We start from the raw sequence: 228881 nt of genomic DNA, 5'->3' as shown, positions 1-228881 counted from the left end.
CGGCGGGGTCGTCACCGGACGGTGGGCGGCCAGCGGGGGAGGGGCCCTGCAGATCCCGCGACAGCTGCGTCCGGCCCTGCGTGCCGACGAGGGATGGCGGCTCGTTTCCGCCGATGTCGCCCAGCTCGAACCCCGTGCGCTCGCCGCCATGTCCGGAGACCGGGCGATGGCCGCGGCCGGATTCGGCCGCGATCTCTACTCCGGGCTCGTCGACGCCGGCGTCGTGGCCACCCGGCAGGAGGCGAAGATCGCGGTGCTCGGGGCGATGTACGGATCGACGACCGGGGAGGCCGGAGCCCTGGTGCCGCGTCTGCGGCAGAATTTCCCCGCCGCCATGCACCTCGTCGATTCCGCCGCCGAGGCGGGACGACAGGGAGGAGTCGTATCCACCTGGTTGGGACGGACCTCCCCGCCGCCCGGCGAGGGGTGGCAGAGACTGCAGAGGGCGGCGAACCGCTTCGACGCCACCGGTGCCGATGAGCAGCGGGCCAGGCGGGCCGCCGGCGACCAGGGACGATTCACCCGCAACTTCGTCGTTCAGGGCACAGCGGCCGAATGGGCGCTGGCCTGGCTGGCCGACCTGCGGCTGCGCCTGGCGCGGCTTCCGGAGATCGAGGACACATCTGAGGCGGCCGCCTCGGGGCCGGTGTTCGCCCGCCGTGCTCACCTCGTGTTCTTCCTCCACGATGAGGTCATCGTCCATGCCCCGACCGAGCAGGCCGAGGAGGCGGCGGAGGCGATCAGGGCGGCGGCCGCCTCGGCGGGTCGACTGCTGTTCGGAGATGCCCCCGTCGATTTCCCCCTCGACCTGAGCATCGGTGAGCGCGCGATCAAGGACTGAGCCGTTCGATGGGGCCGAATGAAGGACTGAGCGGATCTACGAAGAATAAGTCCATGTGCATGGAATAGACTGCGAGCCGCAAGCGCTGGACGATGTGGCCCAGCAACGGATACGCAAGTCCAAGGAGATCACATGAGCATCAGCGTCAAGGCACTGCAGAAGACGGGAGCGGATCAGCCGTTCCGCGTGGCCACGATCGAACGCCGGGATCCCCGACCCGATGACGTCGTCATCGACATCAAGGCTGCAGGCATCTGCCACAGCGACATCCACACCATCCGCAACGAATGGGGCGAGGCGCACTTCCCGCTCACCGTCGGCCACGAGATCGCCGGCGTCGTCGAGGCCGTCGGTTCCGATGTCACTGATTGGAAGGTCGGCGACCGCGTGGGCGTGGGCTGCATGGTCAACTCGTGCGGCGAGTGCGAGGAATGCCGGGCCGGTCAGGAGCAGAACTGCCTGAACGGCAACGTCGGAACGTACAACGTCGAAGACGTCGACGGCACGATCACCCAGGGCGGATACGCACAGAAGGTCGTCGTCAACGAACGCTTCGTCTGCCGGATCCCCGATGCGCTCGACTTCGACGTCGCCGCCCCGCTGCTGTGCGCGGGCATCACCACCTATGCACCGCTCAACCGCTGGGGCGCCGGTGAGAAGAAGAACGGCGCTCCCAAGCAGGTCGCCGTGCTCGGACTCGGCGGACTCGGCCACATGGGTGTGCAGATCGCCGCGGCCATGGGCGCCGAGGTGACCGTCCTCTCGCGCACACTGAAGAAAGAAGCAGCGGCACTGGAACTCGGCGCGCAGCGGATGCTCGCCACCACCGACGAGAACTTCTTTTCCGACCACGCCGGCGAGTTCGACCTCATCCTCAACACGATCAGCGCCGACATCCCCGTCAACCGCTACCTGCGTCTGCTGGGGCCGCGCGGGGTCATGGCCGTCGTCGGCCTCCCGCCGGAGAAGCAGGAGTTCTCCTTCGGTGCCGTCATCGGCGGGGCCAAGGCGATCGCCGGATCGAACATAGGCGGCATCGCCGAGACCCAGGAGATGCTCGACTTCTGCGCCGAACACGGCATCGCCGCGAAGATCGAGACGATCCCCGTCACCGAGGCGGACGCCGCCTACGACCGGGTCGTGGCCGGAGACGTGCAGTTCCGCGTCGTCATCGACACCGCGAGCTTCGATGACGTCGAGGCCGTCGCCTGACGCACTTCGTCTGGATCCGCCTCGTCTGAATCCCGGGCGTGAGACCGCAATGGTCGGGGTGATTCCCGCAATCGATGCGGGAATCCCTCGACCCTCATGCCGCAGGCGGGCACAATGAGACCGGGTCGAGGGACAGGGGAGCGATGACGGGCACGAGGCGACAGCTGCGGACGGTGCCCCTGGCGCTGCTCATCCTCTACACGGTCTTCATCGGCCTCGTCACGCTCACACCCAACCAGATGGACACAGGCCCCGGCTCGTTCATCGCAGGACTGCTCGAGTTCCTCGCCTCCCACCGGATGACCGCATGGATCAGCTTTGACATCCTCGAGAAGCTCGCGAACGTCGGAATGTTCATTCCCTTCGGCCTGCTTGTGGCCCTCCAGTGCGGCCGCAGCCGCTGGTGGGTCGGCTGGGTCGCGGGCATCGCCTTCACGTGCCTCATCGAGGGCACTCAGGCGACCCTGCTCTCACCTACGCGCTTCGCCACGATCAGCGATCTCGTCACGAACAGCCTCGGTGCCGGCATCGGGGCTGTGGTCGGACTCATCGTCATGAGGATCTGGCCGCCGAGGACGGACGTCGTTCCCGTCGACCATGAGGTTCGTTGACAGATCGTGAGGTCCGGTGAGAGCCGGGTCATATCCGCATCTGAGGATGTGCCCAGGATTCGGTCGTAAGTTGGGCGGTGATGACCGATCGTGATCAGCGCACAGTCGGTGCGCCGCTGGCTCTTCTCGTCCTCTACACACTCTTCATCGCCGCCATCACGCTGACCCCGCAGCAGATGGGCACCGGTCCGGACACTCTCATCGGGCACGCACTCGACCTCTTCGCCGCTCACCGGGAGACCGCCTGGCTGACCTATGAACGGGTCGAGAAGCTCGGCAATGTGGCGATGTTCATTCCCTTCGGATTCCTCGCGGCCCTGCACTTCGGACGCCGACGCTGGTGGCTCGGATTCCTCTTCGGCGCGGGTTTCAGCGCCGCCATCGAGATCTTCCAAGGCACCGTGCTCACTCAGTCCCGCTTCGCCACGCTCAGCGATCTCGTCACGAACACTCTCGGCGCCGGCATCGGCGCAATCCTCGGCCTGTGCTGCCTGGCCGCATGGCCGAAACGGTCGAGGAGGAGGGAATCGGACAAGGAGCTCGCGCCGGTGTAGGTCCGATCACATCGGTCCAGGGCCCTGGTTGTCCGCCGGTCTTCCAGTCGTCCTATCGGTGACCGCTCGATCTCCCGGCCCTCAGCCGTCCTCGGCTTCTTCGAGGGCCGCGATGCACCGGCGGAGCGCCTCGGTGACTATCGTCCGAGTCTCATCGTCGAGCGGCGAGACCATGCGAGCGGAGACCGCCTCGACGCGGGAGACGGCCTGATCGAGCACCTCAACGCCTGCCGAGGTGAGACGTGTGGGCAGGACTCGACCGGATTCGGCCGTGGCCGGCCTCGTGATCAGTCCCCGTTCCTGGAGGCCGCGCACCAGCGTATTCATCGTCTGCCGGGTGACGAAGGCGCCGCGCGCGAGCTCGGAATTCGACGCTCCCGGCCTCCGGCGCAGCTGTTCGAGGCAGTTGTACTGCGGGGTGGTCAGCTCCAACGGCCGCAGCGTCTCGTCCATTGTCGACCGTAGCGCCGACTGCAGATGCTTGAGCTGATAGCCGAGCAGCGACTCGAGTTCCACCGGCTCTTCGCAGGTTCCCGCATTGTGATCCTCTGACCCTTGACTCATGTAAGTATTCTGACATACATTTATCGATGTCAGGATACTGACATGTGACAAAGGCGGCTCTCCATGAAAGGGAGGGATGCCGAGAGAAGGGAACGAACATGAATGCATCGACGACCGATACAGTGAAAGCCGGCACCACGAGCACCGAGGAGACCGGCACCGTGAGCGGTCCGGACTTCATCGCCTTGCAGGTCCGAGACGTGGAAGCGGCCGCACAGTTCTACGAATCGCGGCTCGGCCTCACCCGTGCCCCGGCTGCCCCTCCCGGAGCGGTCGTCTTCACGACTTCGCCGATCCCCTTCGCCGTGCGCGAGCCGCTGCCCGGCGTCGACCTCGACTCCGGCGACCGTCCGGGCAACGGGGTGGCACTGTGGCTGAAGTGCGATGATGCGCAGGCGCTGCATGATTCCCTCGCCGAGGCGGGGGTGGAGATCCTCCGGGCGCCCGCTCCCAGCCCCTTCGGGCTGACCTTCGCCTTCGCCGATCCCGACGGCTATGCGGTGACCCTGCACGACGCAGGGTGATCACTCGAGCGAGTCGACGATCTTCTTGATCCGGCGATCGCGGGTCTCCTCGGCCTTCGCCGAGGTCACCTGCCGCACATGCTCCTTGCGCTTCGACGGTGCGAGCGCATCGAACGCCGCGCGGACACCGGCGGCGGCGAGCGCCTCGGCGAGGGAATCGGGAACCGGGGTCTCCCGGTTCGAGGTGTCGTGTGTCAGCGTCACCTCGTGGGTCTCACCGCCGGCGACGCCGATCTTCTCCCGGTGCTCCTTGGCGAGCGGGAGCAGGTACTTCCCACCCATCACCGCGGTCGTCGAGGGATAGGAATAGCCTTCGATCGTGACGATGACCGGGACCCGCTTGCCCACGCCGAAGCCGAGCACGATGTCCTCGGGAACTTCGATGCCGACGTTGTTGCCGAGTTTCAGGAGTTCAGGGGTGAACGTGACCATGCGGCCTCCTCGGTGAGTGGATGGTCTTGACCGAGCGTAGGCCGATCAGTCCTCGTCGACAAGGTCGGGAGCGGTTTCGGCGGTCGAGAAGGTCGGCCACCAGCAGCGCACGCGCTTGGCGTAGTCGCGGTATTCGTCGCCGAAGCGCTCCAGGAGGTCGGTCTCCTCGTGGGGGCGGATGAGCCAGTTCCACAGAAGTGAGCCGATGAGCGCGTACACAACGACGAGCCACGAACCGATGAGCAGACCCATCGCCATGCCCTGGACGACGCCGGCGATGGCCATCGGATTGCGGACGAAGGCGTAGGGGCCGCGGGCGACGAGGTGGTGGGCCATCTGCGAGGGCAGCGGGGTGCCGGAGCCGAAGTTCGCGATCGCGCGGGCCGACCAGACGCCGATGACGCTGGAGACGGCGAGCAGGGCGAAGCCGACGACGACCAGGAGGATCGGGAACTTGTAGGCGAGGTTCCAGCGGTCTTCGAAGGCATTGATGATGACCGGGATGATGATGAGGAACACGCCCCAGAACACGACGATCTGGATGGTGGTCCGCACCAGCAGGCGGGACCGGATGCGGGTATGCGAACTGTGGAACGCGAAGGGTCCGACCAGGAGCTTCTCGGACGGGATGCGGCCGACGATCATGAGCACACCGGCAAGGAGGCTGCCGAGTGCGGCGAGGATCATGAGGACGGCGCCGAGTCCCGCCTCGGTGGTGGCGGTTGCGTAGATGACCATGCCCAGCGCCACGAGCACGGTCCACCCGGTGGCGATCCACACCGCCCAGCGGAAGTTGAGTGCAGCCAGGGCCGAACCGATGACGAACAGCGGAATGTCGACGATCGCGATGAGCAGCGGATCGATGCCGCCGAGAGTCGCGTCCGCCACCCCGGGAATCATCGCGGTGCCCAGCCACCAAGCCGCTCCGGCGAGGGCCTGGAGGGCGAAGTACATGCGGCCGTGGAAGATGCGCAGTCGTTTCTTCGGTTTGTTCACTTCGGTGAGATGTCGATTCATGTGTGCACCGTCCCGCGGATGCAGATGGACGTGTCTCCGCCGACCCAGATCTCGTCGTCCTCGGCGGTGATGGAGATGACTCCGGAGCGGCCGAGGGCGGTTCCCTGGGTCGCGGTGTAGCTGTTCGGAGCCAGGTTCTCGCCGACGAGCCATTGGGCGACGGAGGCGTTGAGGCTGCCGGTCACCGGATCCTCGGCGACGCCGACTCCGGGCACGAAGGCCCGGATCTCGTATTCGTGGTCTGATCCTTCCGGGTGGGCGCCCAGGACGCCGAGCTTCGCATCGGGGATTGCCGAGAAGTCGGGGGTGAGCGCGAGTACCTGTTCGGCGCTGGACAGTCGCACGGCCGCCCAGCCGGGGCCGTTGTCGGCCCACTGGTGGCCGAGGATCTCGGCACGATCGACGCCGAGGGCGACCGCGATCTGGTCGACGTAGGCATCGTCGAGCGGTCCCGAGCGCAGTCGATCGGGGGCGGCGAAGGCGAGGGTCTCGGAGAAATCGCCGCTTGGGTCGGTGCTGTCGGTCGGGTCGGTCGAGTTGATTCGGTCGGTCGGGTCGCCTCGGCGAGGGGATCTGCGGATGTCGACGAGGCCGGCACCGCACTCCTGGACGATGCGGTCAGTGTGCTTCGGGGCGCCGCCGGCGTCGAGCCAGGCCGCGGCCGAACCGAGCGTGGGGTGGCCGGCGAAGGGCAGTTCTCGATGCGGGGTGAAGATGCGCAGACGATAGTCGGCTGTTGGGTCGGCGGGCGGGAGGATGAAGGTGGTCTCGGACAGGTTCGTCCAGTTCGCGATGCGGGCCATCTGCTCCTCATCGAGGCCATCGGCGTCGACGATGACCGCCACGGGGTTGCCGTGGAAGGGCACGGCAGAGAAGACATCGACCTGGGCGAAACGACGGTGCTGTGACAATGACACTCCTTCGCGAGTTGCGGACCACGCTGCGAGCGGGGGATTGCGCGGGCGCTTCTCACAGTGTAAAGGCCCAGGCCGGAGCGCCGGTGGATTGGCCCCCGGTGGCGCGGGGGTGTCAGCCGCGGAGGGCGGCGGTTCGGTCGACTCGGTGCGGATGGATGCGGTCGACTCGGTGCGACCGGTGATTGCATAATGAGGCATGCCCTCAGATGACAATGCGCGGGGACGGGGTCTCCGCATCGGAATGCTCGGCGGCGGGTTCATGGGCCGCGTCCACAGTCGAGCCGCACGGTCGGCCGGAGCCGTGCTCGACTCGGTCGCATCGTCGCGGCCGGAGAGATCGGCACAAGCGGCGGCCGAGCTCGGCTTCGAGAATTCGACTGCGTCCGACGCACTGCTCGGCCGCACCCTCGACGCGATCCACATCTGCGCTCCCAATGAGGTCCACGCCGCGCAGTCCCTGCAGGCGCTGGACGCGGGATCGAACATCATCTGCGAGAAGCCCTTGGCCACTGATTCGACGGCCGCGCGTGCCGTGTTGGCCCGCGCCGACGAAGCTGGTCTGCTTGGGACCGTTCCATTCGTCTACCGCTACCACCCGATGGTGCGTGAGGCCCGCGCCCGATTCCGCGAGGGTCAGGCCGGGACGCTGCTGACCGTTGACGCCGGATACCTCCAGGACTGGCTGCTCGGCTCGGGCGACGAGAACTGGCGTGTCGATTCCGAACGCGGCGGCCCGTCGCGGGCCTTCGCCGATATCGGCTCCCACCTCGTCGACCTCATCGAGTTCATCGTCGATGATCGGATATCGTCCCTGGTGGCGACCACGAGAACCGTTCATCCACGCCGAGGAGGTGCCGCGGTGACCACGGAGGACACTGTGGCCGTGACCGTCGAGTTCTCCGGCGGCGCCATCGGTTCGCTGCTGGTGTCTCAGCTGGCTCCCGGACGCAAGAACGGGCTGACAGTGGAGATCGCCGGCACCGAGGCGAGCATGCGCTTCGAGCAGGAGCGGCCCGAGCAGCTGTGGTTCGGTCAGCGCGCCGACAGCCGCCTCCTCGTCCGCGATCCCGACTTCCTGTCCGCCGATGCCGCGCGCCTGTGTATGGTCCCGGCCGGCCATCCGCAGGGATACCAGGATGCGTTCAACGGCTTCGTCGCCGACTCCTATGCCTACTTCGCCGGCGAGCGACCGGAGGGGCTGCCGACTCTGCGAGACGGGGTGCGAGCCGTGCTCGTGACTGAGGCCGTGCTGCGGTCGGTACACGAACGTTCTTGGGTCGATGTAGAGCCGCTGGCCGTCTAGGCACCGCGATCTGCCGAACCATAGGCACTCTGACCGCCTGAGTCATAGGAGTCCCGACCTCCCGAATCGCTGAGGAGGTCCTGAGGGTCCCGCTCAGGAGCGGTTCGTACACTGGGCCGCTATGGACTTCAAGCAGGCAACGGCGACGTGGTGGGATGCCATCACCTCGGGCTTCGGGCGGCAGGACGGGCTCGAGCTCGACGTCCTCGGGCTCGTGCTCGTCATCGGAGTGCCCCTGGTCGTGACCCTGACTCCGGGGATCTGGAGGTTCTTCGGACTGTTCGTGACCTTCATCCACGAACTCGGTCACGCATTCGCCGCGCTCATGACGGGACGAGTGGTCAAGGGGATCTCGCTGAACTTCGATCATTCGGGGCAGATGAACTCCTTCGGCCGAGTCGGCTTCTCCGCCACATGGGCGGGTTTCTGGGGATATCCGGCTCCGGGCGTGCTCGGACTCGTCCTGGCCACCTCGGCGGCCTTCGGTTGGGCCCCCTTGGCACTGTCTGTGGGCGCGCTGATCCTGTTGGTCGCGCTCATCTTCATCCGGAACTTCGCGGGCGCGGTCATTGCCGTGATCACGGCGATCGCGGCGCAGCTCGTCGTCGTTTTCCTGCCGCTGGAGTGGATCTCGGTCTTCGTCGCCGCGCTCGGCACGGCGCTGACGATCGGGTCGCTCAAGGACCTAGTCAAGGTCATCCGCGTCCATACGCGCCGGCGCCATGTGCAGCAGTCCGATGCCTATATCCTCGCGCTGGGCTCGGCCTTGCCCGCCGGTGCCTGGCTGACGCTGTTTGCGCTGGTCATCATCGTCTGCGCGCTCGCCACCGCGCGGGTGCTGTATACGGCGGTGTCGGTCGGCGCGGTCTGATTGGGACTCTCTTCGTTTCCTGAGCTGGAGCAGCAGGGACGGTGTCGGTCGGCACGGTGTGACAGCGGCAGTGTCGGGTCCGCGAGATTCAGGGACGAGCCGGCGTGGATGCCCGTGATTCCGCGTCAGTGCCGGGTGGCAGAATCGGAGTATGGCCCCACTTCCGAAATTCTCCGCTGTCCTCTTCGACTGTGACGGAGTCCTCGTCGATTCCGAAAGCATCACGAACGGCGTCCTCCACCAGATGCTGCAGGAGCTCGGCTGGCAGCTGAGCGCCGAGGAATGCATTGCGCGATTCGTCGGCAAGATGCTCCGCGATGAGGCTGATGTCATCGAGGAGCACACCGGATTCCGCATCGGCGCGGAGTGGATGGAGGAGTTCCGGCGGCGGCGCAATGCCCAGCTCGAGGCCTCCCTCCAAGCGATTCCGGGGGTCGTCGATGCCGTTCACCGCATCGCCGAGAGCTACCCGGGCAGGATCGCCTGCGCTTCGGGAGCGGATCGTCCGAAGATCGAGCTGCAGCTGCGCAAGATCGGCCTGTTCGATGCCTTCGAGGGTCGGATCTTCTCCGGCATGGAGCAGCCGAACTCGAAGCCCGCCCCGGACGTCTATTTGGCAGCAGCCGAATCCTTGCAGATCGACCCCGCCGAGGCGGCCGTGATCGAAGATTCCCCCACCGGCGTGATCGCCGGCGCTGCGGCCGGATCCCGTGTGCTCGGGTTCTGCCCGGATTCTCCGGTTCATCAGAGCGCGGAAACGCTGTTGGCAGCGGGTGCCGCTGAGACCTTCAACGCGATGGACCAGCTGCCCGGCCTGCTGACTGAGTAGGTTCCTGGCTCGCCGAGCCTCGGCTGGGGCAAAACTCCATCATCAAAATACATCAAACAGCACCCAAACTCGCAGAGATTCTTTTCGTAATCGAGTTGTGACCTTCATTTCTTCTCCTTGGGAGTAAAATAGAGTCAAGGTATTCACATCGACGTGAAAGGCGGCGAGATCGATGAAGGATCCTCAGGATCCGGGCAACAACGGTCTCGAGCGTGCCTCGAATGAATCAGTCTCCGGTTCACCCGCGACATCGGCAGACCTCTCTTCGTCACCTCAGGTTCCTCTGATCGGCCCCGACTCACCCCGTCGTCTCGACGTCGAACCCGATTCGCCGATGGCCGTGGTCGTCAGTCTGGCTCATTTGAGCACGGGAGTTCGCCTCGCCGAATTCCAGGCCATCGCGGGACTGTTTCTGACCGATGTCATTGAGAAGCTCCGTTACGCCGAGGGCGACAAGATCTACTATCACGCAACGTTCACCGAAACGGCCGGCCGCTTCATCACGGCACGTGACGGACTGCTGCCTGAAAAGGACGACTTCGTGGACCCGTGGACATCCACCGGCTTCGTTCTCGAAGACCGCGCTCTCGACGGGTCTGATGATGCTGTTTCCTCCACCGGCACTGCCACCGACGACGGCGAAACCGGGGAGAGCATCGTCGAGCAGCCACTGGCTCCGCCGGCAGCCCCGCTTCCGAATTTCCCCAAGTTCGGACTGCACAAATCCTTCAACAGCTGGGTCCACGACCTCGCCACGCGCGAAGAGATCGCCGAGCTGACCACGGTCCTCGGCTCGACGAGCAACGGTGCCTACAACGAGATCACGAACGCCGTGACACTGGCGTTCGGACTGCCGAAGTTCCTGCAGCGCTGCCTCGCCGGTGAATTCACGATCGAACACGTACTTGCAGCGACCCGTGCCATCAAAGACGTCGCCTTCGAATATCTGCCCCGTCTCGATGCCTACCTGGGCGACCGCCGTGCCGATATCACTATGGAGACCTTCAAGAAGTCGCTCAACCTCAAGATCGCGGCACTCGTCCCGGTCGACGACCGACCGAACTGGCCGAGAAGCGTCGCCGGGTCGACATCATGAATTACCCCGACGGCACCGCCTCGGTGACCTTGTCCGGACCCGCCGTGGAACTCAACGCCTTCTACCTGCGCATCGAAGCATTCGCCCGAGCGATCCGCAACGGCAACATCTCGGCGCTCTCCGAAGAGAGCACCGCCGGCCTCGAGGTCGCCGACCAGGACAGCATCGCCGCCCTCATGTTCGACATCGCCACTCGAGCGACCCCGCAGATGAGCATCGCCGTGACGACGCACGACACCATGACCGGTGAGACCACCACGAACGAGATCGCTCTCGAAGCCGCCGACGGCTCGGACTCCTCGGTCGCCGACGAATCCGACTCCACGGCTCCGATCACGGCAGCCGCGGTCGATCGTGCCGTGCAGGAGGCGCAGAGTGAAGCGGAAGCGACCGCCAACACCGGCGTCGAGGTGACGACCACCATCAAGCTCGTCATGCCCACCCACGGGCAGTGGGTGCGAGAGCAGACGAAGATGATGGTGACGGTTCCCTACCTCACCGCGGTGGGAAAGTCGGAGCTCCCGGGGACGTTCTCCGACGGCACCCCGGTGCCGCCCGACGCGGCACGTGCGCTCGCAGGCGAGAGCCCCACTTGGCACCGGATCCTCACCGATCCCGCCACCGGGACACCGATCGATGCCCGCTCGCGCAGCTACCACATCCCGGCAGCCGTGCGCGCGCCCTTGGTCGGCAGATGGCAGTCCTGCACCGCTCCAGGCTGCACCCGACGAGCGGAGACCTCGGAAGTCGATCACATCATTCCGTTCGACCATGCCGATCCGGCCCGAGGCGGTCAGACGACGTTCGAAAACCTCCACCCGCTGTGCAAACCCGACCACCAGGCCAAGACCGACCGCAGGCTCGCGGTCCGAATGACCGAGGACGGGGCAGTGGAGTACTCCTTCACCCGCGGAGTCGTCGCAACACTGTATCCACCGGACAACCCAATCAACGCCGAGCACGCTCGACAGGTGGAGAACTATGACCAACTGCCGAATCTGCTCGACCGGCAGAATCCCGTCGACGCGGAGCAGCTTCGCGACGTCGGAAATCTGGGCCCAGCCGGACGACTCGACAATACGGATGCATTTCGCCCTCCTGAACCAGAGGGCCACACCGCAACAGGGGGCTCCGAACCAGTAGCCTCCGAGCCAAGGGACTCCGAACCAGGCTCCAGGGAACGAGGGGACAAGTGTGCCCCGACCGCTGGCGCCAAGCCCGTCTTGAGCGTCGGCCGGGAGTCCCCGTGGAACGACTATTGGGACTCCGGAGATCCTCCCCCGTTCTGACGGCGGGTCCGTTCTGACGGCGGACCCTTTCTGACGGCCCGCCCGTTCTGACGACCAGCCCGATCTGACTGCAGCCCGAAATCGCACGAGGCCCCGGACGCGCGCCTTCGCAGACGGCGGCCGGGGCCCGTTCGGTGTATCCGGGTCCAGTTGGCGTATCTGGCCTCAGTTACCGTCCTCGGCGATGAGGCGGCGGACGTCTTCCTGGGTGCGAACCTCACCCTTCTGGGCGGCGTCGACGACCTTCTCGTGCTGCTCCTCGGTGACGACCGGAACCTCTTCTCCGTTGCAATCGACGATCTTGCCGTCCTTGACGGTATCGCCTTCATAGAGGATGGCTTCGTTGTCGATGAGTCGCTGCAGCTCTTCCTTGCGGATGACTCGTCCGGTGCCGGCCACGAAGACCGACCGATCAGAACGGTCCTTCGTCTTCACTCCGATGTGGTTGAAGACGAGGTTGAGCAGCACGGCCATGAGAGTGGCCGAGGAGATGCCCGAATGGAGGATGATGCCGACCCAATCCGGGAAGGCATTGTAGAAGTCGGGCTCGACGACCGGGATGATGCCGAAGGCCAGCGAGACCGCCACGATGATCATATTGAGGTTGCCCTCGTACTCGACCTTCGACAGCGTGCGGATGCCCGACGCGGCGACCGTGCCGAAGAGCACGATGCCCGCGCCGCCGAGAACCGGAGTCGGGACCGCCGCAACGACCCCGCCCATCACCGGAAGCAGGCCGAGAACGACGAGGATCGCACCACCGGCCGTGACGACGAAGCGCGACTTCACGCCGGTGATCGCCACCAGGCCGACGTTCTGCGCAAATGCCGACTGGGTGAAGGAGTTGAAGATCGGCGAGACCGCCGACGACAGCATGTCAGCGCGCAGGCCCGATGCGATGCGCTTGGAATCGACCTTCGTATCGACGATCTCTCCGACGGCGATGATGTCCGCCGTAGTCTCGGCGAAGGTGACGATGATGACGATGAACATCGAGATGATTGCCGCGGCCGAGAATGTCGGCATACCGAAGGCGAACGGCTCGGGGAACGCGAAGATCCCGCGATCGAGCACATGGGAGAAATCGGCCCAGCCGAAGATGAGGCAGCCGATGGTGCCGATGACGATGGCCAGCAGAATCGACAGGCGGGAGATCACCGCAACGGGAATCCTGCTGAGGATGAGCACGATGGCCAAGGTGACCACGGCGATGAGGATATTGCGCATGCTGCCGTAGTCGGCGGCCTCGGCATCCCCGCCCATGGCCCAGCCTGCGGCCACGGGCATGAGTGACAGACCGATCGTGGTGATGACCGTGCCGGTGACCACCGGAGGGAAGAACTTCACGATGAGTGCGAAGGCCGGGGCGACGATCAGGCCGATCACCGAGGCGACCAGCACCGATCCGAAGACCGCAGGCAGGCCGTCGCCGCCGGCCAGAATGGACGTCATCGTCGCGACGCCGGCGAACGAGACTCCCTGGACCAGCGGCAGCTGCGAGCCGAAGAACGGCACACCGACCGACTGCAGGATCGTGGCCAGACCGCCCATGAACAGACAGGAGGCGATGAGGAGGCTGATGCCGTTGCCGTCGAGACCGGCGGCATTGCCGATGATGAGGGGAACGGCGATGATTCCGCCGTACATAGTGAGCACGTGCTGCAGACCGTAGGCGAAGGAACTGCCGACGGGAAGCCGTTCGTCCTCCGGACGGGCCGGCTTGCTCGCGACCGCGGACTTGCGGTCGTTGCTGGGTGACTGATGGGATACCGACATCTATCTCTCCATTGAGTGCGTCCTCGGGCGAAGACCTCACTGTGACTGACCGACCTCAGTGGCCGGTGTAGCGTCCGAGCGGGCATCAGATCGACCGAGGGATCGGTTGCATAATTCCGTTATGCGAAAGGAAATTTCCTTATCGCAAAACTCTAAAGGAATACCATTTTCGCCGCAAGCCATTTTAGTGACCCGCGGCACATGCTAGAGTTCACGGCAGTCGTGTACTCATCCCCCGACGATCTACTGAACGTTCGCTCAGTTCGATGGTTTTGGATCATCGTACCGTCTCGCCGATAGGTGGGTACAGTCGGGGATCCCGGATGGGATACCGACCGGCGGAGCAGCAGACGCCGGAAAACCTGAGCTGGTGGCGTCAGCCCCAGTTCTGTCGCCACTGACCAATAGTGCGCGCTCGACGCGCACGGTTCAAGAGGGAAAGGCGACACGATGACCGACAGCAATGGAACCGGCACACCGTCAGCAGGAAGCTTCTCGGCACCAGGAAGCTCATTCAATACGGGAGACCGCGCATCGAGGAACTCCCCGGCTTCCGGGAACACATCGACCGCGCGACTGTGGCTGCGCGATCCGCTGGCCGTCCACCTCGGTGTCGGTGTCGATCCGAACCGGGCGGCGCGGGGAATCGTCATCGACCCCGCCACGGGAACTATCGTGGAACTCGTTCCCGCCGGTGGCGAACCCACTTCATCCGGGGCCGGCGGAACCGCCGGTGACACGGCTGCCCTCGAAGTCATCGACGCCTCAGCGCATGTCATCACTCCCGGGCTGATCAATACCCATCATCACTTCTACCAGACGCTGACCCGTGCATGGGCGCCCGTCGCCGACCTGCCGCTGTTCGGATGGCTGCAGAACCTCTATCCGGTCTGGGCCAGGCTGACCCCGCGCGCGCTCGAACTCGCCACGACCGTGGCGATGGCCGAACTCCTCGAATCCGGATGCACGACCGCCGCCGACCACCACTACCTGTTCCCCACCGGCATGGACGAGGCCATCGACATCCAGGTCGACGTCGTCCGGAGACTCGGCATGCGTGCCATGCTGACTCGCGGGTCGATGTCACTGGGCGAGGACGACGGCGGACTGCCCCCTCAGCAGACCGTCCAGGACTCGGAGGTCATCCTCGACGATTCCCGCCGTCTCGTCGAGACCTACCACCAACGTGGGCCCGGCGCTCAGATCCAGATCGGCTTCGCCCCGTGCTCCCCGTTCTCCGTGACCACCGAGCTCATGCGCGAATCCGCCGCACTCGCTGCGGAACTCGATGTCCGCCTCCATACCCACCTGGCCGAGACCATCGACGAAGAGGACTTCTGCCGCGAGACCTTCGGCCTGCGCACCGTCGACTACCTCGAATCCGTCGGCTGGCTGGGGGAGCGGACCTGGTTGGCGCACGGTGTGCACTTCGACGATTCGGAGATCGGCCGCCTCGGCGCCGCCGGGGTCTCCGTCGCCCACTGCCCGACTTCGAACATGCGGCTGGCCTCGGGAATCGCCCGCGCCGTCGAACTCGAGGACGCCGGAGTCAACGTCGGACTCGGTGTCGACGGATCCGCGTCGAATGACGCCTCGAACCTCATCCGCGAGGTCCGGCAGGCGCTCTACATCCAACGTCTGCGCTACGGCGCCGAGGCGGTCACCTGCGGCCGCGTCCTCGACTGGGCGACGAAGGGATCGGCGGCGGCACTCGGACGCGACGATCTCGGCACCATTGAGGTGGGCAAGCAGGCCGACCTCGCAATGTTCCGCCTCGACGGCCTCGCCTTCTCCGGATCGCACGACCCGATCCCCGCACTCGTCCTCTGCGGTGCAGAGAAGGCCGATCGCGTGATGGTCGGCGGTCAGTGGCGGGTCGTCGACGGCCACGCCATCGGCGCGAACGGGCACGCGCTCGACAAAGAAGCGCTCATCGCTGCGCATCAGGAGGAGGCGCGCCGCCTCGTTGCAGGGTGAGTTCCGGCTGAGGTCGGATGACGTGGTGGGCGGGTGCCGCCTCGGTGGTCGTGGTCCGGGGCCTCATCCGATGGGCCTCCGGTACCGGCCCGGGCACGAGGAGGATGCCGCCCGCTCAGTCCTCGGGTTTGCGGAACACCTCGCGCAGGTGGTCGCCGGTGAGGAAGTCGCCGACGCCGATCATGACCAGGCTGAACACGATCTGCTCGGTGATCATCCAGACCGGGTAGAGGCCGGGGATCGCGGCCATGACGAGGGTGATGACGGGGAAGATCTGCGTGAACAGGCGCAGGCGCTGGTATCCCCAGTAGAAGCCCTTCGTTGCGCGCCAAAAGAAGTAGAAGAGGGTCACGGTCATGCCGAGGACGACGATCGTGCGCATCCACACGGCGAACGGCACCGGTTCCCCGGCCCGGGCGATGAGCACTGCGTAGACCACGGCTCCGAAGCCGAGCACGAGTTCGAACACGAGCAGCCAGGTGATCCACGCGAAGGCGCGTTTGGTCTTCGGGTGTGCGAGGCCGTCCGAGGGCACGACGATTCCGGCTTTCCTGCCGCCGGCGAGGCGGTCGATCTTCGCGAGCAAGTTCTCCATGGCCATGCCTCCAGGCTAGCGGGATCACGAGCTCCGGAACCGATTTTCGGGGCCTCAGGACCCTGTGTGATGGAACATCAATCGAAAGTTGGGGATGCAGTTCAATCCTGTGGGTCAGGAAACCGCGCCCGCGTGCTGATGAAGTGGAAGCATGAAGAAGATATTCAATGCAGCGTTCACGTACATGATCATCGGCGTCCTCTCGGGACTGTTCTACCGCGAGTTCACCAAGGCCAACGACTTCCCCTCCGGCGAGTTCACGCAGCTCGGCCTCGTCCACACCCACCTGCTCACACTCGGCTTCATCGTCCTTCTCATCGTCCTCGCCCTCGACAAGGTGTTCGGACTCTCCGGCACGAAGTTGTTCTCGTGGTTCTTCTGGCTCTACAACGTCGGCGTGATCCTCACCGCGTCAATGATGGTCTGGCACGGCTCGCTCACCGTCCTCGGCGAAGAGTCGAACGCCATGATCGCCGGAATCGCCGGCCTCGGTCACATCGCCCTGTCCGTCAGCCTCGTCCTGTTCTTCCTCGCCCTGCGGAAGAAGGTCGTGGTCGGCAAGGCTGTAGCCGATAAGGCTGTGACCGAAGGCGCGGAGGCGACTTCGCCGTCGCGCTGACCGGGACACCGTCGCCGAGGCGGTTCCGCAGCGTCGTTCAAGGCGAACCGAGACTGTCGATCCGTACACGAACCGACAGACGCGGTTCGCCTTGAATGAGGGAATGGAACCCCGCTCCCTCGGACGTCACCGTCACACGATGATCGGCTGCTGGAGCTCGACGATCCATCCAGCTTGGTCGGATTCGTCTGCGGTGTCGTGACCTGTTTCGAGGTAGACCTCGCGGCACGGGCCGGTCAGGGAATACCCCTGACTGATGCACCACTTGGAAAGGTGCTGCCAGCCGGCGCCGATGCGGCTCATCGACCCCTCGTGGATGAGAGTCGCCGCAGTGCACGCCTCCAGCTCTGTGACCTGCAGATCCGCAAGATCCTGAGCTGTTTCCGTGCGATACCCGCAGGTGACCTCGGTCCCGTGTCCGGCGTCGGAGTAGATGCCGACGCCGGCTGCGTGTCGGATCCCCGCTTCCGCGAGACGGTCGGCAACACTGCCGAACAGCGGTCCGATCTCAGAAGTGTCGAACGGCGGCTCGCCGAGAACGACCGTCTGTCCGAGTACCCTCTCTGCAGGCAGTTCTTTGATGATGCAGTCCGGATGGTTCATAGCAGTCCCTTCGATGAGTGCCAGCCGAAATTCGACTTCGGCCAGCTTCGCGGCTGCAGCCGACTGCTCGGCTCGCAGTTGATGACGACGCAGATTGAGCATGCCGGTCAGCTCGGTCGTGCTGAGGTCGGCGTCTATCAGTTCGGCGATCTTCCGCAGCGAGATCCCCAGGGCGTTGAGCGCCATGATTCTGTTGAGGCGCGGCAGCTGCGCCACCGTGTAGCTGCGGTGTCCGGAGAACGGTTCGACCGAATCCGGAGCCAACAGACCCATCGACTCATAGTGGCGGAGCATGCGCACCGATACCTGCCCCAGCTGCGCGAATTCACCGATCCTCATGTGCTCTCCTCGTCGTCATCGACAGTCCACCACCTGACACGGTGTCAGGTTCAAGAGCATTCGCCGCTGGTCTCACCTCTGTTCGAGGAATCCGCGCAGCAGCTTCTCGGTGCCTTCCGCATGCTGTGCGGCGAGATCGGCGGCACGATCAGGGTCAGAGGCGAGTATGGCGTCGACGATCTCTCGGTGCTGATCGCAGGAGTGCTCGACGTTCGTATGGATGAAGGGGATCCGGTCGAGCAGGGCGTTGACCCGATCGCGAGTGCTCGCTGAGGCGTAGATGAGTGACGGCATGTGCGTGAGTTCGGCGATCATGAGGTGGAATCTGGCATCGAGCACGCGGAACTGTTCGGCGGAGGCGAACACCGTACGACAATCCGTCTCCGCTGCGGTCAGGGCAGCGACCTCGTTCGGAGAGAGGTCTTGCTCGGCGACGATGCGGGCCGCGGCTGTCTCGAGAACCAAGCGAAACCGGACGGCATCATCGAGCTCGCCGGGGTCGATGCGCTCATCGGTGTCGGCGGACGGCAGTCGTGTCACAAAGGTGCCGCCATAGCGACCGCGACGGGAAGTGACGATGCCCGCAGTCTGAAGCTCGATGAGCGCCTGCCGCAGGGTCGCCCGCGAGACCCGGATCTGGGCGGCGAGTTCGCGCTCGGCCGGCAGTTTGTCGCCGACGAGGTACTTGCCGAGACGGATCGCCCGCAGCAGCTCCGCAATCGTATGTTCGAACACATTTCCGCCGCGCGCATGCTTGCCTCCCGGGCGGGGTTGGCTGCCCGCGGTCCCTGGGCCGCCCGGCTCTTCTGCTCTGTCCAAGTCTGCCTCCTCTCCTGGTCTCGCAACTCAACTCGTCTTCGTTGATTCTTCCACTCTCGCGGAAAATCCTTGACAGTCGTCTGTGAGTCAGATTACATTCGTCTCAGTCTAATGGTCTGGTAACGATCCATTGGGCGACTGTTCGACCACGACGAGATCGAGACTCACCAGAACCCCGAGGGGCAGCCATGAGCAAGAACATCGAATACGGCAATGTCGATGAGCACTACCTCGAGAAGCGACAGTTGAAGAAGGGCGCGGCCGGCTGGATCCTCCTCGCAGGCCTCGGCGTCGCCTACGTCATCTCCGGAGACTTCTCCGGCTGGAACCTCGGGTTGGCCGAAGGCGGCTGGGGCGGCCTGCTCATCGCCTTTCTCCTCATGGGACTCATGTACGTATGCATGGTCTTCGGCCTCGCCGAACTCTCCTCCACTCTGCCGACTGCCGGTGCAGGCTACGGCTTCGCCCGCCGAGCGCTCGGCCCGCTGGGCGGATTCGCCACCGGCATGGCGATCCTCATCGAGTACACGATGGCTCCGGCCGCGATCTCGACCTTCATCGCCGGCTACGTCCAGGCGCTCGGCATTCTGCCCGAATCGGTGCCTACCTGGACGATCTATCTCGTCGCCTACGCGGTCTTCATCGGAATCCACCTATGGGGAGTCGGTGAGGCCCTGCGGCTGATGTTCGTCATCACCGCCGTCGCGGTCATCGCCCTCATCGTCTTCGTGGTCGCCGCGGTCGGCCACTTCGATGCCAGCAATCTCTTCGACATCGAACCCACCGGCGCCCTCGGGTCATCGGCATTCATGCCGATGGGCATCTCCGGCCTGCTCGCCTCGCTCGTCTTCGGTATCTGGTTCTTCCTCGCCGTCGAAGGCGTCCCGCTGGCCGCCGAGGAATCGGCGAACCCGAAGAAGGACATGCCGCGCGGCATCATCACGGCAATGGCCGTGCTCGTCGTCTTCGGCGCCCTCATGCTCCTCCTCGTCCCCGGACTCGCAGGCGCCTCGGCGATGGGGGAATCGGACAATCCGCTGCCCGAAGCCCTGCGCACGATCTACGGCGAGAACTCCGTCCTTGCGACCTTCGTCAACTGGGCCGGCCTGGCGGGGCTCATCGCGAGCTTCTTCTCGATCATCTTCGCCTACTCTCGTCAGCTCTTCGCCCTCTCGCGCGCCGGCTACCTGCCCAAGTGGCTGTCCCTGACGGGCAAACGCAAGACCCCGGTCCTCGCCCTCATCGTCCCCGGCACCATCGGCTTCATCCTCGCGATCGCCGTCGACGGCAACGGCGGAGTCCTCCTCAACGTCGCGGTCTTCGGTGCCACGGTCTCCTACGTCCTGCTCAACCTCTCCCACATCCGCCTGCGCGTCAAGGAACCCGATCTGCCCCGCGGCTACCGCACTCCCGGCGGCATCGTCACCACCTCCATCGCCCTCGTACTCGCATCGGTGGCCGTCATCGCCACCTTCTTCGTCGACATCCTCGCCGCCGGCATCGCCGCCGGAGTCTTCCTCATCGCGCTCGCCTACTTCTGGTTCTACTCCCGCCACCACCTCGTCGCGAGCGCACCGGAAGAGGAGTTTGCACAGATCGAGGCCGCCGAGAAGGGCCTCAAGTAGCCCGCACGACCCACCTTCAACCACCCCGCACAGCAAAGGAACGCCGCATGACCGAGATTCCGGTACCCACCTCGCCCACCTCGGAGCAGAGGACCTCCAGAGGGTCGATCCAGGCCGAACCGCTCACCGTCGACGAACTCCGCCGACTCGCCGCCGAGGGCACGATCGACACCGTGGTCGTTGCCATCACCGATCACATGGGTCGCCTGCAGGGCAAGAGACTCGGCGTCCAGTTCTTCCTCGAAGACGTCATGGACCACGGCTCCGAATGCTGCAACTACCTGCTCGCCGTCGACGTCGACATGGATACCGTCGACGGCTACGAGGTCTCCTCCTGGGAGACCGGATACGGCGACATGGTGATGAAGCCCGACCTTGCGACCCTGCGCCTCCTGCCCTGGCAGCCGGGCAGTGCGATGGTCAACTGCGACCTCCTGACGACCACCGGCGCCGAGGTGGCGCCCTCCCCACGTCAGATCCTCAAGCGCCAGCTCGCCCGCCTTGCCGACCATGGGCTGAGCGCCCATGTCGGCACCGAACTCGAGTTCATCACCTTCGACTCGAGCTACGAAGAAGCCTTCGCCTCGAAGTACACCGAAGTTACGCCCTCGAACCAGTACAACGTCGACTACTCCCTCCTCGGCACCGCCCGAGTCGAACCTCTGCTGCGCGACATCCGCAATTCGATGGCCGGGGCCGGGCTCTTCGTCGAAGGGGCCAAGGGCGAATGCAACTTCGGCCAACACGAGATCACGTTCCGCTACCAGCCCGCCCTCAAGGCGTGCGACGACCACGCGGTGTACAAGAACGGGGCGAAGGAGATCGCCGCCCAGCACGGGAAATCGATCACTTTCATGGCCAAATACGACCAGAAGGAGGGTTCCTCGTGCCATATCCACCTGAGCTTCCGCTCGGCTGAGGGCGATATGGTCATGTCCGGTGACCGCGAGCATGGGTTCTCGACCCTCATGGAGCAGTTCATCGCCGGTCAGCTCGCCTGCATCGAGGACTTCACGTACTTCTTCGCCCCGAACATAAACTCGTACAAACGCTTCGTCGAAGGTTCGTTCGCACCGACCGCGGTCGCCTGGGGCTTCGACAACCGCACCTGCGCCTTCCGCGTCGTCGGCTCGGGACCCTCCCTGCGCGTGGAATGCCGAGTCGGCGGGGCCGATCTCAACCCGTACCTCGCCACTGCGGCTCTCATCGCGGCGGGACTCCACGGGATCGAGAAAGGCCTCGAACTGCCCGCGATCACGGAAGGCAACGCCTACACCGCCGGTGCCTCCCGACTGCCCACCACCCTCCAGGGTGCCCGCGACCGGTTGGACGGATCGCAGATCGCCGAGGACGCGTTCGGCGACTACGTCGTCCGCCACTACGTCCACGCGGCCGACATCGAACTGGAGGCCTACAACGCGACTGTCACCGACTGGGAGAGGCTCCGTGGGTTCGAACGACTCTGACCCCGTCATCGGCATCAGCTGCTACATGCAGCAGGCCCAGTGGGGAGTCTGGGACACCGAGGCGGCTCTCATCCCGGGCGACTATGTGCGCATGGTCGCCGCTTCCGGGGCGATCCCCGTGCTGCTGCCGCCCCACGGACAGGCCCCTGCGGCCCTCGACCGTGTCGACGGCCTGCTGTTGGCCGGAGGAGCCGACGTCGGATCGTCCGAATACGGTCAGGATCCGCACGAAACGACCGTGTCCCACCCGTTCCGCGACTCGAGCGAGATGATGCTCCTGGCGGCCGCGCGGCGACGCCGCCTGCCTGTGCTCGGCATCTGCCGCGGGATGCAGGTCATCAACGTCGCCGCCGGAGGCACCTTGATCCAGCATCTGCCGGAGTCGCTCGGACATTCCGACTATCAGCCGGCCCCCGGCGTCTACGGCGAGGTCACGGTGACCACGGAAGCAGGGTCACGGGCCAGGGAGATCCTCGGCGAGGCGACCACTGCACCCTGCTATCACCATCAGGGGATCGACCGCCTCGGCGCCGGTCTGCGTGCGACCGGCCGCAGTCCCGAGGGACTCGTCGAGACCATCGAACCGGACCCGGCCGTGGATCAGACAGGAGACCCGGCTGACGGAGGATGGCTCTTCGCCGTCCAATGGCATCCCGAACACGACCCCGATGACGACCGAGTCGTCCGTGCCCTCGTTCAAGCGGCACGACGACACGCGACAGACAGAGGAACAAGGAGAGCACCGAAGTGAGCACCTACACGGTCATCAACCCGGCGACGGAAGAGACGATCGCCGACGTCGAACTCGCCGACCTCGAACAGACGGACCGGGCGATAGAGAAGGCGGCGCGGGCCTTCGAATCCTGGCGCGCCGTCGCCCCCGCCGATCGCGCCCGGCTCCTGCGGCGCTTCGCCGACAAGGTCGACGCGGCCAACGAAGAGCTCGCCCGGCTCGAGGTGGCCAACGCCGGACATACGATCGGGAACGCCCGATGGGAAGCCGGCAACGTCCGCGACGTCCTCGAATACTACGCAGCGGTGCCGGAGAGGCTCTTCGGTCGGCAGATCCCCGTCGACGGGGGAGTGAACATCACCTTCGCCGAACCGCTCGGCGTTGTCGGTGTCATCGTCCCCTGGAACTTCCCGATGCCGATCGCCGGATGGGGCTTCGCCCCTGCCCTGGCAGCCGGGAACACCGTGGTCCTCAAACCCGCCGAGATCACGCCGCTGACCGCGATCCGCATCGGCGAGCTCGCCCTCGAAGCGGGCTTGCCCGAGGGTGTTCTGCAGATCATCCCCGGCAAGGGATCCGTCGTCGGGGAGCGCTTCGTCACCCACCCGGCCGTACGCAAGGTCGTCTTCACCGGATCCACCGAGGTGGGCAAGCGGATCATGGCCGGCTGTGCAGCGCAGGTGAAGAACCTCACTCTCGAACTCGGCGGGAAGAACGCGAACATCGTCTTCGACGACGCCGATGTCGTGGCCGCCGCGGCCGCCGCCCCCGGAAGCGTCTTCGACAACTCCGGCCAGGACTGCTGCTCCCGGTCCCGGCTGCTCGTCCAGCGCGGGATCTACGACGACTTCATGGCCGCACTCGAATCCTCCGTCGGGTCCTTCGCCTGTGCGGATCCGAGCCGCGAGGACACGGACATGGGTCCGCTGGTCACTGCAGCTCACCGGGAGAAGGTCGCCGGCTATGTGGCTGCCGCCGAGGTGGCCTTCACCGGCTCTGCCCCCGAAGGCCCGGGCTTCTGGTTTCCGCCGACAGTGCTCACCCCGCCCGACACAGCGACGGCCGACTTCCGCGAGGAGATCTTCGGCCCCGTTCTCTCCGTCGTCCCCTTCGATACCGAAGCGGATGCCCTGCGCATCGCCAACGACACCGAATACGGACTCTCCGGCTCAATCTGGACGAACGATCTGGACCGGGCAATGCGGGTCTCCCGCGGAGTCGAGGCCGGCAACCTGTCGGTGAACTCGCACTCCTCGGTCCGCTACTCGACCCCGTTCGGCGGATTCAAGCAGTCCGGACTCGGCCGCGAACTCGGCCCCGACGCCGTGTCCGCATTCACCGAGGTCAAGAACGTCTTCTTCGCGACCCGGCCAGCGCTCTGACCCATCCACCTGCCACCTCATCACCACGATCATCAGGAGAATCATGACCACTGCGGCAAATCGACTCAAGGACAAGATCTGCGTCATCACCGGCGGTGCCTCGGGCATCGGACTCGCCAGTGCCCGCCGTCTGACCGAAGAAGGCGCGAAGGTCGTCATCGGCGACCTCGACGAAGTGCGTGGACCCGAGGTCGCCGACGAGCTCGGCGGACTCTTCGTGCGAGTCAACGTAGCCGATGAGGAGGAGGTGAAGAACCTGTTCGCCCGCTCTGTCGAGCACTTCGGACGCGTCGACGTCGCCTTCAACAACGCAGGCATCAACCCGACCGACGACAATTCGATCCTCACCACCGACATCGAGGCTTGGGCGAGGGTGCAGACGGTCAACCTCACCTCCGTCTATCTCTGCAGCAAGTACGCCCTCGAGCACATGGTCAAGCAGGGATCGGGGTCGGTCATCAATACGGCGTCGTTCGTCGCGCTCATGGGAGCGGCGACTTCGCAGATCTCCTACTCGGCGTCGAAAGGCGGAGTCCTGTCGATGAGCCGTGAGCTCGGCGTCCAGTTCGCGAAGGATGGCATCCGCGTCAACGCACTGTGCCCGGGACCGGTGAACACCCCGTTGCTGCGTGAGCTCTTCGCCTCGGACCCCGTGCAGGCGCAGCGGCGACTCGTCCACTGCCCCGGTGGGCGCTTCGCCGAACCTGAGGAGATCGCTGCCGCCGTGGCCTTCCTCGCCAGCGACGACTCCTCCTTCGTCAACGCCTCGACCTTCACTGTCGACGGCGGCATCTCCTCGGCTTACGTCACCGCCGAATAGAGGCGCACGGAGGGTGAGAAGATGGGGCCATGACTTCCGTGAGAATCCTTGCCATCGAACACGAACGTGGCACTGGACCGCAGAGGTTCGGCGAATGGCTGATCGAAGCCGGCGCCGAGGTGGTCGTGGCCCGTCCGTACCTCGGCGAGGTCATCCCGGAGCTCGGTGCGTTCCACGCGCTCATCGTCCTCGGCGGATCCGCGGGGCCCACCGAGGACGATGAGAATCCCTGGTTCCCCGAGGTCAGGGATCTGCTTCGCCGGTCGATCGCGGGGGAGTTCCCTAGCCTCAACATCTGCCTCGGCGGGGAGATGCTTGCCGTCGCAGGTGATGCTCCGATCTGGCGGCGGGCGCACCCGCAGATCGGGATCTACGAACTGGGTGTCACCTCGGCGGGGGCATCCGACCCGGTGTTCGGGGCGCTGGCCGGTGGTGGTTCAACCGGTGCTGGGGAGACTGAAGGGGAGTCGCTGCCCTCCGTGCTCTTCCATCAGGAGGAGATGGCGCTGCCGCCCGGAGCCGAACTCCTGATCACCGGTTCCGACGCCCCGGTCCAGGCTTTCCGCCTCGGCGAATTCGCGTGGGGCACCCAGTTCCACCCGGAGACCGATGCCGCGCAGATCGCGCGCTGGCTGGACGGCAATGACCTGGCCCTGCCGGCCGGCAAGACCGAGGACTCGATCATCGCTGAGGTCGAGGCTCACGACGCAGCACTCGTCGACAACGGCAGGCGATTGGCCAGTGCCTTCGTGGAATTCCTGGCCAGCCGGGGTCGGGTAGGCCGGGAAAGCAAGCCGGAATGCAGACAGCAAAGCCCGAAGGCCGCGGACTGAGTCCGCGGCCTTCGGGCCTGGCCTTTCTGGTCTGAGCCTGGCCCGTCGGGTGGTTCCTCCTCACGGTGAAGGAGGAACCACCTCGGCGATGGTGGGTCAGTCTTCGGCCTTCTTGAGCTTCTGATCGGTGTTGGTGTAGTAGATCCCATCGGCGGTCGAGCCGACGAGCCCCATCGTCACTCGCAGCAATCCGGGTTCGACGTCATCCATGGGCGGCGGCGTCTCCGGTCCCAGGGTGAGCGACTTTCCGTCCTTCGTCGTGGCGGTGATCGAGCCGATGTACACGGTGACATCGCCCTTCAGCGTCATCGTATCGGCCGTCGTCACCAGTCCATACTCCTCGTCCGGCGGCTTCACCGTCAGCGAGAAGCCTTCGATCGAAATCTCTTCGGCCTGCAGCTTCAGAGTCACGATGGACCCGCCGTCAGCGGTGGGCACCGAGACGAACGAAATGCCCTTCAGGCCCTTGAACGAGAGTCCTTCCGAACCCATTGCGGCCGGAGTCTTCGTGAAGACCGGTGCGTTCTCATCCATCTGTGCATCGGACGGGAACTCACCATTGCCCTCTTTCTCCGAGTCATCATCCTCGTCCTCGGTCGGGTCGTCGCTGGGCTCATCGAGTCCCAGACCACCCGGATCCGTAGGTTCGTCGGACGGCTCCTCCGTCGGTTCCTCGCTCGGTTCATCCGTGGGGCCCGGTGCGGGCAGCGAGGGATCCGACGTCGGTGGATCACTGGGCTTCACCGGCATTCCGGGCGACAGGCTCCCCGCAGGTGCGGAGTCCTTGGCCTTTGCGGAATCCTCGTCATCGCAGGTGCCCACGAGTGAGCACAGCGGTGACGAGTGGGCGGCTGCGACCGAACCCGCCCCGAGAGTCGTCGGGAGGATCAGGACAGCTGCCGCGAGGATTGAGGCCGTGCGGCGGCTGGGTGCCCTCATGCAGTCTCCCCCTCAGCGGCTTCGGACTCCTTCGGCCCACGCGGTCCCATCCATGCGACGATGAGGATCGCGCCGATGGTGGACAGCAGCATGCCGATGATGAACCCGCCGAGGTTCACTCCGATGAGTGAATAGACTGCGAGGACGAGAGCGATGATCCCGTAGAACACATGATGCGTGGGACGGAAGATCGACAGCAGAGCGAGGACGACGATGGCGATCGGAACCACCGTCGCCTGCAGACCCTCGATGCCGAACTGGATCTGCATATTGCCGAGGTCCAGCTGACCGGAGAAGAAGAGCTCGATTCCGCCGAGGACGGCAAGCACGCCTCCGATGAAGGGCCGCTGCCGACGCCAGTGCTTGAACCCCTGGCGCTTCTTCTCGGCGCCTTCGGTCATCTCGGCTCCCTCGCTGTTGTCAGCATCCCCCGTCTCCGGCGCCGGGACGGCGAATTCTGCCGTCTCGACGCCGGATTCGGTGTGGTCGCTCTGTTCGTTGGCGCGTCGACTCCGCCGGGACAGCGCAAGCAGGCTCGTCTTCTGCACGGTGTCCTCCTGTTCGGCGGCCCCCCGTTCATCGGTCGGCTGCCCGTTGGCTGCTGAGTCCCTCATCAGTCGCACTGCTCAGATCCGTCGGTGAGCTTCAGCGACATGTCCTTGAGGGTGAAGACCGAGGCCGTGGTCGACCAGGAATCCTGCTTGAGGTCCTCGATCGAGATGGTGTCGGAATCCTGGGCGAAGTCGCCCTTGCTTCCCTTGGCCTTCGTATTGACGTCGGAGGCATCGACGCCGATGCGGATGTTCTTGAATTCCGCGTCGCCCTTGAGGCCGGTCATGCCGATCTGCAGATCCTTCGCCGAGGCGGGGGTGCCCTTTCCGCCGGCCTTGATGAGGATGCCCACCTTGCCCAGAGGAGTCTCCTGGACGGCAGACTGGCAGAGGTTCTCCAGGGTCGCATCCTTGATGTTCGCGGTGACGACGGCGTGTTCGCCGCCCTCGGCGTCCTTGGCGACTCCGCTGTACTGGGAGAATCCGGTTCCCTCGAGCTGCGACGAGGCAATCTTGAACTGAGTGCCGGAGATGGCGAACGAGACCGGCACCGCGCCCTGGGCCACCCCGCCCATGAGCATGGCTGAGACGACACCCGTGGGAATTGCGACCATGGCGATGCGACCGGCATGGGATGAGACGAGCCTGCGGATGAGGCTGGGATTGCGGAACTTCATTGATCCTCCTTGACCACCGAAGGCTTGGTGGGCATCAGCGTGTGACGTAAGTTACTACGGGGTGTTACCCGACAGTATCGCGGGTGAAGTTTGAGCGTCAACATCTTTTGTCGACGAGGCTCGCAAGGGCGCGGGTGCGAACGGTCGTGCGGCCAGGTTCCAAGCAGTCTTGTCGGATCATCGCGTTCATCATCGGCCCAGGTCAGACGATGCGTCAATGGCAGCCGTGGGAGAGATCTGAACCACGAGCGACGCCCCGTCGGCCCCGCCCGAGACGACGGAATCCGAAGGGAAGTCGTTCGTGAACAAAACTTTCAAAACTCAGCTGGATCGACGCGCTCAGCGCACCGGCGCATCGGGACCGAGCGGAATGCCCAGACCCCACCACAGGAAGAACAGCAGGCTCCAGCTGATCGTCATGCACACGGCCAAGGGCAGGGTGTGAGAGGCGAGCGTGCCGATGCCGGCACTCTTCTGATACTTCTGCATGAACCCGAGCGCGAGGATGAAGTACGGGCTCATCGGGGTGATGGCCGTCGACCCTGAGTCGGCGATGCGGAAGATCGCCTGTGAGGTCTCCGGCGGCACCTCGAGCAGCATGAGCAGCGGCACGATGACCGGGGCCATGATCGCCCACATCGCCGAGCCGGAGGTGATGAGCACGTTGACGACCGAGAGCACGAGCAGGACGAGGATGAACACCACCCACGTCGGCAGGCCGAGGCCGGTGAAGAGTTCGGACACGGAGACCGAGACGAGCATGCCGATGTTCGTCCACTCGAAGTACTCGAGGAACTGGGCGATGGCGAAGAAGAGGACGAGGACCCCGGAGATCGAGGCGAGCCCCTGACCCATGAGCTTCGGCACGTCCGACCAGGTCTCGATCGTGCCCTCGCGGAAGCCGTAGACGATGCCGCCGATGCCGAAGAGCATGGCGATGAGGAAGGCGATTCCGGTGAGGAACGGCGACTCGCCGAAGGGCCCGTCGCCGCGCAGGGGCGCGCCGTCTGGGACGACGAGGACGACGATGGCGATGACCGCAGCGATGACGGCGAACATGGCCAGGCGCAGGGCCTTGCGCTCCTTGTCGGTGATGACGAGGTCTTCGTGTTCGGCATCCTCGTCGGCTTCGAGGTTGTCGCGCTTCATGAGCACGAGCTCGGTGACGATCGTGATGACGATGGCCAGCAGGATGGAGCTGGCGATGTTGAAGTACCAGTTGCCGATCGGAGTGACGATGTAGTCGGGGTCGATGATGTTCGCCGCAGCCGTCGTGATGCCCGCGAAGATCGCATCGTTGGGCGTCGGGATCGGGCTGGCATCGTAGCCGGAGGCGATCGAGGTGTACGCGACGATGACGCCGAGGACGGGGGAGCGGCCCACGGCCTTGAACACCATTCCGCCGAGCGGCACGAGGATGACATAGGCCGCCGCCGAGGCGACGTGGGAGACCGTGCCCATGAACGCGACCGTGAAGACGATGAGTCCGGCCGGGACGCGGGCGATCGAGACCTTCATCGCCGTCGACAGCAGGCCGGTGCGCTCGGCCAGGGCCACGCCCATGATGACGACCATGATCGTGATGAGTGGTGGGAAGGTCTCGTAGGCGTCGAGCGCGGTGTTCACGGCCATGGCGATGCCCTCGCCGCTGAGGAGGTTGTTCACCGGGGTCCAGTCCCCGGTGCCGGGATCTTCGACTCCCGCGCCGGCGAGGGAGAGGACGAGGCTGAATACGGCGAGGATGGCTGCGAGGATCCAGAACAGCCAGAAGGGGTTCGGCAGCTTGTTGCCGACGACTTCGATGACGTTGAGGGCGCGGATGACCAGCGGCAGCTTCTCCTGCTCGTCGGTCTGCACGGTATCGGTGGTCTGGGTCGGTTTCATTGTGAGCTCCTGAGAGTCCAGGCGGGATTTTCGGGCAGGGTCCACCAGGGCACGGTGATTACGGCGCTGGAATCGGGTGTTCTGTGGTGGGGTGCGGGCCGAGCGGCCGGTCAGTGAGAAGCGGGTGTCACAGTCTCTGCAGCTCCTGACAGTAGGCTACGAGTCGGTCGACGACCTCGCCGAGGATGTCCTCCCCGGCCGCGGCCGTGGCGGTCCGCGGATCGCCGAGGACGCCGTTGTCGGCGTAGCGGTCGAATGTCACCGCTGTTGACGGTGTTTTCGTTCGTGAGAGTCGGGCACGTGGGTCGAGATCGTCGAGCCGGGTGGCGCCGGGGTTGAGGTGGCCCGAGTCGACGAGGGATTCGTCGATGGCGAGCATCTGCGAGGTTTCGGACTCTCCGCAGTGGCCGCTGACCTCGGTGCGCGGCAGCTGGGCGGTCGCCTCGGTGGCCAATGCTGAGACCGGAGTATAGGCGAAGACGAAGTCCGGATGGGTGGCGAGCAGGGACTGCTGGACCACGCCGAGCGCGGCGAGGTTGCCGCCGTGGCCGGTGATGACGAGGAGTCTGTCGAATCCGGCATCGGCGAGCTGACGCACGATCGAGGAGACGAGGTCGATGAACAGCTGCGGACCGATATTGATCGTGCCGGGCAGGAAGCAGTGATGCGGGGAGACCCCGTAGTCGATGCTCGGCAGGACGAAGGCGCTGCCCGCCCGAACCTGATCGCCGTCGGCGCTGTCGCGGAGCCGGTCGACGACGGCGCGGGCGACGTGAGCGGCTCGGATGTTGTCGGTGCCCAGGGGCAGTCCGTCACCGTGCTGTTCGCAGGCGCCGACGGGAAGGACGAGCAGGCTGCTTCGATCCTTCGCGAGCTCGACCTCCAAAGAGGTGAGTTCGGCGTAGTCGCGGATATGCGGGCGGATCTCGGAGATCGTCGGGCGGCTCATTGCTGGGATCCTCCGATGGTGTCGGCGTCACCGGTCTGGTCTGTATCGTCCGCCCAGTCGGCGAGGACGGCGGCCTTGATCGCCTCGAGGTGCTTGCGGGTGCGGTGGGAGGCTTCGAAGCCGTCGCCGCGGCGGATCGCATCGAGGATGTCCGCGTGTTCGTCGTGGTCGCGCAGTCGGTCGTAGCTCGTGCGCGCCGCCTGCTGGGTCCGCGAATGGATGGCCAGCAGGGACACGAGCATCTCGTGCAGAGCGCGGTTGCCCGAGGCGCGAGCGAGTTCGACGTGGAAGTGACCGGCCGGGACCGCGGTCTCGACCTGGAGGGCATTGTCGAGCGCCGACTCCATGGAGGACACGGCGTCAGGTTCCTGGACTGTCGCTGCGAGCTCGGCGATTCCGGGCTCGATGGCGATGCGGGCGTCGAGGAGTTCGATGGCCGCCGCGAGGTCGACGGGCACATAGTGCGGGTTGTCGAGGATGCGGCGGTTGATCGCTTCGCGGACGTAGGTGCCCGAACCGTGCTTGAGCTCGACCGACCCCGTGGCCTCGAGCCGGCGCAGAGCCTCCCGGACGGTGGGCACGGTGACCTCGAAGCGTGCGGCGAGGACCTTCGCCGAGGGCAGGGTCTGCCCGGGCTGGAGGTTCTCGGTGCGGATGGTGTCGACGATTTCGCGAGTGAGGCGTTCGACGAGTCCGACGGTGGACGTCATGGTGCTCTCCTTCAAGTGTTTAAGTCATCTAATCACTTTGATTGGTGTGTGTCAACGGTCACTTCTGGGTGGGCCCGTGCGTTGCTCCCGGGTGGCTGCGGAAGAAGCCCCAGACCGTGTCCGTGGCCGAGAAGTCCTTCGTGACGTATCCGCCTCCGCTGTAGACGACCTCACCCGGCCAGACGTGGCCGCCGTCGGCGACGGAGTAGAGCTCGACGGAGGCGTCGCATCTCGTCCACTGAGTGCGCGCAACGTCTTCGCCCTTGCGGCCGACGTGGCGTTCCTTCGTTCTCGCGCAGCCGGAGGCCTCCGCCCATGGCTGGATCCACTCGCGGACTCCCGGGTAGTCCTCGCCCTGGCGGTGGCCGCCTTCGTAGTGCATCGTCGCGTCCCCGGTGCCGTGGATCGCGAGCATCGGTGTGGGTGTCGAGTAATCGCAGCCCTCCGTCGACTGCGGATAGTAGGCGCCGGCGACGGGAGCGAAGGCGGAGAAGCGATCGCGCAGGTGACAGGCGAGGACGGAGACCATGCCGCCGCCGTTCGACTTGCCGGTGGCATAGACCCGATTGAGGTCGATGCAGTGCTCGGATTCGATCGAATCGAGCAGCTCGGCGACGAACGCGACGTCATCGGCACCGCTGGCGTACGGGGCGCCCTGCCAGGAGCGTTTGCCGTCATTGAGGGCGCCGTCGGGGAAGACGGTGATCGCGGGCAGGGTCGGCAGCCCCGTGTAGTTCTGGAATTCGGCGCCGTCGGAGCCGTTGCCGTGGAACCCGAGGACGAGCGGCAGGGGAGTCTCAAGCTCGTAGTCGCGCGGGATGTTGATCCGGTAGCTGCGCTCGCCGTCTTCCGTCGAGATCGTCTTCTCGTCGTTGCCGGGCTTCTGCTCGGTGCCGCAGCCGGCCGACGGGGCGGCCGGCATTGTCGATGCTTTCTTGCCGATGGTTTGAGCGGCGGCAGAATGCGCAGGTGCGGTCTGTGTGGTGGCGGCCATTCCTGGGGTCGCAGTTGTGCCCGTCAGCAGAGCAGCGCTCGCGGCGGTCGCGAGCAGAGCGGTCATGATGCGTTTCGTCGTCGATGACATCGTCAGTCCTTTGATCGTCGGTGATCGTGGTGAGGACTCTAACACAGGTCATCAGATGACTAGAAGAGTTGGCGATGACGGTGGCGTCGTCGAGAAGGCAGTGGTGTTGCCGATCCGGAACCCGCAGCTGGAAGGTGTTCGACTCAGGCCGTCTGGGGCGCGTCCCCTTCGATGGTCGACCAGTTCGCCTTCGTCAGTGCGACGGCATGCGCATGCTCACCGGAACGGACGGCGGCGATGATCTCGGTGTGCTGCTCCGGTGAGGCTGATCCCTTCACCGATTCGAAATGCAGGAACTCCGCGCGGCGCAGAGTGGCGGTGACGACCTCGAGGTGATCGGGAATGAGGGGATTGCCGGATCGGGTGAGGGCCACCTCGTGGAAGTCGTCATCGGCCGCAATCGCCGCCTCGGCGTCGCCGACTGCGAGGGCCGCGCTCAATCGCCCGTTCGCCTGCTCCATCTCAGTCAGCGCCTCCTCGTCGAGGGCGGGGAAGGCGAGGTCGATCGCCAGGCCGTGGAGTTCGGCGGCGATCTGCCGGGCCGCGAGGATGAGTTCCGGATCCTCTGGGGCCACGCGCGTCATCCGGCCCGGCTCCGCCACGACGAGTCCGGCCTGTGCCAAGCGTTGGAGTGCCTCGCGCACGGGCGTTCTGGATACCTGGAGCCAGGCGCCGAGCTCCTGATCGCGCAACTGTTCTCCGGGGGCGAGCTGGCCGCGGACGATGGCGTCGCGGATCGACCGATAGACGTCATCGCGCAGCAGGCTGCGCTGCGGGGCGGGGGAATCCGTGGGGATCGGCACGCTCGGTCACCTTGTCTCTGAGTGGGTGGGTCTCGTCCCGCGGGATGGGACTCGAACTCTGACCCATTGTAACCGTCAGCAGAATGCAATATATTGCATATTGCGATCCAGGACACATCGCACAGGACACATCGCACGAGAGAGCGATCGCCCCGAAGCGAACGCTTCAGAGAACAGAGGACATCATGGCCATCACCGACTTCGAACGCTACCCACTCACCTTCGGGCCGAGCCCCGTGCACGAGCTCCCGCGACTGAGCGACCACCTCGGCGGGGCCCGCGTCTGGGCCAAACGGGAAGACGTCAACTCAGGACTCGCCTTCGGCGGCAACAAGACCCGCAAGCTCGAGTACATCGTTCCCGACGTACTCGCCTCGGGTGCGGACACCCTCGTGTCCATCGGCGGCTACCAGTCCAACCACACCCGCCAGGTCGCCGCCGTTGCCGCTCACCTTGGACTGAAGGCGCGCCTGGTGCAGGAACGCTGGGTCGACTGGGAGGACCCGGTCAACGACAAGGTCGGCAATATCGAACTCTCGCGCATCATGGGAGCCGACGTCCGCCTCGACTCGGCCGGATTCGACATCGGCATCCGCTCGAGCTGGGAGAACGCCCTGGCCGAGGTCGAAGAATCAGGCGGCAAGCCCTACCCGATCCCGGCCGGCGCCTCCGAGCACAAGTTCGGCGGACTCGGCTTTGCGAACTGGGCATATGAGGTCGCTGACCAGGAGAAGGAGCTCGGCGTCTTCTTCGACACCATCGTCGTGTGCACCGTGACCGGCTCGACGCACGCCGGAATGATCGCCGGATTCGCCGCCCTCGAAGCCGCCGGCGGACCGAAGCGCAAGGTCATCGGCATCGATGCCTCGGCCACCATCGAGAAGACCCGCGACCAGGTGAAGAGGATCGCGAACACCACTGCCGAACTCATCGGCCTCGGGCGTGAGATCACCGCCGACGATGTCGATATCCGCACCGGTTGGGAAGGCCCGGCCTACGGCATCCCCGACGAGACGACCGTGAACGCGATCCGCACCACCGCCCAGCTCGAAGGCGTCATCCTCGACCCCGTCTACGAGGGCAAGTCGATGGCCGGACTCCTCGACCTCGTCGGAGACGGCACGATCGGCAGGGATTCCACCGTCCTCTACGCCCACCTCGGCGGACAGCTCGCACTCAACGCCTACTCCTCGATCTTCTGACGATGAGCACCGCACAGGAGTCGACAGCACAAGAACCGGCGGCTCAGGCGCCAACACCACAGGACACGGACCGCCACCAATTCGAGACCTCCCTGCAGGTCAGCCCGCCCGGGACGAATGACCGTCCGCTGCGCGCCTCGACCTCGGGAGATGATGAGATCCTTGACGAGATCGCCCAGCGCGTGCTGTGGCTGGCGACCTCGATCATCGACCGTGCCAACCGCGGCCGGGTCAACCCGGACGGGGTCAAGGTCGGCGGCCATCAGTCCTCGTCGGCCTCGATGACCGGGATCATGACGGCGCTGTGGTTCACCCGACTGCGCGCCATCGACCGCGTCTCGGTCAAACCGCATGCCTCTCCCGTCCTCCACGCGATCAACTATCTGCTCGGCGACCTCGGCGAGGAATTCCTCGACACCCTGCGCAGCCGCGGGGGACTCCAGCCCTACCCGTCGCGGACGAAGGACCCGGACACGGTGGACTTCTCCACCGGATCTGTGGGCATCGGCGCGACCGCTCCCATCTGGGCAGCCCTGTCCCACCGCTACGTCTCCGACCGGTTCCCCGAGACCCCGGAAGCCGGCCGGTTCTACTCCCTGCTCGGCGACGCGGAGATGGACGAAGGGGCGGTGTGGGAGGCGATCATCGATCCGGAGGTGCGCAGCCTCGGCGAGATCGTGTGGATCGTCGACCTCAACCGGCAGTCGCTCGACCGGGTCATTCCCGATGTCCAGGTCCGCCGTTTGCAGGGCATGTTCGATGCCGCCGGGTGGCAGGTGCTCACCTGCCCGTGGGGGCGCCGACTCGAAGCCGTGTTCGCGGCCCCCGGCGGTGAGGCGCTCAAGAAGCGGCTCGTGCAGATGCCCAATCCCGAATACCAGCGGCTGCTGCGCGCCCATCCGTCCGAGATCCACGACCGGCTGCTCTCGGGTCTCACCGACACCGAGGCGACCGCCCTGTCCGCGGTCATCGACGGCTTCGACGCGGACGGTCTCGCCTCCCTCATCCGTGACCTGGGCGGACATGACCTCGGCCAGCTCGTGTCGACGTTCGACGAGATCGACGACGACCGGCCGACGGTGGTCTTCGCCTACACGATCAAAGGCAAGGGGCTGGCCACGGAGGGCCATCCCGGCAACCATGCCGCGCAGCTGACCGAAGCGCAGATGCGCGAGCTCGCGGCCGCCTCGGGGATGGACTTGGACGATCCGTGGGTCGCCTTCGCTCCGGACACCCCGGCCGGCCGGTTCTGTGCCGAAACCGCGCGGCGGCTGCGACGGGAGCCGGTCACCGACCATGCCGTGGCCGCAGTGCCTGCCGAGCTGGGATTCACTCCGCGACCGCAGATCTCCACGCAGGCGGCGCTGGGCCGGTTCCTCTCCGACCTCAAGCACGTCGCCCCCGAGGTGGCCCAGCGGGTTGTGACCCTGTCACCGGACGTCGCGACGTCGACGAACCTCGGCGGATGGATCAACAAGACCGGAATCTGGTCACCGGCGGGCCGGCATGACTGGTTCTCCGACGATCGGGAACGGGTGCTGCGGTGGCAGGAGGGCACGAGCGGACAGCACATCGAACTCGGCATCGCCGAGGTCAATCTCGTCTCCCTGGCCGGGGAGCTCGGATCGACCGGGCAGCGCTGGGGACAGCCGCTGCTGCCGATCGCCACGATCTACGATCCCTTCATCAACCGTGCTCTCGAGCCCTGGACCTTCAGCCTCTACGCGGGTGGGCGTTCGATCATGGTCGGCACGCCCTCAGGGGTATCGCTTGCGCCCGAAGGCGGGGCCCACCAGTCGTTCAACACACCGTCGGTGACCTTGGAGATCCCGGGCCTGACGAGCTGGGAGCCGGCCTTCGCCCAGGACCTCGAGTGGACCCTGCTCGAAGCGCTGCGCGAACTCGCCGACCCGGACGGCGACTCCGCCTACTTCCGACTGACGACGAGACCGGTAGCGCAGGAGCTCGCAGATGTGCCCGAAGATCCGCTGCTGCGGGAACGCCGCCGTGATCAGGTCATCGCCGGCGGCTACCGGCTCTCCGCCAGACCGGCCGCCGAGGACGAGGTCACCCTCGTCGGCGCCGGGGCCATCATGACCGAAGTGATCACGGCGGCGGCCCGACTGGAATCCCTGGGTGTGCGGGCGGGAATCGTCTGCCTCAGCTCACCGTCGAAGGTGTTCCGGTCGGTGCAGGATCGGTCTCGGGTCCGCTCGAGTGTCCGCTCGGCCATCGCCGACGAACTCTTCCCCGCAGAACATCCGGCACCGCTGGTCACCGTCCTCGACGGGCACCCGCACACTCTCGCGTTCCTCTCCGGAGTGCGCGGGGACCGCACACGGAACCTCGGGGTCACCGAATTCGGTCAGGCATCCTCGGTGGGGGAGGCCTATGCGATCCACGGGATCGACACGGACTCCATCGTGCGCGCCGGACTCGACCTCGTGGGGCGGTGAGTTCCCGCGACGCGAGGTGAACCGTTTCGGTCCTCTGGTTCGATGAACAGGGACCGGAGCGGGCCCCTCGCCGAGGAGGGTGGTCCCCGATCGAGTCCGGAGTTCTCTCCTCGCGAGTGCGGTTCGGATTTCGTCGTGACCGATTCGGAATCCGCACCGCCTCGGCGAGGGGACCACGGACGATCGGGGACTGAGGATTCCCCCAGGTTTCGGCACTTGTTGCGCGGGTCACGTATTGATAGCGTGGGTGGCAGGCATACGCATTCCGTCGATTCGGGCGGCAAACAGGTATGCAATTGCTTCAGCGGCGCCAACAGGCGCGCACAAGTCAAAGGAGTCTGGAATGAGCAACGTAGGCAGTGCTGCAGGCGGCTACCGTGTCGAGAACCCGGCCACCGGTGAAGTCGTCGAGAAGTTCGACAATGCCACCGACGAAGAGGTCCAGCAGGTCCTCGAATCCGCACACAAGGGCTACCTGAGCTGGCGCGAGAAGACGATCGAGGAACGCGCCGCGATCGTCAACAAGGTCGCCGCTCTCTTCGGCGAGCGCAAGGAAGAGCTCGCGAAGATCATCGCCGAGGAGATGGGCAAGCCCACCGCCGAAGGTGAGGAAGAGGCCGAGTTCTGCGAGGCGATCTTCAACTACTACGCCGACAACGGACCGAAGTTCGCCGCCGATGAACCGATCGAATCGATGTCCGGCGGCAAGGCCTTCATCCAGCGCCGCCCCGTCGGCACGCTGCTGGGCATCATGCCCTGGAACTTCCCCTACTACCAGGTCGCCCGCTTCGCCGCACCGAACCTCGTGCTCGGCAATACGATCATCCTCAAGCATGCGGAGATCTGCCCCCGCTCCTCGGCGAAGATCGCCGAGATCATGAAGGAAGCCGGCATCCCCGAAGGCGTGTACTCCAACATCTACGCCACGCACGAGCAGATCGAGACGATCATCGCCGACGACCGCGTCGAAGGCGTGTCCCTGACCGGTTCCGAGCGCGCCGGATCGGCCGTGGCCGCCACGGCCGGCAAGTACCTCAAGAAGGCCGTGCTGGAGCTCGGCGGCTCCGACCCGTACATCATCCTCGACACCGACGACATGAACGAGGCCGTCGACACCGCCTGGGGCACCCGCCTGTACAACACCGGCCAGGTCTGCAACGCGAACAAGCGGATGATCGTCATGGACGACATCTACGACGACTTCGTGTCCGGCCTGACCGAGCGCGCCCAGTCCTGGGAGAAGGGCACCCCCGCCGAGGCGGGCGACGGCAAGTACTCGCCCCTGTCCTCGCGTTCGGCTGCCGAGAACCTGCGCAAGCAGCTCGACCGTGCCGTCGAGCAGGGTGCGACCCTCGTCGGCGGCGAGCTCGCCACCGACGGATCCGCGTACGTCTCGCCGGCCGTGCTCACCGGAGTCACCTCGGAGATGGACGCCTACCGCGAAGAGCTCTTCGGCCCCGTGGCCACCGTGTACAAGGTCAGCAGCGATGACGAAGCACTGGCCCTGGCCAATGATTCGCGCTTCGGCCTCGGCGGCGCGGTGTTCGCCAAGGACGAGGAGCGTGCCGCGAAGCTCGCTCAGCGCCTCGATGTCGGCATGTCGAACGTCAACACCCCTGCCGGAGAGGGTGCGGAGATCCCGTTCGGCGGCACGAAGCGCTCGGGCTTCGGCCGCGAGCTCGGGCCCTACGGCATGGATGAGTTCGTCAACAAGCGCATGTACTACGTGGCTGACTGACTGGGGCTTGGCCTCAGCCTTCGTCGAGAAACGGGCTGGGTGTCGAGAAACGCGTGTGCGCATGCGTTTCTCGACACCCAGCCCGTTTTTCATGGTCTTGCATGTGGGCCAGCCCTTTCTGCATGGGCCGGGGTGTTCCCTGCGGGTGGATCCACCTCGAACTCTGCGCGGATGTCGCGGTGAATCCACCCGCAGTAGACACCCGCTCGCGGGCAGCACGGGCAAGCGACCGTGAATCTCAGAGTCTGAAACGCCTCTCTGGTGGGTTGACGCACGTTGGGTGAGCGGGATTACACTCAAACCTGTCATACAGCTTGACAGGTTTGTCTGGTGGGCTGTGTGCCGGATCAATGATCGGATCGAACCGGAGGAGTGGTCATGGGGACGAACAGCCCGACCGAACCCACGGCCAGACGCACGGCTGTAGAACGACTGTCCGCGGGTGAGGGCGTCGTGCGCAGTCTGCGTGCCGAGATCGCCGACGGCACCTTTCCCGTCGGCAACCGCCTTCCCTCCGAAGCGAAGCTCGCCGACCGATACGCCGTCAGCCGTCCCGTCATCCGCGAAGCCCTGCGCTCGCTGGCAACCCTCGGGCTGACCGAGACGAAGACCGGCAGCGGCACCTTCGTCATCGCCTCCGCTCCGGAGACCGGACTGCACCTCGGCGACTACTCCTCCCGGGATCTCCACGAGGCCCGACCGCATATCGAAGTTCCCGCCGCCGAACTCGCGGCCACTCGGCGCACCGAGGCCGACCTCGTCCGTCTCCACGCCCTGCTGCAGTCGATGAGCGCCGAGCCGAGTCCCCGCGGCTGGGTCGAGCTCGACGGAGAGCTGCACATCGCCATCGCCCGAGCCAGCGGAAACCGAGTCTTCGAAAGCGTCATCGCCGAACTCCGCGGTGCCCTGACCGCCCAGTCCGAGCTCCTCAACCTCGCCGCCAGCCGTCAACCGGACTCCGACGTCGAGCATGCGGAGATCGTCCGCGCGATCGAAGCCGGCGACAGCGCCCGTGCCCGCGACGCTATGGCCGTACATCTCGCTCAGGTCGCTGTCGCCGTCACCGACCTCGCCCGAAATCCAGGAAGACCATGACCCACACAGCCACCCCCACCGCGACCCACCGCGCCCATGTCCCACTCGTCGAGGTCACCCGCGGTGATCTCGTCGAAGGCGTGCACTACGGTTCCTTCGCGGTCGTCGACTCCGAGGGCTGGCCGCTCACCTCCGCCGGTGATATCGATGCGCCCTTCTATCCTCGGTCGACCCTCAAGCCCCTGCAGCTGCTTGCGATGCTGCGTCTCGGCCTCGATCTGCCGACCGAGCTCCTCGCTCTCGCCGCGGCCAGCCACTCGGGATCCCCCGAACACATCGACGGTGCCCGCCGGATCCTTCATCAGTACGAGCTCGACGAGACCGCCCTCGGCAACGTCATCGACCTTCCCTATGGGGCGCCCGAGCGCGAAGCCCACCTCGCCGCCGGCGGACAGCGCAGCCGCTTGGCCCAGAACTGCTCGGGCAAACACGCGGCCATGGTCGCGACCTGCCGGATCAACGGCTGGGACCTCGCGGGCTACCTCGATCCCACCCACCCTCTGCAGCGGCACATCGGCGCCAGCATCGCCGAACTCACCGGCGAGACGCCGGCGACCGTGTCGACCGACGGATGTGGAACACCGTTGCCGGCGATCTCGCTGACCGGAATGGCCCGCGCTTTCGCTCGCCTGTCCACCGTCTCGACCGGCACGAGCGCGGCGCGCGTCGCCGCCGCCATGCGCGACCACCCGGACATGGTCGCCGGTGCCGGGCGCGACGTCACCGCGCTCATGCGCACCGTCCCCGGACTCATCGCCAAGGACGGCGCCGAAGCGGTTCAGCTGCTCGGGATCGACGGCATGGGCATCGCCGTCAAGATCGCCGACGGCTCGGATCGGGCCAGGCTGCCGATCGCCACCCGGATCCTCTCCGCTCTGCCCGCACCGACCGAAAAGGCTGGCGACATCGTCAGCCCGCCCGTCCTCGGCGGAGGACGGGAGGTCGGCGGACTGCGCGTGACCCGCGAGGTCGAGGACCGCCTCGGCGAGTGGGAACGCACCCGGTCGGTCGCCTCCTGAGCCTCCGCAGCCGAACCACCCACCAGCACCGACAGGCATCAGCAACAACGACGAACAAAGGCGACACGAGAACCATGAGCACGGATACACGCATCGAGCACGACCTCCTCGGCGACCGGGAGATCCCGGGCGATGCCTACTGGGGCATCCATACGCTGCGGGCGGTCGAGAACTTCCCGATCACCGCGCAGACCCTGCAGTCCAACCCCGACCTCATCCGCGGACTCGCCGCGGTCAAGCTCGCCGCCGCCAGGGCCAACCACGACCTCGGCCTCCTCGATGAGCAGCGGCGCGACGCGATCGTCGCGGCCTGCCGGGAGATCATCGACGGGAAGCTGCACGACCAGTTCCCCATCGACGTCATCCAAGGTGGGGCGGGCACCTCGTCGAATATGAACGCCAACGAGGTGATCGCGAACCGGGCGCTCGAGATCATCGGGCAGCCGCGCGGAACCTACACGCGGATCAGCCCGAACGACCACGTCAACCTCAGCCAGTCGACGAACGACGCCTACCCGACGGCGGTCAAGCTCGGTACGATCTTCGCGATCAAACGGCTGCTCACCGCCCTCGGGGAACTTCAGGACGCGTTCGCCGTGAAGGCGTCCGAATTCCACGACATCGTCACGATGGGACGCACCCAGCTGCAGGACGCCGTGCCGATGACACTCGGCCGGGCCTTCGGCAGCTACGCTGTGACGATCGGGGAGGACCGCGAGCGCCTCGGGGAGGCCGAGTCGCTGGTCCACGAGATCAACCTCGGCGCCACCGCCATCGGCACCGGACTCAACGCACCAGCCGGATACGCCGAGGCGGTCCGCGACCATCTCGCGCAGCTGACCGGGCTGCCCCTGGTCACCGCGCCCGACCTCGTAGAGGCGACCCAGGACGTCGGATCCTTCGTCCACCTGTCCGGGGTGCTCAAGCGCATCGCCGTGAAGATCTCGAAGATCTGCAACGATCTGCGGCTGCTGTCCTCGGGTCCGCGCGCCGGATTCAACGAGATCAACCTGCCCGCCGTGCAGTCGGGATCGTCGATCATGCCGGGCAAGATCAACCCCGTCATCCCCGAGGTGGTCAACCAGGTCGCGTTCGAAGTCATCGGCAACGATGTCACGATCACCGCGGCCGCCGAATCCGGGCAGCTGCAGCTCAACGCCTTCGAACCCGTCATCCTGCACAGCCTGCACAAGTCGATCTCCCACCTCGAATCGGCGTCGCGGACGCTGACGACCCGCTGCATCGCAGGCATCACCGCCAATCCGGAACTCACCCGCGCTGCCGTCGAACACTCCATCGGACTCGTCACCGCACTCAACCCGACCATCGGTTACCAGGCGGCGACGATGATCGCCCAGGAGGCGCTGAAGACCGGCCGCGGCGTCGCCGAACTCGTGCTCGAACACGGGCTGATGACCGCCTCCGAACTCGAACGTCTGCTCCGACCCGAACGGCTGGCGAACCTCACGACCGTGTGAGCGAACCGACTCCGGGCCGCCTGCAATCGACCACCTGACCACCTGACCGCCTGTTTCTGACAAGACCATCTGTACTCAACGAACGAGGACACTCATGACTGACAATCTCGGCTCCGACCGCAGCGCCGCCGTCGCACCCGCAGAACCGGGCTCGGGCCCGACCCGACCGAACCTCACCGCCGAGGACTCCGGGTATCAGAAGAACCTGGCCCCGCGCCAGGTGCAGATGATCGCCATCGGCGGGGCGATCGGCACCGGGCTCTTCCTCGGTGCGGGCGGTCGGCTCCACGAGGCGGGGCCGTCCATCGTGCTCTCCTACGCGGTCTGTGGGTTCTTCGCGTTCCTCATCCTCCGCGCGCTCGGCGAACTCGTCCTGCACCGCCCGACCACCGGGTCGTTCGTCTCCTATGCCCGTGAGTTCTTCGGCGAGAAGGCCGCGTTCATCTCCGGGTGGTTCTACTGGCTGGTGTGGGCGACGACCGCGATCGTCGACATCACCGCGGCCGCGCTCTACATGGGCTTCTTCGGCCGCTACGTCGCCTGGATCGCGACCGTGCCGCAATGGGCGTGGGCGCTCATCGCGCTCGTCCTCGTCCTCGGACTCAACGTCATCTCCGTCAAAGTCTTCGGAGAGCTCGAGTTCTGGTTCGCGCTCATCAAGGTCGCCGCCCTCATCATCTTCCTCGTCGTCGGGGTCGGTTTCCTCATCTTCGGCACCCCCGTGGCCGGTCACGATCCCGGACTGTCGATGATCCTCGACAACGGCGGACTCTTCCCCAACGGCGCGCTGCCGGCGATCATCCTCATGCAGGGCGTCGTCTTCGCCTATGCCTCCATCGAGTTCGTCGGCACGGCCGCCGGCGAGACGGAGCACCCGGAGAAGGTGATGCCCAAGGCCATCAACTCCGTCATCCTGCGCATCGCGGTCTTCTACGTCGGATCGCTCACCCTGCTTGCCCTCCTCCTGCCCTTCACCGACTATGTCGACGGAGAGAGCCCGTTCGTCACCTTCTTCTCCTTCATCGGCGTCAAGGGCGCGGACACCGTGATGAACCTCGTTGTGCTCACTGCGGCCCTGTCCTCACTCAACGCGGGGCTCTACACGACCGGGCGCATCCTCAGGTCGATGTCGGTGGCCGGGTCGGCCCCGCAGTTCGCGCAGCGGATGAACCGCAGCGGCGTGCCCTACGGCGGGATCGTCATCACGGCAGTGGTCGCCCTCCTCGGCGTGCCGCTCAACTACCTGCTGCCGAGCGATGCGTTCGAGATCGTCCTCAGTGTCTCCTCGGTGGGGATCATCCTCACCTGGGGCATGATCGTGCTGTGCCAGATGCGGCTCAAGCGGTGGGCCGACCGCGGACTGCTCGAACGCCCCTCCTTCCGGATGATCGGTGCCCCCTATACCGGCTATGCGACGCTGCTCTTCCTCGCTGTCATCCTCGTCATGGTCTTCGCCGATTCCCCGCCGACCCTGGTCGTGACGATCATCGCCTCGGTGTGCATGGTCATCGGCTGGTTCGTCTGCCGGAAGCGGATCCGGGCCATCGCCGAGGCGGGGGAGGCCGTCGAGTTCGAGATGTGAGGTTGGTCGGTCGGCTGGGCCGTGACGGTCACCGGGGGGCTCAGCTCGCGTCGAAGTCCCAGGTCGCCTCGGCGGGGAGGTCAGGCATCGGCCAGTCGGGGTCCGGTTGGAAGTCCGGATAGTCGGAGTCGAAAGGGAAGGCCCAAGCGCGGATGTCGTCGATGGCTGAGTTCGCAGCGGCGCGGATGCGTGCGATCTTCTCGTCGGAGAACATTCCGGCTTCGCGCGCGAATTCGAGTTCGTCCTCGTCCTTGAGCCGGTAGGTGCCATCTGAGTCGACGACGATGTCGAGGACGTGGTCGGAGGTGAGGATTCCACGGTCGAAGCGGGTGAAGGGCTCCTCGAGGTTGACGTAGAAGGAATCGTGACGGGCCGGGGCGGCAGCCGCCTCGGAGGGGGCTGCCTCGGTGGTCCGGCCCTCGCGGTTCTCGAAGAACCACACCGAATAGTCGGCTCCCGGCTGGAAGACGGCGACGATGCCCGGTCCCTGCCACCGTTTGAGGCCCTGGGCTCGTGGGGCGCCGAAGCGGGCGGGTCCGTCTGCGGTGCGGATTCCAGAGCCGTCGGCGAGCACATGGTGGAGCATCCTCGTTCCTGACTCCAGCCAGACGGCCAGGTGGTTCTCGTCGTCGGCGATGACCGTGACGGGGCGTTGGTCGTACAGCCCTGGGTGCGCTGGATTGGTGTAGGTCCACAGGATCTGGTCGCCGCGACTCCAGCGTGGTTCGTCTGCCCGTGCGTCCCGGCTCCCTGCTCCGCTCATGCTCTCATTGTCCCGGACCGGGGTGAGCGTGAGCCGTGAGCAGTCGGCGGTATCGCAGGGCTCCTATACTGAGGGTCGGTGCCCGGAACGGGCCTGCGAGGAACGAGTTCGAGGAGGACGGAATTGCCCATCACGTCGAGGATCCTCGAGGTCGCGGCCACCGATCCGGACCAGTTGGCCATCGTCGGCGGCCACTCTGGCAGCCCTGCCCCAGATGAGAGCACCGACCCCGCCGCGGGCACACGGGCCCCACGTTCCCTCACCTATGCGCAGCTCGTCCGGGATTCGGCCGCGATGTTCGCCGCCGTCGACGTCCTCCACAGTGCCCAGACCGACCCGCCGAATCCTGCTCCCGAAACCCACGGCATCCCGATCACGGCAGTGAGCCTCACCTCGGCGTTCGAGACCTCCCGCATCATCGCCGGCCTCGCCGGCTTCCGCGCGGTCTCGGCCACGATCGATCCCCGCTGGCCGCTCGACCACCAGGTCGGAGTCATCACGACCACCGGCATCGGCCTCGTCATCAGCGACTCGACCCGCCTCGCCGAGGCGCTCGCCGCCGCCGGATGGACCGGAACCGTCATCACCGCGACCGAATTCCGTGCCCGCGAAGTTGCCATCGATCCCGCCGACACCGCACCGCCGGCCGTCCGCGAAGCCTCCGAACCGTTCCTCATGCTCTTCTCCTCGGGCACGACGAGCAACCCGAAGGCCTTCATCAAGACCCGCCAGCAGTACCGCGACAACGTGGCCGTGTCCTCGGCCCATCTCGAACCCTTCGCCGGAGTGGCCACCCTCGCTCCCGGCCCCGTGTCCTACAGCCTCACCCTCTACGCCGTCATCGAAAGCCTCGCCACCGGCGGCAGTGTCCACGTCGCCGATGACTTCGACCCGTTCACCATGGGGTCGCGCATCACCGACGAAGCCATCACCCGCGTCGTCGCTGTGCCCGCCGTGGTCAAGGCTCTGGCCGAGGCGGCCCGTCGAACGCCGGAGAACTTCCACGGCCTCGACCTCGTCGTCACCGGAGGAGCGAACCTGCCCGCCTCCATCCGTTCGGCACTCGCCGACGTCCTCCCCGACACGCGGTTGATCAGCTACTACGGTGCCGCCGAGATCGGATTCATCGGCGACAGTCGTGATGGCGACGGCACCTGGATCTCGATCTACGACACCATCGGTGTCGAGGTCCGCGACGAATCCGGTGCCCGGCTGCCCGACGGAGAGATCGGCACGGTCTGGATCAGAGCCGCCGCCTGCTCCGACGGCTATGTCACCGGCACCACCGACGCTCGGCTGCGACGCCCCGACGGCTGGGCCACGGTCGGTGACCAGGGACGGATCGAAAACGGACTCCTCCAACTCGCCGGACGGGCCGGTGACATCGCGATCACCGGAGGGCACAAGGTGTCCCTGCCCGAGGTGGAGCGGGCGTTCGAGGGATTCGACCGCGCGGATCCGCGGTCGGGGCCGGGCTGCCTCGGCGAGGTCTGCGCGATCGCTCTGCCCGACGATGGTCTCGGCAGCATTGTCGCCCTCGTCATCGAACCAGGCGCCCTGGGTTCGGGGAGCCATGCCGGGGATGGCGAATCGACTGCGCCCGACAAAGCAGCACTGCTGGCCCAGGCCCGGGCGAAGCTGGCCCCGCAGTTCGTGCCGCGACGGTTCTACTTACTCGACCGGCTGCCGCGGACCGTCGGTGGGAAGATTCGACGCCTCGAAACCGTTGACTTGGTCATGAGCGGAAAGGCACAGCGGCTGTGAACGCATCCCGGAGCAATCGGCACCGGACAGATGGCGTGCGCGAGGTCGTCATCACGGGACTCGGCGCCATCACCCCGAGCGGCCAGGATCCCGAAACCCTCTGGCAGTCTGTGCGCAGCGGCACCAGCGCCATCGACGTCCTCGCAGGTGAGCAGTTCGACGACCTCGCCGTGTGGATCGGTGGGCAGGTCAAGGACTTCGACGCCGAGGCGGTTCTGCCCCGGGCGCTCGCCCGCCGGCTCAGCCCCGTCCAGCATTGGGCCATCGCCGCGGCCGACCAGGCGATGCGCGCAGGCGGAATCGAGTCCGCGGCCGACGATCTGCCTTGGGACCGTGACCGCACGGCCGTCATCGCGGCCACCGGCTCCGGACCCGTCGACGCCATGCAGGACGCGACGCGTCGCCTCGACGCCGACGGCTCCAGGTCGGTGCCGCTGACCCTGTCCATCCACGGTGCGCCGGACTCCGCGGCGGCGCTGATCAGCCAGCGCTTCGACCTGCGCGGTCCCGGTCAGGGAGTCTCGGCGACGTGCGCCTCCGGGGCGATCGGACTCGGCGAGGCGATGCGTCGGATCCGCCACGGCTACGCCGACGCGGTGCTCGTCGTCGGCATGGAGGACTGCCTCGGTCCGGTCAATCTCGCCTCGAACGCGAACATGCGCGCGCTCGCCGCCGGATACGAGGACGATCCGACCGCCGCCAGCCGTCCCTTCGACCGGGCCCGCAACGGCTTCGTCATGAGCCAAGGTGCGGCCGCGATCCTTCTCGAATCCGCCGACTCGGCGACCTCACGTGGGGCGACGCCGCTGGCCGAGCTCGCCGGATTCGGCGCCGCCAGCGATGCCCACCACCCGACGAATCCGCATCCGCAGGGACGGGGAGCCGCCTCGGCGGTGGTTCAGGCTGTGAGAGACGCAGGGCTGGAACCCGGCGATATCGACCACGTCAACGCTCACGCCACGGGCACACCGGCCGGAGACCGCGCCGAACTCGCAGCCTTCGACGCCGCCCTGGGGGAGGTCGGACGGACGATCCCGATCTCGGCCACGAAATCGACGACGGGGCACCTCCTCGGCGCATCGGGGGTCGTCGAGGCGATCATCGCGACCCTGACGATGCGTGACCAGACGCTGCCGCCGACGCTCAACCTCGACGACAACGAGTTCCCCGACCGGGATATCGTCGCAGGTCACGCCCGTGAGATGGGCGGTGGACCGAACCCCGCCGGGGCGGCCGTCGACACTGTGCTGTCAACGTCGTTCGGCTTCGGCGGGCACAACGGCGCGATCATCCTGCGCCGCACCGCGCGGCCCGCGACACCCTCGACAGACGCAGACGATCCCTCGACGAAGGAGAGACGATGACCGACCGTGAGACACGCGTGAGCGAGCTCGCCGCGCAGTACCTGCCTGATGATGTGCTCGAACGATTCCGCGAACGAGCCGACGTCTATGACCGGGAGAACCGATTCTTCGACGAAGACCTCGCTGAACTGGGGGAACTCGGCTATCTTCAGCTGTTCGTCCCGCAGTCGCATGGCGGGCCGGGGCTGAGCCTGTTCGAGGTCACTCGACTTCAGCAGCGGCTGGCAGCGGCGGCGCCCGGAACGGCTCTGGCGATCAACATGCACCTCATGACCACCGGGGTGGTCAAGGCGCTGGCCGACCGCGGTGACGACTCGCTGAACTGGGTGTTCGACGAGGTCATGGCCGGTGAGATCTTCGCCTTCGGCATCTCGGAACCGTCGAACGACTGGGTCCTGCAGGGTTCGAACACCGAGGCGGTGTCGACGGCCGACGGCGGATACGAACTGACCGGGGTGAAGATCTTCACCTCGCTGTCTCCCGTGTGGACCAGGCTCATCGTCCACGGTGCCGTGGCCGCCGCCGACGACGGCATCGCCGGCCCCGATGCGGACGAGCCGGCCGAGGGGCAGCTCGTCTACGGATTCATCGAACGCGATGCACCCGGGATCACGGTCTCCGACGAATGGGATGTGCTGGGAATGCGGGCCTCGCAGTCGCGGGCGACGATCCTCGACCATGTGCCGATGAAACCCGAACGGGTCTCACGCGTCATCCCCGCTGGCAAGCACCCTGACCTGCTCACCTTCGCGATCACGAGCAACTTCCAGCTGCTCATCGCCGCCGTCTATGCCGGAGTAGCGGCCCGTGCGCTCGAGCTGGGCGCCGCCGGGCTGCACAAGCGGAAGTCCGCGAAGGCCGGCGTCACCTTCGCCGAGGTGCCCGAGGCCCGGACGCGCCTGGCCGATGCGCATCTCGACTTCATACCGGTGACGGCGATGATCGACGCCTACGCTAGGGACTTCGACGACCTCATCGACCACGGTGCCGGTTGGCCGTTGCGCCTGGTGGGAGCGAGGATCAAGTCCGCCGAGGCGGCCCGCCGCAACGCTGAGACCGCGCTGATGTGCACGAGCGGCAACGGGTTCGGCAACAAGCACGAACTCTCCCGCCTCTTCCGCGATGCCACGGCCGGGCTCTTCCACCCGCCGAGCGCCGACGCCGCCCGCCCGATGTACGCGGCTGCACTGCTCGACGGGTAGGGAGTTCGGCCCGCCGCTCGTTCAAGGCGGCTCGCACTTTTCGAATTGCGCACCTATCGACAAGTGCGGGATCGCTTGATCGGGGTCGCGCACGTGCGCGAACGCTTGAACGAAGCGTGAACGCGGTCAAGCGGTGTGGTGCTCACGACCGCTGACTCTGGTTCGACCCAGCTGCCGCGCAGTCGGGCCGAGGGTTCAGCTGAGGTTCGACTCGGCAGATCTCATGTGTTCGAGGACTGCCGCTCGCGCGGCCGCAGGATCTCCACTGGCGATCGCGTCGACGAGTATCGCGTGTCGGCTCGAGTCCATGTTGCGCACCGCTCGCTCGAGTCCGGCGAAGACGATGGTCATGCGAATTGAGCCGCCGAGCGACTCCCACTGATGCAGAAGGGTGCGATTCCCTGAGAGCTCACAGAGGAGACGATGAACCTTGAGGTCGGCCTCGATGCGCTCGTCGAACGCCTCTTCGTCCGGAACGTCCATCGCCGCCACAGCCGAACGCAGCCGCCGGACTGCCTTTTCGCGATCTGCTTCGGGAAGCGACGCGACCGCCTCGGCAGCCAACCCCTCAAGCGCGCCGCGCACCGCAAAGATCTCCGTGAGATCGCGTTGTTCGAGATGTCTGACGGCCAACCGCCCCCGGGCACCGAGGGTGAGCAGCCGTTCTTGCTGCAGTTGGCGCATCGCCTCGCGCAGAGTGCCGCGGCTGATTCCCAGCTGAGCAGAGAGCTCAGTCTCAACGAGGTGGGTTCCCGGCGGAATGGCTCCGGAGGTGATCGCACGGCGCAGCGAATCGAGAGCCTGCTCCCGCAGATTCGTCCGCTCGAGCCCCGAGAGTCCGGAGAGTGGCACGTTTTTCCTCCTGTGCGGCCGGGTCTGCCCTATGGCGTGGTCTGTCAACAGTCTACGACGCACGCGGGCTGACTCAATTCAGAGCGTCGTCATGATTCGGAGAGCTGGGATGTGGTTCGGGGTGTTTCGACGATTCCGCCGAAGTGCTGTGACCGAGCTCTGCGATCTTGCGATTGACGAATTCGCGGTCTGCTCGGGTCCACGTCTCCCGGGTGACGAGCGCGGCTCCGAAACCGAGAAGAGCATAGACGACGAAGAGGAGCGCAGGGCCGAGCCATCCTAGCCACATGTAGAGCAGCGACGTCGCAAAGGGCGTCAGGCCTGAGACCATCGCGGAGATCTGATAGGCCAGCGAAGCACCCGACGAGCGTGTATTGGCTTGGAAGAGTTCGGGGAACCAGGCTCCCTGAGCGCCGGCAAGAGCGTTCTGACAGACAATGTAGGCGATGGTGATGGTCGCGATGATGAGGACGAAGGATCCTGTGTTCGCCGCGAGAAACATCGGGATGCCGAAAGCTGCGGCGAAGAGCGTCACCCAGATGTAGATAGGGCGTCGTCCGACGATGTCCGTCAGAGCTCCCCATCCCGTAGTCGCGAAGATCCCCAATGCGCTGGCGATGCAGATCGCGGTGAGAGTTTGGTCTGTCGATGCCAACTCATGGTCATTGATGTAACTGATCATGTAGGTCACCGAGATCGCGTAGCCGGCTGTCTCTGCGACCCTGAGGAAGATGCCGCGCACGATGTTGCGCCAGTCGTCGCGGATGACCTCGACCACCGGAGACTTCACGGTCTGTCCCGAGGTCTTGACCTCTTCGAACACTGGAGATTCGGGCACCTTCGAGCGGATGACGAGTCCGACGATGACGAGGACGAGTGAGACGAGGAAAGGCACCCGCCAGGCCAGATCGCCGGGCAGGTGAACGCTGATGAGGAAGACGAGGTTTGCCAGCAGCAGACCAATCGGGAAACCGGCCTGCACGGTGCCGGTGAAGAGCCCTTTGCGTTTCCACGGCGCATGCTCGTAGGTCATGAGGATCGCTCCACCCCACTCGGCGCCGAAGGCCAGTCCCTGTACGACTCGGACGACGACCAGAAGGATGGGCGCCAGAATGCCGACGGACTGATAGGTCGGCAGCACGCCGATGATGAAGGTGGCGAGGCCCATGACGATGAGCGAGGTGACCAGCACTGGCTTTCGACCGACGCGGTCACCGAGGTGCCCGCCGATGATGCCGCCGAGCGGGCGAGCGATGAAGCCGACTCCGAGAGTCGCGAATGAGAGCAGAGTGCCGACCAGAGGATCTTCGCTGGGGAAGAAGACGGCACCGAAGTAGAGCGCCGCGGCGGTGCCGTATCCGATGAAGTCGTAGGACTCGATGACCGCGCCGACGGCTGACCCGGAGGCCACCCGCTTTGCGTCTCTGGTCCCGTGGATTGGCCCGCGGAGGCCGGTTTTGCCTGGGGTGCTCATGGAAGTCCCTTCGTCGACGTTGACGTCTTGACGGTTCGTGTATTCGGCGAACGCAGAAGCATCATTGCACGGCATTATGTTGACTGTCAACAGTCAACATGTTAACTTCGAATCGCTTGCCAGATGCACTTTCCGACTCCGACAGCGATCGGTTCGGTCCAGGGGCGTTCGTACGCCCGACGTTCAAAGGAGAATCTCTTGAGTACCACCGTGACCGCCGAAACAGAACTTTCCACAGCGCATGCCCCCGTGGTTCGCACCGCGATCATCACCGGTGCCGCATCACGCAGCGGAATCGGACTCGAAACCGCGCGTCATTACGCCTCCGCAGGGTGGGGCGTCGTCGTGTTGGATCTCATCCAAGAGGCATCCGAGAGCGTTGCCGAGGAGATCTCACAGAAATTCGGGACACCCGCATTCGGTCACCGGATCGATGTCTCCGATGAAGATTCCGTCGCTGCGGCCGCATCGGCTGTTGCTGCCGAAGTTGCCGCTGGTCGGTTGCCGGAGGTCGGAGCCGTCGCCAATATCGCAGGCATCACCTCGCCGCTTGACTTCCTCGACACCGACCTTGCCCTCTGGAACAAGGTGCTGACTATCAACGCGACCGGAACCTATCTCGTCACCAAGGCGTTCCTGCCACGAATGATCGAGTCCGGTTGGGGGCGCGTGGTGAACATGTCCTCGGTCTCTGCTCAGCGAGGCGGCGGTGTCTTCGGAAAGGTCCCCTACTCGGCTGCGAAAGCCGCGATCCTCGGGTTCACCAAGGCGCTCGCCCGAGAGATCGGTGAAACCGGCGTCACTGTCAATGCGGTCGCTCCCGGCGCAGTCGATACACAGATTCGCGTCGGGTCGACCCCGGCGCAAGAGGATGCCATCGCCGCCAGCGTCCCTGTCGGTCGAGTGGCCACGCGGGCAGAAGTCGCCTCGGCGATCGTCTGGCTCTCCTCGGAGGAGTCGGCTTATCTCACCGGAATCACCTTGGATATCAACGGCGGCAGCCACATGCATTGATCAGCGGTCCGCTGTCGGCACGCCACACCATGAGGAGAAAACGCACGATGACCACCGAATTCAGACACACGACCATCTCTCCGGAACGAATCGTCCGAGTGAGAGAAGCGGCCTTCCGAATCCGCCAGAACGCCCTAGTCGAGGCTGAAGTGCAGGGACAGGGCTACATCGGCCAGGCTCTCGGCTTCTCGGATGTTCTGGCCGCACTGTACGCAGACCAGCTCAACCTCGACCCCACAGATCCTGAATGGGAAGGGCGAGACAGATGCCTCCTGTCGATCGGGCACTACGCCCTGGCCATCTACGCCGCGCTGGTCGAAGCGAAATTCTTCCCACAGGAAGAACTCAAGACCTACGCGACTGACGGTTCGCGGTTTCCGATGTCGGCGATGAGCACCTACACGCCGGGGGTTGAGATCTCCGGTGGATCGCTCGGTCACGGTTTGCCGATCGCGAACGGCATGGCCATGGGCCTCAAACGCAAGAACAGCACCGCAACTGTCTACAATCTTCTCTCCGACGGCGAGCTCGGTGAGGGATCGACTTGGGAGGCGGCCGCTGTTGCTGCTCATCACGAGCTTTCCAATATCATCGCGATCGTCGACTTCAACGATCAGCAGGCTGACGGAAAGTCGACGACCATGCTGTCGATGGAGCCCATCACCGAGAAGTGGGAATCGTTCGGATGGGAGACTCGGCGCTGCGATGGGAACGACGTCGAAGCAGTGCTGGCCAATCTCATCGAACTGCGCGAGCTCGAAGCTCCGCGTCCGCGGGTGCTCATCGTCAATACGCGCCTGGGCAAAGGTGTCGATTTCCTCGAGAAGCGAGAGAAGCTTCATTTCATGAGGGTCGCCGAGGAGGAATGGAGCCTCGCGCAGAAGCAGCTGCACAACAGCTTCGCCGACGAGAGCGCAGAGACGGATGAGCTACGCGAGAAGGAACGGTCAACGACGGAAGATGGGGGACGCGCATGAGTGTGAAATCTGAACACGGCACCGCAATTGGCAGCGCCGGAGTCAGCACGGAGAAGAAGCTCGTATCGGGGGCGATGAGCGTCGACCTCGCGAAGGAGGGTCAGCGTGCAGTCCAGGCCCCGCTCGGGCAGGCCCTGCTCACCGCAGCCGATAGAGATGACCGAATCGTCGGCCTCTCGGCCGACCTCGCGAAGTACACGGACCTGCATGTGTTCCGTGACGCGTTTCCCGATCGCTTCTACCAGATCGGCATGGCGGAGCAGGCCCTCCTCGGTGCCGCCGCCGGATTGGCGATGGAGGGATTCGTCCCGTTCGCCTCGACATACTCCGTGTTCGCCACCCGTCGCGCCTATGATTGGTTGGCTCTCGATATCGCGGAGCCGAATCTCAATGTGAATATGGTCTGTGCACTGCCGGGACTGACCACCGGTTACGGTCCTTCCCACCAAGCCACTGAGGACATTGCGATCCTGCGGGGACTGCCGAATCTCACGATCGTCGATCCCTGCGACGCCACGGACATCATGCAGGCAGTTCCGCAGCTGATCGCCCATGACGGACCGACCTACACGCGTATTCTCCGAGGCCGAGTGCCGCAGGTGCTCGATGAATACGGCTACGAGTTCGAACTCGGCAAAGCCAAGCTGATCCGCGACGGCGCCGACGTCCTCATCATCTCCTCGGGGTTGATGACGGAGAACGCCCTCGAGGCGGCAAAGGTCTTGCAGCAGGACGGCGTCGACGTAGCTGTCCTTCACTCGCCGACGCTCAAACCGTTTGACTCCGAGATGGTGCTCAAGGAGGTGGCGCGAGATCGCCTGATCCTTACAGCCGAGAACCACACAGTGATCGGCGGTCTCTTCGATTCGGTTGCACACGAACTCGCACTTGAGGGCGTGACGAAGCAGGTCACTCCCATCGGTCTTCCCGATGAATTTCTCGATGCAGGTGCGCTGCCGACCCTCTACGACCGCTACGGATTGTCTGTTGCCAAGATTGTGGAAACGGTCAGAGGGCGGATGTAGAACATCGCGCGGAGCAGCGCAGTCCGATAGGTGCGGCGACTCTGCCAGACGGGTGAGGGTGCGACTCGCTCGCCCGAGCAGGAGCGCAGATGTCGAAACGTGCCCCCTCGATCAGGGCGCTCGCGCTTGATCGAGGGGTGCATTCGGTTGTGGACGCTTGAACGAGACGTGAAGATGGTCGGAGCCCTCGCCGCCTCAGCCGGCAACCGCCTCGGTGCGCGTCTGCCGCTGGGCTGACGGCACCCACCGTGGGTCCGGCTTGGCCAGAGTGACGATGACGACCACGATGAGGTTCGCCGCGACCGCCCAGAGGCCGCCGTTGATGCCGAGCAGCGGATCATGGCCGGTGTAGTGGAGGCCAACCATGACGATCGAGCCGACGATGAGGCCCGCCGCAGCGGCCTGCTTCGACATCCGTGGCCAGTAGAGAGCGAGCAGCGCAGCCGGCACGACCTGGGCCAGTCCTTCGTAGCTGAGCACGGAGAGCTCGACGAGCGCATCCGGCATGAGCAGGCTCATGATCAGGGCGATGATGCCGACGGCCAGGCACACCCACTGGGACAGTGTCTTCTGCCGCAGGCCCCGTGCGTTCAACTGCTCAGGCGTCATCGAAGCGGCGTTCTTCGGTCCGGCCAAGCCGCCGCCCAAGACAGTCCGTCCCCACATCGAACCGATCGAGAGCATGTACACGCTCATCGGCACGATCGCCGAGAGCGCGCCTGCGACGCCGATGATCGCGACGATCGGCGCGGGCAGGGAATCGATGACCACGGAGAACAGGGCCAGGTCGGCGTCTTTGAGAGCAGGGACGACGAAGAGTGCAGCCACACCGACCATCATCGGCACGAGGAGCAGCAGCTGATACCACGGCAGAATGATCGAGTTGCGTCGCAGAGCATTCGCCGAGGTGCCCGACAAATAGCCGGCGATCGACGTGGGGAACACGGTGATCGTGATCCCGTTGAGGATGATCGTCGAGATGAACCATGCACCCCCGTAGATGCCATCGCCTGCGCCGGGGAAGGTCAGCCACTGAGATTTCTCACTCACGACGCGGTCAAGCAGGGGCGCCAGGCCGTCGAAATAGTGCAGCGGTACGTAGATCGCGAGGAACGCGACAGCGAGGATGACCAGTCCGTCCTTGAGGACGCTGACCCAGGCGGAACCGCGCAGTCCGGAGAAGAGGATGAACGCCTCGGCGACGATGAAGGAGACGATGGCGGCGATCTTGAGGTCGATCGCTCCGTAGCTCATCGCGTTGACGACCGCACCCATGCCCTGGATCTGCAGCTGGATGTAGGGAACGATGAAGATCGTTGCGAGGACAGCCACGAGGATCGCCAGCCCGCGCGAGCGAAACCGGTGTTCGACGATGTCGGAGAGACTGACGAGCTTGTGCCGGGCGGCGTAGGTCCAGAACAGTGGGCCGACGAGATAGGCGACGACGAGACCGATGCTCAGGTAGCCGATGAGGTAGAGGATCGGCACCCCGTAGGAGTAGGACCAACCGGCCGTGCCGAGGAACGAAAAGCTCGTATATGTTTCGCCTGCCATGAGCAGCAGGATGAAGACGAAGCCCAGCCCGCGTCCGGACACCGACCATTCGTCCAGCGACTTCTCCCGGCCGCGGCCGGACCAGATGCCGATGCCGATGGTCGCGAGCATGGCGAGGCCGAAGATGATGCAGGCGATGATCGCGGAGGTGCTCATTTCCCGGCCTCCTCGATCTCGTGGTCCTCACCGAAGACGACATCGGAAGGGATGTGCTCGGGCAGATCGTGCCGGTAGTACCGGTCGCCGCGAGCGGTCATCCACACGAAGAACCAGGTGAGAATCGTGACCGCGATCGTATAGGCGAGGATGAACGGCAATCCGGCGATGCGCGGCTCGACCGAGTTCGCCACGACCGGGGTGAGGGCGTAGAGGACCACGGGAACGATGAGGAGGACCAGCGAATACCGCCGCCGAGGCGACCCCGCCTGGCGTACCGAACTGGGGTTCCGTGACATGCTCAACCTCGTTTCCTTGCGTTCGCGTCCGCGGTGAGCGGACTCGGCAAGGTTAGTGCTGTGAGTCACAGACGGAATGGTCGTCCGAAGTGTGGAACCGCAGCGGGGAAATGCAGTGCGGGAAGCGTCGTTCAAGGCGGCTCGCACTTGTCGAACGGTGTACTTATCGACAAGTGCGCTGCCGCTTGAACGAGCGTCGTGTCGGCTCCGAACTGGACGCTTCGACCGGGCCGGCCCTCAGAGCTCGGGGAGCAGTGAGATCGGGTTCTCGATGCAGTCGGCGACGAAGGTGAGGAACTCGCTCGGCTCCTGACCGTCGCACGCCCGGTGGTCGAAGACGAACGACAGATACATCACCTTGCGTACGGTCAGCTCGCCGTCGACGACCCATGGGCGGTCCTTGATCCGACCGAGGCCGAGCATAGCCACCTCGGGGAGGTTGATGATCGGGGCCGAACCGTCGACGCCGAACACCCCGTAGTTGTTCAGGGTGAACGTGCCGCCGGACAGCTCCGCGGGATCGAACTTGCCCGTGGCCGCCTTCCCGACGGTCTCGGACACGGAGTCGCGCAACTGCCGCAGGCTCATCTCGCCGGCCCCGTGGACGACGGGGACCATGAGCCCGCGCGGGGTCTGCGCGGCCAAGCCGAGGTTGATGTCGCCGTGGGTGACGATCTCGCCGGCGGTCGTATCGATCGACGAGTTGATGATCGGATACTTCTTCAATCCGGCCACGACGAAGCGGGCGACGAGCGACAGCAGCGAATATCTCTCACCGGTGCGCGCCTCGAGCGCGCGCTTCGTGCCCAGCAGCTCGGTGGCATCGACATCGAGCCAGATGGTCGCCTCGGGGATCTCCTGCCGCGACTTCGTGAGGCGTTCGGACACGATCTTCCGCAGCCCCGTGATCGGGGTGCGGGTATCGCGGTCGGCCCGCCCGACAGGCGAAGGTGCCCCCGCCGAGGTGGTGCTACGTTCCGTGATCGACTGAGGTTCGCCGGCTCGTGACGTCCCCGCGGGGACGTGAGCGCTCGCCGCGCCGACGTTCGCAGCCGTGCCCGACTCGATCGCAGCGAGGACATCGGCCCTGGTCACGATCCCACCGGGACCGCTGCCGGGAAGGTGCTTGGCGCTGATGCCGTGATCCTTCGCCAGCTTGCGCACGAGGGGAGACGACACGGGGGAGACCTGCTCGCCGGCGGCCGTCGCCGACTCTCCGATGGCAGTCATCGACGAGTCATCGGTGGGAGTCTGTGCCTCTGTCGGCGGCTGCAGGGGAGCATCCGGGATGACTGTCGGGATGGCTGGGGCGGCGCCCGGGGTCACGGTGGAAGTCTCGGCCGGAACAGCCGTGTGCTTGCCGCCGAACGAGCGCTGCTTCGCCGACCGAGTTTTCGGCTCCGACGTGCCGTAGCCGATGAGATTCGCGCCGCTCGATTCGCCGGCGCTGTCGTCTGCGCTCGCGCTCGCCGCCGCACTCTCCGCCTCGGCGACAGAGAGCAGGGCCTGGCCTGCACTGACGGTGTCCCCAGCGGCGGCGTGAAGGCTGACGATCCGCCCGGCGTACGGGCAGGGGAGTTCGACGACTGACTTCGCGGATTCGACCTCGACGACCATCTGATCGACGTGGACCTCGTCCCCGATCTCGACCTTCCAGGAGATCAGCTCCGCCTCGGTGAGGCCTTCGCCGAGGTCGGGAAGGATGAACTCGCGCGTGCCAGTCCCGCGCATCCCGGTATTCAGATCAGCACTCATCACAGCTCCCAATCCCAGGACTCGAGCGCATCGAGCACGCGTTCGACGGTGGGCAAGTAGAACTCCTCGAGCTTCGGCGACGGATAGGGCACATCGAACCCGGCGACCCTCAGGATCGGGGCCGACAGGTAAGTGAAGTTGCGTTCGGTGAGGCGGGCGGCCACCTCGGCGCCGTATCCGCCGAACTGCGCGGCCTCGTGGATGATCGCCGCGCGCGAGGTCTTGCGCACGGACTCAGACACCGTCTCATCATCGAACGGAGACAGCGTGCGCAGGTCGATGACCTCGATGGACAGTCCGTGCTCGGCCCCGGCCTCGGCGGAATCGAGCGCCGTCCGCACCGTCGGACCATAGGCGAGCAGGGTGACGTCGGTGCCCTCGCGGATGACCTGCGCCCGATTCATCGGCGCCGTCGTCACCGGCAGACTCAGCGTCTCCTTCATCCAGTAGCGGGACTTCGGCTCCATGAACACGACCGGATCATCGGAGGCGATCGACTCGCGCAGCAGCGAATACGCATCGGCCGGATTCGACGGCGTGACGACGGTCAGACCCGGCGTCGACGTCCAATAGGCCTCGGACGAATCCGAGTGGTGCTCGACTCCGCCGATATCGCCGGCATAGGGAATCCGGATCGTGATCGGCAGGCTGACCCGGCCTTTCGTCCGGTTCCGCATCTTCGCCACATGGGACACGATCTGCTCGAACGCGGGGTAGGCGTAGGCGTCGAACTGCATCTCGACGACCGGCCGCATGCCGTTCATCGCCATGCCGATCGCGGTGCCGATGATGCCGGACTCCGCAAGCGGGGAATCCCACACCCGGTTCGACCCGAATTCGGCCCGCAGTCCTTCGGTGACCCGGAAGACCCCGCCGAGGCGGCCGACATCCTCACCGAAGACGAGCACAGTGTCGTCGTCGGCCAGGGAATCCCGCAGCGCCTGGTTGAGGGCCTTCGTCATCGTCACCGACGACGGGGCGGGTGCAGCGTCCGATGCCGCTGTGCCGTTCGCGGTCGCCGTGCTTGCCCCATCGTTCGCCGAGGCGGCGCTGCCCGTTTCGTCGTTCACCGCGGTCGGATCCGTGGTCGGGGTGGTGCCCGTCTCGACGCTCATGCCTGCCCTGCTGCGGCAAGTTCGGCACCGGCGAGTTCGGCCTCGAGGACCTGCTGCTGTTCGGCAAGGCCCGTGCGCGGGGTCGCGTAGACGTGGGCGAAGAGCTCGCGCGGGTCGACCTCGGCCTCTTGGTTCATCGCATCGCGGACGGACGCGGCCAGAGTCTCGGCCGCCTCGGCGACCTCTGCGACTGACGAATCGTCGAGTGCACCGGTCGACCGCAGGTACTTCTCCAGACGGTCGATGGGATCGAACTGCTTCCAGTGCTCGACCTCCTCGGCGTCGCGGTACTTCGTCGGATCGTCGGAGTTCGTGTGCGACTCCATCCGGTAGGTGAGGCACTCGATGAGGGTCGGACCGTCCCCGTTTCGACCGCGCTCGAGAGCGGTCGAGACGGCGGCGAACACGGCGGCGACGTCATTGCCGTCGACGCGCAGGCCCGGCATTCCGTAGCCGGCGGCTCGGTCGGCGAGCATCGTCGCGTTCGTCTGCTCCCGCAGGGGAGTGGAGATCGCGTACTGGTTGTTCTGCAGCACGAAGACCGTCGGCGTCTGCCAGACGGAGGCGAAGTTGAATGCCTCGTGGGTGTCGCCTTCGCTGCTGGCGCCGTCGCCGAGGAAGGTCAGAGTCGCTGCATCCTCGCCCTTGAGCTTCGCGGCCATCGCGAATCCGGTGGCATGCAGAGTCTGCGTCGCCAGCGGTGTCGCCGCAGGTGAGGCATGATACTCGTGCGGATCGAAACCGCAGTGCCAGTCTCCGCGGAAGGCGGCGAGGATCTCGGCGACGGGCACTCCGCGGGTCAGCAGCGCGGCCGAGTCGCGGTAGGTGGGGAAGAGCCAATCGTTCGGGGCCAGCGCGGTGGTGGCCCCCACCTCGGCGGCTTCCTGACCTGCCGCGGAGGGATAGGTCGCGAGTCGACCCTGTCTGGTCAGGTGCGTGACCTGCGCTTCGAACCGGCGGACGAGGACCATCTGCCGGTAGAGACCGGTGAGGGTGGCATCGCTGGGGATCCGCAGCCCTTCGGTCGGAGTGTCGGTGAGCCGGCCATCTGCGCCGATGAAGCTGATCGGCTGCAGCTGGGGCAGTGAACGGCCTGTGGTGGGAACGTCAATGGTCATGGCCCCATGGTGGCGTGAGCCGAGTCACGATTCCACGGCTGACGTGCAGGTGAGGACGGGCGGCCAAACGTGTCGCGAACTCGGGACGAAGGGACCGGTTCCGGCAGGCCGAGTGGACGTTTGGCTGGGCGGTGAGGGCTCTTTCACACAGCCGTGCGTGCAAGTCCAGCGCAGTAGATCAACATTTCTTGTGCAATTTCATCTTTTAGGGGGATGTGCGGGGGCCGAGTATGAACATAACCTCTATACCGGCTGAGAACTACCGGAGTTCCAGCAGAGAGGAATCATGTGAAGAAGATGCTCATTGCAGGGGTAGCGGCAGCGGCCCTGACGCTGGGGGTTTCAACCAACGCTGAAGCAGCAAGCTACACCTGGTATAACGCGGGATATAACGACGTGCAGAACGGCTCTCTCAACGCCCAGGTCTACTCCAATGGCAACCGTGTCTCGAAGGCCAAAGTCACGTACAAGAAGACGAAAGGTTCGGGGGTTTCGGTTAAGTTCGGATTCCAGGCGGTCAACAAGAAGGGCGGAGCTCAAGGCCCGGTGTCGTGGTCCGGAACCTACAAGATGAAGTCGAAGCAAACAAAGACAGCGACGTTCTCGGGCTCTGCGTCGTTGAGCAGCAAACGGCCATGCGCTCGTGCTCTGATGAAAGACACGATTTCGGGCAAAAACTACTACACGAGAACGACGTTCTGTACAGGACTGTAAATGCTTAGATATCTAACTGCACTGCCCTACGCACTTCCGGTCGCGGCAGTTGGTGTGATCGTTGCAGCAGTAATCGCAAAGCCTGTTGGCCGACGGCTTCGAGAGCATCCAGTAATCGTGTTCTTCTGGATGGCGAGCGTGTCCGTTGTGATCGCTGCGACAGTGACACCGTCAGGGCACGCGCCGGGATTGAACGATGGTTTGACGACGACCCGAGTCTGGGCGTGGTCGTTCCCGGCCCCAGGGGCGCTATTCTCGGTCAATTGGCAGTCGATGAACCTGTTGCTTTTTGCGCCATTAGGGGTAGCTAGTGGACTGTTCCTTCGGTTCCGCCACATTGTCAGGGCCGCTTCCATTGCAGCGTTACTGTCGCTTGCTGTCGAACTTGTCCAGTACATGGTTATCCCGCTGGGCAGAGCACAGTTCAACTCAGCGACGGTCGTAATCGGATGGGTCGGGATTGTAGTGGGAATGCTGGTGGGAAGACTGGTAGCGATCCAGATTCGGAAGACTAAACAAAAAGGGGATCAAGGCCAGCTGCAGAGCTGACTATGCCCCAAGTGTCAATACTTCAGACACGCAGATAGGGAACGAACATAGATGGGTCGAGTCGAATACGATGATTGGACTCCGGCCACACTGGATAGAACGGATAATTATGAAGAAGCTTGTCTCAATTGTTGGTGGGCTTGCCCTGGTCGCCGGTTCAACGTTCGCCGCGGGACCAGCATCGGCAGTGTTGAGTGAAGACATCCAGCCGGTAGCGTCTTCGCCTGCAGATGAAGACGCTCGAGTTGATTCGCTACTGAAAGACGGTGCCGAAGCAGACCCGCTGGAGCTTGTACCCGGTGCGACCACCGACCCTGACAAGGTCAAAGAGATTGACGAGTCGGGAGCTCCGGCAACTGTAGTGGTCGATCCTGACAACGGGAAGATCGTCGCAGCAAAACTGGAAACCACAATCTCGGCCCACAAGATATCAATTGTCGGCCCTGGGTGTTCGGCGGCGAGCGGATATTTCTGTATGAGGGGCTCTAATTACTACGGGTTCAAAGGAACTGGCTCTCTGTCCGGGAAGTGGAAGAGCATCAAGTGGTTCCACACCGTCAATAAGCAGGGTGCAGTCCGATATGGAGGAAAGTGGCAGGGCTGGCACCCGAAGAACCGGGCCGTGCAACTGACGAAAGCCGTTACAGTGACTGGGCTAAAACGGCAGTAAAAGAAAGAAACGCAACTGTCACACTAAACACAGCTGAAGCCATGGACTATTCAGCTTTCGGCATCGAATTATGCGCGTTGTATTTGGGAACGTTCTCAGCGCTAGATGCTTTCGGGGTCTCTACCCTGGTTCGCGGATAAGTCTGAAACCGGGACGTTGCGTCTAGCAAGCATGTGGACGTGTATGAGAGATTGCGTTTCTTGCCGCGTGGTTGCCTGCGTTCCCACATTGTTAATCGGCCTCGGAGAACAATATTTCGGGGCCGATTCTCATTCGTGCCGACGAGAGAGCAGCGGTGTCGGCTTGGCTCGGCAATCTTCGTTGTCGCGGTTGTGGACGACGACCGCAGGGTTGGCATCGAGGACGTTGAAAAGCCTTATCGATATCGCCCTCGCCAGCTCGTCACTTCTGGATTACTTCCTCCCGTCGATCGCATCAGCTCTCGGTGAGAAGTCCTCTCCGAGCGGGGCGATGTACGCCGTCCCAACCTTCGGCGCCGCGGCCCTCAGATCTCTCCCCACCGGTAGCCGCGGGAGGTGAAGGCCTCGGCGATTGCAGCCTTCTTGCCTTCGACATCGCCCTTGAAGGCCTGATGCCCGCCTTCGGTGACGACGACGAGCTTGCCGTCGGTGAAGTACGCGGTCGAGAACGAGGCGCGGGAGATGCGCAGCGGGTGGTCGTCGTCTCGGCCGATGGTGATTCCGTGTTCGTCGACGATCAGGGGAGTCGTCGAGGCGGCGATGAAGAAGGCGGCGATGAGTCCGAGTGCTCCGCCGATGATCGGTCGGGCGATGACGACCCACGCCTGGTCGAAGCGGCTGAGCTTCTCGATGACGTCCCCGAAGGGAATGGGAAATGTTGCGGCAAGCGATCCGAGGGCCGGAAGGAAGAAGCCGAGAGCCACGCCGATGCCGATGCAGACGAGGCCGATGACGACGACGTCGGTCCGACTGAGCGCGAACGTCGCAGGGGCGTGGGGCCGCTGGGTTGCCGAGTCGTTCTTCTGCTGGGGCTGATCCATCACGTGCTCGATCCTCGAAGGCGTTGTCGGTACTCCATGATACCAAAGTGGAACACACGTGTTCCACAAGTAGACTGCTCTGTATCGTTCGCAGAGTCAGGGAGGGGTTGTGCCGGTGCAGGGAATGCGTCGATTGGGCCGAGAGGCCCTGGTCAGCGAGGCACTGACCCACCTTGCCGCGAACCCGCAAGCGTCGATGATCGAGCTCTCGCAGTCGATCGGCGTCGGCCGCACCACTCTTTACCGACATTTCGGTGAACGGGAAGCTCTCGTTGGCGCGGCGGCGAGGCTCGGGGCCCGGCGATTCGGTGAGGCGGTCATGAAGGCCCGTCCCGGCGAAGGGACCGGGCTGGCTGCGCTCGAACGGATCTGTGCGGAGCTGTTCACTCTGCCCGATGTGCTCACCCTGCTCTTCGCCGACAACCCGATCATCACCGATGAGACCTTCGCCGAGGCGGCCGCCGAGTCCCGGTCGGGTGCTGAATCTGCGGGCGACGAAGATGATCCCCTCGAGGCCGTCATTGCGAGAGGGCAGGCGGACGGGTCCATCGATGAAGGAGTGCCGATCGGATGGGCGGCGGCGTTCGTCTACCTCACCATCGGCTCCGGACACCTCTACAGCGTGAGCGTCGGCGTCGACGATCCGACCGCGCGCGCCCAGTCTCTCGAGCTGACCATCAGAGCGGTGCGGAAGACCCTCGCATCGTCAAGGGGCTGAGCGCTGACCAGGGCGTGAACACCGACCGGGCCCGCAGAGCTGTGTGCGGTACCGCCGACTCCCGAAATGTGATCTCGGTGAAGCCGCGGGGCCATGCCGGGGCAGTTGTGCGGCCGACGAGGTCTGACTTGTTACCGTTATTGCTTCAGTTCATCCTCGGCAGGAGCAATGCGTGTCTACTTTCTTCGACGGTCCCGAATTCCACGGAATGGCAGCGGGCGGCAAAATCAGCCACGACCCCGGAATGTCCGATCGGATGATGCGGGAGCTGGCGCCGTTCCTCAAGGCCGAAGGAATCGACATCGATGATCCGAATGCGGACTTCACCGAAGCCGACTTGCACATTGCCATGGAGAAGGCGCAGGTGGAATACAACCGCCGACTATTCACCCCGGTCGGTGCCCACCGCGGGCTGGCTCTGGGGAAGCTTCGGTCGTTCTCCGTGGCCTTTGCCGAAGGCGACATCAAAACCGCCGAGGCTGTTGTGGCCTCCCTGCCCTCTGACCCCCAGGACTTCAGCCCGAGCGTCGCGCAGGTGACCGGGGCGGCGATGGGCCTCCTCGACGAATGGTTCACCGAAGACGTGCACGGACCGAAGCTCGGCGGAGTGATGGCACCGAAGTGGTCGGTGAAGACGTCTCGCGCCGTGGCCCGCGACATCCTGGCCCTGGCACATAAGGGCCGCGTCGTCGACAGCCTCGACCGCCTCATCGCCAGCAACAGCGGACGTCCCGTCCTCGAGGGCTCCATGCTCGCCGTAGCCGCCGCGGTCGTGCGGTTGACCAAGCGAAACAAGGTCTCGGAGCAGGACGTCGTCGACGAGCTCATGCCACTCGACGGTTATCCTGAACCGGTTGAAGGCACCTACGGCTCCGCCGGCCGCGTGATCCAAGACGCCCAGGAAGCCGAGGACGGCCCTGCTGCAGAACAGAACCTGCCGGAGTGGCTCGGCGGATCGAGCGCCGAGGCGAGTGCACAGGCGAATCCCCACGCTGACCCGCAGGGCATCGATGCACGAATGGACGCGGTCGAGATGACCGTCTACGAGATGCCGCTCTACCAGCGCTTCCGCGACTGGCTGGCCGAGACCTACGACGACGTCGATGAGGACTCAGAGGTCTTCGACATCGCCCACCTCCTGTTCTGCATCGCCGTGTCCTCCCGCGCAGATATCGACGAACCGGAGGGAATCGACGACCTCCTCGACGTCCTCGAAAGCTTCGCAGTCGACGGACAGGAGGAAGCGGAGAAGACCGATGGCGAATCGCCTTCGACGGTGATCTTCCTCGACAGCCTCGAAGCTCTCGACAACTATCTCCGCTTCCGCATGGACACCGGCGAGAACCCCGAACGCTGGAGTGCTGCCCGGGCCCGCGCCGAGGCCGCGAGCATGCGCACCGATCCGCTGCCCTCGGCGCTGATGGCCGCCGTCGAAGCCAATGCTCTGAGCGAGGAGCAGCTCGCGCAGCCTTTGCCGCACAACCGCCTCGTCGAGGGCGTGGTCGGCATCCTCGACTGGGTGGGCGAGTCCCGGCCGCTGACCGGTACGGGGCGGGTGAAGCGTGCCGATATCGCCGAGGCGGCCGAAAAGTTCGGCATCAAAGCCGTCGGAGTTGCGTCGAACGCCCGTTATGAAGACGGTGTGAACTATGCGCGCAGCGCCGACGAGGTGCCCGTCCTCGAAGCGATGTGGGCCGTGATGCAGAGTGCCGAGATCACCGAGATCACCGGCACCAAGGTCCGCCCGGGAAGCGCTGCCGACGAGTGGAAGAAGGGTGAGGTGAGCGCGGATACCGCACTGCCGGTCATCGGCGCCTTCATCTACGAGCGGCTGCTCGACGTGATCAACCTCGTTCCCGGAGAAGACTACGGCGCCCCGGCGATCACGATCGCCCAGCGCCTCATCGAGATCCTCACTCCCGACTCGGCACCGGAACGCCCCGAACTCGACCTCGGCGAGGTGCGCAGCGAACGGCTCTCCACGCTCTTGGAGGACGAACTGCAGGAGCTCACCGAGCTCGGGCTCCTCATGGCCGACGGAGACACGCTGTCAGCCGAGCCGGTGTACAAGCGCATCGTCGCCGGTGCCGCGCTCATGCTGCTGTCGGGACCGCGCGAATAAGACGAGGCGAGACCAGGGGTGTCGGAGCGAACTGAGGTGGCGGCCTCTGGTCGGTGTTGAAAATAAATGGTTGCACCTGCTGCGATCTCAGGTTAGGCTCACCTATGAGATATAGGGAACATCGGTCTTGCCTAAGGCAGTTGACACACCTGCTTGAAGTTGTGGGTCCGGCTTCTCTGTTTCTCGCTGTTTCATACGTCAAGAACCCTCGGAGCTGAATACATGCCGCGTACTTCCAGGCCTCTGCAGGTGCTGCCGATCATCCTGCGAGAAGTGGAAGTCACCGGCATCGTCGACATCACCCCGAACATGCGACGCCTGACAGTGGCAGGCGATCAATTGGCGGCCGGTGGGGTCGGCGAGGCTGCACGGCCTGCATTCCGCTCCGAGGGTTTCGACGATCACGTGAAACTCGTCATTCCCCCGCCCGACGGCTCATCCCTCGATATCGGCGAGCAGGAGGAGTTCCGCTTCAACTGGAATCGGGAAGCGCTCAACCGTGCCCGCGACTACACTGTTCGCAGCGTCGACCACGAGACGAACTCCTTCAGCATCGACATCGTGCGCCATGACTCCGGACTGGCCTCTGACTGGGCTTTCGGCGTCGCGGTCGGTGATCGGATCAGCTTCGCCGGACCGAAGACCTGCGCCGGGCTGGCCGACGGCATCGATTTCCACCTCCTCGTTGCCGACGAGACGGCGCTGCCCGCTGTCGGGCGCTGGCTCGAAGAGGCACCTGCTGGCACCCGCGGTCACATCATCATCGAAGTGCCCACCTCCGACGACATTCAAGACATCCCCACCGAAGCCGATGTCGAAATCGACTGGCTCATCCGCGGATCCACCGCACCGGGCGAATCGCGCCTGATGTTCGACGCCGTGAAGAATCTCGATCTGCCCGAAGGACGCACGTTCGCCTGGTGCGCGGGCGAGACGCTGACCATCGCCCCCATCCGCCGCTACCTGCGCCGGGAGATCGGCCTTCCCAAAGCGGACGTCGAGGTCGTCGGCTACTGGCGGAAGATGCCGACTCGTCCCGCCGCGCCAAGTGCGGCAGTCGCCTCCACGCCCGAGGCCACGCTCGAGGGATCTGGGGCCGAGTCCGGCCCGGCCGATGATTCGGCCCCTTCTGCAGCAGCCGGCAGCGAGGGCAGCGCCGAACCGGACGGAACTCTCGAGGTCCTCCACCAGGTCCACGAAATGACCGAACTGCTCCCCGCGATCATCACCCGGACAGCCGTCACCCTCGGCATCAACGACCTCATCGCCGGCGGAGTCGCCACCGCCGAGGCGATCGCCGCCGAACTCGATATCGATGCCGACCGTGTGCGCCCGGTGCTGACGGCTATGTGCTCCCTCGGGCTCCTTGCGCGTGAGGAGGAGAACTACCGCAACACCCCGACCGGAGCGGTCCTCACAGGCGACGGTGCCTCCGACGGACTTGACCTGAGCGATGCGGCGCTGCTCGACCTGTTCTCCCTCGTCGACCTCATCGATGTGCTCAGAGGCGGGTTCGCCTCCCGCACTTCGCGCGCCTCGACGATTCAGGCTCCCACCTGGCATGCCCAGCGCGACGCTGATTCCGAACTCGACTCCGCCCACCGGCGACGCAGCCTCGACCACCTGCAGTATGTCCTCGATCTCATCCTCGACCTCGAACCCGTGGCTTCGGCCGAGAGCCTCGCCGTCGTCGGTGATGTCGACGCCGAGGCGGCCGCCGCCCTGACGAGGAAGGCCTCGCACTCTGGGCGGACGATCCACACTCCCGGCGCACAGGGCCTGTCCGGTCGACGACCCTGGCCGGATGTCGACTGCACCCTCGTGATCGCCGGATTGACGGGGCGATCTCGGACAGAGGTGACCTCGTTGTTGGACCGGATGCTCGCCGCGAGCCGGACCCTGGTGATCGTCGAACCCTTCACCGATGATGCCGAGACCGACGACCATCAGGCCGAAGAACTCATCACGGTCCTGGCCACCACCGGGAATCCGTCGCTGACCAGCGGCGGGCTCGTCACGGATCTGCATAAGCTCGGAGCCGCGCACGTGCAGGTGAGAGACATCGGATGGGGGTTCGGCCGGTTCCGATCGGCCGTGATCGCCGCATGCTCCTGAACTGCCTCTCCGGGGCCTGGCCGCCTCACCCGGACGTTCACCAGATCAAAGAAGAATAAGGACAAACGTATGTCATTGACGCGCCTGACCGCTGCTGCCATCGCCGGAGCCACCGGCCTCGCTCTCCTCGCCGGATGCGCAGGCGGCAGTGAGGAAGCAAACCAGGGCGCTGCCTCCGAGACGCGCACCGTCACCGATGCGACCGGCGCGGAGGTCGAAGTGCCCGCGGCTCCGAAGGCCGTCGCGACACTGCACTACGCCGCCACCGAGACCCTCATGGATCTTGACGCGCCTCCCGTGGCGCAGGGCGAGTACCAGGATCCGGCCGTGCCCGAGGAGTGGCTCGATGAACTCGAGGGGATCCCCACAGTCAGTCAGCAGGAGCCGGACCTCGAGAAGCTCGCCGAGGCCGAACCCGACCTCATCCTGTCCCCGAACATCTTCGAACCGGAGATGATCGAGCAGCTCGAGGAGATCGCACCCGTCTACCAGTTCACCCTGCGCGGCGGAGACCGCGCGAATTGGCAGCAGCGTGTTGGGGAAGTCGCAGACGCCGTCAACAAGACCGATCAGCTCGACGAACTCGACAGAGAATTCACTGCTCGGCAGAAGCAGCTCGGCGAAAAGCATTCCGAGGTCACCGAGGGTACCACGATCGGAGTGGTGTCCTCCTTCGAGGAGAACTCGGCATATCTGTGGGGCAGTGAGAACATGCTCGGCACGATTCTGTCCCCACTCGGGTTCGATTGGTCGGCCGACGAGGACGCCATGGTGAAGAAGTACGGCAAGGCCGAACAGGGAGGCAATAAGTCAGGGACCGTCGAGCCCGAAGCTCAGATCTCGCTGGAAGTCCTCGACCGCAGTCTGTCCGATGCCGACATCATCTTCGTCAACTCGGACCTGCGCGGCGACTATGACTCGTTGACGAAGGCGCTCATGGACTCGGCTGTGTTCAAAGACCTCCCGGCTGTCCGGGCCGGACACGTCTATCCGATCGGCAAAGCCACAATCGCCGGATACGCCGACGCGGATTACGGTCTCGACCTTGCCGAGAAAGCCATCACCGAATACCAGAAGGACTGAGCCGCACTACTCAGCCGGCGCCCGGCCTGTGGCCCTCGGCCTCATCGAGGATGAGGAGCGAGCGGGAGGACACGACGCCCGGGACTTCGTGGATGCGGCGGAGGATCACCTGCGACAGTGCGGTGTTGTCCGGGGCGTTGACCGTCACCAAGGCGTCGATGTCCCCGCTGACGGCTTGAACCTTCTCGACGAAGGGGAGTGCTGCCAGGTCGTCACGGACCTGCGGCCAGGGGCGCTCGCCGATCTTGACGACGACGACCGCAGTCACGGTCATGCCGAGGGCCTCGCGGTCCACCTCGGCGGTGAATTTCCTGATCGCACCCGATTCGATGAGGGTGGTGAAGCGCTTATGCGCGGCGGAGCGGGAGATGTGGACGCGTTCGGCCAACTGGCGCACGCTCAGGCGCGAGTCCTCGACGAGGGCGGCGATGATGCTGCGGTCGATGTCGTCGAGGTCGAATGCCACGGGGCGCTCCTTCACCATTGATGTCTGCGTCTTGCCTGCGACCTCTGCGTCCAGCCTGCCCGGATGCACTCGCACGGAGGGGCGGCGATGGCCACCGGCAGGACTGGTCGGTCTGCGTCCCATTCTAGGGCCCCGCCTCGGCGATGGGACGACCCCGCGTCGAGGTCCCGACGTCGACGACAGGGGGACCACCTCGGTGGGGGAAGTGCACGAGGTTACAGAGTCCGACGCACTGGACAAATTCTGTCGATCGTTCGTACAGTAACGGAGATATCTGTGGTGCCTACCACGTACCATGGGTGATGGACATGATCGGTTCTAACCCGGACCCGGTCAACGGACGGAAATCAGCCACCTGTAGATTATGAGACGAAAGTCTCACGCAGCTGGAACTGCTTCACGAACCTAAGGAGTCATCCTTGAAGATCGCGGTGTTGGTCAAAGAGGTCCCGGATACGTACGGCGACCGCAAGTTGAACTTGGAAACCGGGCTCGCCGATCGCGGCGCCTCGGAAGCCGTCCTCGATGAGATCGGTGAGCGTGCCCTCGAGGTCGCCCTGACGCAGAAGGACTCCGACGGCGACACCGAGGTGACCGTCATCTCGATGGCGCCCGATACCGCGACCGCGACGATCCGCAAGGGTCTGGCCATGGGTGCCGACAATGCCGTGCACGTGGCCGATGAAGGTTTGGCCGGTGCGGATCTCGGGCTGACCGCCGAGGTGCTCGCCGCCGCTCTGCGCCGCGGTGAGTTCGACCTCGTCGTGACCGGCAACGTCTCCACCGACGGCAACGGCGGCATGATGCCGGCGATGCTCGCCGAGCACCTCGACTACCCGCACGTGACCGGCCTGACGACCGTCGAACTGACCGACGGCAAGGTCTCCGGCACCCGCGCGGTCGAAGGCGGCAAGCAGCAGGTCTCGGCCGAACTGCCCGCCGTCATCTCCATCACCGAGGCGCTTCCCGAGGCCCGATTCCCGAACTTCAAGGGCATCATGGCAGCGAAGAAGAAGCCCTTCGAGGTCATCAGCCTGTCCGATCTCGACATCGACGCCGAGGACCAGTCCGTGGCCCGCTCGATCATGGTCACCGTCGCCGAGAAGCCGCCGCGCGAAGCCGGCGAGAAGGTCGTCGACGAAGGCAATGGCGGAGTCGAACTCGCCGAATACCTCACCAAGAACCGTCTGGCCTAAGGAGAATCGTCATGTCAGAATTCCCGCAGGACTCCATTCTCGTCGTCCTCACCGCCGATGCCGAAGGCCAGCTGGAGAAGCCGGCCGCCGAACTGCTCGGCGGTGCCGCTGAGATCGGCTCACCCGTCGCCCTCGTGCTCGCCGCCGGCAGCGCCGACGCCGCTGCCGACAAGGCCGCCGAACTCGGCGCCGTGGCGACCCTGACCGCCGCAGCCACCGAGGGCAACCTCGGCACCGCGGCCGTCGACGCCGTGGCCGCAGCCGCGGAGCTCACCGCTCCCGACGCTGTTCTCGTGCCCAATACTCTCGACGGTCGTGACATCGCCGGTCGCTACGCCGTGCGCAGCGGATCGGCCGTGTCCGCCGACGCCACCGGACTCGAACGCGACTCCGAGGGCATCGTGGCCAACCACTCCGTCTACGGCGGCGGCTACACCGCCTCCTCGGCCCCGACCTTCGGTGCCCCCATCGTCACCGTGCGCCTGGGCTCGATCGAGGCTCGCGCAGAAGCGCAGTCAGCGAACACGCAGGCCCTCGAGGTCGCCGATTCCGGCAAGCGCTCGGCCGCGATCGACTCGTTCGAAGCCGTCGTCGAAACCTCCTCGCGTCCAGAGCTGCGCGGCGCGCAGAAGGTCGTCTCCGGTGGTCGCGGCGTCGGTTCGGAGGAGTCCTTCGAGCTCGTCGGCGAATTCGCCGACACCCTCGGCGCTGCCGTCGGTGCCTCCCGTGCGGCCGTCGATGCCGGTTACATCGCCCAGTCGCACCAGGTCGGCCAGACCGGTGTGTCGGTGTCCCCGCAGCTCTACGTGGCTCTCGGCATCTCCGGCGCGATCCAGCACAAGGCCGGTATGCAGACCTCGAAGACCATCGTCGCGGTCAACAAGGACGCCGAAGCCCCGATCTTCGACATCGCCGATTTCGGCGTCGTCGGCGACCTGTTCAAGGTCGTTCCCCAGGCCATCGAATCACTGAACGAGAACAAGTCCTGATATGGCAACCTATTCCAGTTCGCTGCGCTCGGGTCTGCCCCGGGTCGAAGGCGGAGACCCCTGGCCCCCGGAGGGCACCATCGGCGAACCTTTGGAAGAGGGCGCGTCGTGGCTGCCGGAGACTGCCGAGACGGAGGAACTGGATGAAGGTTCCCCCGCCGAGGCGGCCGAGTCCGATGTGACCGACGCCGAGGAGTCGACGGGGGCAGAGGCTTCCGCTGAAGCGGAGGAGCCAACTGAGGACTCCGTTGAGGACGCCGCTGAGGAATCGGTCGATGAATCGGCTGACGAATCGTCGTCGGGTGCTGCTGTTGCGGCGGGCGTCGGCGCTGCCGGTGTCGCCGCTGGTGCTGCGGGTGTTGCCGCAGCCGGTGCCGATGACGCGGGTGAGTCGGCTGACTCGACTCCTGCCGGTGAGCCTGAGGCCGACGCCGCTCCTGCGGCCGAAGTGCCTCTGCGCCGCGGCCTGCCGCGCGTCGAGGGTGGAGAGCCCTGGCCGCCGGAAGGTCTTGCTCCTGCAGGAGTGAAGGCCACCGGTGCCTCAGCTGCTCCCGTTGCGTCCGCTGAACCGTCGGCTCCGGAAGAGACTGCAGTCGAAGAGGATGTCGCTGTCGAGGATTCGACCGAGGACGCGGCGCCCGCTGAATCGGACGAACAGTCCTCGGCTGCCCCGGCTGCCGCTGCCGCGACGGCTGGTGCCGGAGAGGCTGCCGGCGCTGCCGTCGCCGATGCTCCCGCTGCCGAATCGGCTCCTACCGCCGAGGTTCCGCTGCGTCGCGGTCTGCCGCGTGTTGCCGGTGGAGAGCCCTGGCCGCCGGAAGGCTTCGCGCCCGCCGGGGCCAAGGCCGCAGGCGGCTCGGCTGGCGCTTCTGCACCGGCAGCAGCTGCATCCGCTCCTGCCGAGAGCACTGCGGAGGAATCCGCAGCTCAGGTCGACTCTGCCGAAACCGCTTCGGCTGAAACGTCAGCCGATTCCACGTCTGAATCCTCGTCCGCTGCTCCTGCGGCGGCCGCCGCAGCTGGTGCTGGCGTTGCCGGTGCCGGTGTGGCTGCAGCAGCCGCGAACGGCTCGGGCTCCGGAGAACTCTCCGATGTACCGTTGCGCCGCGGACTTCCCCGCACCGCCGGGGGAGACCCCTGGCCGCCGGAAGGCTTTGCTCCGGCACACGCTGCCAAACCTGCCACAGGCTCGGCCGCCGCTTCGGCTCCGGCTGAAGAGAAGGCCGCCGGCGCCACGTCGACGGGTGCCGAATCTGCCGACGAAGCGCAGGCGCCGGCCGAGACGAAGCCGGATGCGAAGCCGGCTGCAGCTGACGAGTCCGGTGAGAAGAAGCCCCAGGGCCGACGCACCGGAATCGGCGGTGTCGGTGCCGGCGCGGCAGCCGCAGGTGCGGGAGCCGCTGCCGGTGCAGGTGCCGCAGCAGCGGGAGCCGCCTCGGCGTCGGAGAAGAAATCCGACGAAGCCGAGAAGAAGCCGGCCCAGCGCAAGCCGATGGCTAAGCCTGCGGCGAAGACCGCGGACAAGCCTGCCCAGCGCAAGCCGATGGCCAAGCCCGCAGCGAAGTCGGACGACAAGGCTGCGGCTCGCACCGCGGACAAGCCGGCCGCGAAGACGGCACCGGCTGCGAAGGCCACATCGTCGAGTTCAGGCAGCACCGCCTCGGCGAAGCCTGCAGCGAAGAAGGAACCGGTCATGATCGGTTCGAAGTCGCTGGGACAGTGGTCCAAGCTCGTCGGACTGGGACTCGGCGGACTCATCGTCGTGGCCGGGATCCTCATCCTCGCCGCGCGCGGTGTCACGACCCTGCCGGGCGTGCCGGAGTTCCTCGAACGCTACCCGGGCGAATACCACATCCCGGAATTCGTCGAGCCCGGCTTCCCGGGCTGGGTGCGGTGGACGCACTTCCTCAACATCTTCTTCATGGTGCTCATCATCCGTTCGGGTCTGCAGGTGCGTCATCAGCAGAAGCCGCCGGCGTTCTACACCCCGAAGAAGGGTGGGAAGAAGATCAGCATCAACCTCTGGCTGCACACGAGTCTCGATCTGCTGTGGCTGGCCAATGGTGTGGTCTTCGTCGTGCTGCTCTTCGTCTCCGGGCACTGGGCGCGCATCGTGCCGACCAGTTGGGAAGTGTTCCCCAACGCGCTGTCGGCGGCGCTGCAGTACGGAACGATGGAATGGCCGATGGAAGATGCATGGGTCAACTACAACGCTCTCCAGCAGCTGATGTACTTCATCATCGTGTTCATCGCCGCTCCGCTGGCCGCGATCACGGGTGTGCGGATGAGCGAATGGTGGCCGAAGAACGCTTCGACGCTGAACAAGATCTACCCGGCGCCGCTGGCACGGGCGATCCACTTCCCGACGATGCTGTTCTTCGTGTTCTTCATCCTCGTCCACGTGTTCCTCGTGTTCACGACCGGACTGCGGCACAACCTCGGCTACATGTTCGCGGGAACCGAGATGCTCGGTTGGGCCGGACTCGTCTGGTTCCTCATCGCGATGGTCGTGGTCGTGGCCGGTTGGTTCGCGGCCAGGCCGCTGCTGCTCGCCCCGATCGCGAATCTCTTCGGACGGGTGTCGAGCAGGTAGCGCTATCAGCCCAGACGCGCGGCGATTGACAGCGAAAGGCCCTGTCGGACATTCGGTCCGACAGGGCCTTTCTCGTGGACGGATCGGGCCGCCTCGGCGAGGGGAATGTTCCGGCTCAGACCCTGCCGTGGGTGGCCACGTGGCGGATCGTGCGGACGATCATCAGCGCCAGGAGGACGATGCCGACGTAGCCGTTGATGACGTAGACGATGTTGACCATCTGCGAGAACGGCAGGACGAGGCCGATGATCGTGCCGAGAAAGGCGAGGGCGATTGTCACGTACTTGAACTTCTTCGTCTTGTCGTCGAAGAAGCGCGATGACACCGTCCACAGCAGCGGAATCGCGGTCGTGTAGATTCCGGCGAGGATCATCACGGAGATGAGCGCCCCGATCCACGGTCCGAGGCTGCTGGCGAGAACGAGCATCGGGATCTCGGCGTCGAAGACCTCGCCGATGTTGGCCAGCAGCCCGAGTCCGACGACCATGCAGGCCAGGGAGAAGGCAATGCCTCCGACGAAGCCGCCGGCCGTGGCCTCGCGCCGGTTCTTCACGGTCTTGCCGAGGGCGGCGAGGAATGCTGCGAGCCAGAGCATGCAGAATCCGACATAGGACAGCCCTGAGAGGAACCAGTTCGACGACGCCTGAGTGACGTCGAGGCTCGGCAGGATCTCAACTCCGGTGGAGACGCCTGCGGGGTCGCGCATGATGCCGTAGACGCCGAGGGCGATCGCGACGACGACGATGACCGGGCCGATCTTGCCGATGACGTCGACGAGGCTCGTCAGCCCGAACCACACGGTGGCGCAGACGGCAGCGGCCAGGGCGATCCCGCCGATGAACTTCGACAGTCCGTAATGCTCCTCGAAGACCGCGCCGGCACCGGCGATCATCACGGTGAAGGACAGGAAGACGAAGAGGATCGAGAAGTAGTCGAAGAACGTGCCGAGGTACTTTCCGCCGTAGTAGTAGAAGACGCGTGAGGGTTTCTCGAACTGCTCCCGCCTGCCCGTGAGGAAGAGCTCGACGGCGACGTAGGAGATGAGCACGAGCACCAGAAGACCGGTGCCGAAGACGCCCCAGAAGCCGTAGGACGCGTAGTACTGGAGGATCTCTTGACCGGTGGCGAAGCCCGAGCCGATGAGGAACGCGATGATTGCCCCGGCATAGGTGATGACCCGCAGAATGCTGGTCTTCTCGGTCGTGGCCAGATGGGTGGCAGTGGAGGTCTCAGCCATGGAAGTCCTTCGTCGTTGAGGGAATGAGGTGGTCGACGGAGTCAGGTCGACAACTGATATATCACATTCATGCACGTTAGCGTGTGAATGTGATCACGTCAATGGCGGTCGAGGTTCAGCAGCGGCGCCGTTGTTGGTGCGGCTCTGGGCGGCTGGTTTCCAGTGGGGTCTGGGACTGCGTGCGGGTGAAGCGGGGACTCAGCGCAGGGTGGTGCGGACGGTCTTGTCGAATTCGCGGACGTGCTCGGCGGCGCGGGCGGCGACAGTCTCCTCGTCGCCGTCGAGGATGGCCTCGAGCAGATCGATGTGCTCGCGGATGTGGGTGACGAGATCCGGAATCCCCGGGATGACGAGGCACCAGATGCGAGTGGCCAGGTCGTCGAGGCGGATCAGCGTCTCCGACAGGTGCGGATTGTCCACTGAGCTGTAGATGAGGCGGTGGACGTCGAGGTCGCGTTCCATTAGCGTGCGCTGCTCGTCGGTCGATTCGAGTGCCTTGAGGTCGGCGATCGAGGCCGTGAAATCCGCGCGCCGCTCCGGGGTGAGGTTGCGTGCCGCACGCCGGGCGGCGATGGGCTCGAGTGCTTCGCGCATCTCGGAGATCGTCGACAGATCGGTGAGGTCGACATTCGTGGCGAAGGTGCCGCGCCGCGGATACGACACGACGAGGTGATCGCGCTCGAGTCGCTTGAGGGCCTCGCGGATCGGCGTGCGGCCGACCTCGAGCTCGGCGCTGAGGGCCGCCTCGTTGATCGGATCGCCAGGGGCGATGTCGAGCATGATGAGACGGTGGCGGAGGATCTCATAGGCGCGATTCGCCAAGGACGTCGTCGGTGACGTCGCGTCGGCGGATGTGCTCATGAGAAGCCCCTTCATAATCTCTGCGGCAAACGTATTGCATCGGCTGGAATTCTCTGCCTACACTACAGGAAAGCATCTGATATATTAGTTGCCGATCAGCTGGGAAAGGCCGATCGCGACAGGTCGAAGGAGATCCATGACAGAGCAACTCGCCAATCCTGCCGAAGCCGGCACGGCCAGTGCCCCGACAAGCGCTTCCGCTGGGACCTTCCCCAGCCGTGAACCCGTCGAACTGAGCACCTCGATCGCTGAACTCGATCCGCAGATCGCCGGATTCATCGACGCCGAACTGGCCCGGCAGCGCGAGGGCCTGGAGATGATCGCCTCGGAGAACCACACCGCCTCGGCCGTCATGGAAGCTCAAGGGTCGGTGCTCACGAACAAGTACGCCGAGGGCTACCCGGGCCGCCGCTACTACGGCGGCTGCGAACACGTCGACGAGATCGAACGCATCGCCATCGACCGCGTCAAGGCACTCTTCGGTGCCGAGTACGCAAACGTCCAGCCGCACTCCGGCGCCCAGGCCAACGCCTCGGTCATGCACGCACTCATCCGTCCCGGCGACACCGTCCTCGGACTCAACCTCGCCCACGGCGGCCACCTCACCCACGGAATGAAGATCAACTTCTCCGGCCGCCTCTACTCGATCGTCCCCTACGGTCTCGATGCCGAGACTGGACGCGTCGACATGGCCGAGGTCGAACGCCTCGCTCACGAGCACCAGCCGAAGCTCATCGTCGCAGGCTGGTCGGCCTACACCCGGCAGCTCGACTTCGCCGAGTTCCGCCGCATCGCCGACTCGGTCGGTGCCTACCTCATGGTCGACATGGCCCACTTCGCCGGACTCGTCGCCGCCGGACTCCACCCCTCACCGGTCCCGCACGCCCACGTCGTGTCGTCGACGACGCACAAGACCCTCGGCGGCCCCCGAGGCGGCATCATCCTCACCAATGACGCGGACATCGCGAAGAAGATCAACTCCGCCGTCTTCCCCGGACAGCAGGGCGGACCCCTCGAGCACGTCATCGCCGGCAAGGCAGTGGCCTTCGGCTTGGCCGCCACCGACACCTTCGTTGACAAGCAGAAGCGGACCCTGGCCGGGGCCGGCGAACTCGCCCGCCGCCTGACCGACGGCGATGTCGCCGAACGCGGAATCTCCGTCCTCACCGGCGGCACCGACGTCCACCTCGTCCTCGTCGATCTGCGCAACTCGACTCTCGACGGAGCCCAGGCCGAAGATCTGCTCGCTCAGATCGGCATCACCGTCAACCGCAACGCCGTCCCCGACGACCCCCGACCACCGATGGTCACCTCCGGTCTGCGGATCGGCACCCCGGCGCTCGCCAGCCGCGGATTCGGCAGCGAAGCATTCGCCGAGGCGGCCGACATCATCGCCGAGGTGCTCAAGGCCGGCACGGACGAGAACGGAGCCAGCCCGGAGACCATCGCCGAACTGAGCGAACGCGTCACCCGACTGGCGAACGACCACCCCCTGTACCCCACCCTCACCGAGATCGGAGCACGCTGATGGCTGACCAGCTTCCCGAACACCCCGACTTCCTGTGGCGCAACCCGGAGCCGAAGAAGTCCTACGAAGCCGTCATCGTCGGCGGCGGCGGACACGGACTCGCCACCGCCTACTACCTGGCGAAGAACCACGGAATGACGAACATTGCCATTCTTGAGAGAGGCTGGCTTGCCGGGGGCAACATGGCCCGCAACACGACGATCATCCGCTCGAACTACCTGTGGGACGAATCCGCCGCGATCTACGAGAAGTCCCTCAAGCTCTGGGAACAGCTGCCCGAAGAACTCGAGTACGACTTCCTCTTCTCCCAGCGCGGCGTGCTCAACCTCGCCCACACTCTTCAGGACGTGCGCGAATCCCAGCGCCGGGTGAACGCGAACAAGCTCAACGGCGTCGACGCCGAATGGCTCGATGCAAGCCAAGTCAAGGAAGTCTGCCCGATCATCAACATCGGCGACGACCTCCGCTACCCCGTGATGGGCGGCACCTATCAGCCGCGCGCCGGCATCGCCAAGCACGACCACGTCGCCTGGGCCTTCGCCCGCAAGGCCGATGAGATGGGCGTCGACATCATCCAGAACTGCGAAGTCACGGGCATCGAACGCATCGGCAATCAGGTCGTCGGCGTCCAGACGAACCGCGGACCGATCGCCACCGAGAAGGTCGCTCTTGCCGTGGCCGGCGACTCCTCGGTGCTCGCCGACATGGCCGGGATCCGCCTGCCGATCCAGACCCACCCGCTGCAGGCGCTGGTCTCCGAACTCTTCGAACCCGTACACCCGACCGTGGTCATGTCCAACCACGTCCACGTCTACGTCTCCCAAGCGCACAAAGGCGAACTCGTCATGGGCGCCGGCGTCGACTCCTACAACGGATACGGTCAACGAGGCGGCTTCCACGTCATCGAGGAGCAGCTGGCCGCCGCGGTCGAGCTGTTCCCGATCTTCGCCCGCGCCCATGTGCTGCGCACCTGGGGTGGCAACGTCGACGTCACCCTCGACGCCTCACCGATCGTGTCGAAGACGGAAGTCCAAGGACTCTACGCCAACTGCGGCTGGGGCACCGGCGGCTTCAAGGGCACCCCCGCGGCGGGCTTCACCTACGCACACACCATCGCGAACGACGAACCCCACCCGCTCAACGCCCCATTCGCCCTCGACCGCTTCGAAACCGGTCACCTCATCGACGAACACGGCGCCGCAGCCGTGGCTCACTGAGCGGAAGGAAAGAGACACCGACATGCTGCTCATCGACTGCCCGAACTGCGGGCCACGCGACGAAACCGAATTCCACTACGGCGGACAGGCGCACGTTCCCTACCCCGAAGACCCGCACGCCCTGACCGACAGGGAATGGGCCGAGTACCTCTTCTACCGTGAGAACAGCCGCGGCGCCTACGCCGAGATGTGGAGCCACAGCGCTGGCTGCCGGAAGTGGTTCAACGCCATCCGCGACACGGCCACCTACGACTTCACCGCCATCTACCCGATCGGCTCGCCCCGTCCCGACACGCAAGGAGAGGTTCGATGACGAACACCACCCGCCTGCACTCGGCGTCTCGTCTGCCCGGTGCCACCGGCATCGACACCGCCCGCCCGATCGACTTCACGGTCGACGGAGCGACCTACTCGGGCTTCGCCGGTGACACGATCGCCAGCGCGCTCATCGCCGCGGGCCGCATCGACTGCGGCAACTCGACCTATCTGGGTCGGGCCCGCGGCATCCTCGGCGCGGGCGTCGAGGAGTCCAATGCGCTCGTCCGCGTGCATTCCCGATTCCCCGGAGACGTCTCCGAGTCGATGCTGCCCGCCACCCGCGTCGCCATCGCCGAAGGACTCGAGGCCGACTACCTCGCCGGGCTCGGCATCCTCGATCCCGGCCAGGACGAACTGACCTACGAGCACAAACACGTCCACACCGACGTCCTCATCGTCGGGGCCGGCCCCGCCGGACTCGCCGCGGCCCGGGAGGCCGGCAAGTCCGGTGCGCGCACCCTGCTCCTCGACGACCAGTCGATTCCCGGCGGCTCGCTGCTCGCCGCGGGACCGGCCACGGCCGAAACGATCGACGACGTCGACGCCCTGGCGTGGGTCGAGTCCACCGTCGCCGGATTCGCCGAGCATGAAGAACTCACGTACGTGCCGAACACCACGGTCTTCGGCAGCTACGACTCGAACTACTTCGTCGCCCTCGAAGACCGCACCGACGCCGTCGCCGCTGCCGGTGGCCGCGGAGTGCGCCAGAAGGTCTGGCACATCCGCGCCGGTCAGGTCGTGCTCGCCACCGGTGCGCACGACCGTCCGATCGTCTTCGCCGACAACGACCGTCCCGGCATCATGCTCGCCTCGGCCGTGCGCACATACCTCGGCCGCTACGGTGTGGCCGCCGGTGACAATGTGGCAGTGACGACGACGAACGACTCCGCTTACGATCTCGTTACCGACCTCCATGCGGCAGGCATCACCGTCCCCGCGGTCATCGACTCCCGCACCTCAGCCTCGGCGATCGCCGAATCCGTCACCGCAGCCACGGGCACCCGTCTCATCCTCGGCTCCGCCGTCACCGGCACCGCCGGTGAAGGACCCGCCGGGCGGGTCAGCGCCGTCACCGTCGCCGGACTCGACGACGACGGCGTCGCAGCCGAGAACGGTGAGAGCATCCCCGTCGACCTGCTCGCGGTCTCCGGCGGACATTCGCCGGTCATCCACCTGCACGGTCAGCGCAAGGGTCCGATCCACTGGAACGTCGACATCGCGGCCTTCGTGCCGACGACCTCAGTGCGTGACCAGTTCACCGTCGGCGCAGTGACCGGGGACTACTCGCTCGAAGCGGCTCTGCGGCAGGGCGCCGAGGCGGGGAACCAAGCGGCGAACCGCACCGGCTTCCCGGCCGCGCTCGCCGTGCCCGCAGCCTCGGCGATGGCCTATGCTCCGGCCCGTCCGCTGTGGCTGGTCACCTCGGCGCAGGACGATCACGCGAACCTGAGCACGCACTTCATCGACTTCCAGCGTGACCAGACCGTCGCCGATGTGCAGCGGGCGATGGGCGCGGGCATGCGCTCGGTCGAGCACATCAAGCGCTACACCTCGATCTCGACGGCGAACGATCAGGGCAAGACCTCAGCGGTCAACGCGATCGGCGCGATCGCCTCGGTGCTGGGGGAGGCCGACGATCTCGGTCAGGTCGGGCACACGACCTTCCGCGCCCCCTTCGCACCGGTGCCCTTTGCGGCGCTGGCCGGACGGCGCAAGGGCGAACTCTTCGACCCGGCCCGGGTCACCTCGATCCATCCCTGGCACGTCGCCCACGGTGCCGAGTTCGAAGACGTCGGGCAGTGGAAGCGCCCCTGGTACTACCCGAAGCCGGGCGAGGACATGGAGGCGGCGGTGCTGCGCGAGGGCAAGGCCGTGCGCGAATCCGTCGGCTTCCAGGACGCCTCGACGCTCGGCAAGATCGAGATCCGCGGGAAGGACGCCGGGGAATTCCTCGGCCAGATCTACACGAACGGCTTCAAGAAGCTGGGGGTCGGCAAGGGCCGGTACGGGCTGATGTGCAAGCCCGACGGAATGGTCTTCGACGACGGTGTGACCCTGCGCGTGGCCGAGGACCGCTACTACATGACGACGACGACCGGTGGGGCCGCGACCGTCCTCGAATGGCTCGAGGAATGGCACCAGACCGAATGGCCCGACCTCGACGTCGTCTTCACCTCGGTGACCGAACAGTGGTCGACCGTCGCCGTCGCCGGACCCCGATCGCGCGATGTCATCGCCAAGATCGCACCGAACCTCGATGTGTCGAACGAGGCCTTCGAGTTCATGGGCTTCCGTGAGACCACCCTGGCGAACGGCATTCCCGCTCGCATCTGCCGGATCTCGTTCTCCGGAGAGCTCGCCTTCGAGATCAACGTCGACACGTTCTACGGGCTGGCCGTGTGGGAGGCCGTCGCCGAGGCGGGTGCAGAGTTCGACATCACCCCGTACGGCACCGAGGTCATGCACGTGCTGCGTGCGGAGAAGGGCTTCATCATCGTCGGACAGGACACCGACGGGACCGTGACCCCGCAGGACGCAGGCATGGAATGGATCGTGTCGAAGGTCAAGGACTTCATCGGCAAACGCTCCTACTCCCGGGTCGACACGGCCCGCGAGGACCGCAAGCACCTCGTCGGAGTCCTGCCGGTCGACGGTACGACGCGTCTGGCCGAGGGCGCCCAGCTCATTGCGGCGGGCACGCCCGTTACACCGGAGGACGGTCCGGTGCCGATGATCGGGCATGTCACCTCGTCGTATATCTCGCCGAGCCTCGACCGGCCGTTCGGTCTCGCACTCGTCGAGAACGGCCGCAACCGCGAAGGTGAGATCGTCAAGTCTCCCTTCGGCGACACCCTCGTCGACGTCGAGATCACCTCGCCCGTCTTCTACGATCCGGAAGGAAACCGCCGCGATGGCTGACACCACCTATTCCACACTTTCCGCCACGACGGCCGCGGCAGGCACCACCCACGCCGGCACCGGGTCGAGCGGACTCGATGACCTGCGGGTCTCGCCGGCCGCGCACCTGGCCGGGCTGATGTCCGAGGCGAGTGCCGCCGGCGGCCGCAGCGTCGGCCTGCGCGAACTGCCCTTCACGGTGCAGATCGGCCTGCGGGCACAGCCTGACTCCGCATCGTGGACGTCACTCGAAGACACGTTCGGTCTCAACCTGCCGCGCAGCGTCGGCGAAGTCACCGGTGATCCGGCGGCTCAGCACGTGCTGTGGCTGAGCCCCGACGAGTTCCTCGCCGTCGATGTCTCCCGCGAGCAGCAGCCGGGAGAAACGATCGTCGCCGAGGCAGGACTCGAGGGACTGCCCGGACAGGCCGTCGATCTCTCGGCCAACCGGACGATCCTCGAACTGACGGGGGAGAAGGCCCGGGACGTGCTCGAGAAGAGCTGCCGCGCCGATCTCCACCCTCGCGCCTTCGGCATCGGATCCGCGATCGTCACGGCGCTGGGTCCCGTGCCGGTCATCCTCCACCACAGCGGTGAGGACACCTACCGCGTCTACCCGCGGGCGAGCTTCGCGGACTTCACGGTCCGTTGGCTGCTCGATGGAATGGCGGAGTTCCTCGACAGCGTCGATGCCAGCGGAGCCTCGGCGCGTGAAGAGGACGTCGGCTGATGGCACTCGGGGTCCTCGATCTGTTCTCGATCGGCATCGGCCCCTCCTCCTCACACACGGTGGGGCCGATGCGTGCAGCCTTGCGATTCGTCGACGAACTCGAGGGGCACGGTCTCCTGCACCGGGTGCGTCGGGTCCGGGTCGGACTCTATGGTTCGCTGGCCGCGACCGGCATCGGGCACGGTTCGGATTCGGCGGTGCTCGTAGGTCTGAGCGGTTTCGATCCCGAAACGCTCGACCCCGACCAGGTGGGTCCGCTGGTCGCCGAGGTGAAGACCCAACGCAAGCTCCACCTCGGCGGGCGTCTCGTCATCGAATTCGAACCGGAGACGGATCTCGTCCTGCACATGCGGAAGAATCTTCCCGGCCATCCCAATGGGATGCTCATCCGCGCCGAGGTCGATGATGAGGTCATCGAGCGCGAGTACTACTCGGTCGGTGGGGGATTCGTCGTCACCGCCGAGGAGCTCGCGGCCGAGAAGGACGCTGCCGAGACGATCGAGGCGTCTGAACAGGCCGGGCAGGAAGTCGGTCGGACGATTGATTTCGCCACGGCCGATGAACTCCTCGCCCGCTGCCGCGAGCATGGGCTGAGCATCGCCGAGCTCATGGCCGTCAACGAACGCGTGACCCGCAGTGATGAGCAGCTGCGGGAGAAGCTTTTGGCGATCTGGGCGGTGATGCGCGAATGCGTGCACAACGGGTGCACGCGGGAGGAGACGACGCTGCCCGGCGGGCTCAAGGTCCGCAGGCGCGCCCCCGAACTGCGGGCGAAGCTCGAAGCGGCGGACTACCGGGCATCGGGTTCGCTCGATGCCCTCGAGTGGGTCAACCTCTATGCCTTGGCCGTCAACGAGGAGAACGCCGCGGGCGGGCGGATCGTCACCGCTCCGACGAACGGGGCCGCGGGCATCATTCCCGCGGTGCTTCATTACATGGACCGGTTCGTCACCGGTGACGGGACGGCTGGCGCGGATGCGAGCTCAGACGACGGAGCTGGCACCGCCGCTGGTGCGAGTGCTGCCGACGATGCCGTCGTGCAATTCCTGCTCACGGCCGGGGCGATCGGGATCCTCTTCAAACGCAATGCGTCGATCTCCGGCGCCGAGGTGGGCTGCCAGGGGGAGGTCGGATCGGCCTGTGCGATGGCTGCCGCAGGCCTGTGCGCCGTACTCGGCGGAACTCCCGAACAGGTGGAGAACGCCGCGGAGATCGGACTCGAGCACAACCTCGGGCTGACCTGCGATCCCGTCGGCGGGCTCGTCCAGGTTCCGTGCATCGAACGCAATGCCATCGCCTCTGTGAAGGCGATCAATGCGGCCCGGTTGGCCATGCACGGCGACGGCTCCCACCGGGTGAGCCTCGATCAGGCGATCGAGACCATGCGGCAGACTGGAGCCGATATGAAATCGAAGTACAAGGAGACATCGCGCGGCGGCCTCGCCGTCAACGTCGTCGAATGCTGAGCACCATCCCGACCTCGCACCACACAGACCTTGCCCCACGGACAGAAGGACACGGACATGCAGGACTACATCTTCACTCTCGAATGCGCCGAGCGCCCCGGAATCACGCATGCCGTGACCGGTGCCCTGCTCACCCACGGCGGAGACATCAAGGAACTCAAACAGTTCGACGACCAGTCGACTCAGCAGTTGTTCCTGCGCATCGACTTCAGCGTCTCCGACGAGCCCGGCAATGGTGTCGAGGCTCTGCGGACCGACTTCGAAGCGATCGGCGAGGAGTTCGGCGCGACCTGGCAGCTGTGGCCGCAGGGGGAGAAGCGGCGGGTGCTCATCATGGTCTCGAAGTTCGAGCACTGCCTCAACGACCTGCTCTTCCGCGCCCGGGTCGGCGAACTGCCGATCGAGATCGCCGCGGTCGTCTCGAACCACCCCGACCACCGTGAGCTCGTCGAATGGCACCACATTCCCTTCTTCCGGATCCCCGTGACGAAGGAGACGAAGCCCGAGGCCGAGGCGAAGCTGCTCGAACTCGTCGACCGCTTCGAGGTCGACCTCGTGGTGCTCGCCCGTTATATGCAGATCCTCTCCGACGACCTCGCGCGCGAACTCACCGGACGCGCCATCAACATCCACCACTCGTTCCTGCCGTCGTTCAAGGGTGCGAAGCCCTACCACCAGGCATGGGAACGCGGAGTCAAGACCGTCGGGGCGACCGCGCACTTCGTCAACAGCGAACTCGACGAGGGTCCGATCATCGCTCAGCAGCTCGTCGAGGTCGACCATGCCTTCACTCCCGAGGACCTCGTGGCCGCCGGCCGCGATGCCGAATGCAAGGCGCTGTCCAACGCCGTGAAGTGGCACTGCGACGGCCGTGTGTTCCTCTCGGGCAAGAGGACGATCGTCCTGCGCTAGAACCGCTTTCGCGCCGACCGCTCAGGTTGCCGTCGCTGTACCGCGGTATGCGGCGAGCGGTCGACGGCAACCTGAGCGGTCGGCGTATCCACGGTGCCGAGGGGACGGAGGCCATGAAACCGCTGCATGCCGCCTCGGCGTGGATAGACTGTCGACTATGAGCGAGACCCAGACCGAGATCGGCCCGCGCATCGGCGACCAGGTGTTCGAAGCGCTGCAGGCGAGCATTCTCTCCGGCGAATATCGCAGCGGCGATCGACTGCGGATACGCCAGCTCGCGGCGTCCCTGGGTACGAGCGTCATGCCCGTGCGGGAGTCGCTGGCCCGGCTCGAGGAGGTCGGACTCGTCGAGACCAGCCCGCACCGCGGGGCCGTGGTCAAGGAATTCACCGCCGAGGAGCTGCTGCAGATCTATTCCGTGCGTCGCATCCTCGAGGTCGAAGCGACGGTCCAGGGCGCGCAGAAGCTCGACGGGGCGGGCCGGGCGCGGCTCGATGAGGAGTTCGCGGCGATGGAGGCGGCTCTCGACTCCGGCGATGCCTCGGAGTATCTCGACCACGACGAGGAGCTGCTCGCGACGATCTATTCTGCCTCGGGCAATCCCGTCCTCGTTGAGACGATCCGGACCCTGTGGCTGCGCTGCCGGGCGTACAAACTCGTCGGCGCCAGGCGGGAGATCGCGGCCGACGCCAAGGCGCCGCTGCTCAAGCACCAGCGCCGACTCATGGACGCCGTCGACGCCGGCGATCCGGGGGCGGCCGCCGAGGTGACCGAAGAGTCCTTCGACGACGCCGTCCGCCGCATCCGCGCCGGGTTGGGCGCTTGAAGGGCCGGCAAGTGCGGGCCTGAAGAAACTCCTGAAATCGGATGTGATCAAACACTTGCGGAAAAATGTGATCACATCCTATTCTGAGTGCAGTTGATCTGCGTGAAGGTGCGCGGACGCTCAGAGTAGAGAGGGGGTGCTCCCCATGAAAGATGCCGTCATCGTCGGCGGCGGACTCGCCGGACTGTCAGCAGCATGGCGACTGCGCAATTGGGATGTGACGCTGCTGGAATCGGGTTCCCGAGTCGGCGGTCGGATCCGTTCGGAGAACCGCGGACGCTATTTCCTCAACTGGGGCGGACACATGTTCGCCGGAGGCAAGACAGCGACGAATTCCCTTATCACCGAGACACAGACCCGCTCGTCGGAGATCCCCGGATCGCTGTCTGCGGTGTCGATGAACGGCAAGCTGCTCATTGACGGACCCGTCCAGTCGTATCCGTTCCGGATCCCGATGTCGTTGAAGGACCGCGCATCGATGATCAAGGCCGGGGTCAAGGTCTCCGCCGACGTCCTCCGCTACGCCAACGCCGTGCGACTGCGCCCGAACGAGAGCTCGGAGATGCGTCAGCAGAGGATCTACGACTTCGAGAACGACCGCTCGTTCGCCGACTATATCGGGGAACTGTCCGAAGACGCCGAGGCGATGTTCCGGCCGACGATCACCCGTTCGGCAGCCGACCCCGATGAACTCGCCGCCGGTGCCGGCATCGGCTACTTCAGCCTCGTGTGGAACATCGGGCAGGGTCTCAACCGCAGCATCGGCGGCGGGCCGTCCAACCTCGTCGAGTCGATCGCGGCTCCGCTGCAGGAGAACATCCAGCTGGATGCGAAAGTCTACGAGATCGTCCATAAGAAGGACCATGTCGTCGTCCGCTATCGGCAGGACGACATCGACCATGAGATCGAGGCCCTGTCCGTCGTGCTCGCCACTCCGGCGACCGTGGCCCATAAGATCGCCGTCGACCTGCAGGAGGATAAGCGCGAGGCGCTCGGGCAGATCGTCTACGGTCCCTATGTGTCCGCGGCGTTCCTCACCAACGAGACCGAACCTCAGCCCTGGGACCGGGCCTACGGGATCGCCACGCCGAAGCGCTCGTTCAACGTGGTGATGAACCAGGGCAACATCGTCCGCGGCACGGAATCGGAGCGTCAGCCGGGCGGAAGCATCATGACCTTCTCTCCGGCGAGCTTGGCTCGCAAGCTGCTCGACCAGGATGACAAGGACATCGTCGACACCTACATCGGCGACCTCGACGAGGTCCTGCCCGGGTTCGCCGGCATCGTCGAAGAGGCCCAGGTTCAGCGGTGGCGCACCGGCGCACCCTACTGCTTCCCGGGTCGCGGCAAACTTCAGCCGACACTCAACGCGCTTTCCGGGCGGGTGTTCCTCGCCGGCGACTACATGGGCACCTTGTACACGGAGACCGCCATCAGCTCCGGCTTCACTGCCGCACAAGAGGCGGCGAACATTCTCGTCACGGCGCGCCAGACCCGCCGGCACCACCCCGTCCAGCACCCCAACGAGAACGAACCGCCTCAGCATCAGGCGGGGACCGCCTCGGCGGGGGAGACGACGGACACCAACTCAGCATCGACCACCATCACTTCGGAGGCATCATGACAACCACCCTGCGCGGAGTCCTCACCGCACTGACCACCCCCTTTGACGCCGAGGAGAACATCGACTACGACGCCCTCGGGCGCGTCGTCGACCGTTCGATCGACGGCGGAGTCGACGGCCTCGTCGTCGGCGGCTCGACTGCGGAATTCGCCACGATGAGCGGGGACGAACGCCAGCAGATGCTCGAATTCGTCATCGAGCGCACCGCCGGGCGCGTGCCGATCGTCGCGCAGACGGGAGCCACCTCGACGCGGGAAGCCATCCGTCACTCCCAGGCGGCGCAGGCGGCCGGAGCCGATGTCCTCATGATCGTCACTCCTTACTACGAGCCTCTGACCTTGGCCGAGACCGTTGACTACATCAAGACCGTGGCCGCGGCCGTCGACATCGACGTCATGCTATACAACATCCCGGCCGCCACCGGCGTCAACCTCGACCCCGGCACAGTGAGGCAGCTCGCCGAGGATGTCGCGAACATCCGCTTCATCAAGGACTCGAGCGCGAACTGGGAACAGGCACTTCAGCTCATCCATCACCACAGCGACGTCATCTCCACCTTCATCGGCTGGGACAGCTACATCTACTCCGGCCTCGTCGAGGGAGCGGCCGGAATGGTCGCGGGGGCCGCGAACGTCCTGCCGTCCGAGATCGTGTCGGTGTCGACGAAGATCGCTGACGGCGACCTCCACGGGGCCCGCGAGGAGTGGCAGCGGCTCTACCCGGTCATCGACGCGATGATCTCAGAACCGTTCATCCAGGCGGTCAAGACCGGCCTCGAGCTGCGCGGCGTCCCCGTCGGTTCACCGAGGCGGCCCCTGGCCGACACCGATCCCGACGCCCGGGAACGGATCAAAGCGGCACTGGCCACCCTCGGCAGCTGAGCACAGGCACCGACCGCTCAACTACGGCTGCGAGTGATCAGCGCAGAGTGGAGTTCCTCCGGCAGCTTGACGACCTCGAGGCTGCGTTTGCGGCCGAAGTCGAAGCCGAACCGTGCATGCAGACGGTCAAGATGCTCGGCGACCCGCTGCGAATAGTCAGGGTCGAAAGCATCTGCCGCGATCGCGATGACGAACAGTCCCGTCGCCGGACTCTCCTGCCCCGAGTCGAAGGCGGGCGCGTCGACGGAGAAGCGGCCCCCGCCGTGGACGGCGAGGAGCTCGATCATGAGCGCGACATTGCTGCCCTTGACCCCGCCGAATGGCAGCAGGGAACCGGCAAGGGCGGCCTCGGCATCGTTCGTGGCCGCCCCGTCGGGTGCGAGCGCCCATCCGTCGGGGATCGTCTCTCCTCGATCGGCGGCGTCGCGGACGTTGACCCACGCGGTCGCACTGGTCGCCTGATCGAACATGCGCGGGCCATCGGAATGGGGAACGGCGAACGAGAACGGGTTCGTTCCGGTCGCCGATCCCGGTGCGCCGAACAGCGACATCAGCGCCGGTGAGTTGGCCCCGGCAAACGCCACCAGGCCTCGTTCGGCCAGTCGCGTCGTAAAGTGGCCGAGCTCTCCGGCGGTGAAGGCGTTGGCGATGTTGAGGACGGAGATGCCGAGCGTTGCGACAGACGAGGCGTAGTCGTCGAAGGCTGCGTCGAAGGCGAGCTGCGCGGTGCCGCGGTCGGCGTCGACGTGGTGTGCGGCGGGCAATTGGTTCGTCACCTTCGGCTGCGCCCGCCCGTTGATGCGGCCGGCCTCGAGGCCGTCGAGATAATCGCCGAGATGCGCCGTGCCTACAGCAGTCTTGCCCCGTCGCTCGGCCGCCACTGTCGCGTCCGCCAGAGACTGCGCCAGCGCTGGTGATCCGCCGGCCGCGGTGATCGCTGCGATGCACAGGTCACGCAGTTCGGGAATCGTCAGGGACACGGTCGCGGCGTCAGGAGTCTCCGGCATGCCCATCACGCTACCGGACGCCGACCGCTGCTCGTCTCAGAGGTCGCCGGAGTCCGGAGTGAGATCGGACTGGGAACTCAGCGCCTCGGCGATGGCCTTCGCCTCCCGGCGCAGCAGAGCGACGAGGCGTTCGACCCGGGAACCGGTGACACGGTCGGCGATCGAGGCGATCGACAGGGCCGCACGCGGTCGGGAGCCGCGGATACGCAGCGGAACCGCGACCGCCCACGACCCCTTGGCGAAGAGCCCCGGATTGTGGACGAAGCCGTCGATGCGGGCCTGATCGATGATGTCGCGCAGGTGCGGAACGGAGACCTTCGGATACCTCTCGGCGAGGATCTCGGCGTTGGCCTCGAACTGGGTGTCCACCTCGGCGGGGGAGAGCTCGGAGAGGATCGCCAGCGATCCGGCGCCGATGCCCAGCGGGTGGCGGTCGCCCACGGACAGGGCGTTGTTAAAGATCTCACCGAAACCTTCCTCGCGGCGGGCGCAGATCGAATAGCTGCCCGTGCGCAGGGTAAGGAAGACGGTGTCCTGACTGAGTTCGGCCAAGCGCATCAGACTCGACTCGGACTCCGTGACCAGGGGGTCCACCGATTTCTGGGCCAGCTGACCGAGGATCTGCGACTGCACGCCGAGGCGGTACCCGCCCTCTTCGAGGCGTTCGACGTAGCCCATGGCGATGAGCGCCTGGAGCATGCGGTGGACGCTGGCCTTCGGGCGGCCGCTGATCGAAGCGAGCTCGGACAGGCTCGCGCCCTCGCGCCGCTCCCCGGCGATGAGCCCGACGAGGTTGAGCAGGGTCAGCGCGCGTTGGATGCTCTGAGCGCCGGTGCCCGGTTCGAGGCTGTCGACGGCGTGGGCGACATTGAACGAAGCGGACCGACGCAGCAGCCGACCGCGCATCTTGATGCGATATTCCTCGCGGAGGTCCTCATTCGAATCGGCGCCGTTGTGCATGTCTCCATTATGGACCGTGCCGGTCGTGGGCGCGTTGGGTGAACGCGGTTGGGTTCGACCATAGATGCCGTTTCGGCGGGGGAGGAAGCTCGCTGCAGGTGATCATCCTGGTACGGCTCCGGCTCGTTCCCGTGCCGGAACCGCGAGGCCCCCATGCGAGAGCACGTCGAGCAGGCGGCCGATTGCCGCATGAGCGTCAGGGTAGTCGGACTCCGCCGCGACGGCGATCGGGTCGGCAACATCTGCGAGGACCGACACCGACCGGAGGGGGCTCCTCTGTTCGGCTCTCGACTCCGTCGCTTCCGACTCCGAGGGACGAATGCGGTGGGTGAGCACCACCGCGAGGAGTCGACGGGCATCACGAGTCTCCACGCGCCAGACATCGAAAAGGTCGCTTTCGGTCGAGCTGCCCGAATTCTGCTCCGACATCCGCTCCGAGCGCTGAGTCATCGTCGGGTCGGAGGTGATGCGACTCCGGAAGTGCAGAGCGCTCCTCCGCGCGGCATCGTTCGAGAGCCTGACCGCGACTCCTTCCGGATCGTCGAGTCGATAGCGGAAGACCGCCAACGGACCCCCGCCCGAGGACGGCAGGGCTTCCCGCTCGGGCACCCGATCGAAGCCGAGAGAGTGGTAGAGACGCTGTGACCGGAAGTTGTGCGGGCCGGTGTCGAGGACCAGGGCGTGAGCACCCCAATCGCGAGCCCTTGTGATCGCTTCGCGCATGAGATCCAGACCCACACCCGATTGGCGCGCGGACGGCAGGACCGCGAGCAGTCGCAGCTCGGCCTCGCCCTCGGACGCCTGACGGCTCAGCGCAGAATCCGCTCGCAGAAGACTGGCGGTGCCGATGATCATGTCGGAATCGTCGACCGCGACGAGGAGGTCACCGCCGGCCGCGCGGGCCTCGGCGTCCATGAGCAGCGCCAGGCGTTCGGGCGTCGGCTCACCGCGTTCGGAGGAACCGTGTCCGAAGCCTTCGTAGGTGACGCGGCCGACCAGTCGAAACTCATCCGGATGCGCAGTGCGTATGAGAACCATGACAGTACGATAGATCGTCTGATCGTTGAGCAGTTCCTTTGTGACTCTTCATGACTCTGCGCGTCGACAGAAGGCTCCGATCGCGATTCATTCCCGCGCTCGCGCACCAAAATGCTTAGTTTATCGACTTCCCTGACGGAGTGTGACATTGTGGCGCGGCCGGTTCCCCCTCACCATGTGATCATCACATAGTCCGCTTAATTGTTGAGCAATATCTCGCAAGGACGCAGGCAGAAGATCAGTGTCGACCCACAGAACAGACCGAGGAAGGTGGCCATGCCATGACACAAGTGACGATCGAACGGTCCGCAGAGATCGAGACCGAGGAGCCGACGGAGCCGCTCAAGGTCGTCCGCGTCCGCCACTGGGGGAGGTGGGCGGTCTCCGCAGTCATCATCCTCCTCATCGCGCAGTTCCTCTGGTCCCTCGTCGCGAACGAGAAATACGGGTGGGGGACCTTCGGGGAGTACTTCTTCAGCGACGCGGTTCTCGACGGTCTGCTCATGACCCTGTGGCTGACGGTCATCTCCATCGTCGGAGGCTTCATCATCGGCACGGTCCTCGCGGTCTTCCGTCTTTCGAGCTCGACTCTGCTCAATGCCGTCGCTTGGTGGTACATCTGGTTCTTCCGCTCGGTGCCGATCCTCGTCCAGGTCCTCGTCTGGTACAACCTGGGCTACCTCTATCCGCGCCTCGGCCTCGGCACGCCCTTCACGGACGACTTCTGGATCTTCTCGTTCCCGACGACCTCGCTGCTCACCGCCTTTGCGGCCGTCGCCATCGGACTCACCCTGCACCAGGCCGCCTACTCCGCCGAGATCATCCGGGGCGGCATCGTCTCGGTCGATGCCGGTCAGACCCATGCGGCGGCCGCGCTCGGACTGCCGCGACGCGTGCGGTTCTTCAGGATCATCCTGCCGCAGGCGGCGCGGTCGATCCTCCCCGCAGGCTTCAACGAGATCGTCGGACAGGTCAAGGGCACCTCAGTCGCCTTCATCGTGGCCCTGCCCGAACTCTTCTATAGCGTCCAGGTGATCTACGGCCGCAACCAACAGATCATTCCCCTGCTGCTCGTCGCCGTGGTCTGGTACGCCATCATCACCACCGTGCTCTCGGTGGTTCAGTACTACGTCGAGCGGCGCTTCTCGAGAGGCACCGTCGACCTGCCTCCCACACCCATCTACCGTGCGAAGAAGCAGATCACGGATCTGTGGCACCGCCTCGGTGAGGAAGACGGAAAGGCCTCGCCGGCCGTGACCTCACAGACTGACACCGTGACCTCATACACCGACAAGGAGTCCGTATGACCATCATCGATTCGAATCGACCCGATCCCGTCGACGACGCGGCGCCCACTGTCGGCAAAGTCGAGATCAGCCACTTGACGAAGTACTACGGGGCGAACAGAGTGCTCGACGACGTGAGCCTGACCGTGGAACCCGGCGAGGTCGTCTCCATCGTCGGCCCGTCCGGGTCAGGGAAGTCGACGCTGCTGCGCACCATCAACCACCTCGAGACCTTCGACGCCGGCAGCGTCACCGTCGACGGCCGCTACATCGGATACGAACGCCGCGGCGACACCCTCCACGAACTGCGCGAAGCCGAAGTGCTCAAGCGACGGGCGCAGGTGGGGCTCGTCTTCCAGAACTTCAATCTGTTCCCCAACCTCACTGCCCGGGAGAACATCACGATCGCACCGGTCTCGCTCAAACGTCTCAGCCAGGTCGAGGCCGACCAGCGTGCCATGGCACTGCTGCAGCGGGTCGGTCTCCACGATTCAGAGAAGTATCCTGCTCAGCTCTCAGGAGGGCAGCAGCAGCGCGTAGCCATCGCCCGTGCGCTCGCGCTCGATCCGAAGGTCCTGCTCTTCGACGAGCCGACCTCGGCATTGGATCCGGAACTCGTCGCCGAGGTGCTCGACGTCATCCGAGACCTGGCGACTGTGGGCACGACGCTCATCATCGTCACCCATGAGATCGGGTTCGCCCGCGAGGTCTCCGACCGCGTCGTCTTCGTCGAAGACGGCCGCATCATCGAGATCGGCCCACCCGAGCAGGTTCTGCGCAACCCCATCAACCCCCGCACGAGGGACTTCATCGGTCGAGTGCTCTGACCCGCCGACCAACACACCGAAAGAGAGAAGACAATGGCAGCTATCAGCAAGAAGCAGGGCGGACTGCTCGCGGCAGTGGTCGTCGTGCTCGCACTCATCGCAGGGGGAGTCATCGCCCTCGTCAATGTCCGCGGATCCGAAGCGAGCGCGGAGCCGGGGACGGAGGATTCCGTTGCGGCCTCGAGCGAATTCGACCTCAGCAGCAAGAACGCCGACGGTAGGCCCCACATCGATCCCGTCCCCGAGGCGGTCGCGGCCCTGAAGAAGAGCGGTTTCACACCTGTCAGGGATGGCAAGCTCACCGTGGTGGGCACCGGCCAGGCCGGCGGTGCACCGCTGGGCGTGCTCGCCAGCGATGACAACAAGACGCGGATCGGTGTCGAAGCGGACTTCGCCCAGCTCATCGCCGAGGGCCTCGGCCTCGACTACCAGCAGGCCGTGACCTCCTGGGCCGATTGGCCCTTGGGTATCCAGTCAGGCAAATACGATCTCGTCACGTCGAATGTCACCGTCACCGATGAGCGCAAGAGGCTCTACGACTTCTCCAGCTATCGGACCGATCTGCTCGGCTTCTACGTGAAGTCGGACAGCCCGATCGACTCGATCAAGGACGCTGATGACGCGTCGGGCCTCAAGATCATCGTCAGCTCGGGAACGAACCAGGAGCAGGTGCTGCTCACATGGAACAAGAGGCTCGAGAAGGAGGGCAAGGATCCGGCGGAACTCGTCTACTACGATGACGACTCCGCGGCCACTCTGGCCATCCAGTCCGGCCGCGCAGATGCGACCTTCGGTCCCAACCCCACAGGTGCGTTCAAGGCGGCGGTCAATGGCGAGACCAAGTGGGTCGGCACCCTCAACGGAGGATGGCCGAAGCATGCGGACATCGCCGCGGCGACGAAGAAGGGCAATGGGCTCATCACGCCGGTGAACATCGTCCTCAACCATGCGATCGAGAACGGACAGTACGCAGAGATCCTCAAACGCTGGGGTCTCGAGGACGAAGCGGTCGAGAAATCGGTGATCAACCCTCCGGGACTTCCTGAATCGGAGAGCTGACCGACAGTTCACCGCCTCACAGCTGAGGGCCGCTGCGGAATGTCCGCAGGGGCCCTCAGCTGCGCGACCGAGAACCGGTGCCCTAGCCCCCAGGCGCGTGAACCGGTGTCCTGTCCTCGGGAGCAGAAGCCGCTCAGGCGTAGATCGCTGGGGTCGTGCTGCCTCGCTCGGGTACGGGGATCCCAAGGTTCGAGCGCAGAGTCGTACCGTCGTAGTCCTCCCGGAGCGAACCGCGCTCCTGGAGCAGCGGGACGACGGAATCGACGAACTCGTCGAGGCCCGACGGCACCACGGAATTGCCGACGACGAACCCGTCGGACGCGTCCTCCTGGACGAAGTCGTCGAGGGCCTGCGCCACCTCGGCGGGGGTGCCGACGAAATCCGACCGGCCGCGGGTGGCGATGAAGACATCGCGCAGCCCCAGCCCTCCATGAGCCTGGGAGTACTCGCGCAGCTGTGCCACGTCGGTGTTCCTGTCCGTGTGATAGGTGCGTCCGTTGACGAAACGGCCCGACTCGAGGTCGGGCTCGACCGGTGGGATCTCGGACTCGAGGTCGAAGTCACTGAGGTCGCGGTTCCAGATCTGCTCGGCGAGGACCCGCACAGTCTTGGGTGTGAAGGTCTGCTGACGGATCTCGGCTTCCTTCTCACGCGCCTCGGCGGTGGAATCCGCGAGGACGAAGTTCACGCTGGGGACGATCTTGACGTCACCGCGCTGCCTGCCCCATTTCACGACCCGCTTGTTGATGTCGGCATGGAAGGCGGCGGCCGCCTCACGATCGCGGAACGGGCTGAAGATGAGGTCGGCATTCGCTGCGGCGAAGTTCCGGCCGTCGGGCGAGACCCCGGCCTGGACGATGACCGGACGGCCCTGGGGGCTGCGCGGGACGGTGAATCGGCCCGAGATGTCGAACTGCTGGCCGTGATGCTCGAATGCACCGACCGAAGCGTCGCGGATGAACGTGCCGCTCGCTTTGTCGGCGACGATCGCGTCCTCGGGCCAGGAGTCCCAGAGCTCCTTGACGGTGCGGACCGTCTCCTCGGCGCGCTGATAGCGCTGGTCGCGATCGAGGTAGCCGCCCTTGCGGAAGTTCGCGCCGGTGAAGGCGTCGAATGAGGTCACGACGTTCCATCCGGCTCGTCCGCCGGAGAGGTGGTCGAGGCTGGCGAATTCGCGGGCGAGCTCGAAGGGCTCGTTGAACGTCGAATTGATGGTGCCGACCAGTCCGATGTGCTCGGTGACCGCGGCGATCGAGGCAAGCACCGGAAGCGTGTCCGGTCGGCCCACGATGTCATGGTCGAAGAAGTCGTCGCCGTGCTGTCGCACGGCCAGGCCCTCGGCGAGGAAGAAGTAGTCGAACTTTCCTCGCTCAGCGGTTTGCGCGACGTGTCTGAATGTGTCGAATTCGATCTGGCTGCCAGCGCCCGGGGCCTCCCACAGTGTGTGTTCGTTGACGCCGCCCACATAGGCGGCGAGGATGATCTGCTTCTTGTTCGGGTCTGTCATGGCTGCTTCCTCACGAGTCGGTGATGCTGTGTTCGGCTTGTCGTTCGGCGTCGGGATGTCATCGGTCGGTACCTCACAGCGCCGAGGCGGGGGCAGGGGAGTTCTGACCGGTTTCCCCGGCGTACCGGCTGGGCGGGGCGGCAGGCAGTCCCACCAGCTCGCGCAGCGATGCGTCCTGCGGATATGTGCTTCTGGTCAAGCCTCTGTCGCGCAGTTCCGGTGCGAGCTGGTTGGCGATGAGAGGCAGATCATCGGTGAGCACTCCCGGGCGCAGACGGACCCCGTCATATCCGGCCGCGGCCAGTTCCTCGACGACATCGGCGACCTCGGATGCGGATCCGACGACGATCCGTGCCTCCGTAGCCTCGGCGAGGGGGCGGCCGAGGGAGTCAAGCCGCTCCAGCCTCACGGCGGCGGACTCGTCCGGGCCGGTGCTGTTCGGGTCGGCGCCTCCCACCTCGGTGCCGTTCGAGTCCGAAGCATCGAGGAGGACGACGAGGTCGGCGATGACCTTGAGCTCGTCGCCCTCGCGCCGCACCTCGGCCTCGGCGGTCCTGACCGCCGAGAGGATCTCGGCCGCATTGTCCGCGGTTGGGGTGACGAACACGAGATCGGTCGCCCGCGCCGCGAATCGATACGGAGTGCCGGCGTGCGCGAGCGCGGCGACGACAGGCTGACCCTGCGGCGACCTCGGCGTGATCGACGGACCGCGGATGCTGAAGGTGCTGGCCTCGAAGTCGATCGTGTGCAGCTTGTCGGCGTCGATGAAACGGTCGGTGGCGACATCTCGGATCTCCGCGTCATCCTCCCAGCTGTCCCACAGTCGACGGATCGCATCGACCTCCTCGGCTGCCTGCTCGAACTTCGCGCCGACCTCGGTGACAGAGAGCTCTGCCGGTCCGCTTGAGGAGGAATCCACGGTCGGTGCATCGTGTCGTCCTATGTGCGAGTACTCTTCGGCCCTGGACGCCACCCGGGCTTGGACGCCGGCTCGGCCCGAACTCGTGAAGTCGAGGGTCGCAATCGCCTTGGAGACGTGAAACGGTTCCGTCAGCGTCGTGTTCACCACGGGAATCAGGCCGATGTGGTCCGTCACGGGAGCCACGCGGGAGGCGATGAGTCGGGCGTCGAGGCGGCCGCGCACCTCGTCGGTGGCCGTGTCCGGGCCGCGGCGGTCCGAGGACTGCAGAGCGAAGTTGTCCTCGAATGTGACGAAGTCGAGGCCGCCCTCCTCCGCTTCCCGGACCCGATCGAGCCAGTAGTCGGGACTGTAGAGCCGGTCGGGCTGTGAGCTCGGCTCACGCCACGCTGCCGGGTGCCAACCTGCGCCGTCGAGCGCGGCGGCGACGATGATCCGATGGTCCGCCATGATGATGCTCCTTCTGTCGTTTCTCCGATGAGTCCGTCCGATGGGTTCGTCCGTCTGACGGTCCGTCCGTGCGATGAACGGATGAAGCGGTGTCGGGATGAGCTGTCTGGAACGGTAGTCTCGGCGCTCAGCCGGGACGCTCGGGCCGCCGCCGAACGACGCACGGAGTCATCCGGGTGCGCTCATATGACGGCGTGGGTCGATGTGTGACGGGCGACCGAGTGCGCAACGGTGTGCAGGAAGAAGATGGAAAGTGTGACCGATTCGATCGGAAGAATGCCGTACCGGCGGGAAGAAGCGAGAGGCGCGCAGCGTTCCCCTCGGATCACGTGTGGAAGGACGTTCAAATGAGCACATCGCCCAGTGTCGATGAGAATCGTACGGCTGCGGAGCCGGTTGCCGAACCGATTGTCGAGTCGACCGCCGCAGAGCAGATCTTCGTGCGGGCGGCCTACGACGACCCGCTCGGCGCGCCTCTGCTGGAGGACCTCGAACGCGAATACGACCGTCGCTACGGCGATGTCCATAAGGAACCGGCGGTGACCGAGATCCTGCGATACCCGCCTGATGCGTTCGCCCCTCCCACCGGAGCCTTCATTCTGCTGCTCGAGGGCGAGACACCGATCTCCGGCGGCGCGTTCATGCGCTATGACGACACCACGGCAGAGTTCAAACGCATCTGGACCGATGCGGACCGCCGCGGTCACGGGCTCGCCGGTCGTGTGCTTGTCGAACTCGAAACAGAAGCGGTTCGCTTGGGATATTCTCGGATCTACCTCACGACCGGTCCCCGGCAGCCCGAGGCGGTGAGGCTCTATCTGCGCAACGGCTACACGCCGCTCTTCGACCTCTCGCTCACATCCGAAGAGATCGGCATCCACCCGTTCGAGAAGGACCTCGGCACCGCTCCTCATTGACGCCTTCCGAACGTGAACCCCTGGCGGCCACGGCCGCCGAGGCGCACACTGGAGGCACCGCGCCGAGTGAGATCCCACCGCGACACCAGGCCGCGCCCTGCTCGGCTGCCCGCTCAGTGAGGAGCGACCATGTCCGCGACCTACACCTTCGATGTCTTCATGAGCCTCGACGGGTTCGCCTCGATCATCCCCGAAGGCGACTGGGGAGGCTACTGGGGCAAACAGGGCCCCGAACTGCTCGACCACCGGCTGCGAACCTACAGCGACGGCTGCCGTGTGGTCCTCGGTGCGACGACCTTCCGCGAATTCGCCGCCATGCTCGCCGCCGCTGACGAGTTCCCCGATGTGCTCGACCCCTGGGTGACGGCCATGAGACAGAGCCCGACCACAGTCGTCTCGACCACTCTGGACGAGCCGCTCGATTGGCCCGATGCCACCATCGCCCGTGGCGATGCCGCCGATGTGGTCGCTGCGCTGAAGGACGAATCAGATGTGCCGATCCGCTCACACGGATCTCTGTCGATGAACAGAGCGCTCATGGTCGCCGGACTCGTCGACCGAGTCCAAGTCACCGTCTACCCCGTCATCACAGGTCAGACCGGGGCCCAGCCGGTCTTCGCCGGAGCCGCGGATTTCGACCTCGACCTCCTCGAATCGACGCTGCTCGACGGAAGCATTCACGAACTCGTCTACCGACCGAGACTGCACACCCGGGCCGACTGACACCGCACCGATCCCCCACTGCCGCCTGCGACGAGTCGAGGGCCGCCTCGGCGAGCTGACCTGGGACGATCCACCTTCCCGGAAAATGTGCCCGGAGTTCGGGATCCATTTGTGGTCGACTCACAATCGAGCGCCTTGAAGTCTGGGCCGACTCACGAAGCATCCTCACTGTGGCCTGCACCACACTCGAACTGCACCCCGAAGCAATGACGCAACAGTGAGGACATCATGTACGACTACATCGTGGTAGGCGCAGGATCGGCCGGATGTGTGCTGGCCGCTCGGCTGAGCGAAGATCCCGACGTCAAGGTCGCGCTCATCGAAGCCGGAGCCGCCGACACCGCCGACGAGATCCACATCCCAGCCGCATTCAGCACCCTGTTCAAGAGCCAGTGGGACTGGGACCTGGACACCGAACCGGAACCCGAACTCCACCGCCGCCGCGCCTACCTTCCCCGCGGCAAGATGCTCGGTGGATCGAGCTCGATGAACGCGATGATCTACATCCGCGGCAACCGCGCCGACTACGACCAGTGGGCCGCCGACGGCGCCACCGGCTGGTCCTATGACGACGTCCTTCCCTACTTCCGGAAAGCCGAATCCAATGAGCGCGGGGCGGACGACTTCCACGGAGCCGACGGCCCGCTGACCGTCTCCGAATCCCGGTCGATGAATCCGCTGTGCGACGCCTGGGTCGACGGTGCCGTCGAAGCCGGATTCGACCACAACGAGGACTTCAACTCCGGTGAACAGCTCGGGGTCGGCCGCTTCCAAGTCACCCAACGCGACGGCATGCGCTGCAGCACCGCCGTCGCCTACCTCCACCCCGTGGCGGAGCGGAAGAACCTCACCGTCATCACAGACGCCCACGCCCGCAAGGTGCTCATCGAGGGCAGCCGTGCCGTCGGCGTCGAGATCGAACGCTACGGCGAGATCGAACAGATCCGCGCGAACCGTGAGGTCGTGCTCTCGGCCGGTGCCTACGGCTCCGCCCACCTCCTCCTGCTCTCCGGCGTCGGCCCGGCCGCCCAGCTCGACGCCTTCGGCATCGAGAAGGTCGCCGACCTGCCTGTCGGTGAGCGCATGCAGGACCACTACATGGTCATGCTCAACTACACGACCGACCTCGAAACGCTCAAGACCGCCGTCTCCCCGGCCAACGCCGAACTGCTGCAGACCGCCGGCCGCGGCCCGCTGACCTCGAACATCGGCGAGGCCGGCGGCTTCTTCCAAACCCGAGAAGGGCTGAACGGTCCCGATGTGCAGTTCCACTCCACCCCCTGCCTCTTCGCCGAGGAAGGGCTGGGCGCCCAGACGGTCCAAGGACTGGCCGCCGGTCCCTGCGTCCTCAAACCCACGAGCACCGGAACGCTCACCCTGCGCTCGCCCGACCCGAAGGTCGCACCCCGGATCCTCCACAACTACCTCGGATCCGATGAAGACAAGCAGAGCATCCTCGCCGGACTGCGCATCGCGCTGGACATCGCCTCCCAGCCGGCGATGCAGGCCGTCATCAAGGACGACTTCATCGTCCCCGAGGGCTTCAGCGACGAGGAGCTGCTCGACTTCGCCCGGCAGGTCGGACAGACGCTCTACCACCCGACCTCGACCTGCTCGATCGGCCACGTCGTCGACCCCGAGCTCAAGGTCATCGGCGTCGACGGACTGCGCGTCGCCGACGCGTCGGTGATGCCCACCGTCGTGCGCGGCAATACGAACGCCCCGACGATCATGATCGGAGAGAAGGCCGCCGACCTCATCGCCGAATCCCGCACCACCGCCACTCGCACCGCGAAGCCCACCACCGCCACCGAGGCGGCCACCCCCATCACACAGAAAGACGAGGTTCCGGCATGACCGAGATCCCCACCTACCGAATGTTCATCGACGGCCAATGGATCGACACCGCCGAGAAACACGCGATCACGTCACCGGCCACCGGGCAGACCGCCGCCCGAGTCGCCTTCGGCGGAGTCGAGCATGCCGATGCCGCGGTCGCCGCTGCCGTTTCCGCTCACGAAGAGGGCACGTGGCGGAACATGACGCCTGACCAGCGCGCGGACATCCTCGACCGGATCGCCGCGAGCATGGAGGCCAAGGCCGAGCGGCTGTCCGCCCTGGCGACCGCCGAGAACGGGGTCACCGTGCGCACCGCCGGCGCCTTCCACATCGGCCTCGGTGTGGCGAACCTGCGAGTCTTCGCGGGCATGGCCCGCGGCTTCACCCCCGAACAGGACAATCCGCTGGCACCGGCCACCGGCGATGCGCGAGCGACCATCCGCCGCGAACCCATCGGCGTCTGCGCCGGCATCGTGCCCTTCAACTTCCCCCTCGTCCTCGCCGGATGGAAACTCGGACCGGCCCTGGCGGCAGGCAACACCTTCGTGCTCAAAGCCGACGAGAACACCCCGCTGACCCTGCTCGAACTCGCCCGGTCCGCCGAAGAGGCGGGCCTGCCGCCCGGAGTCCTCAACATCATCACCGGCCCCGGCGAGACCGTCGGAGCCCGGCTCGCCGAACACCCCGACGTCCGCAAGATCGGCTTCACCGGATCCACCGAGGTCGGCAAGTCCGTCCAACGCGCAGCCGCCGACAATCTCAAGAAGGTGACCCTCGAACTCGGCGGCAAGGGCCCGAACATCATCCTCGACGATGCGAACCTCGACGCCGCGATCGACGGATCGATCTTCGCCTTCCTCATGTACTCCGGGCAGGTCTGCGAATCCGGCACCCGACTGCTCGTGCCCAATTCGCGCAAGGACGAGATCGTCGACCGCCTCATCACCCGATTACAGGATGTGACTATCGGCGATCCGACCGATCCCGCCTCGGACATGGGCCCGGTCGCCTCCCAGGACCAGAAGGACCGGGTCGAACGGTACCTGGCGATCGCCGCCGAGGAGGGAGCGACGCTGGCCTACCGCGGGACACTTCCCGAGGGGGAGATGTTCGAGACTGGGGCCTGGGTGCCGCCGATCGTTTTCACCGATGTCACCAACGACATGCGCATCGCCCGCGAGGAGGTGTTCGGTCCGGTCCTCGTCGTCATCGGCTACGACGATGAAGCCGAGGCGGTCGCGATCGCCAATGACAGCGAATACGGACTCTCCGCCGGAGTCTGGGGCTCATCCGAGCGTGCCCGCGCTGTCGCGAACACACTCGAAGCCGGAACCGTGTGGGTCAACGACTGGCACGCGGGCTTCCCGTTCAACCCGTTCGGCGGGTACAAGCAGAGCGGAATCGGCCGGGAGCTCGGCCCCGATGCACTGGCCGAATACACCCAGGTCAAGGCGGTCCAGGAAAGCCTCGACGCCGACTGGGCCAAACACGGATACGCTCTCGTGCTGCCGGCGCCGGCCGAGGTTCCGGTTCCGGCCTGACCATCCGACGTCGGGTCCTGAGGATCCGACGTCAGGTCCTGAGGATCCGACGTCGGTTCGTGAGGTCATCGATCCCCACGCCGAGGCGACTCTCCCGTTCCGGGGATGGGCCGCCTCGGCGCGGGGATCGTTCAATTCGAGATCGGGACGTTTCCGCGCGCGGTGAGCATGCGGATGGCGATGATCGTCTCCTGCAGGTCGGTGAAGCTGCGGACGTTGCGGCCGGTGCGGTCGGCTGCGGTGTCGAGTCGGTAGTACGCGGTGTTCACGTGGACATGGAGGTGCTCGGCGGCGAGTTTGGCGTTGAGGTCACAAGCCGCGTATTCGAGCAGCGTTTCGATGAGGACACCGCCGGCGGCGAGATCGTCCTCGACGAAGCGGCGCAGTTCGGGGCGGATGAGGCGGTGGGCGACCTTATCGTCGAGGGTGACGAGGTAGTCGAGCGGAGTGAGGGCATGCAGCGACCTCACTCCCGGCACACCGTTGAGACTCTCCTGGGCGAGCACAGCCTCGCGGTACGCCTCGGGCACACGGTCGAGCCCCTCGTGGACGGTGGAGGTGCCCACGCACAGGTCGGTGCCGTGGCGGGACAGCTCCCGGTGGACACGTTCGAGATCGGCCAGGGTGGTCGTGCCGTCGGAGGTCACCGGGGTGATGCCGACGATCTGATCCTGGAGGACCACGGCGATGCCGCGACGGCCGACGTCGAAGACCGAGCGCAGGGCGGTGATGACCTCCCGCATCCCTCGATCATCTCGCAGCGGAGTCTGCGAGGTGGCCGTGGCGACGAGCACGCGCGAATCCGGGCGGAGGTCGGACACCTCGGCGAGGTCCGCGCTCGGCCCCGGTGCCAAGCGGCGACCGGAGAGCAGATCGTCGACGAGGTCACGGCGGACCCGGTCGCCCTCAGCCATCTCAAGCTGCTGGGTCTCAAGGAAAGCGACGGCCCCGACGGAGCTGCCGACCTCGATGACGCTCATGACGTGGATGGCGATGTGCAGCGCCTCGTCGCGGGTCTCCTGTTCGGAATCCGAGGCATCGACGATCGCCTCCCACAGAGTCTCCTGCCCGATCCGGAAACCGGTGAGGAAGTCCGGCAGGGTCACTCCCTGCCGCAGTCGCCGCCGGGCCTGGGAGGCGGTGATCGGGAAGTCCTCGGCGGTGGCGCGGCGGCCCTCCTCCAAGGGGGTGAGCGCGGCTTCGAAGACGGTGAACGTGTGTGCGGTGAGATCCTCGGCGAGATTCTTGTCCGGGCTGGCCGGATAAGCGGGCACTTCCCGCCAGGTGCGGCTGACCGAACGTTGGACCGTGGCCGGCAGCGTTGCTCGGACACGGTCGACGATGCGCAGGACGAGTGGATTGGCTACCATGGCAGAAGCTTACGGGCATCCTTGTCGTCCGACCACAATCGATGACCCGTGTTTCTGTTGCGCATCCTGTTGCCCGAGGTCGCCGGCAACGGCAGAGTGGGCACCATAGAGCCGGACGGCGGGAACCGAACGGGAGTCGGACACGTCCGCTCAGTCGACTCTTCTCCTGTGCTGGGGCCACAACCAGTGGTGGTCCCAGCGCCAGCACCGAGCCGATCAACGACGAACGAATCAAGCCTGGAGGAAGACATGACCAACCTCGCCGACAATCTCACCGCCACCGCGAGCCGGCACGGGCAGCGACCTGCCGTCCGCCTCGGCGATTCCGTGCTGACGTATGCGCAGCTGCAGGACCAGGCGCAGCGGGTGGCGACGATGCTCAAGGACAGGGGAATCGGGCCCGGCGACCGCGTCGGACTCGTCCTGCCCAACGTTCTCGAATTCCCCGTCCTCTTCTACGGTGCACTGTCCGTCGGCGCGATCGTCGTGCCGATGAACCCGCTGCTCAAGGACCGTGAGGTGCAGTACTACCTCGAAGATTCCGGGGCTCAGATCGTCTTCGCGTGGAAGGATATGGCGGGTGAGGCCGGGAAGGCAGCGGCCGCGGTCGGCATCGAATGCGTGCGCGTCGACCCCGCCGACTTCGCCGATCAGCTGTCCGTCTTCGACCCGACACCTGAGGTGGTGTCCCGCGCCGACGACGACACCGTCGTGCTCCTCTACACCTCGGGCACCACCGGACAGCCGAAGGGCGCGGAACTCACCCACTTCAATATGATGACGAACGCGGCCGTCACCGCCGAGACCCTCACCTTCCTCACCGAGGACGACATGGTCATGGGCTGCCTGCCGCTGTTCCACTGCTTCGGCCTGACCTGCGGACTCAATGCCTCTGTGCTCAGCGGATCCTGCCTTGCCCTCATCCCGCGCTTCGACCCGATCGAGGCCCTCGAGACCATTCAGGAAGCGAAGGTCAGCATCTTCATCGGTGTGCCGACGATGTACGCGCGCATGCTCAACGCCGAAGGGCGGGAGAACTTCGACGTCTCCAGCCTGCGCTCCTGCATCTCCGGGGGATCGGCGATGCCGGTCGAGGTGATGAAGAACTTCGAATCCGCCTTCGACTGCATCATCCTCGAAGGCTACGGGCTGTCCGAGACCTCCCCGGTCGCCTGCTTCAACCAGCCGGGTATGGAACGCAAGACCGGCACCATCGGCGTCCCCGTGCGCGGAGTCGAGATGAAGCTCGTCGACGATGACGACAACGACGTTCCCGTCGGTGAGATCGGCGAGATCGCCATCAAGGGCGAACCCGTGATGAAGGGGTACTGGGGTCGGCCGGAGGCGACAGAGGTGGCCATCCGCGACGGATGGTTCCACTCCGGCGACCTCGCCGAGCAGGACGAGGACGGCTATTACACGATCGTCGACCGGAAGAAGGACCTCATCATCCGCGGCGGCTACAACGTCTATCCGCGTGAGGTCGAGGAAGCGCTCTACGAGCACGAAGCCGTCGCCGAGGCGGCTGTGATCGGCATCGCGAATGACGACCTCGGTGAGGAGATCGGGGCCGCCGTCGCCCTCAAGGCCGGCAGCAGCGTCGACGCCGAAGCGCTGCGTGAGTTCGCGAAGGACCGCGTTGCCGCATATAAGTACCCGCGCAATGTGTGGATCGTCGACGAGCTGCCCAAAGGCCCGACCGGCAAGATCCTCCGCCGCGAGATCTCGGCACCGGAGGACGCACTGAACTGAGCTTTCGCCGCACTCGGATCCACGATGCGGAACGGCGGTCTCCCAACTCCGCGACCGCCTCGGCGAGGGGAGACCTAGAATCGGATCGGCCCCATCGGACGGTGGGGCCGTCGATTTTGAGAGGTGAGTGAGACGTGGCCGAGACGGTCCTCGATATCGCTGATGTGACATTCAGGCGTGGGCAGACGCAGATCCTGCATGGCATCGATCTGCGCATCGCCGCCGGCGAGCACTGGGTGCTCATCGGACCGAACGGGGCGGGGAAGTCGACCCTGCTGAGCTTCGCTTCGGCGCAGGTGTTCCCGACCTCGGGCACCGTCGACATCCTCGGATCACGGATGGGCCGAGTCGAACTCGCGGCCCTGCGCCGCCTCATCGGACACGTCAACCCGCGCCATCCGCTGCGGTCGAACCTCACCGTCCGCGAAGTCGTCCTCACCGGGCTGACCGGCACCGTCGAACGACCCATGCGGTGGGAGCCCTCACCCGAGGATGTCGTGAAGGCCGATGCCCAGATCGCCGAGGTGGGTCTGGGCTCCCGCGCCGACGCCGGGTGGAAGGTGCTGTCACAGGGAGAGCGGGGCCGTGCGCTCGTCGCCCGGTCGCTCATCGCCGACCCTCAGCTGCTGCTCTTCGACGAACCGACCACGGGCCTCGACGTGGCTGCCCGCGAACAGCTGCTCGAGACCATCGACGCCCTGTCGCTGCGCTCGCCGGAGTTGTCGACGCTGCTGGTCACCCATCATCTCGAGGAGATTCCCGAGACCACGACGCATGCCGCGCTCATCTCCGGCGGTCGGCTGACCGCGGCGGGCCCCATCGCCGAGGTGCTCACCTCCGAGCAGGTCTCTGCCGCCTTCGACCACCCGATCGAGGTGGGTTTCGCCGACCGTCGCTGGTCGGCCCGCGCAGTTCGGTCCGGTGCGGTGCTCGGCTGACGAACTGCGTCCGTGCTGAGGATCGGCTGGGACGATCACCGCGCGCATTGCACGGCTGTGCACTCGGGCCTAGGCTTGAGGCATGAAGATGAGTACCGTGTGGAGCATCATCGGCGCGATCATTGCCATCATCATCGCGTGGTGGGTGGTCAACGTCGCGTTCTCCATCGCGTGGTTCCTCGTCAAGGCCATCATCACCGTCGTCGTGGCGCTCGCGATCTTCGGCCTCATCAAGGCCTCGCTGAAATCGAAGGACCGCGACCGAACGCGCTGACATCAGCGCCGAGGCGGCCGTCCTCGTGATCAGAGATCGCCGAGGCTCGTGTTCGCTCCGCAAAGGACGACGCAGACCTTTTCTCTCTCGGCCGGCACATAGCCGCCGGCTTCCTTTTCGTTGTCGGTGCCGCTGACTCCCGCCAATGCCGTCGCCGCCGCATGCTCGACCGCCAACCGGTGTTCGTCCCACAGTCGCTGCCGCGCTTCGATGATCGCGTCGTCGCTGACCAGCACCGAGGTGACCAGATCCGACCGTGCCGCCTCCAGCGCCAAGGATGTTGCCCGCTTGGCACCGAGCGAATCTGCCGCCACCGAATCGACCGTGACGTCGACTGGTTCGTCCGCCTCAATCGCTGCATTCAACGCTCGGCAGGTCTCCGGCTCAACCGCGACAGTGCGCACCCCGTGATGAGTCGCGGCCGTCGCGACGCCGGCGAACAGACCGCCGCCTCCGACCGAGACGACGACCGTGTCGAGATCGGGCACCTGTGCGAGGATCTCGGTCATCAAGGTGCCCGCGCCGGCGGCGATGAGCGGATGGTCGTAGGCGTGCGAAGCCAACGCCCCCGATGAGTCGACGAATTCCTGGCAAGCGGCGGCTGCCTCGGCGAATTCGGAACCGACCAACTCCACGTGCGCACCATACGAACGCAGTCGTTCGACCTTCACGCTCGGCGCGGTGGTCGGCAGGAACACGGTCGCCGGTACACCGGCGGCACGTGCCGCCCATGCGCAGGCGAGTCCGGCGTTGCCGCCCGATGCGATCGTCACTCCCGCCTCGGGGAAGGTGCCCTCGGCGAGATGCGCCTGGATGAAGTTCTGCGCACCGCGGGCCTTGAACGTGCCGGTGTGCTGCATGAACTCGAGGGCGAAGACGTGTCCTTCTTCGTCGGCCGGGGCCACGGTCACCGGGCGCACACGGCCGGCGATCCGTGCAGCGGCGGCTTCGATGTCGGAGTACGTCAGCTCAGTCATCTCATCAGCCTATGCGAGAGCTGCTGAGGGGGTGCGCCGCCTCGGTGGATTGTTGGGTCGATCCACGGCGTTTCAGGCGGAGGAATCACCGTGGATCGACCAGGAAATCGAGGTGCAGGTGACGAACCGGGGGTTCGCGGCAGCCTCAGTGATGCTTCGTCAGGCCGAGGTCGTTGCCCTTCGTCTCCTTGACGAGGCTGACGCCGATGAGCGAGATGATGCACACGATGATCATGTAGATCGCGATCGAGATCGATGAGCCGGTCTCGGCGAGCAGTGTCTCGGCGATGGTCGGGGCGAAGGCGCCGCCGAGGATCGCACCGAGCGCGTAGCCGATCGAGACACCCGAGTAGCGGACCTCGACAGGGAACATCTCCGCATACATCGCCGACATCGGGCCATACGACAGGCCCATGCCGACGGTGAGGACGAAGATGCCGATGCCGTACATCCAGATGTTCGCCATATCGATCATGAGGAAGGTCGGGATGAGCCAGACGATGAGCAGGACGTATCCGATCTGGAAGGTCCGCACGCGACCGAGCTTGTCCGACAGCGCACCGCCCCACATCGTGAACACCAGCCAGCCGAAGCTCGCGAGCGTCGTCGCCAACAGCACGGGTGCACGGTCGAGGCCGACGGATCCGCCCTCGGCGATGGGGCGTGAGGCGTAGGCGGCGAAGAACGCGATGATCATGTAGCCCACGGCGTTGTTGCCGATGAAGATGAGCGCGGAGAGGACGACTTCCTTCGTGTTCTTCTTGAACAGGGTGCCCAAAGGAGCTGAGGATTCGGCCTTGCGCTCGGCGAGCTCGGCGAAGACCGGGGACTCCTCGACCTGCCGGCGGATGTAATAGCCGACGAAGACGAGGACGACTGAGAAGAGGAACGGGATCCTCCATCCGAAGCTCGCGAACTGTTCGGCGGAGAGGACCGTGGTGAGCACCCAGATCACACCGGTGGCCAGGATCATGCCGACCGGCACGCCGATCTGCGGGTACGCACCGAAGATGCCGCGCTTGGAGATCGGAGCATGCTCGACCGACAGCAGCGCGGCCCCACCCCATTCGCCGCCGGCGGAGAAGCCCTGGAGGATCCGCAGCAGGGTGAGCAGGATCGGCGCGCCGACACCGATCATCGCGTAGTTCGGGAGCAGACCGATGAGCGAGGTCGCGGCCCCCATGAGGATGAGTGTGAGCACGAGCATCTTCTTGCGTCCGATCCGATCGCCGAGGTGGCCGGCGATGATCGCGCCCAACGGGCGGAAGAGGAACGAGATGCCCAGAGACGCCCACGCCATGATCTGGCCGAGTGCCGGATTGTCCGCGGCCAAAGGGCCGAAGTACTGGGCGGAGAGGACGAGGCCGGCGGCCTGAGCGTAGATGAAGAAGTCATACCACTCGATGGTGGTGCCGACGAGGGTGCCGGCGAGGACCTTACGCTCCTCGCGGGTGATCGAATGAGGGGTGGCCGGATTCGGAGTGACCGGGCCTGAAGCGGTGGCGGACATGAGCGGAACCTTCTGTTGCTGGGCGACTTTGCCGGGTGCCGTCTCCGGAGGCGGTGGTCCTCGACTCTGAGTGATCGCCGGTGCCTCGGGTCTGGCGGCGGACGGATGGACGTCTGCCTCGACTGACTGCCTGGTCAGTAATTGAGAACGATCATAGGTCAGAATGCACCCCCGTGTCACTCGGTGACAATTACCGACCGATTGGTTAGTATATGTTGAGGAATCGGCAGCGGTGCCGAATGCGGCCGCCGTGGACCGGGAGACGTCGTTTCACCAGGGAGAGCAAAGCATGACCGAAATCCTCAGTTCCTATGTGGCCGGAACCTGGCACACCCCCGGCTCGGCCGACGGTGCCCGGCCCGTCCGCGACGCCGGCACGGGGGAACTCCTGCACTCGGTGAGCTCGGCCGGAGTCGACTTCGCCGCCGTCGCCGACCACGCCCGGACCACCGGCATCGCCGAACTGCAGAAGCTCACCTTCCACCAGCGCGGTGTGATCCTCAAGAAGCTCGCGACCTACCTCATGGAGCGCACGAAGGACTACCACGAGATCTCCTTCACCACCGGCACCACCAAGCGCGACGCCTTCGTCGACATCGAAGGCGGAATCGGCACACTCTTCACCTACTCCGGCGTCGCCCGCCGCCAGATGCCGAACTCGACTGTCCACCTCGACGGCGGAGTCGAACGCCTGTCGAAGAACGGCACCTTCGTCGGTCGCCACATCCTCACCTCCCGGCAAGGCCTTGCGCTGCAGATCAACGCCTTCAACTTCCCCGTCTGGGGCATGCTCGAGAAGTTCGGACCGATGTTCGTCGCCGGCGTCCCCGTCGTCGTCAAACCCGCCACCGACACCGCCCACCTGACCCACGCCGTGGTCGCGGATATGATCGAATCCGGTCTGCTCCCTGCCGGTGCGATCCAGCTGGTCACCGGTGACGTCACCCCGCTCTTCGACCACCTCGCCGAACAGGACGCGATCGCGTTCACCGGCTCAGCCAACACCGCCCGCACGCTGTCCGCGCTCGACTGCGTGACCCAGCGCGGCACCCGCTTCTTCGCCGAGGCGGACTCACTCAACTTCTCTCTGCTCGGTCCCGACGCCGCACCCGGAACGGAGGAATTCGACCTCTTCGTCTCCGGCGTCGTCGCCGAGATGACCGTCAAGGCCGGACAGAAGTGCACCGCGATCCGCCGCACCTTCGTCCCCGAAGCCCACGCCGAGGCGGTCGGCGAGGCCATCATCGCGAAGCTTTCCACCCAGGGTGTCGGAGATCCGCGCGAGAAGTCCACCCGCCTGGGCCCCGTGGTCTCCGACAAGCAGCGCACCGACGTTCTCGACGCGGTCGACCAGATCATCGCCGGGGGAGCGCATCTGCTCACCGGCGGCCGTGAGGAATCCGATCATCTGGCCGCCGAACACGGCGGAGCCTATGTCGCGGCCACCGTCCTCCAGGCCGATGACGCCTGGGCCGATGCCGTCCACGACATCGAAGCCTTCGGGCCCGTGACCTCGATCATCGCCTATTCCGACACCGAGGAGGCCGTCCGCCTGGCCGCCCGTGGCCGCGGTTCGCTGGTCGGCTCCGTCGTCACCCACGACCGTGAGTTCGCCACCGAATTCGTCCGCAAGATCGCCCCATGGCACGGCCGCGTGCTCGTCCTCGACCGCGACGATGCCGAAGAGTCGACCGGTCACGGTTCGCCGCTGCCGAACCTCATCCACGGCGGCCCCGGACGGGCCGGCGGCGGTGAGGAGATGGGCGGACTGCGCGGTATCACACACTTCATGCAGCGCACCGCGATCCAGGCCTCCCCGGACATGCTCACCGCGATCGGCGGGGAATGGGTCAACGGATCGGAGCGCCGCCTCGGCGATCATCCGTTCACGAAGTCGCTGGCGGACCTACGCGTCGGTGACACACTCGATTCGGAATGGCGGGAGGTCACGCTCGACGATATCGAGCACTTCGCGAACTTCACCGGGGATACCTTCTACGCCCACATGAACGAGGAGGCGGCCGCCGCGAACCCGTTCTTCCCGGGACGCGTGGCGCACGGCTACCTCATCGTGTCCTTCGCCGCCGGACTCTTCGTCCAGCCGGACCCGGGCCCGGTGCTCGCGAACTACGGACTCGAAGGGCTCAACTTCATCACGCCTGTCTCCCCAGGTGACAAGCTCAAGGTGACGCTCACCGCCAAGCGCATCACCCCGCGTGAGACCGACGAATACGGTGAGGTCCGCTGGGACGCGCAGGTCGTCAACCAGAACGACGAACCCGTGGCGAACTACGATGTGCTCACCCTGGTGGCCAAGGAGTACTGAGGGCTCGGTTGGGTTGAAGGCCCTGCCGGTCGGACAGGCAGGTAAGAGTCGCCCCGCGCGGAGGATGTGCATCCTCGGCGCGGGGCGACGTCGTTCATGAGGTCCGGGGCACCCGGACCCTGAGCGAAGAAGGGCGGATCGTCACGGTCGCCGGGGTCTGTGCGACCGCGTCGCCGTCGGCGACGATCTCGACCGGTGCGGCACCGGCGGGAGTGTCGATGCGGATCTCGCGAGCCCGGCTGAGATGGATGTTCGGATGCCGGTCGTGCCTGCCGGACATGAACGCGACGAGTTCGACGGCGAGCTTCGGCAGCCATGCCTCCTTGAGGAGGACGACGTCGATGAGTCCGTCGTCGATCGCCGCCTCGGGTGACAGTGTGAGCCCGCCCCCGTAGCGGCCGGAATTCGCGAACCCCGCGGTCAGGCCCCGGAAGTCGAGGCGCTGTCCGTCGACTGTCAGCTCGAGGTCGATGCTCCTCGGCGGCAGGATCGCACGCAGGATCCCGTACAGGTACACCCAATGGCCCCGGACGACCCTGGTTGAGTTCGCATGCCGCTGGACGGTCGAGTCGAGGCCGAGACAGACGTTGCCGAGGCTGATCGTGCCATCGAGGTCGAGCACGTCGATCACTCGATCGCTGCCGTCGGCGATCGTGGCCACAGCCTCTTCGACGCGCTTAGGGATGCCGAGTTTGCCGATGAGGTCATTGCCGCGGCCACCGGCGATGACGCCCAGCGCTGTGTCCGTATCGACGAGGCCGGCGGCGACTGTACGCGCCATCCCGTCACCGCCGAGTGCGCCGACGACCTTGGCGCCCTCGGCGGCGAATGCTGCGGCGAGCTCCTTCGCATGTTCCTCGCTCGTGCTTCTCACAAGCCGTGCCTCGAGACCGTGTGCGGCGAAAGCGTGGACGAGCGGATCGATGCGTCTGAGCACCGCTCCGCGCCGTGCCGTGGGATTGAGGATCACGGGCACGACCGCCGGATCGGCGACCGGCCGCGCAGAGCCCCGGTCTGCGGAACCCGTGCCGAAGTCGCCCTTGTCTTCGATGCCGCTCACAGTCGATCCGGTCCGTTCATCAGCTTGCCGGGATTCATGATGCCGGTCGGGTCGACCTCGGCCTTGGCTGCGCGCAGCATCCGCAGCCACATCTGACCGGCCTCGGCGGGCAGCCACGGAGCGTGATCGGTACCGACGGCATGGTGATGGGTGATCGTGCCGCCACCGTTCACGATTGCCTCGCTGGCAGCAGACTTCAGCGCCTTCCACTGGGCGATCTCCGCCCCGACCTCCTGCTTGGCGAAGACCGTGTAGTACAGCGAGCAGCCGGTGGCATAGAGGTGCGAGACGTGGCAGAGCACGAAAGCAGGAGTGCCGCGATCGGCCATCGCCTTCTCGATTCCCGCGCCGATCGCACCGTGGAGGTCCTCCACCTTCGACCACGGGGCCGAGGTCTCCATCGTCTCGACGATCATGCCCTCACGCAGCAGCTGATCCCGCAGGTACGGAGTCGAGAAGCGGTGCTTCTCCCACGAGGCCTCCGGAACCGCGCCGAGGTTGACGCCCTTGTGCCTGCGCACGATCGAACGACCCTGGGAGCGACGCGCACGAACATCGGAGGGGGTGCCGTCGTAGCGGACGACCAGCAGGCAGGGAGTCGTGAGGCCGCGGGCGCGCAGGTACGCGAGAACGCCCTTGCGCTGCAGCTCGCTGCCGAGCTGCGCGAGACCGAACGCGGTCTCGTTGACATCCGAGAGACGGGCGATGTCGAGGTGCAGTCCCGACTGTTCCATCTCCCGCAGCGCCGCGGCCCCGGATTCGAAGTCCGGGAAGAACCAGGAGTCGCCCTGCACTGCCTTCGGCACGCGATGGATCCGCAGGGTCGCCTCGGTGATGATGCCCAGCGTTCCCTCGGAGCCGACGAACAGCTGGCGCGGATTCGGTCCGGCCGCCGTCGCCGGGGTGGTGCGCAGCTCGACGGGACCGTTCGGGGTCGAACAGCGCAGACCGCAGACGTTCTCATCGATGCGGCCGTAACCGGTCGACTGCTGACCGGCCGAGCGGGTGGCGACCCAGCCGCCGACGGTGCTGAACTCGAAGGACTGCGGATAGTGGGCCAGCGTGAAGCCGCGAGCCTGCAGCGCCTCCTCGAGGTCGGGTCCGAAGACTCCGGCCTGGACGGTGGCCGTCAGCGACTCCTCGTCGATGTCGATGATCCTGTCGAGGCGGGCCAGGCTGATGCTCACGACCGCCGCGAACTCGCCGCGCACGGCATCGATGCCGCCGACGACACTGGTGCCGCCGCCGAAGGGAACGACCGCCACGGATTCCTCGGCGCACAGCGCGAGGAGGGTGTCCACCTCGGCGTTCGAAGCCGGGTAGAGCACCGCATCGGGAGCGGTGACCAGCTCGCCGCTGCGCAGCCGGATGAGGTCGGGCAGGCTGCGCCCGGCCGCATGGGAGACGCGGACGGCGCGATCGTCGCGGACGAATTCCTCGCCCACCGCCTCGGCGAAACGGGCCCTGACTGCGGACGGCAGGACTGATTCGGGCAGCTCGACGTCCTCGAGCGCCACATGCGGCCTGTCGACTCCGGCCGGCCACCCGCAGTGTTTGCTCAGTATCATCTTCGCCCCGGGTTTGACCGGGCCGTCGTGGCCGTCTTCGCCCCAGCCCCACCAGCGCATACGCGGCTTGTCCATGGTCGTCATCCTTCGTGTCGTGATTCGGTGGTGAGTTCCGGAGCGAGCCGGGCCACAGCGTCATAGAGGTCAGCGCGGTCGGCGTCGACGAGTCCCCACCGGGTCCGCCGGTCGATGACGTCCTCGACCGTCAGCGCCAGTTCGTGTTCGACGGCGAAACGGACCTCCGCGCCGGTCAGCGGGATGCCCTCGCGTACGGGTTCGTTGAGGGAGGGGTCGGCATCGCCGTAGGCTGCCACCTTCGCTGCGTCGGTTCCGTAGCTGGCGACGAGGCGGTCGGGCAGGCCGGGTGCGGGTGTGCCCTTGCCGACGAGGCCGAGTTCGGTCGTCCGGCATGCTCCGACGCGCAGTCCGCCGACCTTGACGACGTCGTCGACGGCGTCTTCGGCCATGCGGCGGTAGGCGGTGAGCTTGCCCCCGACGATCGTCAGCGCCCCGGTCCGCGAGTCGCGCAGCAGGGCGTGTCTGCGGGAGAGGTCGGCGCTGCTCGAGGTGTCGCTTGTCTTGATCAGCGGGCGGAAACCGGCGTAGCCGCCGACGATGTCGTCAGTAGTCAGCTTGTCTTCGAGAACGGCGTTGGTCGTGTCGAGGAGGAACGCCTCCTCATCGCCGTCGGGCAGGGCACGGCCCGGGATCGGACCGTGGTGCGGATCGTCGGTGAGACCGATCATGACCAGACCGTTGGGCCACGGCACAGCGAAGACGTAGCGACCGAAGTGACCGGGCACCGGGGCGGTGATCGCGGCCTGTGGGTCGCCGAGGCGGGCGGCAGGAACGAGAATGTGCGAACCCTTGCTCGGTGCCAGTTCGACCTCGTCCGAGAGAGTGTCCGACCAGACGCCGGCTGCATTGACGATCTGTCGGGTGCGCAGCGTGTGCTCATCCCCGGTGAGGCGGTCCCTGATGTGAACACGAGTGGGTTCGATGTCGGTTGCCTCGGCGTAGGTGATGACACCCGCACCGTGTTCGGCGGCGGTCCGGGCCAAGACGACGACGAGCCGGGCATCGTCGATGAGCTGACCGTCCCAGCTGAGCAGCCCGCCGCGCAGACCGTCGGTCGCCGTCGTCGGGGCGAGCTGCCGGACTTCGGCGGCCGAGACGCGGCGGGGATGGGGGAGAAGCTCCTTCGGGGTGCGGGCGAGCATCCGCAGGAGGTCGCCGGCGTGGAAGCCGGTGTTCGTCATGGCCGCCTCGACGCGACCGACCCCCGGATGCAGCGGGAAGATCATCGGCAGCGGCCGGATGAGGTGCGGGGCGATGGTGTTCATCAGCCGGCCGCGTTCGACGGCGGATTCCCACGCGATCCCGACGTCGGCCTTCGCGAGGTAGCGCAGTCCGCCGTGGGCGAGTTTCGAGCTCCAGCTGCTCGTTCCCGAGGCGAGGTCGCCGCGTTCGACGAGGGTCACAGAGAGCCCGCGGCTGGCCGCGTCCAAGGCGACGCCGGCGCCGGTGAATCCACCGCCGATGACGACGACGTCGGAGACATTCGCCGAGGCGGCCGCGAGGTCACGTTCGCGCTGAGCGGCATTGAGGGACGAGGTGTTCGCTGTGGCTTGGGAGCCGAGTCCCGCCGAGGCCGTGGGGCCGTCGTCTGCATTGGTGGAGGTCATTCCCACCCTTTCTGGCACGATGCCGTACCAGTTTGCATTCGGCGATCAGTGTTGTCAAGATCACACTGTGACTAATCAAGGACGCCCCTACGCCGGAGCCAGCCGCGAAGCGCGGGAGAGTGCTCGGCGGGAACAGATCATCGCGGCAGGGATCGAACTGTTCGGGACTCAGGGATACCGGGCGGCCACGGTGGGCGCGATCTGCGATTCCGCAGGGTTGAACAAGCGCTACTTCTACGAATCCTTTGCCACCTTGGAGGATCTCCTGGTCGAGGTCTACGAGCGGGTGGTGGCCGATCTGCGGGCCGTGGTGCTCGCTGGTGGTGCGGCCGATGCAGGGGGCTCTGAGACTGTGACGGAGGCGCAGGGCGCCGAGGCCATGGCGGTGCTGCGCGGATTCATGGACGGGTTTCTCGGCTGGGCGCAGGCGAACCCGATCTTCGCGCGAGTCCACCTCTTCGAAGTGCTCGGAGTCAGTGGGCGCATCGACGAGCTCTACCGTCGGCACGGTCGGGTGATCGGCGGCGAACTCGCCGATGCGCTCTGCGTGGCCGTCTCGGGCACCGTACTCACCGGCACGCGTCGGAGAGTGCTCGGGGACCTGCTCGTCGGCGCCGGTATTCAGATCGTCGTCGACTGGGTGATCGGCGACTATCAGCCTCCGAGGCAGGAGCTGCTGTCCGAGATCGAATCGACACTCGGCTGGGTTCTGACTGCGGGAGTGATCGGGGAAAGCTGAGCCTCGGGGGCCAGGACCCGACCCTCAGGCCTCCAGGCCTTGGAAGGCCATCGTTGTGACCGCCTCGGCGATGGTGTCGGGGTCGACGGGATAGCTGGGGCGGTACCACTCGGTGATCGAGTTGACCATGCCGAAGAGCAGACGGGTGATGAGGCCGGGAGTGAAGTCCGAGAGCAGACCGCCCTCGGCGATGGCGGCCTCGACGAGCGCACGGACCTTCGCATCGATATTGCGTCGGGCCTCGAGGGCTTCGCGTTCCAGCGGTGAGTTTCCGCGCACGCGCAGCAGCAAGGTCACCGAATGGTGGTACTCGATGAGGATGACGACGCTGGCGCGCACGGCCAGCTGCAGGCGTTCGAGCGCGGTGACATTCTCTCGCAGGCTCTCGGTCTCCACAGCGGAATCGAGGGCGCGGATGCCGCGGCTGATCGCCAGGTGCAGCAGCTCTTCCTTCGACTTCACGTGATGGTAGATCGCGGATTTCGTGATGCCGAGCTCACGGGCGACCGTGTCCATCGACGTGCCGTCATAGCCGCGGGAGACGAAGACCTCTGTGGCCTTGTTGATCAAGGTCTCCCGGTCGTAGCCGGGACGGCCGCGGCGCGAGCGTTTGGGGGCGGTCGCCTCGGCGGGGGTCGTCGAGGACGTCGACGCGGCGGTCGTCGATTCCGCGGACGACGTCGTCGAGTCCGGAGCTGTCGACGCGGGTGAGGACGATTCGGGCATGCGCATCAGTCTAATCGGCCACCTCGGTGAGTGCCGCGATCCAAGTCACAGCACTCACCTCGGCGCGCGTCCGCAGCGCCGCTTCAGCGCACGCACTGCGCCTCATCTCAGCGCACGCCCTCGCGGCGGTCGATGATGCGCTTCATCTTGCCGACCGAGCGCGGCAGGTCCCCGGGCATCTTGATGTCGATGGCGCAGGAGACGCCGAGGCGCTCCTTGATGCGGGCGGCCACGAGCTTGTCGAGGCCGTCGAGCTCGACGGCGCCGACGCCTTCGCGGGCCTCGACCTCGACGGTCATCTCATCCATCCGGCCAGGGCGGGTGAGGATGAGCTGGAAGTGGGGGCTCAGCGGTGCGAACTCGAAGAGCACGGTCTCGACGTTCGCGGGGTAGACGTTGACGCCGCGGATGATCATGAGGTCATCGGATCGGCCGGTGATGCGCGAGATGCGGCGGAAGTTCGGGCGCGCGGTGCCCGGCAGCAGTGTTGCCAGATCGTGCGTGCGGTAGCGGATGATCGGCAGCGCCTCCTTCGTCAGCGAGGTGAAGACGAGTTCGCCCTCCTCGCCGTCGGGCAGCACCTCGCCGGTGAAGGGATCGACGATCTCCGGGTAGAAGTGGTCCTCCCAGATCGTCGGGCCGTCCTTCGTCACCGCGGATTCGCAGGCCACGCCGGGGCCCATGACCTCGGAGAGACCGTAGATGTCGACGGCATCGATGTTGAAGGAGTTCTCGATCTCCTTGCGCATCTCGTCCGTCCACGGCTCGGCGCCGCAGATCGCGGTCTTCAGGCTCGTCGTGGTCGGGTCGATGCCCTGCTTGTGGAATTCGTCGAGGATCGTGAGCAGGTACGTCGGGGTGGCCGTGATGATGTCCGGCTTGAAGTCCTGGATGAGCTGCACCTGGCGCGGGGTCTGACCACCGGAGATCGGGACGACGGTGAACCCGTGACGCTCCGCCCCGTGGACGCCGAGGCCGCCGGTGAACAGCCCGTAGCCGTAGGCATTGTGCATCATCTGTCCGCGCTTGCCGCCGGCACCGAGGATGGACCGCGCGATGAGGCTGCCCCACCGATCGAGATCGCCCATCGTGTACCCGACGACGGTCGGCAGGCCCGTCGTTCCCGAGGAGGCGTGGATGCGCGCGACCTGCTCCTGCGGGACGGCGAAGAGCCCGAACGGATAGTTGTCGCGCAGGTCCTGCTTGGTCGTGAACGGCAGCTTCGCAATGTCATCGAGGCTCGTGATGTCGGCGGGAGTCACGCCGAGGTCGTCGAAGGCCTTCCGGTAGAACGGCACCCGTTCGTACACCGAGGTCACCGTCGTCTTGAGGTTCTTCAGCTGGTCGGAGCGCAGCTCGTCCAGGCTCATCCGTTCGCCGGCGTCGAGGTCGGTCTCAGTCATCATCGTCTCCTTGCGAATCTCTTCTGTGTGTCAGATCCAAAAACCGCCGAGGTGGTCCACCGTTCTTCGGTGTTCGGTCGTCGACGGGTGGTTCGGTGGGGGTGGTCCGGCGCGGCATGGTGCCTGTCGCGGAGCCGGCGGCCGTGTGGTTGGTCGGGTCTACTTGCGGGCGGGCAGCGTGCGGGAGCGGCCGCGGTAGGTGGCGATGATGTCGTCGCCGCGCGTGACGGTGACGTCGTAGATGCCCGAGCGGCCCTGCTTGATGACCTCATGGCCGCGGGCGACGAGCTCGTCACCGAGGTACGTGGGTTTGAGGAAGTCGATGTCTCCGCCGGAGGCGACGGTGATCGAGCCGGGATAGTTGCAGGCCATCGCGAAGGTGGTGTCGGCGAAGAGGAAGATGTAGCCGCCGTGGGTGATGTCGTGGCCGTTGGTCATGATGTCGGTGACCGTCATCGAGCACTGCGCCCACCCGGGTCCGTGGTCATCGACGGTGATGCCCAGGTGCTGGGAGGCGCGATCGTTGGCGAACATCGCGGCGGCACCGGTGAGCTCGGGCGCCGCCTCGGTGGGGGCGTCTGCGGGGGACGGAGTGGTCGCCTCGGTGGGGGACTCGGGCGCCGCCTCGGCGGGGGTGGAGGTGTTCGGGGTCTGTGACTCCGCGGTCGTCGTATCGTGGGCGGGCTGTCCCATGGTCGGCTCCTCCTCGAGTCGCGGGTTCAGGCGCCGATGCACGAGGAGTGCCTGCGCCGCTGCGTATTGACGACGGTGAGAGTTCCCCGCGATTCCGGACGGTCAGCCCGTCGGAGAATTAACGACCATCTGGTCAATAAATATCGTTCCGATCGTCGTCGCTGTCAAGTCACGGGGTGTGTTCGGGGTGTGTTCGTCTGCGAATCGCTCACGCATCGTCAAGTGCAGGCGGGAATAGGTCACTATCGGATAGCTGCCGAGAAATATAGGTCGCTATCGGACATCTTCCGGCGCTGAAAGTATCTGATGCTGACCTATATTCGGCGGGCGACGCGGCAGGACGGCGGGGGTGAGTGGCTCCTTCGCGTGGGCGGCACGGCATTGCACCCGGGCCGGGGGTGTGCGACACTGGTGGCAACAATACAGAACAAATGGTCAGTAAATGGATGCCCTCGGGCCAGAGGTCTTACGATGGTCGGACCGATGAGGAGGTCGGCAGCCGCTGACCGAGCCGGGTCCTGACAAGGGCACATCCAAGGGTGGAGTGGTCATGACAACTCAAGTGAACGACAACCGCTTCGACGAGGCGCAGCTGCAGGAACAGTTCGACGCCACGATCGAGGCCAAGGATCGGATCGAACCCCGGGACTGGATGCCCGAGGCCTACCGCAAGACGCTCATCCGCCAGGTCGCGCAGCACGCGCACTCGGAGATCATCGGCATGCAGCCCGAAGGCAACTGGATCTCCCGCGCGCCCTCCCTGCGTCGCAAGGCGATCCTGCTGGCGAAGGTCCAGGACGAAGCCGGACACGGCCTCTACCTCTACTCGGCCGCCGAGACCCTGGGCGCCACGCGCAACGAGCTCACCGAGAAGCTCGTCGCCGGCAAGCAGAAGTACTCCTCGATCTTCAACTACCCGACCCTGTCCTACACGGATGTCGGCACGATCGGCTGGCTCGTCGACGGGGCGGCCATCTGCAACCAGGTGCCGCTGTGCCGGACCTCCTTCGGCCCCTACGGCCGCGCGATGATCCGCATCTGCAAGGAAGAGTCCTTCCACCAGCGCCAGGGCTACGAGCTGCTGATGACGATGATGCGCGGCACCGACGCTCAGCGCGAGATGGTCCAGGAATCGGTCAACCGCTTCTGGTGGCCGGCGCTGATGATGTTCGGACCTCCCGACGACAACTCGCCGAATACCGAGCAGTCGATGGCCTGGGGCATCAAGACCCACACCAACGACGAGCTGCGCCAGAAGTTCGTCGACATGTCCGTCCCGCAGGCCGAAGCCCTCGGCGTGACGTTCCCCGATGAGAACCTCAAATGGAACGAAGAGCGCGGACACTACGACTTCTCCACCCCGAACTGGGACGAGTTCTGGGCCGTCGTCAAGGGAGACGGACCCTGCAACGAACAGCGCCTCAATCACCGCAAGCGCGCCTGGGACGAAGGAGCGTGGGTGCGCGAAGCAGCGCTCGCCTTCGCCGAGAACCAGACCGCCGAGGCGGCCGCCACCCCGACCGCGGCCGGTGCGACTCCCGCTGCCGGAGTTGACACCACCACCCCCGAGGAGACAGCGAAATGACCGAGACCAACTCCGGCCCCACCTCGGCGAAGGATGAATCCGCTGCGGGCTCGACCCGCGGCGAATGGCCGCTGTACGAGGTCTTCGTGCGCGGCAAGCGCGGACTCAACCACGTCCACGTCGGATCCCTGCACGCCGCCGACGACCAGATGGCCGTCCACCATGCCCGCGACGTCTACACCCGACGCAACGAAGGCGTGAGCATCTGGGTCGTCCGCGCCTCCGACATCACGGCCTCGAGCCCGGACGAGAAGGACCCGATGTTCGCCCCCAGCGGCGACAAGGTCTACCGCCACCCCACCTTCTACGACATCCCCGCCGATGTCCCCCATATGTGAGAAGGGGCGAGAGATGACTGCGAACAACGAACCCACCATCCACGTCGAACACGACGAAGCCGGCACGAACGTCGATCACGGCGACCACGACAACGCGTACTCCGGTCTGCTCGTCAACGACGCGAACTGGGCCTTCGGCACCGACTTCGAAGACCCCCTGGCCGGCGTCGACACGACCGTGCCCGACGGCGTCGACGCCAAGGACCTCGGCGCGTACTGCCTCATGCTCGGCGACGACGCCCTCGTCTTCAGCCAGCGGATCTCCGAATGGTGCTCGAACGCCCCTGACCTCGAAGAGGACATCGCGCTGGCGAACATCGCCCTCGACCTCCTCGGGCAGGCTCGTCTCCTGCTCGCCCGCGCCGCCGCAGCCGATCCGGAGCTCGTCCCTGAACTCCCCGAAGGCTCCCCGGTCCCCGATGAGGACCGTCTCGCGTTCTTCCGCAACGACTTGGGCTTCCGCAATGTCCGCCTCGCCGAGGTGCCCAATGGCGACTTCGCCGAGGCGGTCGCGAAGATCCTCATCTACTCCACCTGGCGCCTGTCGATCTTCGAACGCCTCACCGACAGCCGCGACACCGTGCTCGCGGCCATCGCGGCCAAGGGCGTGAAGGAGATGTCCTACCACCGCGACTTCGCCGGACGCTGGGTCGTGACCCTGGCCCGCGGCACCGAGGAATCGAAGTCCCGCCTGGTCACCGCGCTGAACGGCCTGTGGCCGCTGTGGTCCGAGCTCTTCGAGACCCATCCGGTCGAGACTGCCGTGGCCGAGGCCGGAATCGGCGTCGACCCCGCGACCGTGGCCGATGAGGCATCCGTCATCCTCGACCAGGTGTTCGCCGCAGCCGGAATCGACCGGCCCGAACGCGGCGGACTGGCCGGAGTCGGCGTCCACGGCGGCAAGGGCCGCGACGGACTCCACACCGAGGCCCTGTCGAAGCTGCTCGCCGAGATGCAGGTCGTCGCCCGGGAGCACCCGGAGGGTCAGTGGTGACCGCCATGCTCGAGACCTACCCGACCGACACCCGTACAGCAGACATCACCGACGCCGAGGCGATCGACCGTGCCTGGGCCGCCGCCGAACGCGTGACCGACCCCGAGATGCCGATGCTCACCCTCCTCGACCTCGGAGTTCTGCGCGACGTCACGATTGAGAACGGCCACGTCGTCACCACCATCACCCCCACCTATTCGGGCTGCCCGGCGATGGCGACGATGCGCGATGACCTGCAGCGCGAACTCCTCGAGGCCGGCTTCCCCGACGCCGAGGTGCGCGTGTCCCTGACACCCGCCTGGACGAGCGACTGGATCACCGAACGCGGCAGACAAGCACTCAAGGACGCCGGAATCTCCCCACCAGGGTCCGCCCCAGTCCGCACCGGCCCCGTGGCGCTGACCCTCATGCCCACCCGCCGCGCCGTGACCTGCGTGCTGTGCGGATCCGACAACGTCCGCCTGTCCTCCGAGTTCGGCGCGACCGCGTGCAAGGCGATGTACCAGTGCAACGACTGCCTCGAACCGTTCGACCATGTGAAGGAGATCTGATGACACAGACGATCGATCAGACCGCCGAGGCGGCTCCCGCCACCGAGCCCGCCGACGGACGCTCCCGGTCGGCTTTCTACCCACTCACCGTGAAGTCCGTCGACCACCTCACCGAGGATTCGGCCGCAGTGACTTTCGACGTGCCGGCCGAATACAGCGAACTCTTCGACTTCGCCGCCGGACAGTCCCTGACCCTGCGACGCATCATCGACGGCCAGGAGCACCGCCGCACCTATTCGATCTGCGCCCCGGCGGGAACCGCCCCGCGCATCGGTGTCCGCGAAGTCCCCGAAGGGCTCTTCTCCCTGTGGCTGGTCAACGAGGTCCGAGCCGGCGACACCATCGAGGTGCAGCCGCCCTCGGGCAGCTTCCGCGCCGACGCCTCCGCCGGCGGCCGGCACCTGTGCATCGCGGCGGGTTCGGGAATCACCCCGATGCTCTCCATCGCCTCGACCGTGCTGTCCAACCCCGACGCCTCGGTGACCCTGCTCTACGGCAACCGGCACACGAACACCGTGATGTTCGCCGAGGAGCTCGCCGACCTCAAGGACGCCCGCAACCAACAGCTCGACCTCGTCCACGTCCTCTCCCGCGAACCCCGCGATGTCGAGCTCTTCTCCGGCCGCCTCGACGCGGAGAAGCTGCGGGATCTGCTCACCGCCATCGTCCCGATCGGCAGCATGGACCATGTGTGGCTGTGCGGCCCCTTCGGCATGCTCGAAGACGCCCGCAAGGTCCTCGCCGAATTCGACGTGCCGAAGGAGAAGATCCACTTCGAGCTCTTCTACGTCGACGAACCCCCACCGGAGGTCGTCCACGCGGACAAGGTCGTCGAAGGGGCCACCAGCGACGTTACGGTCATCCTCGACGGGAAGCGCTCCACCTCGGCGATGTCGCAGGGCAAGACCATCCTCGATTCCGCACAGGAATCCCGGTCCGATCTGCCGTTCGCCTGCAAGGGCGGCGTCTGCGGAACCTGCCGCGCGAAGATCTGCGGCGGCGAAGTCAACATGGTCCGCAACTACGCCCTCGAGGACGCCGAGGTCGAAGCGAACTTCGTCCTCACCTGCCAGACGTTCCCCGTCAGCGACGAGGTCACGGTCGACTTCGACTCCTGAGCGTCCCGAACCCCAGCGGGCGCGGGCCCGCACACCAACGGGTGCAAGCCCGTACCATGTCACCTACCCGAACTCTTCAGCGAGGAGACCCATGCCCGAGGCATTCATTCTGGACGGACTGCGCACCCCCATCGGACGCTACGGGGGTGCACTGGCCGACCAGCGGCCCGACGACCTCGTGGCGACCACGATGAAGACCGTCGTCGAGCGGGCGGGCATCGACCCGACCGATATCGACGAGGTGATCCTCGGCTCGGCGAACCAGGCCGGTGAGGACAACCGGAACATCGCGCGCATGGCCGTGCTCCTGGCCGGACTGCCCGAATCCGTGCCCGGGTTCACCGTCAACCGTCTGTGCGCCTCGGGGATGACCGCGATCACGACGGCACGGGCGATGATCGCCGCGGGAGATGCCGATGTGGTCGTGGCGGGCGGAGTCGAATCGATGACTCGAGCCCCGTGGGTGAGCGAGAAGCCCTCGCGTGCGTGGTCGAAGCCGGGCCGGACCTGGGACACCTCCATCGGCTGGCGGTTCACGAACCCCGCCTTCGGTGAAGACACGACTCTGTCGATGCCGCAGACGGCCGAACGCGTCGCCGAGAAGTGGCAGCTGAGCCGTGAGGCCCTCGACGAATTCGCCTATCAGTCCCATCAGAAGGCGCTCGCCGCGCAGAACGCCGGCAGCTTCGATCCGGAGATCCTGCCCATCGGAGAAATCACCGCCGATGAGGGTCCGCGCGATTCGACGTTGGAGAAGCTCGGCAAGCTGCGCCCCATCCACGGACCCGGGGGCGTCATCACCGCCGGAAACTCCTCCTCGCTCAATGACGGTGCCGCCGTCGTCGTGCTCGTGTCCGAGGACTATGCGAACAAGCACGGACTCACCCCGCGCGCCCGGATCGTCGCCGGTGCCAATGCCGGTGTGTCCCCGGAGATCATGGGCATCGGACCCGTCCCCGCGACCCGGAAGGTGCTCGAGCGCACCGGGTGGAAGGTCGGCGAACTCGAGGCTGTCGAACTCAATGAGGCCTTCGCCTCCCAGTCGCTGGCGTGCATGGGCGACCTCGGCCTCGACCCGGAGACCGTCAACGGCTTCGGCGGAGCGATCGCGCTCGGCCACCCGCTGGGCTGCTCGGGCACCCGCATCACTCTGACCCTGCTCAACCGCCTGGAGCAGGCCGGGGCGAAGAAGGGACTGGCGACCATGTGCGTGGGCGTCGGCCAGGGTTCGGCGCTGCTGCTGGAGCGCGTGTGAGCGCCGGCGGCACCGGCGGGGACACGAACGGCGCACCCGGCGTGAACGATTCCGCCTCCCCGCTGCTCATCGAACGCCATTCCGACCGCACGATCATCCGCCTCAACCGGCCGGAGGTCCGCAACGCCATCGACCAGTCGATGGTCGATGCCCTCCACGCGGTGTGTGCCGAACTCGAGGCCGAACCGAAGGTCGCGATCCTCACCGGCACCTCCGGCATCTTCGCCGCAGGTGCCGATATCTCGCAGCTGCGCAATCGTCGCCGCGATGATGCCCTGGCCGGGATCAACTCGAAGATCTTCTCCCGCATCCAGGAACTGCCGATGCCGGTCATCGCGCTCGTTGAGGGATTCGCCCTCGGCGGCGGAGCCGAGCTCGCCTTCGCCGCGGACTTCCGCATCGGGACCCCGTCGACGAAGATCGGCAACCCGGAGACCGGTCTGGGCATCCTCGCCGCCGCCGGAGCCGCCTGGCGTCTGCGCGAACTCGTCGGCGAGCCCCGCGCCAAGGAGATCCTCCTGGCCGGACGCACCCTGCAGGCCGACGAAGCCAAGGCCATCGGTCTGCTCAACGACGTCGTCGATCCCGAGGACCTCGAACTCGCCGGTCAGGCACTGGCCGATCGGATTGCGAGCTTCGCACCCCTGGCCGTGCGGCTGAGCAAATCGGCGTTCCACGCGCCGCGTGAAGCGCATCCGCTCATCGACAATGTGGCCCAGGCCGTGCTGTTCGAAACCGAGGAGAAGTTCGCCCGCATGGATGCGTTCCTGTCCAAGCGCGAGGCCAAGAAGGCGAAGAAGACAGCCGAGCAGGAAGCGGCCGAGCGCGCACGCGCCGAGGCCGTGACCACCGAAGCGATCGACCAGCAGCGCGATTCGCGCACCCGAGAAGAAGGCGACAACGCATGAGCGACACCACTGACACCCCCACCGAGGCGGCCCCCACCACCGCCCGCGTCCCCGATGTCGTCGGCGTCTTCGGAGGCGGTCGGATGGGTGCCGGAATCGCGCATGCCTTCGCCACCGCCGGTGCCCGAGTCATCGTCATCGAGAACACCGACGACACCGTGGCCGCAGCCCGGGAACGCATCGACGCGTCGACGAGTAAGTCACGGTCCAAGGGCATCGAGGTGCCCGGAACCGTCGTCGTCGACCGTGATCCCACCCTGCTCGACGAGGCTCTCCTCGTCGTCGAAGCCGTGCCCGAGATCGTCGAACTCAAACAGGAGGTCCTTGCGACCATCGCGAAGCACGCTCCTGCTGCGAGCATCGGCACGAACACCTCGGCGCTGTCGATCGACGAGCTCGCCGCAGCCCTGCCGCGGCCGCAGGCGCTCATCGGCCTGCACTTCTTCAACCCGGTGCCCGTGTCCGAACTCGTCGAGGTCGTCGTCGGCACCCACACCGATCCCAAGCTCGTCGACGTCGCCAAGGAATGGGTGACGGGTCTGGGGAAGACTGCGATCACGGTGAAGGACTCGCCCGGATTCGCCTCCTCCCGCCTCGGCGTGGCTCTCGCTTTGGAAGCGATGCGGATGGTCGAAGACGGCGTCGCCAGTGCGGAGGACATCGACCGGGCCATGACCCTTGGCTACCGGCATCCGGCCGGGCCGCTGAAGACGACGGACATCGTCGGCCTCGATGTGCGCCTCGGCATCGCCGAGCACCTCGCAGCGGAGATCGGTGAGCGCTTCACACCCCCGCAGATACTGAAGGACAAGGTCGCCGCCGGTGAACTCGGCCGCAAGACCGGACAGGGTTTCTACACCTGGTGACCACGGGCGTCCGCCCGGCGGGCACCGGCCGCACCACACTGACAGGACACGCAAAGGAGCATCCATGACCGAGATCCAACTGAAGAACCGCGGCCCGATCGCCGAGCTCGTCCTCGACGGACCCGAGTCCCGCAACGCCCTCGACGCGGACAACCTCCGCGACATCGCGGCCGCCGTGGCCAAGGTCGCCGAGGCGGTCCCGAACGTCCGCGTGCTCCTCATCCGCGGAGAGGGCAAGGTCTTCTGCTCCGGTCGCGATATCGCGAACGTCGACGTCGAGACGGATGACGCCCACGCCTTCCTCGCCGAGATCTTCGCCCCCGTCTTCCAGGCGATCAGGGCGCTGCCGATCCCCGTGATCGCCCAGGTCCAGGGGGCGGCCCTCGGGCTCGGGTACGGGGTCGCGGCGGCAGCCGACATCATCTTCGCCGCCGATGATGCGAAGTTCGGGTCCCCGTTCGCCGCAATCGGTGCGATGCTCGATTCCGGCGCCCACCACGTGTTCCTCGACCGGGTCGGCTATCACCGGACGATGGATCTTATCGTCACCGGTGATTTCATGACCGGCGCCGAGGCGGCCGCCACCGGGATCGTCTCCCGTGCGGTTCCCGCCGTGGAACTGACCGACTTCGTCGAATCGAAGCTGGAGAAGATCGTCACCGGACCGGCCGAGGCCTTCGCGATGGAGAAGGGCTTCGTGCAGAAGCTCGCCGACGAACGCCCGAATCTCGCCGAGGTGCTCGCCCAAGAGGCGGCCCTGCAGGAATCGGCGCGGCAGACCCCGGACTACGCCGAAGGGTTCACGGCGTTCCAGGAGCGTCGAAAGCCGAACTTCGACTAAGACTCAGGAACTTCAGGCGTCTCTGCCTGTGCGTGTTCGGCGTCTCGGGTGCGCTTCCAGCGGCGCATCGTGATGATCGTCAGCGTGATGACCAGTGCCCAGGAGATGCCCACGCCGATGCCGTTGAGGACATTCGGCTCCCCGATGAAGGCGCCGACGGCCACGAGGGAGAGCTGACCCGGCAGGGACGAGATGATGGTGGCGCTGAGGAATGTGCGGTTGTCGATGCCCAGTGCTCCGCTGCCGTAGTTGACCGGCCAATACGGGAACCCGGGCATGAGGCGCAGGGTGCACACTGCGTAGAAGCCGCCGCCGGTGAGCTTGGATTCGATCGTCTCGGCATGGGAGCCGAGCAGCCGCAGCACGGTGTCCCGGCCGAGCGCTCGAGCGATCCAGTAGCCGATCCAGCATCCCGCGACGACTCCGACCATCGACAGAATGGTGCCGAACGGCAGCCCGTAGATGAGTCCTCCGGCGGTGGCCATGATCGTCACGGGGATCGGGGTGGCGGCGACGGCCATGTAGATGAGGACGAAGACGGCGAAGCCCCAGAATCCGGCGGCCGCGATATCGGCTTGCAGCACGTCGACCGAGGGCAGCCGAACATTGAAGACCGCCCATACTCCGGCCAGAACGACGAGGGCGAGAGCGATATTGCGCAGGATCGTCGGCCAGTCGAGGCGCCAATGGCCCGACCGGGGGCGGTGCGACCACTCCGCGGGCGAGGCGTCTTCGTGTCCGGGCATGGCCCGATCTTACGTCTCGCCCGGGGTGGTTGGGCAATCTCCGGCTCAGGCTGCGGGGCCCTCGGTCAGAGTCACCTTCGCGCTGTGGGTCTGACCGTTGGCGTCCGTCCAACTCAGCGACACGGTGTCACCGGGCTTGTGCTCGGCGATGGCCGAGGAGAGGCCGGTGCCGTCGGTGATCTGGGTCGAGCCGATCCGTGTGATCGTGTCTCCGGCGGTCAGTCCCGCCTCGGCGGCGGGGGTGTCCTCATAGACTCCGGCGACGACTGCTCCTTCGGCCTGCGACGACGAGCCCGACTGGCTCGGCTGACCTGACTGGCCGTTCGAACTGCCGTCTCCTGGCTGGATCGACTGGCTGCCCTGGCCCGACTGGCTCGACTGCCCGTTCTGCGAATCCTGTTGGACCCCGATGCCGAGGAACGCCGGATAGCCGAGGGTGTTCGTGCTCGTCTGCTCGCCGTCGATGATCGACTCGGCCGTGGACAGCGCCGACTCGATCGGGATGGCGAAGCCGGTGACCGTGGCCGATCCCGACGAGGCCGCGGTATTCATGCCGACGACCTCGCCTTCGTCATCGAGCAGGGCCCCACCCGAATCGCCCGAGACGATATCGGCCTGGACCTGGATCATATTGTTCAGCGTCTCCGAATCCTCGGAGCCCTGAGCGGTGGTGGTGACGGAGGCGCCGAGGTCGGTGACCGTGCCGTCGGCGGCCTGCAGCTGTCCCTGTCCCTCGGAATTGCCGACGGCGGTGACGTCGTCACCGACCGTGACCGAGTCGTCATCGACCGTGGCCGGCTGCAGGTCCGAGGCGCCCTTGAGCTGGAGCACGGCGACGTCCTCCGTCGAATCGGAGCCGACGACGGAGGCCTCGTAGGTCTTGCCGGTGGTGGCTACGGTGACGGAGATCTTCGTCGAATCGGCGATGACGTGGTTGTTCGTCAGCACGAGACCGTCCTTGCTCAGCACGATGCCGGTGCCGGCCGCCTCGGCGTTCTCATAGCCGAGCTCGGTGTCGATGAGGACGACGCCGGTCGACTCCTTCTCACTCGCCGGGCTGGCCTCCTGCTGGGAAGAGCCGTCGCTGCCCTGGCCGGTGTCAGGGGACTGCGAGCCGCCGCCGGGAGCGGTGCCTCCGCCGTAGCTGCCTTGGCCGCCGTTTCCCTGTCCGAAGTTCGGGGACTGTGTTCCGTCCTGACCGCTGCCCCCTTGGCTGTTGCTGTTCTGCCCGCTGCCCTGGCTGGGGTCGGTCGGCTGCCCGGTGAAGGGGATGGCTGACTCGGTGGTCACGCCCGCGACCGTGCGGGCATGGGCCGCCGCGGCGCCCGGCAGGCCTGCAGTCGTTCCGATGCTCAGCGCCAGCGCCGCTGCCGCTCCGGTGACGGCCAGGGCGAGTCGACGCCTCCGGGGGCGGGATCGGGTGACGGATGCTGCCGTCGTCTCGGTGCCGAATGCGTTCTCACCGTTGTACCCAGCGCCGGTCGCCATCTGTGCTGACCTCATGCGCTTCGACTCGTTCATGGTCTGTGCCTTTCTCCGTTCTGCGGAAGTGCTCTGTGATTCCTATTGAGTACCCGCACGCTGTGGCCAAGCTGTGGCGCAGCTGGAGCGAAGCTTCGACTTTGTCAGTCGAGGGCTGAGAGGGTTGAGCCGATCAGCCGGCGATGACGATGATGCCGATCGCGGCGCCGATGTAGAAGAGGTTGACCGAGAGGATGAAGATGCGTTCGGCGATGCCGAAGAACTTCGGGCGCAGGGGCTTGATGATGAGCACGGCGACGCTGACGATGAGGGACACGAGTGCGAACCACGAGATCACCTGGAGGAGCTGTGCCAAGGGTGCCGGTCCCTCGGCGATGAAGAGTCGCACGAAGTTGCCCATGCAGGCGTAGCTGAGGGCGAACCAGGCGATAGCCATGAGATAGTGCAGTCGCCCGATCGTGGTCAGCTTCTCGCCTTCCAGATCGGTGGGGACGAAGGGCAGGGCGAGGAAGATCATCGCGAGGACCGCGAGGGCGATGCTGACGAACGTCGAATCCTCCCAATCCGGCAAGCCGACGACGACCGCCGCGGCGAGCAATCCCCAGAACGGCACCGTCACCCAGGTCATCGCGCTGCTCAGGCGCCGGGTTGAACCGACCGCATAGTCGCTGACGGCGTGGCTGACGATCGAGTACTCGCTCTTGACGAGGTGGAGAGCGATGAAGAGGGCGAGCCGAGCCAATCCGCAGGCGGCCGCGAGGGCGGCGAGGATGAGGGTCATGAGTGGTCCTTCGGGGTCTCGGAGCGGATGGTGCGGACCTCGTCGTGGAGGTCGCGGATCGTGGAGGCCAGAGAGTTCGGGTCGATGCCGATCGCTCGGGCATTGTCGTCGAGGGAGTGTCCGAGCAGGCGTGCGCAGTGCCCGCTTTTGTCTTCCCCCGCCGAGGTGAGGCGCAGTTCCCTACGATTGCCGGATCCCGGAGTCGCGCCGTTGGTGATGAGGCCGTCGGTCAGCAAGGCTTTGACGATCCCGGATCCGGCCGCCTCGGTGACGCCGAGTGATTTAGAGAGCGTGCGCCCGGTGATGTCGGGGTGCTGGCCGAGGATGACGAGGGCGACGTACTGGTTGTAGGTCAGTCCCTCGGGGCGCAGCATCTGCTCCGCCCACCGGTCGAGTGTGCGGACCAGGTCGTGGAGTTCATGAGCGAGATCCATGCTGTAAGTTAAGCACTTAAGTTAGTCGGTGGCAAGGGGCCGGCGAAGATTCTTCACTGAGGGGGAGGAAGACGGTCGGGGGTCACAGCAGGGCTGTCCACGGCCGGTCCGACCATGACTGAAGACGACCGAACCCCGGCAGAACCATGGTTCTGCCGGGGATCGGAAGGGGGCCCGCGTCGAGGACGGCGGGTGGGCGGCTGCGTAGGGGCCGCCTCGGCGAGGTGAGGATGGGGAACCGCCTTGACGGGGATCCTGTCTGAGGGAGTCTCAGCCGGTGAAGATCGCGACGGCCTTGACCACGGTCAGAGACAGGCCCCAGAGGAGGCCGCCGACCACGACAACGGTGAGGACGGAGCCGACGGCCTTATAGGCGCCGCCGACGGGGGACTGCGGCGATCCGGAGTCGGGGACGTGGGCTACGGGGGTGGAATCGTTCATGATCTGACCCTTCCTTCAGTTCTCTTCGAGGGCGGCGGCCTGCTTGGCGGCGACGTCCTCTTCACGTTCGAAGTATTTCTCGCTGACCGGGCGGACGAGCACATTGGCGATGAAGCCGATGACCAGCGCGCCGACCATGATGAACATTCCCGGAGTGTAGAGCTCGGGGCCTTCCTTCCCTGCCGCCTCGCCGGCCTCGACGACGGAGTTGACGATGAGCGGACCGGCCACACCGGCCGCCGACCAGGCGGTGAGCAGGGCACCGTGGATGGCTCCGACCTGGTAGACGCCGAAGAGGTCCTTGAGGTAGGCGGGGATCGTGGCGAACCCGCCGCCGTAGAAGGAGATGATGATGAGGGTGGCGAGCACGAAGAGGAAGATCGAGCCGCCGCCGAAGAGGGCGACGACGAGGTAGAGGATCGCACCGACGCCGAGGTACATCATGTAGTTGTTCTTTCGACCCAGGTAGTCCGAGGTCGTCGACCAGATGAACCGGCCGCCCATATTGCCGATCGAGAGCAGACCGACGAAGCCGGCCGCTGCGGCCGCGGTGATGCCGAAGTAGGACTGGATCATCGGGGCGGCGTTCTCGAGGATGCCGATGCCCGCGGTGACGTTGAGGAACAGGACGACCCACAGCAGCCAGAACTGCGGTGTGCGGATGGCATTGCGGACCGAGACGTTGCCCTTCGTCTGCATCGGCTTCGCCTTGACCTTCGAGGGGTCGAAGCCCTTCGGGGTCCATTCGGGGTGGGGGACGCGGATGACGAAGGCACCGGCGGCGATGACGACGGCATAGACGATGCCGAGGGTGACGAAGGTCGGGGTCAGACCGGCGACGAGGTGTTCCGGGTCGGAGCCGCCGCCGAAGAGGGCCATGAGCTGGTTCGACATCGGGCTGGCGATGAGGGCACCGCCGCCGAAGCCCATGATGGCCAGTCCCGTGGCCAGGCCCGGACGGTCAGGGAACCATTTCATCAGGGTCGAGACCGGGGAGATGTAGCCGATGCCCAGACCGATTCCGCCGATGACTCCGTAGCCGAGGTAGACCAGCCACAGCTGCCCGGTCATGATGCCGAGCGAGGCGATGAAGAAGCCGACGACCCAGCAGGTTCCGGCGGCAACCATCGAGGCGCGGGGGCCGTTCTTCTCCACCCAGGGGCCGAAGACGGCAGAGGAGATGCCGAGCATGAGAATCGCGATCGAGAAGATCCAGCCGATCGAGACCTCACCGGCGTCGAAGTGCGACATGAAGGGGATCTTGAAGACGCTGAATGCGTAGACCTGGCCGATGCACAGGTGGATGGCCAGAGCGGCCGGTGGGATCAGCCACCGGTTGAAGTTCTTCGGCGCGACGATCGCCGAGCGCGTGAGAATGGAAGCCACGGGAAGTCCTTTTCTGCAGTGGAACTCGTGTCACCGTCGACACCGGTCAGCGGACGGCAGGTGCGGCCGGCGGTCAGTTGACCGACCGGAGAGTCCACCTCAGAGTAAGTTCCACACAAGAGAAATGCGAGGAACACTCAGCATTTTCTTGAGAAAAGGCGGCAATTTCTTGCCAAGTGGGATGTCGTCCGTGGCTCTCGGGGCTCAGAGGTGGATCGTGACGTCGGCCTGCTTACGCAGCTTCTTCGCGAATTTCTGCGTCGCTTCCTGAGACTTCTGGTTCTTCACCTGTTCCTTGAGCTGGGGACGCATGTCCTCGATCGGCGGCATCTCCTGCTGGCCCTGGCCGCCCTGCTGCGCCATCTGCTCCTGCTGGGACTTCGCCTGTTCGTAGGCCTGCCCGATCTCTTCGCCGCTGACCTCGAACTCACCGTATTCGTCCTCGACGAGGCCCTCGATCTTCAGCTGGTTCTTCAGCTCCGAGCGGACGTTCTCCTCGTCCATGCCCTGGTCCTTCATGGCTTTGAGGAAGTCCTTCTCGCTCATCTGTCCCGATTTCGCGGATTCCTTGAGCCCCTTGTCGATGTCCTTGTCCGAGACGTCGATATTGCGCTTGTCGGCTTCCTGGACGAGCACTTCGGTGCTCACAAGGTTCTCGACCGTCTGCTTCTTCAGGCCCTTCTCATCGACCGGCTGACCGGACTGCTGAGCCTGCATCTGCATCTGCTGATACTGGGTTTCGAAGAGGGGAACGAAGTCGTCCTTGAGGATCTTCTCGCCGTTAACCTCGGCGACGACCTTCGGAATGTCCTTCGTGTTCGGTTTGCCCTGCTGGCCCTGTTGGTCCTGAGCAGAGTCGGCGCCGGGGGACTGTTCGGCCGCGGCCGAGGACTCCTTCGGCTTTGCTTCGTCGCCCTGACTGCCGCAGGCGGCCAACGCCACCACGGATACGGACATGGCCAGGCCCAGCAGCCACCGGTTCGTTCGCACATTCACTCCTGCTCATCGGTTTCAGCCTGCCAGGCTAACAGTGCCGACTCCCCGAAGAATGTGTGGAGTATGTGCGTCGCTTGGCAAGGACGATTGCGGTCGGCAGGATCGGGGAGGCCCCGGGTATCTTCTGTTCGTCTCGGATTCGTCGATCGGGCACTGACGGTCGGCCGCCTCGGCGGATACACTGCGGCTATCGGAATCGCACGGAGCACGGTCCGTGCCATCCGCAGCGAAGGGAGTTGGCCATGGAATCGACGTTTCGCGGAGTGTTCCTCACCTGCACAGACGCCGAGGCGACCGCCGCCTTCTATCGCGAGATCGCGGGGCTGCCGCTGACGATCGAGGGCGATGAGGAGTACTCCTACTTCGTCGTCGAGGCCGGGGGAGTGCAGGTGGCTCTGCACTCGGCCGAGGCGTTCGCCGACTATGCGTTCCCGCCGGTGACGGAGTCGAATCTCACGCACCTGTACTTCCGGATCCCGGATCAGGCGGAGTTCCTCGAACGGATCAAGAACGCGGGCACTCCGCTCGTGGCGGTCGACGATGTCGTCGTCACGGTCGAGGACCCCGACGGCCGGAAAGTCATGTTCGGCACGGCGTGAGGATTGCCGTCAGACCGGCCCTGAGGTCAGCGAGGAACTCGTGCGGTGCTTCGAGGGACGGGAAGTGTCCGCCTTTCGGGGCCGCCTGCCAGCGGACGATGCGCCGGTAGCGATGCTGTGACAATTCGCGCGGATACCTTTCGATATCGCAGGGGTACATCGTGATAGCCGTGCGAACGTCGACTCGCAGATCGGGGTCGAGGGAGTCGTGGCTTTCGAAGTAGATGCGCGCCGAGGAGGCACCGGTGCGCATCAGCCAGTACAGAGAGACGTTGTCGAGCAGTCGGTCCCGTGAGATCTTCTCGAAGGGGCTGTCGCGGGTGTCCGTCCATTCGGCGAATTTGTCGAGGATCCACGCCAGTTGTCCGACCGGCGAGTCGACGAGGCCGTATCCGATGGTCTGTGGGCGGGTGGCCTGCTGATGGGCATATGCGGCCCGATTGGCCCAGAAGTCTGCAGCGTCTTCGGCCCATGCGCGCTCGCTTGCTGTCAGCTCGTCGAGTGATGCGTCGGGGACGCCAGGGGCGTAGGTGGTGTGGATTCCGATGAGATGGTCGGGGAAGCGTCCGCCGAGGATCGTGGTGATCACCCCTCCCCAGTCACCGCCGAAGGCTGCGAAGCGGTCGTAACCGAGCCTGCTCATGAGCGTCACCCAGGCTTCGGCGATCTTCTCCGTCGACCAGCCGGTGCTGCTCGGCTTGTCGCTGAATCCGAAACCCGGCAGTGAGGGAACGACGCAGTGGAACGCCGGTGCCTCGGGATCGGTCGGTTCGGCTAGTTCGTCGATGACATCGACGTATTCGGCGATGCTGCCGGGCCACCCATGGGTGAGGACCAACGGGGTTGCGTTGGGTCGCGAGGACCGGCGGTGGAGGAAGTGGATTCCGAGTCCGTCGATGACGGTGCGGAACTGGCCGATCTCGTTGAGCCGAGTCTCGAAGTTTCGCCACGAATAGTCGGTTCGCCAGTAGTCCACGAGGTCGACGAGGTCGGTGAGCGGGACACCCTGGGACCACCGGCCAGGTCCCGGTGCCGGTATCTGGCTCGCGACGGTCTCTGCTTCGGGCAGGCGGGCAGTGGCGAGTCTGCGGTTGAGGTCATCGATTTCGGACTGCGGGAGGTGGAGGTCGAAGGGTACGACGGCACTTGTGCTCATGGGTTCGGTGGGCCTTTCGATAGTGCGACGGACGACGGGCGGCGGATCTGTATTGAGCGTCCGGTCAGCAGGCGGTGTGGATCCGCAGCCCGTGCTCTCCGGGGCGCAGGTGGGGCGCGAGTTCCCAGTCGGTGGTGTACTCGCCGGTGAACTGCGGCCGGTAGGGGATCGTCGGGGCAGTGAAGAGCTCGCTGAGGCGGTCGGTGAGGCGGGTGCGGATCGGTGTGAAGTCGTCGATACGGTCGGCGCTGGGAATGGCTAACGGTTCGAGCACGCTCATGCCGGTGTAGGCGAAGGTTCCGTGGAGGAGGCCGAAGAGGAGTTCGTTGAGCTCACCGGACTTCCCGCGGGGGCCGATGGCGTGCGGACGATCTCCAAGTGTGGTGATGACGAGTGCGCGTTTGCCGGTGAAGGGGCCCTGTTCGAAGCGGAGTCGCCGTCCGGTGGCCTCGTCGGTTCCGAAGGCGAAGCCGCTGACGAAGACTCGGTCGAACCAGCCTTTGAGGATTGCCGGCATTCCGTACCACCACAGCGGGAACTGGACGACGAGCGCATCTGCCCGTCGCAGCTTCTCCTGTTCGCGAACGATCGCGTCAGGTTGGGTGCCGGTGAGGTGCGCAGTGCGGGTGTCGGCACTGATGCGGAACCGATCCGATGAGGGGATGCCGGCATCGCGAGGGCGAAGCACCGGGTCCCATTCCATGGCATAGAGATCGGATTCGAAGACGGTGTGGCCGAGTGTGCGCAGATGCTCGATTCCGATCGTGCGCAAGCTTCCGTTGAGCGAACGTGGTTCGGGGTGGGCGCTCAACCAGAGGACGGTCGAACGGGTGTCATCGTATTGCATGTCTCCATCGTGGGCGCTTAGAGTACGAGCGTCTAGTACGGACATTTCTGTCCCTATGGAGGTGCATATGCGGTTGCCGGTTCGGCGCGCGATGGAGGTATGCCCGGTCGAGGTGGCGGTCTCGGCGGTCGGCGGCACCTGGAAGCTCACTGTCGTCAAGCATCTGCTCGAGGGAACTCGCCGGTTCAACGAACTCGGGCGACTGGTGCCTTTGGCGAACACGAAGACTCTCACCAGGCAGCTGCGCGAGCTCGAGGAGGACGGTCTGGTTCTGCGCACCGTTTATCCGGAAGTGCCGCCGCGCGTCGAGTACTCACTGACCGATCTGGGACGCAGCCTTCAGCCGATCGTCGAGGCGATGAACGAGTGGGGCAAGGACTTCGAACGCACTCACGCGGACTGACCTATGAGCATACGGGCTGACTTGATCGCTGCCTGACGGAGCGTGCTGCTGGTCAGAGGCGAGGCGCTTTGGCACAGCCGTTCCGGTCACGATGCGTCGTGGATGCGGACTCCGCGCTCGCCGAATCGGCGGCGAGTGCGTTCGGAAGCGCCCACGAGCACAACTCGGGCCGCTGCCAGAGCGGTGGGCAGGTCGGTCAGCGAATCGGTGACGAATTCGGCCTCTTCGATGGGTTCTCCCAATTCGCGCAGGGCTTCGACCTTGCGAGCTCCGACACGATGATCGGCGACCTTGAGCCCGGAATCGGTGGCCGCGAGGAGGGATGCTGACAGCAGATCGTAAGGAATGTCCACGGCTGTGAGCAGGGCGTGGGCGAGGCGCCGCTCAGTGGCCGTGGCGATGACGATCCGTGATCCTTGTTCGTGCTGGCGGCGAATGCGCTGCACGGTGTCGCAGCGTATCCACTGAGCATCAGCGGCGAATTGTCGGCCGAGGCGTTCGGCTAGTTCCGTGTAGCTGTCGTCAGCCATCCCGGACAGTGCGATCTCTGCGATCCTGCGTGACGCCAGTGCCTTACGTTCGGAGAGTAGGAGCGCGGCCGCCGACAACGATCGAATCATGCGCAATGGTGAACGTACCAAGCGGCTCATGACGAGTGCGGAGAACGTGTCCTTGCGTGTGATGACACCATCGAGGTCGTAGACAACAAGCCCGGGCTGCTCCATGAGCAGAGACGGTACCAGCTCCTCGGCTCTGAGCTCAGGCGAGTTCGCCGCCGGTCAGGCGCTCGGTTCGTAGGCTGAATAGGTGATGCCGCTGGGGAAGGACTTCGCATCGATGAGTTTGAGGCGAGGCGGCCTGGCCGAATGTGCTCCGTCGTGAAAGTAACCGCGTCCGCGACCCTGCCATACCGGATAGGTGAACATCCGATACTCATCGACGAGTCCCTCCGCGATGAGTTCGTGGGCCAGGGTGATGCTGCCGGTGACGATGACATCGCGTCCCGGTGCCTCGCGCAGGTCAGCGACCGCGCGCAGCGGATCGGAGCTGATGATCTGTGTGTTCTGCCAGCCCGGTTCGGTCAACGTCGAAGACACGACGCGTTTGTCGACCTGATTGAGGTGGTCCGCGACTCCGGTGGTGTCATCGGTGGCGTTCGGCCAATAGCCGCGGAAGTCCTCGAAGGTCTGCCGACCGAGCAGCAGCACGTCCTCGTTCGCGGACTGCCGCATGAGTTCGGCCGAGAGCTCTTCGTCCTGGGCCTGCGGATCGAACCAGTCGTCGAGCATCTCGACACGACCGTCGAGGGTGATGTTCTGAGTAATGATGATGCGCACGCTCGGTCTCCTCGTTGAGTGACGTGGGTAATCAACATTACTTGCCCGTGCAGACCGGCAACAAGGGTGCGTTGACCACCGCAGGGCATAGATTGGTAACAGCAGCCGACCGGAACCGGTCGAACCGAACCGCACGCCACCCACACGATGAGGAGCCCCATGACCACCCCAGATTTCCGCACCGAAGCTCAGGGCCACCTCGGCGATCTCATTTCCCTGCGACGCAAGCTGCACGCGAACCCCGAACTGGGATTCGACCTTCCCTTCACGCAGCGGACGGTGCTCGATGAGCTCGCCGGGCTGGGACTTGAGATCACCACGGGGGAGTCGCTCACCTCGGTGGTGGCCGTCCTCAAGGGCGGGAAACCCGGGCCCGCGGTGCTGCTGCGCGGGGACATGGACGCGCTGCCGGTCGTCGAGGACACCGGCCTCGACTTCGCCTCTGAGAACGGGAATATGCACGCGTGCGGTCACGACCTGCACACGGCGGGACTCGTCGGTGCCGCACGCCTGCTCGCGGCTCACCGCGAGGAGATCCCCGGGTCGATCATCTTCATGTTCCAGCCCGCCGAAGAGGTCGAAGGCGGGGCCGAGCCGATGATCGCCGAGGGCGTGCTCGAGGCCGCCGGAGTCCCGGTCGTCGCGGCCTACGGCATCCACGTCGAAGCCGACGTTCGAGGTCGGTTCACGACGAAGGGCGGGCCGCTCATGGCCGGCTTCGCCGACCTCAACCTGACCATCCACGGGGCGGGCGGACACAGCAGCCAACCGCAGGCGACCCGCGACCCCGTGCCGGCGCTCGCCGAGGTGGTGCTGGCCCTGAACACGATGACCGGTCGGTCCTTCGACATCTTCGATCCCGTCGTCGTCTCGGTCACTCAGCTCGAAGCCGCGCAGGCCAGCAACGTCATCCCGGACTCGGCGAAGCTCACCGCCTCCATCCGCTTCCTCTCCGCCGAGTCTGTGGCCCTGCTGCAGGAGCGGGTGACGGAGATCGCCGAGAACATCGCCCGGGCTCACCGCTGCACCGCCGAGGTGGACTTCCAAGTGGGATTCCCCGTGACCGTGAACAACCCTGCCGAGTCGACGGTCGTGCTCGAGCGACTGGGCTCAGTATTCGGGTCCGAGCGGGTCGTCGAGATGGAGCATCCGCGGATGGGGTCGGAGGACTTCTCCTTCGTCTTGCAGAAGGTGCCGGGCACATTCGTGTTCCTGGGCGCGACGCCCGAGGGCATCGACCCGGACGCCGAGACGAACCATTCGCCGAGGGTGGTCTTCGACGACGGCCTGCTCGGCGATCAGGCCGCAGCGCTCGCCCACCTGGCGTTTGCGCGGCTGGAAGACGAGGAGAAGCGCTGACACCTCTGGCACAAAACAGTGGTCGCAATCGGATACTCAGGAGGTCGTCCTGAAAGTATCCGATTGCGACCACTGTTCGAGATTCCGTCTGAGGCGGTGGAGTCTGCCAGCGGGGTCAGTCGGCGGCGGGTGCCGGCTTGACGGCGGTGTCATCGATATCAACGGACTCTTCGCCGCGCGTGCCTGTCCCGCCAGTTTCGAGGTCCCGGCGCCGCACCGTGCGGTAAGCATCCATCGTCTGATCCTCGTGCAGCGTTTTGACGATGCAGTAGCCGAGCAGCGCCACGATGACCGCGAACGGCAGGGCGGAGAGCATCGCCGCTTGCTGCAGTGCCGCGAGTCCTCCGGCGAAGAAGAGGACCATCGCCGATGTTCCCGTGAGCGCACCCCAGACGGCGAGCACCCATCGGCTCGGCTCGAGCGTGCCGCGAGACGTGAGCATGCTGAGCACGAATGTGTTCGCATCCGCACCCGAGACGAAGTAGAGGACGACGAGAAGAATCGCGATCACCGAGGTGAGGCCCACCCAGGGCAGATGTTCGAGGGTCTCGAAGAACGCCGAATTCACATCTTCGGCCGCTGCCGCGCCGATCCCGCCATCACCGTCCATGTCGATCTTGATTGCGGTGCCTCCGAAGATCGTGAACCAGACGAAGAAGACAAGACTGGGAATGCCCATGACGCCGAGGACGAATTCGCGGACGGTCCGCCCCTTCGAGATCTTCGCGAGGAAGACGCCGACGAAAGCGCCCCAGCTCAGCCACCAGGCCATCATGAAGTAGGTCCAGTACTGGTACCACTCGACGTCACCCGAGACCAGCGGAGTGAGCAGGCTGACCTTGAAGAAGTCGTTGAGGTACTCACCCGTCGAGCGGAAGAAGAGGTTTCCGATGAACCCGGTCGGCCCGACGATGAGGACGAAGAGGCCGAGGAAGATCGAGAGCACGGCGGTCGTCTGGCTGAGGAACTTGATCCCGCGGTTGACTCCCGAGAGTGCCGAGAGCGTGAAGACCACCGTGATGCCGAGGATGATGATGATCTGAACGAATAGCTCGTTCGGGATTCCGAAGACTCGGTTGAGGCCCTCGCTGATCTGAGAGGCACCGAGGCCGAGCGACGTGGTCGTGCCGAACAGCGTGGCGATGACGGCGAGGATGTCGATGACATTTCCCAGCCAGCCGTCCATTGCCTTGCCGAACAGTGGCCGCAGCATCGGGGAGATCAGTCCGGTGTTGCCGCGCCGGTGAGTCGAGTAGGCGATGGCGAGGCCGAAGACACCGAACACGGCCCAGGCATGCGGTCCCCAGTCGAAGTAGGAGAACTGCAGAGCACGTACGGCGGCTTCGTTGGTGCCGGGGTCGGCGAGCCCATGCGGCGGGGTGGTGAAGTGGGTGATCGGTTCGGCCACACCGTAGCTGATGAGGCCGATGCCCATCACCGCGGAGAGAATCATCGTCAGCCAGGCCCAGGTGCTGTATTCGGGACGGTCATCATCGGCACCGAGGCGGACCCGGCCGAAACGACCGAAACCGAGGTAGACGAGGAGACCGATGCACCCGAGCGTCAGGACGAGATAGACCCATCCCACCTTCGCGGCGACGGCATCCATGGCAGTGGTCATCGCCGCAGCCATGCCGTCAGGGGAGAGGACTCCCCACAGCGTGAATGCGCCGACACCGAGGATCGAGATCCAGAAGACGCGTCCAGGTTGGTGTCGCATGGCATCGGCATAGCGTATGGCCGGACTCGGCCCTGTCAGCGAGTCGAGGCCGCTGCCGGGCAGCTGCGCGCGGCGGCGTCCGCTCCGTTCCCCACTGTCATCGTCAACGTCGGGATCGTGCTCGGGTTCGGAATACATCAGGACTCCACTTCTTCGTGTGTCGTAGGGAGAGGGGTTCGGGTGGTATTGGAATTCGCCAGGGCGGGACGAGATCAGTTGAGAGAGGTGAGATCTTCGCTGTCGAAGAAGCGACCGGCTTTGTAGATCATCGGCTCGTCCTCGGACGCCTCGGCACTGCGGACACGTCCGATGAAGACCGTGTGGGTCAGCGCTTGGAAGCGCTCCTTGATCTCGACTTCGATCGATGCTGCTGAGCCGTCGATGAGTGGAGAGCCGCTGGCTCCCTTGTGCCAGTCGAGCTCGGCGAACTTGTCTGCGGCTTTGGACGCGAACGTGCCGATGGTGTCCCGCTGATTCCGGCTCATGATGTTGATGCCCATGTGCGTTGAGCGGAAGAGCGCGGGATACGTCGACGAGGTCTTCTGTACGCAGACGAGCACGAGCGGCGGGTCGAGAGAGACCGAATTGTAGGAGTTGACCGCGAGGCCGCGCGGCTTGCCGTCCTCGTCTGTGGTGGTGACGACGGTGACGCCGGTGATGAACTGACGGTTGAAGGCCTTGAGGGCATCGGCCGAGGGCTCTCCGGAGAGGTCATCGGTGACGACTTCGGGTTGAGCCTCGAATGCCGAGGACAGGGACTTCAGGCCCAGATCGGCCAGGAGCTCGTGGGCATCCCAGGTGACCTCTTCGCGGGCGATCCGGCCCTCTTCGAGGCGGATGAGATTGGAACCGTGCGTCGTCACCGGCTGTCCTGTGGGCGGAACGTCGTTGAGCGGCTGGGTGAAAGTGCCCTCCGAGTGCCAGTAGATCGCGCCCTGGTCGCCTTCGATGAGGATGTGGTCGATCGTCGTTGTGAGGTCGGGGAAGGCGGCGCGGATCTCATTGATCTCGGCCTTCGTCTCCTCGGCGGTCATGGTCCGACCGGAGTTGGCTGACACTCGCTGGTAGTCGTCGGTGAAGAGCGAATCGAGCGCATCGGTGCGCCCGCTGTCCCAGGCCTCGTGCCACACTGCGCGGATTTCTGTCTTGAGCTGTTCAATCGTGATCTGTTGCATGCTAGATAGCGTAGATAGAGTGTGATGCATTCGTCAATAGATCGTGAAAAACTCGTAAAACGCGCAATCTAAGAGAGCTATTGACATGCTTCGATGCATGCAAGTAGATTCCTTGTATGCAACAAACTCGAGAGAAGGACGCATGACAACCACCCCGACACGGCTGCAGAAGCCGGGCCTCGGAGCACAGAAGCCCAGCCTCGATCGATTGAATGATTTCGATGAGCTGCCGGCTGATTTCGACGAGCTCGCCTGGCGTCTAGGTGTCCGATCGATCACCGTGCAGCGTGAAGAGATCATCGCCGACGGCGGAGCCTCGCCGGATGCCCCGTTGACGCAGGCGGCCGCCATCGCCGTGCTCGCCAATCCCTGGGCGGGCACGGACACGCAGGCCGATCTGGCGCCGGCTGCCGAACAGGTTGCACCGGTGCTCGCAAAAGTGCTCACCGACAGACTGCTTGACGCGCTCGGGCCGGCTTCTGCGATCGAGGCCTTCGGCAAGGGTGCCGTCGTCGGTGTCGATGGAGAACTTGAGCACGCTGGGGCTCTCATCCACACTCCGTACTTCGGCAATATCATGCGAGAGATGCTTGAAGGCACTTCTGTTCTCTGCTTCGCCGACGGTCGATCGGGTCCTTCGGCATCGATCAGGGTGCCGATGTGGCACAAGACCCACGCCACCTCGCGAGACCACTATCAGACCATCGACCTGCGACTCACAGATGCTCCGAAGGCTGACGAACTCTGTGTGATTGCGGCGGCCTCAACGGGGCCGAGGCCCTTCGCCCGCATCGGCGACCGTCGCACCGACGGTGCTGTGACCACCGAAATCCTGAAAGGACTGACGAAATGAATATTCGCAAGATCACGACGGTGACCGAAGAGATCCTGGCCGAAGGCGGACGGCGAACGGACCCCGTCATCACTGTGGCTGCCGTGGCGGCAGTCATCGAGAACCCTTGGCATGGGCAGGGCTTCGTTGAGGACCTCGGCTCGGGAATCGACGCGACGGCGAGCGAACTCGGCGCTGTTCTCGCTCCACGGGTCATGGAGGCTCTGGGCGGCACGCTCGAGGCCTATGGCAAGGCCGCGATCGTCGGACTCTCGGGAGAGATCGAGCACGGTTCGGCACTCATCCACACCCTCAAGTTCGGCAACCACTTCCGCGACGCCGCGCAGGCCTCGACTCTTCTGCCGGCTGTGGAGAAGCGCGGCGAGGCCGGAGCTGTCTTCGACATCCCTCTGAAGCACTTCACCGACGCGACGATCCGGTCTCACCACCAGACCTTCGAGTGGAGAGTCGCGGACGCTCCGCACCCCGGCGAGATCCTCATTGCACTCGCGGGCTCCACCGGCGGTCGCCCGCAGCAGCGACTCGCTTCGCTCTCGACCGAGCAGTAGGAAACGAGACGGACGATGCCGACAGACGATGAAGTCCCGGTCGTGCTGCTCCACGGGGTCGGTCTCGACCGCACGGTATGGTCACGGGTCGAAGCACTGCTGTCCAGGACCGCCTCGGCGATCGACCTGCCCGGACACGGTGCGCAGCCGCCGCTGACCGGCCCCACGGACCTGGCGGCGATGGCATCTGATGTGCTCGCACGGATGCCGGCCGGTCAAGTGCACCTCGTGGGGTTCTCCCTCGGCTCGCTCGTCGCCCAGCAGATCGCGATCGAGGAGCCGACGCGCGTGCGCAGCCTCACCTGCGTGAGTTCCGTGTGCGCTCGCACGCAGGAGGAATCTGCTGCAGTGCAGGGGCGACTCGAAGGAGCGGAGTCGGACTTCCGCGGCAGCATGGAACGAGCACTCGACCGATGGTTCCCGGAAGATGAGGGAGATTCCGAAACGCTGCGGGACGAGACGCGGCCTGTGCTTCTGGCCAACGACCCCGATTCCTACCGCCACGCCTATGCCGTCTTCGCGGCGGGCGACCGGGAGCTCGAATCGAAGCTGAATGCGATCAGCTCACCGACCTTGGCGATCACCGGCGAACTCGACCCGGGATCGACTCCGGAGATGAGCGAGAGGATCGCGAACCGGATTCCGGACACACGGGTCGCGATCGTCTCCGGCGCACGCCACATGCTGCCCGTCACCCACCCTGAGGTGCTCACCGATCACCTCCGCGCCCTGACCAACCACACAGAAGGGAGTCGATGATGACTACGCGACTCGACCATTTCATCGGAGGGGAGCACCGCGCACCCGCCGACGGGGAATACCTCGAGAGCACGAACCCTGCGACCCTTGAGACGCTCTACAGCTTCGCTCGCGGCACAGGCGCCGATATCGCACAGGCAGTCGAGGCCGCGCAGCGAGCCTTCGACTCCACCGCTTGGCAACGGACCACGCCGACGCAGCGAGGGCACCTGCTGCGCCGATTCGGCGACCTCATCGGGCAGAACGCCGAGGAGCTCGCCCGTTTCGAGAGTCAGGACAACGGCAAGCTCCTGCGCGAGATGAAGGGGCAGCTGCAGGGCCTGCCCGAATACCTCTACTACTATGCGGGACTGGCCGATAAGGTGCAGGGATCGCAGATCCCGACGAATTCGCCCGAAGTCATCAATTTCACTCAGCGGGAGGCGCTCGGCGTCGTCGGACTCATCACGCCGTGGAATTCGCCGATGACCTTGACGATCTCGAAGCTCGCACCGGCGCTGGCGGCGGGGAACACCACGGTCATCAAGCCGAGCGAATACACCTCGCGAACGATTCTGCGCCTGGCCGAACTTGCGGACGAGGCCGGTTTCCCCGCCGGCGCCGTCAACGTCGTCACCGGCCTCGGCGCCGAGGCGGGACAGGCCCTCGTCGACGCACCGCAGCTGGCGAAGATCTCATTCACCGGCTCGACCCGGACGGGTTCGGCCATCGCCAAGTCCGCGGCCGGCCGCTTCATCGGATCGACGCTCGAATTGGGTGGAAAGTCTCCGAACATCGTCTTCGACGATGCGAACGTGTCCAATGCGGCGATGGGCGTCATCGCCGGCATCTTCGCCGCAGCCGGACAGACCTGCATCGCCGGGTCTCGAGTCTTCGTCCAGCGCGGGGTCTACGACGAACTCCTCGAAAAGGTCACCGCTCGGGCGGCATCGATCGTCATCGGCGATCCCATGGCCGAGGACACCGAGCTCGGACCGCTCGCCTTCGCGGCTCAGCGGGACAAGGTCGAGGAGTACGTCCGCCTCGGCGAGGGAGAAGGCGGACAGATCGCCTACGGCGGCAATCGTCCCGATGTCGGTCTGCCCGGGTACTTCTTCGAGCCGACCGTGCTCACGGAGACGACGAACGATATGCGCATCTGCCAGGAGGAGATCTTCGGGCCGGTTGCCGCGATCATGCCCTTCGACACCGAGGAGGAGGTCCTCGGGCTGGCCAACGACACCGAATACGGACTGGCTGCCGGGGTGTGGACGCAGAACCTCGCCCGCGGGATGCGGATGTCGCAGCGCCTCGATACTGGCACCGTGTGGATCAACATGTATCGGGCGATGTCGCCGATGTCTCCTCGGCAGGGTTTCAAGAACTCCGGGGTCGGGGTCGAACACGGTCTCGAGTCGATGCACGAATACACCAGGCTCAAGAGCGTATGGATCAACACCGACGAAGGGCCGGTCGCAGATCCCTTCGTGCTGGGCAGGTGAGATCATGCCGCTCATCGATATCTCGATCGCGAGAGGCCGCACTCCCGAACAGCTGCGTGCCCTCATCGCCGGAGTTCATGAAGTTGCCGCATCCACGACGGGAGCCGCCGACGAGAACATCACCGTGATCGTCCGCGAAGTAGAGAAGGACCTCTGGTCGCGGACGAACACGACGATCACCGAACGCGAGAGTGCCGCGGCCGGTGTTCGGGAGACCGACGGTTGAATACCGCCACGGCGATCACACATCACTGAAGAACATGTCGGAGGCACGGAGGCCTCCGCTGGGAAAGGAACCATCATGCGCTTTTCACTCTTCCTGCACATGGAACGCTGGGACGACTCGGTCAGCCCTCAAGAGCATTGGAAGAACCTCGTCGAGCTCGTCAAGATCGCCGAAGCCGGAGGTTTCGGCACTGTCTGGATCGGTGAGCACCATTCGATGGAGTACGTATCCTCGCCGAGCCCGATGCCGCAGCTGGCCTACTTGGCCGCCGAGACGTCGACGATCCGGTTGGGGTCGGGCACGATCATCGCCCCGTTCTGGCACCCGATCCGAGCTGCCGGCGAGGTGGCTCTGCTCGATGTGCTCAGCGGCGGTCGGGCCGAGGTCGGCATCGCCCGCGGTGCCTACCAGTTTGAGTTCAACCGTCTGGCCGATGGTATGCCGGCAGCCGACGGTGGTGAATATCTGCGTGAACTCGTTCCGGCGATGAAGGAACTGCTCCAAGGTGACTACGCCCATGAGGGCAAGCATTGGCAGTTCCCCGTCTCGACGGCCGTGCCGAAGCCGGTGCAGAACCCGACTCCTCCGATCTGGCTGGCCGCCCGCAGCCCCGAGACTCATGACTTCGCCGTCGCCAACGGCTGCAACGTCCAGGTCACGCCGCTGATGAAGGACGACCGTGAGGTCGAAGACCTGATGAACAAATTCAACACCGCGGTCGCCGCCCATCCCGAGGTCGAAAAGCGCCCCGAGATCATGGTGCTGCGCCACACCTACGTCCACTCCCCGGAGGAGCCGGACGGTTGGAAGGTGGGTGCCGCCGGGGTGAACAAGTACTACCGGACGTTCTCGTCGTGGGCCTTCGGGAAGAAGGACCCCGTCGACGGATTCCTCGATCCGACCCCGGAGGAGAACTTCGCCGACCGCCCCGAATTCGAGCTCGAGTCGCTGCACAAGTCAGCGATGATCGGCACCCCGGCGGAGGTGACCGAACGCATCCGCCACTACGAGGACCTCGGCTACGACGAGTACAGCTTCTGGTCGGACAACGCGCTCAGCCATGATGAGAAGAAGGCGTCCCTGCAGCTCTTCATCGACGAGGTGGTTCCGAACTTCCAGTGAGGTGACCAGTTCGCCTGACGGCGTACGCCAACGGGGCCGGGAAACATAGAGTTTCCCGGCCCCGCTGGCGTGCGTCAGAGGTGGCGACGGCTCAGCATCAGGTGGTCCGGCCGTTTTCTGGAAGTCAGGAGTCGCGCTCGAGAGACAGGGTGGTGCGTGTCTGTGGAACGAGGAGTTCCTGGGTCGAGGCGAACACGTGCGCACGCATCGTCGTTTCGGCGCCGAACGGGTCCTTGTCCTGGATCATCGTGAGAATCTGGCGGTGCTCTCGGCTCGAGTCCACTGCCCTGCCCGGATGGTTGAGAGTTTTGCGCACGAGTCTGAAGTAAGCGAGCTGATTCATCAGGCGCGAGTACTGTTCGACGAGTTTGTTGTTGTCCGCTCCGTCGACGAGGGTCTGGTGGAAGTCCTGAACCTGCGAAGCGTAGGTGTCTGTGTCGCCTGCGTTCGACGACACCTCTGATGCTGCGACGATCTCTTCGAGCTGGTCGAGTTCCGGGCAGGGCCCGCGGCGAGCCATCAGGGCGGCGGCCAGGCCTTCGAGGACCTCCTTGAGCTGGAAGAGCTCGACGATCTCGCGTCGGTTCGGCTCGCGGATGAAGGTGCCGACCTTTGGGCGGATTTCGATGAGGCCCTCGAGCTGGAGCTGCTTGAGGACCTCTCGGATCGGGGTTCGGCTGACATCGAACTCCTGTGCGAGGGAGACCTCGGAGAGCGGATTGCCCGGTTCCAGTTCGCCGCTGGTGATCTTCGACCGGATACGCTCGAGAAGCGTGGGTGGCGGGGAATCGGGAGAATTCTGCATAGCCCGATGCTATGTTGCATGCATCAAAAGGGTCAAGGCGAATGTGGTCTATCCTCGCGCTTGGCCGCAATGGCAATGTTTTCTTTGGCTGCGACCTAGGCTCGAGTGCATCTACACACGACCGCGTGGCAAATTCTGCCATGCAAGATACGTCACTTGGGTGCTCTCATTTCGGTCCATGGGGCACAAAACAGTGGTCGCAATCGGATACTCAGGAGGTCGTCCTGAAAGTATCCGATTGCGACCACTTCTCACCGCTTCACCCGGCTTTCGGCCATGAGAAGCTCGGGCTCAGCGTGAGGTCTGAGAGCCTCAGGCGGAGATGAGGCCGTGCGGGTCGAGGACGAACTTCTTCGCGACACCGGAGTCGAAGTCGGCGTAGCCCTGCGGGGCATCCTCGAGGCGGATCGGGGTCGCATTGACGTTCTTCGCGATCGAGACCTTGTCGTGCAGGATCGCCTGCATCAGCCCCCGGTTGTACTTCATCACCGGGCACTGGCCGGTCACGAACACATGCGACTTCGCGAAGCCGAGTCCGAACCGCATCGACAGCGACCCTTCCTTCGCCGCCTCATCGGGCGCGCCCGGATCGCCGGTGACGTAGAGGCCGGGAATGCCGAGGCTGCCGCCGGCTCGGGTGATGTCCATGAGCGAGTTGAGCACCGTTGCCGGCGCCTCGTGGCTGGCGTCCTTGCCGTGTCCGCGCGCCTCGAAGCCGACGGCGTCGATTCCGCAGTCGACCTCGGGCTCGCCGAGGATCTGCGCGATCTGGTCCTTCGGGTCGCCCTTGGACACGTCGACCGTCTCGCACCCGAATCCGCGGGCCTGAGCCAGTCGATCCTCGTTGAGATCGCCGACGATGACGCAGGCCGCGCCGAGCAGAAGCGCCGAGGTGGCCGCGGCGATTCCGACCGGACCCGCACCTGCGACGTAGACCGTCGAACCCACCCCGACACCGGCGCTGACGGCGCCGTGGAACCCGGTGGGGAAGATGTCGGAGAGCATCGTGAGGTCGAGGATCTTCTCCATCGCCTGATCCTTGTCCGGGAACTTCAGGACGTTCCAGTCGGCATAGGGCACGAGCACGTACTCGGCCTGACCGCCGACCCAGCCGCCCATATCGACATAGCCATAGGCCGAGCCCGGACGATCGGGATTGACGTTGAGGCAGATGCCGGTCTTGCCTTCCTTGCAGTTGCGGCAGCGACCGCACGAGATGTTGAACGGCACCGACACGAGATCGCCGACCTTGACGAATTCGACGTCTCGGCCCACCTCGACGACCTCACCGGTGATCTCGTGTCCGAGCACGAGACCCTCCGGGGCAGTCGTACGGCCCCGGACCATGTGCTGGTCGGAGCCGCAGATGTTCGTCGCCACCGTCTTGAGGATGACACCGTGATCGACCTTGCGGCCGATATTGGCGGGATTGACTCCAGGCCCGTCCTTGAGGACGAATTCCGGGTACTCGGTGTCGATTACCTCGACCTTCCCGGGACCTGCATAGCTGATTGCCTTATTGCTCATCGTTGAGCCTCCATGGGTGCGAAAGCGTGGGAATTCGATATGCGAGTGCGACGAACGGGAGCTCGTCGACAGCTCTGACATATCAGTCTGACATCAGACTTAGATGCAGTCTCGCCGTCGTGAGAGAGCTCTGTCAAGCCCCCGTGTCGGTGGCCGGGCAGAGGTGCCGTTTCAGGAGTCTTCGCGCAGGCGCGTCGAGAGGATGTACTGGGAGGTCGTGCGCAGATGTTGAAGGGAATCCCTGATCAGCGGGGATCTGCGACTGCCGGCGCGGACAGCGGCGATGATCTTCCGGCTCAGTCTCCCGGTACCCGTCAGCCGCACCCGGCTGACGTTGTCCTCTCCGGCGAGGCTGGCCAGCCTCGGCAGCAGGCTCACTCCGACCCCGGCGCCGACCAGGGCCGCCGACGTCTCCCACTCCGCGGACTCGTGCGCGACCGTCGGCGTCACTCCCGCGGCGGTGAACGCGGCGATGAAGAGCGAATGATAGGGCGAGCCAGGGCCGGCCGTGATCCAATCCTCACCGGCGAGCTCGCTGAGAGTCACCGACTCCCTGCCCGCCGCAGGGTGGCCTGAAGGCACCATGACGTCGAGGGGATCGTCGAGGAGGTCGATGCTCTCGAAGCGGGGATCCTCCTCGACCTGGACATTGCCCTGCATCGAGACGATGACGGCGAGGTCGATGCGCTCGGCGACGAGGAGCTCGAAGCAGCGAGTCGGAGTCGCCTCGATCACGTGGACGCGGACCTTCGGCCGTGAAGCCCGCAGGTTCGCCGCCAAGGGCGCGAGCAGGTTCGAGGATGCGGTCGAGAAGCCCCCGATTCCGAAGTGAGTGGGGGCCTGATCCCCGGCCCCGAGCGCGCCGGCGCGGATGTCCTCCCATGCGGCGGTCAGTTCGTCGGAGCGGCGGACGAGGTAGCGCCCCGTCGCAGTCAGTCGCAGGCCGCGGCCGTCCTTGACGAGAAGGGTCATGTCCAGGGTCTGCTGCAGCTCTCTGAGCTGGCCGGAGACCGCCGATGCGGAGTAGCCGGTGAGCTCGGCGGTGGCGGCGATGGTGCCGCAGGCGGCGAAGGTGCGCAGTGTCGTCAGGCGCGGATCGATCATGCGCACAATTATGCAGTGAATCCGCAGAATATGTAACGAAATCTCGCGCTTTTTCTGCAGGGAGTTCCTCGCTAGTGTGACTGTCGAGATCGTTCCGGCAGCACACGGTCTCCGCGGTCTCCGCCGAGGATTTCGCCCCTTCCATCGGTGGGCCGCTGCAGGCAGACATCAAGGGAGATGAGCATTGACAGCTACTAACCTGGCACCGACGAAGAAGGGCTTCCCTGCGGGATTCACCGAGGAGAAGCTCGACGAGACCCGAATCCGACTCGACACCCGTCGGACAGGCTTCTCGCTCGAAGCTCCGTTCTACACGGATCCCAACCTCTTCAATCTCGATATGCAGGCCATCTTCGGTCAGCATTGGGTCTTCGCGTGCAGCGTCGCCGAGATCCCCGAGCCGGGTGACTATGTCACGCTCGACTACGGTCCGTACTCCCTCATCGTCCTGCACAACGACGACGGCGGCGTCAACGTCCTCCACAACGTCTGCCGCCACCGCGGGGCACGAGTCCTCACCGATGCGCAGGGAACGACGGGCAACCTCGTCTGCGGCTACCACTCGTGGACGTACTCCCCCGAGGGCGACCTCATCCACGCCTCGGCGCCGGGGGAGATGACCTTCGACAAGTCCTGCTACGCACTCAAACGCGCGCACGGGAAGATCGCCGCCGGACTCGTGTTCATCTGCCTGGCCGAAGAGCCGCCGACGGACTTCCACGAGACCGCGAAGATCTTCGAACCTTATATCGCCCCTCATGAGCTGGCGAAGACGAAAGTCGCCTATCAGCAGAACATCGTCGAAGAGGGCAACTGGAAGCTCGTGATGGAGAACAACCGCGAGTGCTACCACTGCGACGGCCACCCGGAGCTCGCGTGCTCGCTGTTCCCGACCTGGGGCCTGACCGATGAGACGATCCCGCCCCACCTCGAAGACGTCTGGGACCGCAACCAGCAGGCGCAGGCCTCCCTCGAATACCGCTGCCGCCGCTACGGCCTGCCCTATGAAGTCGTCGAAGAACTCGACACCCGGGTCGGCGGCATCCGCATTTCCCGCGAATCGCTCGACGGAGCGGGGGAGTCCTTCTCGGCAGACGGGCGCCGGCTGTCGAAGAAGCTGCTCGGCGATCTGCCGGACTTCCGCCTCGGCCGCTGCTCGATGCATCTGCAGCCGAACTCCTGGTTCCACCTCCTCGGCGATCACGTCATCACCTTCGCGGCATTCCCGATCAGTGCCTCGAAGACCCTCGTGCGCACCACTTGGCTCGTCGCCGACGATGCCGTCGAAGGCGTCGACTATGACCTTGAGACCCTCACTCACACATGGAAGCAGACCAACCTGCAGGACAAGGCCTTCGTCGAACTCTGCCAGCAGGGAGCGGCGAGTCCGTTCTATGAGCAGGGTCCGTATATGAAGAGCGAATACCAGGTCGAAGCCTTCATCAACTGGTACGTGCAGCGGATGCGGGAGCACGTCGGATGAGATCCTCCGCTGTGCCCGCGCTGCCGCTGGCCCAGCGGGTGCGCGGACTGGAGATGCCCTGGAACCGCGTGCTCTCGAGCGCCTCGGGGCCGGCCGGAGCCGCCACCGCGCTGGGTCCGTGGCACCCGCAGGAATTCGCCGCCGAATGTGTGGAGACCATCCCCGAGGCGGGAGGGATGATGGTCTTCGTCTTCCGTCGCATGGACGGGGCGCCCCTGGCGTTCCGGTCGGGGCAGTACATCAACATCGACTTCCCCATCGACGGACCGAATGCCGAGCCGGTGTCGCGCAGCTATTCGATCTCCTCGGCCCCGACCGAGCCGTGGACGTTCTCGATCACGATCAAACGCGACCCCAAGGGCAAGGTGTCGCCCTGGGCGCATGACAATATCCGCCCCGGCACCGTCCTCGACATGCTCGGCCCTGTCGGTGCGTTCCACCTCGCCGATTATGACCGGCGAGCACGGTTCCTGCTGCTCGCTGCCGGAGCCGGGATCACCCCGCTGATGTCGATGATCCGCACCGTCCACTCGCTGCCCGGCCAGGCCGATGTCGTCCTCCTCTACCACGGAGCCGCCCCCGACTCCTTCGCCTTCTCCGAGGAACTCGACTTCCTCGCGAACGTGGATTTCCGGATCAAGGTCATCTACTGCCTCGGCGATCGGGAATGCGGCGACGAATGGGAAGGGCGGACGGGACGGCTGTCGACGTCGCTGCTCGAGGAGCTCGTGCCCGACGCCAACGGTCGGCAGGTCTTCGCCTGCGGCCCGGAGGGATACCTCAACTCCGCGACCGAACTGCTGCGCGAAGTCGGCGTCGACGACACCTCGGTGTTCATGGAGTTCTTCTCCGGCGATCGTGAGATCCGTGCCGAATACGCCGAGGAAGTCGCCATCGCCGGCGAGATCGCTGAGGAGATCGCGGCGACGACCGAGGAGTACTTCGAGTCCCAGCCGGCCGCGCTCGATATGTACGAACCCGAGTACGACGCCGACGGACCGGTCGAGGCGGTCGGCGCACCGACCGAAGCCGTCGACGCCGAGGCGGTCGTGCCGGTCGAGGACGAGGTCGAGATCGAGGTCGTCGGGGTCACCGATGAGAACCTCGCCGAGATGGGGCCCGGATCTGAGTCCGACGCTGGGCCCGCGGTCCCGGCTGAGGATGGGGCGGCCGCCTCGGCGGGGGGATCGGGCGACGATGACGAAATCGCCGTCGTCGACCCGGCCGCACTGCCTACTGTGGGGCAGGGTGAGCACACAATGTCGTTTGTGCGCACCGGCCTCAACGTCTGCGTTGGGGAGGACGAAACGGTCCTCCAAGCCGCGCGGAAGGCGGGGGTGAAGATCCCCGCGAACTGTCAGGAGGGCATGTGCGGATCCTGCAAGGTCGTCAAGCTCGACGGCGATGTCGAGATGAACCATCTGGGCGGAATCCGCGCCAGAGAGATCGACGCGGGGAAGTTCCTGCCGTGCTGCTCGACGGCGAAGACCGACCTCGTCATCGACGCCTGAACCGGGCGCTGACTACCATATTCGTTCGGTGAGTCGAAGGAGACCACATGACACAGCAGAAGGACATCGACGGCATCGAGCCGGTCCGTCGTGATGCTTTCGCGCAGCGGACCGATGCCGGGCGGATCTCGATCGATGAGGCCCCGCTCAACCGGCTCGTGCTCCTCGTCGCGGTTGCGGCCTTCGGTGGGATCTTCATCGACGGCTACATCCTCGGCGTCATCGGCGGTGCCGTCGCTCCGGCGGCCGCGGAGCTGGGGCTGTCGGCATTAGGGCAGGGACTGATCGCGGCAAGTGCGCTCATCGGGATCTTCGTCTCCGGTCTGTTCTTCGGGCGGATCGCCGACCGCTATGGGCGCAAGCGGGTGTTCTTCTGGAACCTCGTCGGCTTCGTCGTCGTCTCGCTGGCCCAGCTCTTCGTCGTCGGCACGTGGGACCTCGTGGCCATGCGGCTGCTGCTGGGCCTGCTCATCGGCGTCGAATACGCGGTCGGCACCGCTCTGCTGGCCGAATTCACCCCGCGCCGCCACCGCAGCGTTCTGCTCGGGTCGATCGCGGCGTTCTGGTTCATCGGGTTCATCTCGGCATTCGTCGTCGCCCACGCCTGGGACGCGGATTCGTGGCGAATGCTCCTGGCCAGCAGCGCGGTGCCGGCCCTGGTCGTGCTCATCCTGCGCATGGCCCTGCCCGAATCGCCGAGGTGGCTGCAGGCACAGGGACGCACGACCGAGGCGCAGGCGATCGTCTCCGCCCACTATGGCCCGCAGTACGGACTGCCTCCGGCGCCGACCGAGGTTGTCAAAACCCGCCTGCGTGACTTCTTCCGCGAGAACGACGTTCGCACGGTGATCTACTCCGGACTGTTCTGGTTCTGCCAGGTCGGTCCGCTGTTCGCGATCTTCACGTTCATCGTGCCGGTGCTCGAGGACCTCGGACTCAACAGCGGATTCTCCACGGATCTGCTCATGAACGGGCTCCAGCTCCTCGGTGCCGGCGTGGGATTGTGGCTGCTGTGGCTGCTGCCCCGACGCACGTTCGTCAATTGGACCTTCGCGCTCATGGTGGTCCTGCTCGTCTTCCTCGGCGGCTGGACTGAGCTGCCGTCATTGGTCGTGCTCATCGTCTTCGGCGCTTTCGTCCTCATCATCACGGCGTCGAACAGCATCCAGTATGTCTATCCGCCGGAGATGTTCACCACCCGGTTCCGCAGCACCGGCGTCGGCTACGCCGCGGCATTCAGCCGAGTCGGTGCTGCCGGAGCCACCTACCTCTTCCCGGTCACGCTCGAACACCTGGGTGTCTCGAGCACCCTGCTCATCGCGGCGATCTTCCCTCTGGTCGGGTTCATCGCTTCGCTCTTCTGGGCACCGGAAACCAAATACTCCGCATTGGACGACTGAGCCCCGCTCCGGCGTCTGCTGCGACAACTGCCTCTACCACCGTCAATAACAAGGAGTACTCAGTGCCGATCTCATCACCACGAGTCGTCATCATCGGAGCCGGCATCGTCGGCGCCAACCTCGCCGACGAACTCGCGCAGCTGGGCTGGACCAACACCCTCGTCATCGAACAGGGCCCGCTGAACATCCCGGGCGGCTCGACCTCGCACGCACCGGGACTCGTCTTCTCCTCGAACGCGTCGAAGTCGATGACCGAATTCGCGCAGTACACGATCGAGAAGCTTACCTCGCTCAAGGACGCCGACGGGCGCGGATCGTTCCTGCCCGTCGGAGGCCTCGAGATCGCCACCACCGAGGATCGGCTGCAGGACCTGCACCGTCGAGCCGGATGGAACCGCTCCTACGGCGTCGAAGCCGACGTCATCGACGCCGACGAATGCGCGAAGCTCTTCCCAATGCTCAACCGGGACATGGTCCACGGCGGTCTGCTCACCCCGGGTGACGGCCTCGCATTGGCGGCGAAAGGCACTCAGATCGTCATCGATCGTGCCCGTGCCGCAGGGGTCGAATTCCGTGATCGCACAACGGTGACCGATATCGAGACCACAGGCGCTCGCGTCAGCGCTGTGATCTGCGGCGATGACCGGATTCCTGCCGATATCGTCGTCTCCTGCGCCGGATTCTGGGGACCCAAGATCGGTGAGATGGTCGGTACTCCGATCCCGCTGCTGCCGCTGGGCCACCAGTTCGCCTGGACCACCGAGGTGCCCTCGCTCATCGGGAAGAATGAGTTGCCGGCGGGTGCGCAGGCTCCGATCCTGCGCTACCAGGACAAGGACCTGTACTACCGCGAATGGGGTGAGCGGATCGGCATCGGCTCCTACGCGCACCGGCCCATGCCCGTCGACCTCGACACGCTGCAGACCTACTCACCCGATGAGATCACCAGCGAACGGATGCCCTCGAGCCTCGAGTTCACCCCGGACGACTTCGCCCCCGAATGGGAGGCGACGAAGACACTGCTGCCCGAACTCGCTCAGACTCAGATCCAGCGCGGCTTCAACGGCATCTTCTCATTCACCCCGGACGGCGGTTCGCTGGTCGGACAGTCCCGTCAGGTCGACGGATTCTTCGTCGCCGAGGCGGTGTGGGTGACCCATGGCGCCGGCATCGCCCGCGCTGTGGCCGAGCTCATCGCCGAAGGACGGTCGAAGACCGATCTGTCAGGCATCGACCTCAACCGTTTCGAGGATGTGCAGACATCAGCGGACTACGTCAGCGAGACCTCCCAGCAGAACTTCGTCGAGATCTACGACATCATCCACCCTCTGCAACCACGAGTCTCCCCGCGTGACCTGCGCTCGAGCCCGTTCCGGAGGCAGCAGGAGGAACTCGGTGCGTTCTTCCTCGAGACCTCCGGCTGGGAGCGGCCGCACTGGTTCGACGCGAACGCGAAGCTGCTCGAGGAAATGCCGTCCGAGTGGGCGGCACCGGAACGGGACGCCTGGGCGGATCAGTTCCATTCGCCCATCGCCGCAGCCGAAGCGTGGAAGACGCGCACCTCGGTGGCGATGTTCGACATGACCCAGCTCAAACGCTTCGAGGTCACCGGCCCCGGTGCCGGCGAACTGCTGCACGGGATGACCACTTCGTCGATGCTGCGCAAACCGGGAGCGGTCAGCTACACGTTGCTGCTCGACGAAGCCGGCGGCATCACGAGCGACATCACGGTCGCGATCCTCGACGAGGAGACCTACCAGGTGGGAGCGAACTCGAACATCGACCTCGCGGCCATCTCGCGGGCGGCCAAGCATCAGTCGGCCGCCGACCCGTCCAAGTGGGTGACCGTGCGCGAGACGACTCCCGGCACCTGCTGTATTGGTCTCTGGGGCCCGCTGGCCAGGGATGTCATCGCCAAGGTCACCGATGAGGACTTCAGCGATGCCGGACTCAAGTACTTCCGCACGAAGCCGGCGGTGCTCGGCGGTGTGCCGGTTACCGCGATGCGCCTGTCCTATGTCGGCGAACTCGGCTGGGAGATCTACACTTCGGCGGATCTCGGGTCGCGACTGTGGGACGTGCTGTGGGAAGCCGGTGAGGAATTCGGCATCATCGCCGGAGGCCGCGAAGCCTTCAACTCGATGCGGCTGGAGAAGGGGTTCAGGTCCTTCGGCACCGACATGACCAGCGAACACGAACCGGTTCAGGCCGGACTCGGATTCGCCGTGAAGGCGTCGAAGACCGACGACTTCACCGGCAAGGCCGCGCTGGAGTCGAGGGCCGCAGCCGCGACGACGAAACTGACCTGCCTCACCCTCGACGTGCCCTCTGACGTGGTGCTCGGCAAAGAGCCGGTGTACGTGGTCGGTGGGTCGGGTGTCGCGGACGGCGAGACCGCCTCGGCGAAGTCGGACGGATCGGACGGATCGGGAGTCGCGGACGGCTACGTCACCTCGGCGGCTTACGGATACACGATCGGGAAGTCGATCGCCTACGCCTGGCTGCCGAACACTCTGGCGGTTGGTGACGCTGTGCAGATCGAATATCTCGGCCGCCGCCTGCCGGCCACAGTCACCGCCGAGCCGCTCTTCGACCCGGAGATGACTCGCCTCAAAGGGTGATGCCGGGCGGCTCGAATTCTCAGCGAGGAGTCGCCGCCGGACTTCATCGAAAAGCGCATGGAGCGTCGAGACACGGGGGTACACACCCGTTTCTCGACGCTCCATGAGTTTCTCGGCGGGAAGGTTCAGCGCTCAGTGGTCGGCTGAGGGGTCCAACGAGGCGATCGCGGCGATGCCTGCGGCGATCGGCTGGTCGAGCCAGGCGGGGATCTCGCCGCCGATGAAGCCGCGCACCATGCCGTACGGGGTGTCTCGGCAGGCCAGGGCGACGAGCTGCAAGCTGCGAGGGGTGACTTCGCCGAACCGGCGTCGCGTGAGTTCGGAGATATGAGCGACCACGGGATCGTTGAGTCCTGTGAGGTCATCGAGCAGTCCCTTGGGCGGGTCGGCGAGCAATTCTGAGTGCCGGTAGAGGGTGAGAGTCCGGGCCTCGTCGGGATTCTCTCGACAGAACCGGGGGATGAGCAGGCCGGTCTCGACGATCGCCTCGAGCGGGTCATCGACATCCGTGATCGCTGCAAACGTGTCGTGGAATCGGTGCACGCACCGGATCCAGGCAGAAGCGAACAGCGACTCCCGAGTCGGGAAGCGGTGGTAGATCGAACCCGACGGTGCACCGAGCTCATGCGTCACATCGGCCACTGTGGCGGCATGGCCGCGTCGGCCGACAGCGCTGATGGCCGCCGAGAGAATATCGTCCCGCGAATAGAGTGCGCGTTTCGCCATGCTTGTCACGTCCTCTCGCTCCAGGTGTTCGGATCAGTCCGGGGAATCGGAGAATCTGGTCCGAAGGGTTGACCGTGGGGCCACCGTACCTCAAACTAGAGACTAGCATCTAGAGAACGTCCTCTAATTCGGGAGTCGCCGTGACGAACGCACGGATATCAGCACCTGCACCTGTGACATCGCTGCAGCGCGCCGCCATCATCACGGCGATCGTCGCGGTTCTGCCGTATATCGTCTTCAAGATCCTGTGGCTGAGCGGTTCGTCGGTCGGTTCGACCACGTCGGCCGGAGGCGAGGGAATGCTTGCGCCGCGCTTTCTCATCGGTAACACCATCACTCTCGCGATGATGGTGGTGGGCGTGGTCTTCGTGGTGGCGCTGACACGACCATGGGCGCGACGCATTCCGGCACCCGTGGTGTTCGTGCTCGGCGCCGGATCGGCCGGGCTCCTCGGCCCGATACTGCTGGGACTGCCGCCGGGCATTCTCATTCAGGCGCTCATCGAAGGAGAGGTGCGACTGGCCGAACAGGGAATGCATCCCTGGGTGTTCGGGCTCGTCTACGCAGGATTCTGCGCTCTGGGCGTGGCGATGGCGATCGTCGTCGGAGCCTATGTGATCCGGCGCTGGGGCGATCTTCTGAACACTCCGCCCCCGGCACCGTCGCCGACCATGATCGTCTGCGGTGCGCTCGGTATCCTGCCCTTCAGCTGTGCCATGGCCTTCTGGGCGATTGCGGGACCGGGAAGCACCGGTCCCCAGGGAATGGAGCAGCCGGCACAGCGGATGGTGTTGGCTATGACCGCGCTGTTGGGGTTCCTCTGCCTGCTGTGTCCGATGTTCTCGCGCTATCTCGGGAGATGGCCGCGCGCGGCGTGGCTGGTGACCTGGACCGGGTGCTGCGTTGTGGCTCTCCAAGGGCCGACGCAGATTCTTCTCGCTCAGGGCGGAGAGATTGCGCCGGTGGTCGTCGGGATCGCTGCCCTCGCGACTCCGGGCGCCAGCCTCTTCGGTCTCGCTGTGCTGAGAACCCACCTGCGCAGGCTGGGCCGGACTCACGTGCCGTCTAGCCGGGACCGGCCCCGGCTCGGTGGTGCGGATCGGTCAGCGTGATGCCGCCCTGGCTCTTCGTCCTGCTCGCAGTCTCGTTCGTCCTCTATACGGACGACTATGTCATCGCCGGAATTCTGCCCGAGATCGCAGCCGACCTCGGGGTGACCGAAGGTCAGGCCGGTCAGCTCGTCACGGCATTCTCGGCGACCGTAGCCGTGGTCGCGCCGGTGGCAGCTGTCGCGCTCGCCCGGGTCCCGCCACGGCGGCTGTTCCTTGTCGCGCTCATCATCTTCGTGGGAGCAAACCTCGGCGCGGTGGGAACCTCGTACTTCGGTGTGCTGATGGGGCTGAGAGTGGTGGCGGCCGCGGCGACAGCCAGCGCCACCCCGGCCATCTTCGCGTTCGCTGCGTCCCATGCGCCGACGGAGAAGACCGGCCGCTACCTGGCGACCGTCTCCCTTGGGGTGACCGGATCAATCGCGCTCGGTGTCCCACTGGGGACGTGGATCGGCGGCGCATTCGGATGGCGGGCGACCTTTCTGGCCGTTGCCGTAGCCGGGATGCTCGCGCTCATCGGTGTCCTCTTCACTGTTCCCGGAAGCGGCCGCGGTGATCGTTCTCCTCGGCTGTCAGAACAGCTGCGCAGCCTCACGCGCACCCCGATCGCCGTGAGTCTCGCGGCGAACTGCCTGCTCATGGCCGGGACGATGATGGTCCTCACCTACCTGGCGCCCTATCTGAGTGCGACCGCCGGAGCGGGAGTCGAGGAACGGGGAGTGGCATTCGGGCTCTCCGGGTTCGCGGGCATGGCCGGAATCTGGCTCGGCGGTCAGGTCGCGGACCGATGGGGCCCGGGGCGAGCACTGTTCTTCGGGATCGGCGTCATCATCGCCGCCATGGTCGCAATGTGGGCGATGTGGGCTGTCCGGCCAGTGCCCATCTGGCTCGTGCTCATCGTCACGACAGTGTGGGGCGGAATGGCCTTCTGGAACTCACCCGCGATACAGATGCGCCTGCACAGACTTGCCGGGCCCCTCGCCGGACAGGCGCTGGCGCTCAACACTTCTGGGACCTACCTGGGTATCGCATTCGGGGCCGCCGCCGGCGGGTTCGTGCTCACCGAGACGGGTCCCGGAGTCCTGCCGCTGACCGCGGCGGGATTCGGGCTGGCTGCTCTGTTTCTGTTAGAACTCGTCCGTCGGTCACCGCCGGCTGGACGGACGCGAGGCAGCGATGAGACGCCGCCTGCTGGCGAGGCGTCCCACGGCAGCAAATCCTCGAACCACGGAGATCAATCGCACCACCGCAACTCATCGAAGCACACAGAGAATACAGGAGAGTGACACCATGACCGCCTACGCGATCGCCCACCTGCAGCAGTTCGCGCCGCACCCCGAGGTCGCCGAGTACATCGACCGGATCGGTGAGACCTTCGAACCCTTCGGCGGACGGTTCCTCGTCCACGGCACCGCCCACGAGGTGATGGAAGGGCGGTGGCCGGGACACGTCGTCATGATCGCCTTCCCCGACGCTCGGCTCGCTCACGAATGGTGGGACTCACCGGCCTATCAGGACATCGCCCCACTGCGTTCGCGCCATATCGACACCGACATCGTCATCGTCGAGGGAGTGGCTGAGGGCTACGATCCGCGGACCACGGCTCAGGCCCTGCGCGACCAGCTCGGCTAGCCGCCGAGCTGGCGGGGCTTTATCGAAAAACGCACGGAGCGTCGAGAAACGGGTGTGCGCGCCCGTTTCTCGACGCTCCGCCCGTTTTTCGGCGGCTACGCCAGTGGTGGTGTTTAGAAGGCCGACACCAATGTTCCATATGGTGGATTTTCGTTGCCTCGCGGAACGTGAACGATGACGATAGCGAGACAGGGTCGAAATGAGGTCACAAAGGGGTCTTCTCTGCGTCGAGTTTCGTGCAATGGCGACTCATCGGGTCGGCTCTGCCTGTTCACCGGACCGGTGCTTTCTGAAGGAGCGTGCCATGCCTGTTTTCACCACCAATGACGGAGTGAACCTAACCTACCGCGACAGCGGAGGAGACGGAGTTCCGCTTGTCATGCTTCACGGCTGGGGCCAGACCCAGGCCATGTTCCGCAACCAGCTCGCCGGACTGGCGGAGAACCGTCGAGTCATCACGCTTGATCAGCGCGGTCACGGACTCTCTGAAAAGCCTCACCACGGCTACCGGATCGCGCGTCTCGCTCAGGATCTCAGCAATCTTCTGGATGACCTTGGACTCGAAGAGGTAGACCTTCTCGGCTGGTCGATGGGCGTCTCCGTGTCCTGGAGTTATATCGATCAGTACGGTACTGGACGGATTCGACGTTTCGTCGCTGTCGACCAGCCAGCTGCCGTCGCAGCGGTTCCGTGGCTGACTGAGGACGAACAACGCGAATGCGGTGCGATCTTCGGTGTTGACGGACTCCTCGAGCTGGGCAGTGCGCTCAACGGACCTGACAGTGAACAGGTGTGTGAGGACTTCGTGCGAGGAATGTTCTCCGGAGAACCCGATCCAGAGGTATGGAACTTCGTCGCCGAGGAGATCAAATCGTTCCCGTCCTATGCCGCGGTCCCACTGCTCTTCGACCATTGCGCTCAGGACTGGCGAGACGTCTTGCCCCACATTGATGTGCCCACTCTTGTACTCGGGTGCGATGGAAGCCACGTCAACCCCGATTCGCAACGTTATGTTGCCGCACAAATTCCCGACGCGCGCATTCACGTGTTCCCGGTCGAAGAGGCGAACTCGCATTTTCCCTTCCTGGAGAACCCACGGGCGTTCAACGGGGTCGTTGAGGAGTTCCTCGTCGCGAAGTGACTCACACCGGACCACGGCTCAGGCCCTGCGCGACCAGCTCGGCTAGACGACACCAATGTTCCATATGGTGGATTTTCTTTGACCAGCTGGTGGGACCGGGAAAGTATGAGAGGACAGTGCTCGTTCCGCAGAGCCCGGTACCCGAAGGAGTGTCCATGTCCTCACCTGCGATCATCGGCTGGTCCCACGGCAAGTTCGGACGATCCGAATCACCGCTGCCCCAGATGATGGCCGACGTCGCCCGCGACGCCATCGCCGAGGCGGGACTGGAACCGGCCGACATCGACGTCATCCACGTCGGCGTCTTCAACAACGGACTCTCCCGCCAAGGCTTCGAAGCCGCACTGCCGGGGACCGTGTTCCCCGAACTCGCGCGCACACCTGCCCACCGCCACGAGAACGCCTGCGCCACCGGGTCCGCCGCGATCTTCGCAGCCCACGACTCCATCGCCGCCGGCCGCCATAAGACCGCCCTGGTCATCGGCGCCGAACGCATGACCCACGCATCAGGCCACGACGTCAACGAAGTCCTGCTCAGCGCCAGCTTCCGGGAAGAGGAAGAGCACTTTAAGTCCTTCGCCGGAGTCTTCGGCGAGATCGCCCGCCAGTACTTCGACCGCTACGGCGACCACTCGGAGACGCTGGCCAAGATCGCCGCGAAGAACCACGCCAACGGATCGCACAATCCGCTGGCGCACATGCAGAAGGACCTCGGCTTCGAGTTCTGCAACACCGTGAGCGAGAAGAACCCGTACGTCGCCGAACCCCTGCGCCGCACCGACTGCTCGATGGTCTCCGACGGGGCCGTGGCCCTGGTCCTGGCCGCCGAGGATGTCGCCGCCTCCGCATCGCAGGCCGTGACCTGGAGAGGCATGGGCAACGCCAACGACGTCCTGCCGCTGTCCCAACGCGACCCGCTCGAGATGGCCGGCGCCCGCGCCGCCATGGAGCAGGCGCTCACAGCTGCCGGCATCGGCATCGACGACCTCGACTTCCTCGAGACTCACGACTGCTTCACCATCGCCGAGCTCCTCGAATACGAAGCCTTCGGACTCGCCGCCCCCGGGCAAGGCCACACCCTGCTCGACGACGGTGCCACCGAGGTCGGCGGCCGCCTGCCCGTCAACCCCTCCGGCGGACTCAAAGCCAAGGGCCACCCCATCGGCGCCACCGGTGTGTCCATGCACGCCCTCGCCGCCGCCCAGCTGACCGGTCGCTCGCCCGGCATCCAGATCGAGACCCCGGAACTCGCCGGCGTCTTCAATATGGGCGGTGCCGCCGTGTCGAACTTCGCCTCCGTGCTCGAGCGCGTCCGCTGATGCGCGACATCTCCCAGACGTCCCCGGCCAAGGACTTCACGCCCACACCTCGGCGCGGGGTCAACGTCTCCCACTTCCTCACCCAGACCGCCCGCCGGATCCCCGACCGCCTCGCCGTCGTCGACGACGACCACGGGCAGCGGTGGACCTGGGCCGAACTCGACGCCCGCGCCGAAGCGCTCGCCGCTGCCCTGCAGACCGGTGGAGTCGACCGCCGCGACACCGTCCTCCTCGTCTCGGCCAACCACGCCGAGGTGATCCAATCTTTCTGGGGCATCCTGCGCTCCGGCGGTGTCATCGCCCCACCGAACGCGGCCCTGTCGACCGAGGAGCTGCTCGGCATCAGCGCCGAAGTCGTCCCCGCCGCCGTCATCGCCGACCGCGCCCACGCCGACTACGTCACCGCTCTCAAAGACACCGGCTTCACCGGCCCCGTCTTCTGGATCGGCGACCTGCCTACGGCGCAGGCGGCAGCCGCACCGGCAGAATCCGTCGACTCGGCAGTCGACGAGGACGACCCCTGCTGGTACTTCTTCACCTCCGGGTCGACCGGGCGACCCAAGGCTGCGACTTTCACGCACCGCCACCTCGGCGCTGTGCTCATGAATCACCGCTGCGACCTCTTCCCCAACGAGGACGAGACGGGGGCGTCCCTCGTGCTCGCGCCGCTGTCGCACGGGGCGGGCATCCACATGCTCGGGCAGGTCTTCGGCGGCACCCCGTCGATCATCCACCCCGGTGGCAAGCCCAGCGTGGACTCCCTGTGGCCGGCCATCGACGCCTACGGGATCACGAACGCCTTCACCGTCCCGACCATTCTCAACCGCATCGCCGCCGGCTACCCAGAAGGCCGCGGACCCGAGGACCACACCCTCGAGCGGGTCATCTACGCCGGAGCCCCGATGCTCGCGACCGACCAAGCCCGGGCACTCGAGAGGCTCGGACCGTGCCTCGTCCAGTACTTCGGACTCGCCGAGGTGACCGGAGCGATCACGATCCTCCGCCCCGAGGACCACGGAGCCATCCCCGTCGACGACGCCGGCATCGGCACCTGCGGCCGAGCCCGCACTGGAGCCGAGATCGTCATCGTCGACGAGACCGGCGCGCAGCTGCTCGCTGGTGAGCAGGGCGAAGTCTGTGTGGCCGGACCGACCGTGTGCGCCGGCTACCTTGGCCGCCCCGATGCGAATGCCGAATCCTTCGCCGGAGGGCTCTTCCACACCGGCGATGTCGGCTACCTCGACGAACGCGGGTACCTCTTCCTCACCGGCCGCAAGTCCGATATGTACATCTCCGGCGGTTCGAACGTCTACCCCCGCGAGATCGAGGAGCTCCTCCTCACCGACACCGAGGTGGCCCAGGCCGTCGTTGTGGGCGTGCCCGACCCGCAGTGGGGCGAGATCGGCGTGGCCGTCATCGAACGCGCGCCGTCGACCGGGAACGACGGTGCCGGTGGCGTCGATGCCGATGCGGAGGACCTGGCCGAACGGCTGACCGCGCTGTGCAAGTCGGGGCTGGCGAAATACAAGGTGCCCAAGGAGATCCACTTCGTCGAGACCATGCCGGTCACCGCCTACGGCAAACTCGCGCGCAAGGAACTCAAGGCCGAATACTCCCAAGGACGGGGCAGCGCACGATGAACACGACAGAGACGGCAGCCGTGTCAGTGCCGACAGGTAGGTTAGTCGGCACGACGATCATGGCCATCGGCTGCGGCACTCCGGACGGGAAGGTGAACAACGGCTTCGCTGCGGCGATCGGATTCCTTCGCGAGGGAGCGAAGGTCTGCATCGTCGACCGTGACCCGAGGGCGCTTGACGAAGCGACGCGGGCCCTCGCCGAGGCGGCCGCCCGGGCCGACTCGAACGGTGCGGACACAACTGGGCCGGGCCACCTCGGCGGGGTCGACCTCGACTCTCAGCTGACCACGGTTGTCGCCGATGTCGGCGACGAAGACTCCCTGGCCGCGGCGTTCGCGCACTGCGCCGACCGCCTCGGTGGACCGACCGTGCTCCACTACAACGTCGGTATCGTCGTCAACGGGGGAGTCGACGAACTCGACACCGACGGCTTCCGACGTGCCCTCGATATCAACCTCACCGGGGCGTTCTCCTCGATCAAGCATGCTCTGCCGCATATGCGTGCGGCCGGGCACGGGTCGATCATCACGGTGTCCTCGGTCGGCGGCATGCGCTACATGGGGTATGACTATCCGGCGTATGCGGCGTCGAAGGCCGGACTCATCGAACTGACGAAGGTCGTCGGCGCGCAGTACGCCTCCGAAGGCATCCGCGCGAACTCGATCGCCCCGGGCCTCATCGAGACCCCGCTCATCCACCGCTCGATCTCGGGCCACTACGGCTCGGTCGAGGAGATGCTCGCCGCTCGGCATGCGCAGTCGCCGACGGGGAAGATGGGTCGGCCCGAGGACGTAGCGGACCTCGCGGTGTTCCTCGCATCATGCGAATCGGCTTACATCAACTCCACTCTCATCCCCGTGGATGGGGGACTGACCCATTACGCGGGGATGCCGAAGCGATGACGCGGACGGCGGCGGTCGCCTCGGCGAGGGCCTGACCCCACTGAACTCAACGACAGTGACATAACGGAAATCAAGGAGGCAATGGTGCCGAGAATACGGACGACGAGGACCATGCTCGTCTGGTCCGCCGTACTGATGGTGTGCGCCCTGCTGCTGGCAGGGTGCGGAACGAACTTCGGCACCACCGACGACGGAAAGCAGCGCTACCGGTGGAAGATGACGGTGACGACCGGATCGACCTCGACGTGGTACCTCGCGGCGGAGAAATTCGCGAAGGACCTCGACGAGGAGACCGACGGACGGATCACCATGAAGGTCTTCGCCAACGAACGGCTGTCGGCCGGTGAGGCCACGGCCGGAGTCGAACAGCTCATGGACGGGGCGAAGGACTTCTCCTACAACTCGCCGATCATCTACGCCGGCGTCGACCCGCGCTTCGGTGCCGTCACCGCCCCCTTCGTCTTCGACTCCGTCGAGGACGGTCAGAAGGCGCTCGCCGGAAAAGGCGGGGACGTCTACGGCGACTACCTCGCCGAACGCGGAGTGCACCTGCTCGGCTTCGGCGAATCCGGAATGCGGCAGCTGACGAACACGCATCGGCCCATCCACACGCCCGAAGACATGAAGGGCATGAAGTTCCGCATCCCCGGCTTCGGCATGTACACCGACCTCTACCGCGGACTCGGCGCGAACCCGACGACGATGCCCTTCGGCGAGGTCTTCACCGCCCTGCAGCAAGGTGCAATCGACGGGCAGGAGAACCCGATCGACGTCATCTATTCGGCGAATCTGCAGGAGGTCCAGCCGTACCTGACGCTGTGGAACTACTCCTACGACCCGCTCGTCCTCGGCATCAACAAGGACCTCTATGACTCACTGACTCCGGAGGACCAGAAGCTCGTGAGCCGCCTGGCCGGCGAGGCCAACGACTTCCAGATCAAGAAGAACCGGGACGGCGAGGAGAAGCTCATCGCCGAACTCGCCGACTCCGGCATGGAGATCAACGAACTCAGCGACGAAGAGAAGGACGCCTTCCGCGCCAAGCTGGGTCCGATCTACAGCGAATACCGCAAGGTCTGGGGGCCAGACATGTCCCAGGCGTTCATCCCGAAAGGACTGTGAGATGAGAGTCATCAGATTCTTCGAGGACTGGGTCGTCATCGCCTCGTTCATGGTGATCGTCCTCGTCACCTTCGTCAACGTCCTCTCCCGCTACATCTTCAAGGCCTCACTTGCCTTCTCCGAGGAGATCACCATCAACCTCCTCGTCGTGCTCACGATGATGGGAGCCGTCGTCGGGATCCGCCTCGGCGCGCATCTCGGGTTCACCTACCTGGTGGAGAACGCGAAGGGAAGTGTCCGTCGGGCACTGCTCATCATCGGCACCACCCTCATCGTCGTCTTCCTCGCCGTCCTCCTCATCTGGGGCGGCGAGATGACGATCGCGCAGGGGCTGCGCGGACGGGCGACGCCGTCGCTGGGGATCCCGCAATGGCTGTTCACTCTGTCGATTCCCTTGGCCGGTCTGCTCGGAATCTTCCGCAGCCTCCAGGCTCTGCGGACGGCACTGCATGAGGACACCTCCGCCGAGGCGGTCGTCGAGCGGCTCGCCAGCGAAGCCGCCCCGACCATCGACTCGTCCGAATTCTCAACCGACTCCGAAGGAGGCCGGAAATGATCGCGCTTCTGCTCTTCGGCAGCTTCTTCCTCTTCCTCGGCCTCGGGATCCCCGTCGCCTTCGCCCTCGGCCTCTCCGCCGTCGTCACCCTGATGACCACCGACGGTGTGCAGGTCCTCGACGTCGTGCCCTCGGTGATGTTCCCGTCGATGAGTTCGGGCACGCTGCTGGCGATCCCGTTCTTCATCCTCGCCGGCATCGTCATGCAGTACACGGGCATCTCGCAGCGACTCGTCGACCTCGCGTTCCTCATCTTCGGGCGCCTGCGCCACGGCCTGGCCGCGGTGACGATCATCTCCGCGTTCTTCTTCTCCGCGATCTCCGGATCGGGACCGGCCACCGTGGCCGCGATCGGTGCGATCCTCATCCCCGCACTCGTCCGCAACGGGTACCAGAAGAAGCACGCGGTCTCCCTCGTCGCCGCGTCCGGTTCGATGGGCATCGTCGTGCCGCCGTCGATCGCGTTCATCATCTTCGCCGTCGTCGCCGCCGAGTTCGGCAAGATCTCGATCTCCCGACTGTTCATCGCCGGCATCGTGCCCGGCATCATCATGGCCGTTGCGTTCTTCATCGCAGCCCTGTTCGTCCCTAGGGTGCGTGAGCTCGCCGGTCTGCCGGTGAGAACGAAGCCCGACGCCGAGGCGGTCACGGGGTCGACGTCGATCGGAACGTCGGCGTCCGGTTCCGCCGGTGCTGACTCCGCCGGGAACGGCGGTTCGGGTGACAGCGCGGCAGGGAGCAAGACCCAGCTGCTGACGGCGAACGGGAAGGCCGCCTCGGCGAGTTCCGGGGTTTCCGGGACTTCGAGGTCGGTCGGGTCCGGGTCGGTCGGATCGGCGGATCCGACGGTCACGGTCAACCCCGAGGGCGGGTTCGGCGAGATCATGGCCGCACTGGTCAAGGCGATCCCGGGCCTGCTCATTCCGGTGATCATCCTCGGCGGGATCTACGGCGGAATCTTCACCCCCACCGAGGCGGGAGCCGTCGCATCCGTGTACGCGCTCATCGTCGGGGTGTTCGTCTACCGGGAGCTGAGTTGGAAGGACATGCCGAAGGTGTTCCTCGAGTCCGGGGTCTCGACCGCGGTCATCATGTTCATCGTCGGCGTGGCCAGCCTCTTCTCCTACGTCATCACCGTCGAGGGTGTGGCCGACCGGATCTCGGCGGCAGTGCTCGGCGTGACGGACAACAAGTACCTCATCCTCGCGGCGATCACGATCATCCTGCTCATCGTCGGCGCCTTCGTCGACGCGATCAGCGCGTTCTACCTGTTCATCCCGATCCTCGTGCCGATCCTCATCGGCGTGGGTGTGGACATGACGACGATCGGTGTGTTCATGACCGTCAACCTGGCGATCGGCCTGTTCACGCCGCCGGTCGGGCTCAACCTCTATGTGGGTGCGGGCATCGGAAAGGTCAAGCTCGAGGAGGTCGTGCGCGGGATCATGCCGTTCCTCATCTGCGCGATCATCGCCCTGCTGCTCATCACCTACATCCCGGCGATCTCGAACTGGCTGCCGGACCTGCTCGGGGTCGGATAGTCGGGGCTGTCGGCGTCGGCGCCTGCGAGCACTTGTGGGCGCCGTTCCGGCGTCGGCCCGGGCAGGTCCCGGCCGGACGGTCGGGCCGGGGAATTCACGCCTTACTCAACTCTGTCGAAGGAGAATCATGGAACCGTATCTGCTCACGAACAAGACGGCCCTGGTCACCGGTGCCGCGCAGGGCATCGGCCTGGCGATCGCCACTGCACTCGCCAGGCGGGGTGCCTCGGTCGGGATCGTCGATCTCAAGGGCGCCGAGGAGGCCGCCGCGTCGTTGGCTTCGGAGTACCCGGACCAGCGGTTCGCCGCGTTCTCCCTCGATGTCCGGGATGTCGCCGAGGTGATCGCTGCGGTCGGATCGTTCGTCGAGACGTTCGGGGGACTCGACATCCTCGTGAACAATGCGGGCACGGCCGCACGCATCGGCATCGACGAGATCACCGCCGAACAGTGGCAGCGCGACATCGAGACCAACCTCGGCGGGACGTTCAACTTCATCAAGGCCGCCGTCCACCCGCACATGATCGAGGCTGGAACGGGGTCGATCATCAACATCTCGTCGATCTCCGGCATCAACGGCGGAGCGGTCTCCGACGGGGAGGCCGGGGCCCGGTCGGGTCCGGCATATGCGGCGAGCAAGGGCGGGATCATCGCCCTGACGAAATGGGTGGCCAAGGAATACGGACGCCAGGGAATCCGCTGCAATTCGGTGGCCCCGGGCCCGGTCGAGTCCGCGCTCACCGCCGGTCAGGATTACGACACCTCGGGGCAGGCGCTTGACCGCATGGGCCAGCCCGATGAGATCGCCGAGGCGGTCGCCTACCTCGCTACCGACGGTGCCGCGTTCACGACCGGACAGATCCTGCGGGTTGATGGCGGGGCCGTGATGTCGTGAGCGTTTGAGTGTTCTGAGCTCGAGCGGACGATCCCCGCATCATCCTCAGGATGGTGCGGGGATCGTTGTCTCTGCGGACCTGTCTGGCTGGGCGACGTGTCCGGTCAGGCTGTGCGGCGGACGAAGAGTTCGAAGGTCACGGCCACGGGGTTGGCTTGAGGCTTGAGGGTGCCGGAGCTGACCTCTCCGGCGACGTCGACGACTTCGCCGGAGAGGGTGATCAGTGGAGTTGAGTTTCGCGCTCCGATCACGGCGCCGCTCAGATGGGTGAACTCGACGGCCGGCCACGGGGCGGTGCCATCGGTGAACACGGCTCCGGTCGTACTGCCGAGACTCGCGACCACCTCGGCGGAGTCGAAGCCAGCGGTGCGGCAGACGGCGAGGACCGCCTCGTCGAGGATCTCACCGGGACGTACGCGGGTGACGACGGCATCGGGGGAGCCCGAAGACTCGGGCGGTTCTGACTTCCTCACTGCCCGGTCGGTGGGCGTCGGGGCGAAAGCTGAGAACCCGGTCTCGGGGTCGACCTCACTGATCAGCTTCGCATCGTGAAGGGTGAAGAGTCGGATCGTCAGTCCTGCCGGCCCCGCCAGAGTGCCCGACAACAGGTGTCCGCCTTTGGTTTGGCCGTCCGCACCGGTCCATGAGGCGTGGACGTGGCAGAACGGTGTGCCCTCACGGAAGCCGATCGTCGCAGATGCGTGGCGAAGCTTCGTGGGGCTGTCGACGGCGAATGCCTCGGTGAACGACATCGGGTGCTCGGCGTCGGGGCCGTAGGCCGGATGGACATAGTCGATATGGCCGAACTGTCCGGAGACGAACTCGGCCATGATGCCGGGAACGACGAAGTCGGTCAGGGATGTTTCGAGTGCGCTGAACAGGTCCGCGCCCTCCTGCAGTTCGAGGACATGCTCGGTGCAGCGGGACCGGACGGAGACGATGCGGGGGTTCTGCCGTGGACCCGCGTGGACCACCGCTGTTCCGGGTGCCTTCAGCGGGAAAGTCGGCTGTTGCAGTGCTGTCGTCTCGGCTCCATTGCTCATGTCTCGATTATGGTCAGGCGCCAGGGCCGGTGTCGCCGAAGATCCAAGTGGTGGAACATGAGCTCAGACATCTGACGGAACGGCGGCGGCCGCCTCGGTGCCGCGCATGATCATCACGGTACCGATGATGCCGATGCCGCCGAGGACGGCGATGCCGGCACCCATCGTCATCGCACCGGTCGCGCCCGGACCGCCGACGGCGACGAACACTCCGACAAGTGCTGAGGCGATCGTGTTGCTGATGAGCTCGGCGGTGCCGAGCCCGGCGGCCGCCTTGGATCCTTCGACGGGGTCATCGCTGCTGCTCATCGCCGCGACGTTGAGGTGCGGAAAGGCGAGGCCGATTCCGGAGCCGGCGAGCACCAGACTTACGGCCCAGACCCAAGCGATCCACTCCGCGTCGACGAATTGAGTCGCGGCGTAGATGACCAGCCCCGCGGTCACAAGGATGGGGCCGAGGGTCATGAGCCTCCGGCCGATGCGAGAATCATCGATACTCGCGCTGAACAGCTGGACGAAGCTCCAGCCGACCGAGATGCTAACGCCGAACACAGCCGCCAACAGTGGCGGCATGCCGACGAGATCTTGACCGAACTTCGGCAGAAAGATCTCCACCATCGCCGCGGAGCTGAGGATCCCGATGACGAGATAGATCCACTTGAGCGGATTGCCGCGCTGGTAGGTGATGTGCGGGAGGACTGGAGAAGCGGAAGTCCGATCGACGGCGATGAAGGTGATGATGAGTGCCGCTCCTGCAACAAGAGCGATCGTCGTGGGCAAGCCCGTGTGAACCACCGCGGCAATGCTGAAGGCAGCGGAGGCAAGGACGAGCAGCGACAGCGAGGGGATCGGAAGGCGGCCGAAGTCCCGTTGACCGGAAGCCTCGCGGGGAAGGCTGCGCAGCGCCATAAGGCCGAGCACAACCGATATCAGCGTCAGCAGACCGAAGGCCCCGCGCCAGTACCCGACCTGGGCGAATGCTCCGCCGACGGCTGGGCCGATAAGTGTGCCGAGCCCCCACATCGCCGAGACCAGTCCTGTCGCGCGAGTCCAAAGGCGCTTCGGCAGGGCATCGCGGATCACCGAGTAGCTGAGCCCGGCGAGCAGACCTCCGCCGAGTCCCTGAACGACCCGCGCGATCACCAGCAGCTCCATGGTAGGAGCGAGCGCGGCGCCGAGCGAGCCGACAGCGAAGAGGCCGAACGCGAGCAGGTACGACCACGCAGCGCCCATCGAACCGAGCACTCTGGCGACGAGCATTGAGGCGAGCACAGAGGCGACGAGGAATGCCGTGGTCACCCATGCGAAGTACTGCTGCCCGCCGATGTCGGCGATCGTCGACGGCAGAAGGGCTGCCGTGACGAAGGTGTTCATCGCGAACACGGCGATGCCGCCGGCGAGGACGAGGGAAGCGCTTGCATGCTCGGCACTGAAGAGTTCCCGCCAGCCGCCCGTCAACTGTGCTGCGGCGGCATCTGCGGTTGCGCCTTCGGAGGGATGTTCTGGAATCGCGCTCTCGTGTTCGTCTCTCATATCGACTACGCTAAAATCTCAACTTAAGTTGAGGTCAATGGGTCAGTGTCGAGCGAGGGAAAGAGGGTCTCCATGAGCGACAAAAAGCCGTCGCCGACCGACATCCTGTCCGTGGGCGATGTGGCCGCACGGACGGGAGTCGCCGTCTCTGCGTTGCATTTCTACGAACGGCAGGGCCTGATCGCCTCGGTCCGTACTGCCGGAGGCCAGCGCCGATACGCCCGTCATGTTCTCCGCCGGGTTTCGGTGATCCAAGTGGCGAAGAGGATGGGCATTCCCCTGGCGGAGGTGGCCGAGGTTTTCGAGGACCTCCCTGCGGACCGGATGCCGGGAAAGACTGACTGGCGACGAATCAGCGAGCGCTGGAGGGGCAAGTTGGAAGCCCGTCGCAAGGAGATCGAGCGGATGGAGAGCGAACTCGTCGAATGCATCGGCTGCGGCTGCGTCTCACTGCGCAGCTGCCGAGTGCTCAACCCCGATGACGCGCTCGGCTCGAGCGGTTCGGGCCCACGCCTGCTTCCGGAATTCCCCTCCGAGTGAGGGGATGAACGGTTCTAAGAGAAGAAGAATGTGAAGAACCCGGAACATCTCACAAACTGTTCTGCAGAGCCTCCACCACGAGGTCGAGACCGTGGGATTCGCGGCGCGGATCGGCTTCGAGGACCTGAATGTAGCGCGATTCGATATCCGGATCGACGATCGGAATCGCTTTGCAGCCAACTGCATTGAGGTTCGTCGGAATGGTTCGACCGGCCATCATCGCGATCATCGACGTTCCCACGAGAGAGCGCAGCATGAGAACTGGACATGTGGCCTCAAGTGACGGGGAGAAGACCTGCCCCTGGGCCCGGACTGCCTGCTCGATGCGCATCCGAGCAGTGTTCCCGGCGGGAAGTGTTCCGACAGGAAAGTCCGTCATATCGCTGATGAAAAGACTGGACCGGTCAGCCAGCGGATGGTGTCCGTCGAGAATCGCAAAGTTCGTCGCTTCCACTTCGGCGACTTTGCGGACCCCCGGTAAGGTTCCGAACTCGTGGCTGGAGACCGAGAAATTCACGCACAGGTCGGCCCGACGGTTCCGCAGTACCTGCAGAGCTTCGACCGAACCGCGGTCGATGATGCTGACCTGAACTCTGTCAGTCATCCGCATCAGTCGGTTGATGGCATCGGCCACCACGGTCTGCCCCAACCCGGTGCTCGTCACGATCGAGACTGTTTCGACCGCGCCCGAGTACTCCCCGAACGAGTCGGCGAGCAGTTCCGACTCGGCGATGGTTCGGCGGGCAAAATCCGCGACGGCCAGGCACTGTGCTGTGGGATTGACTCCGGCACTCGTCCGTTCGAAGAGCTGTGTGCCGTAATGCTCTTCCAGGCTCCTGATCTGACGGCTCGCTGTCGAGTGCGAGATGAAGATCGACCTCGCGGCGAGATGGATCGACCCGTATTCGACGACGGCTAGCAGGGTCTTGAGACTGCGGAGATCGGTCATCGTGGTCGTCCTTCGGCCGGGTGCGACTCCAGAGTACGTCGGTGGTGCAGCAAACGCACCACCTCGGTGCGGGAAACGCACCTGGGTGTGGACGGATCCGGGTGTTGTCGAGCCGTCTGCTGGGCGATGCTGACAGTCATGAACGCAGAGAACACTGTCCGCAAGGGTGCGGAAGATTCCCCCGAAACCCGAACTGACCTTGCCCGGTGTGCGGGCGAATTCGTCCGCAGCGCAGACTTCATCGATCGACTCTCCCGCAGAGTCGCCCGGCGCACCGAAAGCCAAGCGCCCGGAGGCGGGCCGGCAGCGCTGGCCTACCTCAGCGAAGAGCTGGTTCCAGAACTCGACGAACTCGATTTCGTTTCGACCATCCACGACAATCCGGAATCGGACGAACACCCGCTTCTCATCACCAAGCGCGTCGAGGACCCGAAGCTGCCCACGGTGCTGCTCTACGGCCATGCCGATGTGCAGTTCGCCCACGATTCGCAGTGGGCCGAGGGCCTCGACCCCTGGGTGCTCACTCGTGACGGTGACCGCCTGTATGGCCGCGGCACTGCCGACAACAAAGGCCAGCACAGCGTGAACACGGTGGCATTGAAGACCGTGCTCGACGGCCTCCGTGCAGAGCACGGAACCGGCGAAGCCAGGCTCGGCTACAACATCACGATCCTCATCGAGACCGCTGAAGAGGCGGGGTCCAAGGGCTTGCGCTCGTTTGCGGCCGCACATGCCGATGACCTCTCGGCCGAGCTCTTCCTCGCCTCCGACGGTCCACGGATCGCCGCCGAGGTCCCCACGCTGTTCCTCGGCTCCCGTGGGGCACTGAATTTCCGGCTCATCGCCCACGAGCGCGACGGCGACCACCACTCGGGCAACTGGGGCGGTCGGCTGCGGAACCCGGCCACGGTCATCGCCGCCGCGATCAACGCCCTGGTGGATGCCAACGGCGTCATTCGGATCCCTGCACTGCGCCCTGACGATCCTCCCGCCTCGGTGCTCGATGCAGTGGCGAAGCTGCCTGACATCGCCGAGGAAGGTGCACCGGAGACCGATCCGGACTGGGGTGAGCCCGGCCTGAGCCCTGCTGAACGGGTCTTCGCGTTCAATGTGCTCGAGGTCCTCGCCCTCGATGCGGGCGACCCGACTCAGGTCGTCAACGCGATTCCCGGCGCCGCCTCGGCGAGCATGCAGCTGCGATACGTCGTGGGCACGGATGTCAGCGATTTCGAGAACCGGGTCCGGATCTTCCTCGAAGAACAAGGGATCCATGGGGTCGCGGTCGAGCTCGAACACTGCATGCCGGCCACACGTCTGGACCCGGAAGCACGAGTCGTCACGGCAGCGGTGGACTCGATCCGCGAAACGACCGGACTCGACGTCGCCGTCGAGCCGAACCTCGGGGGAACCATTCCGAATGATGTCTTCGCCGAAGTGCTCGGACTGCCGACCGTCTGGGTGCCGCATTCCTACCCGGGATGCAACCAGCACGCACCGAATGAGCATGCGCTGGTATCGATCCTCGAGCAGGGTGCGGAGATCATGACGGGAATGTTCTGGGACATGCGCATGCGTCCGGGCGATTGGTTCTCCTCGAAATGATCCCGCCAGCTGTCGGAGACCCCATGTCGCAAAAAACCAAGCCGTCCCACCACACTGCAGGCAAAGGAGCCCAGTCATGACAGAACAGCTGTCAGCGCAGACTACCGCTGAGAACAAACCGGTGAAATCGTGGAAGGTCATCACCGCGGCCTCGATCGGAAACGCCCTCGAGTGGTACGACATCTCGGTCTATGCGTACTTCTCCGTCTACATCTCCGTGGCGTTCTTCCCCTCCGAGAGTCATGCGGTCTCAGTGATGCTGGCCTTGGGCACTTTCGCTCTGTCCTTCTTCATCCGCCCGGTCGGAGCAATCGTGCTCGGCAGCTTTGCTGACCGGAAGGGACGCAAACCGGCACTGACGCTGACGATCTGGCTGATGTTCGCAGGCACACTGATGATCGTGCTCATGCCACCGGCTCATGTCATCGGACTGGCTGCGCCGCTGCTCATACTGCTTGCGCGACTCATTCAGGGGTTTGCCGCCGGAGGCGAATTCGGTTCGGCAACCTCGCTCATGGTCGAACACCTGCCCGATCGCCGAGGGTTCGCTGCAAGCTGGCAGTTCACCTCGCAGGCGATGTCGACAATTCTCGCCTCCGTCATCGGTGTGGCCGTAACGACGACGCTGACGCAGGAACAACTCGAGACCTGGGGCTTCCGTCTGCCATTCATCGTCGGACTCCTCGTCGGCCCGGTCGGACTCTACATACGTCGGCATGTCCCCGAATCTCCCGAGTTTGCCGCTGCCCAAGCTGAGAAGCCCAAGGAAGCAGCAGCAATCGGAGGGGTGCTGCGACATCACAAACTCGCGGTGCTGTTGGCGATCGGTGCGATCGCTGTCTCGACCTGCCTCAACTACTTCATCACGTATGTGCCGACTTACGCTGTCGACAACCTCGGTATGAACAGCTCCGCAGGATTCTGGGCGACCCTCGTGTCCGGACTCGTGCTGTTCCTCTGCACACCGGTCGCCGGCTACTTCTGCGACAAGGTCGGTCGGTTGACCTTCATGATTCCGGCGGCGCTCGCGGTCATGGTGCTCACTTGGGTCCTCTTCACCTGGGTAGTCGCGGCCAATGCGCTGACGGTGCTCATCGTCGTGGTCGTCATCTTCTCGATCCTGAAAGCCGCCTATTACGGGCCGCTGGCCAGCGTCATGGGCGATATCTTCCCGACTGAGGTGCGAGGGACCGGGTTGTCACTGGGCTACAACGTCGGCGTTGCCATCTTCGGAGGACTGACCCCGCTGGTGGCGGCCTGGCTCATCGGCGTCACCGGTGACGCAAAAGCCCCGGCTTACTGGGTGCTGCTCGCCGGAGCGCTGAGCGTGGCGGCGATCCTCGTGGTGTGGAAGAAGCTCGGCGTGCGCTGACGCCCAGGGTATGGGTGCCGCCGTGAGATCGGGGCCGTGGCCGATTGCGACCACGGCCCCGACTGGGCGGATACGGAACTCAGGCGTTCGATGGAACGGCGGCGGCCGCCTCGGCGCGGGTTCGTCTCTTCTTTTCCCCGAGGTGGCCGATCACGGCTGCGGCGGCGATCATAACGGCGACGAGGGCGATGCCGATCCACTGGTTGAGCATGAGCGTGGCGGCACCGGCCAGCGCGCCGATGAGGATGAGAACGACGGCGAGGGCTCGGCGGATCCAGCGGATGTTGTCGCCGCCGGCCAGGCTCGAATCGGCGGCGAGACCGACGATCGTCGAGGTCACGACCACGGTGGTGACGTCGGCGATCTTCATCTTCCGTGCGGCCGCGGCCTGCGCACCCATGAGCGCGGACAGGGCTGAGGTGAAGATCGTGCCGGCCAGCCCGATCTCGGGATCGGGGACGACCGCGACGTAGACGGACAGTGCGGCACAGCCGACGGCGACGCCGGAGAAGATCACGGTCGTCCGATGGTGCCAGTTCTCCCCGATGTCGCCGAGGATACGCCCGGACAGTGCCGCACCGACCATGAAGAACACGAGGGCGAGGGCGGGGCGGAGGACGGGAACGCCGTCGGCGCCGGCGAGGCCCATGCCGAGGATGACGACGTTGCCGGTCATATTGCCGGTGAAGACCTTGTCGAAGCCGAGGTAGCCGATGGCGTCTACCATGCCGGTCGAAAAGGTCAGCAGCAGGAGCATGGCCAGGTCGAGGCGACGAGTCATGGTGTCCTTTCCGGGCGAGTGGAGCCGGCGGCAGTGCCGGAATGTCGCCATGAGGGGCAATTTGTATACAAAACTGTAATCAGGTGACGGTTGGCATGCAATCGAGGGGCAACCGGAATTGTCCGGGTATCGTCGTTATCGACAGCTGACCACGGCTTGCACGCCGAACCACGATCAGCTGACCACTGCCGAAGGACTTCGCTCATGACCTTTACACCGCCCCCAGCATTCACCACGCGCCCCACCCTCGAGGGGCACTTAGGGATGGCGGCATCGACGCACTGGTTGGCCACTGCAACATCGCAGGCGGTGCTCGAACGCGGCGGGAACGCCTTCGACGCCACCGTCGCCGGAGCCTTCGTCCTCCACGTCGTCGAGCCCCACCTCAACGGACCCGGAGGTGACATGACCGGGATCTTCGCCACCGCCGCCGAGCCTTCCCGGCCACAGGTGATGATGGGTCAAGGGCCGGCTCCGGCCGCGGCGACGATCGAGCATTTCCGCGGCGAGGGCCTCGATATGGTTCCCGGCTCCGGGGCTCTCGCCGCCGCCGTTCCCGGAGCCGTCGACTCGTGGCTCAACCTGCTCGAACACCACGGGACGTGGGAGCTCGCCGACGTCCTCGACTTCGCCATCGACTACGCCGACAACGGGCATCCGATCCTCGCCCGAACAGCCGGGACGATCGCGAAGGTCAGCGAACTCTTCACTGAGCACTGGCCGACCTCGGTCGCACAGTGGATGCCCGAAGGCCGAGTTCCCGATGCCGGCGAGCTGGTGTTCAACCACGCCTACGCCGATGTGCTGCGCAGACTCATCGCCGCCGGTGACGGCACTGCGACACGGGAGGAGCGGATTCGAGCGGCCCGTCAGGAGTGGAAGTCCGGATTCGTCGCGCGGGCGATCGCCGACTTCATCACCACCGCGCACAGACACTCGACCGGAGGCGACCACGCCGGAGTCATGACTCTGAAGGACATTTCCGTATTCGACGCTGGGTTCGAAGATCCCGTCACCATCGACTTCCGCGGATATCAGGTCGCGAAGATCGGTGCCTGGGGTCAAGGTCCGGTGCTGCTGCAGACTCTGAAGATCCTCGAGGGCTTCGACGACCACCGCCTCGACCCGTCGACCGAGATCGGAGCGCACACGATCCTCGAAGCGCTGAAGCTGGCCATGGCCGACCGCGACACCTACTACGGCGATGCCGACGTCGACCTCGACTGGCTGCTCAGCGACTCCTATGCGGCCTCCCGCCGAGAACTCATCACCGAGAAGGCATCGGCGGAATTCCGGCCCGGCCTCGGCCGGGACGGTGCGGCGCCCGTCTTCACCACCCCCCTCATTCCCGAAGGTGATGACAAAGAAGCGCTGATCAAAGCCGGCATCGGGGAGCCGACCGTACAGAAGAACGGCGTGAACAACGGCGACACCTGTCACCTCGACGTCGTCGATCGGTGGGGCAATATGATCTCGGCGACCCCGTCCGGAGGGTGGCTGCAATCCTCGCCGACCGTCCCCGGACTCGGATTCTGCCTCGGCACCCGGCTGCAGATGATGTGGCTCGACGAGGCGGCCCCCTCGGCACTGCGCCCGGGCAAGCGTCCGCGCACGACATTGACCCCGACCTTGATCTCCCGAGACGGGCAGCCGGTCATCGCTCTCGGCTCACCCGGCGGTGACCAGCAGGAACAGTGGCAGCTGCTGCTGATCCTGCGCATGCTAGTCGGCGGCTACCGTGCGCAGGAGGCCATCGACGCACCGGCACTGCACACGACGTCGTTGGCGGGATCGTTCTGGCCGCGCACCTGGGTTCCGGGTGGGGCGGTCGTCGAGGACCGCCTCGGCGAGGATGTCATCAACGGGCTCATCAACCGCGGTCATGACGTGACCAGGGCGGGGGAGTGGGAGCTCGGTCGGCTGTCGTGCGTGACCCGGGATCCGGCGACGGGGCGGCTGAGCGCAGGAGCGAATCCGCGTGGAGCGCAGGGTTATGCGGCGGGGAGATGACCATGGCTGATTCGCACGATGCGCCACTGGATGTCGCCGCGCAGATCCGCACCGACATCATCAAGGGCAAGCTCGAGCCCGGGACCAAGCTGCGTGAGGTCGCCCTGGCCGAACGCTACGAAGTGTCGCGGATTCCGATTCGGGAAGCGCTGCGAACTCTTGAGGCCGATGGGCTCGTCGAGTCCCGGAAGTTCAGCGGTTCGGTTGTCGCGCCCTCCCCGGCCGAGGATGCCGAGGATCTGTTCGAGATCCGCATCGTGCTCGAATCGGCGACCGCGAAGCGCGCCGCCCGCCGGGCCGCCGAGCTCAGTGCCGGTGGCGAGCATGATGCGAAGTGGTCGGAGATCCGCGCAGAGATCAACGAGATCCTCGAGGCCGGCGACGCCGTCATCGCTGATGAGCGCTTTGAAGACCTCGCGGTGCTGAATATGCGATTCCATTTCGCGGTCGCCGAGCTCAGCGGGAGCCTGTCGTTCATCAGCCTGCTGCGTCAGATCTCCGGCAAGATCGAGTGGCTGTACTCGCTCAACCTCATGCGTCGAGGCCCGCAGGCGTGGCCGGAGCATCGCGAGATCATCGCTGCCATCGATGCCGGACAGGTCGAGCAAGCCGCCGAGACAATGGCCCGACACGTGCGCCGCAGCCGCGATTCCTACTTCGCCACCATGTCCGAACGCCCCTAACTACTACCTGACGGCGGCTGAGCAACCTAGCGCCAGGTTGCTGAGCCGCCGTCACGTAGTAATTAGGCCTCGACGAGGAGGCGGTCGAGTTTGTTGTAGCCCTCGACGATGCCGTGCTCCATGCCGGAGGCGACCATGCCGTCGCGGGATTCGAGCGAGTCGAAGATCGAGGTCGACATCAGCCGTGTCCGCCCGTCGCCGAGGTCCGTGAGTGTGAGGATCTCGAGGTTGACCGCGTCCGGGAATCCCTCAAAGGTGAAGGTCTGGACGATGCGCTCGTTCTCCCGCACCTCGTGGAACGAGCCGAAGAACGCGTACTCGCCGCGATCGTCGGTCGAAACATAGCTCCAGTTCCCGCCGGTCGTCGCATTCCATTCCCGGATCGTGCTCGTGATCGAGTCCGGTCCGCACCACTTGACGAACAGTTCGGGGTCGACGTGGGCCCGGAACACCTTGTCCGGTGAGGCGGCGAAATCGCGGGTGATCGAGACGGTCTGCACCCCCTCGGGGACGTCGAGCTTGAGAGTCGAATAGTCGGCTGCGGTGTCTGTGGTGGTCATGTCATGCTCCTTTGCGTGATTTTCTGTGGGATGATGTGTCCTCGGATCCCTCCGCCGAGGCGGCGCTGAAGTCCGCGTCGTTCGCTTCCTCGTCCGCGTTCATCGCTTCGAGGACCGCGTCGAGGCGTTGGTAACGTTCCTCTGCCTGCTGCTTGTATCTTTCGATCCATTTCGTCATCAGATCGAACACATTGTCTTCGAGGTGGACCGGTCTGCGCTGGGCGTCACGGGTGCGGGAGACCAGTCCGGAGTCCTCGAGCACCTTGAGATGTTTCGATACGGCCTGCAGGCTGACGTCATAGGGTTCGGCGAGTTCGTTCACCGTCGAGTCCGCGACGCTGAGTCTGGCCACCATGTCCCGCCTCGTCGGGTCGGCCAGAGCGGCGAAGACCTTGGACAGCTGATCGGCCACTTGAGCCTCCTGTGAATCTGAATCGAAACAATCATTCAACCAATGGGTTGATAAAAGGGTATGTCTGCCAGTTCTCGTAAGTCAACCATTTAGTTGAATAAAGTATTCGTTGGAGCGTATCTCGTGCTCCACCTGCAGTGACGTGCGCAGGGTCGGGGCCGCCTCGGCGAGAGGCGACGGATTTCGCACCGATGAATTCCGGTAGAAACCGAATCGGACCGCGCAGTCTGTCGTATGGTCTCAGTAGCGGCGAGCAGCGAGCGCACCTGACCGGTGCGCGACGGGCTCCGCCGACAGGCAAGTAAGACGATGAAGTCTGGAGATGAACATGCCCACACTGCGACAGCAGCTGTTCCGGATCAAACCGGTTCCGCGGCAGAAGGAAGACGTCGAGACCGATCTCAAACGCACGATCGGGCTGTTCTCGCTGACGATGGTCGGCGTCGGCTCAACCATCGGCACCGGCATCTTCTTCATCCTCTCCGAGTCCGTTCCGGTGGCGGGACCCGCCGTGATCTGGTCATTCGTCATCGCCGGCGCCGTCGCCGGCCTCGCGGTCATCTGCTACGCCGAGCTCGCCGGATCCGTCCCCGTCTCCGGTTCCTCCTACTCCTATGCGTACGCGACCCTCGGCGAACTGCCGGCGATGGGGGTGGCCGCGTGTCTCCTCCTCGAATACGGCGTCGCCGGTGCGGCCGTCGCGGTCGGCTGGTCGCAGTACGTCAACCAGCTGCTGTTCAATCTCTTCGGATTCCAGATCCCGCACGCCCTGGCCTACGCGCCGGAAGAAGGCGGCATCGTCAACCTGCCTGCCATCCTGCTGCTGGCGATGTGCTGCTTCCTCCTGGTGCGCGGCACCGGCGAATCCATCGTCGTCAATGCGATCATGGTCTGCCTCAAGATCGGCGTGCTCATCTTCTTCATCTGCGTCGGCGTCACCGGCTGGGACTCGAATAACTTCGCCGACTTCGCTCCGTTCGGCATCTCCGGAGTCGTCGCCGGCTCGGGTCTGATCTTCTTCAGCTACGTCGGCATGGACGCTGTCGCCACGGCCGGCGATGAGACGAAGAACCCGAAGAAGACGATGCCCCGAGCTCTCATCGCTGCCCTCATCATCGTCACCTCCGTCTACGTCCTCGTCGCCGTCGCCGCCCTGTCCGCCCAGCCGTGGGAGAAATTCGACGGACAGACCGCAGGCCTGTCGGCGATCCTCGAGAACATCGTCGGCTCGCAGTGGCCCGGCACGGTCGTGGCCGCCGGCGCGGTGATCTCGATCTTCTCCGTCACCCTGGTCTCCATCTACGGCCAGTCCCGCATCCTCTTCACAATGGCCGGCGACGGAATGATGCCCAAGCTCTTCCGCGAGGTCAATCCCCGCACACTCACCCCGGTCAAAGGCACGATCGTCGTCTCCGCCGTCATCGCGGTCCTCGCCGGCTTCATCCCGTTGAACTTCCTCGCCGAGATGACCTCGATCGGCACCCTCGTCGCCTTCGTCGTCGTCTCCCTGGCCGTGATCATCCTGCGCGTGCGCGAACCGAACCTCGAACGCGGCTTCAAGGTCCCGTTCTATCCCGTCCTGCCGGTGCTCTCGATCATCGGCTGCTTCTGGATCATCTCGAGCCTGCAGGTCATCACGATCGTCGTCTTCATCATCTGGACCGCCTTTATCCTGGGCCTGTACTTCATCTTCGGCCGTAAGTCCTCCGTCCTCGGCCAGCAGCTCGCCGAGGCGGGACCCACCAATCCCGAATCCCCCGGACCGGACTCCACAGGAGGAGCCAAATGAGCATCGTCGTCGGTCTTGCCCCAGGTCAGGACAACCGCGCAGCCGTCGAACTGGGCATCGTCCTCGCCCGCACCTATCGGCGCCGGATCGTCGCAACCGCCGTGGACTCTGCTGCGTTCCCGATGGCACCCGTGCACTTCGAGAGTCAGTACGAGAACAGGTTCCGCACCGTCGCCGAGGCGGCCCTCGACGAGGCGCGTGCGCTCATTCCCAGCGATATCGAGTCCGAATGCGTCCTCCATTCCGCGCGGTCGTCGCGGCGCGGTCTGCTCGAGATGTGTGAGAAGACCGATGCCTATCGCCTCGTCGTCGGACCATCGTCGGAAGGAAGGCCGGGCAAGATCGCGCTCGGGTCGGTGTCGAACGGTCTGCTGCACAGCGCCAGGCTGCCGGTGGCCCTGGCCCCGGCCGGATTCGAAGCGCCTGCGGGGGCGCGGCTGGAGCGGATCACTGCCGCGTATTCGGGGTCGTCCACCTCGGCGGATCTCATTCTTGGTGCTGCGATGGTTTCGGCGGAGTCGGACGTGCCGTTCCGCATCGCCTCGTTCGCCCCGCGTTCGCGTGTGGTCGCCTCGGCGAACGTGCCCTTCGACATGGAGTCACGCGTCATCGACGAATGGACGAAGACCGTCCAGCGCGACACGGACAAGATCCTGTGCTCGATCGAGCAGCTGCACATCAAGCCAGGTGAGACGGACGTCGTCGTGGGAACCGGCGCCGATTGGGCCGCGGCGCTCGGCGCTGTCGAGTGGAAGCATCCGGAAGTGATGATGCTCGGATCCTCCGGGCTGGGTGCACTCAAGCGAGTCTCGCTCGGCAGCCACGCGATGCGGATCCTGCAGAACTCTCCGGTGCCGATCGTCGTCGTACCCCGCCGCGCGAAGGCCGATTACATCCGCCAGCAGACCGTGTGACGGTCGAACTCGGTGGGAGTTTCGACGCCTGCGGGTGTCCAATGCTTGAGCAGTTCCAAATTGGCTTGGGGCGTCTCGCTAGCCTGGCGACAGGTCACAACGACGTGGCCGAGAGCTAGTAGAGAGGAACCGCATGGAACTGCTGCGACTGGGACCGATCGGACACGAGATTCCGGCAGTCCGCCACGACGGAGTCTGCTTCGACCTCCGCCCGCTGACCGATGACATCAACCCGGACTTCTTCGCCGCCGACGGCATCGGACGCGTCCGAAGCGCGCTTGAGGCTGGGGAACTCAAGCCGCTCGACGGTGCTGATGAGATGCGCATCGGCGCGCCGCTGACCCGACCTTCTGCCATCGTGTGCGTGGGCATGAACTATGCCGCTCATGCTCGTGAGGCCGGAGCCGAACCTCCCGAGCGACCCGTCATCTTCTTCAAGATGCCCTCGACCATCGCCGGGCCCAATGACCCCATCGAACTGCCGCCGTACGCGACTAAAGCTGATTGGGAGGTCGAACTCGGAGTGGTCATCGGATCACGGACCTTCAGGGCCGCCTCGGCGGAGGAAGGACTCAATCACGTCGCCGGGTACGTGCTCGGCAACGATCTGTCCGAACGCCGACTGCAGATCGAGGAGTCCGGGGGCCAGTGGTCGAAAGGGAAGAATCTGCCCGGGTTCACCCCGATCGGGCCGTGGATCCGCCCCGCCGCCGAGGTGGACCCCGGCAACCTGCGCCTGCGCAGCTGGGTCAACGGCGAAGCCAGGCAGGATTCGTCGACGAGCGACCTCATCTTCTCCGTCGGCGAGATCATCTTCCAGCTCAGCCAGGCGATGGCCTTCGAACCGGGCGACGTCATCCTCACCGGCACACCGCAGGGCGTCGCGCTGTCGGGGCAGTACCCGTACCTGGTCGACGGCGACGTCGTCGAAATCGAGCTCGAGGGCCTCGGCCGACACCGACAGATCGTGACCGTCACGGAGTGAATGCACGAAGCGGCGCACCGATGACTGGTGCGCCGCTTGTGTTTGCGGATCGGCGTCTCAACGATGACGCCGGATCAGGTGATGGCTGAGATCAGCGGTTCTCGTCGAAGCCGCCCTGCTCGCCACCGAAGCCACCCTGGGCCTGATCCCGGCCGCCGAATCCAGCCTGCTCCTGCTGACCCGACTGACCCTGCTGGCCGCGATCATCGCCGCCGGGTCCGTCCTGTTCCTGACCGCTGGGCTGGCCACCCTGCTCACGGTCATCTCCACCGAATCCGCCGGACTGTTCCTGGCCGCCGCTGAAGCCGCCCTGCTCCTGCTGACCGCGGTCGTCGCCCCCGAAGCCGCCCTGTTCCTGGCCGCCCTGGGCCTGCTGATCCTGGCCGCCGAAGCCACCCTGCTCCTGCTGGCCCGACTGGCCCTGCTGGCCACCCTGATCGCCGAAGCCGCTCTGCTGTCCCTCGGGACCGCTCTGCTGCTCATTGCCGAAGTCGTTCTGACCGCTGTCGTTGTTGCCTGCGAAATCGTTCGATTCCATGTCCAACTCCTCATTCGGTGACGAATCATCGCTGTCTGCGACTCGATTGCCAGTCTTCGGTACCCAGAGCCTGGCTGACAATAGAGTTCAAGGAATGTTGCACGAAGTTCACTCAAGCCGCAGCTGATGTTCAGCCAAGGCAGCTTTTCAATGCGACTTTGCTGTCAGCGGCATTTCGTCACCGTCCAGCACCGATTGTGGAGAGAAGATGGACGTGGTCGTGACCATGGTGGTCGGACCGCCGGCCGAGCAGACCGGCCGAACGAGTGCGGGAGGCACAATGAGTACACCCGATTCCGACACACGACGGGTGACGAAAGGTCGCGTCACGGTCTGGGCGGTTCTCTGTCTCATTCCGGTGATCGCCGCCTTCGTCCTCCAATGGCTGCCGATTTTCAACGGCCCACATCTGTTTCTCGGGCTGCCGACCATCTTGTGGTGGACCTGTGTACCCGGCAGCCTCCTCGTCACCGGCATCCTCCTGATCATCGAGAAGACCCGCCCCGATCTCGAACGGCAGGGCCACCTCGACGACCTTGCCCTCGAAGAAGCCGAGAGGCTCGAATCGGCCAAAGTCGGAGACCGACCGGAAGTACAGGCACACCCCGACAACGCTCGGGAGGGCTGAGATGAGCACTATCGAGATCGTCACCCTCGGCGGAATCGTCCTCGTCGCGATCCTCGGTTTCATCGGACGCAAGAAGCCCAATGCCGACCTCTCCGAGTGGACCGTCGGCGGCCGACGCTTCGGCGTGGCCACGACCTGGCTGCTTCAGGCCGGCGAAACCTTCACCACCTTCACCTTCCTCGGTACCGCCGGACTCGTGGTCTCGGGAGGCGCCGCCGCCTTCTACTCGATGCCCTACGTACCCCTCGGCTACCTGGTCCTCTACTTCATCGGCCCGAAGATCTGGCGCATGGCCAAAGCACGCGGGCACCTGACACAGGCCGACTTCCTCGAACACAGCTACTCCTCGCGCACCCTCGGAGTCATCGCAGGCATCTGCGGAGTCATCTTTCTGCTGCCCTACCTGCAGCTGCAGATCACCGGACTCGGCCTCATCGTTCAACTCGTCACCGGTAACCGAACGACGGGCGTGTGGTCAATGGTCATCGCTTTCATCCTCGTCGTCGCCTTCGTCCTGTGGTCGGGTCTGCGAGGCGTGGCCACGACCGCGTACTTCAAAGACGCGCTCATGCTCGTCATGCTCTTCGTCGTGTGCATCTCGATCCCCATCCATTTCACCGGCGGATTCACGAACGTCTTCGACACCGTCGCTGCGACCATGCCCGACCTCCTGAGCGTCCACGGCACAGAGGAATACGGCATCCCCTGGTACATCTCGAACATGGCGATCAGCGCCATCGGCGTGGCCTTCGTGACTCTTCCGCACATGTGGCCGCCGATCCTCGCAGCCCGCAGCTCCGCGGTGCTGCGTCAGAACTACCTGTGGCTGCCGATCTACAACACCTTCATCGTCCTGCCGCTCATCGTCGGCTACGTGGCCGTCGTCATCCTCGGTCGGAACACCGATGCCGACTCGGCTCTGCTCCACCTGTCCGGACAGATGTTCCCCGATTGGGTGATCGGAGTCCTCGCCGTCGCCGGAATCACCACGGCGATGGTGCCCTCGGCCGCGCTGCTCATCGGCATCTCGACCCTGGCTTCACGCAATGTCTTCCGGATCAGATCCGAACGGCATCAGTTCACTGCGACTCAGATCATCGTCGTTGTCGCCACTGCCCTGTCGCTGCTGCTGGCCATCGTCATGCCCGACCTGCTGGCGAACCTCCTGCTGCTGACTTTCTCCGGCCTCGACCAGCTCGCTCCGGCGATCGCCGCGGCTCTCTTCTTCCGCGGTCGTCTCAGTGTTCGCTCGATCATCGCCGGTCTCGCGGCGGGGCTGATCGTCGTCATCTCCTACACGTTCTGGCTGCCGCTGCCGTGGGCGATCAGCGAAGGCATCATCGGCCTCGGCGTCAACATCCTCGTCGTTGCGGTCTGCGAAGCCGTGCGTGCCGGGGTCGGTCGGTCGCAGGCTGAGACTTCGACCGAATCCATCGGTCAACGCGCGTAGGTCACGCTGCGGAACAGCTGAGCACCGCCTCGGGGAGGTGGACCGTCCGACCGCCCGGACGGCGGATATCCGCGCCGATGGCGCCGACACCTGGCACCATGGGAGAACCGAACCACGCACAACTAGGAGCATCGTCATGAGCACGCACCGACTTCCCCTTTCCGGTGTGCGAGTCCTCGAACTCGGCAACTACATCGCCGCACCCACCGCCGGGCGGATGCTCGCGGACTTCGGCGCCGAGGTGATCAAAGTCGAACGCCCCGGCACCGGCGACGAATTGCGCAACTGGCGGCTCAAAGCCGGCGACACCTCGATGCTCTACCGCACGATCAACCGCAACAAGAAGTCCGTCGTGCTCGACCTGCGCAGCGACGAGGGACGCGAGGCCGTGCTCGAACTCGTCCGCCGCAGCGACATCCTGCTCGAGAACTTCCGCCCCGGCACCCTCGAGAAGTGGGGACTCGGCCCCGACGTGCTCGAGGACGCCAACCCCGACCTCGTCTTCGTGCGCATCTCCGCCTTCGGCCAGACCGGACCGATGTCATCCCGCCCCGGATTCGCCGCCGTCGCCGAAGGATACTCGGGCTTCCGCGAACTCGTCGGCGATCCCGACCGCCCACCCGTGCGCGTGGGCATCTCGATCGGCGATTCGATCGCCGGCATGCAGGCGGCCTTCGGCGCCGTGATGATGCTCTTCGACCGACAGCGGCAGAAGATCGCCGGAGCCGCCGAGGCGGTCGTCGGATCCGCGCACGGCTTCGAAGGCAAGGGTCCGCTGTCGGAGCGGACCGTCGACGTCGCGCTCAATGAGGCGATGTTCTCCGTGATGGAATCCCTCGTTCCCGACTACTCCGCTTTCGGCGAGGTCCGCACCCGCACCGGCGGTCGGATGGAGGGCATCGCGCCGTCGAACGGCTACCTCTGCGCCGGCGGGAAATCCGTGGTCATCGCCGGCAACGGGGACGGCATCTTCCCGCGGCTGATGACGGCGATCGACCGTCCCGATCTCGCCGAGGATGCCGACCTGCAGACGAATGCCGGCCGTTGGCAACGGCGCGACGAACTCGATGAGGCGATCGGCGAGTGGTGCGCCGAGCGTTCAGTTGAGGACGTCGTCGGGGCCCTGGAAGAAGTCGGTGTTCCGGCCGGGCCCATCTACACGGCCGAAGACCTCGTCGCCGATGAGCAGCTCGCCGCACGCGGAATGATCCAGAACCTCGACGTGTCCACCGGCGAGGAGGTCCTGGAGGACGTCGCGTTCCCGGGAATCACTCCGGTCATCGGCGGTGAATCGATCGCGATCGACCACCTCGGGCCCGACTTGGGCGAACACACCGACGAGGTGCTGTCGTGGCTGGGCCTCGCCTCGGCCGCACGCGGTGAGGCGGATTTCGGTGCCGACTCGGAGGGGAACGTCGATGGTGCCGCCAAAGACACGGACTGATATGACAGCCCTCAGGCTTCGGCCCGCATCCGGGTGCTCTGACGTCCCTGCCCTTGTGGCGATCTGGCGCAGCGCTGTCGACGCCACGCATGATTTTCTGTCCGACGACGACCGGGACGAGATCGAGAAGCATCTGGCTGCGGACTACTTTCCGGCCGTGAGACTCACCGTCGCTGAATTGGACGGCCGAGCCGTAGGGTTTTGCGGGGTCGTCGACGGAGACCTCGCGATGCTCTTCATCGACGCTGGTGAACGGGGCCGGGGGATCGGCTCCGCGCTGATTGACTATGCGATCGAACACGAGGATGTGACCACGGTCGACGTCAATGAACAGAACACCTCAGCGCTGGAGTTCTACCGGCACCAGGGGTTCGAAATGATCGGACGCAGTGAGACCGATGAAGCCGGGCGGCCCTATCCGATCCTGCACATGAGGTTGGCTGGGGATGCCGACGCCAGCGGGAATTGACTCTTCCAGCAGTGCCCGCCCAGGTCTACTCTTATGCCATGGGCGAGCTGAGGTACTCGATCAACGTCACCGTCGACGGCTGCTGTGATCATCGCGTGGGAGTCATCAGCGATGATTTCCATCGCCATCATGCGAACAATCTCAAGCGTGCCGACGGGCTGATCTTCGGTCGCATCACCTACCAGATGATGGAAGACGCCTGGCGCCGGCCCGAAGGTGACACGACCCCGGAAAAGGACCTCGACCCGTTCATTGCGGCCATCGGCCCGGCCCGCAAATACGTCGTCTCGAGCACCTTGGACAGCGTCGACTGGAACTCCGAACTCATCCGCGGCGACCTCGCCACCGCCGTCCGCGAGCTCAAGGAACAATCCGTGACGGGACTCGCAGTCGGGGGAGTGACGTTGCCGCTCGCGCTCGCCGAACTCGGCCTCATCGACGAATTCGAATTCGTCATCCACCCCTGCATCGCCGGCCACGGACCGTACCTCTTCGCGGGTCTGAGTGACGTCGTCGACCTGGAGCTCGTCGACCGCAGCGAACTCGAAGCAGGCCACGCGATCCAGACATACCGGCCGAAGAACCTAGCGTCCCGATAGACGGGAATGAACACAGGCAATTCTCCCCGACCTCTCATATGCCGAACAAAGTCTGTTACCTGGACTGAGCGCGTTATATAACGAGAGTGGAGTCGCGCATGGTCGCGCGGCGACGAATCGTTTCCCGTTCAGCGGGAGCCTGCGTGAAGGAGTCCCATGGTCCGGCCCACTTCCGTCGATATCCTCGACACCACTCTGCGCGACGGGCTGCAGATCGAAGAAGCCATCGTGCCCACCGAAGTCAAGGTTGCCCTGGCCGAGAAACTCATCGGCTCGGGACTCAAACACATCGAGGTCGGCTCCTTCGTCAATCCGAAGAAGGTCCCGCAGATGGCCGACACCGACGAACTGCTGCGCCGTCTGGCACCACACGAGGCCGACGGGGTCGAGTTCTTCACCCTCGTCTTCAACCTCAAAGGCGCCCAAAGGGCCGTCGACGCCGGGGCGAAGAACATCAAACTCGTGCTCTCGGCCTCCGAAGGACACTCGAAAGCGAATTCCGATGCCTCCATCGCCGAGGCCTCCGACCGCCTCATGGACGCCGCCGTCTTCGCCCGTGACCGGGGACTGCGCTTCGACATCACGACCGCCGTGAGCTTCATCTGCCCCTTCGACGGGATCACCGAGGCTGACCACCTCGTCGAGGTCCTCCGTCCCTTCGTCGACGCCGGAGCCCACGGCGTCGGGGTGGCCGACACCATCGGCAACGCCAACCCATCGCTGGTCCGCCGCAACACCTCGGCGGTTCTCGACGCCTTCCCCGGCAAACCGGTCAACCTCCACCTCCACGACACCTACAACTTCGGCATGGCCAACGTCATCGCCGCCCTCGAGCTGGGGATCGCGAACTTCGACGCGGCCATGGGCGGACTCGGCGGCTGCCCCTTCGCCCCGGGCGCCGCCGGCAACATCGGCACCGACGACCTCGTCCACCTCCTCCACCGCGAGGGCGTGGCCACCGGCGTCGACGTCGAGGCGCTCACCGAGGTGCGCGACCCCCTCATCGCCGCCGTCGGACACGACCTGACTTCGAGCCTGTCGGACATCCCCGCGACCCCCGCGGTCTTCGACGACCGGTTCGCGGCCGCCTCGGCGAAGGTCTGAAATGACTTCCCACATGACCGCCGAACAGACCCAGGCAACGACCCCCGAACCGCTGCCGCTCGAAGGCATCCGCGTCATCGAGTTCTCCCACATGGTCATGGGTCCCAGCTGCGGGATGATCCTCGCCGACCTCGGCGCCGAGGTCATCAAGATCGAACCCCGCGGAGCCGGCGACAAGACCCGCTACCTGCCCGGGTCCGGATCCGGGCTGTTCCCCGCGTTCAACCGCAATAAGCACAGCGTCCAACTCGATATCGCCGAGGCGGCCGACCGTGACCGTGTCCTCGACCTCATCGATTCCGCCGATGTCCTGCTTGAGAACTTCCGCGTCGGGAAGATGGAATCGATCGGCTTCGGATACGAGGAGCTCTCGGCCCGCAACCCCGGACTCATCTACTGCTCACTCAAGGGATTCCTCTCCGGCCCCTACGGGAACCGCGCCGCCCTCGACGAGGTCGTCCAGATGCTCGGGGGATTGGCGTATATGACCGGTCCACCCGGCCAGCCGCTGCGCGCCGGAGCCAGCGTCAACGACATCATGGGCGGAATGTTCGGAGTCATCGGCATCCAGTCCGCACTGCGGGTGCGCGAAACCACGGGCCGCGGAAAACTCATCAACTCCGCACTGTTCGAGAACAACGCCTTCCTCGTCGGCACGCACATGGCTCAATCCCAGATCAGCGGCGAACCACCCCGCCCGATGCCGACCCGGCAAGCAACCTGGGCCGTCTATGACATCTTCCGCGATGCTGATGACAACCAGGTCTTCGTCGCCGCCGTCTCCGACGGGCAGTGGCGCGACCTCTGCGACGAATTCGGACTGACGGGGCTGGCCGCCGACCCGGACATGCTGACCAACCAGGGCCGAGTCGACCAGCGCGACCGTATTCATCGCGAGCTCCAGCAGGCACTGTCACAGCTGAGCCTGGCCGAGATCGAAGACAAGTGCACCCGGCGCGGCCTGCCCGTCGCTCCGGTCAACACCCCGGCCGACCTCACCGACGACCCGCACCTTGTGGCCTCCGGAGCGCTCGCCCACACCGGGCTGCCGACAGGTGCAAGGGTGGATGTGCCGCTGCTGCCGCTGACCTTCGACGGGAACCGGCTCGGGCTGCGCAGCGACGTGCCCGAACCCGGCCGCCACAACAGCCATTACCGGGACGGCCCCGCAGTGCCGACGGGCCCGCCGGTCGACGGACCCCAGCCCGACGAAAACCGCCTGGACTGACAACTCAGCCAGCGGCACCACCAAGCACACCACTGAATATCGAGAACCGAACACACAAGGGGACAGCTCATGCGATCAACGACGATCACACGCACACGGACGGCCGCCTCGGCGAAGGAAGGGTCGACGAGTACCCGCAAGCGCGCGGCGAAGATCGGGGCGGTGCTCGCTTCGGTCGCCCTCGTCGCCGCTGCCTGCGGGAACAAGGCGCAGCCCCCGGGCGAGGGCGGGGACTATCCGAAGGGACCGGTCTCGGTCACCGCCCCAGCCGAACCCGGATCCGGCTGGGACACCACGGCTCGGGCGCTGGTCGAGGCGCTGCAGAAGGAAGACATCGTCTCCTCGCCGCTGCCCGTGCAGAACAAGCCCGGCGGCACCGGCTGCTCGTGGCTGACGTCGATGATGCAGCAGGAGAAGGGCAAAGACGATCAGATCGCCATCACTTCCCTGGCCAGCCAGACGATGAAGGCGCGCAACCTCTGCGAATTCGGTCCCGAGGACACGACGCTCATCGCCACCCTCTACGTCGAGGACTTCATGGTCGTGACGCCGAAGGACGGGGATTTCAATGACCTCGACGCCCTGGTCAAGGCGCTCAAGGACGACCCGCAGAAGGTCACCGTCGCGGCCGCCGGAGACGACACTCTGCCGTTCGCCCTGTTCGCGAAGGAAGCCGGCGTCGACCCGGCCGACATCAACTTCGTCAACTACGACGGCGGTGGCGAGCAGACGACCGCCATGCTCAACGGGGACGCGAAGGTCGCCATCGCCGGCATGAGCGAATTCCGCTCCGTCATCGAAGCCGGCGACATCGAACCCCTCGTCACCTTCGCCCAGGAACCGCTGGCGGCGCCCTTCGACACGGTGCCCACCGCGAAGGACTCCGGCTACGACGTGACCTTGGGCAACTGGCGCGGAGTCTACGGACCCGCCGAGATGCCGCAGGAAGCCGTGGACTTCTGGGCCAAGGCGCTCGAAGACGTGAGCAAGTCCGACGCCTGGCAGGAGACGCTGAAGAACAACCAGTGGGCCACCGAGTTCCACACCGGCGACGACGCCCAGGCCTACGTCGACGACGCGGCGAAGACGGTCGCCGAAGGCGTCAACGAGACCGACCTGGGCAACAGCAAATGACCGCTTTCCGCACCGACCTCATCACCGGCGGCGCCATCGCCGTCATCGGCGCGGTGTACTACATCGCGACGTTCTCCATCCAGGAGACCGCGAACATCGTCACCCCGCGCACCTTCCCCGCCATCGTCGGGATCGGACTCATCGTGCTCGGCCTCTTCCTCGCCGGCCAGGCCGCCGTCCGGCACCGGAAGGACACCCTCGCCGAGGCGGGGACCGGGTCCGGGGGAACTGCACGTACGACTCCGGCGAGGGACGGGGACGGTACGGCCGCCTCGGCGGGGGAATCATCCCTTGAAACCGCCGACCGATCCTCCGGTCAGGAGGGGGTCAGCGGGATCGTCCTCGAAGCCCCGCCGGAGCCGCAGGTGCGCAAGGTCGTATTCCAGTTCGCGCTCTTCTTCGTCTATCTGGCGATCCTCATCCCAGTCGGATTCCTGCTGTCGACGGCGGCGTTCCTGATGGGGCTGACCAGCATCTACGCACCTGAGAAGTGGATTCGCAACCTCATCTTCTCCGTCCTCTTCGCGGTCGTGGTCTACACGGCGTTCGTCTACGGACTCGCTGTGTACCTGCCGGTCGGGATCCTGGGTTAGGGGGCGGGCATGGACACTCTCATCGATCTGGGAGGCGGCTTCGCCTCGGCACTCGAGCCGGTCAGCCTCGCCTTCGCCCTCCTCGGCGTGCTGCTGGGCACCGTCGTCGGAGTGCTGCCGGGAATCGGACCCATCTCTGCGATCGCGATCCTCATCCCGGTCTCCTTCGGGATGGAGCCGGTGCACGGTCTCATCCTGCTGTGCGGAATCTACTACGGTTCGATGTACGGCGGCTCGATCACCGCTACGCTCATCAAAACCCCTGGTGAGGTCGCCAGCGCGGTGACCGCGATCGAGGGCTACGAAATGGCCCGCCGAGGTCGGGGCAAGGCCGCCCTGGCGACCGCGGCGATCGGATCGTTCCTCGCCGGCACCCTGGCGATCATCGGACTGACGTTCCTCTCACCCGTCCTCGTCAAACTCGCGAACGTCTTCGGCGCCACCGAATACTTCCTGCTCATGGCCACGGCCCTGCTGCTCGCGTCGACGATGTCGGCGGGTTCGCGGGCCAAGGCGCTCATCTCAATCTTCATCGGCCTGGCCGTCGGCCTCATCGGACTCGACTTCCAGACCGGACTGCCCCGGCAGACCTTCGGCATGGATCTGCTCTCCGACGGGATCGACTTCACGATCTTCGCGATGGCGCTCTTCGCCATCCCCGAGGCGATCCGCAACCTCGCGCTCGGACGTGGGGCGAAGGACGAGATCCAGAGCTTCGGGAATGACAAGTGGATGACGAAGGAAGACTGGCAGCGGTCGGCCGGCCCGTGGGCGCGCGGTTCCGTGGTCGGCTTCATCATCGGCATCCTGCCAGGAGTCGGTCCGTCGCTGGCCTCGTTCATGTCCTACATCATGGAGAAGCGGATCTCGAAGCGGAAGGACGAGTTCGGTCACGGCGCCATCGAGGGCGTGGCCGGCCCCGAAGCGGCGAACAATGCCGGCGTCGGTGGTGCGATGATTCCGCTGTTCAGCCTCGGCATCCCGGGTTCGGCGACGACGGCGCTGCTGCTCTTCGTGTTCACGATGTACGGTCTGCAGCCCGGGCCGCTGATCTTCCGGGACGAGACCGGTCTGATCTGGACGATCATCGCCAGCATGTACATCGGCAACATCGCGCTCATCATCCTCAACCTGCCGCTGGTCGGGGTCTTCGTGAAGCTGTTGAAGATGCCCAAGGAGATCCTCTTCTCGTCCATCCTCGTGCTTGTGGTCATCGGGGCCTACGCCATCGAATTCAGTCTGTTCGGGCTGATGATGCTCGGCATCTTCGGCGTCATCGGCTATCTCATGGAGAAGGGCGGCATCCCCATGGCTCCGGCGATCCTGGCGCTCGTGCTCGTGCCGCTGCTCGAGGACAACTTCCGGCGTATGCTGCAGATCTCCGGTGGATCGTTCGCACCCCTGGTCACCAGGCCGGTGTCGCTGTCGATCATCATCCTCATGGTGGCAGGCATCATCGGACCCATCATCTTCCGGTGGTGGGTGTCCCGGCGGAAGCTGCTCGCCGATGTGACGGTGTCGTGAGGAGTGGGAATGAAGAGTTCTGAACAGGTGCCGGCGGAGATCGGAGTCATCGACCGCAGTGCGGCCATCCTCGAAGTCCTCCAGGACTCGCCGATGACGGCTGCGGAGGTGTGCCGCCGCCTCGGCTATTCGAAGTCGACGACGTATCGGCTGCTGACCGACCTGCGGGCGCACAAGTTCATCGTCCGTGACTCCTCGGGGCTGCTGCGGTTGGGCCCTTTCCCGGGCAGGCGCAATATCGCCACGACGAACTCGGTGCTCGACCATCTGCGGACGATGACCGGGGAATCCGTGCAGATGTGGGTCCGCGTCGGTGAGGACCGTGTGTGCGTGCGCAACGTCGAAGCCGATCATGAGCTGCGCGTCTCGCGCGGAGTCGGTGCGGTGCTCCCGCTCGTCGACGGCGGCTCGGCTGCCCTGGCGCTGTGCGGGCCGGGAAATCCGGCGGAGTTCTACGCGACCAAGCAGGCACGGGTGGCCGGGACCGCCTCGGCGAGTGTGGCCTTCACCGTCGATGCGATCGTGTTCGCCCTCTGTGTGTCCTACCCGCTGACGCGGGAACCGGACAACGTCGCCGGCGCCTATCGCAGCCTGCTCAGCCGGGCCGCCGTCGAGCTGCGGGCGCTGCTCGACGGCAGCGAGGAACTCGAAGTGCTGCGCGATATCGCCCGGCTGGCGCTGGGGGCGCGGAAGCAGGCGGGGGAGTAGGCAGGGAATGGGCGGGACCATTCCGCCGTTGGCTCAGTCGGCGGACGAGAGGTCACTCGGTCGGAGGCTGGCCTAGGTAGAAGCCTGTGGTGCGTTCGGCAGCGGCGCGCGCCTGATCGACGGGTGTTCCTGCCGCCGCTGAGGCCTCGCCCCAGCGCGTGCTGGAGGTGCGGACGAATTCCTGTGCCGGCGCCGAGGTGACCCATTCGTTCTCGTCTTCCGGGCGTCCCGTGCCGGCCACGAGATGGTTGGCGAGACCGAGGAGGGAGATGTCCCACCCGACCCCGGTGGCGCCGGGTCCGAACTGCACCCAGAAATCGGCGTTCGCCTCACCTGCGTGCGAGTGCTCGAGGGTCAGGCGTGCGCCGCCGTCTGCCTCGGCGATGCGGATGGCGACATGGCTGATTCCTCCTGCGAACTCCCAGGTCAGCGAGTAGAAGTGGGGCGGTTCGCAGTTCTCGATCGTGCCGGAGGCATTGCCTTCGATCTGGTAGCGACCGCCGAGTTCGAGGTCGCCGCTGACGGGTGCGAACCAGCGCTCGAGCCGGACCGGATCGGTGCAGGCTTCCCAGAGGTCGGAGACGGTGGTCGGGTAGGTCTGGCTCAGCGTCTGGACCGTGTGCTGGGTGTCGCCCTCGACGGTGATGTTGAGCCCGCGGTCGACGGCGTCGGCCTGCGCGGCGAGGACCTGGTCTTCGGTGGGGCGACTGGAGTCGGGGGTGGTCATGGAAGCTCCTCGGAGGTCGTCGATGATCTGACGGCGGTTGAAGGTGAGGTGCGGGAGGTTCGCCGAAGATCGGCGGTACTTCATGGTAACCAAGGATGCGCAGCAGTGGAATGGTGTCTGATTCGGCTTCTGCCAGACGGCACTGTCCCTTTGCGCGGGCGTTCTCGGCTGACAGCATGTCCGATTGCGGGACCCAGAAACGACGGAATGGAGTGAGCCACTCGTCGACGCCGCGCAGTAGTGCCGCCTCGGTGTCGAACGGAGTGGAACTGGATCCGGTTTAGAGGGGGTATCCCAATCGCTTAAACATCAGGTGTTTATGTAAGTATTCTCGTGAATTCCTGGAAATATTGTCGAGAATTGGGTCTAGCGGCCTCTATATATCTGATGTATATTCGCTTCAGTGGTGCGCACAGAGCAGTGTCAGCCATCACTGAAATCCTCCTACACATTGATTGGACTTCCATGAGACGACTTGGAGTTGACGTCGGCGGAACTTTCACCGACCTGGTCCTATGGGACGACGACGGCACAACCACAGTACATAAGACACCTTCGACCAATGAGGACCCGTCAGTCGGCACGATGAAGGGGATCTCTGCGCTGGAGGTCAAAGCGGAGATCGACCTCGAAAGCATCGACATGTTCTTCCACGGGACGACTGTGGCGACCAACATCGTCCTCGAGCACAACGGTGACGATGTCGGCCTGATCACGACTGAGGGGTTCAGAGATCTCCTCCACATTGCGCGGAAGAAGCGTCCTCTGAACTATTCGAACTATCAGGAGCTGCCTTGGCAGAAATGGCAATTGGTTCCTCGCCGAAACAGGCGGACAGTGCCCGAACGCATAGATGCGTCCGGAGCCGTTCTCACCTCGCTGGACGAAGACGCCGTTCGACAGGAAGCGCGGCTCCTGCGGGAGCGTGGAGTTGCCGCGGTGGCCATCGCGTTCCTGCACGCCTACAAGAATCCCGCCCACGAACAACGGGCACGCGAAATCGTAGAGGAAGAGTTCCCAGAGGCGTTCATCTCTCTGTCCAGCGAAGTTGCCAGCCAGTATCGAGAGTACGAGCGATTCTCGACGACCGCTCTCAACGCCTTCGTCGGACCGAAGACATCGAACTACATCTCGAAACTCGTCGACGAGGCGAGTGCTGCGGGCGTAAGTGACGACGTCCACCTCATGACCTCTGCTGGCGGACTCGTCACTGCCAGGAGTGCTCGCCAAACCCCGGTTTCGCTCCTGACGAGTGGTGTCGTCGCCGGGCTCATCGGAGGCTGCGCAATCGGAGCGGCCTCAGGCTATCCGAGCGTCATCACGCTCGACGTGGGAGGCACATCAGCCGACGTTGGAGTCGCACCCGACGGACGCCTCCGGATGAAACACTTGCTCGATACCCGTATCGGCGACTATCACGCAATGGTTCCGATGGCCGAAGTTGACACCATCGGGGCGGGTGGAGGCTCGATCGCTTCGATAGACGAAGGAGGCATGTTCCGTGTCGGCCCGCGCAGCGCCGGTGCCGTGCCGGGTCCTGCTTGTTTCGACCGCGGCGGCACTGAGCCTACCTCGACTGACGCCATGGTGGTCCTCGGGTGGCTGCGCGAGAAGAGCTTTCTCTCCGGAACCATGGAAGTCCGACCGCAGCTCGCCGAGCAGGCAGTGAGGAATCACATCGCTGAGCCTCTGGGCCAAAGCACCGAGAAGGCGGCCATGGGCATCTTTACGGTGCTCGCACATTCAATGACCGAAGCGATCAGTCTGCACTCGGTCCGCAAGGGCTACGATCCACGAGACTTCTCACTGGTCGCAGAAGGCGGCGCCGGTCCGCTGTTCGCCTGGCATATCGCAAAGCAACTCGATATTCCGCGGATCATCGTGCCAACGCACCCCGGGATCACCTCGGCAGTGGGCCTCCTGGCCACCGACATACGCTACGAAGTTCCGACAACGGTGTGGACCTCGTCGGACCAGGCTGACATCGACCTGCTTGCACGCGAAGTCGCCCGCCTGACCGACCAGGCCGTCGCGCAGCTCAAAGGCGACGGAATCCCCGATGAGCACATTGACCTCGAGTGCAGCGTCGACTGCAGATACGTCGGACAAGGCTACGAACTGCGAGTCCAGGCACCCAGCGGAGAGATCGACGCCGACTGGGTGGAGCAGGTCGCTCAAGCTTTCCACGAGCAGCACGGGCGTATGTACTCGCAGCGGTTCGACGACAAACCGGTCCAATTGGTTAATGTTCGGATGACCGGTATCGGAATGGTGCCTCAGATCAGGCTTCCGAAGATAGCCGTTGGCGATGCCGACTCTACTCCTGCGAAGGTGGCGACGGCACAGACCCTGATGTGGACGGATGATGCGGGCAGTCCGAAGTGGGTCGACACAGACGTCTATTCTCGAGAGCTTCTTCGAGCGGGCAACGTCTTCGACGGACCGGCCATTGTCGAACAATTCGACTCGACAACTGTTATTGGAATCGGACAACGGGCCACGGTCGATGAGCTCGGACACATCATCATCGAAAGGTGCGCACAATGAGTGAAACAACAATGCCGATGACTGGTGTCTCACTGGCACCTGAAGTCCCTCATCGCACGTGGAACTCGGTTGAGGTAGACCCGATCACCTTGCGAGTGATCGGAGGTGCCCTCGATTCTATGGCGAAGGAGATGGCCCAGGTTCTCTACCGGATGGCGTATTCGAGTCTCATCCGAGAATCAGAGGACTTGGGAGCTGGAATCTTCGATGTCTATGGACGAGAACTCTGCGAATCGGACTCGACACCGATGCACTGTGGGTCGATCCCCGCCTATATCAAGGGAGTAAATCGCCGGCTTGCAGGAAGCTACCGTCCCGGCGATGTGATTCTCCATAACCATCCGTACCACGGTGCAGCTCACTCGCCTGACTACGGAATCATCATTCCCATTTTCTGGAACGACGAACACATTGGATTCGCCGGATGCACAGGGCACGTATCGGACATTGGCGGTAATTTCCCGGGACTGTGCATGGACGTTGTCGACGTCTGGGCAGAGGGCAAGCTGATGGACTCGATGAAGATCTACGATGCGGGCGTGCGCAACGACATGCTCATTCAGCACATCCTCGACAACGTCAGAACGCCGGAGCAGAACCGCGGCGACCTCGAGGCGCTCGTGTCATGCGCTCGTATCGGGGAAAAGAGATTCGTCGAACTTCTCGAGACGTATGGCCTCGATACTGTGATGAGCGCGAGCGAAGCCTGGATGGACTATTCGGAGAACATGCTCCGGAGCCGGATTCGCGAATTGCCGAACGGCAGCTACGAAGCACCGATCGGCTACCTCGACGATGATGGGAAGAACCGTGGAGTCCCGTTGAAGGTGGCAGTCCGAGTCGACATCGAAGACGACGAAGTGCTTATCGATCTCACCGGTTCGAACGACCAGGTTCCTACAGCATTCAACGTTCCTTTCGAAGGCTCGGTGTTGCCGGTTGCGGTGAGCGCCATCCGAACGATATTGCTCGACGAGGAGACGACTCCAGAATACGTCCCTCAAAACGACGGCTGCTTCCGTCCGGTCCGGGCCTATGCCCCCGAAGGAACAATATTCAACCCAGACTTCCCTGCTTCGTGCTTTGCCCGATTCTCACAGGTCAATCGTGTCTTCGACTCGATCAACTTGGCGTTGGCACCGATTCTGCCGGACCAGGCGGTTGCCGGTTCATCGTCCGCGCTCTGCGCCATCGCATATTCGGGAGTTGCGGAAGATGGAGAGAGCTACTGGGTATACATCGAGATCAATGAAGGCTCGTACGGTGGTCGCAACGGCCGAGATGGGCTCGACGCCGTCGACGCGCTGATGGCGAATACGAGAAACAACCCGATTGAGGAACTCGAACTCAACCACGCCATGCGCGCCGAACGATACGAGCTGCGCGATGAATCTCCGGCACCGGGACAATGGAGAGGCGGCATTGGCAGTGTCCGCCGCTGGCTGATGATGACAGACACCTTCCTCGGGTCCGAGGCCGACAATCGAAGCGATCCGCCTGCGGGTGTGTTGGGCGGCGCTGACGGAGTCTCCGGGTCTTTCGTTCGCAATCCGGGAACGGAACGAGAAGAGGTGCTCCATTCGAAGGTCACTCAGGAGGTCGTTCACGCAGGAGATACCTTGGAGATCCGGATGCCCTCAGGAGGCGGATTCGGCGACCCTTTCAAGAGAGACCCCTTCGCGGTTCTCCACGATGTATGGGATGAGTATCTGACCTCGGAAGAGGCTGCTCGTGATTATGGTGTCGTCGTCGATACTGAACGGTGGGTCGTCGACGACGCGGCAACGTCGGCACTGAGGTCTCGAGATTCTCAAACTCGAAACGCCGAGAATTGATCTGCGCAATGCTCAGCATCAGTGAGGGCCCTCTTCTTGTAGGAGGGCCCTCACTAGTGCTGAATCAGAGACCGCGACTGCGGTAGTACTCAGAGACGGAATCCAGATGCTGGCGCATGAGTGACATCGCGGCCATAGAGTCGCGGCGGACGATCGCGTCGAAGAGCGCCGAATGATCGTGGCTCACGCTCGTGCCGATGTTTGCAGCAGCATTCGCTTCGCCGACGATGTTCTGAAGTGCATTGAACAGTGGGATAGTCACGACTTCGAGCAGGGGGTTGTGCGCCGCCTCGACGATCTGCTGATGGAAAGTCGAATGGCTGGAGAACGACGATTCTTCGCTGCGCAGACTCGGATCCGAGTTACGCAGCTTATTCAGGTCGTCGTCGGTTCGTCTCGATGCAGCATAGCCGGCTGCCGGAACTTCGGTGATATGCCGGATCTCCATGAGGTCATCGATCGAGATCGAGTCCGAAGAGGCCAGGAGAGTGACCCCGACTTCCAACTGCGAACCCAAATGACCGACGGTCGGAATCGTGACGAACGTGCCCCCATTGACGCCGCGAACGCTTTTGACCAGATGTTCGCTCGACAGGGTGCGAAGTGCTTCGCGAATGGTGCTCTGTCCGACAGCGTAGGTCTCGCGCAAGTCGGCGTCTGAGGGCAGCCGAGAGCCGGGGGCAAAAGTCCCGTCGAGGATGTTTCGACGGATCTTCTCAGCGACGACGGCATAGGCGGTTTTCGACTCAACCATGTGAAGTCCTGACCAGCAATCGATTGAGGCGGGTGCACTGAGGCATTCTGTCTACTCTCCTTGTCAGGCTGTTCGAATCGGTGGTCTGCAGCCGAAGACGATCACCTGTGATGCCATGGTAGTGCGATACCCTTCCACGGACCGCTCAGCTCGCGCAGATCCGTGTCGGATCGCATTGCCGCCGGGTGCTCAGGTCACTGGGTCCTGGCGAGAACTCCTTCCGCCCTGCGGATGATGACTTCGTCGACGAGCTCGCCATCGAGGACGAACGCGCCTGCAGCTCGAGATTCGGCCTCAGAGACCACGGCAGCTGCCCAAGCCACCTCTGACTCGCTGGGAGCGAACTCGCCGCGAATGATTTCGATCTGTCTCGGGTGAATCGCCAGTTTGCCGTCCATTCCGTATGCTGACGCCACCGCGGCGGCCCGTCGCAGCCCCGCATCGTCGGCCACAGTGGCATGCACCGAGTCAATGACGGGAACGTGGTGAGCTCGACCCGCGAAGAGGAGTGTCGCCCGGGCAAATGCGAGCAGGTCCTCGAACACACCAGCGGTCCCTTTTGTGTCGCGCGATCCCAGATCCAATTGCAGATCTGCCGTTCCCAGGGCCAAAGCATTGACGTTGGGGTGAGCCGCGATGCGATCGGATTCGACGACCCCGCGAGCCGTCTCGACGAGGGCGACGACGCTGAAGTCAGCTAGCTGAGTGAAGGGCTGATGTGATTCAGCCATCGGAACCATGACCGAACGGAAGCCCATCTCCCGTGCGAGTTCGAGGTCCCTATCGGCGTGCGCAGTAGACAGGCCGTTGATACGCAGACAAGCCCGCCTCGGTACGGACTCGGATCGCCGCAGCAGGCTTCGGGCTTTCTCCTTATCGGCTTCGCGAACTCCGTCTTCGAGGTCGATGACCATCTGGTCGCTGACTGCTGCGGCTTTCTCGAAGCGCTCTGGTCGGTCGGCCGGGACGAACAGCCATCCGGGACCCAACACGTCTGTTTCCGGCGGGTTCGTGGCGGTGACGCTCCCCGGTCCGCTGTCGACGTCAACCACAGAAATCTCCGATGACAGCGGCGGCTGGCCGGCCGACAGGAGCATCTGTCACGGTTGCTGCGATCTCTGCTGCTCGTACCGAGCCGACGACTGGTGATGCGCAGGCGGAGAACTTCTCAGCCACCTCGGCGTTCGTCAACGGGCGGGATTCGTGACCACGATTGATCTGCTCCGCCTCGTGGAAGGTGGTGCCGTCGTCGAGTGTAATGGCCAGGTCTCCGGAGAATGCTTTCGGATAGAGGCTCGCTGGGTCGTGCTGTATATCCACCCGTGCTGCGACGCTGAGGACCGACTCGTCGGCGCGAGCCGTCTCGTCGAGTTCGGCGAACGTGATCTGCCCGTGCTGCAGAGCCGCAGCTGTGAGATAAGGCAGGCTGAACTTGGCGTCGTACTCGCTGCGAGGTCGCAGCTTGTCCGCAGCCGGTTCGCAGACCACCGCACCGGGTACATCATGGATCTTCGCCGAGATCGACGCGATTCGGTCGAAGTCGAAGTTCGGTTCTTGCCGGAGGCGCAGCGCAATATCGATGAACGAATGGGTGAAGTGACAGGTGGGGAACGGTTTGACAGCAACATTCGCCACTTCCCATGTCTCACCGAGGGTTTCGAAGACCTCGAGCCCAGGCGCATCTTCACCCTGGATATGAGTCCGATACAGACCGAATCGGCCCTCGTAGATTTCCGTCGGACCGGTGTACCCGGCAGCGGCGAGCGAAACAGCATGGAGGCCGGCGTTGGCCGCCCAACCTGGGTGCAGCCGTTTCGTAGGGGCTCCCTCATCGAGGAACTGGAGGAGTCCGGAGGAGAACGAACCGACGATGCCCTGAGCGTCAACGAGTTTGTCGACCGGAAGGCTGCGCAGGACTCCGATGCCGACTGCCGATCCGAACGCTCCGAGGATACCCGTGGGGTGGAATCCTTTGTCGTGGAACCGTCCGTCGACGGCCATCCCCAGACGGGAGTTCACCTCGATGGCGAGGATGTAGCCGAGCAGGAGGTCGCCGAAGCTGATTGATTCGTCGGCGGCGCTCGCGCTGATGACGGCGGCAAGAGAGGAGGCACTGACGTGCGATACGGCGGCTATGTGCGTGTCATCGAAGTCGTGGCCGTGGATCATCAGGCCGTTCGCGATCGCCGCTCCGGTCTTGGAAAGCGTGGTCGAGCTGCCGATGACCGGAGTCTCACCAGGGTCGAGCTCAGCGAGTCCGGCCAAGGTGACTGCCGCGAAATCCTGATTGCTGGCAGCAAGGGCGACCCCGACCGAGTCGAGCATAAGATGACGGGCACGCGACTGCACTTCTGCGGGAATGTCATCGAGCCTGATCGAAGCGACTGAAGAGGCAATGGATTCTGAGATGCTGGTCATGAGGTCTCCTGAAATCAGATCGCGGTACGGCCGGAGAAGATCGACTTGGCGATCACGGTATTGAGGATGTCATTCGTGCCTTCGCCGATGCTCATCAGCGGGGCGTCGCGATACAGCCGTTCGATCTCATACTCCTTCGAGTAGCCGTAGCCGCCGTGGATGGACATGGCTTCGATTGCGGATTCGAGGGCGACTTCTGAACAGAAGACCTTTGCCATACCGGTCTCTCCGTCTGCCCGACCTTTGAGCAGCGACTGAGCCGACCAGTACATCAGCTGACGCGCCGCCTGCACCCGTGTTGCCATCCGGCCGACCCGCAGCTGGATCGCTTGGAACTGGGAGATGGGCTGACCGAAGGATTCGCGTTCCTGGGCGTAGGCGACTGATTCTTCGAGCGCCCTCTGCGCGATGCCGACGGAACGGCCTGCAATATTCACTCGTCCCCATTGCAGTGCAGAGAGCACCTGCTGCATACCTCGGCCCTCGACTCCGCCGAGCAGAGCGTCGGCGCTCACTTCGCAGTTGTCGAAGACGATCTCACAACTCTCGGGGCCCTTGTAGCCGAGCTTCGGGATGTCCTTGGTGATTTCGAAGCCGGGTGTGTCCGCACTGACCAAAAGGATGCTCATGCCCTTGTGCGCTGGCGTTGTCGAGGTATCTGTCTTCACGAGAACCGGCAGCGGATCGGCATGCCTTGCGTTCGTGATCCACATCTTGGCCCCGTTGATGACGTACTTTTCACCGATCTTCTTCGCCGTCGTCTTGATGCCCTGCAGATCGGTTCCGGCATCGGGCTCGGTCAGAGCGAGGGCCGTACGCCGCTTTCCCGAAGCGAGAGCAGAGAGGTGCTTCGACTTCTGCTCGTCTGTGCCGTGTTCGGCGATCATCTTCGCCGCCATCGTGTGGCTGCCGAGGACTCCAGCGATGCCCATCCAGCCACGGGCAAGCTCCTCGAAGACGATTCCGAAAGAAACGGGATCGATGCCCAGACCGTCGTGCTCCTCGGGGATGGTCAGTCCGAACAGCCCCATTTCTTTGAGCTTGTCGATGATTTCGGCCGGGTATTCACCCGCTGCTTCCATCTCTCGGGCGACGGGGACGATCTCCTTGTCGACGAAAGTCCGCAGCGATGTCTTGAAATCGTTCTGCTCTTCGCTGAGTTCGAACATGGTCTCAGGCTCCTTTGCTGTTCAAAGTGGTGCCGATCTCTTTCAGGAGTTCGGCGCGGTGTTCATCGATCGTCGGAGCTGCTCGATTGCTCGTCAGCGGAGGTCCGACTCGCGGGGCCGTCGCAATATTGCGGATCGTTCCCCACCGATGGTGTTCGGTGTCGAAGACCAGGCCGCGTTCGGCGATCAGCGGATCCTGCAGCGCCTCTGCCACGCTCTTGACCTTGGCCACAGGGACTCCGGCTGTTTCCAACAGCTCGACCCACTCATCGGCGGGGCGTTGGAGGAAAGCCTCGTCGAGGATGTCGAGAAGTTCTCCTCGGTGTTCGATCCGCTTGTCGAAGCTCGAGAACCTGTCGTCGTTCAGCCTTTCGTCTCCGACCACCTCGGCGAGGCGGAGATAGAACTTCTCTTTGGCGCAGCCGACGGTCATCCAACCGTCGCTGGTCTCGAACGCCTGGAACGGGACGAGCGACGGATGTGAGGACTTGGGGGTCCGCTGCGGTTCGAATCCCTCGTTGAGATGCCAGTTGCCCACGTAGGTGAGCATCGACACCGCCGTGTCGAAGAGGCTGAGGTCGCAGTCGGTGCCCACTCCGTCTCGACGGGCGGCATGGACCGCCGCGAGCATCGAGATTGCGGCGACGAGTCCGCCGCTGAAGTCGACGAGAGACAAGCCTGATTTCGTGGGTGGTCCGTCGGGCTCGCCCGTGATGTCCATCCATCCGGCCGCGGATTGCAGCATGTAGTCGTAGCCCGGCCGCTTCGCCGCCGAACCTCCGCCGTAACCGGACAGGTTGCAGCACACGATCTGGGGATTGATGTCCTGGAGGTCGGCGTAGGTGATGCCGAGCTTGGCCGGAACATCGCCGCGGAGATTCGAATAGACGACGTCGGCACCGGCAACGAGGCGGTCGAAGATCTCACGATCGGCTGCATCACTCAGGCTCAGCGCGATGCTGCGCTTGTTTCGGTTGAAGGACTCGTAGAAAAGCGAATCGGTTCCCTCGCGAAACGGCGGAACATAACGTCCGATATCGCCGCCGGTGCTCGGGTCTTCGATCTTGATGACATCGGCGCCCAGATCGGCGAGTTGCATGGATCCCCAGGGGCCCGCACCGTACTGTTCGACAGCGATGATTCGGATGTCTTCAAGGGGCTGCATCCTGTCTCCTCTTGAGTTCGTTGTGTTGTCTTGATGCGGAGTCCGCGGCTGCGGGAAAGGCGTGTTCATCATGGTGCTCAGCTGTAGTCGCTGACCGAGTCAGCAGTCTCGGGGAAATGCCCTTGGCCGATTCCGCTGTCTCTCGTGGCGATCATGACCGAGCGCTTCCAGCTGACCACGGTGACGCCGTCCTGGTTGAGGCCGCGAGTCGTCATCGAGATGATGCCTGCGTAGTCACGGGACTTCGACCGACGAGCCTCGGTGCACGCGCTTTCCGCGTAGAGCGTGTCGCCGACATAGACGGGGTGGCGGAAGTTGATGTCCGTGAAGGCGAGGTTCGAGATAGCGTTCTGACTCATGTCGAACACGCTCAGGCCGAGCACCATGGCCACAGTGAGACCGGAGTTGACGATGACCTTGCCGCCAGTGATCGGATTCTGCGAAGCGAAGTGTTCGTTGAAGTGGTTCTGGTTCGTATTGAGGGTCAGGTTGGTCAGCCAGACGTTGTCCGCCTCGGTGATGGTGCGTCCGAAAGGGTGCTGATAGATGTCACCGACGGTGTAGTCCTCGAAGAACCGGCCGATGGTGGCGTCGTGGATTGTCATGTTTCTACTTTCTTAGTGGGCAGTGGCTGAAAAGTCAGGGGAGTGCTGTCTCATCGGGCAAGGCGAGATCAGGAGATCTCTTCGAGGCTGCGTCCGCGGGTTTCGATGGGTATCGCAACGACGACGGCGATCATGCACACGGCCATGGCGCAGACGAAGCCGATGGGGCCGAAGATCCCGAATGCCACGAACAGTCCCGACATGACGAACGGCACGACGATCGACGCGCCGCGAGCGAAGGTGTATGAAATGCCGGTTCCGCGCAGACGGAAGCGGGTCGGATAGAGCTCGGGCATGTAGGAGTAGAGGACAAACGTCACCAGGGTGTAGATCGCAGTAACGAGCAGAATGCCGATGACGACGATCATGAGGATCGACTGCGCGGCCGCATAGGCCAGGCCGAGTGGTATGACGATGATCGAGAACACGACGATTGCCGTACGTCGGTTGAGCTTATTGATGAGCAGCAGGCAGACGAGGCCTCCACCAGGTGCGCCGAGAGCCATCGCCGTCGTATAGGCCAGGGAGTGGGAGACGTCGATGCCCTGTTCGACGAAGAACGTCGGCATCCAGGAGATGAAGCCGTAGACGAACATGTTGACTCCGACGGCAAGGACGGTTCCGAGTACGGCAAGCTGCCAGAACGGGCGTTTGGAGGTTGTCGGCGATTCGTCGCTGTTGGTGGCAGTGGTCGGTGCAGGCGGATTGGTCTCCAAGGTCGTCGCCGATTTCGCTTCGAACCGTTCGACGATCGCCTGAGCCTCGCTCAGTCGTCCCCTGACCACAAGCCAGCGGGGCGATTCCGGGCACCTCCGGCGTGCCAACCAGACGATGACCGCCAGAACGGCCCCGATGACGAACATCCAGCGCCATCCGAAGTTCGAGATCACCAATGCGCCGATCGCCGAGGCGAAGAGCAGACCCGAATTCACGAGGATGCCGAGGGCTGCTGTCCACCTCCCGCGACTACGTGGGGGAATGAACTCGCCGAGGATGGCAGCGGCGAGGACGAGTTCGGCCCCGAGTCCGATACCCATAACGAATCGGGTGCCGACGAGGAATTCGAAGTTCGGAGCCAGTGCGGCGGCGAACCCAGCGACGGCGAAGATGGCCAGATTGATCTGATAGCTCATCCGTCGTCCGAATTTGTCCCCGACGAAGCCGGCAGTTGCCGCTCCGAGCAGCATGCCGAAGAACGTCATGGACATGAAGACTGCGATCTCGTGGACCCCGGCGAAGCCTGTCGAGACCAGTGCCGCCGAGACACCGGCCGCGACATAGATGTCGTAAGCATCAATCATGGCCCCAGCCCCGATGTAGGCGAAGAGCTTCTTGTGTTCTGTGTTGGGGGTGAGCGCATCCATGCGCGCCCCGATTTCTATTTGTTCTGCAGTGGTGTCAACGGACATCCTTGTCGCGCCTTTCATCGGATTCATACCGAAATAGTGGTGATTCTCTGGGCAGTCATTTCTGTGGTTGTCTGCAGGTCTCTGCAATAGTCGCCGCGACTGCGAGCAGCGCCCGGTCGTCGTAAGGGCGGCCGATGAGCTGAAGTGCAGGCGAGAGGCCTCCTCCTGCAGTTGGCAGCGGGACAGTGATCGCAGGCAGTCCGAGATAGTTGATGGTGCGTGTGTACCTGCTGGCTCGCATGTAGTCGCTGCGAGCACGGGAACCTGTCGCGTTGGACGTCGACATCTGTGGCGCGAGGATCGGGCTCGTCGGTGTGAGGAGGAACCGCGAACCTCCCATAGCCGTGGCGAGAAACTCGGAGGTCAGGGCCGAACGGCAGGCGAGAGCATCTGCGTAGCCGATCGCGGGAATCGCAGTTCCACGGATCACGCGTGAGAGGACCTGGTCGCCGAGGAGGTCCCAGTTCCATCCGAGGATGCTGCCGACGTTTCGTGCGGCCTCGACGCTGACAACTGTGACGGACCTTCTGTTGAGCTCGGCATCGTCGATGTCGACTCCATTTCCGTCCAGACGTCCGAATCCACTGGTATTGCTCAGTCCGATCTCCTCGACGACGTCGAGTGCACTAGCGAATGCGGAGGCGACCTCGTCCTCGCAGTCTCTGTCGACGGCAGACCGGGACAGGTGTGTGAAGCCGGAGAACTCTGAGGCATTGCAGGTTTCGAGCCGGCTGCGAGCTTCGATATAGACGACCGAGGGGTCGGAGACGAGAACCTCGAAGGCCTGCTGCGCAATCGTGGTGTCGGAGGCCAGCAGACCGATGGTGTCAAGAGTCTCGGAAAGCGGGATGAGACCGGAATGGGAGAAGAGGCCATTGGTGGGTTTGTATCCGACGAGGCCGCAATAGGCAGCTGGAAGCCGTACGGATCCTCCGGTGTCCGTACCCAGAGAGAGATCGCAGGCGCCGGTGGCGACGGAGATTGCCGAGCCACTCGACGAACCCCCGGACAGGTGGGAAGCGCTGAGGGGATTGACGCCGTCTCCGAACCATTGGTTGTGGCCGGTGGGACTCAGCGCGAATTCCGCCATATGGTTGGCCCCGATGATCGCTCCTCCTGCCGTTTCGAGTGAGCGGAGTATGGGGGAGGTGGTCTCTGCTCGCGTGTCCGACAAGGCCGGGCTGCCAGCAGTGATCGGATAGTTGCGGATGCCGATATTGTCTTTGTGGGTGATTCTCAACCCGGACAGTTCATCTGTCAGTACAGGTGCGCCAGTGACCGTGGACTCTGTGTATGTGCGGAAGATTCCGGTTCTCGGGGACTCGTCGACGGTGTTGTGCCAGTGAACATCTGAGGAATCGACTGAAGTGCCTGGTGGATTGAGCCAGTGAGGCGGTGACGGTGGTGTGAACGAGCGGTCTATTTCGGTGGCACTCGCGGCAACGAGGGATTCTGCACGGTCATTGCCGACAGAGCCGAGGAGGTTGTCGACGGCTCCGCTGATGCGCGCCGCCGGGTGCGCATCGTGGTTCTCAGAGGTGGTGCTCATTTCAGCCCGTTCTCATTGCGATGTGCGGTGCAGCGCGGCTCTGCGCGCACCGGCCATGGAGCGACTCGAGGCGATCGAGTGGAAACTCCTGATGGCAGAATCGAGCTTAAACCTATGATGTTTATACGTCAATAGGAATCTTCTAGAGCTAAAGCTGGCTCTGAGGCTAGTTAATATCTGATCAATTGGGCTTCGATGTGGCTATGTGACGGTGAAACGCGTCTGTGACTCCCTGTGACTGTGGCGAAATAGGACTCTGGTCTGCATGGTTAGGGTGACTGTCATGGAAGGCGGCGAATGTCCGTCCTTCATCGGCTCAACTGTTGGGAGAGGACCCCTTATGACCACACGCATCGCCGTCGTCGTCGGCAACCCGAGCTCGAATTCGCGAACCCGCCAAGTGGCCGAAGACCTCGCCGCCAAGATCGCCGAGGTGACCGGATCCGAGATCGACGAAACCATCGAACTCGCCGAGGTGACCGACGAGATCTTCGAATGGAAGTCCGACCGCCTCAACACACTCACCGAACGTCTGGCCACCGCCGACTACGCCGTCATCGCCACGCCGACCTATAAGGCCAGCTACACCGGACTGCTCAAAGCCTTCCTCGACCGGTACGACGCTGGCGGTCTGCACGGGCTGACCGCGATCCCGGTCTTCACGATCGGGTCCCCGGCGCACACGCTCGCGGTGGAGACGACCCTGCGTCCGCTGCTCGTCGAACTCGGCGCCAGCGTGCCGACGAAAGGTCTGGCGTTCCCGACCGCAAAATTCGATGACCGCGCAAACGTGCTCGACGAATGGGTCGACAGCCAGAAGGCGTGCCTGCCGCAGAGGTGAGCCTTCAGCTTGGTGAACCTGCAGCGGCTTAGTGCAGGGGCCGAGCTATTGCAGTTTCACCACGCGGGAGAGCTGGCCGGTGCCGGGAACGTGGCGCGGGCCCGCTGAACGCATCAGCGGACCCGCGCGACATCCTCGGCGAATGAGGTCGCCCCGATCGGGGACGGGTGCCTCGGTGGGGGTTCAGCCGATCTGCAGCTCGCCCATCGCATCCCAATCGTCACCGTCGATCTGACGGGAGATGATCTTCGGGGTCGCTGCCAGTGCGGAGTGCATCGGCCCGCCTTCGGCGGTCGCGGCCTGGAAGTGGTCGGACTTCACGTGCGCTTCGGCGGCATCGTCGTCGAAGGCTTCGACGAGGACATACTCGTTCGGGTCATCGAGGCTGCGCGACCAGTCGAACCATTTGTTGCCCGGTTCGGCACGGGTCGCCTCGGTGAATTCGCGGGTGAGTTCGGGCCACTGGTCGGCCATTTCGGGCTTGACGGGGAACTTCACGACGATGAAGATCATGGCTTCTTCCTTCTCTCTGTGGTTGTTCTCTCGGGTGGAGATGTGGGTGTGGCGGTGTCGGTTTCTGCTATCAGCGACAACGTTACGAGAACTGCATTCCGCCGTCGACGAGCATGGTCTGCCCGGTGATGTAATCGGAGTCCTCGCTGGCGAGGAACGACACGAGGTTCGCGACGTCCTCGGGCACGGACACCCGGCCCATGAGGATGTCACCAGCATATTTCTTGATCGCCTCACCCTTGGCCAGGCCCTCCTCGGCGGCGAGCTTCTCATCGATGAGATCCCACATCGCGGTGCCGACGATGCCGGGCCCGTAGGCGTTGACGGTGATGCCGTGCTTGGCCCACTCCATTGCCGCGCCCTGGGTGAGCCCGCGCACCGCCCATTTCGTCGCCGAATACGGCGACAGGAGGGCGAAGGGGCGGAACGCGACGATCGAGGCGGCGCCGATGATCTTGCCGCCGTTGCCCTGCTCGATCATCTGCTTCGCCGCGGCCTGATACGACAGGAACACCCCGGTGAGATTGACGTCGACGATCTTCTCGAAATCGGCCTTCGAATAATCGATGAGGGGTTCGACCTGCGCGATTCCGGCGTTGGCGACGAAGACGTCGAGTTTTCCTCCCGCTTCCACGGCGACCTCGACGAGGCGGCTCAGCGAATCCTCGTCCGTGACGTCGACCTCAGCGACGGTGGCCCTCCCGCCTGCGCTTTCGATCGTTGTGACGGTCTCCGCCACCCCGTCCTGCATGCTTGGCAGGTCAGCCACGATGACATGATGGCCATCGGCTCCGAGCCTCTGCGCGATGCCCTGGCCGATTCCCCGTGCGGATCCCGTCACCACTGCGACGCTGTTGTTCGTGCCCATTTCTCCTCCTTGAGTTCTCAACTATGAGCGAGCACCATCATTCTCAGCAGAGTCGGCAGCCGGAGGACATGGTTCTTCTCATGTGGCGATAAAGCTGGGGGGTCAAACGTGGCCGGTTGTGGGGCGGGTGGTCGCTGTCGCGAGTGCTGTCTCCATCGGGAGTTCGGGGCTCAGGCGTGTTCGGCGACGGGGACGGTGACCGACCCGCCGCGCAGGTAGCTCGACGCCAGTCCCGCATGCTCGCGCAGGGTCGACTCGACCAGCTTCGCGCGACCCGCCATCTTCGACGAGGGGGTGCTGATCGCCATCGCCCCGACCTGCATTCCCGTGCCGTTGCGCACCGGCACGGCCGCGCAGGTCTGACGGGGCAGGAACTCCTCGTGCTCCCAGGCGATTCCGCGGGTGGCCACCTCGGCGAGGTGGGGGTCGAGGGCCTCCCGACTGATCATCGTCTGCGGGGTGAGCACCTGCATTCCGCGCGCCTCGAGGTAGTCGGTGCGCTGCGGTTCGGGCATTCCGGCCAGGAGGATCTTGCCGAAAGCGGTGGCGTGCGCCGCCTCGTGGAAACCGAAGCGCAGAGGCCGCAGCCGCGGATGCTTCTCGCAGTCGGAGCAGTAGGTGAGGATGATGTCCGAGCCGCGGTAGATCGCGAAGTAGGCGGCAGTGCCCAGCGACCGGTGGAGCTGATCGGTGATCTGCCGGATCGGATGCGGAGCGACGAGGCGCTGCTGGAACGACAGTCCGAGTTCGAAGCATTTGGGACCGAGCTCGAAGCGCTTGGTGTCCTTGAGGTAGACGAGATACCCGGAATCGGCGAGCTCGTTGAGGAGCCGGTAGACGGTGGGCAGCGGGATCTCGAGGCGGGTGGCCACGGTCTTCGCGGCGGCACAGCCCGAAGCGGCGACGGCCTCCAGGACGGAGAAGGTTCGTTGGATCACGGCACTGTTGGACACACGGTCTCCTGACTGTGCGATCGCCTCGGCGATCGACTTTTTCATGTGATGAGAATGAGGATAGTCCATGGTGTCGCGGGTCACATAGGTTGCTCATGTCAGGACAGTGGCGGGCGTGCGTCGATGCCGCCTGCCGAGTGGAGCAAAGGAGCATCCGATGGCATTCCCTGCAAAATACCCATCGCTGAATGCGATGGAGATGACGGACGAGGCGAAGCAGACCCTCATCCGAGTGCTGCGCGTGGCATTCCCGCACGCAGATTTCCCCGACGGACCGTATTTGCGCACCGCGGAGAAGATCCTCATCGCCGCCGATGAGGAGACGTGGTTCCGGGTGGCCCTCATCCAAGGGCTGCTGTCGTTGGATCAGCTCTCCGACGGTGATTTCTGCGGACTCGATGATGACTCCGCGCTCAAGGTGCTGCGACGGGTCGAATCCACCGAGTTCTTCGGCTTCGTCCGCCGCACCGCCGTGCTCAACCTCTATGACGATGTCGAGGTGTGGGAGACGCTCGGCTACGAAGGGCCGTCGTTCGACAAGGGCGGCTACATCAACCGCGGCTTCGATGATCTCGACTGGCTGCCCGAACCGCGGATCGTCTACCCCGAGGATGAGCCGCTGCCCGAGCTCGGCGACGGGGTTATGGGTGTCCGCAGCGGCAGCGCTGCCGGTGACGATTCGACCAATCAGCCGGCGCCGCAGAGCGTCGAGATGGGTGAGGTGAAGAAGTGATGACCGCTGAGAATATAGGACGCGGTGCCAGCGCCGAGGCTGGACACAGCGTGACCGGATTCAGCATCGACCCGGACGAAGAGGCCGTCGTCATCGTCGGCTCCGGCGCCGGCGGGGGAACCCTGGCCTACGAGCTCACCGCGAAGGGCATTCCCGTCGTCGTGCTCGAAGCCGGGCCGTATCTGCACAACGAGGACTACGTCAACAACGAATGGGAAGCCTTCAACCAGATGGCCTGGCTCGATCCCAGGACGACGACCGGATCGTGGCGGATCGCCCGCGATTTCCCGAACCTGCCGGCCTGGATCGTCAAAGCTGTGGGCGGCACGACGACCCACTGGTCGGGAGCGACCCCGCGATTCAAGGCTCATGAGTTCAAGGCCCGCAGCGTCTACGGCCGCATCGACGGCGCCAACCTCCTCGACTGGCCGATCACGCTTGAGGAGATGGCCCCGTACTACGACCGGGCCGAGAAGGCGATGGGTTCGACCCACGTCCACGGCCGGAAGCCGCTGCCGGCGAACAACAACTACAAGGTCTTCGCCGGAGGGGCGAAGGAGGTCGGCTACAAGTTCTACGCCACCGGTCCGTACGCCACGAACGCCGAAGAATACGACGGTCGCCCTGCCTCCATCCAGGACGGCTTCAACTTCCAAGGCGATAAGAACAAATCCAAATGGTCGACCCTGGTCAGAGAGCTGCCGCGGGCCGCGGACACGGGGCTGCTCGATCTGCGACCCGAGTCCCAGGCCGTGCAGATCACCCACAATGCCGACGGCCGGGCCGATGCCGTGCTCTACCTCGACAAGGACGGCAACCTCCACCGCCAGGCCGCGAAGATCGTGTGCGTGGCCGGCAACTCGATCGAGACGCCGAGGCTGCTCCTCCTCTCCGGCACACCGTCCTTCCCCGATGGGTTGGCGAACTCGTCGGGTCATGTGGGCCGGAACTATATGCGCCACCTGACCGGCACCGTGTGGGGTCATTTCGACAAGCCGGTGCGGATGTATCGCGGGGAGACGATGGCCGGAGTCATCGCCGACGAGTCGATCCATGATCCCGACCGCGGGTTCTCCGGCGGCTACTACATGGAGACGATCTCGCTGGGCCCGGCATTCATGGCCTCCTTCGTCGAGCCCGGCGGGTGGGGACCGGACTTCGCGGCGCTGCTCGACCGGTATCTCAACACCGCGGGAATGTGGATTGTCGGTGAGGACATGCCGCAGGAGAGCAACCGGGTGACGCTGAATACGACGGTCAAGGATACGAACGGTCTGCCCGTGCCGAACGTCCACTATGACGATCACGCCAATGACCTGGCGATGCGCGAACACGCCTACGCCGCAGGTCAGAGAGTCTACGAGGCGGTCGGAGCGCAGACCTCCCACCACACTCCGCCCTATCCGTCGACGCACAACCTCGGCACCGCGCGGATGAGCGAACGTCCCGAAGACGGCGTCGTCGACAAATGGGGCCGCACCCACGACGTGAAGAACCTCTTCATCTCCGACGGATCGGTCTTCACCACTGGCGCCGCCGCGAATCCGACACTCACGATCGTGGCGCTCGCGATCCGGCAGGCCGAGTACATCGCCGAGGCGTTGCGGACTCAGGAGATATAGGGGCGGCAGGATGTCGTCGCATCGATCGGCGTCGGTTCTGTCAACGGATGGAATCGACGCCGAACTGCTGTGAGAGAGCATCGGACCAATAGGATGAAAGGGAGACGCATCAAGGAGGAGACTGCCTGTGGCACGTACCGTCTACTACACCGCGACCACGCTCGACGGGTTCATCGCCGACCCGAATGACTCGCTCGAATGGCTGCTGCGCCAGACCGAAGAACCGCCGGACGACGGGTTCATCGACGGAGTCGGAGCGATCGTCATGGGCTCGACGACGTACGAATGGGTGCTGCGCAATCTCGACGGGCCGTGGCCCTATGAGGTTCCCGCGTGGGTGATGACCCACCGGAAGCTCGGCCTGCCCGAAGCCGGGAAGGACGGGATGACACCCGACATCCGGTTCGCGAAGGGCTCGGTCTCCGACCACTACTTCGAAATGTGCACCGCCACGGGCGACCATGACCTGTGGGTGATGGGCGGCGGCGACCTCGCCGGACAGTTCGCCGACGAGGGACTCCTCGACGAGATCATCACCTGGACCGCGCCGGTGATCCTCGGCAAGGGGCGCTCGCTCCTGCCGCGCCGCCTCGACCTCGAACTCATCGAAGTCGGACACAGCGCCCCCTTCGTCATCTCCCGCCACCGAGTGATCGGGCCCCTCCTCGAGGACAGCCCTACCGAGTGAAATCCCTCGCCGAGGCGGGGCGACGTTTCGTACGGGTCGATCATTGGTACGGACGTTCAGGGCCGCCTCGGCGAAGTGATCGATGATCTATACGCGAGGGTGGGCCGCCTCGGCGGGGTTCATCCGGATATCGGGCACCCCTGGTGGGCGGTGGGATTCCGTGATTCGATGCAGTCATGACTGCTGCGATTGAGAACCATCGGGCCCGCCTGCGCGCGGGGGAGATCTACAACGGACTGTGGATGATGTCGACGAGTCCGGAGCTGGCGAAGGCCGGGTCGGCGGCCGGATTCGACTATGTCTGCCTCGACCTGCAGCACGGGCTGGTGCGGCCCACCGACGTGCTGCGACTGTCCGACGCTGTGCGCGCCAGCGGCGACGCACTCGTAACGGCGCGGGTCGCGGCGAACCGATTCACCGAGATCGGGGCGCTCGCCGACGCCGGAGTCGAGGCGATCATCGTCCCGCTCGTATCCTCGGTCGACGAAGCACAGGCCGCGGTGGCCGCGCTCGACTATCCCTCGCGGGGCGGGGATCGTTCGTGGGGACCGACAGCCGAGATCATGCACGGCGCCGTGCAGGACACTCGGGATGAGCGGCCGCTGCTGTTCGTCATGATCGAGAACGAGGAGGGTCTGGCCGCGGTCGAGGACATCTGCGCCGTGCCGGGAATCGACGGGGTGTACGTCGGTCCGTCCGATCTCGCGTTCGCTGTCGGCGCGCTGCCGGGGCAGCACAACGAGGCCCACGCCGAGGCGCTCGTGCGGATCCGCACGGCCGCCGATGCCGCCGGGGTGGTTCCGGGAATCCACTGCGGCGACGGCGAGGAGGCTCGGTTGCGTCGGGAACAGGGCTTCCGCTTCATCACCTCATGCGGCGACTTGGGCGCCGCAGGCCGAGCCTTCCGCGAGGACCTATCCACCGCCCGCTCCTAGTTTCTCCAATTACTACCTGACGGCGGCTCAGCAACCTCGCGCGAGGTATCTGGGCCGCCGTCAGGTAGTTCGGGGATCCGCGTTGCGCGCGACGTTGCCATGGTGCGCCAGGATGTTCTTGGGAAGTCCGAGTATCCTGGCGTTTCTCAATTCAACTCTCGAGTTTTTCCTGCCTGCACAAACTCATCGATGCAATTCCTTCAGGGTATCGAAACATGCGAAAACAATCTTGGACAGGCATCGTTGAGTCGCGAATACTGGAACGCATCACAGTTGTTCCACGTCACAAATGCAATGCACACCTGCTCATGGACCAGAACCCAATGGAGGGATCGCCGATGACAACAGCACCACGCATCGATACCGATGCAGTTCGACCTGTGGAGCCCGGCCCTGCGCCGGCAGCTCCGCCGACTGCATCTAGGCTCAAACCTGAGTCATTCACAGCGGGAATCAAAGCTGTTGTCGGGCTCGTCGGATTGTTCGCGATCTGGGAGCTAGCAGTCTTCATCTTCGACTTCCCGAAGTATCTGCTTGTCGGTCCGATTTCGGCGTTCGAAGAATTGTTCACGAACCCGGGATACTTCGCGGTCAACGCTCTCACTACCCTGCAGGAAGGTCTCGCAGGCTTTGCGCTCGGCACAGCATTGGGCGTTCTGTGTGGAGCACTCCTCTATTACGCTTCCTTCCTTCGTCCCTTCCTCTATCCGGCGCTCATCGCCATCGACACGATTCCGAAGGTCGCTCTGGCGCCGCTGTTCATCGTCTGGTTCGGCTTCGGCTTCGAGTCGAAGGCTTTCGTGGCAATGGCCATCGCATTCTTCCCGCTCGTCATCAACACATTCGACGGGCTCAACTCTGTGCCGCACGAGCTGCAGGACCTTGCACGCATCAACCGTGCCTCGAAGCTGAAGAAGATGATGAAGATCGATTTCATCTATGCGCTTCCTTCGATCTTCACGGGAGCTAAGATCTCGATCTCGCTGGCTGTCGGCGGGGCCGTGGTCGGTGAGTTCATCGCCGGGTCCAAGGGACTCGGATACGTCATTCTTCTCGCGAACTCTCAGGTCGACCTCCCCTCGATGTTCGCAGCATTCATCGTGCTTGCGGCGATCGCATTGCTTCTCTTCTTCATCATCGACCTCATCTCGAAGAAGCTGCTGCCGTGGAAGAACTACACGAAGTGAGAGGCGGAACCATGCACATCTTGAAGAAACTGCTAGTTGCGCCGCTCCTGCTGTCTGTCGTCACTCTGACAGGATGCACGCCAAAGGACGGACTCGATGACTTCAACCTCATGGTCGACGTCGCCTATCTGCCGAAGCACGCACCGTTCTTCGCAGCTGAGGCCGAGGGGTTCTTTGAAGAGGAAGGATTCGACGTCTCGCTGATGCCGGGTTCCGGCTCAACGAACACCGTGACTTCCGTCGAAACCGGGAGAGTCGACGCCGGATGGGCCGATTTCGGCGCGACCATCCTCAGCCAGGGCAAAGGAGCTCACGTTAAGCAGGTGAATCTGCTTCAGGCCCGATCAGCGTACGCGACTATCGCACTCGAGAGTTCGGGTATCAAAACCTGGGAGGACATGAAGGGCAAGACGGTGGCGACTGAGGGTGCCGGTGCCATGACGGCTATGTGGCCGCTCGCGCTCGAACGCAGTGGCCTTAAACAGGATGACGTCAACGTCGTCCACGCCACCGGCGAATCGAAGATTCCAGGTCTGCTGGCCGACCGCTGGGATGCGAACCTCGCGCTCTACGTCTCCGACGAGCCGGCGCTGATGGCGCTCGGTGAGAAGGCGAACATCCTCAAATGGTCTGACGTCGGCATCGACCTCTACGGCAATGGCATCGTGGTCTCGGATGAGGCCCTGAAGAATGATCCCGAGCGTATTGAGCGCTTCAACCGCGCGATGCAGAAGGGCTTTCTCTGGGCCTGCGACCACCCGGATCAGACTGCAGAGGAGTTCACGAAGGAAGTTCAAGGGTACGAACCGGAGACCGTGACCTATGCGCTCAAGTCGCAATGCGAGTTGAACTGGGCCACCGGAAAGGCAGACGACCAGTTCGGTGTGATGACCGACGATGGAGTTGGGCAGATGCTGAGCGTGGCCACTGACTTCCTCGGTCTCGAGAATTCGACCGACCTCACCGTCGATGACATCTATACGAACGACTACATCGACCCGATTCGCCATGACGAAGACGTTGCGGCACCCACAAAGTGAATGGAGTACGACCATGACCACTGACTATGCGATCTCAGTCAACAACGTCGGCAAGACCTACACCTCGCGAGACGGGCAGGAGAACGTCGTCCTCAAGGGACTCGACTTCCATGTCAACCCGGGGGAGTTCGTCTCGATCGTCGGCCAGTCCGGCAGCGGAAAGACCACTCTGCTCAACACGATCTCGGGTCTGCAGGAAGCCTCTGAAGGCGAAATCCTCATCCGCGGACGTGAGATCAGCGCCGCACTCAAGGACATCGGAATGGTGTTCCAGAGCCCGGTCCTCCTGCCCTGGCGGAATAATCTCGACAATGTCCTCCTGCCCTTGGAATTTCGTGACGCCGTCACATCGGAATCCAAGGACCACGCCATGGAGCTGCTGCACATGGTCGGACTTGGAGAGAAAGCGACCCGGTACTCCTACGAGCTCAGCGGTGGGATGCAGCAACGCGTCGCCATCTGCCGCGCGTTGGTTTCACGTCCGGAAATTCTCCTCATGGATGAGCCATTCGGCGCACTCGACGCGATGACGCGTGATTCGATGAACTTCGAAATCCAGAGGATCTGGCGCCGCACGGGCTGCAGTGTCCTCTTCGTCACCCACAGCATCTCTGAAGCTGTATGGCTGGCAGATCGAGTCGTCGTTGTCGGTGATCGTCCGGGACGGATCGTCGCTGACGTCAAGGTGGACATCGAACGTCCCCGCGCGAAAGAGCACAAATTCTCAGAGAACTTCGCCAGCTACGTGGCGGAGATCGAATCCCACATCGGCGTCACCGCCGGAATCAGCTGAGCGGTCCGCCCCTCCGGCCCGACGAACACATGCCAGGGATGGCCGGCAGGGATCCTTCGGCCCAAGGCACACCGCACGAGGCGAACACGTCTCAAGGAAGATATGGAGTTGGAAACGCAATGATCAAACTGACAACCGACAAGACGCGTCTGGCAGATTCGTTCGGACTAGATGCCCAGAAGAGCCTTCTGTTCTCTGCGATTCGCCTTGATTCGAGCCCTCTGGTTGCACCGATCATCGCCGACACGACTGACGGTGAAGTGCTGCTTGTTCGCCAGCAGGAGCAGGGAAACGCCCTGTCCGCCGGGGTACCGAAGGAGCGGATGAGATTCTATGCGCCGTGGGTGACGATCGATCCCCGAATTGTTGCCGATACACCAGCCTCAGCATCACTCTCGACATTGGTTGAGGAGCTCGCAGAAGGGGATCAGGTCGGTCTCGACTCCGGTGTTGTCATGAAGCACTACTCGACGTTGTCGGAGAGCCTCGATGTCGTCGCCGACAAGCAGCCGACGACTCCGGTGGTCGCCTATGAGATCGACACCGCAGCGGTTCTTGAGCGCTTCTCTCGCTGGCGTGAGCTCGGAGCGGAGACTGCGACGCGGCTCATCGACGACGTCGAACATCTTGACGGACTGGACAAGGAGATCCAGTCGCAGACCGACACACGCTATTCGGCGCTGCAGTCGATGGCGAAGGACCGCGGTCTCGACGCCGTCATCATCGCCGCTCCGCCGAACTTCAGCGAGGTCGTCGGAACTCAGCAGAGCGAAGATCAACTGGCGGTTTGGTCAACGCAGGACGAGAAACTCTACGTTCTCGCCCCGGAGACCGCGCACGGTGTGTCCGGCACTCCGATCGGCCGCTTCGCCGGACTTGGTGCGGCAGCTGTGGCACTGGCTCATGGCAATCAGATCGGCGTTGAGGAGGAGTGGATCGCAACCGGTCTGGCACTCGAACTCGAAGCCGAAGGCGCCGTCCTCAATGAGTTGTCGACCGCTCTCGGTCACTGGCGCGATATTCGTGACCACGAAGACCTCGGGTTCCAGATCGTTGCTGCCAGGTGCAGCGTCTTCGCCATCGAAGAGGCTCTGAAATGGGCGGAGGAGTCGTTGGCGGCGGGGCTTGAGTTCACCGAGCTCGACATCTACGCGCGCTATGTGGACAAGATCGTCGAATTTCGCACGGACAACGTGATTCCTTTTGCGATCGAACCGTACTTCACCAACTTGCACTCCTCGAACAGAATGCTGTTTCCCGGACCTCCCGTCGATTTCCCGATCAACGATGACACGAAGTGCATCCAACTCGACGCCGGTGTGCGGATCACCTTTGACGGGATCACTGTGGCGACCTCCGATATGGCACGGTCGCTTCCGCGTACCGATAGTGCCAAAGAGGCCTATGAGTTCTTCTTCGACGTGGTCCGTGAGGGAATCATCGGCCAGTTGCGTCCCGGAGTCGTGTGCGAGGATGTCCATCAGGGGACATTGGACTACTTGGCGCCCCACCTCGACAGGATGATCGAGATCGGCATGCTAGGTGCAGACGTGGATTTCAACACGGAATACCGGAAGCGCAATGTCGGGCACCTCATGGGCAAGCAGGAGTCATTCGCCAACGAGTTGCGTCCCGGCTACAAGCACGTCTTGGAGGTCGGTTCCTTCGGCGCCGCGGAGATCCCGTGGCGGTACGGCAATGTGGCGATCGGCACTGAGGACCTCTGGTTCATCGGGTCGGACCGTACCTATATTCTCTCCAAGCGCTGAGGCGGGACCTCTCCACTTCGATGTGTCTCACGCAGGACGCTCAACTCCTTGCAGGTTGAACGGGGCGGACATTCCCACAAGGGAGTGTCCGCCCCGTTGCGTAGATTGAAACCAGCAGAAGAGTGAGATGCAGTTACCTTATGGTCAGCAGGGAATTGAAAGCGGTCCGGTCGTTGAATCGACCGGACCGCTCTGCGTTTGTGCTGTCAGCTTGGCAGCTGATCAGCTGGGGCGGAGTTCACCTGGACTCTTGAGCTTGACGACGGCTTCGATCTCAACCGGTGAGTTCGCAGGGAGACGCGGGACTCCCAGAGCAGTGCGTGCATGACGGCCTGCGTCTCCCAGAGCATCGACAAGGAGTTTGGAGGCCCCTTCAGCGACGACGGGGTGCTTACTGAAGTCTGTCGGACTGGCCACATAGACGTTGAGTTTGGCGATGCCCTCGACATTGTCGAGGCCGAGGTTCGTCTCCAGCTGGGCAATGAGATTCACCACGCACAGCTGAGCTGCCGCAATTCCGTCCTCTATGCTCAGATCCTCACCGACGACTCCCTGGACCGGTACTTCTCCGCCTTGTTTGGCAATCTGCCCGGACACGAAGGCCAACTGGCCGGCGACGGTCACCGTCTCGTAGCTGTAGCTGGCGGGATTGGCTTCGGGAAGGTCGAATCCGAGTTCATTGAGACGGTGGCGCACGCCGTCTGCGAAGGATTTCGCCGAGACAGCTGCGTCGGTAGCGGCCGAGGCATCGCCACGCTGTGCTGCAGAGTATCGACCATCGAGCACCCGGGCCACCGCCCAAGGATTGGCGTCCTGGAGGACCGGATGAAGAATGGCCTGCGGGACGTTCTGGTAGGCGACCGGGCGGAGGAACCTGTCGATCGCAGTTGCACCCACCGAGGTGGTCTGCGGAGCTGACGTCGCTGGAAACGGTCCACCATGGATCATCGCATGGCCGACATCGACTCCTGTCGGCCAACCGTTGACGATGATCCGTCCGACGGTGAGTTCCAGCGCGCGCACAAGCGCGTCGGCCACCTCGGTGTCCTGTTCACCCATCTGCAGTGTCGCAGTCAGCTGTCCTTCGAGCTCTGCTACGACATGCTCCAGCTCATCAGTCGAGTGATAGCGCACGACGAGGGCAGCGGACCCGAAGATCTCATTCTGCAGTTCCTTGTTCGACGCGAAGTCCTGGATCGAGGTCGTGAACACGCGGGGCCCGGGCGCGTTGAGCGTCTCCCCATCCGCCCCCTGAGCCAGAGATGAGACGCCCGGCTGTGCTGAAAGCTGGTCGACTCCACTCTGCCAGGCTGCGGCTATGGAGGGAGTGAGCATCGTTTGACCCTTCGCCGCGTTGAATTCCTCAGCAATGCGAGCCGTCAGCGCATCTCCACGGTCGCCGTTGGGAACGAAGAGAATTCCAGGGGAGGTGCACAACTGACCGGAGGAACCGGTCACTGCTCCGAAGAAGCCTTGGGCCACCTCGGCGACGTCATCGGCAATGGCGCCTGGCAGGACGAACACGGGATTGATTGAACTCATCTCGGCATAGACAGGGATCGGTGTGGGTCGAGCCGCGGTGGCGGCCGACAATGCCAGTCCGGCAGCCCTGGAACCGGTGAATCCTACGGCCGTGATCCGCCGGTCCGTGGCTAACTGCTGCCCGACCTCGGAGCCAGCCCCATAGACGAGTGAAAAGACGCCCGGGTGAAGCCCGCTGTCGCGAACGGCACGAGTGATGGCGGCACCGACCAGTTCGTTGGTCCCGGGGTGGGCATTATGGGCCTTGACGATGACCGGGCATCCGGCAGCAAGTGCGGAAGCGGTGTCACCGCCTGCGGTTGAGAAAGCAAGGGGAAAGTTGCTCGCGCCGAAGACAGCGACGGGGCCCAGAGGAACCTTGCGCTGACGAATATCGGGGCGCGGCAGCGGTGCGCGGTCCGGGAGCGCGGGATCAATGCGCACGCCGTGGGCGTCACCGAGCCGAACGACAGATGCGAACAGGCGCAGCTGGTTGGAGGTTCTGGTGATCTCGCCATTCAGGCGCCCCGCAGGAAGTCCGGTCTCCAGAACGGCCCGGTCGACGATGCGCCGCGCGTCAGACTCGATATTGGCTGCGATTCTCTCGAGAAAGGTTGCGCGGATCTCCGGCGAAGTGCCGCGGTACGAAGGGAACGCATCGTGGGCCTCGGCGATGGCTGCGGATACCTGCTCCTCGGTGAGCAGCGTGTATTCGGGATCTAAGGTCTCACCTGTCGCCGGATTGATTGCACGGCTGGTCTCCCCCTGTCCTGGCGTCTTCGTGCCGGCCACAATTGATGTGCCGGAAAGTGATGTGTCGACGTCCGAGTCGGTCGTCGCGGTAGTGAACTGCGTCGTCATAAGTGACCTCTATTCCTGATAGCGATGTCGGCGCCGACCGGCTCAAGCCGATCGGCGCCGATCTGTGGGTGTGGCTGTCTCAGCCGCGGATTCGTGGCGGACTGAACGTTCAGGCGACCGCGGACGCGGTGCGGTCGAGTCGGATGCCGGCAGCGGACATAACTTGTTCGAGATCCTGCAGGTCTGCCTCGGTGAGGTTCTGCAAGGGTGGCCGGACCGGCCCGCAGTCGCGGCCGATGACTTTGAGGCCGCCCTTGACGATGGAGACGCCGTAGCCGGCCACTCGTTCGCGGATCTTCGAGTAGGGCAGGACGAAGGAGTTGAGCTTCTCTGTCACGGCGGCGCGGTCCTGTTTGCGCACCGCATCGTAGAAGTCGAGGGCGAATTCGGGTGCGAAGTTGAACATGGCGGATGAGTAGGTGCTCATTCCGAGCTGCAGCAATGGCAGTGCATAGACTTCGGCGGTCGGAAGTCCGCCGAGGTAGAAGAGGCGGTCGCCGGTGCGGGCGTAGACCTTCGTCAGCTGCTCGATGTTGCCGAGGGCGTCCTTGAAGCCGATGAAATTCTCATGGGTGTCGGCGAGGCGTTCAACGGTCTCGGGCGAGTAGATCGCATTTGCCCGGTTGTAGACGATGACGCCGATCTTGGTTGCTTTGCAGATGGCGGATACGTGCTCGAAGAGGCCGTCTTGGCTGCATTCAGTGAGGTAGGGAGGAAGGGCCAGAAGGCCCTCTGCTCCGGCTTCCTCGGCGTCGATCGCATTCTGCACGGCGTGTGCAGTGGCGCCCCCTGCCGAAGCAAGGACCGGCACTTCAGCACGTGAGTTTGAAACTGCCAAGCCCACGACCTGTTTCGCTTCCGGGGGAGTGAGGCTGAATCCCTCGCCGGTTCCGCCAGCGGCGAAGAGTCCTGCGACGTCGAAGCTCGACTGCCAGGCGATGTGGTCGGAATAGGCGTCGGCGTCGAGGGACAGGTCTGCGTTGAATGCTGTCGCGGGGAAGGAGAGGAGTCCGTCCTTGAGATGGTCGGCGAGTTCTTGAGGTTGGTAATTGGCCACGGAATGACGTCCTTGTTAGTCGGGATAGTGATCCCACTGTAAGAACGAGGAATAATTCCTGTCCAAGATTATTTATATATGCATTGATGCCCAGAAGGTATTATCTTCATTCTCTGCGAATCAATGCGAGGACTTCCTTGAGTGCCGGGTTGCGGGACTCCGGATTCCAGATCGCATGAAGTTCGACGACATCGCGTGGAGCGTCGTGGAGCGGCACATATGTGACACCGTCGACGCCGAGGCGAGCAGCTGATTCCGAGACGACGGCGATGCCGCGACCAGCAGCGACGAGATTGACGATGGTCAGGATCTGGCTCAGCGAATGAGCCACCTCATTGGCTTCGACATCGATGTAGCGAACGGTGAGATCGTAGAAGTATCGAGCCCTCGTGGCATCGTGCATGAGCAGTCGCTGACCGGAGATCTCCTTTGTGTCCACAGAGTCACGTGCGGCGAACGCATGGTCCGAAGGGACTGCCAGTACGAGCTGCTCAGACAGGACCAGGGTCGCGTCGATGGTTTCGGGAATGCGGCCCACTCGCCCCAGGCCGATGTCGATCTTGCCCTCAGACAAGGCCTTGATCTGTTCTGCCGTAACCATCTCGGCGATCTCGACGCTTATGCCCGGCAGCTGTTCTGCCAGGGTCGAGACCAGACTGCCGAGGACGCCGAACGTCGAGACCGCAGTGCACCCGATGGTGATCTGACCCCAGGAGCCCTCGGCGATCTTCTGTGCTCGCCGCGGGGCACGCTCGACGGAGGCGAGCAGACCGTATGCCTCAGCGAGGAAGGCCTCACCTGCCGGCGTAAGTGTGACGGTGCGATTGTTGCGTTCGAAGAGGTGGACACCGATCGATTTCTCCAGCTTCTGGATCTGCCGGCTCAACGGTGGCTGGGTCATATTCAGCTCTTCAGCGGCGCGTCCGAAGTGAAGGTTTTCGGCCACCGCGATGAAGCCGGTGATCTGTGCCAAGGTGAACTGCATCGCTCGCTCGTTTTCTTTCGTGGGCCACGGCCTGTGCTGTTCAGCAGTGTATCGGGCGTGCGGCACCTCGCTTTCAGTTGTCGGCAACTCCCTCCGCGCTACCCGACGGCTGTGAGTCTTGGTAGTGGCTGGTCTGGGACCGGCTGGCAGAGTAGGTGTTGGCCGTACCCATCCCGTGATCGTGACTCAACCCGGCGGTGACCCACCCCCTTTGGTGGTGTCTTCGGGCCGATTTGTCCGATCACATGGGTGGTGCGGCCGGCACCAGCCCGGCCCACCTCGGTAACTTGATCAGAAGGCTGTCCACCCCCGGAAAACCGGGGGCGTGAC

At 64.9% G+C, this 228881-nt stretch carries 207 protein-coding genes (1 of these 207 running past the window's edge); 126 read left to right on the top strand and 81 right to left on the bottom strand.

All coding sequences use genetic code 11. The features are described from left to right. From HK108_RS08665 to HK108_RS08650, 4 genes are all read left to right on the top strand, one after another. A protein-coding gene (locus HK108_RS08665) for a bifunctional 3'-5' exonuclease/DNA polymerase (protein ID WP_181271183.1) crosses the window boundary here: on the top strand, nucleotides 1-841 show its end. It extends 950 nt beyond the left edge of the window; the window shows 841 of its 1791 coding nt (coding positions 951-1791); the start codon falls outside the window, past its left edge; its stop codon occupies nucleotides 839-841. Between the two features lie 132 nt (nucleotides 842-973). Next, the gene (locus HK108_RS08660; RefSeq protein ID WP_172173058.1) at nucleotides 974-2053 is read left to right on the top strand and encodes an NAD(P)-dependent alcohol dehydrogenase; all 1080 of its coding nucleotides are present in this window, start codon (nucleotides 974-976) and stop codon (nucleotides 2051-2053) included. Between the two features lie 143 nt (nucleotides 2054-2196). Further along, nucleotides 2197-2664, top strand: coding sequence for a VanZ family protein (locus HK108_RS08655; protein ID WP_229664022.1), 468 nt, complete (start codon nucleotides 2197-2199; stop codon nucleotides 2662-2664). A gap of 80 nt (nucleotides 2665-2744) precedes the next feature. After that, nucleotides 2745-3218, top strand: coding sequence for a VanZ family protein (locus HK108_RS08650; protein WP_181271182.1), 474 nt, complete (start codon nucleotides 2745-2747; stop codon nucleotides 3216-3218). 81 nt (nucleotides 3219-3299) lie between these two features. On the opposite strand, the gene HK108_RS08645 is transcribed toward HK108_RS08650, so the two are convergent. Further along, nucleotides 3300-3782 carry a MarR family winged helix-turn-helix transcriptional regulator gene (locus HK108_RS08645; RefSeq protein WP_181271181.1) on the bottom strand — a complete coding sequence of 161 codons (483 nt, stop codon included), beginning with the start codon at nucleotides 3780-3782 and terminating at the stop codon, nucleotides 3300-3302. Nucleotides 3783-3880: 98 nt separating this feature from the next. Between HK108_RS08645 and HK108_RS08640 the strand changes: the two genes are divergently transcribed. Further along, entirely contained in the window at nucleotides 3881-4306 is a 426-nt protein-coding gene (locus HK108_RS08640) for a VOC family protein (RefSeq protein WP_181271180.1), read from the top strand. Here the strand turns inward: HK108_RS08640 and HK108_RS08635 are convergent, their stop codons facing one another. Genes HK108_RS08635 through HK108_RS08625 form a run of 3 tightly spaced genes read right to left on the bottom strand, consistent with a single transcriptional unit; the run spans nucleotide 4307 to nucleotide 6666 of the window. Further along, on the bottom strand, nucleotides 4307-4738 hold the full coding sequence (locus tag HK108_RS08635) for a YdeI/OmpD-associated family protein (protein ID WP_181271179.1): 432 nt from the start codon (nucleotides 4736-4738) through the stop codon (nucleotides 4307-4309). It lies immediately after the preceding gene. Nucleotides 4739-4783: 45 nt separating this feature from the next. Then, nucleotides 4784-5755, bottom strand: a complete 972-nt coding sequence (locus tag HK108_RS08630) for a methyltransferase family protein (RefSeq protein ID WP_181271178.1) — start codon at nucleotides 5753-5755, stop codon at nucleotides 4784-4786. After that, nucleotides 5752-6666: a PhzF family phenazine biosynthesis protein gene (locus HK108_RS08625; RefSeq protein ID WP_181271177.1), complete on the bottom strand. Its 915-nt coding sequence runs from the start codon at nucleotides 6664-6666 to the stop codon at nucleotides 5752-5754. The genes HK108_RS08630 and HK108_RS08625 overlap by 4 nt, the downstream gene beginning before the upstream one ends. A 202-nt stretch (nucleotides 6667-6868) precedes the next feature. Between HK108_RS08625 and HK108_RS08620 the strand changes: the two genes are divergently transcribed. The 5 genes from HK108_RS08620 (at nucleotide 6869) to HK108_RS08600 (ending at nucleotide 12060) form a co-directional block, all read left to right on the top strand. Further along, nucleotides 6869-7975, top strand: a complete 1107-nt coding sequence (locus HK108_RS08620) for a Gfo/Idh/MocA family protein (protein ID WP_229664023.1) — start codon at nucleotides 6869-6871, stop codon at nucleotides 7973-7975. Between the two features lie 121 nt (nucleotides 7976-8096). Continuing rightward, nucleotides 8097-8846 (top strand): M50 family metallopeptidase, encoded by a 750-nt coding sequence (locus tag HK108_RS08615; protein WP_181271176.1) that lies wholly within the window; start codon nucleotides 8097-8099, stop codon nucleotides 8844-8846. A gap of 151 nt (nucleotides 8847-8997) precedes the next feature. After that, nucleotides 8998-9675 carry an HAD family hydrolase gene (locus HK108_RS08610; protein ID WP_139467674.1) on the top strand — a complete coding sequence of 226 codons (678 nt, stop codon included), beginning with the start codon at nucleotides 8998-9000 and terminating at the stop codon, nucleotides 9673-9675. A 172-nt stretch (nucleotides 9676-9847) separates the two neighbouring features. Then, nucleotides 9848-10771 (top strand): hypothetical protein, encoded by a 924-nt coding sequence (locus HK108_RS08605; RefSeq protein WP_181271175.1) that lies wholly within the window; start codon nucleotides 9848-9850, stop codon nucleotides 10769-10771. Then, nucleotides 10768-12060 (top strand): HNH endonuclease signature motif containing protein, encoded by a 1293-nt coding sequence (locus HK108_RS08600; RefSeq protein ID WP_181271174.1) that lies wholly within the window; start codon nucleotides 10768-10770, stop codon nucleotides 12058-12060. The genes HK108_RS08605 and HK108_RS08600 overlap by 4 nt, the downstream gene beginning before the upstream one ends. A 165-nt stretch (nucleotides 12061-12225) precedes the next feature. On the opposite strand, the gene HK108_RS08595 is transcribed toward HK108_RS08600, so the two are convergent. Next, nucleotides 12226-13836, bottom strand: a complete 1611-nt coding sequence (locus HK108_RS08595) for a nucleobase:cation symporter-2 family protein (RefSeq protein ID WP_139467676.1) — start codon at nucleotides 13834-13836, stop codon at nucleotides 12226-12228. A gap of 450 nt (nucleotides 13837-14286) precedes the next feature. Here HK108_RS08595 and HK108_RS08590 point away from each other — a divergent pair, with 450 nt between their 5' ends. Beyond that, complete coding sequence (locus HK108_RS08590; protein WP_181271173.1) at nucleotides 14287-15813, top strand: 8-oxoguanine deaminase; 1527 nt, start codon at nucleotides 14287-14289, stop codon at nucleotides 15811-15813. Between the two features lie 115 nt (nucleotides 15814-15928). On the opposite strand, the gene HK108_RS08585 is transcribed toward HK108_RS08590, so the two are convergent. Further along, entirely contained in the window at nucleotides 15929-16414 is a 486-nt protein-coding gene (locus tag HK108_RS08585; RefSeq protein WP_139467678.1) for a hypothetical protein, read from the bottom strand. Between the two features lie 145 nt (nucleotides 16415-16559). Here HK108_RS08585 and HK108_RS08580 point away from each other — a divergent pair, with 145 nt between their 5' ends. After that, nucleotides 16560-17027, top strand: coding sequence for a DUF2871 domain-containing protein (locus HK108_RS08580; RefSeq protein ID WP_181271172.1), 468 nt, complete (start codon nucleotides 16560-16562; stop codon nucleotides 17025-17027). A gap of 132 nt (nucleotides 17028-17159) precedes the next feature. Here the strand turns inward: HK108_RS08580 and HK108_RS08575 are convergent, their stop codons facing one another. Both HK108_RS08575 and HK108_RS08570 read right to left on the bottom strand, forming a co-directional pair. Beyond that, on the bottom strand, nucleotides 17160-17969 hold the full coding sequence (locus tag HK108_RS08575) for a MerR family transcriptional regulator (RefSeq protein ID WP_139467680.1): 810 nt from the start codon (nucleotides 17967-17969) through the stop codon (nucleotides 17160-17162). 72 nt (nucleotides 17970-18041) lie between these two features. Continuing rightward, on the bottom strand, nucleotides 18042-18788 hold the full coding sequence (locus HK108_RS08570) for a FadR/GntR family transcriptional regulator (RefSeq protein WP_219922266.1): 747 nt from the start codon (nucleotides 18786-18788) through the stop codon (nucleotides 18042-18044). A 188-nt stretch (nucleotides 18789-18976) separates the two neighbouring features. Between HK108_RS08570 and eat the strand changes: the two genes are divergently transcribed. From eat to HK108_RS08540, 6 genes are read left to right on the top strand one after another with little or no spacing between them, the layout of a single operon-like run. Then, nucleotides 18977-20413 carry an ethanolamine permease gene (eat, locus tag HK108_RS08565; RefSeq protein ID WP_139467681.1) on the top strand — a complete coding sequence of 479 codons (1437 nt, stop codon included), beginning with the start codon at nucleotides 18977-18979 and terminating at the stop codon, nucleotides 20411-20413. 47 nt (nucleotides 20414-20460) lie between these two features. Beyond that, a complete protein-coding gene (locus HK108_RS08560; RefSeq protein ID WP_181271171.1) occupies nucleotides 20461-21879 on the top strand; it encodes a glutamine synthetase family protein in 1419 nt (472 codons plus the stop codon). Beyond that, complete coding sequence (locus tag HK108_RS08555; protein WP_181271170.1) at nucleotides 21860-22630, top strand: gamma-glutamyl-gamma-aminobutyrate hydrolase family protein; 771 nt, start codon at nucleotides 21860-21862, stop codon at nucleotides 22628-22630. The genes HK108_RS08560 and HK108_RS08555 overlap by 20 nt, the downstream gene beginning before the upstream one ends. Next, on the top strand, nucleotides 22627-23994 hold the full coding sequence (locus HK108_RS08550; protein ID WP_181271169.1) for an aldehyde dehydrogenase family protein: 1368 nt from the start codon (nucleotides 22627-22629) through the stop codon (nucleotides 23992-23994). The genes HK108_RS08555 and HK108_RS08550 overlap by 4 nt, the downstream gene beginning before the upstream one ends. A 43-nt stretch (nucleotides 23995-24037) precedes the next feature. Further along, nucleotides 24038-24814: a 3-oxoacyl-ACP reductase gene (locus HK108_RS08545; RefSeq protein ID WP_139467685.1), complete on the top strand. Its 777-nt coding sequence runs from the start codon at nucleotides 24038-24040 to the stop codon at nucleotides 24812-24814. 29 nt (nucleotides 24815-24843) lie between these two features. After that, entirely contained in the window at nucleotides 24844-25647 is an 804-nt protein-coding gene (locus HK108_RS08540) for a type 1 glutamine amidotransferase (protein ID WP_181271168.1), read from the top strand. A 96-nt stretch (nucleotides 25648-25743) separates the two neighbouring features. Here the strand turns inward: HK108_RS08540 and HK108_RS08535 are convergent, their stop codons facing one another. The 8 genes from HK108_RS08535 to HK108_RS08500 all read right to left on the bottom strand — a co-directional run bounded on the left by HK108_RS08535 (nucleotide 25744) and on the right by HK108_RS08500 (nucleotide 33244). Further along, a complete protein-coding gene (locus HK108_RS08535; RefSeq protein ID WP_139909609.1) occupies nucleotides 25744-26586 on the bottom strand; it encodes a hypothetical protein in 843 nt (280 codons plus the stop codon). Further along, complete coding sequence (locus HK108_RS08530) at nucleotides 26583-27200, bottom strand: DUF6114 domain-containing protein (protein WP_181271167.1); 618 nt, start codon at nucleotides 27198-27200, stop codon at nucleotides 26583-26585. Before HK108_RS08530 ends, HK108_RS08535 begins: the two co-directional genes overlap by 4 nt. After that, the gene (locus tag HK108_RS08525; RefSeq protein ID WP_181271166.1) at nucleotides 27200-27814 is read right to left on the bottom strand and encodes a DUF6230 family protein; all 615 of its coding nucleotides are present in this window, start codon (nucleotides 27812-27814) and stop codon (nucleotides 27200-27202) included. The genes HK108_RS08530 and HK108_RS08525 overlap by 1 nt, the downstream gene beginning before the upstream one ends. A 339-nt stretch (nucleotides 27815-28153) precedes the next feature. Continuing rightward, entirely contained in the window at nucleotides 28154-29698 is a 1545-nt protein-coding gene (locus HK108_RS08520; RefSeq protein ID WP_181271165.1) for an AbgT family transporter, read from the bottom strand. Nucleotides 29699-29825: 127 nt separating this feature from the next. After that, a complete protein-coding gene (locus HK108_RS08515; RefSeq protein WP_181271164.1) occupies nucleotides 29826-30647 on the bottom strand; it encodes a creatininase family protein in 822 nt (273 codons plus the stop codon). Continuing rightward, entirely contained in the window at nucleotides 30644-31357 is a 714-nt protein-coding gene (locus tag HK108_RS08510; protein WP_181271163.1) for a FadR/GntR family transcriptional regulator, read from the bottom strand. The genes HK108_RS08515 and HK108_RS08510 overlap by 4 nt, the downstream gene beginning before the upstream one ends. Before the next feature lie 58 nt (nucleotides 31358-31415). Continuing rightward, nucleotides 31416-32441, bottom strand: coding sequence for a CE1 family esterase (locus HK108_RS08505; protein ID WP_181271162.1), 1026 nt, complete (start codon nucleotides 32439-32441; stop codon nucleotides 31416-31418). Nucleotides 32442-32584: 143 nt separating this feature from the next. After that, nucleotides 32585-33244, bottom strand: a complete 660-nt coding sequence (locus HK108_RS08500) for a GntR family transcriptional regulator (RefSeq protein WP_181271161.1) — start codon at nucleotides 33242-33244, stop codon at nucleotides 32585-32587. Between the two features lie 185 nt (nucleotides 33245-33429). Between HK108_RS08500 and HK108_RS08495 the strand changes: the two genes are divergently transcribed. The 7 genes from HK108_RS08495 (at nucleotide 33430) to HK108_RS08465 (ending at nucleotide 43814) form a co-directional block, all read left to right on the top strand. Next, the gene (locus tag HK108_RS08495; protein WP_139467694.1) at nucleotides 33430-34446 is read left to right on the top strand and encodes a 1-aminocyclopropane-1-carboxylate deaminase; all 1017 of its coding nucleotides are present in this window, start codon (nucleotides 33430-33432) and stop codon (nucleotides 34444-34446) included. Between the two features lie 2 nt (nucleotides 34447-34448). After that, nucleotides 34449-36902 carry a thiamine pyrophosphate-binding protein gene (locus HK108_RS08490; protein WP_181271160.1) on the top strand — a complete coding sequence of 818 codons (2454 nt, stop codon included), beginning with the start codon at nucleotides 34449-34451 and terminating at the stop codon, nucleotides 36900-36902. Nucleotides 36903-37245: 343 nt separating this feature from the next. After that, a complete protein-coding gene (locus tag HK108_RS08485; RefSeq protein WP_181271159.1) occupies nucleotides 37246-38640 on the top strand; it encodes an NAD-dependent succinate-semialdehyde dehydrogenase in 1395 nt (464 codons plus the stop codon). 378 nt (nucleotides 38641-39018) lie between these two features. Beyond that, entirely contained in the window at nucleotides 39019-39735 is a 717-nt protein-coding gene (locus HK108_RS08480; RefSeq protein ID WP_181271158.1) for a FadR/GntR family transcriptional regulator, read from the top strand. Further along, a complete protein-coding gene (locus HK108_RS08475; protein WP_181271157.1) occupies nucleotides 39732-40754 on the top strand; it encodes an asparaginase in 1023 nt (340 codons plus the stop codon). The genes HK108_RS08480 and HK108_RS08475 overlap by 4 nt, the downstream gene beginning before the upstream one ends. A 74-nt stretch (nucleotides 40755-40828) precedes the next feature. Then, nucleotides 40829-42232 (top strand): aspartate ammonia-lyase, encoded by a 1404-nt coding sequence (locus tag HK108_RS08470; RefSeq protein WP_181271156.1) that lies wholly within the window; start codon nucleotides 40829-40831, stop codon nucleotides 42230-42232. A gap of 94 nt (nucleotides 42233-42326) precedes the next feature. Further along, nucleotides 42327-43814, top strand: coding sequence for an amino acid permease (locus HK108_RS08465; RefSeq protein ID WP_181271155.1), 1488 nt, complete (start codon nucleotides 42327-42329; stop codon nucleotides 43812-43814). Between the two features lie 40 nt (nucleotides 43815-43854). Here HK108_RS08465 and HK108_RS08460 read toward each other — a convergent pair whose 3' ends face one another. Beyond that, nucleotides 43855-44577 (bottom strand): ribonuclease FAU-1 family protein, encoded by a 723-nt coding sequence (locus HK108_RS08460; RefSeq protein ID WP_181271154.1) that lies wholly within the window; start codon nucleotides 44575-44577, stop codon nucleotides 43855-43857. 123 nt (nucleotides 44578-44700) lie between these two features. On the opposite strand from HK108_RS08460, the gene HK108_RS08455 reads away from it, so the two are divergent. From HK108_RS08455 to HK108_RS08445, 3 genes are read left to right on the top strand one after another with little or no spacing between them, the layout of a single operon-like run. Next, nucleotides 44701-46341 carry a class I adenylate-forming enzyme family protein gene (locus HK108_RS08455; protein ID WP_181271153.1) on the top strand — a complete coding sequence of 547 codons (1641 nt, stop codon included), beginning with the start codon at nucleotides 44701-44703 and terminating at the stop codon, nucleotides 46339-46341. Between the two features lie 35 nt (nucleotides 46342-46376). Then, on the top strand, nucleotides 46377-47705 hold the full coding sequence (locus HK108_RS08450; RefSeq protein ID WP_181271152.1) for a beta-ketoacyl-[acyl-carrier-protein] synthase family protein: 1329 nt from the start codon (nucleotides 46377-46379) through the stop codon (nucleotides 47703-47705). After that, a complete protein-coding gene (locus tag HK108_RS08445) occupies nucleotides 47702-48907 on the top strand; it encodes an acyl-CoA dehydrogenase family protein (protein ID WP_172172990.1) in 1206 nt (401 codons plus the stop codon). The genes HK108_RS08450 and HK108_RS08445 overlap by 4 nt, the downstream gene beginning before the upstream one ends. A 195-nt stretch (nucleotides 48908-49102) precedes the next feature. Here HK108_RS08445 and HK108_RS08440 read toward each other — a convergent pair whose 3' ends face one another. Together HK108_RS08440 and HK108_RS08435 are read right to left on the bottom strand one after the other, a co-directional pair. Beyond that, a complete protein-coding gene (locus HK108_RS08440; protein WP_181271151.1) occupies nucleotides 49103-49759 on the bottom strand; it encodes a GntR family transcriptional regulator in 657 nt (218 codons plus the stop codon). A 73-nt stretch (nucleotides 49760-49832) separates the two neighbouring features. Beyond that, nucleotides 49833-51233 (bottom strand): MFS transporter, encoded by a 1401-nt coding sequence (locus HK108_RS08435; protein WP_181271234.1) that lies wholly within the window; start codon nucleotides 51231-51233, stop codon nucleotides 49833-49835. Between the two features lie 198 nt (nucleotides 51234-51431). Between HK108_RS08435 and HK108_RS08430 the strand changes: the two genes are divergently transcribed. The 3 genes from HK108_RS08430 to HK108_RS08420 are packed head-to-tail and all read left to right on the top strand — an operon-like array spanning nucleotide 51432 to nucleotide 54249. After that, the gene (locus tag HK108_RS08430) at nucleotides 51432-52247 is read left to right on the top strand and encodes an SDR family NAD(P)-dependent oxidoreductase (RefSeq protein ID WP_229664024.1); all 816 of its coding nucleotides are present in this window, start codon (nucleotides 51432-51434) and stop codon (nucleotides 52245-52247) included. Between the two features lie 47 nt (nucleotides 52248-52294). Continuing rightward, nucleotides 52295-53224, top strand: a complete 930-nt coding sequence (locus HK108_RS08425) for a transketolase (protein WP_181271149.1) — start codon at nucleotides 52295-52297, stop codon at nucleotides 53222-53224. Beyond that, on the top strand, nucleotides 53221-54249 hold the full coding sequence (locus tag HK108_RS08420; RefSeq protein ID WP_181271148.1) for a transketolase family protein: 1029 nt from the start codon (nucleotides 53221-53223) through the stop codon (nucleotides 54247-54249). Before HK108_RS08425 ends, HK108_RS08420 begins: the two co-directional genes overlap by 4 nt. Nucleotides 54250-54444: 195 nt before the next feature. Here HK108_RS08420 and HK108_RS08415 read toward each other — a convergent pair whose 3' ends face one another. The 5 genes from HK108_RS08415 to pdhA form a co-directional block, all read right to left on the bottom strand. After that, nucleotides 54445-55959: a sodium:solute symporter family protein gene (locus HK108_RS08415; RefSeq protein ID WP_181271147.1), complete on the bottom strand. Its 1515-nt coding sequence runs from the start codon at nucleotides 55957-55959 to the stop codon at nucleotides 54445-54447. Further along, entirely contained in the window at nucleotides 55956-56258 is a 303-nt protein-coding gene (locus tag HK108_RS08410; protein ID WP_181271146.1) for a DUF3311 domain-containing protein, read from the bottom strand. Before HK108_RS08410 ends, HK108_RS08415 begins: the two co-directional genes overlap by 4 nt. 237 nt (nucleotides 56259-56495) lie before the next feature. Beyond that, on the bottom strand, nucleotides 56496-58013 hold the full coding sequence (locus tag HK108_RS08405) for a dihydrolipoamide acetyltransferase family protein (protein ID WP_229664025.1): 1518 nt from the start codon (nucleotides 58011-58013) through the stop codon (nucleotides 56496-56498). Then, entirely contained in the window at nucleotides 58013-59128 is a 1116-nt protein-coding gene (locus HK108_RS08400; protein WP_181271145.1) for an alpha-ketoacid dehydrogenase subunit beta, read from the bottom strand. Before HK108_RS08400 ends, HK108_RS08405 begins: the two co-directional genes overlap by 1 nt. Further along, nucleotides 59125-60246 carry a pyruvate dehydrogenase (acetyl-transferring) E1 component subunit alpha gene (gene pdhA / locus HK108_RS08395; protein WP_181271144.1) on the bottom strand — a complete coding sequence of 374 codons (1122 nt, stop codon included), beginning with the start codon at nucleotides 60244-60246 and terminating at the stop codon, nucleotides 59125-59127. The genes HK108_RS08400 and pdhA overlap by 4 nt, the downstream gene beginning before the upstream one ends. A gap of 288 nt (nucleotides 60247-60534) precedes the next feature. On the opposite strand from pdhA, the gene HK108_RS08390 reads away from it, so the two are divergent. From HK108_RS08390 to HK108_RS08385, 3 genes are all read left to right on the top strand, one after another. After that, complete coding sequence (locus HK108_RS08390; protein WP_039211600.1) at nucleotides 60535-60960, top strand: hypothetical protein; 426 nt, start codon at nucleotides 60535-60537, stop codon at nucleotides 60958-60960. After that, nucleotides 60961-61509, top strand: coding sequence for a VanZ family protein (locus tag HK108_RS19240; RefSeq protein ID WP_507134175.1), 549 nt, complete (start codon nucleotides 60961-60963; stop codon nucleotides 61507-61509). A gap of 109 nt (nucleotides 61510-61618) precedes the next feature. After that, on the top strand, nucleotides 61619-62179 hold the full coding sequence (locus tag HK108_RS08385) for a hypothetical protein (RefSeq protein WP_181271143.1): 561 nt from the start codon (nucleotides 61619-61621) through the stop codon (nucleotides 62177-62179). Between the two features lie 505 nt (nucleotides 62180-62684). Here HK108_RS08385 and HK108_RS08380 read toward each other — a convergent pair. Further along, complete coding sequence (locus tag HK108_RS08380) at nucleotides 62685-63200, bottom strand: YqeB family protein (protein ID WP_181271232.1); 516 nt, start codon at nucleotides 63198-63200, stop codon at nucleotides 62685-62687. A gap of 109 nt (nucleotides 63201-63309) precedes the next feature. On the opposite strand from HK108_RS08380, the gene HK108_RS08375 reads away from it, so the two are divergent. The 4 genes from HK108_RS08375 (at nucleotide 63310) to HK108_RS08360 (ending at nucleotide 69238) form a co-directional block, all read left to right on the top strand. Next, a complete protein-coding gene (locus tag HK108_RS08375) occupies nucleotides 63310-63918 on the top strand; it encodes a TetR/AcrR family transcriptional regulator (RefSeq protein WP_229664026.1) in 609 nt (202 codons plus the stop codon). 172 nt (nucleotides 63919-64090) lie between these two features. Beyond that, nucleotides 64091-66040 (top strand): hypothetical protein, encoded by a 1950-nt coding sequence (locus tag HK108_RS08370; protein ID WP_181271142.1) that lies wholly within the window; start codon nucleotides 64091-64093, stop codon nucleotides 66038-66040. A gap of 222 nt (nucleotides 66041-66262) precedes the next feature. Beyond that, entirely contained in the window at nucleotides 66263-68155 is a 1893-nt protein-coding gene (locus HK108_RS08365) for a siderophore-interacting protein (RefSeq protein WP_181271141.1), read from the top strand. Between the two features lie 69 nt (nucleotides 68156-68224). After that, complete coding sequence (locus HK108_RS08360) at nucleotides 68225-69238, top strand: ABC transporter substrate-binding protein (RefSeq protein ID WP_181271140.1); 1014 nt, start codon at nucleotides 68225-68227, stop codon at nucleotides 69236-69238. Between the two features lie 10 nt (nucleotides 69239-69248). Here HK108_RS08360 and HK108_RS08355 read toward each other — a convergent pair whose 3' ends face one another. Beyond that, nucleotides 69249-69704, bottom strand: a complete 456-nt coding sequence (locus HK108_RS08355) for an Lrp/AsnC family transcriptional regulator (RefSeq protein ID WP_009883814.1) — start codon at nucleotides 69702-69704, stop codon at nucleotides 69249-69251. Between the two features lie 419 nt (nucleotides 69705-70123). On the opposite strand from HK108_RS08355, the gene HK108_RS08350 reads away from it, so the two are divergent. Genes HK108_RS08350 through HK108_RS19085 form a run of 3 tightly spaced genes read left to right on the top strand, consistent with a single transcriptional unit; the run spans nucleotide 70124 to nucleotide 74482 of the window. After that, nucleotides 70124-70900, top strand: coding sequence for an electron transfer flavoprotein subunit beta/FixA family protein (locus HK108_RS08350; protein WP_139467716.1), 777 nt, complete (start codon nucleotides 70124-70126; stop codon nucleotides 70898-70900). 11 nt (nucleotides 70901-70911) lie between these two features. Continuing rightward, nucleotides 70912-71889 carry an electron transfer flavoprotein subunit alpha/FixB family protein gene (locus HK108_RS08345; protein ID WP_181271139.1) on the top strand — a complete coding sequence of 326 codons (978 nt, stop codon included), beginning with the start codon at nucleotides 70912-70914 and terminating at the stop codon, nucleotides 71887-71889. A 1-nt stretch (nucleotide 71890) separates the two neighbouring features. Next, entirely contained in the window at nucleotides 71891-74482 is a 2592-nt protein-coding gene (locus tag HK108_RS19085) for a cytochrome b/b6 domain-containing protein (RefSeq protein WP_181271138.1), read from the top strand. Nucleotides 74483-74597: 115 nt separating this feature from the next. Here the strand turns inward: HK108_RS19085 and HK108_RS08335 are convergent, their stop codons facing one another. Next, the gene (locus tag HK108_RS08335; RefSeq protein ID WP_181271137.1) at nucleotides 74598-75719 is read right to left on the bottom strand and encodes a YkvI family membrane protein; all 1122 of its coding nucleotides are present in this window, start codon (nucleotides 75717-75719) and stop codon (nucleotides 74598-74600) included. A 198-nt stretch (nucleotides 75720-75917) separates the two neighbouring features. After that, nucleotides 75918-76580: a GntR family transcriptional regulator gene (locus HK108_RS08330; protein WP_172172964.1), complete on the bottom strand. Its 663-nt coding sequence runs from the start codon at nucleotides 76578-76580 to the stop codon at nucleotides 75918-75920. Between the two features lie 136 nt (nucleotides 76581-76716). Between HK108_RS08330 and glyA the strand changes: the two genes are divergently transcribed. The 10 genes from glyA (at nucleotide 76717) to dapA (ending at nucleotide 88980) form a co-directional block, all read left to right on the top strand. Next, nucleotides 76717-78108, top strand: a complete 1392-nt coding sequence (glyA, locus tag HK108_RS08325) for a serine hydroxymethyltransferase (RefSeq protein ID WP_181271136.1) — start codon at nucleotides 76717-76719, stop codon at nucleotides 78106-78108. Next, nucleotides 78108-79325, top strand: a complete 1218-nt coding sequence (locus tag HK108_RS08320; RefSeq protein WP_139467722.1) for a sarcosine oxidase subunit beta family protein — start codon at nucleotides 78108-78110, stop codon at nucleotides 79323-79325. Before glyA ends, HK108_RS08320 begins: the two co-directional genes overlap by 1 nt. Nucleotides 79326-79347: 22 nt before the next feature. After that, nucleotides 79348-79638: a sarcosine oxidase subunit delta gene (locus HK108_RS08315; RefSeq protein ID WP_139467723.1), complete on the top strand. Its 291-nt coding sequence runs from the start codon at nucleotides 79348-79350 to the stop codon at nucleotides 79636-79638. Continuing rightward, the gene (locus HK108_RS08310) at nucleotides 79635-82562 is read left to right on the top strand and encodes a 2Fe-2S iron-sulfur cluster-binding protein (protein WP_139467724.1); all 2928 of its coding nucleotides are present in this window, start codon (nucleotides 79635-79637) and stop codon (nucleotides 82560-82562) included. The genes HK108_RS08315 and HK108_RS08310 overlap by 4 nt, the downstream gene beginning before the upstream one ends. Beyond that, on the top strand, nucleotides 82555-83271 hold the full coding sequence (locus HK108_RS08305; RefSeq protein WP_139467725.1) for a sarcosine oxidase subunit gamma: 717 nt from the start codon (nucleotides 82555-82557) through the stop codon (nucleotides 83269-83271). Before HK108_RS08310 ends, HK108_RS08305 begins: the two co-directional genes overlap by 8 nt. Continuing rightward, nucleotides 83271-84737 carry an L-serine ammonia-lyase gene (locus tag HK108_RS08300; protein WP_139467726.1) on the top strand — a complete coding sequence of 489 codons (1467 nt, stop codon included), beginning with the start codon at nucleotides 83271-83273 and terminating at the stop codon, nucleotides 84735-84737. The genes HK108_RS08305 and HK108_RS08300 overlap by 1 nt, the downstream gene beginning before the upstream one ends. Nucleotides 84738-84794: 57 nt before the next feature. Beyond that, complete coding sequence (gene purU, locus HK108_RS08295; RefSeq protein ID WP_092009573.1) at nucleotides 84795-85649, top strand: formyltetrahydrofolate deformylase; 855 nt, start codon at nucleotides 84795-84797, stop codon at nucleotides 85647-85649. Between the two features lie 157 nt (nucleotides 85650-85806). Beyond that, nucleotides 85807-86475 carry a GntR family transcriptional regulator gene (locus HK108_RS08290; protein WP_139467727.1) on the top strand — a complete coding sequence of 223 codons (669 nt, stop codon included), beginning with the start codon at nucleotides 85807-85809 and terminating at the stop codon, nucleotides 86473-86475. Nucleotides 86476-86620: 145 nt separating this feature from the next. Next, the gene (locus tag HK108_RS08285; RefSeq protein ID WP_181271135.1) at nucleotides 86621-88099 is read left to right on the top strand and encodes a flavin monoamine oxidase family protein; all 1479 of its coding nucleotides are present in this window, start codon (nucleotides 86621-86623) and stop codon (nucleotides 88097-88099) included. After that, nucleotides 88096-88980, top strand: coding sequence for a 4-hydroxy-tetrahydrodipicolinate synthase (dapA, locus tag HK108_RS08280; protein WP_181271134.1), 885 nt, complete (start codon nucleotides 88096-88098; stop codon nucleotides 88978-88980). The genes HK108_RS08285 and dapA overlap by 4 nt, the downstream gene beginning before the upstream one ends. A 17-nt stretch (nucleotides 88981-88997) precedes the next feature. On the opposite strand, the gene HK108_RS08275 is transcribed toward dapA, so the two are convergent. The 3 genes from HK108_RS08275 to HK108_RS08265 all read right to left on the bottom strand — a co-directional run bounded on the left by HK108_RS08275 (nucleotide 88998) and on the right by HK108_RS08265 (nucleotide 91985). After that, nucleotides 88998-89987, bottom strand: a complete 990-nt coding sequence (locus tag HK108_RS08275) for an Ldh family oxidoreductase (protein WP_181271133.1) — start codon at nucleotides 89985-89987, stop codon at nucleotides 88998-89000. A gap of 36 nt (nucleotides 89988-90023) precedes the next feature. After that, nucleotides 90024-90947 (bottom strand): IclR family transcriptional regulator, encoded by a 924-nt coding sequence (locus HK108_RS08270; RefSeq protein WP_139906524.1) that lies wholly within the window; start codon nucleotides 90945-90947, stop codon nucleotides 90024-90026. A 102-nt stretch (nucleotides 90948-91049) separates the two neighbouring features. After that, nucleotides 91050-91985 carry a GNAT family N-acetyltransferase gene (locus HK108_RS08265; RefSeq protein WP_181271132.1) on the bottom strand — a complete coding sequence of 312 codons (936 nt, stop codon included), beginning with the start codon at nucleotides 91983-91985 and terminating at the stop codon, nucleotides 91050-91052. A gap of 281 nt (nucleotides 91986-92266) precedes the next feature. Between HK108_RS08265 and HK108_RS08260 the strand changes: the two genes are divergently transcribed. The 3 genes from HK108_RS08260 to HK108_RS08250 are packed head-to-tail and all read left to right on the top strand — an operon-like array spanning nucleotide 92267 to nucleotide 95157. Then, nucleotides 92267-93292 (top strand): amino acid ABC transporter permease, encoded by a 1026-nt coding sequence (locus HK108_RS08260; RefSeq protein ID WP_181271131.1) that lies wholly within the window; start codon nucleotides 92267-92269, stop codon nucleotides 93290-93292. Further along, a complete protein-coding gene (locus HK108_RS08255; protein ID WP_181271130.1) occupies nucleotides 93289-94098 on the top strand; it encodes an amino acid ABC transporter ATP-binding protein in 810 nt (269 codons plus the stop codon). Before HK108_RS08260 ends, HK108_RS08255 begins: the two co-directional genes overlap by 4 nt. Nucleotides 94099-94131: 33 nt before the next feature. After that, a complete protein-coding gene (locus tag HK108_RS08250; RefSeq protein WP_181271129.1) occupies nucleotides 94132-95157 on the top strand; it encodes an ABC transporter substrate-binding protein in 1026 nt (341 codons plus the stop codon). Nucleotides 95158-95290: 133 nt separating this feature from the next. On the opposite strand, the gene HK108_RS08245 is transcribed toward HK108_RS08250, so the two are convergent. Next, on the bottom strand, nucleotides 95291-96664 hold the full coding sequence (locus HK108_RS08245) for an NtaA/DmoA family FMN-dependent monooxygenase (RefSeq protein ID WP_181271128.1): 1374 nt from the start codon (nucleotides 96662-96664) through the stop codon (nucleotides 95291-95293). A gap of 73 nt (nucleotides 96665-96737) precedes the next feature. Next, nucleotides 96738-98033 carry an LLM class flavin-dependent oxidoreductase gene (locus HK108_RS08240; RefSeq protein WP_181271127.1) on the bottom strand — a complete coding sequence of 432 codons (1296 nt, stop codon included), beginning with the start codon at nucleotides 98031-98033 and terminating at the stop codon, nucleotides 96738-96740. A gap of 347 nt (nucleotides 98034-98380) precedes the next feature. Here HK108_RS08240 and HK108_RS08235 point away from each other — a divergent pair, with 347 nt between their 5' ends. From HK108_RS08235 to HK108_RS08220, 4 genes are all read left to right on the top strand, one after another. After that, nucleotides 98381-98950 carry a GNAT family N-acetyltransferase gene (locus tag HK108_RS08235; RefSeq protein WP_181271126.1) on the top strand — a complete coding sequence of 190 codons (570 nt, stop codon included), beginning with the start codon at nucleotides 98381-98383 and terminating at the stop codon, nucleotides 98948-98950. Nucleotides 98951-99079: 129 nt separating this feature from the next. After that, nucleotides 99080-99673: a dihydrofolate reductase family protein gene (locus tag HK108_RS08230; protein WP_181271125.1), complete on the top strand. Its 594-nt coding sequence runs from the start codon at nucleotides 99080-99082 to the stop codon at nucleotides 99671-99673. Nucleotides 99674-99901: 228 nt separating this feature from the next. Further along, complete coding sequence (locus HK108_RS08225) at nucleotides 99902-101530, top strand: GMC family oxidoreductase (protein WP_181271124.1); 1629 nt, start codon at nucleotides 99902-99904, stop codon at nucleotides 101528-101530. After that, nucleotides 101527-103053, top strand: a complete 1527-nt coding sequence (locus tag HK108_RS08220) for an aldehyde dehydrogenase family protein (RefSeq protein WP_181271123.1) — start codon at nucleotides 101527-101529, stop codon at nucleotides 103051-103053. The genes HK108_RS08225 and HK108_RS08220 overlap by 4 nt, the downstream gene beginning before the upstream one ends. A 131-nt stretch (nucleotides 103054-103184) precedes the next feature. On the opposite strand, the gene HK108_RS08215 is transcribed toward HK108_RS08220, so the two are convergent. Continuing rightward, nucleotides 103185-104423 carry a PucR family transcriptional regulator gene (locus HK108_RS08215; protein ID WP_181271122.1) on the bottom strand — a complete coding sequence of 413 codons (1239 nt, stop codon included), beginning with the start codon at nucleotides 104421-104423 and terminating at the stop codon, nucleotides 103185-103187. A 249-nt stretch (nucleotides 104424-104672) separates the two neighbouring features. Here HK108_RS08215 and HK108_RS08210 point away from each other — a divergent pair, with 249 nt between their 5' ends. The 3 genes from HK108_RS08210 to HK108_RS08200 all read left to right on the top strand — a co-directional run bounded on the left by HK108_RS08210 (nucleotide 104673) and on the right by HK108_RS08200 (nucleotide 107387). Further along, entirely contained in the window at nucleotides 104673-106175 is a 1503-nt protein-coding gene (locus HK108_RS08210; RefSeq protein ID WP_181271121.1) for a long-chain-fatty-acid--CoA ligase, read from the top strand. 134 nt (nucleotides 106176-106309) lie between these two features. Continuing rightward, nucleotides 106310-107113, top strand: a complete 804-nt coding sequence (locus HK108_RS08205) for an ABC transporter ATP-binding protein (RefSeq protein WP_181271120.1) — start codon at nucleotides 106310-106312, stop codon at nucleotides 107111-107113. A gap of 82 nt (nucleotides 107114-107195) precedes the next feature. After that, the gene (locus tag HK108_RS08200) at nucleotides 107196-107387 is read left to right on the top strand and encodes a hypothetical protein (RefSeq protein WP_039211572.1); all 192 of its coding nucleotides are present in this window, start codon (nucleotides 107196-107198) and stop codon (nucleotides 107385-107387) included. 29 nt (nucleotides 107388-107416) lie between these two features. Here HK108_RS08200 and HK108_RS08195 read toward each other — a convergent pair whose 3' ends face one another. Together HK108_RS08195 and HK108_RS08190 are read right to left on the bottom strand one after the other, a co-directional pair. Further along, nucleotides 107417-108364, bottom strand: coding sequence for a serine/threonine dehydratase (locus tag HK108_RS08195; RefSeq protein WP_181271119.1), 948 nt, complete (start codon nucleotides 108362-108364; stop codon nucleotides 107417-107419). A 145-nt stretch (nucleotides 108365-108509) separates the two neighbouring features. Beyond that, nucleotides 108510-109874, bottom strand: a complete 1365-nt coding sequence (locus tag HK108_RS08190; RefSeq protein ID WP_139467740.1) for an MFS transporter — start codon at nucleotides 109872-109874, stop codon at nucleotides 108510-108512. A 289-nt stretch (nucleotides 109875-110163) separates the two neighbouring features. Between HK108_RS08190 and paaZ the strand changes: the two genes are divergently transcribed. After that, nucleotides 110164-112200: a phenylacetic acid degradation bifunctional protein PaaZ gene (gene paaZ / locus HK108_RS08185; RefSeq protein ID WP_181271118.1), complete on the top strand. Its 2037-nt coding sequence runs from the start codon at nucleotides 110164-110166 to the stop codon at nucleotides 112198-112200. A 94-nt stretch (nucleotides 112201-112294) separates the two neighbouring features. Here paaZ and HK108_RS08180 read toward each other — a convergent pair whose 3' ends face one another. From HK108_RS08180 to HK108_RS08170, 3 genes are read right to left on the bottom strand one after another with little or no spacing between them, the layout of a single operon-like run. Continuing rightward, nucleotides 112295-113260 carry a diacylglycerol/lipid kinase family protein gene (locus HK108_RS08180; protein WP_181271117.1) on the bottom strand — a complete coding sequence of 322 codons (966 nt, stop codon included), beginning with the start codon at nucleotides 113258-113260 and terminating at the stop codon, nucleotides 112295-112297. After that, nucleotides 113257-114903, bottom strand: coding sequence for an FAD-binding oxidoreductase (locus tag HK108_RS08175; RefSeq protein WP_229664027.1), 1647 nt, complete (start codon nucleotides 114901-114903; stop codon nucleotides 113257-113259). Before HK108_RS08175 ends, HK108_RS08180 begins: the two co-directional genes overlap by 4 nt. Before the next feature lie 5 nt (nucleotides 114904-114908). Further along, nucleotides 114909-116513, bottom strand: a complete 1605-nt coding sequence (locus tag HK108_RS08170; RefSeq protein ID WP_181271115.1) for a glycerol-3-phosphate dehydrogenase/oxidase — start codon at nucleotides 116511-116513, stop codon at nucleotides 114909-114911. 67 nt (nucleotides 116514-116580) lie between these two features. Here HK108_RS08170 and HK108_RS08165 point away from each other — a divergent pair, with 67 nt between their 5' ends. Beyond that, a complete protein-coding gene (locus tag HK108_RS08165) occupies nucleotides 116581-117252 on the top strand; it encodes a TetR/AcrR family transcriptional regulator (RefSeq protein ID WP_181271114.1) in 672 nt (223 codons plus the stop codon). Between the two features lie 24 nt (nucleotides 117253-117276). Here the strand turns inward: HK108_RS08165 and HK108_RS08160 are convergent, their stop codons facing one another. The 3 genes from HK108_RS08160 to paaI form a co-directional block, all read right to left on the bottom strand. Next, nucleotides 117277-117978 (bottom strand): TetR/AcrR family transcriptional regulator, encoded by a 702-nt coding sequence (locus HK108_RS08160; protein ID WP_181271113.1) that lies wholly within the window; start codon nucleotides 117976-117978, stop codon nucleotides 117277-117279. 107 nt (nucleotides 117979-118085) lie between these two features. Then, nucleotides 118086-119381 (bottom strand): phenylacetate--CoA ligase PaaK, encoded by a 1296-nt coding sequence (paaK, locus tag HK108_RS08155; RefSeq protein ID WP_181271112.1) that lies wholly within the window; start codon nucleotides 119379-119381, stop codon nucleotides 118086-118088. Between the two features lie 159 nt (nucleotides 119382-119540). Beyond that, nucleotides 119541-120074: a hydroxyphenylacetyl-CoA thioesterase PaaI gene (gene paaI / locus HK108_RS08150; protein WP_139467748.1), complete on the bottom strand. Its 534-nt coding sequence runs from the start codon at nucleotides 120072-120074 to the stop codon at nucleotides 119541-119543. A 550-nt stretch (nucleotides 120075-120624) separates the two neighbouring features. Here paaI and paaA point away from each other — a divergent pair. The 9 genes from paaA to HK108_RS08105 all read left to right on the top strand — a co-directional run bounded on the left by paaA (nucleotide 120625) and on the right by HK108_RS08105 (nucleotide 128530). Next, on the top strand, nucleotides 120625-121659 hold the full coding sequence (paaA, locus tag HK108_RS08145) for a 1,2-phenylacetyl-CoA epoxidase subunit PaaA (RefSeq protein WP_229664028.1): 1035 nt from the start codon (nucleotides 120625-120627) through the stop codon (nucleotides 121657-121659). After that, nucleotides 121656-121997: a 1,2-phenylacetyl-CoA epoxidase subunit PaaB gene (paaB, locus tag HK108_RS08140; RefSeq protein WP_139467750.1), complete on the top strand. Its 342-nt coding sequence runs from the start codon at nucleotides 121656-121658 to the stop codon at nucleotides 121995-121997. The genes paaA and paaB overlap by 4 nt, the downstream gene beginning before the upstream one ends. A 13-nt stretch (nucleotides 121998-122010) precedes the next feature. Continuing rightward, nucleotides 122011-122991, top strand: a complete 981-nt coding sequence (paaC, locus tag HK108_RS08135; RefSeq protein WP_139467751.1) for a 1,2-phenylacetyl-CoA epoxidase subunit PaaC — start codon at nucleotides 122011-122013, stop codon at nucleotides 122989-122991. Nucleotides 122992-122996: 5 nt separating this feature from the next. Beyond that, nucleotides 122997-123542 carry a 1,2-phenylacetyl-CoA epoxidase subunit PaaD gene (gene paaD, locus HK108_RS08130; protein ID WP_139467886.1) on the top strand — a complete coding sequence of 182 codons (546 nt, stop codon included), beginning with the start codon at nucleotides 122997-122999 and terminating at the stop codon, nucleotides 123540-123542. Next, nucleotides 123542-124660, top strand: a complete 1119-nt coding sequence (gene paaE / locus HK108_RS08125) for a 1,2-phenylacetyl-CoA epoxidase subunit PaaE (protein WP_181271111.1) — start codon at nucleotides 123542-123544, stop codon at nucleotides 124658-124660. Before paaD ends, paaE begins: the two co-directional genes overlap by 1 nt. Nucleotides 124661-124751: 91 nt before the next feature. Next, the gene (locus HK108_RS08120) at nucleotides 124752-125915 is read left to right on the top strand and encodes a thiolase family protein (protein WP_181271110.1); all 1164 of its coding nucleotides are present in this window, start codon (nucleotides 124752-124754) and stop codon (nucleotides 125913-125915) included. Next, a complete protein-coding gene (locus HK108_RS08115) occupies nucleotides 125912-126823 on the top strand; it encodes an enoyl-CoA hydratase/isomerase family protein (RefSeq protein WP_229664030.1) in 912 nt (303 codons plus the stop codon). Before HK108_RS08120 ends, HK108_RS08115 begins: the two co-directional genes overlap by 4 nt. Next, nucleotides 126820-127689 (top strand): 3-hydroxyacyl-CoA dehydrogenase family protein, encoded by an 870-nt coding sequence (locus HK108_RS08110; protein ID WP_181271109.1) that lies wholly within the window; start codon nucleotides 126820-126822, stop codon nucleotides 127687-127689. Before HK108_RS08115 ends, HK108_RS08110 begins: the two co-directional genes overlap by 4 nt. A gap of 64 nt (nucleotides 127690-127753) precedes the next feature. Beyond that, nucleotides 127754-128530 (top strand): enoyl-CoA hydratase/isomerase family protein, encoded by a 777-nt coding sequence (locus HK108_RS08105; protein ID WP_139467755.1) that lies wholly within the window; start codon nucleotides 127754-127756, stop codon nucleotides 128528-128530. Here the strand turns inward: HK108_RS08105 and HK108_RS08100 are convergent. From HK108_RS08100 to HK108_RS08070, 7 genes are all read right to left on the bottom strand, one after another. After that, entirely contained in the window at nucleotides 128527-129276 is a 750-nt protein-coding gene (locus HK108_RS08100; RefSeq protein ID WP_139467756.1) for a TVP38/TMEM64 family protein, read from the bottom strand. The genes HK108_RS08105 and HK108_RS08100 overlap by 4 nt on opposite strands. A 45-nt stretch (nucleotides 129277-129321) precedes the next feature. Further along, nucleotides 129322-130797 (bottom strand): S1C family serine protease, encoded by a 1476-nt coding sequence (locus HK108_RS08095; RefSeq protein ID WP_181271108.1) that lies wholly within the window; start codon nucleotides 130795-130797, stop codon nucleotides 129322-129324. Between the two features lie 133 nt (nucleotides 130798-130930). Further along, a complete protein-coding gene (locus HK108_RS08090; protein WP_139467758.1) occupies nucleotides 130931-131539 on the bottom strand; it encodes a DUF998 domain-containing protein in 609 nt (202 codons plus the stop codon). Then, entirely contained in the window at nucleotides 131536-131973 is a 438-nt protein-coding gene (locus HK108_RS08085) for a MarR family winged helix-turn-helix transcriptional regulator (protein ID WP_139467759.1), read from the bottom strand. Before HK108_RS08085 ends, HK108_RS08090 begins: the two co-directional genes overlap by 4 nt. A 270-nt stretch (nucleotides 131974-132243) precedes the next feature. Beyond that, nucleotides 132244-132414: a hypothetical protein gene (locus tag HK108_RS08080; RefSeq protein ID WP_172172908.1), complete on the bottom strand. Its 171-nt coding sequence runs from the start codon at nucleotides 132412-132414 to the stop codon at nucleotides 132244-132246. Between the two features lie 15 nt (nucleotides 132415-132429). Next, nucleotides 132430-133800 carry an L-lactate MFS transporter gene (locus HK108_RS08075; RefSeq protein ID WP_139467760.1) on the bottom strand — a complete coding sequence of 457 codons (1371 nt, stop codon included), beginning with the start codon at nucleotides 133798-133800 and terminating at the stop codon, nucleotides 132430-132432. Between the two features lie 204 nt (nucleotides 133801-134004). Next, entirely contained in the window at nucleotides 134005-134790 is a 786-nt protein-coding gene (locus tag HK108_RS08070) for a SurA N-terminal domain-containing protein (protein WP_229664031.1), read from the bottom strand. A gap of 248 nt (nucleotides 134791-135038) precedes the next feature. On the opposite strand from HK108_RS08070, the gene HK108_RS08065 reads away from it, so the two are divergent. Continuing rightward, nucleotides 135039-135395 (top strand): VOC family protein, encoded by a 357-nt coding sequence (locus HK108_RS08065; protein WP_181271107.1) that lies wholly within the window; start codon nucleotides 135039-135041, stop codon nucleotides 135393-135395. Here the strand turns inward: HK108_RS08065 and HK108_RS08060 are convergent. Together HK108_RS08060 and HK108_RS08055 are read right to left on the bottom strand one after the other, a co-directional pair. Further along, nucleotides 135376-136551, bottom strand: coding sequence for an epoxide hydrolase family protein (locus tag HK108_RS08060; RefSeq protein WP_181271106.1), 1176 nt, complete (start codon nucleotides 136549-136551; stop codon nucleotides 135376-135378). The genes HK108_RS08065 and HK108_RS08060 overlap by 20 nt on opposite strands. A gap of 64 nt (nucleotides 136552-136615) precedes the next feature. After that, nucleotides 136616-137398, bottom strand: a complete 783-nt coding sequence (locus HK108_RS08055) for an NAD(P)H-dependent oxidoreductase (RefSeq protein WP_139467763.1) — start codon at nucleotides 137396-137398, stop codon at nucleotides 136616-136618. Nucleotides 137399-137465: 67 nt separating this feature from the next. Between HK108_RS08055 and HK108_RS08050 the strand changes: the two genes are divergently transcribed. After that, nucleotides 137466-137801, top strand: a complete 336-nt coding sequence (locus HK108_RS08050) for a winged helix-turn-helix transcriptional regulator (RefSeq protein WP_181271105.1) — start codon at nucleotides 137466-137468, stop codon at nucleotides 137799-137801. Between the two features lie 86 nt (nucleotides 137802-137887). On the opposite strand, the gene HK108_RS08045 is transcribed toward HK108_RS08050, so the two are convergent. Then, nucleotides 137888-138526, bottom strand: coding sequence for a haloacid dehalogenase-like hydrolase (locus HK108_RS08045; protein ID WP_181271104.1), 639 nt, complete (start codon nucleotides 138524-138526; stop codon nucleotides 137888-137890). A gap of 54 nt (nucleotides 138527-138580) precedes the next feature. Beyond that, complete coding sequence (locus HK108_RS08040; protein WP_139467764.1) at nucleotides 138581-139138, bottom strand: dihydrofolate reductase family protein; 558 nt, start codon at nucleotides 139136-139138, stop codon at nucleotides 138581-138583. A gap of 159 nt (nucleotides 139139-139297) precedes the next feature. Between HK108_RS08040 and HK108_RS08035 the strand changes: the two genes are divergently transcribed. Beyond that, on the top strand, nucleotides 139298-140497 hold the full coding sequence (locus tag HK108_RS08035) for a M20 metallopeptidase family protein (RefSeq protein ID WP_172172898.1): 1200 nt from the start codon (nucleotides 139298-139300) through the stop codon (nucleotides 140495-140497). Between the two features lie 115 nt (nucleotides 140498-140612). Here the strand turns inward: HK108_RS08035 and HK108_RS08030 are convergent, their stop codons facing one another. Together HK108_RS08030 and HK108_RS08025 are read right to left on the bottom strand one after the other, a co-directional pair. Continuing rightward, nucleotides 140613-142355 (bottom strand): BCCT family transporter, encoded by a 1743-nt coding sequence (locus HK108_RS08030; protein WP_181271103.1) that lies wholly within the window; start codon nucleotides 142353-142355, stop codon nucleotides 140613-140615. Nucleotides 142356-142429: 74 nt separating this feature from the next. Continuing rightward, entirely contained in the window at nucleotides 142430-143392 is a 963-nt protein-coding gene (locus tag HK108_RS08025) for a flavin reductase (RefSeq protein WP_139467767.1), read from the bottom strand. Nucleotides 143393-143534: 142 nt separating this feature from the next. Here HK108_RS08025 and HK108_RS08020 point away from each other — a divergent pair, with 142 nt between their 5' ends. The 6 genes from HK108_RS08020 to HK108_RS07995 all read left to right on the top strand — a co-directional run bounded on the left by HK108_RS08020 (nucleotide 143535) and on the right by HK108_RS07995 (nucleotide 148381). Further along, a complete protein-coding gene (locus tag HK108_RS08020; RefSeq protein ID WP_139467768.1) occupies nucleotides 143535-144245 on the top strand; it encodes an amino acid synthesis family protein in 711 nt (236 codons plus the stop codon). Further along, nucleotides 144242-144793 carry an amino acid synthesis family protein gene (locus tag HK108_RS08015; RefSeq protein WP_181271102.1) on the top strand — a complete coding sequence of 184 codons (552 nt, stop codon included), beginning with the start codon at nucleotides 144242-144244 and terminating at the stop codon, nucleotides 144791-144793. Before HK108_RS08020 ends, HK108_RS08015 begins: the two co-directional genes overlap by 4 nt. A 15-nt stretch (nucleotides 144794-144808) precedes the next feature. Further along, the gene (locus tag HK108_RS08010; RefSeq protein WP_181271101.1) at nucleotides 144809-145552 is read left to right on the top strand and encodes an alpha/beta fold hydrolase; all 744 of its coding nucleotides are present in this window, start codon (nucleotides 144809-144811) and stop codon (nucleotides 145550-145552) included. Then, nucleotides 145549-147033 (top strand): aldehyde dehydrogenase, encoded by a 1485-nt coding sequence (locus tag HK108_RS08005; protein ID WP_258233288.1) that lies wholly within the window; start codon nucleotides 145549-145551, stop codon nucleotides 147031-147033. Before HK108_RS08010 ends, HK108_RS08005 begins: the two co-directional genes overlap by 4 nt. Before the next feature lie 4 nt (nucleotides 147034-147037). Beyond that, entirely contained in the window at nucleotides 147038-147259 is a 222-nt protein-coding gene (locus HK108_RS08000) for a tautomerase family protein (RefSeq protein ID WP_139467772.1), read from the top strand. Between the two features lie 75 nt (nucleotides 147260-147334). Beyond that, nucleotides 147335-148381 carry an LLM class flavin-dependent oxidoreductase gene (locus HK108_RS07995; RefSeq protein ID WP_181271100.1) on the top strand — a complete coding sequence of 349 codons (1047 nt, stop codon included), beginning with the start codon at nucleotides 147335-147337 and terminating at the stop codon, nucleotides 148379-148381. A 124-nt stretch (nucleotides 148382-148505) separates the two neighbouring features. On the opposite strand, the gene HK108_RS07990 is transcribed toward HK108_RS07995, so the two are convergent. From HK108_RS07990 to HK108_RS07980, 3 genes are all read right to left on the bottom strand, one after another. Further along, nucleotides 148506-149186 carry a GntR family transcriptional regulator gene (locus HK108_RS07990; RefSeq protein WP_172172886.1) on the bottom strand — a complete coding sequence of 227 codons (681 nt, stop codon included), beginning with the start codon at nucleotides 149184-149186 and terminating at the stop codon, nucleotides 148506-148508. Nucleotides 149187-149498: 312 nt separating this feature from the next. Continuing rightward, nucleotides 149499-150713 carry a formaldehyde dehydrogenase, glutathione-independent gene (gene fdhA / locus HK108_RS07985; RefSeq protein WP_139906550.1) on the bottom strand — a complete coding sequence of 405 codons (1215 nt, stop codon included), beginning with the start codon at nucleotides 150711-150713 and terminating at the stop codon, nucleotides 149499-149501. A gap of 171 nt (nucleotides 150714-150884) precedes the next feature. Continuing rightward, the gene (locus HK108_RS07980) at nucleotides 150885-151817 is read right to left on the bottom strand and encodes a LysR family transcriptional regulator (protein ID WP_181271099.1); all 933 of its coding nucleotides are present in this window, start codon (nucleotides 151815-151817) and stop codon (nucleotides 150885-150887) included. A gap of 262 nt (nucleotides 151818-152079) precedes the next feature. On the opposite strand from HK108_RS07980, the gene HK108_RS07975 reads away from it, so the two are divergent. The 4 genes from HK108_RS07975 to HK108_RS07960 all read left to right on the top strand — a co-directional run bounded on the left by HK108_RS07975 (nucleotide 152080) and on the right by HK108_RS07960 (nucleotide 158832). Further along, nucleotides 152080-153300, top strand: a complete 1221-nt coding sequence (locus HK108_RS07975; protein WP_229664036.1) for an aromatic ring-hydroxylating oxygenase subunit alpha — start codon at nucleotides 152080-152082, stop codon at nucleotides 153298-153300. Beyond that, nucleotides 153297-154811, top strand: a complete 1515-nt coding sequence (locus HK108_RS07970) for a flavin reductase family protein (protein WP_181271098.1) — start codon at nucleotides 153297-153299, stop codon at nucleotides 154809-154811. The genes HK108_RS07975 and HK108_RS07970 overlap by 4 nt, the downstream gene beginning before the upstream one ends. Before the next feature lie 47 nt (nucleotides 154812-154858). Beyond that, nucleotides 154859-156211: an MFS transporter gene (locus HK108_RS07965; RefSeq protein ID WP_181271097.1), complete on the top strand. Its 1353-nt coding sequence runs from the start codon at nucleotides 154859-154861 to the stop codon at nucleotides 156209-156211. Between the two features lie 62 nt (nucleotides 156212-156273). Further along, the gene (locus tag HK108_RS07960; protein WP_181271096.1) at nucleotides 156274-158832 is read left to right on the top strand and encodes a GcvT family protein; all 2559 of its coding nucleotides are present in this window, start codon (nucleotides 156274-156276) and stop codon (nucleotides 158830-158832) included. A gap of 132 nt (nucleotides 158833-158964) precedes the next feature. Here the strand turns inward: HK108_RS07960 and HK108_RS07955 are convergent, their stop codons facing one another. Beyond that, nucleotides 158965-159558: a TetR/AcrR family transcriptional regulator gene (locus HK108_RS07955; protein WP_139467781.1), complete on the bottom strand. Its 594-nt coding sequence runs from the start codon at nucleotides 159556-159558 to the stop codon at nucleotides 158965-158967. A gap of 173 nt (nucleotides 159559-159731) precedes the next feature. Between HK108_RS07955 and HK108_RS07950 the strand changes: the two genes are divergently transcribed. The 11 genes from HK108_RS07950 to HK108_RS07900 all read left to right on the top strand — a co-directional run bounded on the left by HK108_RS07950 (nucleotide 159732) and on the right by HK108_RS07900 (nucleotide 171415). Beyond that, nucleotides 159732-160670, top strand: a complete 939-nt coding sequence (locus HK108_RS07950) for a hypothetical protein (protein ID WP_181271095.1) — start codon at nucleotides 159732-159734, stop codon at nucleotides 160668-160670. Further along, on the top strand, nucleotides 160670-161953 hold the full coding sequence (locus tag HK108_RS07945; RefSeq protein ID WP_181271228.1) for an MFS transporter: 1284 nt from the start codon (nucleotides 160670-160672) through the stop codon (nucleotides 161951-161953). Before HK108_RS07950 ends, HK108_RS07945 begins: the two co-directional genes overlap by 1 nt. Before the next feature lie 4 nt (nucleotides 161954-161957). Continuing rightward, complete coding sequence (locus HK108_RS07940) at nucleotides 161958-162299, top strand: DUF1330 domain-containing protein (protein WP_181271094.1); 342 nt, start codon at nucleotides 161958-161960, stop codon at nucleotides 162297-162299. A gap of 304 nt (nucleotides 162300-162603) precedes the next feature. Further along, nucleotides 162604-163440: an alpha/beta fold hydrolase gene (locus HK108_RS07935; protein ID WP_181271093.1), complete on the top strand. Its 837-nt coding sequence runs from the start codon at nucleotides 162604-162606 to the stop codon at nucleotides 163438-163440. Nucleotides 163441-163595: 155 nt separating this feature from the next. Further along, nucleotides 163596-164759: a thiolase domain-containing protein gene (locus tag HK108_RS07930; RefSeq protein ID WP_181271092.1), complete on the top strand. Its 1164-nt coding sequence runs from the start codon at nucleotides 163596-163598 to the stop codon at nucleotides 164757-164759. After that, nucleotides 164759-166399 carry an AMP-binding protein gene (locus HK108_RS07925; protein WP_181271091.1) on the top strand — a complete coding sequence of 547 codons (1641 nt, stop codon included), beginning with the start codon at nucleotides 164759-164761 and terminating at the stop codon, nucleotides 166397-166399. Before HK108_RS07930 ends, HK108_RS07925 begins: the two co-directional genes overlap by 1 nt. Then, the gene (locus HK108_RS07920) at nucleotides 166396-167301 is read left to right on the top strand and encodes an SDR family NAD(P)-dependent oxidoreductase (RefSeq protein WP_219922262.1); all 906 of its coding nucleotides are present in this window, start codon (nucleotides 166396-166398) and stop codon (nucleotides 167299-167301) included. The genes HK108_RS07925 and HK108_RS07920 overlap by 4 nt, the downstream gene beginning before the upstream one ends. An 81-nt stretch (nucleotides 167302-167382) precedes the next feature. After that, complete coding sequence (locus tag HK108_RS07915; protein WP_258233287.1) at nucleotides 167383-168423, top strand: DctP family TRAP transporter solute-binding subunit; 1041 nt, start codon at nucleotides 167383-167385, stop codon at nucleotides 168421-168423. Between the two features lies 1 nt (nucleotide 168424). Next, nucleotides 168425-168979 carry a TRAP transporter small permease gene (locus HK108_RS07910; RefSeq protein ID WP_181271090.1) on the top strand — a complete coding sequence of 185 codons (555 nt, stop codon included), beginning with the start codon at nucleotides 168425-168427 and terminating at the stop codon, nucleotides 168977-168979. Then, nucleotides 168976-170520: a TRAP transporter large permease gene (locus HK108_RS07905; RefSeq protein WP_181271089.1), complete on the top strand. Its 1545-nt coding sequence runs from the start codon at nucleotides 168976-168978 to the stop codon at nucleotides 170518-170520. Before HK108_RS07910 ends, HK108_RS07905 begins: the two co-directional genes overlap by 4 nt. Nucleotides 170521-170647: 127 nt before the next feature. Further along, nucleotides 170648-171415, top strand: a complete 768-nt coding sequence (locus tag HK108_RS07900; RefSeq protein ID WP_181271088.1) for an SDR family NAD(P)-dependent oxidoreductase — start codon at nucleotides 170648-170650, stop codon at nucleotides 171413-171415. Between the two features lie 104 nt (nucleotides 171416-171519). Here HK108_RS07900 and HK108_RS07895 read toward each other — a convergent pair whose 3' ends face one another. After that, the gene (locus HK108_RS07895; protein ID WP_181271087.1) at nucleotides 171520-172458 is read right to left on the bottom strand and encodes a PCC domain-containing protein; all 939 of its coding nucleotides are present in this window, start codon (nucleotides 172456-172458) and stop codon (nucleotides 171520-171522) included. A 63-nt stretch (nucleotides 172459-172521) separates the two neighbouring features. Continuing rightward, nucleotides 172522-173991: an MFS transporter gene (locus HK108_RS07890; RefSeq protein WP_181271086.1), complete on the bottom strand. Its 1470-nt coding sequence runs from the start codon at nucleotides 173989-173991 to the stop codon at nucleotides 172522-172524. 72 nt (nucleotides 173992-174063) lie between these two features. Here HK108_RS07890 and soxR point away from each other — a divergent pair, with 72 nt between their 5' ends. Further along, nucleotides 174064-174531 (top strand): redox-sensitive transcriptional activator SoxR, encoded by a 468-nt coding sequence (gene soxR / locus HK108_RS07885; protein WP_181271085.1) that lies wholly within the window; start codon nucleotides 174064-174066, stop codon nucleotides 174529-174531. 49 nt (nucleotides 174532-174580) lie between these two features. Here soxR and HK108_RS07880 read toward each other — a convergent pair whose 3' ends face one another. Beyond that, nucleotides 174581-175480: a LysR family transcriptional regulator gene (locus HK108_RS07880; protein ID WP_139906565.1), complete on the bottom strand. Its 900-nt coding sequence runs from the start codon at nucleotides 175478-175480 to the stop codon at nucleotides 174581-174583. 138 nt (nucleotides 175481-175618) lie between these two features. Between HK108_RS07880 and HK108_RS07875 the strand changes: the two genes are divergently transcribed. Both HK108_RS07875 and HK108_RS07870 read left to right on the top strand, forming a co-directional pair. After that, complete coding sequence (locus HK108_RS07875) at nucleotides 175619-177082, top strand: M20/M25/M40 family metallo-hydrolase (protein WP_181271084.1); 1464 nt, start codon at nucleotides 175619-175621, stop codon at nucleotides 177080-177082. Between the two features lie 76 nt (nucleotides 177083-177158). Then, a complete protein-coding gene (locus HK108_RS07870) occupies nucleotides 177159-178454 on the top strand; it encodes an MFS transporter (RefSeq protein WP_181271083.1) in 1296 nt (431 codons plus the stop codon). A gap of 79 nt (nucleotides 178455-178533) precedes the next feature. Here HK108_RS07870 and HK108_RS07865 read toward each other — a convergent pair whose 3' ends face one another. Further along, entirely contained in the window at nucleotides 178534-179235 is a 702-nt protein-coding gene (locus HK108_RS07865; RefSeq protein ID WP_181271082.1) for a YoaK family protein, read from the bottom strand. Between the two features lie 204 nt (nucleotides 179236-179439). On the opposite strand from HK108_RS07865, the gene HK108_RS07860 reads away from it, so the two are divergent. Both HK108_RS07860 and HK108_RS07855 read left to right on the top strand, forming a co-directional pair. Beyond that, the gene (locus HK108_RS07860) at nucleotides 179440-181245 is read left to right on the top strand and encodes a gamma-glutamyltransferase family protein (protein ID WP_181271081.1); all 1806 of its coding nucleotides are present in this window, start codon (nucleotides 179440-179442) and stop codon (nucleotides 181243-181245) included. A gap of 2 nt (nucleotides 181246-181247) precedes the next feature. Further along, the gene (locus HK108_RS07855) at nucleotides 181248-181928 is read left to right on the top strand and encodes a GntR family transcriptional regulator (protein ID WP_172172849.1); all 681 of its coding nucleotides are present in this window, start codon (nucleotides 181248-181250) and stop codon (nucleotides 181926-181928) included. 62 nt (nucleotides 181929-181990) lie between these two features. On the opposite strand, the gene HK108_RS07850 is transcribed toward HK108_RS07855, so the two are convergent. After that, a complete protein-coding gene (locus HK108_RS07850; RefSeq protein WP_181271080.1) occupies nucleotides 181991-182488 on the bottom strand; it encodes an SRPBCC family protein in 498 nt (165 codons plus the stop codon). A 1-nt stretch (nucleotide 182489) separates the two neighbouring features. Beyond that, complete coding sequence (locus HK108_RS07845; protein WP_181271079.1) at nucleotides 182490-182900, bottom strand: ArsR/SmtB family transcription factor; 411 nt, start codon at nucleotides 182898-182900, stop codon at nucleotides 182490-182492. A gap of 328 nt (nucleotides 182901-183228) precedes the next feature. Here HK108_RS07845 and HK108_RS07840 point away from each other — a divergent pair, with 328 nt between their 5' ends. The 3 genes from HK108_RS07840 to HK108_RS07830 all read left to right on the top strand — a co-directional run bounded on the left by HK108_RS07840 (nucleotide 183229) and on the right by HK108_RS07830 (nucleotide 186588). Further along, nucleotides 183229-184689, top strand: coding sequence for an APC family permease (locus tag HK108_RS07840; protein ID WP_139467803.1), 1461 nt, complete (start codon nucleotides 183229-183231; stop codon nucleotides 184687-184689). Further along, on the top strand, nucleotides 184686-185603 hold the full coding sequence (locus HK108_RS07835) for a universal stress protein (protein WP_181271078.1): 918 nt from the start codon (nucleotides 184686-184688) through the stop codon (nucleotides 185601-185603). The genes HK108_RS07840 and HK108_RS07835 overlap by 4 nt, the downstream gene beginning before the upstream one ends. Before the next feature lie 133 nt (nucleotides 185604-185736). Further along, complete coding sequence (locus tag HK108_RS07830; RefSeq protein ID WP_181271077.1) at nucleotides 185737-186588, top strand: fumarylacetoacetate hydrolase family protein; 852 nt, start codon at nucleotides 185737-185739, stop codon at nucleotides 186586-186588. A 91-nt stretch (nucleotides 186589-186679) separates the two neighbouring features. Here the strand turns inward: HK108_RS07830 and HK108_RS07825 are convergent, their stop codons facing one another. Beyond that, nucleotides 186680-187126, bottom strand: a complete 447-nt coding sequence (locus HK108_RS07825) for a hypothetical protein (protein ID WP_181271076.1) — start codon at nucleotides 187124-187126, stop codon at nucleotides 186680-186682. Between the two features lie 280 nt (nucleotides 187127-187406). Here HK108_RS07825 and HK108_RS07820 point away from each other — a divergent pair, with 280 nt between their 5' ends. The 11 genes from HK108_RS07820 (at nucleotide 187407) to HK108_RS07770 (ending at nucleotide 198007) form a co-directional block, all read left to right on the top strand. Beyond that, nucleotides 187407-187754 (top strand): hypothetical protein, encoded by a 348-nt coding sequence (locus HK108_RS07820; protein ID WP_181271075.1) that lies wholly within the window; start codon nucleotides 187407-187409, stop codon nucleotides 187752-187754. A gap of 1 nt (nucleotide 187755) precedes the next feature. Next, on the top strand, nucleotides 187756-189204 hold the full coding sequence (locus HK108_RS07815) for a sodium:solute symporter family protein (RefSeq protein WP_181271074.1): 1449 nt from the start codon (nucleotides 187756-187758) through the stop codon (nucleotides 189202-189204). A gap of 136 nt (nucleotides 189205-189340) precedes the next feature. Further along, nucleotides 189341-190648, top strand: coding sequence for a CaiB/BaiF CoA transferase family protein (locus HK108_RS07810; RefSeq protein ID WP_181271073.1), 1308 nt, complete (start codon nucleotides 189341-189343; stop codon nucleotides 190646-190648). Further along, nucleotides 190623-191117 (top strand): acetyltransferase, encoded by a 495-nt coding sequence (locus HK108_RS07805; protein ID WP_139467814.1) that lies wholly within the window; start codon nucleotides 190623-190625, stop codon nucleotides 191115-191117. The genes HK108_RS07810 and HK108_RS07805 overlap by 26 nt, the downstream gene beginning before the upstream one ends. Nucleotides 191118-191155: 38 nt before the next feature. Further along, complete coding sequence (locus HK108_RS07800) at nucleotides 191156-191716, top strand: dihydrofolate reductase family protein (RefSeq protein WP_181271072.1); 561 nt, start codon at nucleotides 191156-191158, stop codon at nucleotides 191714-191716. A gap of 156 nt (nucleotides 191717-191872) precedes the next feature. Next, complete coding sequence (locus HK108_RS07795; protein WP_181271071.1) at nucleotides 191873-192820, top strand: hydroxymethylglutaryl-CoA lyase; 948 nt, start codon at nucleotides 191873-191875, stop codon at nucleotides 192818-192820. Nucleotides 192821-192833: 13 nt separating this feature from the next. Further along, nucleotides 192834-194048, top strand: coding sequence for a CaiB/BaiF CoA transferase family protein (locus HK108_RS07790; RefSeq protein ID WP_181271070.1), 1215 nt, complete (start codon nucleotides 192834-192836; stop codon nucleotides 194046-194048). A gap of 69 nt (nucleotides 194049-194117) precedes the next feature. Further along, entirely contained in the window at nucleotides 194118-195182 is a 1065-nt protein-coding gene (locus tag HK108_RS07785; protein ID WP_181271069.1) for a tripartite tricarboxylate transporter substrate binding protein, read from the top strand. Then, nucleotides 195179-195775, top strand: coding sequence for a tripartite tricarboxylate transporter TctB family protein (locus tag HK108_RS07780; protein ID WP_181271068.1), 597 nt, complete (start codon nucleotides 195179-195181; stop codon nucleotides 195773-195775). The genes HK108_RS07785 and HK108_RS07780 overlap by 4 nt, the downstream gene beginning before the upstream one ends. Before the next feature lie 9 nt (nucleotides 195776-195784). Further along, nucleotides 195785-197299, top strand: coding sequence for a tripartite tricarboxylate transporter permease (locus HK108_RS07775; protein WP_181271067.1), 1515 nt, complete (start codon nucleotides 195785-195787; stop codon nucleotides 197297-197299). Nucleotides 197300-197308: 9 nt separating this feature from the next. After that, the gene (locus HK108_RS07770) at nucleotides 197309-198007 is read left to right on the top strand and encodes a helix-turn-helix domain-containing protein (RefSeq protein ID WP_181271066.1); all 699 of its coding nucleotides are present in this window, start codon (nucleotides 197309-197311) and stop codon (nucleotides 198005-198007) included. Nucleotides 198008-198059: 52 nt separating this feature from the next. Here HK108_RS07770 and HK108_RS07765 read toward each other — a convergent pair whose 3' ends face one another. Then, nucleotides 198060-198734 carry an SRPBCC family protein gene (locus HK108_RS07765; protein WP_181271065.1) on the bottom strand — a complete coding sequence of 225 codons (675 nt, stop codon included), beginning with the start codon at nucleotides 198732-198734 and terminating at the stop codon, nucleotides 198060-198062. A gap of 465 nt (nucleotides 198735-199199) precedes the next feature. On the opposite strand from HK108_RS07765, the gene HK108_RS07760 reads away from it, so the two are divergent. After that, complete coding sequence (locus HK108_RS07760) at nucleotides 199200-201281, top strand: hydantoinase/oxoprolinase family protein (protein ID WP_139467823.1); 2082 nt, start codon at nucleotides 199200-199202, stop codon at nucleotides 201279-201281. Beyond that, nucleotides 201278-203116, top strand: coding sequence for a hydantoinase B/oxoprolinase family protein (locus HK108_RS07755; RefSeq protein WP_139467824.1), 1839 nt, complete (start codon nucleotides 201278-201280; stop codon nucleotides 203114-203116). Before HK108_RS07760 ends, HK108_RS07755 begins: the two co-directional genes overlap by 4 nt. A 64-nt stretch (nucleotides 203117-203180) precedes the next feature. Here HK108_RS07755 and HK108_RS07750 read toward each other — a convergent pair whose 3' ends face one another. From HK108_RS07750 to HK108_RS07715, 8 genes are all read right to left on the bottom strand, one after another. Next, nucleotides 203181-203870 (bottom strand): FadR/GntR family transcriptional regulator, encoded by a 690-nt coding sequence (locus tag HK108_RS07750; protein ID WP_139467825.1) that lies wholly within the window; start codon nucleotides 203868-203870, stop codon nucleotides 203181-203183. A 194-nt stretch (nucleotides 203871-204064) separates the two neighbouring features. After that, nucleotides 204065-204922, bottom strand: coding sequence for an HpcH/HpaI aldolase/citrate lyase family protein (locus HK108_RS07745; RefSeq protein WP_181271064.1), 858 nt, complete (start codon nucleotides 204920-204922; stop codon nucleotides 204065-204067). After that, entirely contained in the window at nucleotides 204915-206288 is a 1374-nt protein-coding gene (locus tag HK108_RS07740; RefSeq protein ID WP_139467827.1) for an MmgE/PrpD family protein, read from the bottom strand. Before HK108_RS07740 ends, HK108_RS07745 begins: the two co-directional genes overlap by 8 nt. Nucleotides 206289-206302: 14 nt before the next feature. Then, nucleotides 206303-207457 (bottom strand): acyl-CoA dehydrogenase family protein, encoded by a 1155-nt coding sequence (locus HK108_RS07735; protein WP_181271063.1) that lies wholly within the window; start codon nucleotides 207455-207457, stop codon nucleotides 206303-206305. Nucleotides 207458-207461: 4 nt separating this feature from the next. Continuing rightward, on the bottom strand, nucleotides 207462-208622 hold the full coding sequence (locus tag HK108_RS07730) for a CaiB/BaiF CoA transferase family protein (protein ID WP_139467829.1): 1161 nt from the start codon (nucleotides 208620-208622) through the stop codon (nucleotides 207462-207464). 77 nt (nucleotides 208623-208699) lie between these two features. After that, nucleotides 208700-209227: a MaoC family dehydratase gene (locus HK108_RS07725; RefSeq protein WP_139467830.1), complete on the bottom strand. Its 528-nt coding sequence runs from the start codon at nucleotides 209225-209227 to the stop codon at nucleotides 208700-208702. Nucleotides 209228-209295: 68 nt separating this feature from the next. Then, on the bottom strand, nucleotides 209296-210636 hold the full coding sequence (locus HK108_RS07720; RefSeq protein WP_181271062.1) for an MFS transporter: 1341 nt from the start codon (nucleotides 210634-210636) through the stop codon (nucleotides 209296-209298). Between the two features lie 55 nt (nucleotides 210637-210691). Next, entirely contained in the window at nucleotides 210692-212185 is a 1494-nt protein-coding gene (locus tag HK108_RS07715) for an amidase (protein WP_181271061.1), read from the bottom strand. Nucleotides 212186-212525: 340 nt separating this feature from the next. On the opposite strand from HK108_RS07715, the gene HK108_RS07710 reads away from it, so the two are divergent. Continuing rightward, nucleotides 212526-213026, top strand: coding sequence for an NADPH-dependent FMN reductase (locus HK108_RS07710; protein WP_181271060.1), 501 nt, complete (start codon nucleotides 212526-212528; stop codon nucleotides 213024-213026). 183 nt (nucleotides 213027-213209) lie between these two features. Here the strand turns inward: HK108_RS07710 and HK108_RS07705 are convergent, their stop codons facing one another. From HK108_RS07705 to HK108_RS07695, 3 genes are all read right to left on the bottom strand, one after another. Then, nucleotides 213210-213539 carry a putative quinol monooxygenase gene (locus HK108_RS07705; RefSeq protein WP_139467834.1) on the bottom strand — a complete coding sequence of 110 codons (330 nt, stop codon included), beginning with the start codon at nucleotides 213537-213539 and terminating at the stop codon, nucleotides 213210-213212. Nucleotides 213540-213621: 82 nt separating this feature from the next. Next, on the bottom strand, nucleotides 213622-214407 hold the full coding sequence (locus tag HK108_RS07700) for an acetoin reductase (RefSeq protein WP_181271059.1): 786 nt from the start codon (nucleotides 214405-214407) through the stop codon (nucleotides 213622-213624). 170 nt (nucleotides 214408-214577) lie between these two features. Next, nucleotides 214578-215405 (bottom strand): IclR family transcriptional regulator, encoded by an 828-nt coding sequence (locus HK108_RS07695; RefSeq protein ID WP_172172749.1) that lies wholly within the window; start codon nucleotides 215403-215405, stop codon nucleotides 214578-214580. Nucleotides 215406-215517: 112 nt separating this feature from the next. On the opposite strand from HK108_RS07695, the gene HK108_RS07690 reads away from it, so the two are divergent. From HK108_RS07690 to HK108_RS07655, 8 genes are all read left to right on the top strand, one after another. Next, entirely contained in the window at nucleotides 215518-216093 is a 576-nt protein-coding gene (locus HK108_RS07690) for a hypothetical protein (RefSeq protein ID WP_181271058.1), read from the top strand. Then, on the top strand, nucleotides 216093-217715 hold the full coding sequence (locus HK108_RS07685) for a GMC family oxidoreductase (RefSeq protein ID WP_181271057.1): 1623 nt from the start codon (nucleotides 216093-216095) through the stop codon (nucleotides 217713-217715). The genes HK108_RS07690 and HK108_RS07685 overlap by 1 nt, the downstream gene beginning before the upstream one ends. 127 nt (nucleotides 217716-217842) lie before the next feature. Further along, nucleotides 217843-218403: a dihydrofolate reductase family protein gene (locus HK108_RS07680; RefSeq protein ID WP_181271056.1), complete on the top strand. Its 561-nt coding sequence runs from the start codon at nucleotides 217843-217845 to the stop codon at nucleotides 218401-218403. Between the two features lie 176 nt (nucleotides 218404-218579). Further along, nucleotides 218580-219338, top strand: coding sequence for an HpcH/HpaI aldolase family protein (locus tag HK108_RS07675; protein WP_181271055.1), 759 nt, complete (start codon nucleotides 218580-218582; stop codon nucleotides 219336-219338). A gap of 338 nt (nucleotides 219339-219676) precedes the next feature. Then, the gene (locus tag HK108_RS07670; RefSeq protein ID WP_181271054.1) at nucleotides 219677-220525 is read left to right on the top strand and encodes an ABC transporter permease; all 849 of its coding nucleotides are present in this window, start codon (nucleotides 219677-219679) and stop codon (nucleotides 220523-220525) included. 11 nt (nucleotides 220526-220536) lie between these two features. Further along, nucleotides 220537-221565 (top strand): ABC transporter substrate-binding protein, encoded by a 1029-nt coding sequence (locus HK108_RS07665; protein ID WP_181271053.1) that lies wholly within the window; start codon nucleotides 220537-220539, stop codon nucleotides 221563-221565. 13 nt (nucleotides 221566-221578) lie between these two features. Next, complete coding sequence (locus tag HK108_RS07660) at nucleotides 221579-222358, top strand: ABC transporter ATP-binding protein (RefSeq protein ID WP_139467842.1); 780 nt, start codon at nucleotides 221579-221581, stop codon at nucleotides 222356-222358. A gap of 119 nt (nucleotides 222359-222477) precedes the next feature. Beyond that, nucleotides 222478-224127: a M24 family metallopeptidase gene (locus HK108_RS07655; protein ID WP_181271052.1), complete on the top strand. Its 1650-nt coding sequence runs from the start codon at nucleotides 222478-222480 to the stop codon at nucleotides 224125-224127. Between the two features lie 222 nt (nucleotides 224128-224349). Here the strand turns inward: HK108_RS07655 and HK108_RS07650 are convergent, their stop codons facing one another. From HK108_RS07650 to HK108_RS07640, 3 genes are all read right to left on the bottom strand, one after another. Further along, nucleotides 224350-226509, bottom strand: a complete 2160-nt coding sequence (locus HK108_RS07650; protein ID WP_181271051.1) for an aldehyde dehydrogenase family protein — start codon at nucleotides 226507-226509, stop codon at nucleotides 224350-224352. Between the two features lie 109 nt (nucleotides 226510-226618). Beyond that, nucleotides 226619-227566 carry a 5-dehydro-4-deoxyglucarate dehydratase gene (kdgD, locus tag HK108_RS07645; RefSeq protein ID WP_181271050.1) on the bottom strand — a complete coding sequence of 316 codons (948 nt, stop codon included), beginning with the start codon at nucleotides 227564-227566 and terminating at the stop codon, nucleotides 226619-226621. Between the two features lie 106 nt (nucleotides 227567-227672). Then, the gene (locus tag HK108_RS07640; protein WP_181271049.1) at nucleotides 227673-228551 is read right to left on the bottom strand and encodes a LysR family transcriptional regulator; all 879 of its coding nucleotides are present in this window, start codon (nucleotides 228549-228551) and stop codon (nucleotides 227673-227675) included. Nucleotides 228552-228881: the final 330 nt, after the last annotated feature.

The organism is Brevibacterium sediminis, from assembly GCF_013623905.1.
GTDB lineage: Bacteria > Actinomycetota > Actinomycetes > Actinomycetales > Brevibacteriaceae > Brevibacterium > Brevibacterium sediminis.
Note: the sequence above shows the minus strand (reverse complement) of the source record. Positions and strands in the feature narration are given on the sequence as shown.

What these genes read in the sequence shown, in the direction of transcription:
- HK108_RS08660 (WP_172173058.1), top strand. Translation starts at nt 974, where the DNA reads ATGAGCATCAGCGTCAAGGCACTGCAGAAGACGGGAGCGGATCAGCCG.
- HK108_RS08655 (WP_229664022.1), top strand. Translation starts at nt 2,197, where the DNA reads ATGACGGGCACGAGGCGACAGCTGCGGACGGTGCCCCTGGCGCTGCTC.
- HK108_RS08650 (WP_181271182.1), top strand. Translation starts at nt 2,745, where the DNA reads ATGACCGATCGTGATCAGCGCACAGTCGGTGCGCCGCTGGCTCTTCTC.
- HK108_RS08645 (WP_181271181.1), bottom strand. Translation starts at nt 3,782, where the DNA reads ATGAGTCAAGGGTCAGAGGATCACAATGCGGGAACCTGCGAAGAGCCG.
- HK108_RS08640 (WP_181271180.1), top strand. Translation starts at nt 3,881, where the DNA reads ATGAATGCATCGACGACCGATACAGTGAAAGCCGGCACCACGAGCACC.
- HK108_RS08635 (WP_181271179.1), bottom strand. Translation starts at nt 4,738, where the DNA reads ATGGTCACGTTCACCCCTGAACTCCTGAAACTCGGCAACAACGTCGGC.
- HK108_RS08630 (WP_181271178.1), bottom strand. Translation starts at nt 5,755, where the DNA reads ATGAATCGACATCTCACCGAAGTGAACAAACCGAAGAAACGACTGCGC.
- HK108_RS08620 (WP_229664023.1), top strand. Translation starts at nt 6,869, where the DNA reads ATGCCCTCAGATGACAATGCGCGGGGACGGGGTCTCCGCATCGGAATG.
- HK108_RS08615 (WP_181271176.1), top strand. Translation starts at nt 8,097, where the DNA reads ATGGACTTCAAGCAGGCAACGGCGACGTGGTGGGATGCCATCACCTCG.
- HK108_RS08610 (WP_139467674.1), top strand. Translation starts at nt 8,998, where the DNA reads ATGGCCCCACTTCCGAAATTCTCCGCTGTCCTCTTCGACTGTGACGGA.
- HK108_RS08605 (WP_181271175.1), top strand. Translation starts at nt 9,848, where the DNA reads ATGAAGGATCCTCAGGATCCGGGCAACAACGGTCTCGAGCGTGCCTCG.
- HK108_RS08600 (WP_181271174.1), top strand. Translation starts at nt 10,768, where the DNA reads ATGAATTACCCCGACGGCACCGCCTCGGTGACCTTGTCCGGACCCGCC.
- HK108_RS08595 (WP_139467676.1), bottom strand. Translation starts at nt 13,836, where the DNA reads ATGTCGGTATCCCATCAGTCACCCAGCAACGACCGCAAGTCCGCGGTC.
- HK108_RS08590 (WP_181271173.1), top strand. Translation starts at nt 14,287, where the DNA reads ATGACCGACAGCAATGGAACCGGCACACCGTCAGCAGGAAGCTTCTCG.
- HK108_RS08585 (WP_139467678.1), bottom strand. Translation starts at nt 16,414, where the DNA reads ATGGCCATGGAGAACTTGCTCGCGAAGATCGACCGCCTCGCCGGCGGC.
- HK108_RS08580 (WP_181271172.1), top strand. Translation starts at nt 16,560, where the DNA reads ATGAAGAAGATATTCAATGCAGCGTTCACGTACATGATCATCGGCGTC.
- HK108_RS08575 (WP_139467680.1), bottom strand. Translation starts at nt 17,969, where the DNA reads ATGAGGATCGGTGAATTCGCGCAGCTGGGGCAGGTATCGGTGCGCATG.
- eat (WP_139467681.1), top strand. Translation starts at nt 18,977, where the DNA reads ATGAGCAAGAACATCGAATACGGCAATGTCGATGAGCACTACCTCGAG.
- HK108_RS08560 (WP_181271171.1), top strand. Translation starts at nt 20,461, where the DNA reads ATGACCGAGATTCCGGTACCCACCTCGCCCACCTCGGAGCAGAGGACC.
- HK108_RS08545 (WP_139467685.1), top strand. Translation starts at nt 24,038, where the DNA reads ATGACCACTGCGGCAAATCGACTCAAGGACAAGATCTGCGTCATCACC.
- HK108_RS08540 (WP_181271168.1), top strand. Translation starts at nt 24,844, where the DNA reads ATGACTTCCGTGAGAATCCTTGCCATCGAACACGAACGTGGCACTGGA.
- HK108_RS08535 (WP_139909609.1), bottom strand. Translation starts at nt 26,586, where the DNA reads ATGAGGGCACCCAGCCGCCGCACGGCCTCAATCCTCGCGGCAGCTGTC.
- HK108_RS08530 (WP_181271167.1), bottom strand. Translation starts at nt 27,200, where the DNA reads ATGAGGGACTCAGCAGCCAACGGGCAGCCGACCGATGAACGGGGGGCC.
- HK108_RS08525 (WP_181271166.1), bottom strand. Translation starts at nt 27,814, where the DNA reads ATGAAGTTCCGCAATCCCAGCCTCATCCGCAGGCTCGTCTCATCCCAT.
- HK108_RS08520 (WP_181271165.1), bottom strand. Translation starts at nt 29,698, where the DNA reads ATGAAACCGACCCAGACCACCGATACCGTGCAGACCGACGAGCAGGAG.
- HK108_RS08515 (WP_181271164.1), bottom strand. Translation starts at nt 30,647, where the DNA reads ATGAGCCGCCCGACGATCTCCGAGATCCGCCCGCATATCCGCGACTAC.
- HK108_RS08510 (WP_181271163.1), bottom strand. Translation starts at nt 31,357, where the DNA reads ATGACGTCCACCGTCGGACTCGTCGAACGCCTCACTCGCGAAATCGTC.
- HK108_RS08505 (WP_181271162.1), bottom strand. Translation starts at nt 32,441, where the DNA reads ATGTCATCGACGACGAAACGCATCATGACCGCTCTGCTCGCGACCGCC.
- HK108_RS08495 (WP_139467694.1), top strand. Translation starts at nt 33,430, where the DNA reads ATGGCCATCACCGACTTCGAACGCTACCCACTCACCTTCGGGCCGAGC.
- HK108_RS08490 (WP_181271160.1), top strand. Translation starts at nt 34,449, where the DNA reads ATGAGCACCGCACAGGAGTCGACAGCACAAGAACCGGCGGCTCAGGCG.
- HK108_RS08485 (WP_181271159.1), top strand. Translation starts at nt 37,246, where the DNA reads ATGAGCAACGTAGGCAGTGCTGCAGGCGGCTACCGTGTCGAGAACCCG.
- HK108_RS08480 (WP_181271158.1), top strand. Translation starts at nt 39,019, where the DNA reads ATGGGGACGAACAGCCCGACCGAACCCACGGCCAGACGCACGGCTGTA.
- HK108_RS08475 (WP_181271157.1), top strand. Translation starts at nt 39,732, where the DNA reads ATGACCCACACAGCCACCCCCACCGCGACCCACCGCGCCCATGTCCCA.
- HK108_RS08470 (WP_181271156.1), top strand. Translation starts at nt 40,829, where the DNA reads ATGAGCACGGATACACGCATCGAGCACGACCTCCTCGGCGACCGGGAG.
- HK108_RS08465 (WP_181271155.1), top strand. Translation starts at nt 42,327, where the DNA reads ATGACTGACAATCTCGGCTCCGACCGCAGCGCCGCCGTCGCACCCGCA.
- HK108_RS08460 (WP_181271154.1), bottom strand. Translation starts at nt 44,577, where the DNA reads ATGAGCGGAGCAGGGAGCCGGGACGCACGGGCAGACGAACCACGCTGG.
- HK108_RS08445 (WP_172172990.1), top strand. Translation starts at nt 47,702, where the DNA reads ATGACCGACCGTGAGACACGCGTGAGCGAGCTCGCCGCGCAGTACCTG.
- HK108_RS08435 (WP_181271234.1), bottom strand. Translation starts at nt 51,233, where the DNA reads ATGAGCACCCCAGGCAAAACCGGCCTCCGCGGGCCAATCCACGGGACC.
- HK108_RS08425 (WP_181271149.1), top strand. Translation starts at nt 52,295, where the DNA reads ATGACCACCGAATTCAGACACACGACCATCTCTCCGGAACGAATCGTC.
- HK108_RS08420 (WP_181271148.1), top strand. Translation starts at nt 53,221, where the DNA reads ATGAGTGTGAAATCTGAACACGGCACCGCAATTGGCAGCGCCGGAGTC.
- HK108_RS08415 (WP_181271147.1), bottom strand. Translation starts at nt 55,959, where the DNA reads ATGAGCACCTCCGCGATCATCGCCTGCATCATCTTCGGCCTCGCCATG.
- HK108_RS08410 (WP_181271146.1), bottom strand. Translation starts at nt 56,258, where the DNA reads ATGTCACGGAACCCCAGTTCGGTACGCCAGGCGGGGTCGCCTCGGCGG.
- HK108_RS08405 (WP_229664025.1), bottom strand. Translation starts at nt 58,013, where the DNA reads ATGAGTGCTGATCTGAATACCGGGATGCGCGGGACTGGCACGCGCGAG.
- HK108_RS08400 (WP_181271145.1), bottom strand. Translation starts at nt 59,128, where the DNA reads ATGAGCGTCGAGACGGGCACCACCCCGACCACGGATCCGACCGCGGTG.
- pdhA (WP_181271144.1), bottom strand. Translation starts at nt 60,246, where the DNA reads ATGACCATTGACGTTCCCACCACAGGCCGTTCACTGCCCCAGCTGCAG.
- HK108_RS19240 (WP_507134175.1), top strand. Translation starts at nt 60,961, where the DNA reads ATGCTTAGATATCTAACTGCACTGCCCTACGCACTTCCGGTCGCGGCA.
- HK108_RS08385 (WP_181271143.1), top strand. Translation starts at nt 61,619, where the DNA reads ATGAAGAAGCTTGTCTCAATTGTTGGTGGGCTTGCCCTGGTCGCCGGT.
- HK108_RS08380 (WP_181271232.1), bottom strand. Translation starts at nt 63,200, where the DNA reads ATGGATCAGCCCCAGCAGAAGAACGACTCGGCAACCCAGCGGCCCCAC.
- HK108_RS08365 (WP_181271141.1), top strand. Translation starts at nt 66,263, where the DNA reads ATGCCGCGTACTTCCAGGCCTCTGCAGGTGCTGCCGATCATCCTGCGA.
- HK108_RS08360 (WP_181271140.1), top strand. Translation starts at nt 68,225, where the DNA reads ATGTCATTGACGCGCCTGACCGCTGCTGCCATCGCCGGAGCCACCGGC.
- HK108_RS08345 (WP_181271139.1), top strand. Translation starts at nt 70,912, where the DNA reads ATGTCAGAATTCCCGCAGGACTCCATTCTCGTCGTCCTCACCGCCGAT.
- HK108_RS19085 (WP_181271138.1), top strand. Translation starts at nt 71,891, where the DNA reads ATGGCAACCTATTCCAGTTCGCTGCGCTCGGGTCTGCCCCGGGTCGAA.
- HK108_RS08335 (WP_181271137.1), bottom strand. Translation starts at nt 75,719, where the DNA reads ATGGCTGAGACCTCCACTGCCACCCATCTGGCCACGACCGAGAAGACC.
- HK108_RS08330 (WP_172172964.1), bottom strand. Translation starts at nt 76,580, where the DNA reads ATGAGCACATCCGCCGACGCGACGTCACCGACGACGTCCTTGGCGAAT.
- glyA (WP_181271136.1), top strand. Translation starts at nt 76,717, where the DNA reads ATGACAGAGCAACTCGCCAATCCTGCCGAAGCCGGCACGGCCAGTGCC.
- HK108_RS08320 (WP_139467722.1), top strand. Translation starts at nt 78,108, where the DNA reads ATGGCTGACCAGCTTCCCGAACACCCCGACTTCCTGTGGCGCAACCCG.
- HK108_RS08315 (WP_139467723.1), top strand. Translation starts at nt 79,348, where the DNA reads ATGCTGCTCATCGACTGCCCGAACTGCGGGCCACGCGACGAAACCGAA.
- HK108_RS08310 (WP_139467724.1), top strand. Translation starts at nt 79,635, where the DNA reads ATGACGAACACCACCCGCCTGCACTCGGCGTCTCGTCTGCCCGGTGCC.
- HK108_RS08305 (WP_139467725.1), top strand. Translation starts at nt 82,555, where the DNA reads ATGGCTGACACCACCTATTCCACACTTTCCGCCACGACGGCCGCGGCA.
- HK108_RS08300 (WP_139467726.1), top strand. Translation starts at nt 83,271, where the DNA reads ATGGCACTCGGGGTCCTCGATCTGTTCTCGATCGGCATCGGCCCCTCC.
- purU (WP_092009573.1), top strand. Translation starts at nt 84,795, where the DNA reads ATGCAGGACTACATCTTCACTCTCGAATGCGCCGAGCGCCCCGGAATC.
- HK108_RS08290 (WP_139467727.1), top strand. Translation starts at nt 85,807, where the DNA reads ATGAGCGAGACCCAGACCGAGATCGGCCCGCGCATCGGCGACCAGGTG.
- HK108_RS08285 (WP_181271135.1), top strand. Translation starts at nt 86,621, where the DNA reads ATGAAAGATGCCGTCATCGTCGGCGGCGGACTCGCCGGACTGTCAGCA.
- dapA (WP_181271134.1), top strand. Translation starts at nt 88,096, where the DNA reads ATGACAACCACCCTGCGCGGAGTCCTCACCGCACTGACCACCCCCTTT.
- HK108_RS08275 (WP_181271133.1), bottom strand. Translation starts at nt 89,987, where the DNA reads ATGCCGGAGACTCCTGACGCCGCGACCGTGTCCCTGACGATTCCCGAA.
- HK108_RS08270 (WP_139906524.1), bottom strand. Translation starts at nt 90,947, where the DNA reads ATGCACAACGGCGCCGATTCGAATGAGGACCTCCGCGAGGAATATCGC.
- HK108_RS08265 (WP_181271132.1), bottom strand. Translation starts at nt 91,985, where the DNA reads ATGGTTCTCATACGCACTGCGCATCCGGATGAGTTTCGACTGGTCGGC.
- HK108_RS08260 (WP_181271131.1), top strand. Translation starts at nt 92,267, where the DNA reads ATGACACAAGTGACGATCGAACGGTCCGCAGAGATCGAGACCGAGGAG.
- HK108_RS08255 (WP_181271130.1), top strand. Translation starts at nt 93,289, where the DNA reads ATGACCATCATCGATTCGAATCGACCCGATCCCGTCGACGACGCGGCG.
- HK108_RS08250 (WP_181271129.1), top strand. Translation starts at nt 94,132, where the DNA reads ATGGCAGCTATCAGCAAGAAGCAGGGCGGACTGCTCGCGGCAGTGGTC.
- HK108_RS08245 (WP_181271128.1), bottom strand. Translation starts at nt 96,664, where the DNA reads ATGACAGACCCGAACAAGAAGCAGATCATCCTCGCCGCCTATGTGGGC.
- HK108_RS08240 (WP_181271127.1), bottom strand. Translation starts at nt 98,033, where the DNA reads ATGGCGGACCATCGGATCATCGTCGCCGCCGCGCTCGACGGCGCAGGT.
- HK108_RS08235 (WP_181271126.1), top strand. Translation starts at nt 98,381, where the DNA reads ATGAGCACATCGCCCAGTGTCGATGAGAATCGTACGGCTGCGGAGCCG.
- HK108_RS08230 (WP_181271125.1), top strand. Translation starts at nt 99,080, where the DNA reads ATGTCCGCGACCTACACCTTCGATGTCTTCATGAGCCTCGACGGGTTC.
- HK108_RS08225 (WP_181271124.1), top strand. Translation starts at nt 99,902, where the DNA reads ATGTACGACTACATCGTGGTAGGCGCAGGATCGGCCGGATGTGTGCTG.
- HK108_RS08220 (WP_181271123.1), top strand. Translation starts at nt 101,527, where the DNA reads ATGACCGAGATCCCCACCTACCGAATGTTCATCGACGGCCAATGGATC.
- HK108_RS08215 (WP_181271122.1), bottom strand. Translation starts at nt 104,423, where the DNA reads ATGGTAGCCAATCCACTCGTCCTGCGCATCGTCGACCGTGTCCGAGCA.
- HK108_RS08210 (WP_181271121.1), top strand. Translation starts at nt 104,673, where the DNA reads ATGACCAACCTCGCCGACAATCTCACCGCCACCGCGAGCCGGCACGGG.
- HK108_RS08200 (WP_039211572.1), top strand. Translation starts at nt 107,196, where the DNA reads ATGAAGATGAGTACCGTGTGGAGCATCATCGGCGCGATCATTGCCATC.
- HK108_RS08195 (WP_181271119.1), bottom strand. Translation starts at nt 108,364, where the DNA reads ATGACTGAGCTGACGTACTCCGACATCGAAGCCGCCGCTGCACGGATC.
- HK108_RS08190 (WP_139467740.1), bottom strand. Translation starts at nt 109,874, where the DNA reads ATGTCCGCCACCGCTTCAGGCCCGGTCACTCCGAATCCGGCCACCCCT.
- paaZ (WP_181271118.1), top strand. Translation starts at nt 110,164, where the DNA reads ATGACCGAAATCCTCAGTTCCTATGTGGCCGGAACCTGGCACACCCCC.
- HK108_RS08175 (WP_229664027.1), bottom strand. Translation starts at nt 114,903, where the DNA reads ATGGACAAGCCGCGTATGCGCTGGTGGGGCTGGGGCGAAGACGGCCAC.
- HK108_RS08170 (WP_181271115.1), bottom strand. Translation starts at nt 116,513, where the DNA reads ATGACCTCCACCAATGCAGACGACGGCCCCACGGCCTCGGCGGGACTC.
- HK108_RS08160 (WP_181271113.1), bottom strand. Translation starts at nt 117,978, where the DNA reads ATGCCCGAATCGTCCTCACCCGCGTCGACAGCTCCGGACTCGACGACG.
- paaK (WP_181271112.1), bottom strand. Translation starts at nt 119,381, where the DNA reads ATGACTGAGACCGACCTCGACGCCGGCGAACGGATGAGCCTGGACGAG.
- paaI (WP_139467748.1), bottom strand. Translation starts at nt 120,074, where the DNA reads ATGGGACAGCCCGCCCACGATACGACGACCGCGGAGTCACAGACCCCG.
- paaA (WP_229664028.1), top strand. Translation starts at nt 120,625, where the DNA reads ATGACAACTCAAGTGAACGACAACCGCTTCGACGAGGCGCAGCTGCAG.
- paaB (WP_139467750.1), top strand. Translation starts at nt 121,656, where the DNA reads ATGACCGAGACCAACTCCGGCCCCACCTCGGCGAAGGATGAATCCGCT.
- paaC (WP_139467751.1), top strand. Translation starts at nt 122,011, where the DNA reads ATGACTGCGAACAACGAACCCACCATCCACGTCGAACACGACGAAGCC.
- paaD (WP_139467886.1), top strand. Translation starts at nt 122,997, where the DNA reads ATGCTCGAGACCTACCCGACCGACACCCGTACAGCAGACATCACCGAC.
- paaE (WP_181271111.1), top strand. Translation starts at nt 123,542, where the DNA reads ATGACACAGACGATCGATCAGACCGCCGAGGCGGCTCCCGCCACCGAG.
- HK108_RS08120 (WP_181271110.1), top strand. Translation starts at nt 124,752, where the DNA reads ATGCCCGAGGCATTCATTCTGGACGGACTGCGCACCCCCATCGGACGC.
- HK108_RS08110 (WP_181271109.1), top strand. Translation starts at nt 126,820, where the DNA reads ATGAGCGACACCACTGACACCCCCACCGAGGCGGCCCCCACCACCGCC.
- HK108_RS08105 (WP_139467755.1), top strand. Translation starts at nt 127,754, where the DNA reads ATGACCGAGATCCAACTGAAGAACCGCGGCCCGATCGCCGAGCTCGTC.
- HK108_RS08100 (WP_139467756.1), bottom strand. Translation starts at nt 129,276, where the DNA reads ATGCCCGGACACGAAGACGCCTCGCCCGCGGAGTGGTCGCACCGCCCC.
- HK108_RS08095 (WP_181271108.1), bottom strand. Translation starts at nt 130,797, where the DNA reads ATGAACGAGTCGAAGCGCATGAGGTCAGCACAGATGGCGACCGGCGCT.
- HK108_RS08090 (WP_139467758.1), bottom strand. Translation starts at nt 131,539, where the DNA reads ATGACCCTCATCCTCGCCGCCCTCGCGGCCGCCTGCGGATTGGCTCGG.
- HK108_RS08085 (WP_139467759.1), bottom strand. Translation starts at nt 131,973, where the DNA reads ATGGATCTCGCTCATGAACTCCACGACCTGGTCCGCACACTCGACCGG.
- HK108_RS08080 (WP_172172908.1), bottom strand. Translation starts at nt 132,414, where the DNA reads ATGAACGATTCCACCCCCGTAGCCCACGTCCCCGACTCCGGATCGCCG.
- HK108_RS08065 (WP_181271107.1), top strand. Translation starts at nt 135,039, where the DNA reads ATGGAATCGACGTTTCGCGGAGTGTTCCTCACCTGCACAGACGCCGAG.
- HK108_RS08060 (WP_181271106.1), bottom strand. Translation starts at nt 136,551, where the DNA reads ATGAGCACAAGTGCCGTCGTACCCTTCGACCTCCACCTCCCGCAGTCC.
- HK108_RS08055 (WP_139467763.1), bottom strand. Translation starts at nt 137,398, where the DNA reads ATGCAATACGATGACACCCGTTCGACCGTCCTCTGGTTGAGCGCCCAC.
- HK108_RS08050 (WP_181271105.1), top strand. Translation starts at nt 137,466, where the DNA reads ATGCGGTTGCCGGTTCGGCGCGCGATGGAGGTATGCCCGGTCGAGGTG.
- HK108_RS08045 (WP_181271104.1), bottom strand. Translation starts at nt 138,526, where the DNA reads ATGGAGCAGCCCGGGCTTGTTGTCTACGACCTCGATGGTGTCATCACA.
- HK108_RS08035 (WP_172172898.1), top strand. Translation starts at nt 139,298, where the DNA reads ATGACCACCCCAGATTTCCGCACCGAAGCTCAGGGCCACCTCGGCGAT.
- HK108_RS08030 (WP_181271103.1), bottom strand. Translation starts at nt 142,355, where the DNA reads ATGTATTCCGAACCCGAGCACGATCCCGACGTTGACGATGACAGTGGG.
- HK108_RS08025 (WP_139467767.1), bottom strand. Translation starts at nt 143,392, where the DNA reads ATGCAACAGATCACGATTGAACAGCTCAAGACAGAAATCCGCGCAGTG.
- HK108_RS08020 (WP_139467768.1), top strand. Translation starts at nt 143,535, where the DNA reads ATGACAACCACCCCGACACGGCTGCAGAAGCCGGGCCTCGGAGCACAG.
- HK108_RS08015 (WP_181271102.1), top strand. Translation starts at nt 144,242, where the DNA reads ATGAATATTCGCAAGATCACGACGGTGACCGAAGAGATCCTGGCCGAA.
- HK108_RS08010 (WP_181271101.1), top strand. Translation starts at nt 144,809, where the DNA reads ATGCCGACAGACGATGAAGTCCCGGTCGTGCTGCTCCACGGGGTCGGT.
- HK108_RS08005 (WP_258233288.1), top strand. Translation starts at nt 145,549, where the DNA reads ATGATGACTACGCGACTCGACCATTTCATCGGAGGGGAGCACCGCGCA.
- HK108_RS08000 (WP_139467772.1), top strand. Translation starts at nt 147,038, where the DNA reads ATGCCGCTCATCGATATCTCGATCGCGAGAGGCCGCACTCCCGAACAG.
- HK108_RS07995 (WP_181271100.1), top strand. Translation starts at nt 147,335, where the DNA reads ATGCGCTTTTCACTCTTCCTGCACATGGAACGCTGGGACGACTCGGTC.
- HK108_RS07990 (WP_172172886.1), bottom strand. Translation starts at nt 149,186, where the DNA reads ATGCAGAATTCTCCCGATTCCCCGCCACCCACGCTTCTCGAGCGTATC.
- fdhA (WP_139906550.1), bottom strand. Translation starts at nt 150,713, where the DNA reads ATGAGCAATAAGGCAATCAGCTATGCAGGTCCCGGGAAGGTCGAGGTA.
- HK108_RS07980 (WP_181271099.1), bottom strand. Translation starts at nt 151,817, where the DNA reads ATGATCGATCCGCGCCTGACGACACTGCGCACCTTCGCCGCCTGCGGC.
- HK108_RS07970 (WP_181271098.1), top strand. Translation starts at nt 153,297, where the DNA reads ATGAGATCCTCCGCTGTGCCCGCGCTGCCGCTGGCCCAGCGGGTGCGC.
- HK108_RS07965 (WP_181271097.1), top strand. Translation starts at nt 154,859, where the DNA reads ATGACACAGCAGAAGGACATCGACGGCATCGAGCCGGTCCGTCGTGAT.
- HK108_RS07955 (WP_139467781.1), bottom strand. Translation starts at nt 159,558, where the DNA reads ATGGCGAAACGCGCACTCTATTCGCGGGACGATATTCTCTCGGCGGCC.
- HK108_RS07945 (WP_181271228.1), top strand. Translation starts at nt 160,670, where the DNA reads ATGCCGCCCTGGCTCTTCGTCCTGCTCGCAGTCTCGTTCGTCCTCTAT.
- HK108_RS07940 (WP_181271094.1), top strand. Translation starts at nt 161,958, where the DNA reads ATGACCGCCTACGCGATCGCCCACCTGCAGCAGTTCGCGCCGCACCCC.
- HK108_RS07935 (WP_181271093.1), top strand. Translation starts at nt 162,604, where the DNA reads ATGCCTGTTTTCACCACCAATGACGGAGTGAACCTAACCTACCGCGAC.
- HK108_RS07930 (WP_181271092.1), top strand. Translation starts at nt 163,596, where the DNA reads ATGTCCTCACCTGCGATCATCGGCTGGTCCCACGGCAAGTTCGGACGA.
- HK108_RS07925 (WP_181271091.1), top strand. Translation starts at nt 164,759, where the DNA reads ATGCGCGACATCTCCCAGACGTCCCCGGCCAAGGACTTCACGCCCACA.
- HK108_RS07920 (WP_219922262.1), top strand. Translation starts at nt 166,396, where the DNA reads ATGAACACGACAGAGACGGCAGCCGTGTCAGTGCCGACAGGTAGGTTA.
- HK108_RS07915 (WP_258233287.1), top strand. Translation starts at nt 167,383, where the DNA reads ATGGTGCCGAGAATACGGACGACGAGGACCATGCTCGTCTGGTCCGCC.
- HK108_RS07910 (WP_181271090.1), top strand. Translation starts at nt 168,425, where the DNA reads ATGAGAGTCATCAGATTCTTCGAGGACTGGGTCGTCATCGCCTCGTTC.
- HK108_RS07905 (WP_181271089.1), top strand. Translation starts at nt 168,976, where the DNA reads ATGATCGCGCTTCTGCTCTTCGGCAGCTTCTTCCTCTTCCTCGGCCTC.
- HK108_RS07900 (WP_181271088.1), top strand. Translation starts at nt 170,648, where the DNA reads ATGGAACCGTATCTGCTCACGAACAAGACGGCCCTGGTCACCGGTGCC.
- HK108_RS07895 (WP_181271087.1), bottom strand. Translation starts at nt 172,458, where the DNA reads ATGAGCAATGGAGCCGAGACGACAGCACTGCAACAGCCGACTTTCCCG.
- HK108_RS07890 (WP_181271086.1), bottom strand. Translation starts at nt 173,991, where the DNA reads ATGAGAGACGAACACGAGAGCGCGATTCCAGAACATCCCTCCGAAGGC.
- soxR (WP_181271085.1), top strand. Translation starts at nt 174,064, where the DNA reads ATGAGCGACAAAAAGCCGTCGCCGACCGACATCCTGTCCGTGGGCGAT.
- HK108_RS07880 (WP_139906565.1), bottom strand. Translation starts at nt 175,480, where the DNA reads ATGACCGATCTCCGCAGTCTCAAGACCCTGCTAGCCGTCGTCGAATAC.
- HK108_RS07875 (WP_181271084.1), top strand. Translation starts at nt 175,619, where the DNA reads ATGAACGCAGAGAACACTGTCCGCAAGGGTGCGGAAGATTCCCCCGAA.
- HK108_RS07870 (WP_181271083.1), top strand. Translation starts at nt 177,159, where the DNA reads ATGACAGAACAGCTGTCAGCGCAGACTACCGCTGAGAACAAACCGGTG.
- HK108_RS07865 (WP_181271082.1), bottom strand. Translation starts at nt 179,235, where the DNA reads ATGACTCGTCGCCTCGACCTGGCCATGCTCCTGCTGCTGACCTTTTCG.
- HK108_RS07860 (WP_181271081.1), top strand. Translation starts at nt 179,440, where the DNA reads ATGACCTTTACACCGCCCCCAGCATTCACCACGCGCCCCACCCTCGAG.
- HK108_RS07855 (WP_172172849.1), top strand. Translation starts at nt 181,248, where the DNA reads ATGGCTGATTCGCACGATGCGCCACTGGATGTCGCCGCGCAGATCCGC.
- HK108_RS07850 (WP_181271080.1), bottom strand. Translation starts at nt 182,488, where the DNA reads ATGACCACCACAGACACCGCAGCCGACTATTCGACTCTCAAGCTCGAC.
- HK108_RS07840 (WP_139467803.1), top strand. Translation starts at nt 183,229, where the DNA reads ATGCCCACACTGCGACAGCAGCTGTTCCGGATCAAACCGGTTCCGCGG.
- HK108_RS07835 (WP_181271078.1), top strand. Translation starts at nt 184,686, where the DNA reads ATGAGCATCGTCGTCGGTCTTGCCCCAGGTCAGGACAACCGCGCAGCC.
- HK108_RS07830 (WP_181271077.1), top strand. Translation starts at nt 185,737, where the DNA reads ATGGAACTGCTGCGACTGGGACCGATCGGACACGAGATTCCGGCAGTC.
- HK108_RS07825 (WP_181271076.1), bottom strand. Translation starts at nt 187,126, where the DNA reads ATGGAATCGAACGATTTCGCAGGCAACAACGACAGCGGTCAGAACGAC.
- HK108_RS07820 (WP_181271075.1), top strand. Translation starts at nt 187,407, where the DNA reads ATGAGTACACCCGATTCCGACACACGACGGGTGACGAAAGGTCGCGTC.
- HK108_RS07815 (WP_181271074.1), top strand. Translation starts at nt 187,756, where the DNA reads ATGAGCACTATCGAGATCGTCACCCTCGGCGGAATCGTCCTCGTCGCG.
- HK108_RS07810 (WP_181271073.1), top strand. Translation starts at nt 189,341, where the DNA reads ATGAGCACGCACCGACTTCCCCTTTCCGGTGTGCGAGTCCTCGAACTC.
- HK108_RS07805 (WP_139467814.1), top strand. Translation starts at nt 190,623, where the DNA reads ATGGTGCCGCCAAAGACACGGACTGATATGACAGCCCTCAGGCTTCGG.
- HK108_RS07800 (WP_181271072.1), top strand. Translation starts at nt 191,156, where the DNA reads ATGGGCGAGCTGAGGTACTCGATCAACGTCACCGTCGACGGCTGCTGT.
- HK108_RS07795 (WP_181271071.1), top strand. Translation starts at nt 191,873, where the DNA reads ATGGTCCGGCCCACTTCCGTCGATATCCTCGACACCACTCTGCGCGAC.
- HK108_RS07790 (WP_181271070.1), top strand. Translation starts at nt 192,834, where the DNA reads ATGACCGCCGAACAGACCCAGGCAACGACCCCCGAACCGCTGCCGCTC.
- HK108_RS07785 (WP_181271069.1), top strand. Translation starts at nt 194,118, where the DNA reads ATGCGATCAACGACGATCACACGCACACGGACGGCCGCCTCGGCGAAG.
- HK108_RS07780 (WP_181271068.1), top strand. Translation starts at nt 195,179, where the DNA reads ATGACCGCTTTCCGCACCGACCTCATCACCGGCGGCGCCATCGCCGTC.
- HK108_RS07775 (WP_181271067.1), top strand. Translation starts at nt 195,785, where the DNA reads ATGGACACTCTCATCGATCTGGGAGGCGGCTTCGCCTCGGCACTCGAG.
- HK108_RS07770 (WP_181271066.1), top strand. Translation starts at nt 197,309, where the DNA reads ATGAAGAGTTCTGAACAGGTGCCGGCGGAGATCGGAGTCATCGACCGC.
- HK108_RS07765 (WP_181271065.1), bottom strand. Translation starts at nt 198,734, where the DNA reads ATGACCACCCCCGACTCCAGTCGCCCCACCGAAGACCAGGTCCTCGCC.
- HK108_RS07760 (WP_139467823.1), top strand. Translation starts at nt 199,200, where the DNA reads ATGAGACGACTTGGAGTTGACGTCGGCGGAACTTTCACCGACCTGGTC.
- HK108_RS07755 (WP_139467824.1), top strand. Translation starts at nt 201,278, where the DNA reads ATGAGTGAAACAACAATGCCGATGACTGGTGTCTCACTGGCACCTGAA.
- HK108_RS07750 (WP_139467825.1), bottom strand. Translation starts at nt 203,870, where the DNA reads ATGGTTGAGTCGAAAACCGCCTATGCCGTCGTCGCTGAGAAGATCCGT.
- HK108_RS07740 (WP_139467827.1), bottom strand. Translation starts at nt 206,288, where the DNA reads ATGACCAGCATCTCAGAATCCATTGCCTCTTCAGTCGCTTCGATCAGG.
- HK108_RS07735 (WP_181271063.1), bottom strand. Translation starts at nt 207,457, where the DNA reads ATGTTCGAACTCAGCGAAGAGCAGAACGATTTCAAGACATCGCTGCGG.
- HK108_RS07730 (WP_139467829.1), bottom strand. Translation starts at nt 208,622, where the DNA reads ATGCAGCCCCTTGAAGACATCCGAATCATCGCTGTCGAACAGTACGGT.
- HK108_RS07725 (WP_139467830.1), bottom strand. Translation starts at nt 209,227, where the DNA reads ATGACAATCCACGACGCCACCATCGGCCGGTTCTTCGAGGACTACACC.
- HK108_RS07720 (WP_181271062.1), bottom strand. Translation starts at nt 210,636, where the DNA reads ATGTCCGTTGACACCACTGCAGAACAAATAGAAATCGGGGCGCGCATG.
- HK108_RS07715 (WP_181271061.1), bottom strand. Translation starts at nt 212,185, where the DNA reads ATGAGCACCACCTCTGAGAACCACGATGCGCACCCGGCGGCGCGCATC.
- HK108_RS07710 (WP_181271060.1), top strand. Translation starts at nt 212,526, where the DNA reads ATGACCACACGCATCGCCGTCGTCGTCGGCAACCCGAGCTCGAATTCG.
- HK108_RS07705 (WP_139467834.1), bottom strand. Translation starts at nt 213,539, where the DNA reads ATGATCTTCATCGTCGTGAAGTTCCCCGTCAAGCCCGAAATGGCCGAC.
- HK108_RS07700 (WP_181271059.1), bottom strand. Translation starts at nt 214,407, where the DNA reads ATGGGCACGAACAACAGCGTCGCAGTGGTGACGGGATCCGCACGGGGA.
- HK108_RS07695 (WP_172172749.1), bottom strand. Translation starts at nt 215,405, where the DNA reads ATGAAAAAGTCGATCGCCGAGGCGATCGCACAGTCAGGAGACCGTGTG.
- HK108_RS07690 (WP_181271058.1), top strand. Translation starts at nt 215,518, where the DNA reads ATGGCATTCCCTGCAAAATACCCATCGCTGAATGCGATGGAGATGACG.
- HK108_RS07685 (WP_181271057.1), top strand. Translation starts at nt 216,093, where the DNA reads ATGACCGCTGAGAATATAGGACGCGGTGCCAGCGCCGAGGCTGGACAC.
- HK108_RS07675 (WP_181271055.1), top strand. Translation starts at nt 218,580, where the DNA reads ATGACTGCTGCGATTGAGAACCATCGGGCCCGCCTGCGCGCGGGGGAG.
- HK108_RS07670 (WP_181271054.1), top strand. Translation starts at nt 219,677, where the DNA reads ATGACAACAGCACCACGCATCGATACCGATGCAGTTCGACCTGTGGAG.
- HK108_RS07665 (WP_181271053.1), top strand. Translation starts at nt 220,537, where the DNA reads ATGCACATCTTGAAGAAACTGCTAGTTGCGCCGCTCCTGCTGTCTGTC.
- HK108_RS07660 (WP_139467842.1), top strand. Translation starts at nt 221,579, where the DNA reads ATGACCACTGACTATGCGATCTCAGTCAACAACGTCGGCAAGACCTAC.
- HK108_RS07655 (WP_181271052.1), top strand. Translation starts at nt 222,478, where the DNA reads ATGATCAAACTGACAACCGACAAGACGCGTCTGGCAGATTCGTTCGGA.
- HK108_RS07650 (WP_181271051.1), bottom strand. Translation starts at nt 226,509, where the DNA reads ATGACGACGCAGTTCACTACCGCGACGACCGACTCGGACGTCGACACA.
- HK108_RS07640 (WP_181271049.1), bottom strand. Translation starts at nt 228,551, where the DNA reads ATGCAGTTCACCTTGGCACAGATCACCGGCTTCATCGCGGTGGCCGAA.